Genomic DNA, 228,612 nt, shown 5'->3' with positions numbered 1-228,612 from the left:
GGATCTCCAGGTCGCGCAGCGCCAGCTTGAAGCCCGCGCCCAGCTCGGTGAAGTCCTTGATCGCCTGGAGGCGCTTCTGGGCGTCTTCCGTCAGGACCTTGTCGCGCCGGTAGGTGAAGTAGGCGTACGCCACCCGGTCCGATCGCCCGACCCGCCCGCGCAGCTGGTAGAGCTGGGCCAGACCGAAGCGGTCGGCGTCCTCCACGATCAGCGTGTTGACGTTGGGCATGTCGAGGCCGGACTCGATGATCGTGGTGCAGACCAGCACGTCCGCCTTGCCCGCCATGAAGTCGACCATCACCCGCTCCAGCTCGCCCTCCGGCATCTGGCCGTGGGCCACCGCGAAGCGGGCCTCGGGGACCAGCCGCTCCAGACGCCGTCGTACCGCCTGGATGCTCTGGACCCGGTTGTGGACGTAGAACACCTGGCCGCCCCGCCGCAGCTCCCGCTGGATGGCGTCGCGGACCAGGGACTCGTGCCACTCCACGACGAAGGTCTGCACCGGGAAGCGGTTCTCCGGGGGCGTGTCGATGCGGCTGAGGTCCCGGATGCCCGCCAGCGCCATGTGCAGCGTGCGGGGGATCGGCGTGGCCGACAGGGTGAGCACGTCCACGTTCTGCTTCAACTGCTTGAGCCGCTCCTTGTGGGCGACGCCGAAGCGGTGCTCCTCGTCGATGATCAAGAGCCCCAGGTCCTTGAACCGCACGTCGGGCTGCACCAGCCGATGGGTACCGATGACGATGTCGATGGTCCCCTGGGCCAGGCCGGTCAGGATCTCCGCCTGCTCCGCCGGCGACGCGAAGCGGCTCAGCGTGCGGATGGTGACGGGGAACGGGGCGAAGCGCTCCTTGAAGGTGCGCTCGTGCTGGTAGGCCAGCACGGTGGTGGGCACCAGCACGGCCACCTGCTTGCCGTCCTGCACGGCCTTGAAGGCGGCCCGCATCGCCACCTCGGTCTTGCCGAAGCCCACGTCGCCCACCAGCAGCCGGTCCATGGGCACGGGCCGCTCCATGTCCGCCTTGACGGCGGCGATGGCGGCCAGCTGGTCCGGCGTCTCCTGGTAGGGGAAGGCGTCCTCGAACTGCCGCTGCCACGGCGTGTCCGGGCTGAAGGCGTGCCCGCGCACGGCCTGGCGCGCGGCGTAGAGGGCCAACAGCTCGCCGGCCAACTCGCGCACCGACTCCTTGACCCGCTGCTTGACCTTGTGCCACTCGCCGGAACCGAGCTTGGCCAGCCGCGGCTGGTGCCCTTCGGCCCCCACGTACTTCTGGACCAGCTCGATCTGGTCCGTCGGCACGTAGAGCCGGTCGCCGCCGGCGTACTGGATGGTCAGGTAGTCGCGGTGCACCCCCTGGATCTCCATGGTGCGCAGGCCGAGGAACCGGCCGATGCCGTGGTGCACGTGGACCACGTAGTCGCCCGGCTTCAGGTCCACCAGGCGCTCCAGGGCCTGCGCCTGGGTCTCGGCCCGTTCGGCGGCGGCCGTGGGGCTGCGACGGCGGGCCACCCGCCGGCCCAGCACCTCGCGCTCCGTCAGCACCACCCAGCGCAGGGCGGGCACCTCGAAGCCCTCGCTCAGGGCGGCCGGCGCCACCCGCACCTCCCCGGGGTCCGGGACGCCGAGGGCGGATGCGCTCCGCGCCGCCACGTCCCCCGCGGCCAGGGTCTGTTGCACCCGACGAGCCCGCTCCTCGTCGCCCGCCACCACCAGGACCCGGTAGTGCTGGCGCTGCCAGGTGCGGATCTCCTCTTCGAACAGATCCCACTGGCCGTGGAACATGGGCGCCGGCCGAGCGGTGATGGCAAAGACCTGCCGCGGCTCGGGGCCCTGGCCGGGCGCCCGCGCCAGCAGGGAGAGGTACAACACCGGCCGCGAGGCCAGGGCGCGCCACAACCCGCCCGCGTCCAGGTACAGGGATGCCTGGGCGGGCAGGATCTCCCCGCGGGCCAGGAGATCCGCCTGGCGCTCCTGCCACTGCCGCTCCCGGTCGGCCACCGCCTCCTCGAGGGCACGGGGCTCGACCCACACGGCCAGGGCGGGTCCCGGCGCGTAGTCCAGCAGCGTGGCCATCTCGGCCGCGAAGAGGGGGAGGTACCGCTCGGCCAGGTCCACCGCCCGCTCGGCCTCCAGGCGCGCCAGGTCTTGCTCCAGCCGCTCCAGCAACTGGCGCGCCGCCCCGCCGCGGCGCTGCCGGGTCTGCTCCCGCAGCCGCTCCAGCTCCTCTGCCAGGCGGGCCAGGCCGCGGCGCCAAGCCGGTTCGTCCAGCACCAGCTCGCGGGCCGGCACCAGCTGCGCCCGGTCCAGGCGCTCGGTGGAGCGCTGGGTCGTCGGGTCGAAGCGGCGCAGCGACTCGATCTCGTCGCCGAAGAACTCGATGCGCAGGGGCTCGCCCGCGGGCGGGTAGACGTCGACGATGCCGCCGCGCGCGGCCAGCTCCCCGGGGCGCTCCACCTGCTCGACCCGCTGGTAGCCCGCCGCGACGAGCCGGGCCAGCAGCGCATCGCGCTCGAGCCCCTGTCCCGGCTCCAGGTCGAGGAGACCGGCCGCCCACTGCTCGGGGTGGGGCAAGCGGCGCGCGACGGCGGCCACCGGGGCCACGACGATGCACGGCCCCTGCCGGATGCGGGCCAGGGCCTGGAGGCGGGCGGCGGCGAGTTCGGGGCTGGTCGCCAGGACCTCGAAGGGCAACACCTCGATGGCGGGGAAGACCACCACGCCGTCCGCCGGCACCCAGGCGCGCAGGTCGGCGGCGAGGGCGTCCGCCGCGCCCTGGTCCGCGGTGAGCACGAAGAGGGTCCGCCCTGTGGCGGCGGCCAGGGCCACCAGGAGGCTCGCCGCCGCCGGCCCCGCGATGCCATGGACCGCCTGGGCGGGCAGTTCCCGGCGCACCCCTCCCGCCAGGGAGGGGAACTCCGGCAGCTGCTGCCACAGGCGCAGGAGCTCGTCGGTGAGGTCTTGGGCCGGTCGCCCCGTCATGTCTCGCCTCCGCCTCCGACGGCCGGGTCCGCCCCCGCGGACGGCCACGGCGTAGGCCCGTTGTAGCGGGACATGGCCCGCTCGAGCCCCGCGGCCAGCACCGCCAGGATCGCCTCCACCGCCCGCCGCACCGCCGCCTCCACCAGCGGCCGTTCCATGGGGGCAAAGGGGGCCAGCACGTAGTCCGCGGCGTCGACCCCCCGCGGCGGGCGCCCGATGCCCACCCGCAGGCGGGGGAAGTCGTCCCGCCCCAGGGCGGCGATGATGGACGCCACGCCGCGATGGCCGCCCGCGCTGCCCCGCGGGCGCAGGCGCAGGTGCCCCAGGGGCAGGTCCATGTCGTCGTAGACCACCAGGAGGTCCCCCGGCGCCACCCGCCAGGCCCCCACCACCTGGCGCACCGCCTCTCCGCTGCGGTTCATGTACGTCTGCGGTTTGAGCAGGACCACCGGCTCGTCGCGCCAGGAGGCCTCGACCCACAGGGAGGCGAAGCCCCGGCGCCAGTCGGCCGCGCGCAGCCGCCGGGCCAGGGCATCGACCACGGCAAAGCCCACGTTGTGCCGGGTCCCTTCGTACTCGGGCCCGGGGTTGCCGAGCCCGACGACGATCCGGGGCACGGTGCCGCCCCTCCATCCCTCCGAAGATCGAAGCGATCCACAGGGCCCGGCGGGGCCGCCGCCGATCCCGTCCCCGCCGGCCCCAGCTCAGCTCGCGCCCCCGGCCGGCGCCGCCGCACCAGTCCCTCCCGCGGTGCCGCCCGCCTCGGACTCGGTCCCGGCCTCCGCCTCGGGCTCCAGCTCCTTGGGCGGCAGCAGGACCGCCACGATCTCGTCCGGTTCGTTGAGCACCCGCACCTCGGCCGGGATCGGCAAGTCCCGCACGCGCAACTCCTCGCCTACCGGCAGATGGGCCACGTCGGCCTCGATGGCCGCCGGCAGGTGCCGCGGCAGGCACTCGACCTCCAGCTCCGCCAGCTGGTGCTGCACGATGCCGCGCTTCTCGGCCTCCTCGACGCCCGTGAGGACGACCGGTACCTCCGCGCGCACCGGCTCGTCCTCCTTCACCTCGAACAGGTCGACGTGGAGCAGATCGCCCCGCACGGGGTGCCGCTGGATCTCCTTGATCACGGCGTTCAGCTGGCGGGACTCCCCGTCGCGGACGAGCTCGACCCGAAAGACGCCGCGGGCCTCGCCGGACGCCAGCAGCCGGTGGAACTCGCGGGCGTCCAGCCGCACGGGGAAGTTCCCGCTGGGCCCGTAGAGCACCGCCGGGATGCCGCCCTCCCGGCGCACCCGCCGGGCGTGGCCGGGTTCCCGGGGTACCGCACGTAGCACGGCTTGCACCAGGACGTCCCTCCCGACCGACAGGTTTGGCGCGCCGCCACAAGCCGGCGCTAGTTTAGCCCGCGGGCACCCTGGGTGTCAAAGGCGCGCGGTCGCACCCGCCGGAGCGCCGACCGGCCCGGGCGACGCGGGGCCGACCGCCGCGCCGGCACGACCGCGCTCCGCGATGGCCGCGATGCCCGTCCCGAGGCGTCGCGGCCGCTGGCCAGCGATCAGGTGAAGAGGCGGCTGACGGAGAGGTCCTCGTGGATGCGGACGATGGCCTCGCCGAAGATGGGCGCGACGGAGAGCACCTTGACCCGCGCCTTCTCCGCCCCCGGCGGCAGGGGGATGGTGTCGGTCACCACGATCTCCTCGATCGGCGCCTCGGCCAGCCGCTGCAAGGCGTTGCCCGAGAAGACGGGGTGCGTGCAGCAGGCGTACACCGCCTTGGCCCCCAGCGCGATCAGCGCCTCGGCCCCGTGGCGGATGGTGCCGCCGGAGTCGATGATGTCGTCGATCATGATGGCGGTGCGGCCTTCCACGTCGCCGACCACCGACATGACCTCCGCCACCCCCGGCTCCGGCCGCCGCTTGTCGATGATGGCGATGGGGACGCCCAGCCGATCCGCCAGCTCCCGGGCGCGGGTGACGCCGCCGTGATCCGGCGAGACCACCACCGGCCTCTCCAGCCGCTTGCGGGCGAAGTAGTCGGCCAGCAGCGGCACCGCGGTGAGGTGATCCACCGGCACGTCGAAGAAGCCCTGGATCTGGCCGGCGTGCAGGTCCATGGTGACCACGCGGTCGGCGCCGGCCACGGTCAAGAGGTTGGCGACCAGCTTGGCCGTGATGGGCTCCCGCGGCCGGGTCTTGCGGTCCTGCCGGGCGTAGCCGTAGAAGGGCACGACCGCGTTCACTCGCCACGCCGACGCCCGCTTCAAGGCGTCCAGCAGCACCAGGAGCTCCATCAGCGTGTCGTTGGGCGGGTGGCAGGTCGGCTGGATGACGAAGACGTCCGCCCCGCGGACGCTCTCGTTGACCGAGACCCGCACCTCGCCGTTGGCGAACCGGCCCAGCTCCAGGTCGCCCAGGGGAACGCCGATGTGCTGGGCGATGGCCCGCGCCAGGGCCGGGTTGGCGCTGCCGGCGAACAGCTTGAGCCGCCCGCTATCGTACGCCATCGCCGTTCCTCCCCCGTCCCCGCTGGCGCCAGCGGGCCGCCCACCCTTCCTTGTTGACCTGGCGCTCCCGGGCGATGGCCAGGGCGTCGGCGGGGACGTCCTGGGTGACGGTCGAACCGGCGGCGACGTACGCGCCGCGGCCGACCCGCACGGGGGCGACCAGGTTGGCATTGCAGCCGATGAAGGCGCCGTCCTCGATCACGGTGGCGTGCTTGCGGTGGCCGTCGTAGTTCACCGTCACCGTCCCGGCCCCGATGTTCACGCCGGCTCCGACCCGGGCGTCGCCCAGGTAGGAGTGGTGGTTGACCTTGGCCCCCTCGCCCACCTGGGCGTTCTTGAGCTCCGCGAAGTTGCCGATCCGCACGCCGGGGGCGATGCGACAACCCGGGCGCACATGGCTGAAGGGGCCGACGCGGCAGCCGTCGCCGAGCTCGCTCTGCTCCACCACCGAGTACCAGACCTGCACGTCGCGCCCCAACACGCTGCCGGCGATGTGGGCTCCCGGCCCCAGCCGGCACCCCTCGCCGATCCGCGACCCCGCGGCCAGCACGGTATTCGGGTAGATCACCGTGTCGCGGCCGATCTCCACGTCGTCGTCGATCCAGGTGCTGGCGGGATCGATCAGGGTGACGCCCGCCGCCATCCACCGCCGTCGGATGCGCTGGCGCAGGGCGGCCTCCGCCCGGGCCAGGGCCTCGCGGTCGTTGACCCCCTGGACCGGCTCGGGATCCGGCGCGGGGACGGTCTGCACCTCGAGCCCCTGCTCCCGCAGGAGGCGCACCACGTCCACCAGGTAGTACTCGCCCTGGGCGTTGGCGGGGGTCAGCCGCCGCAGGGCGGCGAACAGCGGCTCCCGCCGGTAGCAGGCGATGCCGGTGTTGACCTCCCGGATCGCCCGTTCGGCGGCGGTGGCGTCGGCCTCTTCCACGATCCGGACCACCCGGCCGCCAGCGTCGCGGACGATCCGGCCGTACCCCGTGGGATCGTCCAGCTCGACCGTCAGCAGCGTCGCCGCCGCCTGGGACCGGCGGTGGGCGGCGATCAGGCGCTCCAGCACCGGCCCCTCGAGCAGGGGCATGTCGCCATAGAGCACCAGGACGTGGTCGGCGTCCCCGACGGCCGCCTCGGCCGCCAGGACGGCGTGGCCGGTTCCCAGGGGCTGCGACTGGACCGCGTAGGCCACCCGCTCGCCCAGCCGGTCCCGCACCCGCTCCGCCTGGTGGCCGACCACCACCACGATCCGGTCGACACCCGCCGCCTCCGCGGCGCGCACCACGTGCTCGACCATGGGCCGGCCGGCCACCTCGTGCAACACCTTGGCACGCTCGGAGCGCATGCGCTTGCCCAGGCCGGCGGCCAGGACGACCGCACACAGCCGTTGGTCCACTTCGGCGCCCTCCCCGGGGCAACGACTCGACCCCAGCCGGGGACCCATCGGCCGGGGCGGCTGAAGGCCATCGGCCCACCCTGGGCGGCGGACCTACCGTCCCCCTCCGCGGGCGGCGGGTCCCGGTGCCTGCCGCCAGGGCGCCCACCGGATGGCGTGGGTCCCCGCGACGGCGTCATGCCAGGCACGCCGCGGCCGCCCCTCGCTCCCCCCCAGCAGCGGCCACCAGCCCGCGCCCAGGGCCACCGTCCCCGCCACGCGCGCGACGAACCGGACCAGGGCCCGCCGCGTCCCCGGCGGGCGGCCGTCGGCGCCGACGACGCGCACGCCCACCGCCAGCTTCCCCAACGTCATCCCCCAGCGGCCCTCGCCCACGGCGAAGTACCCCGCGGCGGTGGTCGCCATCACCGCCAGCCCCAGGCCCACGGCCGCCCCGCCCCAGCGGGCGTCGGCCACCGCCAGGACGGTGAGGCCCGTCACGTTGCCGAAGGCGCTCAGCAGCGCCAGGTCGATGGCGCCGGCGACCCAGCGCAGGACCACCGGGGCCGGTTCGTCCCGATCCCGTGGCGCCACCGCCCTCAGCCCTGGAGTTCGGCCAGGGTGCGGCGGATGGCCTCCTGGTCGGGGAGCACCTTGGGGTCGTCGGTCACCCAGCGGTAGCGGATCACGCCGTCCTTGTCGATGACGAACGCCGCCCGCTTGGCCACGCCGCGCAGGCCCATCAGCTCGTCGTAGTACACGTCGTACGCCTTGGCGACCTCCTTGTTGAAGTCCGACAGGAGCGGGAAGTCGAACCGCTGCTGTTCCGCCCACGCCCGCAGGGTGAAGGGGCTGTCGACGCTGATGCCCAGCACCTGGGCGTCGAGGCCGCTGAACTGCTGGTTGTACGTATCCCGCAGGGCGCACATCTCCTGCGTGCAGACGGAGCTGAAGGCGAAGGGGAAGAAGTACAGCACCACGTTCTTCTTGCCGCGGAACTGCCCCAGGGAGATGGTCTCCTCGGGTCCCGTCGCCGGCAGCCGGAAGTCCGGGGCCTTGTCCCCCACCTGAGCGGCCATGGTCATCCCTCCCGTTGGGCTTGCGCTCGTGGCGCAGTGGCGCCCCACCCTCCACGCATCGGATGGCGCCCCACCCTCCGTGTATCAGATTCGCGGTGCCCGGGTAAAGGGCCGTGCCGCCCGCCCTCGCGGCGGACACGGTGCGCGGCGCCGGGACGGCCGCCGGGGGCCGGTCCCGTCCCCCTTCGCCGCCGGGCTCGCCGAGAGCGCCACGACGCCAGGGGGCGGCCACCCGCCCGCCCCCTGGCGTTACCGCCTCCGCCGGCTCCGGTCGGCGCCCCTCCTCGCCGCCCTCCCCGCCGGCGACTCAACCCACCTGCCCGGCGGCCATGGCCTCGACGTGCTGCCGGTAGGCCGCCAGCACCGCCTGCTGGATGCGATCCCGTGCCTCCGCGGTGATGGGGTGGGCGATGTCGAAGTACTCGCCGCTGGCGGCGCGCTTCGAGGGGAAGGCGACGAACATCCGCCCTTCCGCGCCCTCCACCACCTTCAGCTCGTGGACGACGAACTGGCCGCCGAAGACCACCGAGGCGAAGGCTCGCATCCGGCCCGCCCCCTTGACCGGGCGGATCCGCACTTCCGAGATGTCCACGGCGTCACCCCCTTTCGCCGGGGGGATTCGACCCGTGGGCAACCATTTCCTGCCAGAATCCCGAAAGATTCCTTCGCTCTCCGCAGACCCGCCCGCGCCGCCGGCCGTCGGCCTGGCGTCAGCCGCGGCGCGGGGCCGGTTCGTCCGCCACGCCGTGCACCACGTACCCGTGTGCCGCCAGGGCTCGGCAGATCTCGTCCACGTGCCCCGCGTCCCGGGTCTCGATGATCAGCTCGACCTCGGCCTCGCCCAGGGCCACCTCGTGTCGCAGGCGGTCGTGGTAGACCGCCAGGATGTTGCCCCCGCGGTCGGCGATCACCTTGAGCAGGGCCTGCAGGGAGCCGGGCCGGTCGGCCACCAGCGTGCGCAGCCGGATCAGGCGGCCGTCCTCCAGCAGCCCCCGCTCGATGATCCGCGCCAGCAGGTTGACGTCGATGTTGCCGCCGCTGACCACCACCGCCACGCGACCCGCGTCGGGGACCTTGCCGTGGAGCAGCGCCGCCAGGGCCGCCGCTCCGGCCCCCTCGGCCACCAGCTTGGCCCGCTCGAGCAGGAGCAGGATCGCGCGGGCGATCTCGTCCTCGCTGACGGTGACCATGTCGTCCACGTAGCGGCGGATCAGGCGGAAGGTCATCTCGCGGGGCGCCTTGACGGCGAGCCCGTCGGCGATGGTGCGGGCCCGCTCCACGGGCTCGAGCCGCCCGGTGGCGAAGGCGCGCGCCAGGGCCGGTGCCGCCTCGGGCTGCACCCCCACGATCCGCACCCCCGGCCGTCGGGATTTGACGGCCACCGCGATGCCGGCGATGAGCCCGCCGCCGCCCACCGGGACCACCACCGTGTCCACGTCGGGCAGGTCGTCCACGATCTCCAGGCCGACGGTGCCCTGCCCCGCCACCACCAGCGGGTCGTCGAAGGCGTGGATGAAGGTCAGGCCGCGCTCCGCCGCCAGCTGGCAGGCCCTCTCGTAGGCCCCGTCGTAGCCTTCGCCGTGGAGCACGACCTCCGCGCCGTAGCCGCGGGTGGCCACCACCTTGGTGGTGGGCGCCGTCGCCGGCATGACCACGGTCACCGGGATGCCCAGCCGCGCGCCCGCCAGGGCGACCCCCTGGGCGTGGTTGCCCGCCGAGGCGCAGATCACGCCCCGCGCCCGCGCGGCGGCGTCGAGGCGCGCCAGCCGGTTGAAGGCCCCCCGGACCTTGAACGATCCCGTCTTCTGCAGGTTCTCCAGTTTCAGGAAGACCTCGGCGCCTGCCATCTCCGAGAACGCCGCCGAGCTCAGCAGCGGCGTGCGGTGGACGAACCCGGCGATGGTGGCCGCGGCATCCCGGATCGCCGGCAGGTCCACCGCGGCGGGCCCATCGCCCGCCGGCCCCGCCGGCTCCCACAGACCGGCCGACCGCGCCGACCGTCGCGGCCCCGCCGCACCGTCCCGCCCCGCCGCGGTCCCATGGCCTCGGGCCCGGCCCGGCCCCCGGCTCGGGGACGTCTCGGGCCCGCCGGCCCCCGCCTGGACCGACGGGTCGCCATGGGTCCCTTCGGTCATCGCCGGCACGCCTCCCTCCTGCAGGTCCCCGGCGGCCGCCCGGCCTCGCGCGGACGGCGCCACCGCGGCCGGTGGGTCGCGGGTCTAGCGCCCCAGGCTGGGTCGGACCCGCACCTGCCGCCTCACGGTGTCCACGCCCTCCAGGACGACCACGGCGAAGTAGTCGTCCACCAGCTTGCGGGCCGGCTCGGCGGTGGCGATCACCACGCCCAGCCCCACCACCCGCGCCCCGACCTCCCGCATCAGGTCCATCATGCCGCGGGCGGTGCCGCCACCCTTCATGAAGTCGTCCACCAGGAGCACCCTCGCCCCCTGGGGTACCGCCCGCCGGGGCACGGACATGGTCGCAATGCGCTGCGACGACCCCGACACGTAGTTGATGCTGACCGACGGCCCCTCGGTCACCCGGCTGTCCCGCCGCAGCAGCACCAGCGGGCGCCCCAGGGCCCGGGCCGTCATCAACCCCAGGGGGATGCCCTTGGTCTCCACCGTCGCCACCAGGTCCGGCTCCTCGGCGCGGAAGCGGGTGGCGAAGAGGGCGCCGAGCCGTTCCGCCCAGGTCGGCGCGAACAGCAGGTCGGTCATGTAGAGGAACCCGCCCGGGAGCACGCGTTGGGGGTCCCGCAACGCCGCCGCCAGCTCCTCGGCCAGCTGCCGCGCCGCCTCCTCGCTCACCCGCGGCTCGTAGGTCACGCCGCCGGCCACGCCGGGGTAGGTGCGGATCGTGCCGAGCCCCTCCTGGTCGAGGACCGCCTTGATGAGGGCCAGATCGTCGCTGATGGTCGACTTCGCCGCGGCGAACCGCTCGGCGAACTGGCCCAGGGACCAGAGGTGCCCCGGTCGGTCGGCCAGGAGCTTGACCAGCGCGGCGATGCGCTCGCTCCGTCGCAGTTTAGCCAAGGGTTCGTCCTCCTCCGGGCGCCACCGCCCCCCACCCCCCTGGCCCCGCTCCCCGGGGCCCGTCGCCGGACGAACCGGCGGCCGCCCGCAGCCGGGCCTCCGCCTGGCGGTAGTCCGCCACCTTGTCCACGTCCATCACCAGCTCCGGATCGACCACCTCGACGGCGTGGCCCCGCAGCCCGGCCAGGCCGCCGAGGCGCCGCTCCAGCTCGGCCACCGTCGCCCGCCGCGTAAGGACGCGCCAGAGCACGGCGGGCCCGAACAGCAAGGCCAGCTTCCACGGCTGCTTGCGGGCGGCATACAGCGACTCCGCCCACCGCAGGGCCTGGGGAGCCGCCGCCAGCCGCAGGTACAGGGCGTTGCCGCCGGTGAACTCGCCGTCGCCCAGGCGCACATAGGTCCGGCTGGCGCCGGGGAAGCGGGCTTCGACCGTTTCCCGCCGGGCGATGGGATAGGCGATATCGGCGCCGGGCGGGACGGCCGCCAGGAACCGCTCCAGCATCGCGCCGGTGACCAGCGGCACGTCGCCCGTGACCAGCAAGGCCCCGACCGCACCGGGCAGCGCCTCCCGCAGGGCTTCGAGGCCGATGCGCACGTTGCCGAGCAGGTCCGCGCCCGGGCGGACCACCCGGAGCCTGCCCGCGGCGCGGGCGCCGGCCAGCTCCGCATCGTCGGATCCCGGATCCGGCCCCACCAGCACCACGGCGCCCAGCGACGGCGCGGCGAGGCACGCCGCCGCCACCCAGGCCGCCATCGGCCGGCCGGCCAGCGGGACCAGGCCCTCCCACTCCGCCGGGTGGATCGCCCGCAACGCCCCCGTATTGCGGCGGCCCGCCAGGATCACCGCCCCGATCCCGTGATCCACGCTGCCTTGCACGTCCTCCGCCCCTTCCGCCATCCCGCCCCCTGCGCCGCCTCCCCCGGCACCGCGGCCGGCGCGTCAGAGCGTCCGGACCAGGCGCACCCCGGCAAAGGCGTCGGCCAGGCGCTGGCAGGCCCGGCGCGCGGCCTCCTCCCGCGCGAAGATCCCCCACACCGCCGGCCCGCTGCCGCTCATCCGCGCTAGCACGGCCCCCTCGCGGTACAGGGCGTCGACCGCGGCGCCCACCTCCGGGACGTGGGCGGCGACCAGGGGCTCGAAGTCGTTCCGCGCCAGGCGGGCCAGGGCGTCCAGGTCGCGGCGGGCCACCGCCGCGGCGACGGCGCCACCGTCGGGCCGCCAACCGTCCTCGGCCGCCCGCGGCCGCCACCGGTCCCATTGGGCATACGCCCAGGCGGTCGACACCATCCGCTGCACGGGCACCAGCACCACCGCCAAGCCGGGCCACGCGGGCAACGGCTGGATCCGCTCCCCCTTGCCGCGGACCCGGGCCGCCCGGCCACCCACCAGGAAGGGCACGTCGGCCCCCAGCCGCTCCGCCAGCCGGCGCAGGGTGGCCGCATCGAGGGCGACCCGCCAGAGGCGCCGCAGGGCGCGCAACACGGCGGCGGCATCGGCGCTGCCGCCGCCCAGTCCCGACCCCGCGGCGATGCGCTTGACGAGACGGATGTCCGCTCCCAGGGAGAGCCCGCACGCCTCCTGCAGCAGGCGCGCGGCACGCCACGCCAGGTTGGCCGGTCCCGTCGGCACGCCGCCGCCCCCCACCTGGACCGCGGCGGCAGGCGACGCCCCGGCGCCCGCGGCGCGCGGATCGGCCTCCGGGACGGCGGCGTCGGGGGCGGGTTCGACCGCCAACCGGATCTGCCCGTCCCTCCGGAGCCGCAGCTCCAGATCGTCGTACCAGCTGATCCGGTGCAGGATGGAATCGATCTCGTGGTAGCCGTCGCCGCGCCGCGGCCCGATGCGCAGGTGGAGGTTGATCTTCGCGTACGCCCGGATCCGCAGCACCCCGGTGACGGCCGCCGTGCCGCACGCTGCCCGGAGTCCCACTGGCGTCCCTCCTGCTGGCGGGATGGCGATCGCGCCGCGACCACCGGCCTGGGCCGCCGCCCCGGGCCGCCCCGACGGCGCCCCGCGCGGCCGGCGGCAAGCCGCTATGCTCTTCGTTCCCCCCGCCGGCGGCTCCTCTCCCTGCCGCCGGGCAAAGGGGCTGGCAAAGAAAAGGAGCACCGCCTCCGCGGTGCTCGACGGGGTTGGCCGCCTCCGCATCGCCTCCGGGTTCGCTCCGCCTCCGGCGCCGACCGCCGCTGCGTCGGCCGCCGGCGAGACCGCGTCGCGCCGACCGGCATCGCCGTCCGGGCGCCCGTCAGCTGGCGGACGAAGCCGAGTAGTTCAGCTTCTTCCGCTCCTTGCCGTTGTACACGCTGACCTCGACCATGGCGGTCAGGAGGTCGGTGTAGGTGTAGGACAGCCTGCGGTTCTGGTACTCCTCGTCCAGCTTGACGACGAAGAGGTTGGGGTAGGTCTTCTCCAGGGTGCCCTCCCGCTCGACGATGCGCCGGCGCCCCTTGTTGGCGCGGATGCGGACCCGCTTGCCCACGTAGTTCTCCAGGTCTCGCCGGATCTCGGCGAGCACGTCCCGCGACTCGGCCACAGGAACACCCCTTTGCCCCGCAAGCTCACGGCCGATTATACCGCAAACGGGCCCGCGAGTCAAAACCGGTAGTCTACCAGAGCCCTTTTTCGAGTGTCAAGCGAGAATTTGTCGGCTGGCGCACGCGGCGCCGCGCGGATGCGCGGCGCCGTCGCCCGGGTCGCTGCGGCCCGGGCGCCCTCACTTGGTGTGGCGGTCGGCCACGGAGGAGGCCGCGTACGCCTCGGGCTTGATCTTGGCGTCGAAGCCGCTGCCGACCACCATCCCGACGATCTCGCGGATCAGGTCGCGGGTGTCCCCCTGCATGCCCACGTCCAGGTGGATCTCCACGTTGGGGAGCGTCCCGCCGCGCGCGGCGAGGCGCTCCGCCAGCCGCGTGGCCAGGGAGAGGCTCAGGCTGGCCTCGTAGAAGATCTTCTGGCGCAGGCTGCCGATCTTGCGCTGCTTGCGCGCCTGGTAGAAGTAGCGGGCCCCCTTGCCCAGCCGGTGCACCACCACGGCCGTGACGAACTGGGTCTGCTGCCGCACCTGGGAGTCCGTGCCGATGATCAGCTTGTACCGGGCGTCGGGATCGTCACAGATGTAGTCCAGGATCTCGGCGCACATGGCGTCGAAGCTCAGGGCGCCCCGCGTCGGACTGATGAAGGGCGTCTGCACGGCCACTCCCCCCGGCCGGAAGCCCGCGTCTTCCCGTTCTTCCGGGGTCAATTATATCCCAGGGACGTTCCCCTGCCGGAGCCGGGCCCTGCCGGCGAGGGGAACAAGTGGTTGGCCAAGCGGGCAAACCCTTCCAGGTCCACGTCCTCCGGCCGCGCCCTGGGGTCGATCCCCGCCGCCCGGCACGCCGCCTCCGCCTCCTGGCGGCCTACCGCCGGGTGGGCCGCCAGGGCGTTGGCCAGCCGCTTGCGCCGACGGCCGAAGGCCGCCCGCACCAGGGCGAACAGGGCGGCGGGATCCGCCACCGTCACCGGCGGGCGGGCGTGGGGCCACAGCCGCACCACCGCGGAGTCCACCGCCGGCCGCGGCCAGAAGGCCCCGGCGGGGACCGTGCCCAGCCGTTCCACCCGCGCGTGGTAGGCGACGAACACGGTCAGCGCCCCGTAGGCCGCCGTCCCGGGAGGGGCGAGCAGCCGTTCGACCACCTCCTCCTGGAGGGTCAGCACCGCCCGCTCCCACCGCAGCGGCGTCGTCAGCCAGCGCACCAGGAAGGGCGAGGTGATGGCGTAGGGGAGGTTGCTGACCAGCTTGACGCGGTCCCGGGGCCTGCCGGCCCCGGGTTCGCCCCCCGCCGCGCCGCCCTCCGGGGCGGCGACCAGTCGCGCCAGGTCCACGCGGAGGACGTCGGCCACCACCAGCTCCAGGTTGGCCAGCGGCCCCAGGCGCTGCCGCAGCGCATCGGCCAGCCGCCGGTCCACCTCCACCGCCACCACCCGGCCGGCCCGCCGCACCAGCCGCTCGGTCAGGGCACCCAGCCCCGGGCCCACCTCGAGCACCAGGTCGTCGGGCCCCGGTTCGGCCGCGGCCACGATCCGCTCGGCCCAGCCCTCGTCCACCAGGAAGTTCTGCCCCAACCGGCGGCTGGGCCGGACGCCGCAGCGCTCCAGCCACCGGCGCAACACCGCACGCCTGGTGATGGGCTCGTTCATCCCGGACGAACCCGCCTCCCCGGCCGCCTGCGCCTCCGGCCCGCCGTCGCCTGCCGGCCTGCCCGGGTCCGCGTCCCGGCATCCCTCAGCCCATGGGCGGGGGTGCCGCGCCGCCGACGCGAACCCCGCCCCCCATCGCCTCCGCCAGGGGCAACCGGAAGAGGCGGACGGCGTTGGCCGTGGTGCGGCGGGCCAGTTCGTCCAGCGGCATCCGCCGCTCGCGGGCGATGCGCTCGGCCACCAGGCGCACCCACGCCGGCTGATTGCGCCGGCCGCGGTACGGATGGGGTGCCAGGAAGGGCGCATCCGTCTCTACCAGGAGCCGGTCCAGGGGCACGGCGCGGGCCACCGCGCGCGCGTCCTCGCCGTTCTTGAAGGTCACGGGACCGTCCAGACCGACGAACCAGCCCGCCGCGGTCCAGCGCAGGGCCCATTCGGGGCCCGCGCTGAAGCAGTGGAGCACCCCCTCCACCCGCGGCGCCTGGGGGGCGGTGAGGAGCGCCCAGAGCTCCTCCACGGCGTCCCGCTGGTGGATGACCACCGGTAGCCCGCGCTCGGCGGCCAGTTCCAGCTGGGCCTGCAGCACCCGCCGCTGCACGGCCTCCTCCGCGCGGCCGCGGTGGAAGTCGAGGCCGATCTCGCCGATGGCCACCACCCGCGGGTGGTCCGCCAGACGGCGCAGCTCCGCCAGGGCCGCGGGGGTCGCCTCCCGGGCGCTGTGGGGGTGGATGCCCACCGCTGCGTACACCGCGGCGTGGCGCTCGGCCAGGGCCACCGCGCGGCGCGAGCTGGCGAGGTCGACGCCGATGGTGATCATCGCCGCCACGCCCGCGGCCCGGGCGGCCGCCACCACCTGTTCCCGGTCCGGGTCGAACTCCGGGAAGTCGAGGTGGCAATGGGTGTCCACCAGGACGATCCCCGCGCCGGCCGCCGGCTCCGGCGCCGGCCGGTCGCCGGCGGCCGAGCGCTGCCGCCGGCTGCCGTCCGTGCGGTCGCCGCCCGGGCTGGCGCCGGAGATCGCCTCGTCCCTCACCGGATCCGGCTCCCTTCCGCGATGGGCCGATCGGTGGTCAGCAGCGCCAGGCCCTGACCGTCCTCGGCCGCCAGGACCATGCCCTGGGACTCCACCCCGCGGATCACCCTGGGCCGCAGGTTGGCCACCACGATCACGGTCTTGCCCACCAGCTCCTCCGGGCGGTAGTGGGCGGCGATGCCCGCGACGATCTGCCGCCGCTCGTGGCCCAGGTCGACCTCCAGGCGCAGCAGGCGGTCCGCCCGCGGGTGCTTCTCCGCCTTCACGACCCGCGCCGTCCGCAGCTCCAGGCGAGCGAAATCGTCGATGGTCACCGGGTCGGAGGCGCCGTCGGGGCCGGGGCGGCTCGAGGCGGGGCCCGATGCGGGATCCGCCGCCGGCGTCGGCTCCGCGGACGGCCGGATGCCGGCGCCCGCTCCCCCCGGGCGCCCGGCAGCCGCCGCCCCCGGGGCGCTACGGCCGGCGACGGGACCGCCCGTCCCGTCGCCGGCCGTCGGCACCACGCCGCCCTCGCGGGCCGGTTCGTCCCCCGGGATGCGGGGGAAGAGGGGCTGGTCCCGCACCACGCGGGCGCCGCCGGGCAGCTGCCCCCACGCCAGCCCCTGCTGCCAGCTGGCCGGCCGGTACTCGGGGCCGAGCCCCAGCTGGGACCACAGCCGCTGCGGCGTCTCCACCAGGAAGGGCGAGAGCAGCACCCCCACCACCCGTGCCGTCTCGGCCACGTCGTAGAGCACGGCCTCGAGCCGCTCCCGGTCTCCCGCGCGGCGCAGCGCCCAGGGCGCCTGCTCGTCGATGTACTTGTTCGCCCGGCCGATCAGGTCCCAGATGGCCTGCAGCGCCGCCGGTAGGTCGAACCCGGCCATGGCCCGCTCCACCCGTTCCGCGGTCGCGCGCGCCGCGGCCGCCAGCACGCCGTCGCTGGCCGCACCGGGAGGCTCGGGGATGCGACCGTCCAGGAACCGCTGGATCATCCCCGTGGTGCGCCAGGCCAGGTTGCCCAGGTCGTTGGCCAGGTCGGCGTTGAACCGGCGCACCAGGGCCTCCTCGCTGTAGCTGCCGTCGTCGCCGAAGGGGACCTCCCGCAGCAAGAAGTAGCGCACCGGATCGACGCCGTACTTGTCGATCAGCTGCACCGGGTCGATCACCTGGCCGCCCGCCCGCGACTTGCCGATCTTGCCCCCATCGATCAACAGCCAGCCGTGGCCGTAGACGCAGCGCGGCAGCGGCTCGCCCAGGGCCATCAGCAGCGCCGGCCAGATGATGGCGTGGAAGCGCAGGATGTCCTTGCCGATCAGGTGGACGTCCGCCGGCCAGAAGCGGCGGTAGAGCTCGCCGTCGGGCCAGCCCAGGGCGGTGATGTAGTTGGCCAGGGCGTCGATCCAGACGTAGACCACGTGGTCCGGATCGAAGGGCACGGGGATGCCCCAGCGGAAGGAGGTGCGGGACACCGAGAGGTCCTGCAGCCCCTGGCGGATGAAGGCCACCACCTCGTTGCGCCGGCTGGGCGGCTGGACGAACTCCGGGTGCCGCTCGATGTGCTCGAGCAGCGGCTGGGCGTACTTGGACAGCCGGAAGAAGTAGCTCTCCTCCTGGAGCCGCTCCACCGGCGCCTCGTGGACCGGGCACCGCCCGCCGTCGAGGAGCTCGGCCTCGGTGTAGTATGCCTCACAGGCGGTGCAGTAGAGGCCCTCGTAGACCCCCTTGTAGATGTCCCCCTGCTCGTAGAGCCGCTGGAAGATCTGCTGCACCCGCCGCTCGTGGCGCGGCTCGGTGGTGCGGATGAAGTCGTCGTAGCTGATGTGCAGCCGCCGCCACAGCTCCTTGGTGGCCTCGACGATGGGGTCGATGTACTCGAGCGGCTCCTTGCCCGCCTTGCGGGCGGCGCGCTCGATCTTCTGGCCGTGTTCGTCGGTCCCGGTGAGGAACCAGGTGTCGTCGCCCCGCAGGCGGTGGTACCGCGCCAGGGCGTCGGCCGCCACCGTGGTGTAGGTGTGGCCGATGTGCAACCGGTCGTTGGGGTAGTAGATCGGCGTCGTGATGTAGAACCGTCCCCTCGCTGCGGACGAACCCGGCACCGTCGCTCACCTCCGAGAGAGCGCCAGCCCCCGCGTCCCTAGGGGCGCCAGATCCCACGAGAACGCCAGCCCCCACAGGGAGACAGGGCCAAGAAGAAAGAGCCCCACGCCCAGCAAGGGCGAGGGGCTCCCGCGGTACCACCTTGCTTCGCCCGCGCCTCGCGGTCGCGGGCCTCGGCCCCCCGCTCCCCCACCCGCAGGCGTTGCCGGGCGCCTCCGGTGGGAGGCATCCCTGGGCACTCGACGCGTCCCTCGGCGGAGGGGCGGAGACGCGTCCCCGGGTGGAGAGCGGGGTTTGCGCGATCACGGGCGCACCCGTCCGATCCTACTGCGCTGCGGGGGCATGGCGGAGCTCCGGGGCGAGCGCATCGACGCGATCCGCTGCGCGGCGGCCTGCGCTGCGTCGGCGGACGGTCCGCGCCACCTCGCGCCTGGGTGCTCCGGTGGCCGGCGCGCCCGTGGTCTGCGCGCGCGGGCGGTGGATCACGTCGGCCCTCGGCCCCCTTGCGACGCCGCGAAGCCCCTGCCCTTCGCCTCCGCAACGGTTCGGATGGCGGCTCCAGGGCCATCCTCGCCGGGCCGCGGAACGGGCTTCCACCGTCTCCCGCCTCGCTGGGCCGCGGGTACCCGGCGACGCCTCCCCTTCCTCGCCTTTGCTCAGATCGGTCGCCTTCGTGCGAGCGGTCGCCTTCGTGAGCGATCGCCTTCGTTCTAGGAATGCGGAATGCGCGTCAGGAACCCAGGACGGTCGCCTTGGCCTGTCGCCTTGGTACCAGAGGCGATGCGTCGCGCCCATGGATCGCGCCGCCCCTGGGACCCCGCCCTCGCGGCCGGCGCCGCCCGGGCGGCAGCCGGGGCCGCCCCGGCCGCGGACCGGATCCTCGCCTGCCCGGGCGCCCGGGCGCCCGACCGCCCGCTGGCCGAGGCCATCGACCCGCCGCCGGTGGGCTGCCCCAGGTCGGGTCCCGGGTGCTCGCCCGGCGCAGGTCCGAGGGCGCGCCGCAAGGCGTGCCTCGCGTCACCTTGCGCCGTATTTTGGCCCCTCCCGGCGGGGAGTGTCAAGGCGTGGGCCGGTCGTGAGTCCGTGTCACGTTCCGGTGGGTGCCCCCAGCGGTGAATCGGCTGTCAAGCCACCGGTGCGTGGACATGGGCCAGGTCGCGCAGCACCTGAACCCAGGGTTTGGTCGCATGCGGCCCGGTGAGCGCTGGGATGCGGGCACGCAGCCAACGGGCTGGGTCCTCCTCGAGCTGGCGCATCACGCGCTGAACGGCCTGGCGTGTCGCCTGCCGCACGCCGGGCGAAATCTGCAGGGGCCGGCCGCCGAGGACCGCGCGCCAGTGGGGGTCCACGCGTTCGCTCAAGAGCCGCGCCAAGTGGTCGGCGCCGCGTTCACTCCAACGCGCCCCATGCCGTTTCATCCGTCGCGCAAGGACGTGAAAGACCTCCGCTTCGATCGCCCCCAGCCGCGGCGCTTCCCCAGAAGCCACAATCCCGTCCCAGTGCTCCCGCAAGTAGCCGCGCAGCCGCAACAAGCGCTCCCGCGCCGGACCACGCCGCCCCCGTAGCGTCTGGCGAAGCGCCGACTCCACGCCCGCCCAATCCCCCGCTTCGATGGCCCGGCACACCTGGGCGTACGTCTCCTCGGAAGGCGATAACGCCTCCCGCAGGGCTCGCCGCAGGTGGAACGGATCCAGCCGGTAACACGCGCGGGGGAAGTACTGCAACCCCTGCTTGACCCAATGCGCCCCATCGCCTCCGAGGTAACAAGCCTGGACCGCGCTCAGATCCCAGTGCGTCCCCCAATAGGCGCTCGCCTGCTCCCAAAAGGCCGTCCCCGGCATCACCCCCGCCACGACCCGCCGCTCCCGCAGCGCTTGCCGGTTCGAACCCACGGCTTGCTTGCCTTCGTACGCGACCCCCAGCTTCAACACCACCGGTTGCCCTCGACCCCGCAGATAAACCTCGTCCGCTTCGGCATGCAGCTCGACGCTCCGGCGCCGGCCTTCCGGCACCTGGCCCTCCACGAACACCGACCGCCGCAGCCGCTCCGCCGCCTCCTTCAACCGGCGCCCCGCCCGTTGGGACGCCCGCCACACCGTCATCGCCCGCGCCGGTGCCTGCCCCGCCGTCAACTCCCGCAGGACCGCCGCCGCTCGGTGATACGGCATCTCCGTCGCGAGCCGCCGGCACAGCGCTTCCAGCCGCGGCGACAGTCGCCGCCGCGATTCCAAGCCCAGCGCTTCATCCAGCAAGAACACACCCTGGCCCGTCGCCCGGTCCCGGTCGTAACGTCGCTTCACCTGCAACTCGCCCAGCGGCGTGTCCAGGACCCGCTCCCGCGTATCCAGGCACTCATATCGGCTCGGGTCCCGCTCCTGCATCAGTCGCTCATCGATCCCGGCCAACACCCACTCCAGCAGCCGCAGTGTCAGCCGGCCGCTGAGCCGCTGAACGGCTTCCTCCAGTTCGCCAAACGATCGGTCCTCCGTCACCAGCTCCGCCAGTTCCCGCAATGTCTGGAGGAAAAGTTCGCGCACAGCGTGTATGCTGAGCATGGGGCCTCACCCTCCGACTGCCGCTGGGGAAGCCGTCCCGATGCAGGGACAGCCTCCGGGTGAGGCCTTTTCTATTTGCCTCGACCCTCACCTACCGAAACGTTACACGGACCCGGTCGTGACACCCTGGTGAGACCTCTCCTGCGCCTTCCCCCCGCCAGCGCCTGCCGATAATCCCCACCGAATAGGGTAGGCGTCGCCTAGCCAGCCGCCGGGGTCCCTAGGAGCCCGGACGGGTGTGCACCACCGGCTGGGACGAGGCGGCCCCCGCCCGGGCCGGAGCCGGGCGGGTCGGCTTGGCCCGGGCCGGGACAGGGCGTCCCCCGATGAGCTCTGCGATGAGCCCCCCGATGAGGGAGAGTGTGACGCCACCCGCGACGAGGCGAGCGTGACGACCAGGGTGATGCCATGGGTTCCGGCCCGCTCGGACCTGCGTGGTCGCGCTGCGCCGGGGTGGCGATGGCACGCAGGGCGCCCTGGCCCGGCACGGGTTCCGGTCGTCGCCGGCCCTGGGGTTGCTTGTCTCCGGCACTTCGAGGGCGGACCTCGCCCGCGCAGCCCGTAGCGTTGTAGCTTGTCTCGATCTTTCGGGTTGTCGAGCCGTGTCTTGACGTTTTTTGGTACCGGTGCTAGGGTCTTGGCTAGAGGGGCAGGAGAAACCGCTTATAAGGGGGCCTCTGGGTAGATGATGAAGTCCACGGGGATCGTACGGAAGGTGGACGAACTCGGCCGTGTCGTGATCCCCATCGAGCTGCGCCGCACACTGGACATCCAGGAGAAGGATTCCCTGGAGATCTACGTGGACGGCGACAAGATCATCCTGCGGAAGTACGAGCCGGCTTGCATCTTCTGCGGGAACGCCTACAACGTGGAGAACTTCAAGGGGAAGAACGTCTGCAAGAGCTGCATGGCCATCATGGCCACGCGGGCCAGCTGAGGGCAGGGCCCGCGCCGGCCGTCGCAGCCCCCGGGGCCGGGGGCACCCGCGACGGGTTCGGGGGCAGGAACCCGAGATGGTCCGCCGGAGCACGGGTGGCACAGGGGCAGGTCCGGCGGGACCAACCGGCACCACCGGCCGCGCCCGACGACGGAGGGCGCCGGTCGGGGGCGGTCGCGGGCGGGGTGCCCGGCCTTGGGGCAAGAGGGCAGGCCATGCGGAGTCGATTCGGTCTTCCACCCACGCATCGCGTCCAGGCGTGCGGCACAGCCGTCGTGTCGGGATGGACGAGGTAGAGCTGCGATGGGAAGGCATCCCTGCGCCCCGACCACGGGGAGGACCGTGGAAGCCACGGGTGCAGGGCGTTCTCTCGTGGATGCGGTGGATCGTCAGCGGCTGGGGCCATCGTCCCGGCCGCGCTTTTTCTCCTGGGAGGCTGAGGCCCCTTCCGGAACCGGGCCCGTGTCCACGGCCCCTGGTCCTGGGGGCGCACCGTGGTCCAGATAGGCGCGGTACACCAGGCTCCGGCGCAGCCCGTGTCGCCGCGCCACCGTGCGCGCCGCGGCGCTGGGGGAAGCGCCCGCGGCCACCTCGGCGGCGACCTCGTCGGCCAGCTGGGCCGGCGAGGGCAGGGACGGGGATGACTGCGGCCCCGCCTCGCCCGCCGGCGGCCGGGGGGCCGGTTCTTCCGGATCCGATCGGCCCGCGCTCCGGGAGGCAGGATCGGCTTCGGCCTGCGGCCCGGCGGACGGGCGGCTGCGCGGACCGTCGGGCAGGCCGGCGGGTGCGATCACCAGCGTGTACTCGCCCCGCGGCTCCTCCGCCTGGAGCACGGGCACCAGCTGCGCCACCGGTCCCCGTCGGATCTCCTCGTGCCGTTTGGTCAGCTCGCGGGCCACGGCGAGATAAGCGTCCGGCAGCAGCGCGAGCAGATCCGCCAGGGTCGCGCGCAGGCGGTGGGGCGCCTCGTAGACGATCACGGCGCCGTCCCAGCCTCGCCATCCCCGCATCCGCTCCCGCCGACGCTCGGCGTCCCGCGGCAGGAAGCCTTCGATGAGGATCCGCGTGGCCGGGATGCCGGCGGCGGAGAAGGCGGCCAGGGCCGCGCTGGGGCCGGGCAACGGGACCACCGGTCGCCCCTCGGCGGCGACCCTTGCTACCAGGCGGGCGCCTGGGTCGGCCACCCCGGGTGTGCCGGCGTCGGTCAGCAAGGCCACCACCTGCCCGGCCGCCAGCCACCGGGCCACCTGCTCCGCGCGCATCGCCTCGTTGTGCTCGTGGCACGAGACCACCCGCTTCCGGATGCCGTACGCGGCCAGCAGTCGACGGGTGCGCCGGGTATCCTCGGCCAGTACCCGATCCGCCCGGCGGAGCAGGGCGAGCAGCCGGAGGGTCACATCGCCCAGGTTGCCGATGGGCGTGGCGCAGACGTAGAGGGTTCCGGGCCGGATCCAGTCCGCCGCGCCCCCTTCTTCCCCCGCCGGGTCCGCGGGGCCCTGGTCGGCACCCTGGCCCGGGCCGACGCGGGCGGAAACGGTAGGACCGGTCGCTTCCGCGCTGCGGCGCTCGTCCACCGGCGTCACCGTCCCCTGGGCCGACCCCCGGCGCCCCGCCCGCCGGTGGTCCGATGCCCGGGCCGGCCCGCTCCCGCCGGCGCCCCGAGGCAGGGAGCCCTCCGGGCGATGGCCCAGCACCGCGCACAGAAGACCTCGAGGGCCAACGACCGATTGGCGTTGGCTTGCCAGGCGCGCCGGAAGTCGGCCAGCGCCCGGGTCCAGCCCAACCGCCGGGCGGGGTCGTCGCCGGCCTCCTGCCGCCGGAGGAGCCAGACCAGGACGTCCGCCGCCGCCTCCGCCTTGTCGCCCCATTCCGCCAGCCTGCGGGCCGCATCGAGGGCGTCGACCAGGCCGCCGTGGGCCAAGGCGGCCGCCACCTGGCTGAGCGCCTCGGCCTCGGCGGCGCAGGCCGGTTCATCCAGATACGCTCGGGCCTGGGGGGCCGCATCGCCGTTCACCCGCAAGGCCCAAAAGGCCGCCTCCAGGCTGGTTCCCGTGGCCTCCGCCAGTGCGCGGGCCCGGTCTTCCCGCGGCCGCGGTCGGAAGGGGACGATCCGGCAGCGCGAGCGCAGGGTCGACAGCACCGCCGTCGGGTGGTCCGTGGTGAACACGAAGACCACGAAGGCGGGTGGCTCTTCGACGGACTTGAGGAGGGCGTTGGCCGCCTGCGGCGTCAGGCGGTCGATGTCGAACCACAGGACCACCTTGCGGGATCCCAGCTGGGGGCGCAGGGGGAGCGCGGCCAGCACGCGGCGCACGGTGTCGATGCCGTGCCCCTCGGGCACGAGCAGATCCGGATGGGTCCGCGCCGCCACCTGCCGGCAGGCGGCGCACGTCCCACACGGCGCACCCTCACGAGGCTGACGGCAGAGCAAGGCGGCCGCCGCGGCTTGCGCCGCCTCGCGCTGCCCCGCGCCCGGAGGCCCCGCCAGGAGGTAGGCATGGCTCACGCGGCGGGACCAGAGGGGTGCCATCGGCGTTGCCGTCGCGCGGGCGGCCTCAGACATGTTCGAATCGCTCCACCTGGAGCACGAAGATGGTCGCCCCGCCGACGATGACCTCGACGGGATAGGGGACGTAGGTGTCCACGGCGCCGCCGATGGGCCCCAGAGGGGTCACCACCTGCTCCCGTGGCCGGCACACGCGCTTGATGATCGCGACCACCTCGTCGACCTGGGCGTCCTCCGCGCCGACCAGCAGCGTGGTGTTGCCCTCCTTGAGGAAGCCGCCGGTGCTGGCGAGCTTGGTCGCGCGGTAGCCCCGTTCGACCAGCTCCTCGATGAGGCGGCCGGCGTCCTTGTCCTGCACCACCGCCACCACCAGCTTCACCGTGGTCACCCGCCCCTCTCGTCTCGCGTCATCGCGCGCGTCGACGCCGTGCCCTGGGTGGCCCGCTTTGGCGTGAGGGCGTCGGACCGCCCGGCGGGCCAGGCCGCGCCGCGGGCGAGACGTCGTTCCAGGGCCCGGCGCACGTCGGCCGCCACCGCCGGCTCGGGGCGGCTGGCGTCCACCAGCACCACCCGGTGCCCCTCCGTGCGCGCCAGGGCCAGGTAGGCTTCCCGAACCCGTTGGTGGAAGGCGTCGTCACGCCGTTCGATGTCGTCCCCGGGCCGTCGGCGCCGGGCCCGGGCCACCTCCGGCGGACAATCGAAGACCAGGGTGAGATCGGGCAGAAGGCCTCGGGTCGACCAGCGGTTGACGCTCCATACGGCATCCCAGCCCAGGCCGAGCCCCGTGCCCTGGTAGGCGAGGCTGGAGTCGAGGTAGCGGTCGCAGACCACCGTCTCGCCGGCGAGGAGCGCCGGCAGGATCACCGTCTCGACCAACTGGGCGCGGGCCGCCGCGAACAGCAGCATCTCGGCCACGGGAACGGGGCGCCCCTCCCCGTTGAGCAGCAGCTGACGCAGGCGCTCGCCCAGCGGCGTGCCGCCGGGCTCGCGAACGAGGCGACACGGGATCCCGCGCGCCCGGAGCCAGTCCATCACCACGGCGGCCTGGGTGCTCTTGCCGCTGCCCTCGACGCCCTCCAGGGTGATGAACCACCCCCGACCGGCCTCCGAGTGACCGGACGGCTCCTGCGTGATCCGTCGTGCGGAGCGCTGCGCCTGGGGGGCCACGGCCTCACCTGCTACGGTCGACGGTGGCTTGGGATCCCTCGCGTCCTAGGGACCCCTCGCATCTAGGTTCGCCCTGCGGCCCGGCCGTCCCTCGCACCCGGCCGACACCGGTGGCGCCCCTCCCGCTCCGGGAACGGTTGCGAGCCGGCGGCAATCCCGGGCCCTCGCCAAGCCGGGGGTGTCCGCAGGCGGTGCGCCTGGCGGTCCCGCGGCGTGGCCTTCGAGCGTTCTGCGGCGCGGGCGCGCCACGACCGCGGCCGCGCCAGGGTCGACGCCACGGCGCGTTCTTCCCCCGCCATGCGTCGGCGAGCGGCCACGCCCCGTTGGCGCCGGCGAAACGACGAACGGGCGACGGTGATGGACCGTCGCCCGCCCTCGACGTCCTGGCTCCAGCGGCAGGATTCGAACCTGCGACCCCCCGGTTAACAGCCGGGTGCTCTACCGCTGAGCTACGCTGGAACGCTGACGTCCGCAATTATAGCAAAAAGGCGTTCCGGCGGCGACCTACTCTCCCGGGCGGTGGCCCGCCCAGTACCATCGGCGCTGGAGGGCTTAACGGCCGTGTTCGGGATGGGAACGGGTGGGTCCCCTCCGCCATGGCCACCGGAACGGGGTGGGGGTTTTGCCCCTTGAGAACGGCACAGGGATGGGGGTGGTGGGGGTGCGGGGCTGCGCTTGGCGATGGGCGGGGGGTGGGTTGGCGGGTGAAGGCCTCGACCGATTAGGACCGGGTCGCTGAAGACCTTGCGGTCCTTACACGCCCGGCCTATCGACCTGGTGGTCTACCAGGGGTCTTACTCCCTTGGCGGGATGGGAGACCTCATCTTGGGGTCGGCTTCGCGCTTAGATGCTTTCAGCGCTTATCCGGTCCCGACATGGCGTTCCAGCCGTGCCCCGGGCGGGACAACTGGGATACCAGCGGTCGGTCCTTCCCGGTCCTCTCGTACTAGGGAAGGCTCCCCTCAAGTCTCCTGCGCCCGCAGTGGATAGGGACCGAACTGTCTCACGACGTTCTGAACCCAGCTCACGTACCGCTTTAATGGGCGAACAGCCCAACCCTTGGGACCGGCTGCGGCCCCAGGATGCGATGAGCCGACATCGAGGTGCCAAACCTCCCCGTCGATGTGGACTCTTGGGGGAGATCAGCCTGTTATCCCCGGGGTAGCTTTTATCCGTTGAGTCACGGCCCTTCCACCCAGGACCGTAAGATCACTAAGCCCGGCTTTCGCCCCTGCTCGACCCGTCGGTCTCGCAGTCAAGCACCCTTGTGCCTTTGCACTCCGCGCACGATTTCCAACCGTGCTGAGGGTACCTTTGGGCGCCTCCGTTACCTTTTAGGAGGCGACCGCCCCAGTCAAACTGCCCACCTGCCACGGTCCCGGACCCGGCTGACGGGCCGCGGTTAGAACGCCCGCCGTCCAAGGGTGGTATTCCACCGTCGGCTCCCCCGAACCTGGCGGCCCGGGTTCGCAGCCTCCCACCTATCCTATACATGGCCGGCCGACGTTCAATGACAGGTTGCAGTCAAGCTCCACGGGGTCTTTCCGTCCAGCTGCGGGTCGCCCGCGTCTTCACGGGCCGCTCAATTTCACCGGGCCCCTCGCCGAGACAGTGCCCAGGTCGTTACGCCTTTCGTGCGGGTCGGAACTTACCCGACAAGGAATTTCGCTACCTTAGGACCGTTATAGTTACGGCCGCCGTTTACTGGGGCTTCGGTTCGGAGCTCGGGCTTGCGCCCTCACCCCTCCCCTTAACCTTCCAGCACCGGGCAGGCGTCAGCCCCTATACTGCGCCTTTCGGCTTCGCAGGGACCTGTGTTTTTGATAAACAGTCGCCTGGGCCTGCTCTCTGCGACCCCCCAAGGCTCCGGCCGCCAGGGCCTTCACCTCAGGGGGCACCCCTTCTCCCGAAGTTACGGGGTCAATTTGCCGAGTTCCTTAGCGAGGGTTTTCCCGCGCGCCTGAGGCTTCTCGCCTCGCCCACCTGTGTCGGTTTCGGGTACGGGCACCGGAAGCCTGGCTAGAGGCTTTTCTCGGCAGTGGGGGATCGGCCCCTTCGCCCCCGAGGGGGCTCGGCATCGCGTCTCGGGACTCCCCGGGGGATTTGCCTCCCGGGGCTCCCTACCCGCTTGCACCGGCCCTCTCCAGCGGCCGGCGGTACCTACCCTCCTGCGTCCCCCCATCGCTCATAGCGGCTTCGCGGTGGTACCGGAATATGAACCGGTTGCCCATCGCCTACGCCTTGCGGCCTCGGCTTAGGTCCCGACTAACCCTGAGCGGACGAGCCTTGCTCAGGAACCCTTGGGCTTTCGGCGGGCCGGATTCTCACCGGCCTTTTCGCTACTCATGCCGGCATTCTCACTTGCCTGCGCTCCAGCCGACCTCACGGCCGACCTTCGCCGCCCAGGCAACGCTCCCCTACCACGGGCCTGCGCCCGTCCACAGCTTCGGCGCCGTGCTTCAGCCCCGGGTCATTTTCGGCGCAGGGTCGCTCGACCAGTGAGCTATTACGCACTCTTTCAATGATGGCTGCTTCTAAGCCAACATCCTGGTTGTCTTCGCGACCCCACATCCTTTCCCACTGAGCACGGACTTGGGGGCCTTAGCTGGTGGTCTGGGCTGTTCCCCTCTCGAGCACGAAGTTTATCCCTCGTGCTCTAACTCCCCCGGTGCACCGCGCGGTATTCGGAGTTTGCCTGAGTTCGGTAACCCGGGAAGGCCCCTAGCCCAAGCAGTGCTCTACCCCCGCGCGTCAGCCCGGAAGGCCCACCCTCAAGTGGTTTCGGGGAGAACCAGCTATCTCCGGGTTCGCTTGGCATTTCACCCCTACCCACAGCTCATCCGATGGTTTTTCAACACCAACCTGGTTCGGGCCTCCACGCGGTCTTACCCGCGCTTCACCCTGGCCATGGGTAGATCACCCGGTTTCGGGTCGACCGCCTGCAACTCGCGCCCTCTTCGGACTCGGTTTCCCTCCGGCTCCGGACCTGCGGCCCTTAACCTCGCTGCAGACGGTCACTCGCCGGCTCATTCTTCAATAGGCACGCCGTCAGGGCCTCCGCCCCTCCGACTGCCTGTAGGCACACGGTTTCAGGTTCTCTTTCACTCCCCTCCCGGGGTGCTTTTCACCTTTCCCTCACGGTACTCGTGCGCTATCGGTCGCTCGGGTATTTAGCCTTGGAGGGTGGTCCCCCCAGCTTCCCACGGGGTTCCACGTGCCCCGTGGTACTCGGGCACGCACCAACGGAGACCGCGAACTTTCGCCTACGGGGCTCTTACCCTCTCCGGCCGGCCCTTCCAGGCCCGTTCGGCTAGCCCGCGGTTTGCTCACTCCGCCGGGGCCCTGCCAAGCCCCGCTCGTGCGCCCCACAACCCCCGGACGGCAACGGTGGCAGCCTTTCCCACCGCCCGGGTTTGGGCTCCTCCCCTTTCGCTCGCCGCTACTCGGGGAATCTCGGTTGATTTCTTTTCCTCGCGGTACTAAGATGTTTCAGTTCCCGCGGTTCCCCTCCCGGACCTATGGATTCAGCCCGGGATGACGGGGCATTCCCCCCGCCGGGTTCCCCCATTCGGGCATCCCCGGATCGACGCCTGCTTGCGGCTCCCCGAGGCTTTTCGCAGCTTACCACGCCCTTCATCGGCCCTTCGCGCCGAGGCATCCACCGTGTGCCCTTCCTACCTTCATCCCGCGCGCCACCCGCCCGCCGCAGCGCCAACCGCCGCCCCGCGAGCAGGCACGCCTCCCCATCCACACGCCCCTTCCCTATGCCGTTGTCAAGGTGCAAAACCCGGCGCCGTGGGGCGCCCTGGTCCTTGAGAAGGGAGCGGCGCGTTTCCTCGAGGCAGGATCGACCTGGAGGGGACCGGGGCGGGCCCCGGTCCGGCACTCCTTAGAAAGGAGGTGATCCAGCCCCACGTTCCCGTAGGGCTACCTTGTTACGACTTCACCCCAGTCACCGGCCCCACCTTCGACGGCTCCCTCCCCACCGGAAGGGCTGGGACTTCGCGCCCCCGCCAAGCCCCACCCCTTCCGGCGGGGTTGGGCCACCGGCTTCGGGTGTTGCCGGCTCCCGTGGTGTGACGGGCGGTGTGTACAAGGCCCGGGAACGTATTCACCGCGGCATGCTGATCCGCGATTACTAGCGATTCCGGCTTCACGCAGGCGAGTTGCAGCCTGCGATCCGAACTGGGACCGGCTTTTAGGGATTGGCTCCCCCTCGCGGGTTCGCAACCCGTTGTACCGGCCATTGTAGCACGTGTGTAGCCCTGGGCATAAGGGCCATGATGATTTGACGTCATCCCCACCTTCCTCCGGTTTGTCACCGGCAGTCCCCTGTGAGTGCCCGGCCGAACCGCTGGCAACACAGGGCGGGGGTTGCGCTCGTTGCGGGACTTAACCCAACATCTCACGACACGAGCTGACGACAACCATGCAGCACCTGTCACCGCGCTCCCCAAAGGGGCACCCCAGCCTTTCGGCCAGGTTCGCGGTGATGTCAAGCCCAGGTAAGGTTCTTCGCGTAGCTTCGAATTAAACCACATGCTCCACCGCTTGTGCGGGCCCCCGTCAATTCCTTTGAGTTTCAGCCTTGCGGCCGTACTCCCCAGGCGGGGTGCTTAGTGCGTTAGCTCCGGCACGGAAGGGGTCGATACCTCCCACACCTAGCACCCATCGTTTACGGCGTGGACTACCGGGGTATCTAATCCCGTTCGCTCCCCACGCTGTCGCGCCTCAGCGTCAGGGCCAGGCCAGGCAGCCGCCTTCGCCACTGGTGTTCCTCCCGATCTCTACGCATTTCACCGCTCCACCGGGAATTCCGCTGCCCTCTCCTGCCCTCAAGCCCGGCAGTTTCGAATGCACCTCCCCGGTTGAGCCGGGGCCTTTCACATCCGACTTGCCAGGCCGCCTACGAGCCCTTTACGCCCAGTGATTCCGGACAACGCTCGCCCCCTACGTCTTACCGCGGCTGCTGGCACGTAGTTAGCCGGGGCTTCCTCTTCCGGTACCGTCAGCCGAGGGCTCCTCACCCCCGACCTTCGTCCCGGACGACAGGGGTTTACACCCCGAAGGGCTTCCTCCCCCACGCGGCGTCGCTGCGTCAGGCTTTCGCCCATTGCGCAAGATTCCCGACTGCTGCCTCCCGTAGGAGTCGGGGCCGTGTCTCAGTCCCCGTGTGGCCGACCACCCTCTCAGGCCGGCTACCCGTCGTCGCCTTGGTGGGCCGTTACCCCACCAACCAGCTGATGGGCCGCGGGCCCCTCCGGCAGCGACCGCCTCTCCAGCGGCCTTTCCTCCACACCCCATGCGGAGCGCGGACCGTATGCGGTATTAGCCCCAGTTTCCCAGGGTTATCCCCCACTGCCGGGCAGGTTACCCACGTGTTACTCACCCGTCCGCCGCTAGGAGACCGGAGAGCAAGCTCCCCAATCTCCCCGCTCGACTTGCATGTCTTAGGCACGCCGCCAGCGTTCGTCCTGAGCCAGGATCAAACTCTCCTCCGGAATGCTCACCCATCCCGCAGAAGAGCCTCCGGCTCCCCGCGTCGTCCGCGCCTCACCCCACCAGGACCCAAGCGCTCCCCCGCGCCCAGGCCCCGCAGAGTGAGACCTCCGGCTCGCAAGGCCTGCCTCTCCACACGCCACTCCCTTTTCAAGGACCAGGTGCGCCCGGCGCGGATGGCGCCGGCGGATCGTTATCCTAGCAGCCGCCCCGCCTGCCGTCAACCCTCGCGGCCGCGCCGCGGGCCGACCCGGAAGGCGGCTGCAGAGGCAACGCCCGGAATCGACGTTCCGGGCGCCGCGGTGCCCCGTACCGGACTCGAACCGGTGTCTCCGCCGTGAGAGGGCGGTATCCTAGGCCGCTAGACGAACGGGGCACTGCTGGGGATCCAGGATTCGAACCTGGACTACCAGGGCCAGAACCTGGCGGGCTGCCGTTACCCCAATCCCCACCGTCGCTCGCTTACGCTCGACTCCGGCGCGCCCGGAGGCCGTCCCTCGGACCGGTATCTCGCGGGCGCACGTCGCATTATAGCACGGTCGCCGCCGGGATACAACCGCAGCTCAGCCCCGGCCGCCCGCTGCCCCCGTGCCCGCCGGTCCGGGCGCGGGCGTCGCGCCGCGGGCGGCGCGCCGCTGGCGGATCCACTCGATCGCGCGGTGGATGCGCGCCAGGCAGCGATCGCGCCCGACCCAACAAATGACGTCGAACACCCCCGGCCCCACGGTCCGCCCCGACACCGCCAGACGCGTCGGATGGAAGATGCGGCCCGTGCCCACGCCCATGCGTTCGGCAAGACCGCGCAGCGCCTGTTCGATGGCGGCCTGGGTCCACGGCTCCACCCGCGACAGGGTCTCTGCCACGGCCTCGAGGATCGGGATCGCGTCGTCGCGGTCGAAGTGCTTGCGAACCCCGGCCTCTTCGTAGTCGGCGAAGTCGGCGAAGAAGTACCGGCTGGCCTCGACCAGCTCCCCCAGGGTGCGGACGCGCTGGCGCACGGCGTCCACGATGGCCCGCAGCCGCCGGCGCTCGTCCCCCTCGGGCGTCCCCTGGAGCAGACCGGCCTCCTGCAGGCGCGGGATGACCAGGTCCACCACCCGGTCCAGGTCCGCCGCGCGCAGATAGTGCCCGTTCATCCACGCCATCTTCTCGACGTCGTAGATGGCCGCGGTGCGGGACACCCGGTCGAAGTCGAACAGCCGGATCATCTCGTCCAGGGAGAGGATCTCCCGGTCGTCCCCCGGCGACCAGCCCAACAGCGCGACGTAGTTCAGGATCGCCTCCGGGAGGAATCCCTGCCGCCGGTACTCGTCGACCGCCACCGCACCGTGGCGCTTGCTGAGCTTGGTGCGATCCGGGGCCAGGATCATCGGGACGTGGGCGAACTGCGGCGGCTCCCACCCCAGGGCACGATAGACCAGCAGCTGCTTCGGGGTGTTGGAGAGGTGCTCGTCCCCCCGGATGACGTGGCTGATCGCCATGTGGTGGTCGTCGACCACCACGGCGAAGTTGTAGACCGGCATGCCGTCGGCGCGGGCGATGATGAAGTCGCCGATCTGGGCGACGTCGAAGGCGACCTCGCCCTTGACGAGGTCGTGGACCACGACCTGCCCACCCTCGGGCACCCGCAGGCGCACCGCCGGCCGGCGGCCCTCGGCCTCGAACCGCCGGCGCTCCGCGGGGGTGAGGTGCCGACAGCGACCGCTGTAGACGGCAGGCCGGCCCGCTGCCCGCGCCCGCTCCCGTTCCGCCGCCAGCTCCTCGGGGGTGCAGTAGCAGAGGTAAGCCTTGCCCGCGGCGAGCAGGCGGTCCAGCGTCTCCCGGTAGAGGTCGAGCCGTTGCGACTGCCGGTACGGCCCGTAGGGTCCGCCGACGTCCGGCCCCTCGTCCCAGTCCAGGCCCAACCAGCGGATGCTCTCCAACATGGGCGCGATGAGCTCGTCCCGGGACCGCTCCGGATCCGTGTCCTCGAAGCGCAGGATGAAACGGCCGCCGTGCTTGCGCGCGAACAGCCAGTTGAAGAGGATGGTGCGGACGCCCCCGATGTGGAGGTAGCCCGTCGGCGACGGCGCATACCGAACCCGCACCGGCTGGGACATCGGACGGCCTCCTCGCCACGCGGAATGCTCCCGCGGACGAACCGGCGCACCGGCGCCCGGGGCGCAGGGACGACCCACCCGGCAGTCGCCCGCGCTCCTCCCGGCCCTGCGACCGGCATCGGTCGCCCCGCGGGGCGGCCGTATCGTAGCAGAGCCCTTGGGCAGCGTCAAGGAAGGGCGAGGACGAGGGAGGCGGCGACCCTCAGGGTCGCCAGCGGGCCATGACCGCCACCAACGCCAAGGCGATCGCTCCCGGGAGCCCCAGGCTTCCGGCCAGCCACGCGGTGGCGGGGTTCCAGCCCACGTGCGCACCCAGGAGGGCCAAGAGCACGTTCAGCGCCAGGATCCAGCCCGTGCCCACCAGCAGGTCGCCCACCAGCCGCGCCACGGCCTCCCCGGCCGTCGACGCGCCGACGAGCCGCCACACCAGCGCACCCACCACGACCGCGGCCACGCCGGCGACAGCCCACGCGCCCTCCGTGGCGATGGCCCTCACCCCGCCTTCTGGGACCGCCCGGCCGGGGTCATGGCACCGCCCGCCGACCGTCGTCCGCGTCGGGTCGGGGTGGGAGCCCGCGGATCCCGCGCAGGCGGGCCTGTTTCAGCAAATAGGCGTAGCGCTTCTCCGCCGCCAGCACCAGGTGGATCGCCTGGTCCACCAGATCGCGATCCGTCACGCACTCGAAGTAGCGGCGCGCCTGCTCCCAGTCGCGGCGCGCCTGGTCGATGGCGGCCACCCAGTCGAAGTCGCCGTCGGCCGGACCAGCCGGCTCCGCGGCGGTGGCGGACGCAGCCTCCGGGGCGCTGGCGGCACCGGGCGCCCGCCCCTGTTGGGGCCGGGGCGCCGTCGTGGGCCCCGGTCGGCCCGGGTCGGCAGCCAGGATCCGCGCGGGGGCCCTGCCCCGGGAGGCCGGTTCGTCCCCGTCTCGGGTGGCCAGGCGTCGCCAGCGGAGAGGCCACCGCCGCCGCCAGATCCGCCCCCATTCCACACGCATGGGATCCCACGCCCCTTGCCGGCCTGCGGGGTTCGGGGCATCGCACCCCTGTCCCATCGGTATGCGGGAGGCCAGGGTTGTTGAACCGCCCCTGGGAGGCCAGCGACCGGCACCAGGGAAGATGGACCCATGGCATGGGGTTTATGCGCGGCGGGCCGGGTCGGCTACAGGGCCTGGCGCCCCTGCAGCGCCCGGGTCAGCGTGAGCTCGTCGACGTATTCCAGGTCGCCGCCCTCGGGTACGCCCCGGGCGATGCGCGTGACGCGGATCCCGAGGGGCTTGATCAGGCGCGCCAGGTAGAGCGCCGTCGCCTCCCCCTCCACCGTCGGGTTGGTGGCCAGGATCACCTCTTCGACCGGAGGGTCCGCCTGGAGACGGGCCAGCAGTTCGCGCACCCGCAGCTGCTCGGGACCGACGCCATCGACGGGCGAGATCACCCCGTGCAGCACGTGATAGCGGCCGCGATACTCCCGGGTTCGCTCCATGGCCACCACGTCCCGCGGCTGCTCGACCACGCAGATCAGCCGAGCGTCGCGGCCGGGGTCGCGGCACACCGCACACGGGTCGCGATCGGTCAGATTGAAGCACACGCTGCAGTACCGGACGCTGGCCCGCGCCCGGACCATGGCCTCGGCCAGGGCGCGCACCTCCTCCTGGGGGCGGAAGAGCAGGTGGTACGCCAGGCGCTGGGCCGTCTTGGGACCGATGCCCGGCAGCTTCTCCAGCTCGGCGATCAGCCGGGCAAAGGCCGGCGCGTGCTCCACGGCGGCATCCCGCCCCTCAGCGGCCCGGGAAGCCGGGCAGCTTGGGCCACTTGAGCCCCCCGGTCACCCGGGCCATCTCCGCCTGGACCAGCTCCTGGGCCTTGCGGTTCGCCTCGTTGACCGCGGCGACGATCATGTCCTGCAAGAGTTCCACGTCGTCGGGGTCGACGGCCTCCCGGGCGATCTCCAGCCGCACCAGCTCCTGCTGGCCGTTGACCACGGCCTTGACCATGCCCCCGCCCGCCGTGGCCTCGACCTCCCGCCGTGCCAGCTCCTCCTGCAGGCGAGCCATCTCCTGCTGCACCTTCTCAAGCTGTTTCAGCATCTTGCCCACGTTGCCCATGGGGCCGAAGCTCACGCCGCCACTCCTCCTTCACGGGGATCCATTGCCCGCCGAACAGTTCCCACGCCGCCTTCTGCACGTCGTCCAGGTCCGGTGGGTCCGGCTCGCGCCGGCGTTCCATGGAGGCGCCCCCGCCGGCCGGCCCGTCGTCGGCCGCCGCCGGCGCGGTCTCCCGGGCGTCGGCGGCCATCCCCGGGGCGGCAGCCCCGGTCGCCGGTCGCGGTGCATCGCCCCCGGACGCGGGGGCCGGGACGCCCACGCCGCGGCGCGCCGGCTCGGCCGAGGCCGTCGGCGCCGCCTTGCCACGGCCTCCTGCGTCCCGATCCCCGGACGCCGCGGATGCCGGCGGAGCAGCCCCTTGCGCCGCCGCTCCCGGCGTCGGCGGCGTGGGCTCCTGCCCCCCGTTGGCATCCTGCGGCGGGGGCGCCGTCGCGCCGGCCGGCTCGCCCCGGTCCCCGGGGTCGTCACCCGGCTCGTCCCCCGGGCTCCGCTCCCCGCGCCGGCGGTCGCCCCCATCCCGTGGCTCGCCCGCCGCCGGGGCTCGCGGGCGCTGCGCATCGGCCGCCGCGCGGGGGGATGGCCCCGCCGCCGCACCGCCCGCCGGCGACGCCGCTCCCTGGCCACCGCCGCTTCCGCCGCGGACGTCCGACCCGCCCGCCTCGACGATCACCCGCACTGGGACCGGAGTCCCCAGAAAGGCCTCGATGGCTCGGCGCAGCTGGGGCACCTTCACCTCCGCCGTTCGCGCCATGCCGGGCTGGGCAAAGGGAAGCTCCAACACATCGCCCGCCGCCCGGGGCTGGCCCGCCGTGCGCAGCAGCGCGTGCAGCGCCGTCCACTCCCGCCGCCGTCGCAGCGACCTCAAGAAGGCCTGCCACCGCGCGGCGAGGACGGCCGCCGGCGCATCGTCCGCCCCTCCGGCTCCCGTTCCCTCCCGGTCCGGCGCGATCGGCCCGGCATCCCCCGACGGGACCACCGGCCGCGGGCCGTCCTCGGCTCCGGCCGCATCGGCTCCGGTCCTGCCCTGCTGGTCCCGGCCGCTCGGCGCCCCCGCGGCCGACGGCTCGCGGTGCGCCCCCTCCGCTGCGACCTCCGGGGACGAACCGGCCGCGCGGGCGGACCGTTCGCCCACGGCCCGGATCAGGGCCGCCTCCAGCGCCAGCCGCGGCTGCCCGGTCCACCGCAGCAGGGACTCCCCCTCGGACAGGGCATCGAAGCAGGCCAGGGCCGTCTCGTCGTCGAGGCTGCTGGCCAACGACGCCAAGGCCTCCGCCAGGTCGGGCCCGGCGTAGAGCAGGTGCTCGGCGCCGAGGCCGGATCGCAGGGCCAAGAGGTCCCGCCAGCAGGCCATCCAATCCCTCAGCGCCTGGGCCAGGTCGACCCCGCGGGAGGAGAGATCGGCCACGGCGCGCAGGCCCGCCCCCACATCGCCCTCGACCACCGCGCGGCAGAGGGCCAGGATGCCCTCCCCCGGCGCCAGCCCCAGCAGGTCGACGACGGCGGACGCCTCCAGGCGATCGCCGACCATGGCCAGGCATTGGTCGAGCAAGCTCAGGGCGTCCCGCAGGCCTCCTTCAGCCAGGCGCGCCACCAGCCGCAGGGCCGCGGGCTCGGCCTCCACCCCCATGGCGTCGCAGACCGCCTGGAGTCGTTGCACGATCTGCTCGGGGGTCAGGCGATGGAAGTCGAAGCGCTGGCAGCGGGAGACGATGGTCGCCGGCAGGCGATGGGGCTCCGTGGTCGCCAGGATGAAGATCGCGTGGGCGGGCGGCTCCTCCAGCGTCTTCAGCAGCGCGTTGAACGCCTCCGTGGTGAGCATGTGGACCTCGTCGATGATGTAGACCTTGTACCGCGCCCGGGCCGGGGCGTACCGCACGCGCTCCCGCAGCTCCCGGATCTCGTCGATGCCGCGGTTGGAGGCGGCGTCGATCTCCAGCACGTCCATGGTCGAGCCGTCGTTGATCTCGCGGCACACGTCGCACCGGTTGCAGGGTTCGACCCCATCGGGCGCGAGGCAGTTGACGGCCTTGGCCAGGAGCTTGGCGACGGAGGTCTTCCCCGTGCCGCGGGGCCCCGCGAACAGGTAGGCGTGGGCGACCCGGCCGGTGCGCAAGGCGTTGGCCAGCGTGCGGACGACGTGTTGCTGTCCCACCACGCCGTCGAACCGCTGCGGTCGCCAGGTGCGATACAAGGCCTGGTAGGGCTGGCTCAAGCGAGACCCTCCCCGCCGCGAGCTCGGGATGCCGTCGGGACGGCAGCCCTCTGCCCGCCATGGCCGGGGATCCCCAACCCCCGATCCATCGCTCGCCGAGCGCGGTCGCGCAGCCGGCCGCGCAGCCACCCGCACGCGCCATCCCGAGGCGCCGACCGCCCTCCAGGCGCGGTCCTCCTGGCGCACCGGAGCCGCCACGCGCGCCCGGGACCGCGACCCGGGGCCGCCCCGGCCCGACGCCACCGGCCCCGACGCCACCGGCGTGGGCTGCACCCCTCCCCCCGTCGTACGTCCCGCGACCGGCGATCCGGGCGGCGGAGCCGGCCCGAAGCACGGGAGGGGCGACGGCGGTAGCGGATCCGCCGTCGCCCCTCCCGCAAAGGTGGCCGTGCACCCATCGTCGACACCCGCACCCGGGCGCCGGCCGAACCGTGGGCTCCGGTCCGGCTGCCCCGCGGCACACGCGGTGGCTCGCTTACCGTTGCTCCCTTCCGGGCCTGGCGGGGTTCACGAGTCCGCGTTGCGCGGGACCGGGCCCTCAACGCCCCGTGTCCGGTGCTGACCCCGACCGCGAGCGCCTCGGATGGGAATTCGACCCCGCTGTAGCGGATTGCGGGTACAGGGCACCGCTACCTCCCCGTCTAGCACGGCCCAATCCCCATATCGCGGCAAGGTGAGAAAGGGCAAAAGGTTCGCCTCAAGACGGCAAGGGCGGAAGGGGTGGGATTCGAACCCACGGTGGGCTTGCGCCCACACACGCTCTCCAGGCGTGTGCCTTAAGCCGCTCGGCCACCCTTCCCCGCCGACACGGCGTCGTGACAGCCGTCGCGTCTCCCCGTCGGACGAACCGGCTCCCGCGCACCCTCGACGCAGCGTGCCGCCGCGCCGTCACCGCGCGGGTCGTCCTTGCCTCCGCCATGCCGACCGGCGTCGTCGCCAGCGGCCCCGGAGGCGATCCCCTCGACGACAAAGGCGCCCGGCCGGCAGGGTGCCGTGCCGGGCGCGTGCGGAAGGGGTGGGATTCGAACCCACGGTGGGCTTGCGCCCACAACGGTTTTCGAGACCGCCCCGTTCAGCCACTCCGGCACCCTTCCGTACGCCGAGCCTCCTGGCCTCAACCGCGCAGCCCGCGGAAGAAGCCCCGGAGCAACGCGGCGCTGGCGTCCGCCAGCACCCCGCCGCGCAGCTCGACTCGGTGATTCAGTCTATCATGCTGCACCAGGTTCATCAAGCTGCCGGCCGCGCCGGCCTTGGGATCCGGCGCCCCGTACACGAGCCGCGCCACCCGGGCCAGGACGACGGCCCCCGCACACATCGGGCACGGCTCAAGGGTCACGTAGAGCGTGACCCCCTCCAGGCGCCAGTTGCCGAGCCTCGCCGCCGCCTGACGCAGCACGAGGATCTCGGCATGGGCCGTGGGATCGCCCAAGCGCTCGCGCAGGTTGTGGCCGCGGGCGATGACCCGACCTTCGTGGACCGCGACGGCCCCGACGGGAACCTCGCCGAGATCCAGGGCTCGGCGCGCCTCCGCCAGGGCCGCCTCCATGAAAACCACGTCGGGATCGGCGCCGGCGAGCTCGGTTGGCGCCGGTTCGTCCGCATGGCGATGGGACATGGGGACCCCTCTCGCCCCAGCTGCACGGACGCCGGCGGCCGCAACGGCCCCACCGCCGCGTTGGACGGCTCACCGGCGCGAGGGTGCGCCCGGGAGGACTCGAACCCCCGACGCCTTCCTTAGGACGGAAGCGCTCTTCCACCTGAGCTACGGGCGCACGCCACCCCTGCACCCGCGATGCAGGGGCCGCGGGCTTATTCTACCATGGAGCGGGGTCGTCGGTCATCGCGGACGGCCCCGTGGGCGCCGCCAGGCCACCCCGGGGCCTGGCCGGCCGGCGCTCGGGCCGCGGTGCGGCCTGGCACGCCGGCGCCGCCTGCGGGCCGCGACGGGGCGGTGGCCGGTGAGCGGGGCGGCGCTACCGTCGCGGGCAGGCATCGTCCACCGCCGCCGTCCACCCCAAGGCGGGCGCCGGTGCCGGGCCCGGTGACCCGGGCGTCGCGACGGCCCGGCCGGGCACACCGGGTGCGCGCTGGCATCGCCGCGGCCGCCCTGGGCGGGATGGGGAGCGAGGGAGGCAGGACGTCCATGGACCTGCGCCGCTGGCTGCGCGCAGCGATGATCGCCGCGCTCTACGTGGTGCTCACCTGGGTCTTCCAGCCGATCTCCTTCGGTCAGATCCAGTTCCGGGTCAGCGAGGCCTTGACGTTGCTGCCCATGATCTGGGCCGAGGCCGTGCCCGGCCTGTTCGTCGGCGTCGCGCTCGCGAACCTGCAGAGCCCCTTCGGGTTGTGGGATGTGGCGGGCGGGTCGCTGGTCACGCTGGTCGCCGCCCTGGTGACCCGGCGGTGGCGGTTCCACCCCATCGGCTACCTCTCGCCCGTGGTCTTCAACGCGGTGCTGGTGGGCGGCTACCTCGCCTTCCTCACCCACACCCCGTACCTGCCCTGGGTGCTCTGGATCGCCGCGGGCGAGGCAGGGGTCGTGTTCCTGCTGGGCTACCCCTTGCTCCAGCTGCTGCGCCGGCGCATGCCGCCAGCGACCCCATAGACTCGCCGGTCGCCGCCTGGAGGCCGAAGTCGGCCGGCGCCCGCCCTAGAGGAAGGGAGGCGCCCCGGGCCCATGGTCGTGTCCGGCGGCGGGGGCGCGCCCGCGGCGGGTCCCAGGCGTTCACCTCGGCGACGAGGGGTCCGGGGAATCGACCCTGGGGCGGGCTCGACAGCGGCTGCCTGGGCGGGTCGGGCGCACGGCCCGGGCGCCGCATGCCTTGAAGGGTCCCCGCGGCCCCCTCCCGCGGGACGACGGCGATGCCACGCCCGCCCTGCACCGGCAGGTTGCTGCGGTGGAGCCGCTGCGGGCACGGGTGGGGGAAAAGCGGGCCGGATCCCAGCCAGATCGCAGCACTTTGAACGGGAACGGGGCCATACCCCGAGCGGGTATGGCCCCGTTTTCCCTTGTGCCATGCGGCTTTTTGATGTGCGCCGTGGAGGATTTGAACCCCCGACCTGCTGATCCGTAGTTCGGGGCCGCGTCTCCTACGGTGTCCCAACACGTCCAATGAAGTGTTGTGTCATGCGGGTTCGTGGCACCTAGCGGACGTGCGTTTGTTGCCGAGTCCGGCCTAATCCCGTCCATTTGGCTGACCATTTGGCTGACCGCTGCCACGGGCAAAAGAAGGGCCGCGGGGGACACCCGCAGCCCTTTGACCTGGGCGCATGGACCACAACGGCAACGCCCACGCTAGGGCGATGCACCGTGGTTTTGGGCAATATCTATTATACCACGTATCAGCTATTGCTTTACCAGGGCCAGGCCGAGAAGAAGGAAAACAATAAAGCCTATGATGACGCGAGCCTCCATCGTTGCCTGGTCCCTTTCAAACGGATTTTTCGCCTCAGACGCCTTTTTATAGCTCTGCTCTGCCAACTTCACAGCCTGGACTATAATGTAGATAAACGCCGCGAGAGCAAGGATTTGGACCAAATCCACGACACAACAACCCCCTCGCGCTTCCCCCTTATTCTCGGCCAAATGATAGCACAGGCGGCCCCTCCCACGGGCCGCCTGCATGTTAGGAGCGATACGGAAACGTGAACACGAACAGGCGGCCGGAGCCGCCTGCCCGTGCGGAGGTTGATGCACAATGAACCGTGAGATGCGTTAGGGTCACACCGCCTGCTGGATCAAGTGCGCCGCCTTCGGGTTGCGGACGTGGAACAGGGCGTTGATCTCAAACCGCAGCGTGGTCAGGTTCTGCCGGAAGCCCGTGTAGGGATCCGCAGCAGCTCGCAGCGTGGCGCGGTAGAACACACCCAACCTCCGGCTGTCAATCAGGATCGGCGGATGGCTGGCCGCGGCCGTATGCTCCACGATCCGCAGGCCCCACAGGGGCGACGCAACGCCGGCCTCGCGGGTCTGGAAGGCATAGTCCTGCGTGCCCGGCTGCTTGAACAGGTCCAGGGCCACCGCGTCGTCAGGCGTGACCACCAGAATGTCGGGGTTCAGGCCCTCCGCCCGCATGGCCGCGATGGCGTGGCGGACCTGCTCGATCAGGTTGGCGCCCGTGTAGGAGCTGGGCGGGTTCGCCGCCATGATCTGCGCCATCACGTGCTGGTCGATGGCCTGCTCCACCGCAAAACGGCCCTCAGCGTTCAAGAAGGCCTCAGCCGTGGCAATGGAGTCGAAAACCTGGTTCGGAATGTCCGGGATCACGACGGCAAACTGCCGCACCTTCTCCACGACATGCTCCACGGCCACGTTCACGGTCGCCTTATCGGTGGTCGCGGCCGGGTCGCGCTCAATGCTGCCGGTCACCGTCCGGCCGGTCTGGCGGAAGTCTTCGATGGCCGTGGTGCCCTCCAGGTCGCGGCTGGGCAGCAACGGGAACAGCCACCGCTCGTCACGGCCCAGGGGCAGAATGCCCTCCGGCGGCCGCACCCGCCAGGTTTCCTCCGGCGGGAAGGCCTGGGCCAGAGGTACGGTCACCACCGGCCGCTCCCGCAGGTTAAAGCCGGCGTCCAGGATGGCCTTCGCAAAGGCGCCCTTGGCCCTCTTGACCTGCACCGCAACACCGACGATTTCACGCTCTTTTTCCAAGGCAGCTTCCTCCTTCTGGACCTGCTTCCGCAGGGATCGCACCTGCTCCATGGCAGCTTCCGCAGCCTCCATGTCCCGGGCCTCGATAGCCGCCCGGGCGCGCTCCTCCGCCTCGGCCAGGTTCATGTGCAGTTCTCGTAACGCCCGGCTCATGGGTCGCTCGCCCCCGCCTTCGCCCTCATCCTCCACAGCCGCCAACTCCTTGGCGTACAGGTGGAGCCGCCCAAGTTGGAGATAGCTCTGCTCCTCCTCGGGCGTGATGCTCCGCTTTTCCGCCTGCGCCCGGTCCAAAATCGCCGCCTGCTCAGACTCCAGGGCGGCTGCAATGTCCTTGAGCTTCATGCCTCCATGCCCCCCAAGCTTCGGCCTGTTGCGGAACCGCGACAGGTCCACCTCGACGCCGTTGACTACCAGCGTCGAGCCCCGCACTGAGGCGGCCACCTGCTTGGCCTCCTCGATCTCATCCGCGAAGCCCAGCTCGACGGCTTCCTCGGCGGTCATCCACGTCTCGGCGTCCAGCAGTTCGATGATCTTTTCGCGCGAGAGCCCCGTCCTAGCCTCGTACACCGGGATCATGGCCTCGCGGGCCTTGTCGAGTTCGTCCGCAACCTGGCGCAAGAAGGCAGCATCTCCGGCGGCGATAACCCACGGGTTATGGACCATCATCATGCCGTTGCGGGGGATGATGATCCGGTCGCCTGCCATGGCAACGAGCGACGCCGCCGACGCCGCCAGACCATCGATGTACACCGTCACCTTCGCCGGGTGGCGCTTCAGCATCGAGTAGATAGCTTGCCCGGCGAAGGCGTCCCCGCCCGGGCTGTTGATGTACACGCGAAGCTCCTGGACGTCGCCCAGGCCCTGCAGGTCCTCGTAGAACTGCTTGGGCGTCACCTCGTCGCCCCACCACGTCACGTCGCTGATAGGGCCGTACAGCAGGAGCTCCGCCGCCTTCGGGGCGGCCGCCGCCCGGAACTGCCAAAACCGCCGCTTGCCCATTCGATGGACCCCCAAAAAGGCAAAACCCGGGCCAGCCCCTGCGTTCGCAGGGATTGGCCCGGGCTCTCCACCGAGTTCCGGGCCTGTCGGGCGCCTCCACCGGCCCCGACAGGTTCAATTGCTTGTTCAGTGGACCGCTCCACCGCGGCCCGTAATATTGTATCACAAACTGGCCTGCTTTTCCACCCATTCGCCGCCCCGGGCCAGCCTCTTTGCCTTGCGCCTCTCCCGCCGTTCCCAGGCCCGCGCCTCGCGGACCAGGGCCTCGGCCTTCTCGCGTTCCTCGGGCGTCATGGTCCGGCCCTGTTCGAGGACAGAGCGCACAAAATCCCGCCACTCACGCCAATAGGGGTTGTCCGTCACGCCGCACCACCCGCCTCCACGAACCGCTGGACCTCGCGCCAGAACCGCTCCAGCCGCGGGAACCGCAGGATCGCTTCACCGGCCGGCCCCTGCGCCAGCACGTAACCGGCGCGTCCAGTGGCGTAGCCGCCCAGGGCCTCGTGCGCCTTCCGCCAGGAAAGCTCGTCCGCTGCGGCCACGTCCGCCCGCAGGACATCCTCAATGGCGGCCGTCACCTCGTCCACAGGGGCGCCGGCCCGGCGGATAGACTCGAATACCAGGGTGGCAAGGACACCGCTCCAAACGTCCTGGAGGCGGGAGCCCTCCGGGGCGTCCTTTACTTCCTCCCACGCCAAGAGCCGCGCCAGCCGCAATTCCTCGTCGCTTAGGACCTGCACAGCCTCACGAAGCATGCGGATCATCCCCCTCGAAAAGCTCCGAAAAGCGGTCCCTCTGCGCCGCCTCTCCGGCTGCCTTGGCCAGGGCCGCCCGGGAGGCGGGGTCCAACCCCAATCGCCCGGCGGCCTGGTGGGCGATTCGGGCGTACAATTCCGCCACCCGAACGGCCGGGTGGGGCTTCCCGCCCAGAACAAGGCCTTGCTCCTGCACGATCCGCGCCGCCTCAGCGTACCGGGCGGTCGCGTCCGCGTACACCGCCAGCACGCCCACGTCGGCGTTGCTGAGGACCTGCACTCCGGCCGCTTCGAAAGCTTTCACAACCCGCTCGAACACTGTCCGGGCGGCTTCATCCAGCCACTCGGGCGGGGTTAAATCGTCCGCCGCCGGTCGCAGGGCCGCTTCCGCCTGCTTTCTCGCCTCAATCTCGCGTTTAGACCGCTTGTGGCGGCCGCTCAGGACGTGCAGTTCAATTGGACGTGGCCTTCTGCCCATGCCTCACCACCGCCCAAACGCCATATGTTTTTGCGGGTTTTGCGCGCGCGAGGGGGGCCCGCCGGTTTCCGGGTCGCCGGCCCGGAATTTTTCTACAGCCCCTACGGTTTGGACGTTTTGGACAGCCCGCACCCTGCCCCGCAGACGGGGCGCCCGCGGCAACACAGCCTGTTGCGCCACCGCCACGCACCGGCAACCGCACCGACAGAAGACCGTGCTGCGTTCCAGCGCCTCGGCCACAACCCGCCGGCAGGCAGGGCAATAGAAGGGAACCAGCTTGACCCGCCTCACCATGGCAGCCACCCCGCCGCCCGGAACACCACCGACAACAGCCGCCCAAGTGCCAAGCCGAGAGCAAAGTCCGCCAACACCCGTTGCCAGCGCATTGTTCATCCCTCCTGCGCCCGCCGCCTCAGCCACTGCGGGCAGTCTCGCCACCGGATTTGGTGAACGATGCCGGTGCAGGGGTCGCGCACCGACACCCAGCCCCACTCTTCCTGCCACGCCTCCAGCGGCCAGAAACGCGGCCGGTCACTACGCAGAACCGCCAGCAGTTCGCCTTTGTGCGCCCGTACGGCCTCGCGCAGTTCGGGCGTCAGCGCACCCCGCGGAGCGCGATAGCAGAGGCGGTCACCGTCAGCCCAAACCTCGACACCCCGCCGGCGCAGTTCGGTCAGGAGGGCGGCTGCCGTCATAGCCAGCCCTCCTCGACCTCATCCGACGCGGCCGCCTCTGCGACCCCGTTCATGTGTGACACACTCTGGCTTGGCACACTTGGCACAGTTGAGGAAGGTGACGTCCTAAACTGTCTGTAAACGCGAAGCGGTCTGGGCTACCATCGGTGGCGTCGGAAAACTCGCCCCAGCTGGGGCACACCGAGGAGGACCCAGACCTATGTCCAGGATACCACCCAGCCAGCAGTTGGCGGAGCTGGCCCGGCAGCTGGCCGCGCAGGCCCGGGAGGGTACTGAGGTCGAGGACCTGACCCATGCCCTCGTCCGCCTGGGCGCCCGCAAGCTCATCCAGGAGCTGCTGGAGGCAGAGGTCACGGAGCTTTTGGGGCGCGGACGCTACGAGCGGCGCGAGCCTGGCCAGGAAGGCGCCCGCAACGGCTACAAGCCGCGGACGCTGCGTTGCGCCGAGGGGCGGCTCGAGATCGACGTCCCCCAGGTGCGGGGCATGGAGGGACTGTGCCAGCCCACGCTGTGGAGGGCCCTCAAGCGGCGGACGGACGTGCTGGAGCGCCTGGTGGTGGAGATGTACGCCCGGGGCCTCTCTACCCGGGACATCGAGGATGCGCTGGCGGAGCTGGCGGGCAGCGAAGCGCCGCTTTTGAGCCGGTCCACCGTGAGCCGGATCACCGAGGCGCTCCACGAGGAGTTCGAGGCCTTTGCCCAGCGGGACCTGTCAGGCCTCGACGTGGTGTACCTGTTCGCCGACGCCATCTACGAGTCGCTGCGCCGGCAGGCGGGCTGCCGTGAGGGCATCCTGGTCACCTGGGCCATCTTGAGCGACGGCAGCAAGGTGCTGGTGCACCTGAGCCTGGGCAACAAGGAGCGCTACGAGGACTGGCTGGAGCACTTCCGGGATCTGGTGCGCCGGGGGCTGAAGACGCCGCTGACGGTGACGACGGACGGGGCGCCGGGGCTGATCCAGGCGGTGGAAGCCATGTGGCCGGAGGCGGAGCGCATCCGCTGCTGGGTGCACAAGATGCGGAACGTGCTGGACAAGGTGCCGGAGGAGGCGCGGCCCGTGCTCAAGCCCTACCTGGAGGCGATCCGGGACGCACCGGATATCGAGCAGGGCCGGCGGCTGGTGGCCGAGGTGGTGGAGCGGTTCGGGCGGGAGTATCCCTCGGCCATGCGGAGCCTGCAGGAGGACCTGGAAGCGAGCCTGGCGCACCTGCGGCTACCCGCCGCCCACCGCAAGCATGTCCGGACCACCAACCTGGTGGAGCGCAGCTTCGAGGAGGAGCGGCGGCGCGCCAAGGTGATCCCGCGGTTTCGGAGCGAGCGGGAGTGCCTGAAGCTAGTCTTCGCCGTGCTGTGGCGGGCGAGTGAGCGCTGGCGGCGGGTGCAGTTCAGCGAGCACGAACGAAAGCAGCTGGAGCGCTACATCGAGGAGCGGCAACGGCAAAGAGCGGCGCAGAAAGAGGTTTCACCCGCTGCCACCGTGGCATGACCCAGACCGCTTTTACAGACAGTTCGGGACTTGACCGTTGAGGAAAACCCTTGTGTGGCGCGGGTTTCTTCGAAATGTGCCAACTGTGCCAGCGAATTGTTTGGCACAGTTGGCCCAGTATCTGTGCCATGGCGTTCGAGCAGCTCCCAGACCCACGTACGGCCAACCTTGCGGGTGCGAACGCCAACCTGGCGGGCGGCGCGCCACAGGGTGCGCTTGCTGGCACCGATCTCAACCTCGGCGCGCTTTTCGATCTCACGAGATGGCACCGGCCCCTCGGCCAGAACCTCCAGCAGCCACTCGATGGCCCGGGGCAGCTTTGGCTCCCCGTCGCTCTCAACCCGCGGGGCCAGCAGCGCCTCCGCGTCCACGTCGGAAACGCCTTCCCAGAAGAAGGCCCCGTCGCGGATGCTAAACGCCAGTGACGGCCCTTTTTCGGTCAAGGACGCCTTCGAATGGGCAACGATACGCCGGCGCCCCTCTTCGTCATTGGGGTCCTGCGCAACGACCAGCATGCTGCGCACTGCGGCGGCAAAGTCGATGGAGCCCAGACCGCGATAGATGGCGCGGTCGGTGGTGCTCTTGGCAAGGTGGCGGATCAGCACCACCGCGCACCCGTACCGCTCCGCCAGAGCGCTCATCCCCGACAGGACGGCGCGCACTTCGTTCGCCCTGTGAATGTCCACGCCGGCGCCCACGTACGCCTGAATGGGGTCGACCACCACCAGTGCGGGGCGGTGCGCAGCCAGGGCGGCCTCGATCACGTCCAGGTCCTGAAGGGTGACGGTGCCGCCGTGTTCGCGCCCCTTCTCGTCCGTACCCCGCCAGCCGGTCAGGGCAAACACCCTGGCCGGGTCCGCCCCTGCCGCGTCCAGACGGGGGCGCAGGGTGTCACCGAGCCCATCCTCGGCCGTCAGGTACAGCACATTAGCGGGTTCACGCCATTCACGCGGCACCCCGTCAAGCCCTGGCAGCGGCTCGCCGCGAGACACGGCCGCCGCCAACCGCAGGGCCAGCCAGGTCTTACCTACCCCCGGGTCGCCCTCCAAAATGGTCAACTTGCCCAAGGGGACGTAGGGATACCACAGCCACTTGACTTCCTCCGGCGCCACGTCGGCCAGCCGCTTAACCGCCGGCCGCCGCTCGACAACACGGGCACCGTTGCCTTGGACCAGGGCCGCGAGCCCATCCAGGTTCACGTTCATGCCGACCGCCCCCTGTGCAGCAGCCCGCGTCGGCGAGCCTCCGCTTTGGCAATGCTGTTGACCGTCCGCAGGACCTCTGCCGCATCCAGGGGCGGCTTAAACCGGGCCTCGTTCAGCGCCAACATCAAGAGGGCTGTCACGTAGGGGTCCACGCCCCGCCGCAACAGGTGGCCGGCGAAGCGGGCAATGGTATTGTTGCGGGCGCCCTCTGCCACCCCGAACGCCGCCAGCTTGCGCCATTCCTCCGCCGACACCGCGCTACCATTCCGGGCCGCGCCGTCGTCGACCAGGGCCAGCAGCCATGCGGGGGCAGCGGCCATAGGTACCTCACCCGGGCGGGATGACACTTCCCAGGCGTACCGCCGGCCGCTTTCGTGACGGGAAGGGGCTGCAGCGATGTATCCGCCGTCGCCTCGCACGTCCAGCCCCGGGGCCAGCGCAACCTTGTTGGCGACGGGTCGCCCGGGCCACCGGAAGAGGATGTGGCGGCCACCGCCGCCGGTGATGGCCTCTACCGTATCGGGTAACCGCCCGTGTTTGGCCTCTAGCTCGTGCAGGGCCTCACTGCCGCCCTTGTCCGGATCCACGTCCAATACCCAGAACCCGCTCGCGCGCCCCGTGGCGATACCAACATTCGCCGACGGCCAACGGGTCCACCAGCGGCGGATTGTGTCGGCGTCTCGGGTGGCGTCATGGACGCCATGCTTGGTGAGTGGGTGCTTGCCAGGGCTCTTGCAATCAGTGTCGCCGCACGTGCAGCGCCCGCCCCGGATGGAATGGAGGGGCAGCACCGCCCAGCGGAAGTGGGTGGCGTAATACAGCGCCGCCCTCAGCATCTGGTTGTGCTGCTGGGTTTGCGTTACAATCGACCCAGAGAGTCCCCTGCGGTCCTTTTTGGCTTGCCGCCCGCCGTCGAGCGGGCGGTTCTCCGTTGCTACCGCCCTCACGCCGCATCGCCTCCGTTACGGGCCGCGCCCTTCTCCAGCCACTGCACGAACGCAGCCTTGGGAATCAGGAACCTACGGCCCACGCGGACATTCGGAATCACGCCCGCGCGCAGGTAGGTGTAAACGGTGTTGCGATTCAGCCCCGTTAGGGCCATCACGTGGCGTGGGTCCATCAGGTCAGGGGCATCGGCCAGCCGCATCCGTTCCTTTGCCACCGCGCACCACCCCTTTACACAGCTATCTACTTAGCAGTGCAATGCAAGAAAAAGGTCTACTCTTCGGTGAAAACCACCACGTCAGGCGTGCCCCCTGACGCCTCTGCTATCTCCAGCTTCACCTCACCTGTGGCTCTCACGCGCACGATGGACAGTTCTACGGGCATCGCCAGCGGTATGCCGGCCTTTGCCTTCTCGTACGCAACCAGCCAGTTAAAGAACGGCGAATCACCTACTACCACGGGGTATCGCTGACCCACGCCGTGGAACAGCAACTCATATGGCACCTTCAGCTTGCGGAAGTCAAAGCCGCTCGCATACCACGCGAGCAACTCTTCCCTAATGGCGCGGATTCGCTTGTTCGTTGTCCGCAGGCCCGCTTTATTCCGAGCAGCCCAGGCGGCTACGGCCTCCCAAAGCGCTTCCTCCGGGTAATCCGCGAACCGCCCGCGGCCGCGCCCGAGACTGCCTTCCTTGGGAGGGGTGACGAGCCCTTCCCGCTTCCACAGGTTCAGCGTCGAGCGCCCGATGGTGGCGCCGAGTTTCCTAGCACGCGCAATCAGCTCGTCAGGGCTCATCGCCACGCCTCCCATTGCACTGCTAACCACTTGGTATTATAATGGCCTCGCAAGTCCTGTCAAGTCTGCCACAAGGAGGGATGAACCGTGCTCGACACGTCCTCCCTGGACGCGCGCCTGGAGGAAATCCGGCGGGAGGCTGGTCAGGTAAGAGAGGTCTACTTTTGGTTTACGCCCGAAGGGTCGGCGAACAGTCGGCTGCGTGACGATGGGCAGTTCGGCGTGATAGCCATCAGCCAGGATTTGCGGGCCTACCCCGTGGCCCTCTGTGAGAGTCGCGAAGAGGCTGAGGCAGTGGCCCGGTACGCGATGGCCTACTTCGAGCGGCACGGTGATCGTCATGCCGAAGCGGCGCGGGCATAACGAGGGTAGCATCTACCAGCGCAAGTCCGACAACAAGTGGGTAGCGGCGGTCACAGTCTACACCGGCGATGGCCGCAGGCGTCGCAAAACGCGGGTGTGCAGGACCAGGGCGGAGGCTAAGAAGGCCCTGCAAGAGCTGCTGGCTGACCTGCGCGCCGGGCGCCTAGCCGCGGGCGCATCGGTGACAACGGGCGACTACCTGGCGACGTGGCTCGATAGCGTCAAGCATGGCCTGCGGCCGCGCACCCTGGAAAGCTACAGCTACATCGTGCGCCACCACCTGTCCCCCGAAATTGGCCGGATCAAGCTGGAGCGCTTGACGCCGGCCCACGTGCAGGACCTGCTGGACCGTAAGCTAGCCGCCGGCCTTTCTCCGCGCACCGTCCGGTACATCTTTACGGTTCTCAACGCGGCCCTAGGGCGAGCGGTCAAGTTCGGAATCCTCACCCGCAACCCTTGCGATGTCGTTGAAGCCCCGAAGGTCGAGCGCAAGGAAATGCAAGCACTGACGCCGGCGCAAGCCGCCCGATTCCTGGCAGCGGCCCGAGAAGATCGGTTCCACGCTCTGTTCGTGCTGGCCGTGACCTGCGGCTTACGCCAGGGCGAGCTGCTAGGCCTTCGGTGGGAAGATGTCGACTTCGACGCAGCCACCCTGACGGTCCAGCGGCAGTTGCAGTGGGACCGCGCCGGCAAGCGGTTCGTCCTGGCCCAGACCAAGACGGGGCGCGGCCGTCAGGTTCCCTTGCCGCCGGTGGCGGTCGACGCCCTGCGCCGCCACCGCGCCCGCCAGGCGCAGGAACGCCTTCTGGTGGGGTCCGCATGGTGCAATGACTACGGGGCGCTGGTGTTCACCACGGCCGTTGGTACGCCAGTGCGCCCCGAGAACCTGGTCCGGCGCCACTTTAAGCCGGTCCTGGAGCGCGCCGGTCTGGCGCCAATCCCATTCCACGCCCTGCGGCACACCTGCGCCACCCTGATGCTCCAGGCCGGCATTCCGATGAAGGTTGTCCAGAGTGTCCTTGGGCACGCCAGCATCAGCACGACGGCCGACATCTACATGCACGTAGACGCAAACTTCCTAGCCACCGCCGCGGCCCGAGTGGAAGACCTACTCGCAGGAGGGTTTGCCGGTGCGGGTTGAATCCACGAGCGGGGCAGTACAAACACGCGGCCGCCCGGAGGATCACCAGACGGCCGCCACGCCAACCGAGTAGGGTTGTATGAATTGGGACCGGGCCGCCACCCGGTCCCAATTCGTTTGGCTGACTTTTGGCTGACCGGCGCGCCTCCATCGGCCAGCCGTCTTGTGCGCCGTGGAGGATTTGAACCCCCGACCTGCTGATCCGTAGTCAGCCGCTCTATCCGGGCTGAGCTAACGGCGCACACAAGATTCGCTCGCGCAGCGGAAGGGGAGGGATTCGAACCCTCGGAGGGGCTTTAAAGGCCCCTCAACCGCTTAGCAGGCGGCTCCTTTCGACCTCTCAGGCACCCTTCCCGGCGACAGCCCCAATCTTAGCACAGGGCCGCGACCCGCGCAAGCCGAGGGCGGCGCCCGCGCCGGCCAGCCCCTCGCGCCGCCACGCGCGGCCGATGTCGCCGCACCGCGCCCGGGGACCGCGCCGCGCCCGGCCATCATGCCCGCCGGTGTCGCGGCGTACGGTGGTGACGGAACGGAGGGGACGCCCGTGGCCCACAACGACCCCTATGCGACCGGCATGGCCCTCACCCGGTTGGTATCCGGCTGCCTCGAGGTGCTGGCCGCCTTGCTCATCTGGCGGGTCGCCCGCGTCGACCGGGCGCTGGAGATCAACGCCCTGCTGGCCGCCGTGGGTCCCCTGGCCATGGTGCTTGCGACGGCCATCGGGCTCGCCGGCGCGGCGGGTGCCATGCCGCCCCTGAAGCTGGCGCTGATCCTCGCCGGCGTCGCGCTGATTCTGATCGGCACCCGCCTGTGACCGCGCATCGGCGCGGCGCGGGGCCAGCAACCCCCAGCCCACGCGCCCGGACCGGCGGCGCCCCGCCCAGGCGGCGCGGGCCCTCTCGTGCGGAAGGGGTGGGATTCGAACCCACGGTGGGCGTGCGCCCACTGCGGTTTTCAAGACCGCCGCGTTCAACCACTCCGCCACCCTTCCACGCACCGCGACGCTGCGGCACCTTGGATTGTATCACGGGCCACGGCGCCATCAACCTGCCTGCAGCCGTTGGACGCCGCCCATGTACGGGCGCAGCGCCTCCGGGATCACGACGCTGCCGTCGGCCTGCTGGTAGTTCTCCAGCAACGCCGCCAGCGTCCGGCCCACCGCCAGGCCCGATCCATTCAAGGTGTGGACGAACCGCGGCCGGGCGCCGGGCTCGGGCCGGAAGCGGATGTTGGCACGGCGCGCCTGATAGTCCCGGTAGTTGCTGCACGAGGAGATCTCGACGTAGCGGCCGTAGCTGGGCATCCACACCTCCAGGTCGTATTGCTTGGCCTGGGCGAAGCCCATGTCGCCGGTACAGATCAGCACCACCCGATACGGCAGGCCCAGTCGCTGGAGCACCGCCTCGGCATCGGCCACCAGCCGCTCGTGCTCCTCGGCGGAGCGGTCGGGATGGACGAACTTCACCAGCTCCACCTTGTCGAACTGGTGCTGGCGGATCAGGCCGCGGGTGTCCCGGCCGGCCGACCCCGCCTCCGCCCGAAAGCACGGGGTGTAGGCCACGTGGTAGATCGGCAGCTGCGCCGCGTCCAGGATCTCGTCGCGGTAGAGGTTGGTCACCGGCACCTCGGCCGTCGGCACCAGGAAGAGGTCCGAGTCCGCCACCCGGAAGGCGTCGTCCTCGAACTTGGGCAGCTGACCCGTCCCGACCATGCTCTGACGGTGGACCAAGAAGGGGGGCAGCACCTCGGTGTAGCCGTGCTCTTGCGTGTGCAGGTCCAGCATGAACTGGATCAGCGCCCGCACCAGCCGCGCGCCGCGGTCGCGAAACACGGTGAAGCGCGCGCCGGTGATCTTGGCCGCCCGCTCGAAGTCCAGGATGCCGAGGGCCGGCCCCAGATCCCAGTGGGCCTTGGGCTCGAAGTCGAAGCGGGGCGGCTCCCCCCAGCGGCGCACCTCCACGTTGTCCTCGGCGTCGTCGCCCTCGGGCACGTCGGGATCGGGGATCATCGGGATGCGCAGCAGCCGCTCCTGGATCTCCTGCTCCAGCCGACGCACCCGCTCTTCGAGCTCCTTGATGGTCTCGCCCACGCGCCGCATGGCGGCGATCAGCTCGCTGGCGTCGGCTCCCTGGCGTCGCAACCGGCCGATGGCCTCCGAGGTCTCGTTGCGCTGGGCTCGCAGCTCTTCCAGCCGCTGGAGGTCACGGCGCCAGCGGGCGTCGGCCTCCAGCAGCGCGTCCAGATCGCCCTCCTCCACGCGCCGCCGGCGAAGCGCCGCGCGCACGACCTCCGGATTCTGGCGCACGAACCGCAAGTCCAGCAACAGCCGTTCCCCCCTTCGCTCCGATCCCCACCCGGCCCAGGTCTGCGCATCGGCTCCGCAGCCGCCGCAGCCGGAGGGCGGCGCCGGTCGCCGCCGTCGGACGCACGGCTCGGGCCGGGATGGGGGTCGCGCCACGGCCCGGCCGCCCGCCCCCGGTCCCGGCCGGCGGCGGCCCCAGGCGGTCGCCCGCCGGCCTTCCCGGTCACGAGGGCGTCCCGTCGCCGCCGAGCCGCGCCCGGGCGATCCACAACGCGTCGGTCCCCGGCGCCTCCAGGGGCTGCTCGGACCCTTCTTCGGTGATCACGCGCAACCGGCCGTCGTCCGTCACCCGGCCGATCACCGCCGCCGGGATGCCGGCCTCGGTCCACGCCGCCTGCAGCCGGGCCCCCGCCTCGGGCGGAGCCGCCACCACCAGCGCGCCGGAGCCGATGAGCCGCAGCGGATCCACCCCCGCCGCAGCGCAGATCGCTCGGGTCTCGTCCCGCACGGGGACGGCCGCCGCCTCGACGATGCAGCCCACCGCGTCGCCCTGGGCGTGGCGGGCCGCCGTCACCATCTCCCACACGGCGCCCAGCACGCCGCCCTCGGTGACGTCGTGCAGCGCGTGGGCGCCGCGCCGGGCCGCCAGCCGCGCCTCCGGCACGATGCTGAGCCACCGCCCCAGCTGCGCCGCCGCATCGAGCACGGCCCCGGGGACACCCCGGGCCGCCAAGGCCCGCCGGCAGTCGGTGGCCAGGATGGCCGTGCCCTCCAAGCCTGCCCACTTCGTCATCAGCAGCACGTCCCCCGGCCGGGCGCCGCTGCTCGGCATCAGGCCCTCCGGTGCGGTGCGGCCCAGGGCCGTGGCCATCACCAGGGGCTGGGCCAGGCCCGGGGTGACCTCCGTATGGCCGCCGGCGATCTGACAGCCCACCTCCCGCGCGGCCCGTTGGGCGCCGGCCATGATCGCCTCCAGGACGGCGGCGGGCGTCCCCGGCGGCAGCAGGATGGTCAGGAGCACGGCCACCGGCTCGGCGCCGGTGGCGGCCACGTCGTTGCAGTTGACGTGCACGGCCAGCCAGCCCGCGTCGTGACCCGCCCCGGTGATGGGATCGCTGGCGGCGACGCACAGCTCACCCTCCAGGTCCAAGGCGGCCGCGTCCTCGCCCGGGGCGGCACCGAGCACCACCTCGCGACGCCGGACCCCGATTCGCGGGAGGACCAGGCGTTCCAGGAGGGAAGCCGGCAGCTTACCCTCCGGCAAGACGGCAGCGGCCGCCTTCGGATCGCCCGGGTCCCCCGACGCCGTTCGCCGTGGTTCCGTGTCCATGGCGCGTGGGCCTCCCCCGCTGGGTCTCTCGTCGGCCGGTTCGTCCCGATGGCGGTGGCGACCTGTTCTCGGGGGCCGCCTCGGCCCGGTCCGGCGCCAAGGCAAGCACGGCGCGGGCGCCAAGCCCGCTCCGGCGGCGCGCGACGGCGGGGCGCCGTCGCGGGCGGCGAGCGGCGACGGTTCACCGCACCGCGCCCGCCGCGGCCCGGGACCGCCGCCGTGGCGGACGGCCGCCGGCCGCGCCCCTACGGCCGCCGGCGCCGCCCCGCGACCCGTGACCCGAAGCCCGCGACGCAGGCGACGCCCCGTCACTCGCCCTTCTGGGCCAGCGTCGCCACCGCCGAGACCCGGTCGCCGGGTTCGAGGCGCATCACCGTGACCCCCTGGGCGGCCCGCCCCTGGATGGACACCTGCTCCGCAGGCACGCGCAACACGATGCCGCCTTGGGACACCAGCATGACCTCCTCGCCCGGCCGCACGACCTGGAAGCCGGCCACGCGGCCGTTGCGCGGCGTCAGCGTGATGGCGCGGATCCCCTTGCCGCCGCGGCCCTGCACGCGGAAGTCGCGGACCGGCGTCCGCTTGCCGAACCCGAGGTCGGTGATGAGCAGCAGGTGGGCGTCGTCCTCGGCGAGCGCCATGCCCACCACCTCGTCGCCGTCGTCCAGGCGGATGCCGATCACGCCGCGCGCCGTGCGCCCCATGGGCCGCACCTCGGCCACCGGGAAGCGGATCGCCTGGCCTTGGCGGGTCACCAGCAGCACGTCACCGCGACCGTCGGTCAGCTCGACCGCCACCAGTTCGTCCCCGGCGTCCAGGGCCAGGGCGATCAGCCCCCCCCGCCGGATGTGGCTGAACTCGGCCAGGGCGGTGCGCTTGACCACCCCGCGCCGGGTGCACATCAGGAGGTCGCGGTCCTCGCCGAAGTCCCGCACGGGGATCACGGCCGTGACGTGTTCGTCCCGTTCGATCTCGATCAGGTTGACCACGGCCGTGCCGCGGGCCGTGCGCCCCGCCTCGGGGATCTCGTGCACCCGGCGGTGGTAGACCTTGCCCCGATTGCTGAAGAACAGCAGGTTCTCGTGGGTGGTGGCGATGAAGAGCCGGGCGACGAAGTCCTCCTCGCGGGTCTGGATGCCCGCGACGCCCCGGCCGCCCCGGCGCTGGCTGCGGTAGGTGTCCACCGGCAGGCGCTTGATGTAGCCCCGGTGGGTCAGGGTGATGACCACGTCCTCCTCGGCGATCAGGTCCTCGACCTCGAACTCGGCGGCGCCCGCCACGATCTTCGTGCGCCGGTCGTCGCCGAAGCGGTCGCGGATCTCGCCCAGCTCCTGCTTGATGATGTCCAGCACCATCTTCTCGGAGTTCAGGACCGCCCGCAGGTACTCGATCTCCTTGAGCAGCTCCTGGTACTCCTCCTCGACCTTCTCGCGCTCCAGGCCCGTCAGGCGCTGCAGGCGCATGTCCAGAATCGCCTGGGCCTGCCTCTCCGTCAGGTTGAAGTTCTGTATCAGCCCGGTGCGGGCCTCGTCGACGGTGCGCGACTGGCGGATCAGGGTGATCACCGCGTCGATGTGGTCCAGGGCGATGCGCAGCCCCTCCAGGATGTGGGCCCGGGCCTCCGCCTTCTCCAGGTCATGGCGCGTCCGCCGGACGATCACGTCCTTCTGGTGGTCCAGGTAGTGGCGCAAGAGCTGCTTGAGGGTGAGGACCCGGGGCTGGCCGTCCACCAGGGCCAGCAGGATGATCCCGTAGCTCACCTGCATCGGGGTGAACTTGTAGAGCTGGTTCAGGATCACGTTGGGGTTGGCGCCCCGCGCCAGCTCGATGACCACCCGCAGCCCCGAGCGGTCCGTCTCGTCCCGCAGGTCGGTGATCCCCTCGATGCGCCGCTCCTGGACCAGCTCGGCGATCTTCTCGATGATCTTGCTCTTGGTCACCTCGTAGGGGATCTCGGTGACCACGATGCGCGCCTTGCCGCTGGCCGACGTCTCGATCTGGGCGTGGGCGCGGATGGTGATGATGCCCCGGCCCGTGGTGTAGGCCTGGCGGATGCCCTCCCGCCCCACGATGATGCCGCCGGTGGGGAAGTCCGGCCCCTTGATCACCCGCATCAGATCGCGATCGCTGGCGTCGGGGTGGTCGATCAGGTGGATGACGCCGTCGATGGCCTCCCGCAGGTTGTGGGGCGGGATGTTGGTGGCCATGCCCACGGCGATGCCCGCGGCGCCGTTGACCAGCAGGTTGGGGAACCGCGCCGGCAACACGGCCGGCTCCTGCTCCGTCTCGTCGAAGTTGGGGACGAAGTCGACGGTGTCCTTGTCCAGGTCGCGCATGAGCTCCATGGCCAGCGGGCTCAGGCGCGCCTCGGTGTAGCGCATGGCCGCCGGCGGGTCGCCGTCGATGGAGCCGAAGTTGCCGTGGCCCTCGATCAGCGGGTAGCGCATGGAGAAGTCCTGGGCCATGCGCACCAGGGCGTCGTAGACGGCGGCGTCGCCGTGGGGGTGGTACTTGCCCAGCACGTCACCCACGGTGCGGGCGGACTTCTTGAAGGGCTTGTCCGGGGTGTTGCCCCCCTCCCGCATGGCGTAGAGGATGCGGCGGTGGACCGGCTTGAGGCCGTCCCGCACGTCGGGCAGCGCCCGGTTGACGATCACGCTCATCGCGTAATCGATGTAGGATTGTTTCATCTCCTCCTCGATGTCGACGGGGAGGATCTTGCCGTGGGTGTACTCTGCCATCGCGTCGCTCCTCGTCCTCCACAGCGGCGACGCCCGCGCCGCGACCGGGACGGGGTCGGCCTCGCCGACGGGCGTGGCACCCGCGATGCGTTCCCGGGCGCGGCCACGCCGCTCCTCGCGGCCGTGCCGGTTCGTCCCCGGACCGTCGACGGCCCGAGGCCGTCAGGGGCTGGCGACGCCGCCGCACCCCCGCGGCCCTCGGGCTGCGGACGAACCGGCTCGGCGGGGTCGGCGGCTCAGCCGATGGTGTCCAGGAACCGCACCTTCCGGGCGTGCTGCTCGATGAACTCCCGCCGCGGCTCCACCCGGCTGCCCATCAGGATGGAGAAGATCTGGTCCGCGGCCATGGCGTCGTCCAGCGTCACCTGCAGCAGCGTCCGCGTCTCCGGGTTCATGGTGGTCTCCCACAGCTGCTCGGCGTTCATCTCGCCGAGGCCCTTGAACCGCTGGGCCGGCATGCGCTTGCCGATCTGGCGGAAGAAGGCCTCCAGCTGGTCGTCGTCGTAGAAGTAATGCTCTTCCTTGCCCATCCGCACCAGGTAGAGGGGCGGCTGCGCGATGTAGACGTAGCCCGCCTCGATCAGCGGCCGCATGTAGCGGAAGAAGAAGGTCAGCAGCAGCGTGCGGATGTGGGCGCCGTCCACGTCGGCGTCGGTCATCAGGATGATCTTGTGGTAGCGCGCCTTGCCGATGTCGAAGTCCTCGCCGATGCCGGTGCCGATGGCGGTGATGAGGGCGCGGATCTCGTCGTGGGCCAGGATCTTGTCCAGCCGTGCCTTCTCCACGTTGAGGATCTTGCCCCGCAGGGGCAACACGGCCTGGAAGCGCCGGTCGCGGCCCTGTTTGGCGGAGCCGCCGGCCGAGTCGCCCTCCACGATGAACAGCTCCGCCATCGCCGGGTCGCGGACGGTGCAGTCGGTCAGCTTGCCCGGCAGGGCGGTGACCTCGAGGGCGGACTTGCGCCGGGTGAGCTCCCGCGCCTTGCGCGCCGCCTCGCGGGCCCGCATGGCGGTGATCGCCTTCTCCACCACCCGCCGCGCCACCTGGGGGTTTTCTTCAAAGTAGGTGGCCAGGGCTTCGCCGGTGACGGAATCGACCACGCCCCGGACCTCAGAGTTGCCCAGCTTGGTCTTGGTCTGGCCCTCGAACTGGGGTTCGGGCAACTTGACGCTGAGGACGGCCGTCAGCCCCTCGCGGATGTCGTCGCCCGAGAGGTTCTCGTCGCCGTTCTTGAGCAGGTTCGCCTTGCGGGCGTAGTCGTTGACCACCCGCGTGAGGGCCATCTTGAAGCCGGCCTCGTGGGTTCCGCCCTCGTGGGTGTGGATCGTGTTGGCGAAGGAGTAGAGGGTCTCGACATAGGAGGTGGTCCACTGGAGGGCCATCTCCACCTCCACCCCGTCCCGCTCCGCCTTGTGGCTGATGGGCTCGGGGTGCAGGGGCTCCTTGGTGCGGTTGAGCAGGGCCACGAAGGAGCGCAGCCCGCCCATGAACTGGAACAGGTTGCGCTCGCCGGTGCGCTCGTTCGCGAGCTCGATGTAGAGGCCCGAGTTCAGCAGGGCCAGCTCGCGCAGTCGCCCGACGACGACCTCGTATTTGAACTCCGTGTCATCGAAGATCTCGGGATCGGGCTTGAACCGGACGTAGGTCCCCGTGTCCGCGGGGTCGGTGGTCCCCACCACCTCCAGCTCCGTCTCCGGCTTGCCGCGCCGATAGCGCTGGCGGTGGATGCGGCCGTCGCGACGCACCTCCACCACCAGCCACTCCGAGAGGGCGTTGACCACCGACACGCCCACGCCGTGGAGACCGCCGGACACCTTGTACGCCTGGCCGTCGAACTTGCCCCCCGCGTGGAGCATGGTCAGGACGACCTCCACCGTGGGCCTGCCCACCTTGGGGTGGATGCCCACGGGGATGCCGCCGCCGTTGTCGCGCACGCTGCAGCTGCCGTCGGCGTGCAGGGTGACGACGATCTCCGTGCAGCGGCCCGCCAGCGCCTCGTCGACGGCGTTGTCCACCACCTCCCAGATGAGGTGGTGCAACCCGCGGGACCCGGTGGAGCCGATGTACATCCCCGGCCGCCGCCGGACGGCCTCCAGGCCCTCGAGGACCTGGATCTGACTCTCGTCGTAGCCCGTGCGCGCCACGCCCGAGCCTCCTCATCGCGGGTGGGATCTGGACGAACCCGGCCTCCCGGCGCCGCCGCGACGCGCGCCCCGGGAGAACCCGTCAGACACGGCGTAGATTATACCAGAAGCGGCCTCAGTCCCGCCCTCGCGGCGCTTCCGACCCGCGCACCCGTCCCGGGCCGGGCCCGTCCGACGCCGGCATGCCGGCCCGCCGGGCACCGGCGCCCCGCGTCCCCCGCCCCTTGCGGGGGCGGCGCCGCGGCGCCAGGGCCGGCGCCGCGCGCCCGGCCGACCCCTCGCCCTCCGCGCCCGCGGGCTCCGTACCGCCCACCTGCTCCTCGAGCCGCAGGCTGCCCCGGCGCCGCAGGGTCAGCACCGAGATGGGCGAGAGGTAGACGCCCCGATCGGCCACCACGATGGAGCGCGGTTGACCCTGGGCGAGGTCGACGACCCGCCGGCCCACCTGGGCCAGGGCCACCAGGTCCCGGACCGCGGCGGACTGCCGCAGCAGCTGGGCGTCGAGGATGACCACGATCTCCCGGTAGGGCAGGATCACGTCGGAACCAATGTGCAGGAACACCGTCGACCCCCCACCTTGAGGGTACCGCATCGGCCGCGCCGGCATGGGTCCTGCCCTCACCGCCGCCGGTCGCCGGCGTCGGATCCCGCCGGCGGGCGTGCCCCGCGACGGGCGGGCCGCGGCGAGGCCGCCGGGCGGCGGGGGGACGGGCCGCTGCCCGCCGACGGGGGACCGAAGCACGCGTCCCACAGCGGTGCCAGCCGCGGCCCCAGCGCCTCGCGGGCCGCGGCGCCGTCCAGTCGCCCCGGGTCGGCACCGGTCCGCAACAGCGCATATCGCAAGAGCAGGGAGCGGGTCTCCGCCGCGGGCGGCTCCCCCTTCCGCAGCCGCGTCGCGGCCACGCGCAGCCGGGCTCGCCAGTGCTCCTGGAGCGCCGTCCGTTCCTCCCGGTACAGGCGGGCGACCGCCTCCACCGGTTCCCCGAGGGCTGCCGCCACCTGCCCGCAGGCCAGCCACGGGTCCCGCTCGAGCAGGGTGCGGATCCGCAGGCGCAACGCCTCCTGCCGCGCCGCCCGGCAGGCGGGGCAGAGGGCTTCTCCCGACGAGGCCTCCAAGCGTGGGGACCCGTTCCCCCCATGGCGCCCGGCGCCGGCCACCGCCATGGATCGGCCCGGATGGGGCGGATAGAGGCTGCCGCAGCTGGCACACGGCTGCCAGCCCCGCTCCAGCGCCCACCGGCGGCGCCGCCGGGCCGCCTGCAGCCAGCGCGCCGCCGCCGCCTGCAACTCCGCATCCTGGCACGCCCCGGCGGCGGCGCCCCCCGCGCCCTCCCCCCGTGGGCTCGAGGAGCCGGTGGACGGCGGCCCCGGCGCCGGCCGGGCTTGGGAAGCCGCCGCCCGCGGCGCGGTGACCGGCGGCCCGGTCATGCCGGTCTCCGGCGCGGCCGCGCCGTCGGGCGCCCGGGTCGCGGCGGCCTGGCCGACCCCATCGCCGCAGGCGGGGGAGCGCGGCACCGCGGCCCCCCTGGTGGTCGTCGGGCGGGCAGGACCCTGCCGGGGGCCGGGCCCGGTGGTGAACCGCAGATCCCGCAGCGCGGGGCCGCCCACCGCGGCGTTGAGATCGCGCAGGATGGTGGCCTTGAGGTAGGCCAGCTCCTGGGCCCACCCGGGGTGGCGCACGGCCACCCACAGCACGTCGCCCGTCAGCCGGTAGGGGCGGGCGCGCGCCGCGATGACCGGTCCCACCACCTGGTCCCACAGACGGAGCGCCCGATGGCGCCGCACCTGGGTGGCGAGCCCCAGTCGGGCCAACAGGGCATCCAGCACCGGACCCAGGGGCGCCGCGCCCCCGCGCCCCCGGCCCGGATGGGGCACCTCGGAACGGATGGGCGCGCGGGTGGGGCCACCGCGTCCGCTGTCGGTCGCACCGCCCCCGGCGGAGGCGCTCGCCGCCCCGTCCCGGTGCCCGGCCGGCACGCGGCCCCCGCAGCCTCCCACATCCGGTGGCTCCTTGCTCATGGCTCCTCCCGCCCGGCGGCGCAGGACCCCCCGGCGTCGCTCCCGCCCAGGGGCAAGGCGATCACCCGCGGCCTCGGTCCCTCGGGCCAGTCGGTCTCCTCCGTGGCCGTCACGATCACCTGGGGGAGGCCGGCCAGCCGGGCCAGCAGCTGTCGGCGCCGCCGCCCGTCCAACTCGGAGAGCACGTCGTCCAGCAGCACGACGGGCCAGCGGCCCAGCCGGCGTCGGATGAGCTCCACCTCGGCCAGGACCAGCGCCAGGGCCAGGGCGCGTTGCTGACCCTGGGAGGCGAAGGCCCGCGCATCCCGTCCGTCCAACCGGAGGACGACGTCATCGCGTTGGGGCCCCCAGAGGGTGGTGCCGCGCAGCAGCTCCTCCCGCGGGTCGGGGAGCGGTCCGTGCGGCGCAACCTCCCCCTCGCCCGCCGCCGGCGGCCCCATCCCGGCATCACCGGGCTCCTCCGGGGCCGGGGCGGGCGGACCGCCTCCCGCCGCAGCGCCAGCGGGGCCGGTCGCGGCGGGCCCTGTCGGTCGGGCATCGCCGTCCCCGGCGCCAGGCCCTCCCCCAGCGGGGACGGCGTCGCCCACCACGTAGACCATCTCCACCTTGCCCGGGCCGTGGGCGCCGCCGGCGCCGATCCGCGCCGCCGCGGCGGCGACCATCGGGGCCAGTTCGTCCACCAGGTCGCGGCGCCGCCGGCGGATGGCGGTCCCGTGTCGCAGCAGGGGCTCGTCCCAGATCCCCAGGAGCGACGCCGCGGCGCGACCCGCCCGGATGTCGCGCAGCAGCTGGTTGCGCTGAGCCAGCACCCGATGGTAGTCGTTGAGCAGCGCGCCGTAGCCGGGGACGACCTGCACCAGCAGCCGGTCGAGGAAGTCGCGGCGTGCGGCGGGCGCGCCCTTGATCAGGGCCAGGGTCTCGGGGGCGAAGTAGACCACGGGTAGCGCCCCGTGGAGGTCCGCCAGCCGACGGCGCGGCCGGCCATCCAGGCGGAGCGCCTTCCCCCGCTCCCGGTGGAAGGCCACCTCGACGCTGCGCCGTCCGGCGACGGGGTCGTCCCACTCCAGGCGGACGTAGCAGGCCGCGGCCCCCTCGCGGATGAGCTCGGCGTCCCGCGGCGTGCGCGGCGACCGGCCGGTGGCGGCGAAGTGGATCGCCTCCAGCAGGTTCGTCTTGCCGACCCCGTTGGGCCCGACCAGCAGGGTGAGGCCGGGTTCCAGCTCCAGGGTGGCCTGCTCGTAGCTGCGAAACTGGCGCAGCACCACCCGCCGGACGACCACGCGCCCCCCTCCCCGGCGGCCCACCTCAGGAGATCTTGACCGGCAGCACGATGTACACGAACTCGTCTTCCCCCACGCCGCGCAGGCGGCTGGCCTTGAGGGGCTCCGTCAGCTCGAAGAGCACTTCCTCGGCCTCGATGGCCTTGAGCCCGTCCACCAGGTAGCGGGCGTTGAACCCGATGACCATCCCCTCGCCGTCAACCTCGGCGGGGATCTCCTCCCGCGCCTCCCCCACCTCGGGGTCGCTGGCGGTGATCACCAACCGGCCGGGTTCGACCGACAGGCGGATCACCCACCGGGCCGCCTGGCGGCTGTCGGACAGCAGGGCCGCCCGCTCGCACGCCTCCTGGAAGGCGCGGGCGGGAAGGCGCACCCGGGTGGGGTACTCCGAGGGGACCAGTCCGAGGACGTCCGGGTAGGCGCCATCCAGCAGGCGGGTGATCAGCCGCACCTCCCCCAGCTGGAAGCCGGCCTGGGTTTCGTCCAGCAGCATCCGGCCGATCCCCTCGTCGGGCAGCAGCCGGGCCACCTCGGCCAGGCTGCGACCCGGGATGACGGCCGCCGCCGCCCCTCCCTCCACCGGGCGTTCCAGGGTCATGCGGCAGGCGGCGATGCGGAACCCGTCGGTCGCCACCGCCTCCAGCCGGTCGCCCTGGGCGCGAAAGCTGACGCCCGTCAGGATCGGCCGGGAGTCGTCGGTGGCGACGGCGAAGGTCGTGCGCCGCAGGAGGCCGCGCAGGGCGCCGTTGTCGAAGAGCACGGTGGTGCCGGCACCCACCCGCGGCACGGCGGGGAAGATGCCGGGATCGGTGCCGTGGATGGTGAACTGCGAGCGCTCCTGGATCAGGCGGGCGCGCAGGCCCTCCAGCTCCAGGTGCACCTCGCCGGGCGGCAGGCGCCGGACGATCTCGGCCAGGTGGCGGCCGGGCAGCACCACCGCGCCCTCCTCCTGGACCCGGGCGGGGGCCAGGGCCTCCACCGTCAGCTCCATGTCGGTGGCCACCAGCCGCAGCTGCTCCGGTTCCGCCACCAGCAGGATGCCGGAGAGGACGGGCAGCGTGGAACGGGTGGCGACGCCGCGGATGGCCACTTGGAGGGCGGCGTGCAGGTCGGCCTGGTCGATGACGAGCCGCAAGGTGGCCTCCTCCTCCACTGCGGGATGACGATCGTCCCCTTCGTCGCAGTCGTAGTAGGGGCTGTGGGCACTGTGGAAAAGCCCGTCGCGCCCCGATGTCGAAAGGTGTCGGAGACGGGGACAACCTGTCGATGACGGTGCCCCGCTTTCCCCACTTTCCCCGGCGGGCCGGCGACTCCTGCGGCGGGCCCCATCCTGTCCCCCGATGATCCACCGCCGGTCCACAGGCGGTCCACAGGCCGGGACGAACCGGCCCGGCCGCGGAGCGGCGGCCCGCGGGAGCCCCGCCGGCCGCCGGGGGAGGCCCCTCGGGCCCCGTCGGGGGCCGGTTCGTCCGTCAGCCCTTGCGGATCAGGTCCATCAGCTCCTTGATCTGGCGGCCCAGATGGGGATCGTGGCGCATGTCGTGGCTGATCTTCTCGTAGGCGTGGAGCACGGTGGTGTGGTCGCGGCCGCCGAACTCCTCGCCGATGCGCGGCAGCGACGCCTCCGTCAGCTCGCGGCAGAGGTACATGGCCACCTGGCGCGGGAAGGCGATGGCCCGGGTGCGTCGCCGCGCCTTGAGGTCGCGCACCTTGACGCCGTAGTACTCGGCCACCACCTCCTGGATCCGCGCGATGGTGACCTTGTTGGCCCGGGGCGGCGGGAGGATGTCCTTCAGCACCTCCTGCGCCAGGTCCAGGTCGATGTGGTGGTTGGTCAGCGAGGCGAAGGCGACCAGCCGGATCAGCGCGCCCTCCAGCTCGCGGATGTTGGTGTCGATGCGCTCGGCGATGAAGGCGATGACGTCGTCCGGGACGTGCAGCTTCTCCAGCTGGGCCTTCTTCCGCAGGATCGCCACCCGCGTCTCGAAGTCCGGCGGCTGGATGTCGGAGATCAGGCCCCACTCGAAGCGGGAGCGGAGGCGCTCCTCCAGGGTGGGGATCTCCTTGGGCGGCCGGTCGCTGGAGATGACGATCTGGCGGTTCGCCTCGTGGAGCGCGTTGAAGGTGTGGAAGAACTCCTCCTGCGTGCTCTCCTTGCCCGCCAGGAACTGGATGTCGTCGACCAGCAGGACGTCCACGTTGCGGTAGCGGTTGCGAAACTCCAGGGTCTTGCCGTCGCGGATCGCGTTGATCATCTCGTTGGTGAACGTCTCGCAGGACACGTAGGCCACCCGGCTGCCGTGCTTGCGCAGCACGTGGTGGGCCACGGCCTGCATCAGATGGGTCTTCCCGAGACCGACCCCCCCGTAGATGAAGAGGGGGTTGTAGGTGCGGGCGGGCGCCTCGGCCACGGCCAGGGCGGCGGCGTGGGCGAGACGGTTGCCCGAGCCCGTCACGAAGGTCTCGAAGGTGTACTTCGGGTTGAGGGGCTGGGAGAGGGTGCGCCAGGACGAACCGGCGTCGCTCGGCGCCGGTGCCAGCGGCGCCTCGGTGGCGGCGGCCACCTGGCCCGTGGCCGGCGGCGTGGGCTGCGGTTCGACCACCACTTCAAGACGGACATCGTGACCCACCACGCGCCGCAAGGAGTCCACGATGGCGCCGGAGCAACGCTCCAGCACCCAGTCGCGGGCAAACTGGTTGGGGACCGCCAGGACCAGGCGGTCGCCCTCCAGGGACACGGGTCGGGTGTTGCGCAACCACGCCTCGTAGCTCGGCCGGGTCAGCCGGCGCTCGATGAGCTGAAGCGCCTCCGTCCACACCTCGGCCAGCTCGCCCTTCACCACGGCAGGGTCCTCCTAACCGGTGGGTCCGGATTGTGGATAAGGTCGTGGCCCGAGCCGGGACGACCCAAGCCGGCGAGACCGCGTCTCCGCGCCATGGGCGGGGGCAAGACCCCCGGGTTGTCCACGGTTCGTCCACAACCTATCCACAGAGCCCCTTACGCAAAAAGACCCTTCCACCGGCCCCGGTGGGCGGTGGAAGGTCGAAGCTCGTCGGCCTCCCAGTCGACGGCTGTGGGACGGTGTAGATTCCGCGCGCCGGCCGGCGTCTCCTGCCGGCGCATGCGGTCGAGTCGTGCCGGGCGGCGTCGCGGTATCAACAGCCTATCCACAGGATGTGAATAAGAAGGGCTCGGAGGGACGCCCCCGCGGCCGCCCGACGGGGCAGCGGCGACTCGTGTCGTCGTCGGAGGCCGGCGCCACGATGATAGCAGGTTCCTGGGAACTCCCACAATCGGAACGCATGGGCTGGGGGCGGGCGCCAGGGCACCGTGCGGGCAGGCGGTGGGGATGCGCGGGGGCGGGGTGGAGGCAGCGCCGATCCCGGTCGGGGACGCGCCGGGACCGTGTCCGTGTAACGTTTCGGTAGGTGAGGGTCGAGGCAAATAGAAAAGGCCTCACCCGGAGGCTGTCCCTGCATCGGGACGGCTTCCCCAGCGGCAGTCGGAGGGTGAGGCCCCATGCTCAGCATACACGCTGTGCGCGAACTTTTCCTCCAGACATTGCGGGAACTGGCGGAGCTGGTGACGGAGGACCGATCGTTTGGCGAACTGGAGGAAGCCGTTCAGCGGCTCAGCGGCCGGCTGACACTGCGGCTGCTGGAGTGGGTGTTGGCCGGGATCGATGAGCGACTGATGCAGGAGCGGGACCCGAGCCGATATGAGTGCCTGGATACGCGGGAGCGGGTCCTGGACACGCCGCTGGGCGAGTTGCAGGTGAAGCGACGTTACTACCGGGACCGGGCGACGGGCCAGGGTGTGTTCTTGCTGGATGAAGCACTGGGCTTGGAATCGCGGCGGCGACTGTCGCCGCGGCTGGAAGCGCTGTGCCGGCGGCTCGCGACGGAGATGCCGTATCACCGAGCGGCGGCGGTCCTGCGGGAGTTGACGGCGGGGCAGGCACCGGCGCGGGCGATGACGGTGTGGCGGGCGTCCCAACGGGCGGGGCGCCGGTTGAAGGAGGCGGCGGAGCGGCTACGGCGGTCGGTGTTCGTGGAGGGCCAGGTGCCGGAAGGCCGGCGCCGGAGCGTCGAGCTGCATGCCGAAGCGGACGAGGTTTATCTGCGGGGTCGAGGGCAACCGGTGGTGTTGAAGCTGGGGGTCGCGTACGAAGGCAAGCAAGCCGTGGGTTCGAACCGGCAAGCGCTGCGGGAGCGGCGGGTCGTGGCGGGGGTGATGCCGGGGACGGCCTTTTGGGAGCAGGCGAGCGCCTATTGGGGGACGCACTGGGATCTGAGCGCGGTCCAGGCTTGTTACCTCGGAGGCGATGGGGCGCATTGGGTCAAGCAGGGGTTGCAGTACTTCCCCCGCGCGTGTTACCGGCTGGATCCGTTCCACCTGCGGCGAGCCCTGCGGGAGGCGTTATCGCCTTCCGAGGAGACGTACGCCCAGGTGTGCCGGGCCATCGAAGCGGGGGATTGGGCGGGCGTGGAGTCGGCGCTTCGCCAGACGCTACGGGGGCGGCGTGGTCCGGCGCGGGAGCGCTTGTTGCGGCTGCGCGGCTACTTGCGGGAGCACTGGGACGGGATTGTGGCTTCTGGGGAAGCGCCGCGGCTGGGGGCGATCGAAGCGGAGGTCTTTCACGTCCTTGCGCGACGGATGAAACGGCATGGGGCGCGTTGGAGTGAACGCGGCGCCGACCACTTGGCGCGGCTCTTGAGCGAACGCGTGGACCCCCACTGGCGCGCGGTCCTCGGCGGCCGGCCCCTGCAGATTTCGCCCGGCGTGCGGCAGGCGACACGCCAGGCCGTTCAGCGCGTGATGCGCCAGCTCGAGGAGGACCCAGCCCGTTGGCTGCGTGCCCGCATCCCAGCGCTCACCGGGCCGCATGCGACCAAACCCTGGGTTCAGGTGCTGCGCGACCTGGCCCATGTCCACGCACCGGTGGCTTGACAGCCGATTCACCGCTGGGGGCACCCACCGGAACGTGACACGGACCGGGACCGTTCGCGCGTTGACACCGCGCAGGGGGCGCCGCTATAATGGCGCTGCTTTGAAGCCGCCGGAACGGGCGATGCCTCGGGGTTCCGGCGGTTTTTGCACGCAGGGCCACCCGGGGCCGCTCGGGGCGGCCTCCGGCCGAACCCGGCGAGCCGGGAAGCGGGGTGGAGGCGATGAAGCGCACCTATCAACCCAACCGGCGGCGCCGGCACCGTACCCACGGCTTCCGCGTGCGCATGCGCACGAAGGCGGGGCGACGGGTGCTGGCGCGCCGGCGGCGCAAGGGGCGCCACCGCCTGGCGGTCTGAGCGGGGCGAGGTCCGGTGAGCCTGCCACGGCCGTGGCGCCTGCGCCGCGGCGAGGAGTTTCGCCAGGTGCGGCGGGCGGGGCGGGCGTGGGGGAACCGGTGGGTGGTCCTCTACGCCTGGCGGCCGGATGCGGCGCGTCCGCCGCAGCCCGCGGATGCCGGTGGCCGCGACGGGGTGCCCGCCGCGGGTCATGGCCCCGCGGCGGGCGTGGGCGGGGGCGGTCCGACGCGGATCGGCATCACGGTGGGCCGTCGCCTGGGCAAGGCGGTGCGGCGCAATCGCGTCCGCCGCCTGCTGGCCGAGGCCTTCCGCCGGCTGGCGCCCCGGGTCGCGCCGGGCTGGTGGCTGGTGGTGGTGGCCCGGGACGCCGCGGCCGATCTGGATTGGGAGACGGCGTGCCGGGCGCTGGAAGACGTCTTGCGCAAGGCGCGACTGTTGAGGCCCCCTGTCTCAGGGGGCCTTCGCGGTGGTGGGGGAGAGGCGAGGCCTCGGGCGGGTGCGGGCGCGGCCGGTCCCGGGGCCGCGCCCGGGCGCCAGCGGATGGGGTCGGGGCGCGAGGCGGGCCAGGGAGCGGAGGCCCGCGGCGCAGCGCGTTCCGGCGCATCGGACCCGGGCGGCGGGCGGGACGGGTCGGCGCCGGGAGCGGGCACCAAGCGGGCGGCGACGGAGCCGGGAGGGAGGGCGCCGTGTTGACGCGCCTCTTGCTGCTGGCGATCCGGTGCTACCGGCGGTGGCTGTCGCCATGGAAGCCGCCCAGCTGCCGCTATGCGCCCACGTGTTCCGCGTACGCCCTGGAGGCGGTGGCGCGCCACGGCGCCTGGCGCGGCGGGTGGCTGGCGCTGCGGCGCATCCTGCGCTGTCACCCGTGGGCGCCGGGGGGATACGACCCGGTGCCCTGAGGCCGGTGCCCTGAGGCGCGCCGGTGGGACCGCGCCAGGGGGCAAGGAATCAGGATAGCCGTGGTCGAACTGGCAGAAGATTGTGGTGCCCGCGCCGCGTCCGCGGGGGCCCCGTCGGGCCGCACCACGGCCAGGAGGCCCGGTCGGGGACGGCAGAAGGAGGCGCCCGGATTTGAGTCAGCTCTGGCATTGGTTCGTGGCCGCCATCGAGGCCGGGCTGGAGTGGAGCCGGGCGGTGACGGGCAGCGCCGGGCTGTCCATCATCCTGTTCACCGTGCTGGTCCGGCTCCTGCTCCTGCCCCTGACGTTCTCCCAGATGCGCTCGATGCAGCGGATGCAGGCGCTGCAGCCCGAGGTCGAGCGGATCCAGAAGCGGTACCGGAACAACCCCCAGAAGGCCAACGAGGCGATCATGAAACTGTGGCGGGAGCACAACGTGAACCCCGCCTCGGGCTGCCTGCCGTTGCTCATCCAGTTCCCCATCCTGTACGGGCTCTTCCTCGCGCTGCGCACCTTCAGCAGCGGCGCCTTCCTCTGGATCCCGGACCTCCGCCATGCGGATCCGTACTTCGTCCTGCCGATCCTCGCGGGCGTGACCACGTACGTCCAGATGAAGACGGCGATGACCGTCACCCAGCCCCAGCAGCGCACGATGCTGGTCCTGATGCCGCTGATGCTGATCTTCTTCGCGTGGAGCTTCCCTGCGGGGCTGGCGCTGTACTGGGTGACCAGCAATGTGTTCTCCATCGTGCAGCAGATCTGGATGAACCGGCAGCAGCCCGCGCCGGCGCCGGCGGGAAAGGGGAAGAGAGGGCATGAGCGCGGGATCTCCTGAGCTGCCCGGGACGGGACCGTGGATCGAGGTGCGGGGGCGGACGGTGGAGGAAGCCCTCGCTGCGGCGGCTCGCCAGTTGGGCGTCGGCAGGGAGGAGCTGGAGGCGCGGGTGCTGGTGGAGCCCGCGCGGGGTTGGCTGGGGCTGGTGGGCCAGCGCGACGCCGTGGTGGCCGCCAGGGTGCGGCCCACGAAGGCGCGTTTCGCCGCCGCCTTCCTGGACGAACTGGCGCGACGGGCGGGGCTCGCGGTCCACGTTCACGTGGAGGAGTCCGACGATCGCATCGTGGCGCGGATGGATGGCGGTCCGGAGCTGGGGGCGTTCATCGGCCGCCACGGGGTGGCGCTGGACGCCTTGCAGTACCTCCTCAACGTGGCGGCGGCGCGCGTCAGCGACGAGCGGCGGCGGGTCCACCTGGATGTCGCAGGCTATCGGGAACGGCGGCGGCAGGCGCTGGAGCGGCTGGCGCTGCGGATGGCGGAACGGGCGCGACGGACGCGGCGACCCGTGGCCCTGGCGCCGATGCCGGCCGCCGAACGACGTGTGGTCCACCTGGCGTTGCAGAACCACCCGGAGGTGCGGACCGAGAGCACGGGCACCGAGCCCTATCGCCGCGTGGTGATCGTGCCGCGGCGGGCGGCGCGGGGGAGCGGGTTCGCAGCGGGCGGCCGGCCGTAGGGTGGAGCGGCGGGGCTTGCTCAGCCGGACCCTGGTCGCCCGGGCACCGTGGTTCGTCGGAGAGGGGGGGCAGGGGTGGACCCGGCGTCGTGGAGGGAGCGCTTGGCGGCGTACTGTGGCGCCTTCGGCGTGCGGGTCAGCGGGGCTGCGCTGGAGGCGATGCGAATCCACTGGGAGCTGGTCCGTCGGGCACGGGGCCGGGTCAACCTCACCGCCATCACCGAGGACGACGAGGCCCTGGTGCGACACTACCTGGACTCGCTGATGGCGCTGGCCGTCGGCGAGGCATGGCCCGAAGAGGGTGTGCTGGTCGATCTGGGGAGTGGCGCCGGGTTCCCCGGCATCCCGCTGCTGCTGGCGCTGGGGCCGCGGTGGCGAGGCCTGCTGTTGGAGGCCCAACGGAAGAAGGCGCGGTTCCTGGCCGAGGCGGTGGCGACGCTGGGCCTTGCCGAACGGGTGACGGTGCAGGCGCGTCGGGCCGAGGAGGCGGGTCACGACCGGCAGTGGCGCGGTCGAGCCGCGGCCGTGGTGGCGCGGGCGGTCGCGCCGCTCGCCGTGGTGGTGGAGTACGGACTCCCGTTCCTGGGCGTCGGCGGCCGGCTCTGGGCGTACAAGGGGCCGCGGGTGGAGGAGGAGCGCACGGCGGCGGAGCAGGCGGCGCGGGTGCTGGGCGGGCGGCTGGCGGCGCTCCACGGTTTCCGCTTGCCGGGGGGCGCCGGGGAGCGGGTGATCGTGGAAGTGGTCAAGGAGCGCCCGACCCCGGAGGCCTATCCGCGGCGCCCGGGCGTGCCGGCGCGGCGGCCCCTGGGTGGAGGGCCGGCGGCGGGCGGGAGGTTCGGCATGACCGCGTCGCGCCCAGGGGGAGAGGGGCTTGGCCGCGCCGGGGGAGGGGCGGCGGGCGGCGGCGTCCGGGCCCCGGGATGGGCCGGCCGGGCCGCCGGCGCCGGGCGCGGGACCCGGTAAGGGCCAGGGCGAGGGTGCGACCGGGGGCGGGCGAGAGACGGAGGTCCCGGGAGGGGCCCGGGTCGGCAGCGGCGGGCTGGGGATTCCGGAGGAGGACGCGTATGCGAGCGGGGCGATGGCTTGCCTGGGTGGGTGGACGTCGCGAGGGGGAGGGGGCGGCATCGCCGGAGGCGGGGGCGGCCGGCGGCGGGGGCGCCCAGGACCTGCGCCGGCTTCCCGTGGCGGCGATCCGGCCCAACCCCTTCCAGCCGCGCACCCAACTGGACGATGCCTCGCTGGAGGAGCTGGCGGAATCCATCCGGCGGGTGGGGCTTCTGCAGCCGCTGCTGGTTCGTCCCGGCCCGGCGGGCGGCTACGAGCTGGTGGCGGGCGAACGGCGGTGGCGGGCCGCGCTCCGGGCCGGCCTGGAGGAGGTGCCGGCCGTCGTCCGCCCGTTGTCGGATCGCGATGCGGCGGTGTTGGCGCTGGTCGAGAACCTGCAGCGGGAGGAGCTGGGCTTCTTCGAGGAGGCCCTGGCCTATCAGGACGTGATCCAGCGGTTCGGCCTCACCCAGGAGGAACTGGCGAGCCTGCTGGGACGGCAGCAGTCCACCATCGCCAACAAGCTGCGGCTGTTGCGCTTGCCGCCCGCCGTGCGGGACCGGATCGTGGCCGCAGGGCTGAGCGAGCGGCATGCGCGGGCGCTGCTGCGGCTGCCCTCGGCGGCGCTGCAGGTGGCGGTGTTGGAGGAGGCCGTGGCGGGCGGGTGGAGTGTGCGGCAGCTGGAGGAGCGGATCGCGGCGATCCTGAAGGAGGAACGGAGTCACGAGCCGCCGGCCGGGGGCTCGGAGCGCGGTGGGGCGCGGCGGCGGCGCCGGCTGGAGGGGTTGCGGGCCATCAAGGACGTGCGCATCCTGCTCAACACCGTCCGCGCAGGGGTGGAGACCCTGCGGCGCGCCGGGCTGGACGCCAGGGTGGAGGAGCGCGAGGACGAGGGGTTCGTCGAGGTCCGGATTCGCATCCCCAAGGCGGGGCGCGGCACGGCGGCGCGAGGGCGAGACGAGCCGGGCCACCGCGGCGGGGGGGCCGGGGCCGAGGGCGGGGCGGATGGGAGCCGCCAGGTGGCGGCGCCATCGCCGTGAGGGGGAGCCGCCGGCCGCCCGCGGGCTGGCCCCGCGGCACGGGGTGGGGTCGGGCGGCAGGAGCCGCGGGTGTTCCACGTGGAACATTAGCGCGCCCGGGGCCCCGGGCCGGGAGGAGGCCGCATCGGCCATGGGACGGGTCATCGCCATCGCCAACCAGAAGGGTGGCGTCGGCAAGACCACGACGACGGTGAACCTGGGAGCCTGTCTGGCCGCGCTGGGTCGGCGGGTGCTGGTGGTCGACATCGATCCCCAGGCGAACACCACCAGCGGCTTCGGCCTGGACAAGGGGCGCGTGGGCCGCAGCATCTACGACGTGCTGATCGACGAGCGCAGCCTGCGGGAGGTCATCCGGTCCACCGCCATCCAGGGCCTGTGGTTGGTCCCGGCCAACATCGAACTGGCCGGGGCGGAGCTGGAGCTCGTCGGCATGATCGGGCGGGAGACCCGGTTGCGCCGGGCGCTGGAGGGGGTGCGCGAGACGTTCGACTTCGTCCTCATCGACTGCCCGCCCTCCCTCGGGCTGCTCACCCTCAACGCCATGGCGGCGGCCGACGGGCTCTTGGTGCCGATCCAGTGCGAGTACTACGCCCTCGAGGGCCTGAGCCAGCTCCTCAACACGCTCCGGGCGGTCCAGGCCCACCTGAATCCGGACCTGGTCCTCGACGGCGTGGTCCTGACCATGTTCGACGGGCGCACGAACCTCTCCATCCAGGTCGCCGAGGAGGTCAAGCGCTTCTTCCGCGACAAGGTGTTCCGCACCATCATCCCGCGCAACGTGCGCCTGTCGGAGGCGCCCAGCCATGGTCAGCCGGTGATCGTCTACGACGCCCGCTCCCGCGGGGCCGAGGTGTACATGGAGCTGGCCAAGGAAGTGGTGGAGTATGTCGAGGAGCAAGCGCGGGCTGGCTAGGGGGATCGACGTCAAGGGCCTGGAGGCGCTGTTGCCCGGCGTGCGCCCCGATCCGGCGGCAGGCGAGCAGGTGGAGCAGATCCCCGTCGAGCGCATCCGGCCCAATCCCTACCAGCCGCGCCGCCAGTTCGACCCCGACGCCCTGGCCGAGCTGGTGGAGTCGGTCCGGCAGCACGGCATCGTCCAACCGCTGCTGGTCCGGCCGGAGGGCGACGGGTACCGCCTGGTGGCCGGGGAGCGCCGGTGGCGCGCCGCCCAGGCCGCGGGCCTCGCCACGGTCCCGGCGGTGGTCCGCGAGTTCTCGGACGTCGAGATGATGGAGATCGCCCTGGTCGAAAACCTGCAACGGGAGGACCTGAACCCCATCGAGGAGGCCCAGGGCTACCGCACGCTGAGCGAGGAGCTCGGCCTCACCCAGGAGCAGATCAGCCAGCGGGTGGGCAAGAGCCGGTCCCACATCGCCAATCTCATGCGCCTGCTCTCCCTCCCGGACGATCTCCGCCGCCTGGTCGCCGAGGGCAAGCTCAGCACGGGCCACGCCAAGGTCCTGCTCGGCGTGGGCTCGGCGGCGGAGATGCGGCGCCTGGCCGCCCAGGTCCTCGCCGAGGGCTTGACGGTGCGCCAGCTGGAGGACCGCATCGCCCAGCGGCCGGCGCGGCCCCGTCGCTCCCGGCGGGTGACCGGGCCGCCGGCCCCGGAGGTCGAGGATCTGGTCAACCGTCTGCAGCGGGCCCTCAACACGCGGGTTGCCATCCGGGGTCGCGGGGCGCGGGGGCAGATCGTCATCGAGTACTACAGCTGGGATGACCTGGAGCGCATCCTGGCCCGGCTCGAGGCCTCGGCCGCCCCGCTGTGACGGCGAGGCCGCGGCGCCATCGGGCCTTGCTCGCCGGCCCGTCGCGCGATGCGGGCCTCTGAACCGGCTCCGAACCGGGCCCGCCGCCGGCAGGGGCGAGGCGCCGTTGGCGACGCAGCCGCGGGCGAAGGGCGGGGGGAGACCCATGGACTCGTTCTGGTCGGCGATACCCTGGGATCAGGCATGGGAGATGGTGGGGCGGGCCGGGACGGCCGTCGTGGCCCACTCCGCCGCGATGGCCGTCATCTCGCTGGGGGTGGCGATGCTCGCCGTCTGGCAGGCGGTGGCGGCGCATCGCCGTCTGCGACGGCTGGAACGGTGGTTGCGGGCACCGGGGTGGGACAGCGCGGCGGCATCGCGGCAGCCCGACGACGCGGAGACGGGGGCGATCCTCGGTCGCCTGCACCGGCTCGAGATGGCCCAGGACGACGTGGCCCGCCGGGTGACCCAGCTGGCCGAGGAACTGGCCCGGTGCGTCCGGCATGTGGCCGTGGTCCGCTTCAACGCCTTCCCCCACACGGGGGGCGAGCAGAGCTTCGCCCTGGCGCTGTTGGACGCCCAGGGCAACGGGGCGGTGATCACCACCCTCGCCGGCCGGGAGGAGTGCCGGACCTACGCCAAGCCGATCACCGCGGGGAGTTCACCGTATCTGCTGAGCGACGAGGAGCGGGAGGCCATCCGCAGGGCGATGGGGGGCGGGGCGCCCGAACCGGCCGTGGGCGCCACCGCATCCGGGCCGGCGCGTCCGCGGGAGCCGGCCGCCCGGCCTTGAGGGGGCGGGTCCGGGACCGTGATCGGGCAGGGGGAAGGGGCGGGCGCGGTGTCGACCGATGGCGCGGCGCACCCCCATCGGCCCCTTCCCCGACAGCGGCCGGCGCGGCCGGCGGCGCGTCCCCAGAGAGGAGACGGTGGCATTGCCAGGCATCGTGGCCATAGTCAACCCCGTGGCCGGCCGCGGGCGGGCGGGTCGGGCCTGGCCGGCCTTCGAAGCCGCCTTGCGGGACCGCGGCTTCGAGCTGGAGGTCTGGTTCACCTCGGGTCCCGGCGACGCCCGGGACATGGCGCGCCGAGCCCGCGACCGCAAGGTCGATCTCTTGCTGGTCACCGGGGGCGACGGCACGGTCCACGAGGCGGTCAACGGCACGGGACCGGACGGCCCCCCGCTGGCCGTGGTGCCGCTCGGGACCGGCAACGACCTGGCCCGCGGGCTCGAGATCGTGGCCAGCCCGGGGGCGGTGGCCGACCTCCTCGCCCGGGGGCGGCGGCGTCGTCTGGACCTCGGCTACCTCGAGACCGGTGCGGGCGGCCGCTACTTCGTGAACGTCAGCGGGGTCGGCTTCGACGCGGAGGTGGCGCGGCGCGTGGCGCAGTCCGGCGGCCCCGGGCGGGGCGCCGTCCCCTACGTGCTGGCGATGTTGCAAACGCTGCGGGCATACCGGAACGTGCCGATGGAGATCGACATCGACGGACGCACCCATCGTCACGTCGCCCTGATGACCGTCGTGGGGAACTCGCCCTATTACGGCGGCGGGATGCACATCCTGCCCGGCGCCTGCCCCGACGACGGGCGCTTCGACGTCCTCCTCATCGGCGACCTGGGCAAGCTGGAGACGCTCCTGGTGTTTCCACGGGTGTTCCGCGGCACCCACGTCCGCCACCCCAGGGTGAGGAGCCTGCGCGGCCGCACCGTGGCGATCCGCAGCCCGGAGCCCGTGGCGGTGCACGCCGACGGCGAACCGGTGGGCCACCTCCCCGTCCGCTACTGCAACTTCCCCGGCGGCATGGTGGTCCTGGTACCGGCGAGGGACGGGCGGCAGCGCTCCCTCTGCCCAGGCGAGGCGGAGGAACCGGCGCAGCCGGCTATGTCGGCCGAGGCCGCGCCCCACCCCGCCCGGCTGGCCGTCGAGCCGGACGACGGCCCGGACCAGGGCCGCGTCGGCGCGGGACCGTCGATGCGGCCGGGCGCCCCCGAGGCCACCCCGGCGCCGACGCCGGGCGACCGCGAAGGGTGGTGAGGCGCCTCACCGCCACAGCCGGCCCAGGCGCAACCGGCAGGATTCCGGCAGCCACGGCGCTCCCCGTCCCGCCGGATCGTCGTCCACGGCGTAGCCCGTGCGGCTGCCCAGGGCAGGCGGCGCCCCCGGCGCGGTCGGCGCCGACCCGGTGCGGCGAGCCCCGATGCCGCCTGGATCGTCCTCCTCGCCGGATCCCCGGTGCCAGCGGCCGGCTTCGGTCCTGCTGGGCGAGGCCGCAGCCACGGTGGCCGCCGCCGCGCCGGCCAGGGCACGCGGCCGCGGCCCGGCCGGCAGAGCGTCCATCCCCCGAGCACCCGCGGGGCGACGACCCTCCCGCGCCGCCCACTCCTTGAGGGGGCCCCGATCACCCTCATCACCCACGGCCGGCGCTCCGTCGGGCGGGAGACCCCCGGGATGGCCGGCCGTCCCGCGATCGCCGTCGCTCTCGGGGCTCTGCCCGAGGTACAGCCGCAGCCCCCAGGCGACGCCGGCGGCGATGGCCTCGGCCATGCGCAGGACCAGGCCGAGGCGGGTGTTCTGCAGGACGAAGTACTCCATGAAGCCGCCCACGTTGACCGTGCCCGTGACGAAGAGGTGGCCCACCGCGGGCAGACTCTTGTTGACCCCGGCGCCCGGTTGCAATGCCCCGCGCCCCGCGCTGATGGTCCCCACGTTCTCGCTCCGGCCGAGGCAGGCGTCGATGGCCAAGACCGTCGTTCCGGGACCGAGGGCGGCCAACCGGGCCAGTGCCTGGTCGAGGTTGCCGGCGTGGACCGGTTCGTCCAGGGTCCCGAGCAGCTCCACCGCCTCCCGCGGCAGTGGGCGATGCCTGTCCAGGAGGGTGCCCACCAGGGGTCCCAGGGCATCGCCGGTGGAACGGTCGGTGCCGATACAGACCACGGCTACGCGTCGACCACCCCGCTGGGCAAGCCAGCGGGCCAGGGTGTCGCCAAGGCGACGCCACCCGTCCGGGTCGTCGGCTCGCACCCGCAGCTCCGCCCGGAACGGGGGCGGCGCCGGCCCCGGGCGAGCCGGCCGGGCATCAGGTCGGGACACGCCGGCTTCCCTCCCGCCAGCCGCCGGCATCCCCCGAGGGGAAGACCGGGACGACGCCGATCCCGCGGGTCCGCCTTCCCGGTGAGGGACGCCGCTGAAGTATATGGCTGCGGGCGCGAAAGGTATTCAGCGACGCCCGTCGACGGAATTCAGCAGCATCCAGCCGGTCCCCTGCGAATAACCCCGCGCATCGGGAGGAGTCGTCCCCTTTCCGTTGAATCACCCGTTTAAACTCCATCGCAGGGGGGATTGTTGGGTGGGTGCACGGCACGTGCCATGGGCCCGCCGGACGGCGCTGGCCGCGCTGACCGCGGCATCGCTGGTTCTGGCGGCATGCGGCGGGGGCGGGGGAACCCCCAGCTCCGGCGACGGCGGGGGCGCCGGGGGCGGTGGCGGCGGGACCATCAAGGTCGGGCTGCTGATGCCGCTTACGGGGCAGATCAGCCAGTTCGGCGAACAGACCCGCAACGGCGCCATGCTCGCCTTCAAGCAGAAGAACAACCAGGTGGGGAACTACACCATCGACGTGGTCACCGAGGACGACAAGAACGACGAGGCCGAGGCGGTCGCCCGGGTCCAGAAGCTGGTGACGGAGGACCAGGTGGTGGTCGTGATCGGTTCCGTCTCCTCCCGCATCTCCATCCCGGTGTCCGAGGTGCTGGAGGAGCAGGGCGTGGTCATGATCTCCCCCACCTCCACGGCGGACCAGCTCACGCCCGGCAAGCAATGGATCTTCCGGGCCTGCTTCTACGACTCGTTCCAGGGCGAGGTCATGGCCAAGTTCGCCCGCGAGCAGCTCCAGGCGGACACGGCCGCCATCCTCTACGACCTCGCGAACCCGTACAGCGAGGGGCTGTACAAGTCGTTCGAGGCCGCCTTCAAGGAGTTGGGCGGCAACGTGGTCAAGGTCGAGAGCTACAAGACCGGCGACCAGGACTTCCGGGCGCAGCTGACCAGCATCGCCTCGGCCAATCCGGACGTGCTCTTCCTGCCCGACTACTACAACCCGGTGGGCCTCATCGCCCAGCAGGCGCGGGAGGTCGGGGTGAAGGCGACCCTGCTGGGCCCCGACGGCTGGGATGACAGCCAGCTGTACGAACTGGGCGGCGACGCGATCCTCGGCGGCTACTTCTCGAACCACTACTCCATCGAGCAGGAGAACCCGGAGTCGAAGGCCTTCGTCGAGGCCTATCGCCAGGAGTACGGCAGCGATCCCAGCGCCCTGGCGGCCCTCGGCTACGACGCCGCGAATCTCCTGCTGGACGCGATCCAGCGGGTGATCGACAGCGGCGGCGATCCCACGGATCCGCAGCAGATCCGCGACGCCCTCGAGCAGACCCAGGGCTTCAAGGGGGTCACGGGGACCATCACCTTCGACGAGAACCACAACCCCGTGAAGGACGCGGTGGTGCTGCAGACCACGGAGGACGGCCACAAGTACGTCACCACCGTGTCCCCCCAGTGAGGGGGCGCGGCTTCACCCGGCCCGCGCCAGCGCGGGCCGCGTCGGCCGAGGCAACGCGAGACCGCCCAGGGAGGTGGGCGCCGCCCGGGTTCGGGCGGCGCCCACCTTCCGGGGGTCGGGAGGGTTGGCGACGGTGGAGATCGCGATCCAACAGCTGATCAACGGCATCCAGCTCGGGGCCGTCTACGCCCTCATCGCCGTCGGCTACACGATGGTCTACGGCGTGGTGAAGATGATCAACTTCGCCCACGGCGACGTCTACATGGTGGGCGCCTACCTGGCCTTCGCGGTCACCGCCGCGGTGGCCGGCGGGCGGCTCGGCACGGGTCAGGGGCTGCTCCTCTTCGTCGTCGGGCTCCTGGCCGCGATGGTCGGGTGCGCCTTGTTGGGGGGGCTCATCGAGCGGGTCGCCTACCGGCCGCTGCGGAACCAGCCACGGCTGGTGGCCCTGACCACCGCCATCGGCGTCTCGCTGCTCCTGGAGAACCTGATGCAGATCATCGCGGGGCCCAACCCACGCCCCTTCCCGGCCCTGATCCCCGCGTACCAGGTCGACCTGGGCGGCGTCTTCCTGAACGTCCGCTTCCTGGTGGCGCTGGCCGTGGCCCTGGGGATGATGGCCTTCCTCCACTACCTGGTGATGCGCACCCGCATCGGCAAGGCGATGCGGGCGGTGGCCTTCGACCTGGACGCCGCGCGGCTGATGGGGATCGATGTGAACCGCGTCATCGCCGCCACGTTCATGCTCGGATCCGCCCTGGCCGCCGCCGCCGGCGTGCTGGTCGGCGTCACCTACTCCCGCATCGATCCCTTCATGGGCATCTTGCCGGGCCTCAAGGCCTTCGTGGCGGCGGTGCTCGGCGGCATCGGCAACATCCCCGGGGCCATGGTGGGCGGCCTGATCATGGGCCTGGCCGAGGTCGCCGTCGCCTCGGTCCGGTCGGAGCTGACGCACGCCGTGGCCTTCCTCATCCTGATCGCGGTGCTGCTGTTCAAGCCCACGGGGCTCCTGGGGGAGCGGGTCTACGACAAGGTCTGACGCCGTGTGCCCACCGTGGCGGGCGGCGCTGCAAGGGGGCTCCGGGATGGGCCCCGGCCGCCGGTCCGGAGGTGGACCGCGGCGCCGCCGACGATGTCGTGGTGGCGTCGGGATCGCGGCGGTGGCTTCCGGACCTCGGATCGGCACGGCCCGTTGGCGTCAAGGCCGGGCGCCCGTCCGACCCCGCGACGGTGCGGTCCGTCGGCCCGTCGCGTCGCCGCCGGCGGACGTCCGACCCGGGAGGGGCGCTGCGGACCGCGCGCGGCGGACCGTCGGGTCGCGGCCCCGGGGGGCGGGACCTGCGAGCCGGGGTGCGGCGCCGGGGAGCGTCGGGCCCGCGCCACGGCGGCGCGGAGCGGCCCATCCCGTACGGCGTCGCGGCGGGCGCGAGGGACACGGACCCAAAGGAGGTCAAGCGGTGAGCGAGTTGGCACCGGCAACCGCGGCGGCAACCCTGCGGACGACGCCCTGGCCCGTGGTCGTCGGCCGGTGGCTGCTGCAGCTGGTGGTCATCGTCGGCCTGTACCAGCTGTTGCTCACCTGGGCGGCGGGGAACCGTTACCTGCAGGTGGTCCTGATCCAGGCGGGCATCTACGTGATCATGGCCGTGGGACTCAACCTCATCCTCGGCTACACCGGCCAGCTGTCCATCGGCCACGCGGGGTTCATGGCGGTGGGGGGCTACGCCGCGGCGATCCTGACCAAGTTCTTCGACATCCCCTTCCCCGTGGCGCTGGCGGCCGGCGGCTTGGCCGGGGGCATCGCCGGCTTGCTGGTCGGCATCCCGAGCCTGCGCCTGCGGGGCGACTACCTGGCCATCGCCACCCTCGGCTTCGGGGAGATCATCAGCGTGCTGCTGTCCCTGATCGACGAGGTGCCCGTCGGCTCCCGCGTGATCGAAGTCGGCGGCGCCCAGGGCCTGATCGGCATCCCGCGCCACACCACCTTTGCCTGGACCTACGCGCTGGCCGTGCTGGCGATCAAGGTGGTGTGGCACTTCGTCCACTCCACCCACGGCCGCGCCTGCATCGCCATCCGGGACGACGAGGTGGCCGCCGAGGCGATGGGCATCCCGACCACCCGCTACAAGGTCTTGGCCTTCACCATCGGCGCCGCCTTGGCGGGGATCGCCGGCGGCCTGCACGCCCACCAGTACCTGTACCTCAACCCGGCCCTGGCGGGCTTCATGAACTCGGTGTTCATCCTGGTGATCGTCGTCATCGGGGGCATGGGGAGCACCACCGGGGCGGTGGCCGCCGCCCTGTTCTTCACCTACGTCAACCAGGCCCTGCCCAACTGGATGCAGGCCCTGCACCTGCCCGCCACCATCGACCCGCCGGCGGTGCGCATGGTGCTGTTCTCGCTGCTCCTCATCCTCACCATGCTGGTGCGCCCCCGGGGACTGTTCGGCGGCGTCGAGCTGACGTGGGAGCAGATCGGCCGCGTGGGGCGGGCGCTCTATGGCGCCGCCCGCCGCCCCGGCGTCCCGAGGGGGGGAGCGGCCTGATGGAGAGGCCGGCCATCGGCGCCACGAACCAGGGTTCGACCAGCGCGGCCGCCGAGGCCCTGCCCGTGGTCCTGGAGTGTGCGGGGCTCACCATCCGCTTCGGCGGCCTGGTGGCGCTGGCGGACTTCAACCTCACCCTCCGGCAGGGGGAGCTGGTGGGGCTGATCGGTCCGAATGGCGCGGGGAAGACCACGGTCTTCAACCTGATCACCGGGATCTATCGGCCCACGGCGGGGGATGTCCGCCTGTTCCACCGCTCCATCGTCGGCATGCGTCCCCACCGCATCACCCAGCTGGGGATCGCGCGCACGTTCCAGAACATCCGTCTATTTGCCAACATGACCGTGCTGGACAACGTGCGCACCGCCTTCCACGCGCGAACCCGCACGGGGGTGCTGTCCGCGATCCTGCGCACCCGCGGGTTCCACGCGGAGGAGCAAGCGGTGACCCGCCGCGCCCTGGAGCTGCTGGAGACCCTCCGGCTCAGCCACCGGGCGGGGGAGCTGGCTCGCAATCTGCCGTACGGCGAGCAGCGCCGCCTGGAGATCGCCCGGGCCCTGGCCACGGGGCCCCGCGTCCTGCTGCTGGACGAACCGGCGGCCGGCATGAACCCCAGCGAGTCCCGCGAGCTCCGGGACCTGATCGAGGACGTGCACCGGCGGTTCGGCCTGACCACCCTGCTCATCGAGCACCACATGGACGTGGTGATGACCGTCTGCGAACGGGTCGTCGTCCTCGACCACGGGCGGACCATCGCCGAGGGCACGCCCGACGAGGTCCGCCGCAACCCGGCCGTCATCGCCGCATACCTGGGCGAGGAGGCGGTCTGATGCTGCTGCACGTCGAACGGCTCAGCGTCGCCTACGGGGCCATCAAGGCCGTCCAGGACCTGTCCCTCGAGGTGGCCGAGGGGGAGATCGTCGCCCTGCTGGGCGCCAACGGCGCCGGGAAGACCACCACCCTGCGCACCATCAGCGGCCTGATTCGGCCGCGCGCGGGCAAGGTGGTCTACGACGGACGCGCCATCACCCAGTGGCCCGCCCACCGCATCGTCGAGGCGGGGCTGGTCCACGTGCCCGAGGGGCGACGCGTGTTCGCCCCCCTGACGGTCCGCGAGAACCTGGAGCTCGGGGCCTACACGGTGCGGGCGGCCGCCGACGTGGAGGCGCGGATGAAGGAGGTCTTCGCCAAGTTCCCGCGCCTGGAGGAACGCCAGCACCAGTTGGCGGGCACCCTCTCCGGGGGCGAGCAGCAGATGCTGGCCATCGGCCGGGCGCTGATGGCGAGGCCCCGGCTGCTCTTGCTGGACGAACCGTCGCTGGGCCTGGCGCCTTTGTTGGTCCGCGAGATCTTCGCTACGATCAAGGAGATCAACCAGCGCGACGGGGTCACGATCCTGCTGGTCGAACAGAATGCCCACCAGGCGCTGCAGATCGCCAGCCGCGCCTACGTGCTGGAGAGCGGACGCCTGGTGCTCTCCGGACCCGCCGCCCGTCTGATCGACGACCCGAAGGTGCGCGAGGCCTACCTGGGTGCCTGATGCCGCGGGGACGCGTCCGCCGTGGCGGGGCGGAAGGGAAGGGCGACGGCATGGAGGGTCGATCCCCTGTCGCCACGCCGCCGGGATCCTGGGTGGTCGATGGCGCGCTGGTCGCGGTCCTGCTCGCCTCTGCATGGCGCGGTGCGCGCCGCGGCGGCCTGGCGACGCTGGCCGGCTTGGCGGCCATGGTCGCCTCCGCCGCGTGGCTGGCCGGTCGCGCGGACGACGTCATCGCCTGGGCAGCGGCCCGCGGCCTGGTGACGGGACTCGCCCGGCTCGTCGAGCCGTGGCTCGCCGCGTGGCTACCGGCCGACCTGCTGCGGGCGCCGGTGCAGCCGGCCACCCTGCTAAGGGCGCTGGACCTCCTCGCCCGCGGCGCCGGAGCCCCGTCGGTCGAGGACGGATGGGGGCGGCTGGTCCGGGAGGCGGCGCGCACCATCCCCCCGGGGGCCACGGTGGGAGAGCTCCTGGCGACGGCGCTGGCGGGCGCGGTGATCGCCGACCTCTGCCTCTACGCCGTCCCGCTGGCCCTCGGCCTCGTCCTGGGCGCCGTGGCGCGACGCATTGTAGCTTCGCTCCCCGCCCTCCGGCGGACGCCGTGGGAGCGATGGCTGGGCCTCCTGCTCGGCGGCTGCGAGGGCGCCATCGTGGCGGGCGGGGTGCTGGTGCTGGTGCACCAGCTGCGAGGGCACGTACCGACCCCGTTCGGCGCCTCCGGGTGGGACGCGCTGGAGCAGGCGCGGCTCGCAACCTGGTTGGTCGCGGGCTGGCAAGCGCTGTGGTCACGCCTGACCGCGGCCGCCGGCTCGTCATGGGAGGGGGCGGGGTGACGCCGTGAGCGGTCCCAAGAAGTTCTACCTGGGCGACATCGTCCGCATGCGCAAGACCCACCCGTGTGGATCCGACCGCTGGGAGGTCCTGCGGGTGGGCATGGACTTTCGCATCCGCTGCCTGGGATGCGGCCACCTGGTCCTCATGCCGCGACGCAAGTTCGAGCGTGCGGTGCGCCAGGTGTTGGGCGGCCCGAACCGTCCGCCGGCCGGTACCGACGGCACGGGGTCCGACGCGCCATCCCAGCCGTGACGGCCGACATCCGAACCAGCCCGGCCATCGCCGGGTCAACACCGGTCCATTGCCCGGGAAATAGGGGGGCGTCGTCGGCCCTTGCGTTGACACCCGCCACCCCCGGCGTTAAGGTAGGGCGTGTGGCCCGGCGAACGGCCGGGTCGTCCCGTCTCGTTGCCTTCCTGCTCCCGCCGGCGCCCGCCCGGGCGCCCTGGCGGGGGCCGCACGCCCAGAGGAAGGAGGTGCCGCCGTGCGCGCCTACGAGATGATGTACATCACCCGCCCGGATCTGGACGACGACGCCCAGAAGGCGATCCTCGACCGACTGCAGAAGGTCGTCGCCGACGGCGGCGGGGCCGTGGAGCAGGTCGACGTGTGGGGGCGCCGCCGCCTGGCCTACGAGATCGCCGGCTACCAGGAGGGGCACTACACCGTGGTGCGCTTCCAGGCCCCGCCCGGCGTCACCCAGGAGCTGGAGCGGGTGATCCGCCTGACCGACGGCATCATCCGCCACATGATCATCCTGCGGGAGAAGGTGGCCTGACGGGCGCCCGAGCAGGCTGGTCCGGCTTGCAGCCGTGGGGCGGGGCGCGGCCGACCCGCCGGGCGGTCCACCCGCGGGCTGCGACCCGGGAGGGGGTCCCACCGGTGTTGAACGTGGTCGTGTTGATCGGCCGGCTGGTGCGCGATCCGGAGCTGCGCTACACGCCCAGCGGCGTGGCCGTCGGCGGCTTCACCCTGGCCGTGGATCGCCCCTTCACCAACCAGCAGGGTGAGCGGGAGGCCGACTTCATCGACGTCGTCGTCTGGCGGAAGCTGGCGGAGACGTGCGCCAACCACCTCAGCAAGGGGCGGCTGGTGGCGGTGCGGGGCCGCCTCCAGGTGCGCTCCTATGAGACCCAAGACGGGCAGCGCCGCCGCGTCGCGGAGGTGGTGGCCGACGACGTCCGGTTCCTGGACCGGGCGCCCGGGGCCGACCGCGGGACGACAGCCGACACCCAGGCGGGGGAAGAGCTGGCCGACTTCGGGGACGTGACCGGCTTGCCCGACGACGACATCCCCTTCTGAGCCGAGGAGGTTGCGACGCGACATGGGGCGCCGTGATCGGCGCAAGCGCCGCAAGGTCTGCGAGTTCTGCGTCAACCGCATCGCGGTGGTGGACTACAAGGACAGCGGCCGCCTGCGCAAGTTCCTGACGGAGCGGGGCAAGATCCTCCCGCGCCGCATCACCGGCAACTGCGCGCGTCACCAGCGCCAGCTGACCCGTGCCATCAAGCGGGCGCGGATCATGGCCCTGCTGCCGTTCACCATCGACTGAGACCGGGACGGGGAAGCCTACCCCGTTCGTGGACGGCGCGACGCATCCGCCGGGGCGGCGCGAGGACGACCGCGCTTCCGGTGGCTGCTGAAGGCCCGCCGCTGCGGCGGGCCTTGCGCGTCCCCGGCGCGGCCCTGGCGAGGTGGGCCGTGCCGGAGGGAAGGCCGCCCGTCCTGGAGAACGTCTGGCCGTGGGGCCGCGCCGTGCCCCCCTCGCGGGCGGGTCCGCACCGGCCGCTGGAGGGGCGGCGCGCAAGGAAGGAGCCGGCGCCGTGGACGATCCCGTACCGGGCCTGGACATCACGGAGAGCCTTCAGGTCCTGGACTGGCTCAAGGCCGAGCTGGTCAGCGGAGCCGGCGCGGTCTTGCGGGCGGGACTCCAGCGGGATCCGGCCCGGCTGCTGGAGGCGCTGGCCGCGCTCCAGATCACCGTCTACGCCCTGGCCCGGCGTTCCGGCATCCCCGTGGAGCGCCTGGAGGCCGAGGTGGTGCGTCGTCTGGCGGCCGAGGCGCTCTCCGGCCACTACCTGGAAGAGCGCTTCGGCGATCTGAGCGCCATCCGCCAGCACCTGGAGCGGCGCACCCGACCGGCGGCGGGGGCATAGGCGCCGCGGCGGGAGGAGGAGATGGGCCGTGAAGGTCGTGCTCTTGCAGGACGTCAAGGGCCTGGGCCGCAAGGGGGAGGTCAAGGAGGTCGCCGACGGATACGCCCGCAACTTCCTGCTTCCCCGCGGCCTGGCCCGGGAGGCCACGGCCGCGGTGCTCCGCCAGCTCCAGCAACAGGAGGCGGCCCGCCAGCGCCGCGCTCAGCAGGAGCTGGCGCAGGCCCGCGCCGTGGCGCAGCGCCTCGAGGGCCAGACCGTCGAGGTGCGGGCGCGGGCCGGCGAGAACGGCCGCCTGTTCGGCTCCGTCACCAGCCAGGACGTGGCCGAGGCGCTGCAGCGCGCCTTCGGGGTCAAGGTCGACCGGAAACGGGTCGAGCTGCCCGAGCCCTTGCGCCAGGTGGGCTCCTATGGGGTGGCGCTGCGCCTGCACCCCGAGGTGACGTGCCGCATCACGGTGACGGTGCGCCCGGAGGCGTGAAGCCGTGACCAGCCTGCCACCGGCCGAGCGGGTTCCTCCCCAGAGCGTCGAGGCCGAGCAGTCCGTCCTCGGCGCCATCCTGATCGACCGCGAGGCGTTGGCTCGGGTCGTCGAGATCCTCGAGCCCTCCCACTTCTACCGTGAGGCGCATCAGCGCATCTTCGAGGTGGCGGCCGAGCTGTTCGAGCGGGGCGAGGCCGTCGACACCATCACGCTGAGCGAGGCCCTGCGCCAGCGGGGCCTGTTGGAACGGGTCGGCGGCCTGGCCTATCTGACCTCGCTGGCCAACGCGGTGCCGACGGCCGCCAATGCGGAGCACTATGCGCGGATCGTCGAGGAGAAGGCGCTGCTGCGGCGCCTGGTGGCCGCGGCGACGGACATCGCGCGGCGGGCGTACGAGGGGCAGGACCCGGCCGAGGTCCAGATCGACCAGGCCGAGCAGGCGATCTTCGCCATCGCCCAGGACCGCCGGCGGCAGAGCTACGCCTCCATCCGCGACGTCCTGGTGGACACCTTCGAACACATCGAGCGCCTGTACCTACACCAGGGCGAGACCATCGGCGTGCCCACGGGCTTTCGCGACCTGGACAGCATGCTGGCGGGCCTGCACCCCTCGGAGTTGATCATTCTGGCGGCCCGGCCGTCCCAGGGCAAGACCACCCTGGCGATGAACATCGTCGTCCACGCCGCCGCCCATGGCTACCCGGTGGGCGTCTTCAGCCTGGAGATGTCCCGGGACCAGCTGGCCATGCGGCTGCTGGCCGCCGAGGCACGCCTCAACCAGCAGCGCCTGCGGACCGGCATGCTGGCGGAGGACGACTGGCCTCGCCTCACCGACGCCATCGGCCGCCTCAGCGAGCTGCCGGTGTTCATCGACGACACCCCCAATCTGTCCATCATGGAGGTGCGGGCGCGGGCGCGGCGCATGAAGGCGGAGCACGACATCGGCCTGCTGGTGCTGGACTACCTGCAGCTCATGCACACGCGCGGCCGAGTGGAGAGCCGCCAGCAGGAGATCTCGGAGATCTCGCGCTCGCTGAAGGCGCTGGCCCGCGAGCTGAAGATCCCGGTACTCGCCCTCTCCCAGCTGAGCCGGGCGGTCGAGCAGCGACAGGACCGGCGGCCACAACTCTCCGACCTGCGCGAGTCGGGCGCCATCGAGCAGGACGCCGATGTGGTGCTCTTCATCTATCACAACCCCGAGGAGGCGGCCGAGAACGTGGTGGAGATCATCGTGGCCAAGCAGCGCAACGGCCCCACGGGCTCGGTGAAGCTATACTTCCTGAAGGAGTTCGGCCGCTTCGGCAACCTGGACACCCGGCACGCCCTCGCGTGACCGCGGGCGCGGGGCCGCGCGCCCGTGCCCGGCGAGGCCGCGGAGGGGCTCATGTCGTCGGGAAAGGGGACCCAGCATGTCCACGGTGGTCATCGTCGGCGCCCAGTGGGGCGACGAGGGCAAGGGCAAGATCACCGACTACCTGGCGGAACGAGCCGATGTGGTCGTGCGCTACCAGGGGGGGGCCAACGCGGGCCACACCGTGGTGGTGGGCGACACCGAGTACCGGCTCCACCTGATCCCCTCCGGCATCCTCCACGGCAAGCGCTGCGTGATCGGCAACGGCGTGGTGCTGGATCCGGCCGTGTTCCTCCGCGAGGTCGAGTATCTGGAAGAACGCGGCCACGCCGTGGACGCCATCGCGGTCAGCGGCGCGGCGCACGTCATCATGCCCTACCACAAGCGCCTGGACGAGCTGGAGGAAGCGGGTCGGGGCGAGGATCGCATCGGCACCACCCGCCAGGGCATCGGCCCGGCCTACCGGGACAAGGCCGCGCGCACGGGGATCCGGGTGGAGGACCTGCTGGACGAGGCCCAGTTCCGTCGCCTGCTGCGCCGTAACCTCGATCAGGTGAACCGCGTGCTCGAGCGCGTCTACGGCGTCGAGGGCTACGACTACGAGCAGGTGTTGGAGGAGTACCTCGGCTACGCCGAGCGCCTGCGGCCCTTCGTGACGGACACCTGGAAGCTGATCAACGACGCCATCGACGCCGGGCAGCGGGTGCTGTTCGAGGGCGCGCAGGGCACGATGCTGGACCTGGACCACGGGACCTACCCGTACGTCACCTCCTCGTACCCGACGGCCGCCGGCGCGTGCATCGGCTCCGGCGTCGGTCCCACGCGCATCGACCAGGTGATCGGCGTCGCCAAGGCGTACACCTCCCGGGTGGGCGATGGCCCCTTTCCCACCGAGCTGCTGGACGAGACGGGCGAGTGGATCCGCCGGCGCGGCCACGAATACGGCACCACCACCGGACGGCCCCGCCGCTGCGGGTGGCTGGACGCCGTCGTGTTGCGGTACGCCGCCCGGGTCTCGGGGATGACGGGCCTCGCCATCACGCGGCTGGATACCCTGGGCGGCCTGGAGAGGGTACGGATCTGCGTCGCGTACGAGCTGGACGGCCGGCGCGTGGAGGACATGCCCACCGGCGCCCTGAAGCTCGCCCGGTGTCGTCCGGTCTACGAGGAGTTGCCCGGATGGCCCGCCGACCTCTCCGGCCTGACCCGGTGGGAGGACCTGCCGGCCGAGGCGCGCCGGTACCTGGAACGCATCGCGGAGCTGGTGGGCGTGCCGGTGGTGCTGGTCTCCGTCGGGCGCGAGCGGGCTCAGACCATGGGCCTGCGCGAGGTCTTCGTACCGCGGCCCCGTTGACACCCGCGTCGGCCGGGTGCTAGAATGACCAGCGCGTCCGGCCCCGCCGGAACGCGACGGTTGGAGGCGTGGTGTAGTGGTTAACACACCGGCCTGTCACGCCGGAGATCGCGGGTTCGATCCCCGTCGCCTCCGCCACGACAGCTGAATTGGCCGTGGTGCGCTGGTTTCGGTCACGATGCGACCGCCTTCGAGCCCGGGTGGCGGGAACCCGGGCTCGCTGCTTTTCCGGGCGGCGCGCCGTGGCGGCCCCGGCGGGATCAACCGGGAGCGCCCAAATCGAGCGCCCCCAGCCCCCGGGGCAGGGGACCGTCGGCGGCGGGGGGCAGGAACCGCGACCGCCGGCGGCGAAGGCCCGCCAACGCGGCGGGGCCACGGGGCCTGTGGCCGGAACCGGCGAAGCGAGGGCGACGGCGGGCCCCACAGCCCGGGATCGCGCCAGGCCGGGCCGGGCGACCGACGGCAGGCCGGCGTAACCCGCAACGCGGCAGCGCATGGGAATCGCCCGAAGCCGCGCGCGGCCGGTTCCGCGCCGGCGCGGGAGCGGCCAGGGCGGGGGCGGGCCGTGGACCACCAGGGCGGCGGTGTCCGCTGGCGTATCGGGTCGCACCGGCCGGATCGCTGGAGCCTGGGGCCGCCACGCTGGGCGACGACGACCCGGTGGTCCGCCGCCGGAGGGCGGACGGGAGAGGGACGGTCCGTGGCGAGGGTCGTGGTGGTGCTCTGCCTGGTCGCTGCCGGCGTCCTCTGGCCGACACCGGGGGCCGCCCAGGGACTTCCACGGGCGATGGCGGCCATCCCGGTCGGCGGCGTGATCCCCGCGCCCACCGCCGGCTCGGGCCACGCCCCAGTGTCCGTGCAGCGGCTGGTGGTGGCGGTCGAGGTGCACGCCGAGCGCCCCCGCCTCGCCCTCATGCCGGCGCGCGTGACGGCGGTGCTGGACGCGCGGTACACGCTGCGCCTCCCCGAGGGGCAGGCGCGGCCGCAGCACCTGACGCTGCGGGTCCTCGCCACCCCGGACGTCGCGGTGCGGTGGGACGGGCGGCCCGTCGACCTCTACGCGGCACCCGACCGCCCAGGGGACGCCGTGGCCACCCCGGACGGGGCGGGCGGCGAACCCGCCCACCGTCCCGGCCCAGCCGCGGGCGCCGCGTCCGCCGGGGACGTGCTGGACGAGCCCAGCGCCGAGAGCCAGGACATGGTGCGCTGGCTGGATCCCCTGACCGGGCGCTTCTATCCGGTTCCCCAGGCGATGGCGTCGTCGGGCGCACCCCAGGCCCTCGCCATCGACGTGGTATTGCGACCCGAGCGGGATCACCACCTGCAGCTCCACTACCCGCGGGTGCCGTTGGGCTGGGACGGCAGCCGCTACATCGCGCCGGTGCACCAGCTGATCGTGCCCCTCCACCCGGAGGCGTGGGCCGGCTTCGGTCCGGTGGACGTCCACGTGGCGGTCCCGAGGGGGTATGTGGCCGATCTGGCGGGCGCACCCCCGGCCGCCGAACCCTCCCCGCCGCTGGGCGACGACGGAGCCGAGTCCGAGCGCGCTGCCCTCGGCCCGGCCGGTGAACGCCGTTGGGCGCGGGCGCCGGCCCAGATCCACGTCGCCGCCGTCGACACCGCCGGGATGTGGGGCCGCTGGGTGACCCGCCGCCGCGACGTGCTGTGGCTGCTGGCCACCACGTGGCTCGTCTTCGTGGGCCTGCGCGCGGGGCTCTGGCGCCTGGGGCGGCGACGGGATGCGTGGGCATGGGCCGCGCTGCTCCCGCTGCTGGCCCTTCCCGTGGTGGCGGGATGGGTGTCCTGGCGCAGCTTGCGCGTGCCGCTGTGGGGCTATCCCCTATCCCTGTTGCAGTACGCCCTCTGGGGCGCTCTCGCCCTCTACGTGGCCGGTCGCCTGCTGGGTGACCTGGTGGGCTTCCTCGCGTTGCGCTGGCGATACCGTCGGGCGGCGGGCCCCCCGCGCGGACCGGGGACCGCCACCAGCGCCGACGAGTTGGGGCAGGGCTCCCGTCCCGCCGTGGCTGCGGACACCGACGCCGGTGGCTTGACGGCGCCTTCGGGCGGGGCCTAGAATGGGCTTGGTCTGCGCGCCAGCGCAGGCCGCATCGCCGCGGCGCGGCCTGCCCACCGTGGGGCCACGGGGCCGTTGGCGCGGCGCTCGGCGGCGCAGGCCGGGTCCGTCGCAGCAGCGGGCTGGTGTAGCTCAGCAGGCAGAGCAGCGCACTCGTAATGCGCAGGCCGGGGGTTCGAATCCCCCCACCAGCTCAAGGTCTCTCGCCTTTGGTCCGCCATCCGTTATCCTCTGACGCATTCCCACGAAGTCGCCGCCCTCCGCTCCGCCCGCCCTGCGGAGGGCGGCTTGCTCTTCCGGCGCAACCCGCCGGCGCCCCAACGTCCCATCCGATCCAATGCCTCGTCGGGCGGCCTCGCCAGCACGTGGTCGTAGAGGCGCGTCCGCCCCGGTGGGGCGCGGGAGATGACCATCGGCCTCGTCGCCCGCGCCTGCCCGGGCTGTAGGAGTTCACGAACCCGCCGGCGGCATGGCCCCGCACCGCTGCGGCGACGCGCGGTCCGTGCCGGCAGCCACCGGCAGCGTGGCGGCGGCGGGTCGCCGATCGTCGAAGCGCATGTCCGGCCGCCCTGTCGCCTCGAGCCGTCGCCGGGAGGCCCGAGGCCGGTTCGTCCCGGCGAGCGATGGCGGCAGGAAAACGCCCCGCCGGTGCGAATTCCCTCTGACGGGTTCCGCATTCTCCGGGGAGGGAGCATCCGTCGGTGTACAAGCGAGTCCTCGCGTGGATCGGCTCCCATGCGCCTCCGGGGAGCCGGCGATGGTGGGCTGCGCTCGTCCCTGCCGCCATCGTTGTCTACCTATTTGGGACCACCGTCTACGTCCAGTCCCAATCCACCTACTATCGGGTGGTCATGGACGGCAGGCCGCTGGGCTACGTGGCCGGCCAGGAGACGGTCGGCGACGCCGTCGCGCTCGCCGAGCGGAACGCCAGCCGCGAGTACGGCTTCCCGGTACGCCTCGCCAACCCACCCGCGCTCGAACAGATCATCACCCATGAACGATACGAGACCTTGTCGCTCCAGGCGCTCGCGGAGCGGCTGCAGGCAGCGGGCGACTTCCTGACGCGCGCCACCGTGCTGGTGGTCGACGGCCAGGAAGTGGCGGTGCTGCCGTCCAAGGAGGCCGCCCAATCGGTCCTCGACGAGCTGAAGGCGCGGTACGCACGGAGGCTGGAGGCCAGCGTCGAGGGCGGGAGGCTTGATGTCCGCCGCGTCACCATCCAGCAGTCGATCCGCCTGGAGGAGCGGGACGACGTGCCCGCCGACCGGGTGCGCGACGCGGTGGACGTCCTCGCCCAGTTGATGGGCGGCAAGCAGGCGCAGCGGGTCCACGTGGTCCGCGCCGGCGAGTCGCCCTGGACCATCGCGTCCGCCCACGGGATGACGGTCGCGGAGCTCCTCGGCGCCAACCCCGGCGTGGATCCCCAGCGGCTCCAACCGGGGCAGGAGCTGCGGTTGAACGTGCCCGAGCCCTGGATCAGCTTCGAGTCGGAAGAGGTGCTCACGGTCACGGAGCGGATTCCCTTCGCGACAAGGCGCGAGTACGACGCGAACCTCGATGCGGGGAAGCAACGGGTCAAGCAGGAGGGCGAGTACGGCGAGAAGCAGATCACCTACGCCCTGCGACGCCGGGACAGCCGGATCGTCGAGCAGCGCAAGGTCGAGGAACAGGTGACGCGCCAGCCGGTGGACCGCATCCTGGTCATCGGGACGAAGCCGGTGGCGGGTGTCAGCACCGGCCGGCTGATCTGGCCGCTGCGAGGGCGCATCACCTCCGGTTACGGTCCCCGGTGGGGGGCGATGCACACCGGCATCGACATCGACGGCGCCACAGGCCAGGCGGTCCGCGCCGCCGACGGCGGGACGGTGGTCAGTGCGGGCTGGGACGGCGGGTACGGCTACGCCGTCCAGATCCGGCACGACAGCGGTCTGTACACCTTCTACGCCCACATGAGCCGCATCGCGGTGGACGTGGGGGACGCCGTCGCCCAGGGGCAGGTGATCGGCTACGTGGGGAGCACCGGCCAAAGCACCGGTTCCCACCTGCACTTCGAGGTCCGGCGCTGCACCAGTCCCGGCTGCGCCGTCCCGCCCCTGGGCTTCCTCCCCTGAGGCGGCCATCCGCGCTGGCGCGGGCGCCACGATGGCGGCCTCTGCCACCGAGCATCCCCTGCGCATCCTCGATGGGACGAACGGCCCGGTGCTGCCGGGCCGTTCTGCATGCCGTTGAACCAGGCCAAGCGGATCGCCCCAGGGGCACGGCGCGGCGTCCGGCCGCTCCTCCTCCCCCACCGGGCTTCGTCCCACCCCCGAAGAAACGCCACTGCCGAGGGGACGTCGCGCCCTGCAAGCTCTGACGAGAGCTTGGCATTTCCTTCGTGGTGCCCGCTTCGGTCCCGCTGTACAAAGGAAGCCGGGAGCAACCGGAGGAGGAGCCACGATGATCCCTCGCCATGCCACGTCGGGGCCCGTGTTGCCGACGGTGCCACGGTGGCCTTCCTGGCGCCGCCTGGCGGCGCTCGGGTGCCTGGCGCTCCTGCTGACTGCGCTCGGGGTGGCGCCTGGTGGGGCCTCGCCCGTGGTGCGGGCTGGGCAGCTGGCCTGGGTCGGGCGGCTCACCGCGGCCCGGGTGGTCGCCCAGTGGCCGCGGCCGGGTTGGGAGCGCCTCGACGCCGGGCGCGTCCGCGTCGTCTACCGGACCGGGCACCGCCAGGGTGCGGAGTGGGTGCGCGACTACGCGCTGGAGTCCCTGCCACGGGTGGCCCGCATGACGGGCTTGCCCATCCCGGCCCAGCCCGTCGTGTTCGTCGTCCACGCATCGCCGGAAGAACTGGCGCGTACCTTCGGATGGGACCCCCGGGACCCGCCCCTCGGGTTGTACGCGGCGGGCGTGATCCACGTGGCCGACCCCCGGACGTGGGCGTCCAACCGGGACACCTTCGCACGCTTGGGCCCGGTGCCCCATGAGTTGGCGCACTGGCTGTTGGATTGGAACACGTTGGGCAACTACCCCGCTTGGTTCACGGAAGGGTTGGCCCAGGCGGTCGACCGCGCGGTGACCGGCTTCACCTTTGGGTGGGCCGGGACCTGCCCGCGGGTGGCGTGGTCCGACCTGAACGGGGCCTTCGCCTCCTTGCCGACCGACCAGGCCTACGGGGCCGCCCTCTGCCTCTACGATCGCCTGACGGAGCGGGGCGGCGGCGGTGCGCTGCCGCGCCTGGCCGAGGCGCTGGCCGCGGGGGAGCCCTTCGCCGTGGCCGCCGCCCGCATCTACGGGGTCGATCCGGCCCGCCTGCTGCCCGGGGGATCCGGGCGCTGAGCGAGGAGGCAGGTCCGTGAACGGCTTCCAGGACGCCCTGCGCGGCGCCGCGCGCCGGCTGGCCCGCGGATGGGTACTGGCCGTGGCGGCCGGCGCGGTGGGCGGGTTGGCCGGTGCAGCGCTGGTGCTCGGGTTGAAGCCCGACCTCCCCGGGCCTTGGTCCTGGCGGCTGGCCGCGTCGCCGACCCCGTCACCCGCGGAGATCGTCCACCGCATCGCCGGCCCCTCCGTGGTGGGCGTGATCAGCACCTACCTGCGGCCGGACCCGATCACGGGCAAGCCGGTGGTCGCGGCCCGCGCCACGGGATCGGGGGTGGTGTTCGACGCCCGCGGCTTCATCGTGACCAACCACCACGTGGTCGCCATGCCCCGCGTCGCGGAGCCGGGCGTCGCCGGCGCCGGCCGCCAGCGAGGGCACCCGACGCCCCCCCGCGGGACCGGCCCGTCGGGGGACGAAGGGGGACGGCGCGCGGACCACCGGCACCCCGACCGCATCGAGGTGCTGTTGCCCGACGGCCGCCGCGTCCCGGCCCGACTGGTGGCGGAAGACTACCCGTTCTCGGACCTGGCGGTGCTCTGGGTGGACCCCGGCACGACCGGCCCGCTGAAGCCCGCGACCTTCGCCGACTCCGACCAGGTGCGCGTGGGCCAGTGGGTGGCCGCCATCGGTAGTCCGGCCGGGCTCTTCCGCTCCGTCAGCCTCGGGATCGTCAGCGGGGTGCGGGAAGAGCTGTTCCAGCCGGTGCCGCCCCCCACGGCGGTGCCCGTGGTCGGGGAGCGCATCTTCCGCCTGATCCAGACCGATGCCGCCATCAACCCCGGCAACAGCGGCGGTGCGCTGGTGGATGCCCACGGCCGGGTGGTCGGCCTCAACACGGTCAAGATCGCCGGGGCCGGAGGGCGCCAGGACCGTTTCGAGGGCCTCGGCTTCGCCATCCCGGCCAACGACGTCCGCCGCATCGCCAGCGACCTGATCCGCCACGGCCGCGTGCGTCGGGCGGCCCTGGGCGTGCACGTGGTCGACGTGGTCCAGGTGCCGGCGCTGGCCCGGTCCGACCCGGATCGGGCCAGCGAGTTCGCCACGGCCCTGGCGGAGGGGCGCGGTGCCGTGATCTGGCGGGTGGAACCCGGCTCCCCGGCCGCCCGCGCGGGCCTGCGTCGCGGGCAGGTGGTGATCGCCTGCGACGGCGAGCCGGTGCAGGACACCGTCGACCTGTTGCGGATCGTCGACGGCAAGCAGGGGGGCCAGCGCGTGGTCCTCGAGGTGGCGGGGGACGGCGGCGCCCGTCGGGTCACCGTGCAACTGGCGGAACTGACCCGCTGACCGGCAGGCCGCGGCCGACAGCCCGAGCAAGCCGGATCACGGCCATCCCGGAGCCCACCGCCGGTGGCGCAGCAACGGGCGCAGTCCCTGGGCCCGTCGGCGGTGTCACGGGGTGGCACCCTATCGCTGCGGGCATCCGGCGCAGGGGGAGGATGGATGCAGGTTTGCTCCTTCTGCGGCAGGAGCGCGGATCAGGTGCGGCACATGGTCGCGGGGGAGAGCGCAGCCCTCTGCGACCAGTGCGTGGCGCCGCGTCAGCAGATCATCGCAGCGGAGCGGGCACGCCCCGCGGCCCCCGGCGGTGCGCGGCCACTCCACGGCCCGCGGTGGGCTGCGACGTCCTGGTGGCGGCGCCGGATCCGCCCCGGGCGGTCCTTGCCCGCGGCCTTCCTGCCGCGTGACGCGTGGGGTCGTTGCTGCAGGCGCCCGCGAGCGGTGAACCGTGGGGGGTTCACCCGGTCCGGACGACGGGTTACCGTGGGGGCGGGGGTGAGCGCCGTTGCCCGTCTCCATCGAACTGCTGGCGGTGGGCGAGCTGGACCAGCCCGCCCTGCGGCGGGCGGCGGAGGAGTATGCCCGCCGCCTTGGGCGCTATGCGCGGGTCAGCCAGCGGCGGGTTCCCGGCGAACCCGTGCCGGCCCGCCTCACCCCGGCCGAGGTCAGCCGCGTGCTGGAGGTCGAGGCGCGGCGGTTGCTGGACGCCCTGGCGCCCGGTGCCTACGTGGTCGCCCTCGACCGGCGGGGCCGGACCTTGACCTCGGAGGACGTGGCGGAGTGGCTCGACCGGCGCATGGTGGGTGGCGACAGCCGGCTGGTCTTCGTGATCGGCGGTCCCCTGGGGCTGGCGCCGACGGTGCTGGAGCGCGCGCGCGAGCGCTGGTCCCTCTCCCACCTCACCTTTCCCCACCAGATGGTGCCGGTGATCCTCCTCGAACAGCTGTACCGCGCCTTCCGCATCCTGCGAGGGGAGCCGTACCACTACTGAACGCCTGCCTGACGACGGAACGCCCGCCTGACAACCCTCTGGACACCTGGTGGACACCCATCGAGCCCTATGGGACGTAGGTGCCACGATCCGGTGCCGTCGGTGGGACGGACGGCCCCTCCTGCGGGGGCGTCCCGGCATCCCGATGGCCGCCGGCGCCCGATCCATCCGAGGCCCGGTCATCGGGGTGGGCCCCTGGGGCACCGCCGCTCTCCGGCGGCCCGCCGGACTCCGGCGGTGGGGTCGCAGCCGGGCCGCCCTCGGCCGGTCGGTGCGGGCTGGGGTCGGGCTCTCCGTCCGGCGCCGGGAGGCCGCCCTCGTCGCCGCCGGTGTCGGGAGGGCCGGCCCCGGGCGCCGGCCGTGATGGTCCTTCCGGAGCGGCCGCTCCCCCTTGCCGGTCTCCGTCGGTGGCGGGGCCAGGCGGTGCGGGGCCGCCGTCCGGCCTGGCGCCGTCCGGCGGCCGGCCGGGGTCGTCGGGCAGGGACGGCAGCGGCAGGGGGATCAGGCCGCGGGGCGCCTCGCGAGCGGCCGCCAGATCCTCGCGCACGTGGGGGTCCTGGAGGAGGGCGAGGCAGTTGGGGGCCGGGACGTGACCCGCCAGGAACCACTCCTCCCGCCACTGGAAGCGAGGGGCGTCCAGGGATCCCGTCAAGGTGCAGGCGCTGGCCCGCACCACGCCTTCGGGGCGGGGCCAGTCGCGGGCGGGCAGCCCGTCCAGCGCCGCCCGCATGAACGCCTGCCAGATGCGGCCGGCGGTGCTGGACCCGGTGGCGCCCGCCCCGCCGGGCAGCAGGACGCGCTGCGCGAAGTCGTCGCTGCCGATCCAGACGGCGGCCACCAGGTCCGGGGTGTAGCCGACGAACCAGACGTCGCGGGAGTCGTCGGTGGTGCCCGTCTTGCCCGCCGCCGGGCGCCCGATGCCCAGGGCCCGCGCGGTGCCGTCGTAGGCGGGATCGAAGACGCTCTTGAGCACGTCGGTCACGAGCCAGGCGACCTCGGGGGCGATCACCCGCTCCGCCCGCGGCTCCCGGCGGAAGAGCACGTGCCCGTCGCGGTCCTCGATCCGGAGGATGGCGAAGGGCTCCACCCGCAGGCCCAGGTTGGCCAGGGTCGCGTAGGCCCGCGCCAGTTCCAGGGGCGTGACCGCGGACTCGCCCAGGGCCAGGGTCAGGTGCTGGGTGGTCAGCGGGGAGGTGATCCCCATCCGCCGGGCCAGGGCCGCCACGCGGCGCGGCTTCACCCGGTCCATCCACTCCACCGCCACCACGTTGTCGGAGACGGCCACCGCCCTGCGGATGTCGAGAAAGGCGTCGTGGTACCCCGGGTCCCCGTAGTCGCGGGGGGTGTAGGGCTCGCCGCCCGCGCCGCCCGGGTACTGGCGCACCCGGCAGGCCACCGGCGTCGTGATCGGCTCCCCCGACGCCAGGACGGCCGTGTAGAGGAACGGCTTGAAGGCGGAGCCCGGCTGCCGTCGGGCGTGCACCGCCCGGTTCAGGGGCGTGGTCGCGAAGTCGCGTCCCCCGACCATGGCCCGGATCCCGCCCGAGGCGGGGTCCAAGGCCACCAGGGCGACCTGCGGCTGGGGAACCCCCTGGTGCTCTCCCAGCGGCGCCACCACCTGGTCCAGCCGGGCCACGGCCGCCTCGGCCGCCGTCTGCATGTCCAGGTCCAAGGTGGTGTAGATGCGAAAGCCGCCCGTGTACAGCCGCGCGGCCACCTCGGGTGCCGTGGCCGCGAGGCGGTCCCGCACGTAGTCCACGAAGTAGGGCGCGCGGACCTCGCCCTCGTCGGGCGGTCGCAGCACCAGCGGCTCCGCCTGCGCCCGGCGCGCCTCGGCGGGCGATATCATGCCCAGCTCCGCCATGCGGGAAAGGACCCAGTCGCGCCGCGCCTTGGCCCGGTCCGGCTGGCGCCAGTAGAGCTCCGGCCCCCGGATGAACGCGGCCAGCGTCGCCGACTCCGCCAGGGTGAGGTGCGGCAGCGGCTTGCCGAAGTACTCCTGGGCCGCCACCTTGGCCCCGTAGGCCCCTCGCCCGAAGTAGACCTGGTTGAGGTACATCGTCAGGATCTCGTCCTTGCTGTACCGCGTCTCCAGCTTGACGGTCAGCAGCGCCTCGCGAAACTTGCGGTCGAAGGTGCGCTCGAGGGACAGGTCGTAGAGGGTCCGGGCCAGCTGCTGGGTGATGGACGAACCGCCCTCCACGATGCGGCCGGCCTGGAGGTTGCGGAGGGCGGCCCGGCCGATGGCCACCAGGTCGAAGCCGTGGTGGCGGTAGAAGCGAGCGTCCTCCGCCGCCACCACCGCCTGGCGCAGGGAGGCGGGGATCTCGTCGGGGCGGGCCAGCTGGCGGTTTTGCCGGTACAGGCTGGCCACGACGCGGCCGTCCACGTCGTAGATGAGCGTGGCCTGCGGGACCTCCGGCTTCGGCAGGGGCGTCACGGCAGCGAAGGCGACGACGCCCGCGCCCATCAGGGCGAGGGCGATGACCGCCAGGGCCGCCCAGCGAGCCACGCGGCGGGCGAGGGAAGGCCGGCCCATCCCCCGCAAGCCGCCGCGCCGGCGACGGGGACGCCAATCCCCCTGGGGGGCGCCGGACGCCTCGGCGCCGCGGGGCGGTGCCCACGGCCCGTCGTCCCCGGGGCGCCCCGCCGGAGCGCCGCCCGGGGCCGCGTGGGCGCCGTCGGGCCGGTTCGTCCCGTCGTTCTGGCTGCCGCCCCGGCGGACCATGGGCAACCCCCCGCCGGTAGTATGGCCGCCCAGGTCGTCCTTGCATGGCCGGGAGGGTTTCGATACATTACACCATGGTTTTCGGCCGGGTGGAGGCGCGGGTGGGTGGCGTGCCAAGGCGTCCGCGGCGCGGCGGCCGCCGGTCAAGGAGGCGACGGGGTTGCTTCCCACACCGAAGAAGGTCACGGTCGTGGCGGGCAGCGGCGAGGGCGACCACAAGCTGACCGCGTTCGACAACGCCTTGTTGGCCGCCGGCATCGGCAACCTCAACCTGATCAAGGTCTCCAGCATCCTGCCACCGGAGTGCGAGCTGGTCGAGCGGCTGGACATCCCGCCGGGGTCCCTGACCCCCACGGCCTACGGCAGCCTGGTCAGCGACGTCAAGGGCGACCGCATCGCCGCGGCGGTGGCGGTGGGCTTCTCCGATCGCGACTACGGGACGATCATGGAGTATTCCGGGCACTGCTCGCGCGAAGAGGCGGAACGTGCGGTTCGCGCCATGGTGGAAGAGGCCTTCCGGCGGCGGGGCATGGCCCTGCGGGACGTCCGGGTGGCGGCGACGGAGATGGTGGTCGGCGACCGTCCGGGCGCGGTGGTGGCCGCCGCCGTCCTGTGGTACTGAGCGCGGTCCACCGGCGGGCCGACGAGGGCGCGGAGGAACCCGACGACGGCGCGGCGGAGCGGGGTGGCCGGTGTGCAGGTCTGGTTCACGGAGGATCAAACGGCGAATCTGCGCATCTCGGTGCGCGTGCGGCAGGTCCTGCACTGCGAGCGCAGCCCGTTCCAGGAGGTCATGGTCCTGGACACGGTGGAGTTCGGCCGCATGCTGGTCCTGGACGACGTGATCCAGACCTCGCAGCGGGACGAGTTCGCCTACCACGAGATGATGGCCCACGTGCCGCTCTTCGCCCACCCCGACCCGCGCCGGGTGCTGGTGATCGGCGGAGGCGACGGGGGCGTCCTGCGGGAGGTCCTGCGCCACCCGACGGTGGAGGAGGCCCACCTGGCCGAGATCGACCGGCGGGTGGTGGAGGTGGCCCGGCGGTACCTGCCCGAGCTCAACGCCTTCGACGATCCCCGGGCGCGCGTCTTCTTCGCCGACGGCATCCGCCACGTGGAGGAGCGCCCCGACACCTACGACGTGATCATCGTGGACTCCACCGATCCCGTGGGGCCCGCGGTGGCCCTCTTCGGCACCGACTTCCATCGGGCGGTGTTCCGCGCCCTGCGGCCGGGCGGCATCTTCGTCCAGCAGTCGGAGTCGCCCTTCTTCAACCGCGACCTGATCCGCCGCGTCCAGGCATCGCTCCGGACGGTGTTCCCCGTCACGGCCCTCTACTGGGGCGTGGTCCCCACGTATCCCGGGGGTCTGTGGACCTACAGCGTGGCCACCCGCGGTCCCGACCCGCGGGCGCCTCGGGATGGCGCCTGGGAGGCCCTGCGACTGGCGACGCGGTACTACACGCCGGAGGTCCATCGCGCCGCCTTCGTGCTGCCTCCCTTCGTGGCCGACCTGCTGCAGTCCGGCGCGCCGACGGAGGAGGCGGCGGACCGCCTCCCCGACCGGCCGGGGCGGGTGGGCCAGGCGGGCGCGACGGGTGCCGAGGGATCTCCGGTCGCTCCGCCCGGGCGCCCCGCAGCCGAGGGGCGTTGAGGGGTGCAGGTCGGCCAGCCTCCGCCTCCGTCGCGGTGGAGGCGCCCATCGCCGCGCGGGGGCATCCCGCTGCCGAGGTGAGGAGCATGGACGATGAGCCGGCCACCGGCCCCTGGGAGCGGCCAGGACGCTTCGTGGCCGCGGAGGCCGACTACGACGCCGCCGTCTGGGTGGTCGCCGGGGCTCCCCTGGAGCTGACCGTCAGCTACCGGCCCGGGACCCGGTGGGGACCGACCCGCATCCGCGAGGCGTCGCACAGCCTGGAGACCTACAGCCCGGAGCTGGACCGCGACCTGGAGGACCTGGCCGTCCACGACGCGGGCGACGTGGTCCTGCCGCTGGGCAACCTGGGGCAGAGCCTGGCCCGCATCGAGGCGGCGCTGCGCCGACCCGTCGCCGACGGGAAGAGGGTGCTCCTGCTGGGCGGCGAGCACCTGGTGACCCTGGCGGCGGTGAACGCGGTCCTGGATCGCTACCCGGACCTGGTGGTGGTCCAGTTCGACGCCCACGCCGACCTGCGTGACCGGTACCTGGGCGAGCCCTACTCCCACGCGACCGTGATGCGGCGGGTCCTGGACCTGGTGGGGACGGGCCGCCTTTGGCAGCTGGGGCCGCGGTCGGGCCTGCGCGAGGAGTTCCAGCTGGCGCGGCAGGAGGGGCGGCTCTTCCACGACGTCGGCGAGGGGGCGGAGGCGCTGGCGCGGGAGCTGGCCGGCCCGCTGCGGGGGGTGCCGGTCTACCTGACGGTGGACATCGACGTGCTGGACCCGGCGGTGGCGCCCGGCACGGGCACGCCGGAGCCTGGGGGGCCGGACTTCGGCGTGCTGCAGCGGGCCCTCTACCGGCTGGCGCGCGCCGGGGCGCGGGTGGTGGCAGCCGATCTGGTCGAAGCGGCGCCGCCCCTGGATCCCAGCGGGCGCACGGAGGTCGTCGCGGCGAAGCTGGCCCGGGAGATCCTGTTGGCGTTCTCGCGGGAGGTGGCGCGGTGATGGCGGTCGATCCCGTAGCCTCGGCACGGCAGCAGGTGCGCCAGGCGCTGGAGGCGGCGGCTGCCGCGGCGGTGGCCGCGGGGGAGCTGCCCCAGGAGGTGGCCCCGGGGAGCCCGAGCTGGCGCGGCGTCCAGGTGGAGGTGCCGCGGGATCCGCGCCATGGCGACTTCGCCAGCAACGCCGCGCTGGTCCTGGCAAGCCGTGCCGGGCGCCCGCCCCGGGAGGTGGCGGAGGTCGTGCGGCGCCATCTCCCGGGCGGCGCCTGGTTGCGCGAGGTCGCGGTGGCCGGCCCGGGCTTCTTGAACTTCCGGCTGGCCGAGGACTGGTGGCGGGAGGGGCTGCGGGCGATCCTCCAGGCCGGCGACGCCTTCGGCACCACCGGCGTCGGCGGTGGCCAGCGGGTCCAGGTGGAGTTCGTCAGCGCCAACCCGACGGGACCGCTGGGCGTGGTCAACGCGCGGGCGGCGGCGCTGGGCGACGCCCTGGCGCGGGTGCTGGAGGCGGCGGGGTACCGGGTCGAGAGGGAGTTCTACCTCAACGACGCCGGCAACCAGATCCGCAAGCTGGCCCAGTCGGTGGAGGCGCGCATGCGCCAGGAGCTGGGCCAGGACGCGGCAATCCCGGAGGGCGGCTATCCCGGCGAGTACGTGATCGACATCGCCCGCGACCTGCTGGCCGCCGAGGGACCCGGGCTGCTGGATCGCCCGGAGGAGGAGCGCTGGGCGCGCATGGCCCGCTTCGCCGTGGAGGCGATCGTGGCCCAGATGCGGGTGCAGCTGGCGCGCTTCGGCGTGGAGTTCGACGTCTGGTATCCCGAGACGCGGGTGCGGGCCGAGGGCTACCCCGAGCGGGTCCTGGAGCGGTTGCGGCAGCGGGACATGGTCTACGAGCGGGACGGCGCCGTCTGGCTGCGTTCGACCGCCGTGGGCGACGACAAGGACCGGGTGCTGGTCCGCCGGGACGGCGAGTACACCTACACCCTGGTGGACATCGCCTATCACCTGACCAAGTGGGAGCGGGGGTTCGAGCGCGCCATCGACATCTGGGGGCAGGACCACCACGGCCATGTGGTGCCGATGCAGGCGGCCCTGCGCGCCCTGGGCCTGCCCGACGGCTGGTTCGAGGTGCTGCTGACCCAGATGGTCCACCTGGTGCGCGGGGGCCAGGCGGTGCGCATGTCCAAGCGCCGCGGCGAGCTGGTGACCATGGCGGAGTTCCTGGACGAGGTGGACGTCGACGCGGCCCGGTACTTCTTCCTGATGCGCTCGCCCGACACGCACCTGGACTTCGACCTGGACCTGGCCAACCTCCGCTCCAACGAGAACCCGGTGTACTACGTCCAGTACGCCCATGCCCGGGCCTGCGGCATCCTGCGCCAGGCCGCGGCCGAGGCGGGCCTGCGGCCCGACCCGGCCACCGACCTGAGCCCCCTGGGCGACCCGTCGGAGCGCGACCTGGCGCGGCGGCTGCTGGACCTGCCCGGCGAGGTGGCGCAGGCGGCGACCGCGCGCGAGCCCCACCGGCTGACGTACTACCTGAAGGACGTGGCCACCCTCTTCCACCAGTTCTACACCCGCTGCCGGGTGCTGGGCGAGGAGGAGCCCGTGGCCCGGGCGCGGCTGGTCCTGGTGGACGCCACCCGCCGGGTCCTGGCGCGGACGCTGGGCCTGTTGGGGGTGTCGGCACCCGAGCGCATGTGATCGGCGCCCTGGCCGGCGCGCCTATCCGGAGGGGGATCGATGGCCAAGTTCATCTTCGTGACGGGAGGCGTGGTCTCGGCCCTGGGCAAGGGCATCACCGCGGCCTCCCTGGGCCGCCTGCTCAAGGCCCGCGGGCTGCGGGTGGCCATCCAGAAGATCGACCCGTACATCAACGTGGACGCGGGGACGATGAGCCCGCTGCAGCACGGGGAGGTCTTCGTCACCGAGGACGGCGCCGAGACGGACCTGGACCTGGGGCACTACGAGCGGTTCATCGACGAGAACGTCTCCCGGGCCCACACGGTGACCACCGGACAGGTGTACCAGGCGGTGATCGAGAAGGAGCGGCGCGGGGACTTCCTGGGGGGCACCGTGCAGGTCATCCCCCACATCACCAACGAGATCAAGGGGCGCATCCTCTCGGTGGCGGAGACCAGCGGCGCCGACGTGGTGATCGTCGAGATCGGCGGCACGGTGGGCGACATCGAGGGCCTCCCCTATCTGGAGGCGATCCGTCAGCTGCGCCGCGACATCGGCCGCGACGAGGTGATGTACATCCACGTCACCCTGGTGCCGTACGTGGGGGCGGCGGGCGAGCTCAAGACCAAGCCCACCCAGCACAGCGTCAAGGAGCTGCGCAGCATCGGCATCCAGCCGGACGCCATCGTCTGTCGGTGCGAGCGGCCGCTGCCGCGGGACGTGCGGGAGAAGATCGCCCTCTTCTGCGACGTGGAGCCCCAGGCCGTCATCAGCAACCCGGACGTGGACACCATCTACGAGGTGCCCCTGCGCCTGGAGGAGGAGGGGCTGGGCGAGATCGTGGTCCGCCGGCTGGGCCTGCCCGAGCGGGAACCCGACCTGCGCCAGTGGCGCGAGATGGTGGACCACATCAAGCATCCCGACGGCCAGGTGCGCATCGCCGTGGTGGGCAAATACGTGGACCTGACGGACGCCTACATCAGCGTGGCCGAGGCGCTGGGCCACGGCGGCATCGCCCACCGGGTGGGGGTCGACATCCGCTGGATCCACAGCGAGGCGGTGGAGGAACAGGGGGCCGAGCGGCTCCTGCGGGACATGCACGGCATCCTGGTCCCGGGCGGCTTCGGCCATCGCGGCGTCGAGGGCAAGATCGCCGCGGTGCGCTATGCCCGGGAGCACGGGGTGCCGTTCCTGGGCATCTGCCTGGGCCTCCAGTGCGCGGTCATCGAGTTCGCCCGGCACGTGCTGGGACTCGCGGGGGCCCACAGCACGGAGTTCGACCCGGCGACGCCGCACCCCGTCATCGACCTGATGGAGGAACAGAAGCAGGTCACCAACCTGGGGGGCACCATGCGCCTCGGGCGCTACCCGTGCCGCCTGGAGCCGGGCTCGCTGGTCTGGGAGCTCTACGGTCGCCAGGAGCTGATCTACGAGCGCCACCGCCACCGGTACGAGGTCAACAACGCCTACCGCGACCGGCTCAACGCCGCCGGCCTGCGCACCACGGGGGTGTGGCCCGAAGGAGACCTGGTGGAGGTCATCGAATTGCCAGGGCATCCCTGGTTCGTCGGGACCCAGTACCACCCCGAGCTGAAGTCCCGCCCCACCCGTCCCCACCCGCTGTTCGCCGGGTTCATCCGCGCGGCGGCGGAGCGGGCGGGGCTGCGGCCCGTCGGGGCTGGCGCCCGCTCGTAGGGGAGCGTCGCCATGCCCTCGCCCGCGGGCGGCGGCGGGGCGGGGGCGCCGGTGCGTGAAGTCCGAGCCGAGGAGCGCCGAGGATGGCCAACCAGCGTTTGCAGTGGGCGGTCGTCATCCTGCTCGCCCTCCTCGTGGTGGCCTCGGTGGTCTCGCTGCTGTGGCCCGCGGGGGCGCCGCCCCGCGGGGGACGGAGCGGCGGGCAGATCGCCGTGGTCGCCATCGACGGGCCCATCGCGGCCGGGAACGGCTCCAGCGCCCTGCTGGGCACGGTGGTGGGCGCGGAGCAGGTCACCGGCCAGCTGCGCCAGGCCCGCGAAGACCCCGCGGTGCGAGCCGTGGTCATCCGGATGAACACGCCGGGCGGGAGCGCCGCGGCGGCCCAGGAGATCGGGGAGGCCGTGCAGCGGGTGCGCCAGGCGGGGAAGCCGGTGGTGGTCTCCATCGCCGACCTGGGCGCCTCGGGCGGCTACTGGATCGCCGCCACGGCGGACCGGATCGTGGCCAATCCGGCCTCGCTGACGGGCAGCATCGGGGTGATCATGGAGGTCACCCACTACGAGGACCTCTACGAGAAGCTGGGCATCGACGTGGAGACCATCAAGAGCGGGCCGTACAAGGACATCGGCTCGCCCACGCGACCGCCCACCGACGAGGAACGCCGGTTGCTGCAAGGCCTGGTCGGCGACATCTATCAGCAGTTCGTCGACGTGGTGGCGAAGGGGCGCGGCCTCAGCCGGGAGCGCGTCCTGGAGCTGGCCGACGGCCGCATCTTCACCGGCCGTCAGGCCAAGGCCGCCGGCCTGGTGGACGAGCTGGGCACCTTCGAAGATGCCGTCGAGCTGGCGGCGGAGCTGGCGGGACTGGAGCACTACGACCTCGTGGAGTTCGGGCCGCGCCGCTCCTTGATCGACCTGCTGCTGCGGCTGGGCGGCGAGGGGCGCTGGGGCCTGGCCCGAGGGGTCGGCCTGGTGCCGGAGCTGGTGCGATGGGAGCTCTACCGGGCGGTGCCCCGCTAGGGTCGCCGAGGGGAGGAGACAGCGTGACCGAGCGCCCGCACGGCAGGCCGGACGAGGCTGCCGGCGCGCCGCCTGGCGACGGGGCCGCGGCGCGGGACGAACCGGCGACACGCGCCGGGGGGCCGACGCCGGGGCGGCCGGCGGAGGCGTCCCCCGCGGCGCCGGGCGACGAGGCATCGCCGCGGCCCGAGGCGCCCGGGATGCCCGCGGCCCCCGCGACCCCCGTCCAGGGACCGGGACGTGCCACCGAGCCGGAAGGGGAAGGCGCCACGACGGGAGACCGGCAGCCGCAGGGGGACGGGCAGCCGGCCGTCGACGGCGGCGCGCCACCGACCGCGCCGAGCCGATGGGTGGACGAGGGGCACGAGGAACGGGCCCATCCCGGGGACGACGACGGTGCCGATGGCAACGGCCCGGCCGCCGAGCCGGGGCCGGACGCCGACCCCGGCCGTCGCCTGGAGCCGGTCGATGCGCCGCGGCTCGGCCTGGTCGACTGGGTGTACGGCGTGATCTTCGCCCCGCGGGCGACCTTCGCCCGGCTGGCGACCATGGAGCGACCGCCCCTGGGCCTGTTGGTGGGGGTGGCCCTCGTCGTCATCGTGGCCAGCGGGCTGGTGCAGGGGGCGGCGGTCGCTCGCGACCTGGCCGTGCCGGGGGTGCCAGGGCAGGACCCCATCCTCCCCGCCGACGGGGTGCAAGGTCCCCGGCTGGCCCTGGCGATGGGCGTCGGCCTGGCCGTGCTCGGCGTCGCCACCCTCTTCCTCGGCGCGGGGCTGCTGCACCTGGTGGCCGACCTGGTCGGCGGCCGCGGGAGCGGGGCCAACCTGCTGGCCGCCCTGGCGCTGGCGCTGTTGCCCCCGAACCTGATCGGCATCCCCCTCGAGGCCTTGACGTCCCGGCTGGACGGCGCGGGCGGCGCCCTGCGGGACCTGGGCGCGGTGGCCATGGTCGTCTGGTCCGGGGTGCTGCTCTACCACGCCCTGCGGGCGACGAAGCGCCTCAGCCGGACCGATGCGCTGATCGTCCTCTTCGCGCCCTGGCTGGCCGTGACGGCCCTGGCGGCGGTGCTGGCCCTTGCCGTGGCGGGGCTGGCCTTCGCGGTGGGCGGCTGAGCCCGGAGCGGGCCGCCCTATGCCCCTCCATCCCGGTGCCCCTCGGGGCCCCGGCCGTCGGGGCCGCCGGGTGGCAGACCGTCGTCCCGACCGAGGCGATGGGCCAAGGCCTCCCAGCGGGCCGCGATGGCCCGCGGGTCCCCCGCGTCGGGGCGCGCCATCGCCTCCCGATAGAGGGCGGCTGCGCGCGCCGGATCACGGCGACGTAAACCGTCCGCGATGGCCAACAGCAAGCGGGTCGGCAGGGCGCCCCGCCAGGCCGGGTCGTCCAAGCGCGCGGCCAGCTCGTCCCACGCGCCCTGTCGCCGGAGGAACTCGGCCAGCAACGGGGCATCGCCCAGGGCCTCCAGGTGCTGGGCGACCTCGGGGGCCAGCTGGTCCCACTGCCCGGCGGCGCGGGCGGCCGCTTCGACGGCCGCGAGCCGCTCCGCGTCGGGCTGCGCCGTGAAGTTGGCCGCCAGATAGGGCAGCGCCCGCTCGGGCTGCCCGCGGGCCAGCCAGACCTGGGCCAGACGGGCTCGGGCGTCGGCCACCTCGGCGGGGGTCCGGGCGCGTTCCAGGGCGCACCGGGCCAGCCCCAGGGCCATGCCCTCGTGGCCCCCCTCCAGGAGGAACCGGCTCGCCGCCAGCAGGGCCGGGACGCCCAGGGCCTGGGCCGTCAGGACGACCGAGGTCAGGCCGCACTCGGCCCCGGCGGCGGAAGCCGGCCCACGGGGGGCGCGACCAAGCAGGACCGCGGTCCGAGCCAGGTCCTGCCAGCGCTGCTCCAGCCACCGGGCGGCGGCCGCCTCGCCGCGGGCCCTGGCCGCCACCGCCAAGCCGGCCTGCCGCCAGAGGGCTCCCTGGAGCAGGAGGCTGAGGGCCGACCGAAGCCCGGCGGCTTCCCCGTCATCCCCGGCACCGGGGGAGGCGCCAACGGGGTTCGGGTCCGCTCCGGCCGGCCCCTCCGCCGGTGGGCCCGCGGCACCCGTCGGCGCACCATCGCCGCCCCCTCGCCCCGGAGACCGGGCCTCCGCACGGGGCGGTGCCAGGGTCGCCAGCCAGCGTCGGACCTCCTCGGGTTCGGGATCGGGCTGCCGCTCCAGCTGCAGCACCCACCGGGCCGGGGACGGCGCGTCCGTGGAGCCCTCGTCCCTTTCCGCCTCCCCTTCTCGCTCCCCTTCCCCGGGGCCACCGGCTGCGTCAGGGGTGTCGGCGTGCGGGCCGGCGCCGGCGGCGTCCAGGGTGGCCAGCAGCGCCGGTTCCTCCTCCACCAGACGGTGGATCAGCTCCAGCAACTGCCCCCGGGGGCGCTCTTCGAGGCGCCGCAGCCGATCGTCCAGGGAGGCAAAGGTGGCCGGTTCGTGGATCCAGGCGTACAGCAGGGCGACGGCGTGCTTGCAGAGGCCGGCGCGGGCGCGGCGAGGGCACTCGCACTGGGCCGCGGCATCCGGCCCTTCGGGGCCGCGGAGGACGTGGACCACGGTGCGGTACACGCCCCGGCTGCCGCGGACCTCGCCGAGGAGCCGCGTCCCCGAGACCAGGCGGGATTCCACTCGGCCCAGGAGGAACAGGTCCAGGGCACGGATGCGCACGGGTTCTGGAACCAGGCGCTGCAGCATGGCCTCGTCGACGGCCGCCATCAGGGCGGACGCCGTCGGCCGGACGCCGGGACGCAACGAATCCATGACCGCCTCATCCTTTCCGGGACGTCCGGGACGACCTGCGCCTCCGGGACGACCTGCGCCGACCCCTCCCACCGTGAGCATAGCGGATCCCCGAACCGGCGCGCCCCGCCGCCCTCCCGCCCGCGCCGCGCCCGCCCCGGCGAGAGGGGCGGGCGCGGCGCGACGAGGCGACCCCCGGGTCCCCGCAGTGCGCCGCCCGCCAAGCCGATCGGCGTACCAGGGACCGGGACGGCCGCCGTGACCAGGGCGGGCGGCCACCTGCGGTCGGGCAGCCGGAGGGGCGGGGATGGCCGCATCGGCTACGGACGGGGAGAGTGGGGACCAAGAGGCTATGGAAATCGCGGAACTTGTTTCCTGGTGAACACCGGCCGAGCCGGGTCCCGGCTTATAATGGGATTCCCAGGCAACGCACCGGTGCGAGCAGGGGCTGCCATGAGGACCGTCGACGGCTCGCCGGCCCGGTGGCGCGAGCGCCGCCCCGGACCGGACGCGGACGGCTGCGGTGCGCCCACGGTCCCGGGCCGGGTGCCCGCGTTGTCGCGGCTGGGGCCCACGGGGGGCGGCAGGGTGTCCCCGCGCGGCCCATCGGCGGCGAGGCGCGACGGATCGCGTTGACTGAGGTTCGCGTCGACGACGTTGGCCTCGATGCTGGAACCACGGGGGAGGACCCGACGCAGACACCACGGGGGGGGTTCTCTGGGATGGGTGGACAGCCGACAGCGTCGCGGGGGGACGCCCTGCGGCAGATCCCGGCAGGCCGGGGCACGTCGACCCGCCGCGGCTGGGGGAGGGTGCCCGCGTACGCCGAACTCGCCCACTGCACCCGGCGGCTGGCGGCCGGGGACCTGGAGCGGCGCTACGTGTACATCCTGTGCCGGGAGCGCACGCCCCATGGCGCCGTGTTCTTCTACATGAAGAGTCGTGTCGAGACGTGGCGGGAAGGGCAGCTCGCCGGTGAAGACTTCGCGGTGCAGCGGCTCGCGGTCCGGGACGACGAGGATGCGGCCCGCGCCACCTTCCGACGGGTGACGGCGAGCCGGGCACCGATCTCACCGATCCACCTGACCGACATCCTGCGCGACCTGGCCGTGTTGGCGGCCGAACGGCCCGCCCGCTGGCCGCGGACCCCGAAGGTGGAGGCGCCCGCCGGGGCCGGTGCCGGCGAGGGGCGGCGGGCGCCCCGATCCTCGCCGCGACGGCCGCGACCGGCGGACGGTGCGTCCGCCCGGCGGCGCGCTTCCCTTCCCGGCGGGTGGCCGCCGGCCCGCGCGACCGGGCGGGCCGGGAAGGAGCCCGAGGGGCAGCGGCTCCCGGGGGCTCCCGGCCGGACGCCGGGTTAGGCGCCGGATCCAGCGCCGCCGCCGGCTTGGGGCCGGCGACCGGGGCGGTGCCCATGGCCGCGGGGCGAAGGCCGGCGCGGGGCCAGGGGCCGGCCGGGCTAGGGGAGGGGACCTGCCGGCGGGTGGCGCCGGAGTCCCGCCGGCACGTCGGCGAGGACGAGCCATCGCCCCCCGCCGGGGACGCGGAGGGGGCCGTGGGGCCGGCAGCGCTGCCGGCCCCACGGCCCCCTGCCTTGGCCGGTCCCCACCCTGGGCCTGGCCCCACGCCGGGCTGAGACCCGCCGCGGGCCGGTCTCCACCCTGGGCCTGGCCCCACGCCCGGCCGGGCCCCGTCGCGGGCCGGCTCGCCCTGGGTCTCCCCTGGTGGTCTCCGCCGGTGGGGCCCGGTCCCAGGGACGGCGGGGCGCGCCCTGCTTCAGCCCAGATCCGCTCCCTCCGGGGCCACCGCCGCCTCCTCCTCGCGCAGCAGCGCCTGCAGCCGCTCCGGCGACCGGATGAACAGCGGCCGCGTGCGACCCACGATCCCGCGCCGTCGGAGGTCGGCCAGGACGCGGTTGACCGTCACGCGGCCGGCGTTGGCCGCGAGCCCGATGGCCTGCTGCGTCAGGGCGGCCGGGAGCCGGCTCCCCGAACCGTCGGGAAGGGGAAAGGCCCGCGCCAGCAGGACCAGGACGTGGAGAACCCGGAGGCGCGCGTGGGGCGAGAGGAGGCCCGCGATCCGCTGGGTCGCCTGATGGAAGGCCTCCATCCCCTGATAGGCGAGGAGCACGGCCAGTTCGGGGCGCTGGGTCATCATCGCCCGGAACCGCGGATACGGCCAGTACGCCGCGTCACAGGCGGTGATGCAGGTGGCGGTCAGGGGGACGCTGGCGCGGCCGAACAGGGGGCCGGGATCCCCCGTGAGGGCAGGAGCGGCCACCACCGCCACCAGCACCGGCTCCCCGCCGGCGCCGGGTGCCGCGAGGCGGACGACACCGCGGCGCAACCAGAAGAGACCGCCACCGCGCCGGGGACCGGCGAAGAGGGTGGCACCCGCCGGCCAGCGGCGCACCTCCGCCTGCCGCAGCGCCCACGCCGCGTGGGCGGCCGCTTCCGCCGGCCAGCCGGGCGGCAGGTCGCACCGGGCGGGGGGCGCGACCCGACGCGGGTAGCCCTGGGGGCCCGGGGCTCCGCTCGGCGCTGCCGGCGCGAACAGCGCCGGAGGCAACCCGGCGACGCGGGCGGAGCGGGAGCCGGTCGGCGCCGGGAGTCGTCCGCGCTTCGTCTCGTGGGCGGTGGCGGCGCCACCGCCGCTCCGCGTCCAGGGCCGATCCTCTCCCACCTGTCCCACCTGCCGGTCACCCCCCTCTCGATGCATCCCCCCGGCCTCGGCACCGCCCGAAGGGAGCCCATCGGAGGATTACCATGGATGAAGTTGCCATCCCTGCCGCCGGGCCGCGGCGCGGGTCGAACCGCGTCGAATCCGCGGCCGCGGGGGCCCGCCGTGGCCAGGGCCGGCACGGCAGAGGTGGCGCACCGCCCAGCCGGGCCGGGTCGGGTCCGCGCTCCCGACGGGCTGCGGCGGCCGGCGCCGGCCGCTTCCACCGGCGCGGATCCAGGGACATGCCGGCAAAGGGCGGCGGGGCGTCGCGGGAGCCCGGAGGGCCCCTTAGACGGTTCGTCCAGCCCCGGGGGCCTCCGCGACGGTCCGTCGAGCACCCCGCCCCGGATCCCCGGGGTGCCGTGGCCCGCGCGACGGGGGGCACCGCCTGCGGAGGGTGCGGCGTCCAACCGTGGCAGGGACTTGGGGCGGCGGGATGAATAATATAGAGGTTTGCTTGCGCCATCGCGGTGGCGCTTTCTTCGTTGCGGTGGCGCTTTCTTCATGGCTGGCCCGACCAGACCGAGGTGGCCGAGGAGGGGATCGGGGTGGCAGGCTCCATCGTACGCCGGACGGAGATTCCCGGGCCGCGCTCACGCCAGCTGATGGCGCTGAAGCAGCAGTACGTCGCCAACGCCAAGTCGGTGCTGGCGCCCGTCTTCATCGAGCGGGCCGAGGGCGCCTTGATCACCGACGTCGACGGCAACACCTACATCGACCTGGCGGGCGGCTTCGGCGTGATGAACGTGGGCTACTCCCAGCCGGCGGTGGTAGAGGCCATCTGCCGCCAGGTCCGCCTCTACACCCACACCGACTTCACCGTGGTGCCCTACGAGCCCTACGTGCGGCTGGCGGAGCGCCTGGCGGAGATCGCGCCCATCAGCGGGCCGGTGAAGGCGGCGTTCTTCAACTCCGGGGCGGAGGCGGTGGAGAACGCGGTCAAGATCGCCAAGCACTACACCGGTCGACGGGCGGTGATCGCCTTCGAGGGCGCCTTCCACGGCCGCACGTGGATGGCCCTGACGCTGACCCACAAGGCCAAGCCCTACAAGGTGGGGCTGGGCCCCTTCGTCCCCGAGGTCTACCGGGCACCCTACCCCTATCCGTATCGCGGCCCCGAGGGCATGACGCCCGAGGAGGTCGGGCTGTGGGCTTACCGGCAGCTGGAGCGCCTGCTGGAGGTGACGGTGGCGCCCGAAGACGTGGCGGCCATCGTGATCGAACCGGTCCAGGGCGAGGGCGGCTTCGTGGTGCCGCCGGCCAACTTCCTGCCCAGGGTGCGGGAGCTGTGCACGCGGCACGGCATCGTGCTGATCTTGGACGAGGTGCAGACGGGCTTCGGCCGGACCGCGCGGATGTTCGCCTGCGAGCACTTCGGCGTGGAACCCGACCTGATGACGGTGGCCAAGTCCATCGCCGCCGGCATGGTCCTCTCCGGCGTCATCGGGCGTGCGGAGATCATGGATGCCGCCCGCGACACCGCCATCGGCGGCACCTACGTGGGCAACCCCGTGGCCTGCGCCGCGGCCCTGGCGGTGCTGGACGTGTTCCGCGAGCAGAACCTGCTGGCGCGGGCCGACGAGGTGGGGCGCCGCTTCCGCCGGCGGTTCGAGGCGATGCAGCGCCGGTTCGTCCAGGTCGGCGAGGTGCGCGGCCTCGGCGCCATGGTGGCCATGGAGCTGGTCAAGGACCGCGCCACCAAGGAGCCGGCCACCGAGGAGGTCGGCCAGGTGATCCAGGAGGCGCTCCAACGCGGTGTGATCACCGCCCGCGCGGGCCTGTACGGCAACGTGATCCGGGTGCTCGCCCCGCTGGTGATCACCCCCGAGCAGATCGACGAAGCGTGCGACGTGCTGGAAGAGGCTCTGGCGGCCGTGTTCCGCTGACGCGCATCCCCGGCCGGTGATGCGCGGGTGGCCGGGGGACGCGGCGGGGGCAGACGGAGGGGCAGACCATGGTGGTGCTGGACAAGACGGAGAGGGAGATCATCAAGCTCCTGCAGAAGGACGGGCGCATGTCCTTCGTGGACATGGCGGAGCAGATCGGGGTCACGGAGGGGACCATCCGGCGCAAGTTCTACCGGCTGCTGGAAGAGGGCGTGATCAAGATCGCCGCGGTCACGGACCCCTTCGAGGTGGGGTTCAACGCGCCCGCCATCATCGGCCTGAACGTGGACCAGAGCCGCATCCGCGAGATCGTGGAGCAGCTGACCCGCCTGCCCCGGGTCCACTACGTGGCCATGACCACGGGGATCTACGACATCATCGTCTACGCCTTCTTCTCGGACAACAAGGAGATGGCGTCCTTCCTGCTGGAGGACCTGTCCAAGATCGACGGCATCACCAACACCCAGACCTCCCTGGTGCTGGACATCTACAAGCAAGACTTCGCCATCGGGCTGCCCCAGCGCCAGGAGGAGGGCCGTCGTCGCCGGCGCCGCAGCGCCGCGCCCCGCTGAGCCCGGAGGCGGGCGCCGGAGGGGGATGCGTCCGGTGCGGACCGCCGCCGCGGCGCCGGGCGCTGGCCACCGGGACGGGCGGCGGGGTGCTGCACGGGCGGCGGCCCACGGGGGCGAGGAGGCGCGGTTCCGTCAGCCCGGGCCGCGGCAGGGGGCCGTACGGCCCGGGGGGCGAGGTGCGGAGGTGACGAGGGACATGGGAAGCACCAAGGCCACGAACAGCGGGCTGCCGTCCCCGGTCGCCGGGTCCTCGGCGGACGAACCGGCGCGGGCGAGCCGGGCCGCCGCGGCACCCGCCGGGGCACCCGCGGCGGCTGCGGCGGCTGCGAGCGAGGCGGGCCAAGGGGGGGCGACCGGTGGCGGGGAGGCCGTGCTGGTTTACGTCACCGCCGCCAACGCCGGGGAGGCCCGGCGCATCGGCCGCCAGGCGGTGGAGCAGCGGCTGGCCGCCTGCGCCAACGTGTACCCGCACATCGACTCCTTCTACTGGTGGCAGGGCGAGCTGGTGGAGGACCACGAGGCGGTGGTGATCCTGAAGACCCGGCGGGCCCGGGTGCCGGAGCTCATCGCCGCGGTGCGCAGCTGGCACAGCTACTCGGTGCCGGCGATCCTGGTCCTCGAGGTGCGCGACGGCAACCCGGACTACCTGCGCTGGCTCGCGGAGGAGACGGCCGGCGAAAGGCCCGGGGCAAGCGGCTGAGGGTGCCGGCACCGGGGGCCCCTTCGCCATGGCTGGCCTCCGCGGGGCGTCGGCATGCCACCTGGTGCCTGGCCCGCAGCGGCGGAGGGCGGCATACCGGCTGTCGTGGCGGGATCCCGGTGCGCCAGCCGTCCCGACGCAGGGCGGCGTGCAGGCCTCCGCCGCGGCTCCCCGGTGCGCGGGCCGGTCGCGGGGCCGGGCGCGCGGCCCGCCCTGGGCGGTCCCCGGTGGGCGGGCCCGTCAGCGGCGGCCCACCAGGGCGTCGCGGCCACCCCGCAGCACCCGGCCCGCCAGGACGCCGTCGACCCGCCGCCCGTCCTCGACGGCCACCTGTCCGTTGACGACGACCCAGCGGATGCCCTCGGGCGGGAGCGCCGGATCCGACCACGTCGCCCGGTCCGCCACGGTCGCGGGGTCGAAGACCACCAGGTCGGCGTACATCCCCGCCCGCACCAGCCCGCGGTCGCGCAGCCCGAAGAACGCCGCCGGCTGACCGGTCATCTTGTGGATGGCCTCCTCCAGGGTCAGCACCCCCTGCTCCCGCACGTAGCGGGCCAGCACGCGGGGATAGGCGCCGAAGACGCGGGGGTGCAGCAGCGCGTCGCCCGTCGCCGTCGTCAGGGGGCGCGCCCCCCCGTCGCTGGCGATGATGGTGAAGGGCTGGCGCAGGAGCTGCCGCAGGTTGTCCTCGCTGACCACCAGGGCCGTGACCCGGGTCGCGGGATCCTGCCGGAGCAGCCACCGGGCGGCCGCCCTCCCCTCCATGCCCCGGGCTTGCGCCAGCTGCGCCAACGAGAGGCCCTCGACGCCGCGCACCCGGGTGCGCCGGATCAGCAGGTCCGACGGCGGGTAGCGGTCCCAGGCCGTCGCCAGGGGCAGGGCGCTGGCGTAGTCGGGCGACGGGTAGGGGTAGACGTCGGCCACCACCTGGATGCCCTGCTCCCGGGCGCGCCGAATCCGGGCGATCAGCGGCCCCTGGAGCGCCCAGTTGGACCGGCCCACCACCTTGAAGTGGGAGACGTTCACCGCCACCCCCGCCTCCCGTCCCACGGCCAGGGCCTCGTCCACGGCGGCGGCGACGGCGTCCCCCTCGCTGCGCAGGTGGGTGGAGTAGATCCCCCCGAAGGGGGCGACGACGCGGGCCAGGGCGACCAGCTCCTCGGTGCGGGCGTAGCGGCCGGGGACGTACTCCAGACCCGTGGAGAGGCCGAGGGCCCCGTGTTGCATGGCCCGCTCGAGGATGCGGGCCATCGCCCGCAGCTCGGCGGCCGTCGGGGCGCGGGCGGCGGTGCCCATCACCGCCGCCCGGATGCTGCCGTGACCGGCGAAGAGGGCGTGGTTGGTGCCGAGCCGGCGTCGTTCGAGGCGGTCCAGGAAGGGACCGAGGGGCGTGGGGGCGCGCCCGTCGACGCCGCCGACGACGGTGGTCATGCCCTGGAGCAGGTCCGCGTCGCCGCCGGGCGCGACGTCCAGGTACTCGTAGGTGTGGGAGTGGGCGTTGATGAAGCCGGGCGCGACCACTAGGCCCGTGGCGTCCAGGACGCGGCGCGCCCGGCCGGCCGGCAGGCGGCCCACGGCGACGATGCGGTCGCCCCGCACCGCCACGTCGGCCCGGTAGGCCGGCCGGCCCGTCCCGTCGACCACCACCCCGCCCCGGATGAGGAGGTCGAAGGCGGGGGCGGCGCGGCCGGGGGCCGGTTCGTCCGGCGGGAAGGCGCCGGCCGAGAGGGAGGCCGGCGGCTGGTGGTGGGCCTCCGTCGCAGGGTGCGGGCCCCCGGCGGCGGGCCGGCGGGCGACCGGGTCGCCGGCGTCCTCCGTCCCGGACGAACCGGCCTGCCCCTCGGCCGGAGAGGGCCTCGGCCCCTCGGCCGTCCGGGCGGCGGCCGGCGTCCGGTGCGACGCGGCCCACGTCCAGTAGGCCGTTCCTCCCAGGAGGACGCCCAAGAGGAGGATCAGCGTCAGCCTGGTGAGGCGACGCGCCGGGAGGTGGCGCGATCCCGTCGGGGCCGGGCGTCGGGTGGGGGGTGACGGCGGGACCACGCGGATCCTCCCTTCCACCGCCGGTCGGGCATCGAAGCCGTCCGCTGTGGGGTTTCGGGGCGGGGGCCGCGGGTCCCTGCCGGACCGCCCGCCATGGTGCCGCGCCGGGCGACGGGCCGGGACCGGCCCGCGCACCGGGCCGGTCCCGGCCGGTGCGCCGGGCTTGCCCCCTTGTCGGCCGGCCAGGGGGCTCCTATAATAGGGGCGAAAAGTCAAAGATGGTCAAAAGGTCCGGGCGCCCGCCGGCGGCCGCGACCCGGGCCGGGAGGATGGCCATGGCGTCGCTGTCTTCCCTGATCGAACGGTATCTCAAGCGGGAGCTGGAACGGGCGGGCGGGGTGCTGGAGCTGCAGCGCAGCGAGCTGGCAGCGCGCTTCGCCTGCGCCCCGTCCCAGATCAACTACGTGCTGGAGACGCGCTTCACCCCGGCGGCCGGCTACGTCATCGAGAGCCGCCGGGGTGGTCGGGGGTTCATCCGCATCGTGCGTCTGCCCCTGCGCCAGCGGGGCCAGCTGCTGGCCCTGCTGGACCGCTGGGTGGGCGACGCCATCGACCAGGACGGCGCGGAGGCCCTGATCGCGCGGCTGGAGGAGGAGGGCATCGCCGGCCGCCGCGAAGCCGCGTTGATGCGGGCGGCCGTGGACCGGAACACCCTGGCCGTCGACCTGCCCTGGCGGGACGTGGTCCGGGCCCGGCTGCTGAAGGCCATGGTGCTGGAGCTGCTCAAGGGCGGGGAGCCTAAGCGGGAGGACGGAGGCGGTGGCGATGCTCTGCGAGGAGTGCGGCCAGCGCACGGCCACGGTGCACCTGACCCAGATCGTTAACGGGAAGAAGACCGAGCGGCACCTGTGCGCCCAGTGCGCGCAGCGGCACGAGCACGAGTTCTTCTTCGAGCCGCAGTTCTCCATCCACAACCTCCTGGCGGGGCTTTTGGAGGGGTGGCAGCCGCCCGCGGGGACGGTGCAGGACCTGCGCTGTTCCCGGTGTGGGCTGCGGTACCGGGAGTTCGCCCGGACGGGCCTCTTGGGCTGCAGCCACTGCTACCGCGAGTTCCGGCAGCAGCTGGAGCCCGTGCTGCGCCGGATCCAGGGGCAGGTTCGCCACACCGGGAAGGTGCCCTCCCGCGCCGGCGCCCACGCCCAGCTGGGACGGCAGCTGGACCAGCTGCGGGCGCGGCTGCGGGAGGCGGTGGCCCGGGAGCACTACGAGGAGGCGGCGCGGCTGCGCGACCAGATCCGCGCCCTGGAGCAGCGCCTGCGGAGCGGGGAGGGCGGGGCGGCGGCGGGCGGCCCGTCCGGCACCGCTCCCGGACGCTAGGGAGGGACCGGCCATGGCGGTGAACCCTGGCGCCCAGCGGGTACGGTGGATGGAGGGCGGCGGGCCCGCCGCGGATCTGGTCCTCTCCAGCCGGGTCCGCCTGGCCCGCAACCTGGAGGACTATCCCTTCCCCACCCTGCTCAGCCCCGAGCAGGGGCGGGAGATCATCGAGCAGATGGAGCGGGTGACCGAGCACCTGTCGGCGGCGGGACTGGGGCGGTTCACCCTGCTGCGCATGGCGGACCTGACGCCCCTGGACCGGCGCGTGCTGGTGGAGCAGCACCTGATCAGCCCGCAGCACGCCCGCAACGCCGCCACGGGCGCGGTGATCCTCAACGAGGACCGCTCGATCAGCATCATGGTCAACGAGGAGGATCACCTGCGCATCCAGTGCCTGCTGGGGGGGCTGCAGCTCCACGAGGCGTGGGCCATCGCCACGCGGGTCGACGACGTCATCGAGGCCCACGTGCGCTACGCCTTCGACGAGGAGCGCGGCTACCTGACCACCTGCCCGACCAACCTGGGCACCGGGATCCGGGCGTCGGTCATGGTCCACCTGCCCGGGCTGGTGCTGGCCCAGCAGGCGGGGCGGCTGCTGAGCCAGCTGGGCAAGGTCGGCATGGTGGTGCGGGGGCTCTACGGCGAGGGCACCGAGGCCCTGGGCAACGTCTTCCAGGTGTCCAACCAGATCACCCTCGGGCCCTCGGAGGAGGAGCTGATCGAGAACCTGATGGGCTTCACCCGCCAGCTGCTGGACCAGGAGCGCAGCGCCCGGGAGCGGCTCTACCGCGAGGACGAGGACGGGCTCAAGGACCGGGTCATGCGGGCCTATGGCCTTTTGACCAACGCCTGGACCATCTCGTCCGAGGAGGCGATCCGGCTACTCTCGGACCTGCGCCTGGGCATCGACCTCAACGTCCTCTCCCACGTGCGGCCGGAGGTGTTCAACGAGCTGATCGTCCTGACCCGGCCGGCCTGTCTGCAGAAGCTGGCGGGGCAGGAGCTCAACGCGCGGGAGCGGGACCTGCTCCGCGCCCGGCTGATCCGGGAGCGGATCGCCGCGTCGCTACGGAAGACTAGCCAGTGACCGGAGGAGGGGGGTCCGCCTGATGTTCGGCCGGTATTCGGAGCGGGCCCAGCGGGTGATCCTGCTGGCCCAGGAAGAGGCGCGCCGCTTGAACTACAACTACGTGGGCACCGAGCACCTGCTGCTCGGCCTGATCCGGGAGGGCACGGGCATCGCCGCCAAGGCGCTGCAGAGCCTGGGGATCAACCTGGAGCAGGTCCGGGCGGAGGTCGAGAAGATCATCGGGCGCGGCAACGGGCCCATCCAGGGGGAGATCGGCTACACGCCGCGGGCCAAGAAGGTGGTCATGGAGCTCGCCCCCGAGGAGGCCCGCCTGCTGGGCCACAACTACGTGGGCACCGAGCACATCCTGCTGGGCCTGATCCGCGAGGGCGAGGGCGTGGCCGCCAAGGTGCTGGAGAACATGGGCGCCGACCTGGACCGCGTGCGCCAGACGGTGATCAAGCTCCTGGGCGGCAGCGCCGCGCCGGCGCCCGCGGCGCGCCAGCGTCGGCAGAAGAGCACCACGCCGGTGCTGGACAACTTCGGTCGTGACCTGACCCAGATGGCTGAGGAGGGCAAGCTGGATCCCGTCATCGGTCGCGACAAGGAGATCGAGCGGGTGATCCAGATCCTCTCCCGGCGCACCAAGAACAACCCGGTGCTGATCGGCGAGCCGGGCGTCGGCAAGACGGCCATCGTCGAGGGCCTGGCCCAGCGCATCGCCGAGGGCAAGGTGCCGGAGATCCTCAAGGACCGGCGGGTGGTGGCCCTGGACCTGGGAGCGCTGGTGGCCGGCTCCAAGTACCGCGGCGAGTTCGAGGAGCGCCTCAAGAAGGTCATGGATGAGATCCGCCGCGCCGGGAACATCATCCTGTTCATCGACGAGATGCACACCATCATCGGCGCGGGCGCCGCGGAGGGCGCCATCGACGCGGCCAGCATCCTCAAGCCGGCCCTGGCCCGGGGCGAGCTGCAGACCATCGGCGCCACCACCCTGGACGAGTACCGCAAGCACGTGGAGAAGGACGCCGCCCTGGAGCGCCGCTTCCAGCCCATCATGGTGGAGGAACCCAGCGTGGAGGACGCCATCCAGATCCTCCGCGGCCTGCGCGACCGCTACGAGGCGCACCACCGGGTGGAGATCACCGACGACGCCATCGTGGCGGCGGTCAAGCTGGCGGACCGCTACATCTCCGACCGGTTCCTCCCTGACAAGGCCATCGACCTGATCGACGAGGCGGCCTCGCGGGCGCGGCTGCAGGCCTTCGTGGCGCCGCCCGAGCTCAAGGAGATCGAGCAGCGCCTGGAGGAGATCCGCAAGGAGAAGGAGGCCGCCGTGCAGTCCCAGGAGTTCGAGAAGGCCGCCAACCTGCGCGACCAGGAGCAGAAGCTGGTGGAGGAGCTGGAGCGCAAGAAGGCCGAGTGGCAGCAGCAGCAGCTCAACGAGAAGATCGTGGTGACCGCCGACGACATCGCCCAGATCGTCTCCAACTGGACGGGCATCCCCGTCCGGCGCCTGGAGCAGGCCGAGAGCGAGCGGCTGCTCAAGCTGGAGGAGATCCTCCACGAACGCATCGTCGGCCAGGACGAGGCGGTCAAGGCGGTGGCGCGGGCCATCCGGCGCGCCCGGGCCGGCCTCAAGGACCCGCGGCGGCCCATCGGCTCGTTCATCTTCCTCGGGCCGACGGGCGTCGGCAAGACCGAGCTGGCCAAGGCCCTGGCCGAGGCGCTGTTCGGCGACGAGGACGCCATGATCGTCCTCGACATGTCGGAGTACATGGAGCGGCACACGGTCTCGCGGCTGGTGGGCTCGCCGCCGGGCTACGTGGGGTATGAGGAGGGCGGCCAGCTGACCGAGCAGGTGCGGCGCCGGCCCTACTCGGTGGTGGTGTTCGACGAGATCGAGAAGGCCCACCCCGAGGTCTTCAACGTGCTCCTGCAGATCCTCGAGGAGGGCCGCCTGACCGAGGCGAAGGGCCGGACGGTGGACTTCCGCAACACGGTGATCATCATGACCTCCAACGTCGGCGCCGACCTGATCCGGCGGCAGAGCCGCGTGGGCTTCCAGGCCGCCGACCAGGAGACGCCGGACTACGAGGACATGAAGCGGAAGATCATGGACGAGGTCAAGCGCACCTTCCGGCCCGAGTTCCTGAACCGCATCGACGAGCTGATCGTCTTCCACGCGCTGACCGAGGAGCACCTGATGAAGATCGTCGACCTGATGCTCAAGCGCGTGGCCGAGCGGCTCAAGGAGCACGGGCTGGGGCTCGAGGTCACCGAGGCGGCCAAGCGCAAGCTGGTCAAGGAAGGCTCGGACGTGGTCTACGGCGCGCGGCCGCTGCGGCGCACCATCACGCGCCTGATCGAGGACCCGCTCTCCGAGGAGATGCTGGCCGGCCGCTTCAAGGAGGGCGACACCGTGGTGGCCGACGTGGACGCCGAGGGCCGCATCGTGTTCCGCCACGGGGAGCGGGTGGCCGCGGGCGCCCCGTCCGGGCCGGGTACGAAGGGCGAGCCGTCGGCTGCGGACGAACCGGCGGCCCGGTAAGCGGGCCGCCGGCCCGCTTACCGGGCCCCCTGGCCGCCGGGCGGGGCGCCGCGCCGCCGGGCCATGGCCCGGTACCGGGCCATGGCCCGGCGGCCGTCGCGGGGGCGGTCCCGCCGGGCCGCGCCCCGCGGCATGGCCGCCCCGACCGCTGCGGCGGGCGGCGCGACCTCTACGGTGGTCGGCCCGTCCGGCGCGATGTCCGGCCTGCCCGGTGCGCTGGCCGCCCCGGCCGGCACGGCCGCCGGCCCGCCCGGCGCGATGGCTGACCGGCCCGCCGCTGGCCCCAGCAAGGGGCGGGAGGCCGGCCGCGGCGGGTCCCCGGGGAAGGAGGCAGGCCCTTGCCCCCGCGCACCGTCTTCGCGTGCCAGGCGTGCGGCCACCTGAGCCCCAAGTGGATGGGCCGCTGCCCCGAGTGCGGGGCGTGGAACACCTTCGTCGAGGAACGCGCCGCGGCGCCCGCCGCCCCCGGCGGGCGCCGCGGCCGGGGCGGGCTCGCGGGCGCCCTGGCCGGCGCCCGCGAGCCCGCCGAGCCCATCGCCCTCCGGGACGTGGGCGCCGGCGAACCGCCGCGGCTGGGGACCGGCATGGCCGAGCTCGATCGGGTGCTGGGGGGCGGGTTCGTCCCGGGATCGGTGGTCCTGGTGGGCGGCGACCCCGGGGTGGGCAAGTCGACCCTGCTCCTGCAGGTCTCCCAGAACCTGGCGTCCCAGGGGCTCCCCGTCCTCTACGTCACCGGCGAGGAGTCGGCCGCCCAGGTGCGGCTGCGCGCCCAGCGGCTGGGGGCGCTGGCGCCGTCCCTCCTGGTGCTGCCCACCACCGACGCCCTGGCGGCGGCGGAGGCCATCGGCCGGTACCAGCCGGCGCTGGCGGTCATCGACTCGATCCAGACCCTGGCCCACCCCGAGGTGGGGTCGGCCCCGGGCAGCGTCAGCCAGGTGCGGGAGAGCGCCGCCCTCCTGCTGGCGGTGGCCAAGCGGCTGCCGGTGGTCCTGGTCCTGGTGGGGCACGTGACCCGGGCGGGGACCATCGCCGGGCCGCGGGTGGTCGAGCACATGGTGGACGCCGTCCTCTACTTCGAGTCGCCGGCCCACCATGCCTACCGCCTGCTGCGGGCGATCAAGAACCGCTTCGGCGCCACCCACGAGATCGCCCTCTTCGAGATGCAGGACCGCGGCCTGGCGGAGGTGGCCAATCCCTCGGCGCGGCTCCTCTCGGAGCGTCCGCGGGGGGCGGCGGGCTCGGCGGTGGTGGCGGCGGTGGAGGGCACGCGCCCCCTGCTGGTGGAGATCCAGGCGCTGGTGGCGCCGGCGCCCTACGGGCAGCCGCGCCGGGTGGCCACCGGGCTGGACCTGGGGCGGGCGGCCCTGGTGATGGCCGTGCTGGACAAGCGCGCGGGCCTGCACCTGGGCGGCTGCGACGTGTACCTCAAGGTGGCCGGCGGGGTGCGGGTGGACGAACCGGCCCTCGACCTGGGGCTGGCCGTGGCCCTGGCCTCCAGCCATCGCGATCGACCGGCGGACTCCGAGGCGGTGATCTTCGGCGAGCTCGGCCTGGCGGGCGAGGTCCGCTCGGTCCAGCGGGTCGACGAGCGGGTCCGGGAGGCGCAGCGCCTGGGGTTCCAGCGGGTGATCCTGCCGCGGGGCAACGTGACCCCGGCGCTGGCGGCCGCGGCGGGCGGCCTCGAGCTGGTGCCCGTCGGGCGCGTCGAGGAGGCGATCGCGGCCGCCGTGGGCTGACCGCCGAGGAGACGGCCCGCGCCCCGCCCCCGTGCGGTCCCGGCGCCGGCCGCCAGATCATCGCCCCCGCCGCGCCCCAGGAGCCAGGGCGGGTCGGCGTGCCAGCCCGGCGGCGGGCCACCCGTGGGGCGCGCCAGCCCTGCGGCACGCCAGTGCTGGGGCGCGCGGCGGGACGGCCGTCGAAGGAGGCTGCCATGACCGCCGAGGAACGCCCGGACGCCCTGCTGGCGGCCCTGCGGCGCCTGGCCCCGGGGACCCGCCTGCGGGAGGGGCTGGACCAGATCCTGCGCGCCCGTACCGGCGCCCTGATCGTCGTCGGGGACGGACCCGAGGTGATGGAGCTCTGCTCGGGCGGGTTCGAGCTGGACGTGGAGCTCACGCCGGCCCATCTCTACGAGCTGGCCAAGATGGACGGCGCCATCATCCTCTCCAGCGACGCCCGCCGCATCGTCCGCGCCAACGTGCACCTGATCCCCGACCCGCGGGTCCTCTCCTTCGAGACGGGCATCCGCCACCGCACCGCCGAGCGGATGGCCCGGCAGACCGGCGCCCTGGTCATCGCCATCTCGCAGCGCCGCAACGTGATCACCGTCTACCGCGGGGAGCTGCGCTACGTGCTGCGCGATCCCGCGCTCATGCTGGCCAAGGCCAACCAGGCCCTGGGCACGCTGGAGCGCTACCGGGCCGTGTTCCTCCAGGCCCTGGGCCACCTGACGGTCCTGGAGTTCGAGGACCTGGTGACGGCGGGGGATGTCGCCTCCGTCCTGGGGAGGGCCGAGCAGGTGCGGCGCATCGGCCGGGAGATCGAGGGCGACGCGGTGGAGCTGGGCACCGAGGGCCGCCTGGTGCGCCTGCAGCTGGACGAGCTGCGCAGCGGCGTGGACGAGGAGTACCGGCTGGTGATCCGGGACTACGTGGCCGACCCCGACGGCGAGGGCGAGGCGATGCTCGCCCTGCGGCGGCTGTCGCCCGAGGAGCTCACCGACCGCCGCGCGGTGGTCCGCTGCCTGGGCTACGCCGCCCCGCCGGACGACGAGACGCCGCTGACGCCGCGGGGCTACCGCATCCTCCACAAGGTGCCGCGGTTGCCGGCGGCGGTGATCGAGAACCTGGTGCGCCGCTTCGGCAACCTGCCGCGCATCCTGGCGGCCACCGTCGACCAGCTGGACGCGGTGGAGGGCATCGGCAGCGTCCGCGCCCGCACCATCAAGGACGGCCTGCGCCGTCTGCAAGACCAGGCCTTCCTGGAGCGACGCCCTTGATCCGCACGGGGCGCCCGGGACCCTGCGTCCGGGGGCCCCGCCGTGTCGGGTCCCGGCCCGGGCGGGACGCGGGCGACCGGGGGTTCCTTCCGCCCTGCGGTGGTCCGCCCCCGGCCGGGGGGCGGACCACCGCAGCCGCCAGGGACGCCGAATCCTCGCGGGCGCTCCGTCTGCGCCCCCACGCTCCCGGGCGCTCCGTCCGCGGCGCGCCGTCCGCACTCCACGTCCGCCCGCCACGTTGACGTCCGTCCTGCACGCTCCACGTCGGTCGACAGCCCGTCCGCACCCCCGGGAACGCACGCCGGCGAGCGGGAACCCCGTGGACCCCCTGCACCCTTGCCCCGGTGCGGCACTAGGCTAATGCGGGTGGGTGCGGGCCGGTTGCCCAGCCTGCTGCGCAGCCGTCCCGGCCTCGCGCGGGCTGCCCTCACCCGGCCCTTCCGGCCCCGGTCGCCGGCCGCCGTCGCCCCCGGCCCCGTCCCTCCCCATGGACGGGGATCGAACGGGGCGGCCGGGAGCACCGGCGCCCCGATCCGGGCCCGGGACCTTGGGAGGTGGCGACGATGGACGACGCGCGGACGGAACGCCCCCTGGCGCTCTCCGAGCAGGAGATCGCGACCTTGGCCCGGTCGCTGGAGGAGGCCGCGCCCCAGGCGATCCTGGCCTGGGCCCTGGACCGCTTCGCCGGCCGCGTAGCCCTGGCGTGCAGCTTCCAGGCGGAAGACGTGGCCCTGATCGACATGGCGGCCGCCGCGGGCAGGCTGACGGCGGTGACGGTGTTCTACCTGGACACCAGCCTCCACTTCCCCGAGACCTACGCCACCTGCCGGCGCGTGGCCGAGTACTACGGCATCGAGCCGGTGGCGGTCAAGCCGGCGCTGACGGTGGACGAACAGGCCGCCCGCTACGGGCCGGACCTCTGGGCCCGTGACCCCGACCTGTGCTGCCGGCTGCGCAAGGTGGAACCCCTCCGCCGCTTCCTGCGCGGCTTCGACGCCTGGATCACCGGCATCCGCCGCGAGCAGACGCCGCAGCGGGCCCGCACGGCGGTGATCGAGGCCGACCGCCGGTTCGGCCTCGTGAAGGTCAACCCCCTGGCTCGCTGGACGCGCAACCAGCTCTGGGACTACGTCCTGCGGCGCGGGGTCCCCTACAACCCCCTCCACGACCGCGGCTATCCCAGCATCGGGTGTGCCCCCTGCACCCGTCCCGTGGGGCCGGACGAGGACCCGCGGGCCGGGCGCTGGGCGGGCTTCACCAAGACGGAGTGCGGCCTCCACGCGTGAAGAAGGCGGCGGGCCTCCGCGCAGGAAGAGGGCGACAAGCGTCCACGTGGTGAGGCGACGGCGGGCATCGGCAGGGGGGTGACGGAGCCGGGCTTCCACGCCTGAGCTCGGCCGGCACGCCCTCTGGACGGAGCGGGGGTTCGGTCCCGCGAGCGGTGGCGGGGGGCCTCCCCGTGGCGCCTTGGAGCCATGGCGGAGGGCCCGATCCCTCGCCGGCACGTCCTCGCCGGCATGGCGGAGGGCCCGCGCCCTCCGCCATGCCGGCCGGGGGGCGAACCCGCGGGGCGGCACCCGGCCGGTGCCGCCCCGCGGGTGTATTCCCCGTGGGCACAGCGTGCGCCGACCCTCCCGCCATGGCCCCCGCCACCGCCCCCGTGCCGCCGCGACCGCGCGGGCGCGCATCCGCGGGCGCCCCGCCCCACGGGTCGCCTCTCGCCGCGGGGCCACGCAGATGTGCGCCCGCGGGGCCCCACCCCACGGCTCGCCGATCGCCGCCGGGCCACGGGGGCGTGCCCGCTGCGCAGGGGCATGCCTGCGCCGGAGACGTCCCACCCCCGGCGCGCCTCTCGCCGCCGTCTCCACCCGGCCATGCGTCCGCGGGCGCCCTGCGCCGCGGCGCGCCTCTCGGCGCCGCCCACACCGGGCGCGTCGCGGCCGGCGCCCACGCCACGGCCTGCCTGCCGCCGGCGTGCCCACCGAGGCCCCCCGGCCGGCCACGGTCACGAGATGTGGTACATCCCCAGCGTGGACAGCTTCCGGTTCTCCTTGATGATCAGATCGAAGGTGTTGATGTCGAACAGGTTGCACAGGGCGACCAAATAAAAAAGCTGCTTGCCCAGCTCCTCTTCCAGCGCTTCGCGGCAGCTCTCGCAGAGCTCGCCGTCGATGTGGTCGTCCATGAGGGTCTTGAGGTCGCGCAGGGTGCTGTGGGCGGGGATCTGTGGACGCCGGGCGTGGATGCTGATGCAGCCGCAACCGGTGACGGCCTTGGCTACGGCACGGTGTACGCGGGCGTTGGCCTCCTGGAACTTGGAGAGGACGTCCAACACGCTGCGGTGCCGGATCAAGCAGTCCGCCACGGCGTGTTGGAACTCATCCACCAACAGGTCCTTCAACCGCGTCACCCCTCTTGCACGGGCATCCCCACGGCCTGCGGCTATTATAGGCGGGCCGCGGAGAGCCCGTCAACGCGATCCCGGAAGGGTCTGGCAGCCGGGCGGCGGGCTGCGCCGGTCCGTTGACGGTCCAAGGAGCCGGTGATAAATTTGAAAATTTGCTCATAGGATGGCTGCTGGTGTACACTCGAGGCAGCGGCGCCGCCGCCAGGGGCGGACCGCGGTGGGAGGTGAGCCGTTGTTCGAGGTCGGGGACCGCGTCGTCTACCCGTTGCACGGCGCAGGGGTGATCGAAGCCATCGAGGAGCGGGAGGTCCTGGGTGAGCGACACCGTTACTACATCCTTCGCTTGCCCGTGGGGGACATGCGGGTCATGATCCCCATCGCCGCCGCCCGCCAGTGCGGACTCCGCCCCGTGATCCCGGCGGAGCGCGTCCCTGCGGTCCTCGACCGCCTCGGCGATCCCGTCCCGCCCATGGACCCCAACTGGAACCACCGCTACCGGGAGCACGCCGACAAGCTGCGGACGGGGGACGTCCTCGAGGTGGCCGCCGTGGTCCGCAACCTCAGCGCGCGCCTGCGCGAGCGCGGGTTGTCGGGCGGGGAGCGCCGATTGCTGGATCAGGCGCGCCAGATCCTGGTCAGCGAGCTGGCCCTGGCCAGCGGCGTCGACCGCGAGGCGATGGACGCGCTGGTCGAGCGGCGGTTGCAGGGGGAGCCATCGGCGACGCCCCCGGCCGATCGGGCCGGCGGGGCCGACGCCCGGGCCGGTTCGTCCGACGGGGGCGACGGGGTCCGACCCTGAGAGGCGGCGGGTGACCGGTTCATACCGGTTTATAATCGGGTCGGGGTGGCCGGCGCCGTCCACCGCGGGTGGCGCCGCCCGTGGGCGCCACCGGAAGGTGGGGCACCACCCGCCGAAAGGGCGGGGCGGTCGGCGAACCCCCTGTGGAGGGGGCGATGCGGGTCCGCCCACAGGCAGGGCGATCGCACCCCCAGGCGATGGCGCCGCGGACCGCGCGGGGCGGCTGCCGGCGGCGGCACGCCCTGGATCCGGGACGGGTGGGGCGACGGGACCGGGTGCGGAGAGAGGAGACGGGATGCGTGCGCTTGCGATCCATCCGGCTGGCCTTCGCCGCCCTGGGCGCCCTGGGCGGCTTCGGGCTGGCCTACTACGGGCTGCTGCAGCAGGAGTCGCTGCGCATCCTCGCCGAGCTGCCGCGGCATTGGACGTACGGACTCATGGTTCTTTTTTTGTTGCTCGGCGGCCTCGGCGGGTACGCGGCGGCCCAGCGCCTCTGGCAGCAGGTGGTGCAGTTCACCCAGTGGGTCGAGGCGCGGTTGGTGCGCACGCCCATCCAGGACACCCTGGCGGGCGTCCTGGGGCTCGTGGCGGGCCTGGTGATCGCCAACCTGCTCAGCGGCCCGCTGGGTCTGGTCCCCGTGGTGGGGCCGTTCTTGCCACCGATCTTCGCGGTGCTGCTGGCGTACCTCGGGGCCGTGGTGGCGGTCAAGCGACGGGACGACCTGGTCCACCTGGTGGCGGCGCTGTCCCGGCCGGGCCGGGAGCGGGAGCGGAACCGCGATCGCGACCGCGCGGCCCCGCCGGGCGCGTACAAGGTGCTGGACACCAGCGCCATCATCGACGGGCGCATCGCCGACGTGGTCGAGACCGGCTTCCTCGAGGGGACGCTGGTGGTGCCGGGGTTCGTCCTGGAGGAGCTGCGGCGCATCGCCGACTCGGCCGACGCCCTCAAGCGCAGCCGGGGCCGGCGGGGGCTGGAGATCCTGCGTCGCATGCAGCAGGAGTCGCCGGTGCCGGTGGAGATCTACGAGGGCGACGTGGAAGGCGACGACGTGGACAGCAAGCTCCTGCGCCTGGCCCGGCGGCTGAACGGCAAGGTGGTCACCAACGACTACAACCTCAACCAGATCGCCGGGCTGCAGGGCGTGCCCGTGCTCAACGTCAACGAGCTGGCCAACGCCGTCAAGCCGGTGGTGCTCCCGGGCGAGGCGATGCAGGTCCAGATCATCCGCGAGGGCAAGGAGGCCGGCCAGGGCGTCGGCTTCCTGGACGACGGCACGATGATCGTGGTCGAGGGCGGCAAGCGCTACATCGGCCAGCGCATCGACGTGGAGGTCTCCACCGTGCTCCAGACCGCAGCCGGGCGGATGATCTTCGCGCGGCCCAAGGTGATGGGCCGGGCCGCGCCGTGACCGGTCGGGACGAACCGGCCGCGGTCGGCGCCGGGGAGGCCCTGGCCGACGTGGCCGCCGTCGTGCCCGCCGCCGGGCGCTCGGTCCGCGTCGGCGGCGGCGTGAACAAGGTCTTCCGCGAGCTGGGGGGGCGACCCGTCCTGGCCCACGCCCTGGCCGCCCTGGCGGCCGCCGGGGTGCCGCGGGCGGTGGTGGCCCTGCGCGGCGCCGATCGTCCCCTCTGGCAGGAGCGGGTGGCGCCGTGGCTGCCCGCCCGCATGGCGGTCGATCTGGTGGAGGGCGGGGAGGAGCGCCAGGACTCGGTGTACGCGGCCCTGGCCCATCTCGCCGCCGGGTCCCGTCCGCCGCGATGGGTGCTGGTCCATGACGCCGCGCGGCCGCTGGCGAGGCCGGCGCTGGTCGCGCGGGTGCTGGCGGCCGCCCGGCGGTACGGCGCGGCGGTCCCCGCCGTCCCCGTCGGCGACACCATCAAGGCGGTGGCGGCGGCGGACGTGGAGCCGGCGGGCTCCACGTCCGCCGCCGCGGGCGCCGCGGACGAAGGCCGTCGTCCCGGCGCACCCGCAGCCCCCGCCGCGCCCGAGAGCCCACAGCCCGGTGTCCCCACCGGCGGGTCCGGGGCGGAGCCCGACGCCGTCCCGCCGGGCGAGGGGCCCGTGGAGTGGGTGGCCGCCACGCTGCCCCGCCACCGCCTGCGGGCGGTGCAGACCCCCCAGGGGTTCGACTTCCAGCGGCTCTGGGCGGCTCACCAGCAGGCCCGCCGCCACGGCTGGCGAGGCTTCACCGACGACGCCTCCCTGCTGGAGCGCCTCGGGGTGCCGGTGGCGCTGGTCCCCGGCGACCCGGCCAACCTCAAGCTGACCTGGCCCACGGACTTCGCCGTCGCCGAGCACTGGCTGGACGCCGCCGCGTCGGCGTCGCCGGCCGCCGCGGCGGAGGGGGCCGGCGATCCGCGGGACACCGGACCGGTCCCGTCCTTCCGGATCGGCCTGGGCTACGATGTCCACCGGTTCGCCGCAGGACGCCCGCTGGTGCTGGGCGGTGTGCCCATCCCGGCGGAGCGCGGGCTGGCCGGCCACTCCGACGCCGACGTGATCCTGCACGCGGCCATGGACGCGCTGCTCGGCGCGGCGGGATTGCCCGACATCGGCCACTGGTTCCCCCCGGGCGATCCGCGCTGGGCCGGGGCCGCCAGCACCGCGCTGGCCGCCGAGGTGGTGGCGCTGCTCCACCGGCACGGCTGGCAGCCGGCGCAGGTGGACGTCACCGTCGTCGCCGAGGAGCCCCGCCTGGCGCCCTTCGTCGAGGCCATGCGTCGCTCCGTGGCCGGCGCCCTGGGCCTGCCGCCCACCCAGGTGGGGATCAAGGCCACCACCAACGAGGGACTGGGCTTCCCCGGCCGCCGCGAGGGCATCGCCGCGCTGGCGGTGGCGCTCATCACGCCGCGCCCCTGACGGATGCCCGCGGCCCTGACGGAGGCCTGCGGCCCTGACGGAGGCCCGCGGCGGCCCGGTCCGCGGCCCCTCGCCCGCCCCGGGTGAGGGGCGCCGCCTGCCCCGGAGCGGCGTGCTCGCGGTTCGGCGGCCCCCGCGCCGGGCCGGGCATGACGTCGCCGCCCTTCCCCCGGACGAGCCCCGGCCATCCCCGTGGCCCCAGCGGCTCTGCTTTACTCCCCCGTGGCCGGCCCCGGCCGCCCCACCCCGCGGGTTCCGCATAGAGGCGACCCTCCCTGTCCAAACTGTCCGATGCTGGCGTTTCGTGCCAGCATCGGCAGGCCGCGCCATGGCGGAACCCCTCGACCCGCGGCGCCCCGGTCCGGCGCCCGGGAGCGACGCGGGCCCGCCCCGCACGGCTCCCCCATCGCCATGGCCCGGCCGCGACGACGGGAGGGTGAAACCCATGGATGCGGCAAGGGCTCTCGGGCGGACCGCGGGGAGGGTCCTGCTGCTGCTCGCCCTGGGAGCCGCTGCCGGAGGTGCCTGGCCGGCGACCGGCGGGCCCAGCGGATCGTCCGGCCCGGGGTCGCTGGGAGCCGGTGGCGCCGTGAGCGCATGGATCGATCCGTGGGCCGAGGCATGGGCCGGATCGGTGCAGCGGCTGGACGACTTCGCGGTCTTCCTGGTGGCGGACGCCGGCCAGCGGTGGCGGGAGGCCGCCGGCGACCTGGCCCGCTGGGGCCAGCAGGCCCTTCCGCGCCTCGAGGGGGCCGTGGTCACGGCCCGGCGCGCCGTGGCGGCCTCCTCGGACGTCGCCGCACCGATCTGGCGCCAGCTGCAGGAGCGGCTGGCGGGCTGGTGGCCGCCGCGGCCGCCGGCCCCTGGGCCGGGGGGCGCGGCACCTGGGCCCGCCGAGCGGGAGGGATCGGATCCCATGCCGCCGGGGAGCGGCGCCCCGTCGGCGGCCAGGGTCGCGGCTGGGGAGGTCCGGAGCGTAGAACCGCCGGAGTCCCTGGCGGCCCCGCCCGGAACGGCCGCCGGGGCGGTGGTCGCCTCCGACCCCGTCCACCTCATCCCGGATCCGGCGCAACGGGCCGCGGAGCTGGCGTCCCAGCAGGGTGCGGCTTCCCCCGCGGCGGAAGCGGACCCGGCGGATCCGCGCACGCCCGCGACCGCCGGGACGGCCCCAGCCGGCAACCCCCCAGGGGAAACCCGCCCGGCCGACGAGGACCGCAGCGCGCCGGCCGCGGCGGCGGCGGAGCCCCGTCCCCCCGCGACCCGTGGTGACGGCGAGGCCGGGGGCAGCGGCACCGAGGGCGGCGCCGGGGAACGCGGGTCGCCGCGTCCCGCGGCGGCCGCGGCCGGGGACCGCGCCCAGGACGGGTGGACCGCCGCGGTGGCCTCGTGGTACGGGCCCGGGTTCTACGGGCGGCCGACCGCCAGCGGGGAGATCTTCACCGGGCGCGAGCTGACGGCGGCGCACCGGACCCTGCCCTTCGGCACCGTGCTGCTGGTCCGGTACCCGGAGACCGGGCGCAGCGTCCAGGTGCGGATCAACGACCGCGGCCCCTATGTGGAGGGCCGCGACCTCGACCTCTCCGAGGCGGCCGCCGAGGCGCTGGGCATGATCGCCGTCGGGGTGGCCCCGGTGGTGTACCGGGTGGTGCGGTGGGGCGACTGACGGCGCGGCCCCCGGGGCCGCCTCGGGGGTCCCGCGGCCTCCCCGGGGGGTCCCGGGACGGTGCCGGCGGCCCCGCGTGCCCGGGAGGACGGCCACGGGCGCCGCGTTGACCCTCCGCCGCGGGCGCCGATATAATGGCGGCGAGTTCACCGGATCACGGGGCGGGCCGCGCCGGCGGCCCGCCGGGAACCGGCGAGGAACGGGAGAGTAGGCGGACCCCGCCGCCAGAGAGGGATCGTCGCCGGCTGCGAGCGGTCCCCGGCCGGGGTGCGGCCGAAGTGCACCCGGGAGCCGCGCGCCGAACGGCCGCGTTCGGCCCAGTAGGTGCCGCCGGATGCCCACCGTTAGCGGGCGCTGCCGGAACCCCGGGGCGGATCGGCGCCCTTGCCGCGTTCGTCCGGCACCGGGTGGCCACCGGGACCGGCAGGAGTGGGGTGGCCGGCCTTCCCGCCCCAGGCTCGGCGCCCAATCAGGGTGGAACCGCGGGCCCTCCCGCCTCTGAAGCGGCGGGAGGGCCCTTCCTTTCGGGGGTGGAGCCATGCTGCGCCGCCTGCTGGAACGCCTGCGGGAAGACGTGCGCGTGGTCTTCGAGCGGGACCCCGCGGCCCGCTCGGTGCTGGAGGTCATCTTCTTCTACCCTGGGCTGCACGCGCTCTGGTTGCATCGCATCGCCCACTGGTTCTACCGGCGGAGGCTGTACTTCATCGCCCGGGGCATCTCCCACTTCTCCCGCTGGCTGACGGGCATCGAGATCCACCCCGGTGCCCGCATCGGCCGGCGCTGCTTCATCGACCACGGCCTGGGCGTGGTCATCGGCGAGACCACGGAGATCGGGGACGACGTCACCATCTACCAGGGGGTTACCCTGGGCGGGACGGGCAAGGACCGCGGCAAGCGGCACCCCACCCTGGGCAACGGCGTCCTGGTGGGGGTCGGGGCCAAGGTGCTGGGCGCCATCACCATCGGCGACAACAGCCGCATCGGGGCCGGCGCGGTGGTGGTGAAGTCGGTGCCGCCCAACTGCACCGTGGTGGGCATCCCCGGCAAGGTGGTGATCCGCGACGGCCGCCGGGTCGGCATCGATCTGAACCATGGGGAGCTGCCCGATCCGGTGTCGGACGCGATCCAGCGGTTGCAGGACTACGTGGAGGAACTCGAACAGCGGGTCATGACGCTGGAGCAGGAACTGGAGGCCGTGCGACGCCAGCGGGCCTCGGCGGACGAACCCGGCCCCGGGCGGACGGCCGCCCGGGTCACCTGTGGCGGAGCCTGAGCAGCCGGCGGCTCGGAGCTGCGGCCCGGGCATGGGGCGAGGGAAGGCCGTCGACGCCTGGCGGCGCCTGACGCGGGCGATCCGGGTCCCAGCCCGCGGCATGGGGCGAGGGGAGGGGACGAGGCGTGGGCATCCAGATCTACAACACCCTGACGGGCGAGAAGGAACCCTTCGAACCCCTGGAGCCGGGCCGCGTGCGCATGTACAACTGCGGCCCGACGGTCTACGACTACTTCCACGTGGGCAACCTGCGCACGTTCCTCTTCTTCGACGTGGTGCGGGGATGGCTCGAGTACCGCGGCTACGCGGTCCGCTACGTCCAGAACTTCACCGACATCGACGACAAGCTGATCCGCCGCGCCGCGGAGCGGGGCATCACGGTCAAGGCGCTGGCCGACGAGCAGATCCGCGCCTACTTCGAGGACGCCGACGCCCTGGGCATCGTCCGGGCGGACGCCCATCCGCGGGTGTCCGAGAAGATCGACCGGATCATCGCCCTGATCCAGCGGCTGATCGACCGGGGCTTCGCCTACGTCGCCGGGGGCGACGTGTTCTTCGACGTGGGGCGCTTTCGCGACTACGGCAAGCTCTCCGGCCAGAGGACCGAACAGCTCCTGGCCGGGGCGCGCGTCGAGGCCGCCGAGAACAAGCGCAACCCCCTGGACTTCGCGCTGTGGAAGGCGCAGAAGCCCGGCGAGCCCGCCTGGGACAGCCCCTGGGGGCCGGGCCGGCCGGGCTGGCACATCGAGTGCTCGGCCATGGCCATGGACGAACTCGGCGAGACCATCGACATCCACTCCGGGGGGAGCGACCTGATCTTCCCCCACCACGAGAACGAGATCGCCCAGAGCGAGGCGGCGACGGGCAAGCCCTTCGCTCGCTACTGGATGCACGTGGCCCTGGTTCAGGTGGGCGGGCAGCGCATGGGCAAGTCCATGGGCAACTTCTGGCGCGTGCGCGACCTGCGCGCCCGCTTCCATCCCGAGGCGATCCGCCTGTTCATCCTCTCGGCCCACTACCGCAACCCGCTGGAGTTCAGCCTCGAGGCCCTGGAACAGGCGGAGCGGGCCCGGCAGCGCCTGGCCAACTTCATCGCCCACCTGGAGCACCTGGTGCAGGTGACCCGGCCGCGCCAGGGCGGTGCCGGTGCCGACGACCAGGCGGGGGCGCCGGTCCCCGGTGCCGCCGGTGAAGGGGAGCGGGGCGGCGGCGTGCCGTCCTCCCGCGCCTCCGCCTCCGCGGACCGCCGCGACGTCGTCGGGACGGAGCCGGGGGCCCACGGCGTCGCGGTGGACTGGCCGGCCCGGTTGGCCCGGGCCCGGGCGGAGTTCGAGGCGGCCATGGACGACGACTTCAACACCGCCGACGCCCTGGCCGCGCTGTTCACGCTGGCGCGGGACGGCCACAAGGTGCTCGGGCCGGACAGCCCGCGGGAGTGGATCGAGGCCACGCTGGCGACCGTCCGCCAGCTGGGTGCCCCGCTGCGCCTGTTCCGCGCCCGCGAGGCGGATGCACCGGCGGGGGATGCCCAGGCGCTGCTGGACCTGGTCCTGGAGGTCCGCCAGTACGCCCGCTCCATCCGCGATTACCAGCTGGCCGACCGCATCCGCGATCGGCTGGCCGAGCTGGGGTACGTGTTGGAGGACACGCCGGCCGGCACGCGGGTGCGCCGCCGCCCGGCGGCGGCTGCGCGGGGGCGGGGGACGTGACGACCCGGCGCTCCCGGGCGGCGCGTCGCGGCGGGCCGGCGGCCGGGTTCCTCCAGGTCGAGGGGCGACAGCCCGTCCTGGAACTGTTGCGCAGCGACCACCCCGTGGAAAGGGTCGTGGTGGCTCGGGGCCGGCACGGGGCGGCCGTGGCCGAGCTGCTGGAGCGAGCGCGCGCCCGCGGGATCCCGGTGGAGGAGGTCGACCCCGCGGACGTCCGGCGGTGGGCGCAGACCGAGGGCCACCAGGGGGTGCTGGCGCTGGCCGCGCCCCTCCCGCGCTACGACCTGCTGGATCTGCTCGACCGCGCGGCGGCGCGGGGCGAGCCGCCGCTGCTGGTGATCTGTGCCGAGATCCAGGACCCGCATAACCTCGGCGCCGTCCTGCGCACCGCCGAGGCAGCCGGGGCCCACGGGGCGGTGGTCCCCGTCCACCGCAGCGCGCCGCTGGGGCCGGCGGTCTTCAAGAGCTCGGCGGGCGCCCTGATCCACCTGCCGGTGGCCCAGGTGACCAACCTGTCCCAGGCCGTCGCGCGCCTCCAGGAACGAGGGGTGTGGGTGGTGGCGGCCGATCCCGCCGCCGCCGAGCCCTACGACCGGTGGGACTGGACCCAGCCCGTGGCGCTGGTGCTGGGCAGCGAGGGGCGCGGCGTGCCGCCGCTGCTCCTGCGCCGTGCCGACCGGCGCGTGGCCATCCCCCTGGCCGGGCGGGTGGGATCCCTCAACGTGTCGGTCGCCGCCGGCGTCCTGCTGTTCGAGGCGTTGCGGCAGCGGCGGGCGAGCTTGGCTTGACCCTTGCCAAGGCCGCCGGTATAATGGCCTTGCGATTTGTCTCCATGGATGCGAAGGATCGAGAGCGTTTCCGTCCGATGGGGCCATCCCTTGTCGTATTTCCGCCAGTGCGTGCATAGCATGGGTACGAAACCCGAATCCATCCCCTAGCGTTCCACCACGTCGCGTCGCGCGCGGACCCCGCTAGCCGCCGTGACCCTGTCCAACGGAGGCGATGGAGACGGTGAACTCGCAGCCGCAAGCCCCAGCGCGATTCCAGCGGGATTGGGATCGCATGGACGACGAGGAGATCGTCGAAATCGCCCGACAGGGAGATGCGGAGGCGCTGGAATACCTGATCGGAAAGTACAAGAACTTCGTCCGCGCCAAGGCGCGCTCCTACTTCCTCGTGGGTGCCGATCGCGAGGACATCATCCAGGAGGGGATGATCGGTCTCTACAAGGCGATCCGCGACTTCCGCAGCGACAAGCTCTCGTCCTTCCGTGCCTTTGCGGAGCTTTGCATCACGCGCCAGATCATCACCGCCATCAAGACGGCCACGCGGCAGAAGCACATCCCGTTGAACTCATACGTATCGCTCAACAAGCCCATCTATGACGAGGACTCGGACCGCACGCTGCTGGACATCATCTCGGGTTCGCGGGTGACCGACCCGGAGGAGCTGTTCATCAGTCGCGAGGAGTTCGGCGACATCGAGCAGAAGATGGGCGAGATCCTGAGCGAGCTGGAGTGGCGCGTCCTGATCGCGTACCTGGACGGGAAGTCGTACCAGGAGATCGCCGACGAGCTGAACCGGCACGTCAAGTCCATCGACAACGCGCTGCAGCGCGTCAAGCGCAAGCTGGAGCGGTACATCGAGTCGCGCAACCAGCAGCTGGACCAACCGGCCCGGGCGTGACGCCCGGGCCGGCGCGTCGGCGCCACCGTCCCCGGTGGCGCCGTTCGTCCGGTTGGGGAAGCACCGGCCGGGCCCCCGGCGGTGGGCCAGGCGGCGGCGCGCGGACGCCGGGAGGAGGACGATGGCGGCGGCGGGGAGCCGGGGTGGCCCAGGGCCGGCGGCCGGGCGTTGCGGGCGCCGCCGTCCCGTGGTATCATCGGGGGTGCGGTCGGGAGCGTGCTGGCGTAGCTCAACGGTAGAGCAGCCGCCTTGTAAGCGGCAGGTTGTCGGTTCGAATCCGTCCGCCAGCTCCGATCTCCGATCGCCGGCCCCGGGGTCGCTTGACAGGCCTGCTATAATAGGAAGCGGCATCGCGCCCGACGGTCCGCGCGGTGGCGGCCGTCACGGCGGCGTGCCGAGGCATGGAGAGGTACCGAAGCGGCCAAACGGGGCAGACTGTAAATCTGCTGGCGTATGCCTTCGCTGGTTCGAATCCAGCCCTCTCCACACGACGCGGGGTAGAGCAGTCAGGTAGCTCGTCGGGCTCATAACCCGGAGGTCGTGGGTTCAAATCCCACCCCCGCAACCATTGCGATGGTCTCTGTATCGCGGGCCTGTGACGGCCCCGGGCTGCCGTAGCTCAGTCGGTAGAGCACAGCCATGGTAAGGCTGGTGTCGGCGGTTCGATTCCGCCCGGCAGCTCAGCCCAGTCGGGGCGCCGAAGAGGGCGCCCCGTTCCATTGTGGGGGGGCGCAGTCGCCCCGCCGTGCTGCGGGGCGACTGCGCCCCCGTGGCTTCTTCGGCACCCGCGCCTTCGTGGGCGGCCGCCAGGGCGGCCGTGGCGCCGGGCCGCGGGGCGCCCCGCGGCGCCCCGCCGCGCTGCCCATCCAGCGGCACCCCGTCGGCCCCGCCTGCGGGACGAGGGTGGCGGTCCGCGCCGCGCGGGGCGCGGGACGATTCGGCCTGCGGCGCCGCCTGGGCTGGAGCGGGCGCGTGCGGGCGCCGCTTGTCCCGCCCCAGCCAGATCAGTACAATAGAACCGCTTGTTTGGGCGGAATGCCTGGAACCACCGTGCTGATCGGGAGGGTGTCGGCCCTATGGCCAAGGCGAAGTTCGAGCGGACGAAGCCGCACGTGAACGTGGGGACGATCGGGCACGTGGACCATGGGAAGACGACGCTGACGGCGGCGATCACGAAGGTGCTGGCGAAGCAGGGGAAGGCGCAGTTTGTGGCCTACGAGCAGATCGACAAGGCGCCGGAGGAGAAGGAGCGCGGGATCACGATTTCGGTCTCGCACGTGGAGTACGAGACGGAGAACCGGCACTACGCCCACGTGGACTGCCCGGGGCACGCCGACTACGTCAAGAACATGATCACGGGCGCGGCGCAGATGGACGGCGCGATCCTGGTGGTGAGCGCGGCGGACGGGCCGATGCCGCAGACGCGGGAGCACATCCTGCTGGCGCGGCAGGTGGGCGTGCCGTACATCGTGGTGTTTTTGAACAAGGTGGACATGGTGGATGATCCGGAGCTTTTGGAGCTGGTGGAGCTGGAAGTGCGGGAGCTTTTGAGCCAGTATGACTTCCCGGGCGATGAGGTGCCCGTGATCAAGGGGTCGGCGCTGAAGGCGCTGGAGGGCGATCCGGAAGCGGAGCAGGCGATCTTGGAGTTGATGAAGGCGGTGGACGAGTACATCCCGACGCCGCAGCGGGATGTGGATAAGCCGTTCCTGATGCCGGTGGAGGACGTGTTCTCCATCACGGGGCGCGGGACGGTGGCGACGGGTCGTGTGGAGCGCGGCCGCGTGAAGGTGGGCGACGAGGTGGAGCTGGTGGGGTTTGCGGACAAGCCGAAGAAGACGGTTGTGACGGGCGTGGAGATGTTCCGGAAGGTCTTGGACGAGGCGGTGGCGGGGGACAACATCGGGTGCTTGTTGCGGGGCTTGGACAAGGACGAGGTGGAGCGGGGGCAGGTGTTGGCGAAGCCGGGGTCGATCAACCCGCACAAGAAGTTCGTGGGGAACGTGTACGTGCTGAAGAAGGAGGAGGGCGGGCGGCACACGCCGTTCTTCAACGGCTACCGGCCGCAGTTCTACTTCCGGACGACGGACGTGACGGGGGAGATCCAGCTGCCGGAGGGCGTGGAGATGTGCATGCCCGGGGACAACGTGGAGATGACGGTGGAGCTGATCACCCCCATTGCCATCGAGGAGGGGCTGCGGTTCGCCATCCGGGAGGGCGGCCGCACCGTCGGCGCCGGCGTCGTCACCAAGATCCTCGAGTGACCGGGCGGGGTGACCGGGCGGTCGGGTTCCTGCCGGCCGGGCCGGGATCCGACGGCTGGACGGGGCGGGGCAGGACGGCGCTTTGACAGGCGCCCTGCCCCGTGCTACATTCTTGACGCCGTACCGGCTTGCGCCACAGGGATCCGACCCTGGCGGAAGGGGTCCCGCCGCTGGCAGAGGGTCGCAGACGGAGGAATGAGCGATGCGGGTGGTCATCAATCTGGAGTGCAGCGAGTGCAAGCGGCGCAACTACGCGACCACGAAGAACAAGCGCACCCATCCCGGGCGGCTCGAGCTGCGCAAGTACTGCAAGTGGTGTCGCCGCCACACGGTGCATCGCGAGACCCGCTGACCGGGGGCGTCCGGGGCGGGTCGCGCTGCGTTGACCGGCGCGGTGCGGCCGGGTATAATCAAACCGCTCGCGAGCGGAACCACGCAGGCCCGTAGCTCGAACTGGTTAGAGCGGCGGACTCCAAATCCGCAGGTTGGGGGTTCGAATCCCTCCGGGCCTGCCAATTTTCTGTCTGTGCGAGCTGTGCGAGGTCGCACCGCGACCCGTCCGACGGGGTTCGGCCGACCAGGTTCTCCGTAGGGGTTCGCTCCTTCGTCCAGTGTCGTAGGCATCGGCCCGGGGGCGCCGTGGACATCGAAGACCCGCCCGCGCGCTGGGTTGCACGGCATCGTGGCGGGCGCGCGGCGCGTGGGCCGTTGGGCGTGGTCGCGGGCGGTGGCCGCGGGCCGGGCGCGGAGGCTCCCGACCGAGGCGCTGGTCGCCCACCGGTGTCTCGCGTGGCCCAGGCGGCTCGGGCCGCCCAGTGGCTCGTGGAGGGCTCGTCTCGGGCAAGCCTCCCGGGCAAGCAGGGGAAGCCTTCGACCACCGGGGGGTGTGGGGGCGGCGGTCCCGGCGACAGGCTTGGGATCGGCGTCCCGGCGACGGGTGGCCAGGGCAGGGTGCCCGGCGATTTCCTGAGGTGGCGCAGCGGTCGTAGTGGTCTGAAGTCGACAAATCGAGCTTGACAGGAAGGCTTTCTTTTTTTGCCCGTGTGAGGTGACGGTGCCATGGTGCGGCAACGCGGAACGGCCCTCCCGCCGGCGACGGGCAGCCGACCGGCCGGGGCGGCAGGAAGGGATGCGGCGATGCGCAGGGGTTCGTCCTTGCGTGGGGCCTGGGAGCGGGTGGCCCGGTTCTTCCGCCAGACCGGGGCCGAGCTGCGCCGGGTGGTCTGGCCCGACCGCCGGCAGACCGTCACGTACACGGCGGTGGTGCTGGGCACCGTCGCCTTCCTGGCGGCCCTGATCTGGGTGGCCGACTTCGTGATCCGCGAGATCCTGGAGTTGATCCTTCCCGGCTGATGCGCATGGCCTGGCGCGGGGGCCGCCCGCCAGGCCGTCTGCACCTCGCCGGCCACCGGCCGGCGAGGTGGCGGGCCGGTGCCGGCGCCCGCCGGACGGGGCCCGACCGCGTCGACGGAGGGGCGCCGCGGGCCCGGAGCGACTGACCCCGCACCCGCGGTGGATGCCGGGACGTGGCGAAGGGGGTGACGGGTTCCTCCCGAGGAACCCGCGACCATGGCGAACGAGCGGCAGGCGGACTTCATCCCGGACGAACCGGCCTCGGACGCGGCCCATGCCGATCCGGTCGAGGCGGCGTCGGCGCGCTCCGCCGACGCCGCCTCGACCGGACGGGGGGCGGCGGCGAACGGGCGCGCCGAGGCCGGGGCCGACGTCGCCCAGGAGGCCGGCGAGCAAGGTGCGCAGGCGGCGGAGGGCGGACGGCCCGCCGAGGCGGCTCGCGATCCCCGCCGGCAGTGGTACGTCATCCACACGTACGCCGGCTACGAGAACAAGGTCAAGGCGAACATCGAGAAGCACGTGCGGACCATGGGCATGCAGGACAAGATCTTCGAGGTGCTCGTGCCGACGGAGGAGGCCATCGAGGTCAAGGACGGCAAGCGGCGCACCGTCCAGCGCAAGGTCTTCCCGGGGTACGTGCTGGTGGAGATGATCATGACCGACGAGTCCTGGTACGTGGTCCGCAACACGCCAGGCGTGACGGGCTTCGTGGGGGCGGGCAACAAGCCCACGCCGCTGCTGCCGTCGGAGGTCGAGCAGATCCGGCGCCAGATGGGCGTGGACGAGCCCCGGCCGCTGATCCGCTTCGAGGTGGGCGAGTCGGTCAAGGTGACGGAGGGACCCTTCGAGGGCTTCATCGGCCAGGTGGAGAGCATCGACCACCAAAAGGGCAAGCTGCGCGTCCTGGTGTCCATGTTCGGGCGCGAGACGCCCGTGGAGCTGGACTTCACGCAGGTCGAGAAGATTTAATGGATGGCGCAGTCTTCGCGCCCGTCCCGCCGCGGCCCGGTCCCTGGCGGGACGCGGCGCCGCGCCAGCCTGCGCGGCAGCGGGGGGAGAGGCGACGTGGCGAAGAAGGTGATCGCCAAGATCAAGCTGCAGATCCCGGCTGGCAAGGCGACCCCGGCCCCGCCCGTGGGGCCGGCCCTGGGCCAGCACGGCATCAACATCATGGCCTTCACCAAGGAGTTCAACGAGCGCACCAAGGACCAGGTGGGCCTGATCATCCCCGTGGAGATCACGGTCTACCAGGACCGCTCCTTCACCTTCGTCACCAAGACGCCGCCGGCGTCGGTGCTGCTGGCCCGGGCGGCCGGGGTGGAGAAGGGGTCGGGGACCCCGAACAAGAACAAGGTCGGGCGCGTCACCCGGAAGCAGATCCGCGAGATCGCCGAGCTGAAGATGCCCGACCTCAACACGTCCGACGTGGAGGCCGCCATGCGCATGATCGAGGGCACGGCCCGCAGCATGGGCATCGAGGTGGTCGAAGCCTGACCACCTGGAGCCCTGCGGGGAGTCCGGCCCCCGCCGGGGGCCGGACTCCCCCGCGCGGCTGAGCGCCGCCCGCCGACCAGGCCGGCGACGGCGCGCGGGCCGGGGGGCCGGACGGCCCCGCAGGGCTGAGCGCCGCCCCAGACCACGGGGCGCTCGGCCGACGGCGTGGGAGACGGCCGGGACCCGCGGCGGCCCATGGGGGCCGACCGTCACGATCCGCCAGCCGGGCCCGGTCCAGCGGCGCGGCCCGGCGCCGGGACGGCGTCAAGGGCCGGCATCCCGGCCGTCGCCTGAACCACGGAGGTGGAGCTGCCATGCCGAAGCACGGGAAGCGCTACCGGAGCGCACTGGCCCAGATCGACCGCCAGCGCCTGTACGAGCCCGAGGAGGCGCTGGCCAAGGTCAAGGAGCTGGCGTCGGCGCGCTTCGACGAGACGGTGGAGGTGGCCCTGCGCCTCGGCGTCGACCCGCGCCACGCGGACCAGGTGGTGCGCGGGACCGTGACGCTGCCCCACGGCACCGGCAGGCCGGTGCGCGTGGTGGTGTTCGCCAAGGGCGAGCCCGCCAAGGCCGCGGAGGCGGCGGGTGCCGACGTGGTCGGGGCGGAGGAGCTGGCGGAGCGCATCCAACAGGGTTGGGTGGACTTCGACGTGGCCATCGCGACGCCGGACATGATGGGCCTGGTGGGACGGCTGGGCCGCATCCTCGGCCCGCGGGGCCTGATGCCCAACCCGAAGACCGGCACGGTCACCTTCGAGGTGGCCGACGCCGTGCGCGAGTTCAAGGCGGGCAAGGTGGAGTTCCGGACCGACAAGGCCGGCAACGTGCACGTGCCCATCGGGAAGGTGTCCTTCACCGTCGAGCAGCTCAAGGAGAACCTGGATGCCCTGGTGGAGGCGGTGGTGCGCGCCAAGCCCGCGGCGGCCAAGGGACAGTACATCCGGTCGGTGACCGTCTCGTCCACCATGGGGCCGGGCATCCGCATCCGGCCCACCGCCTTCGCCCAGGTGGCGTGACACCGCCCGGCCCCCGCGGCGGGCCCGCCGCCGGGGGGCCGGGCGAACCGCCCCTTGTCTTGGCGTGGATTTTTTGCTTTTCTCGGTTTGGTCGTGTCGTATCCCGGGCCCATGGGGCCCGGGCCCGCTGCGCCGGTGCGGCCCAGGAGGGTGGCCGCGTCCCGGAGGGCCGGGTTCGTCCGGCGGGGCGGGCGCGTTACCAGAGACAGCAGGTGCCAAGGCTTAAAGGGCCGTCCACGCCCGCCTGCCGAGGTAACGGTGACGGTCTCATCGTGGCGAGGCCAGCCGGTTGCCTTGCGGGGCCTCCGCGGCGGGACGGAGCCGGGGCCGTGCCGGTCGCCCCCGGGATCCGCCCCACGAGGCCCACCCGCGGTCCGCCGGGTCGGCCCGGCCGCTCCGCAGGCCAGTCGCAGGCCAGTCGGGGAGTGACCCGCGGCGTCCCAGGCGTCCGCTGGCGTCGTCGCCATGGCGTCGACCGAAGCCGTGACCCCGGCGGGATGCGCCGGGGTCTTGCCTTTCCCGGCCGGGCGCCGGACGGCCGGCGGGAAGGGGGTGACGGGTTGCTCACCAGGGCCGAGAAGGAGGCGCTCGTGGAGGAGCTGGCCGGCAAGCTGCAGCGGGCGCAGGGGGTCATCCTGACCGACTTCCGCGGCCTCAACGTCGCCGACACCAACGAGCTGCGGCGCCGCCTGCGGACCCAGGGCGTGGAGTACCGCGTCGTCAAGAACACGCTGATCCGGCGGGCGGCTGCCAAGGCCGGCATCGACGGGCTCGACCCCCTGCTGGAGGGGCCGACCGCCCTGGCCTTCGGCTACGACGGTCCGGTGGCTCCGGCCAAGGAGCTCTCCCAGTTCGCCAAGGACCACAGCCAGCTGAAGATCAAGGGGGGTCTGCTGGCCGGCCGGGTCATCGGGGTCGAGGAGATCCAGCGGCTCGCCGACCTGCCCTCCCGCGACGAACTGCTGGCCAAGGTGATGGGCGGCATCCAGGCTCCGCTGTACGGGCTCGTCGGCGTGCTGGCGGCGACCCTGCGGTCGTTCGCCTACGCCGTCGACGCGCTGCGCCGGCAGCGGGAGGCGCAAGCGTGAGCGCGGCACCGCGGCCACCCGCTGCGGCGCGGCGAGCGCGAGCGGGCGCCGGACGCCGGCGGGACGAGGCGCCCGCGCGATCCCAGGACACAGGAGGCGATGGGGATGTCCAAGGTCCAAGAGGTGCTGGACATCGTCAAGGGCATGACGGTCCTCGAGCTGGCCGAGCTGGTGAAGAAGTTCGAGGAGGAATTCGGCGTGTCGGCGGCGGCCCCCGTCGCCGTGGCGGCGCCCGGTGCGCCGGCGGCCGCCGGCGGCGCCGCTGCGGCGGAGGAGGAGAAGACGGAGTTCGACGTGATCCTCAAGGAGGTCGGCGGCAACAAGATCCAGGTCATCAAGGTGGTGCGCGAGCTGACCGGCCTCGGCCTGAAGGAGGCCAAGGACCTGGTGGACAACGCCCCCAAGCCGCTCAAGGAGGGGGTCTCCAAGGAAGAGGCGGAGCAGATCAAGGCGAAGCTGGCGGAGGCCGGCGCCACCGTCGAGATCAAGTGAATGGGGACAGCCCGCGGCCGACGTGGGAGTCCCTCTTCCCCCGCGGCGCTGGCAGGACGGCAACGGCGATCGGCAGGGCCCTCGCGGTGACGAGGGCCCTGCGCCTTCCGGGGCCGAGGGGCGGCCCACCGCGCCGTTACCGGGGCGCCGGATGACCCCGGCCGGACGTCCGCACCGGGGAGGTGGGAGGGAGGTGGGACGGCGGGGTGTGCGGGGCGTCCCTCGCGACCGGCGCCACGGGCTTCCCGGGGGTCCGTCCCCACGGCGTCGGGCGGGTCCCGCGCCAAGGGGCTCCGCGGCCCCCCGGCCAGGGTCATCCTTGCTGCAACCCACGGCCCGGGTGGGCCCTCATCCGATTCGTCCGGCACGCGGCGGTCGGCGTGCGCCGACAAGGCGCCACGGCACCGCACGGGACGGGCGGTCCACCCGGGGCCACGGCGCCGCAGGGGCGGCGCGCCTCGGTACGGCGCCACGGCACCCCAGGACCCGGCGTGCGGCGACAAGGCGACATGACACGCCAGGGGCCGGGGTGCGCCGGCACGGCGACGGGCGCTGCGTCGCGACGGGACGGTGCGTCGACCGGGGTGGGGGGTGCGTTGACATGGGGGTGGGCTTGCGCTAGCATTATACCTTGCCACTGTTGTTGGTTGCCGCCAGTGGCAGGTGCCCATGCGTCCAACATCCACGGGCCCCGGGCGCTCGCCCGGAGTCCTCGTCCTCGCAGAGGCGCCTTCGCTCAGGAGGTTCGGCGCCGGCATGCATGGTTCCTGCAACGCGACGCCATTCTTCCGGCGATCCTCTCTCCGGGTTCCCTCCCTCTGGGATGGCCAGCCCGATCCGTAGGGCCGCCGTCGAGACGGCCCGGCGGGCGGACCGCCCCCGGCGGGGGCGCGGGTCCGCCCAAGGGGGCGCTCCGAGGCGGAGGCAGGCTCTGAGGCGTGGTGGCGGATCCTGTGGCGAAGGGGTGTGAACCAAGGCATGCCGCACGTGGTCAAGAGCGGGAAGCGGGAGCGGCTGAGTTTCGGGCGCATCCACGAGGTCCTGGACCTGCCCAACCTGATCGAGGTGCAGCTCAACTCGTACCGGTGGTTCCTCAACGAGGGGCTGAGGGAGACCTTCCAGGACATCTCGCCGATCCAGGACTTCACCGGGAACCTGGTGCTGGAGTTCGTGGACTACTCGTTGGGGGAGCCCAAGTACTCGGTCCAGGAGTGCAAGGATCGCGACGTGACCTACGCGGCGCCCCTGCGCGTGCGGGTGCGCCTGATCAACAAGGAGACCGGCGAGGTCAAGGAGCAGGAGGTCTTCATGGGCGACTTCCCGCTGATGACGGAGCACGGCACCTTCGTCATCAACGGGGCGGAGCGCGTCGTGGTCAGCCAGCTGGTCCGGTCGCCCGGCGTGTACTACAGCGTGGACTACGACGCCAACGGCAACCCGCTCTACTCGGCCACGGTGATCCCCAACCGCGGCGCCTGGCTGGAGTTCGAGTCCGACGCCACGGGCGTCGTCTACGTGCGCGTGGACCGCACCCGCAAGCAGCCGGCCACCGTGCTGCTGCGCGCCCTGGGCTACCAGACCGACGCCGAGCTGCTGGAGCTCCTGGGTGACACCGAGCACGTGCGCGCCACCCTGGACAAGGACAACACCGACTCCCAGGCCGAGGCCCTGATGGAGATCTACAAGCGGCTGCGCCCCGGGGAGCCGCCCACGGACGAGAGCGCCCGCCAGCTGCTGGAGAACCTGTTCTTCGACCCCAAGCGGTACGACCTGGCCGCCGTCGGGCGGTACAAGCTCAACAAGAAGCTCAGCCTGCGGGCGCGCCTCATCGGCCTCTACGCCGCCGAGGACGTGGTCCACCCCGAGACCGGCGAGCGCCTGGTCGAGGCGGGCCAGCGCTTCGACCGGCAGCTGGCCCAGCGGGTCCAGGCGGCCGGCGTGCGCCGGGTGCGGGTGCGGACGCCGGACGACCGCGAGGTGGTGGTGCTGGGCAACGGCCAGCCCGACACCGGTGTGCGCACCCTGACCCGCGAGGACGTGGCCGCCATCGTCAACTACGCCTTCGGCCTCCTGGTCGGCGTCGGGACCACCGACGACATCGACCACCTGGGCAATCGTCGCCTGCGCTCGGTGGGCGAGCTCCTGCAGAACCAGTTCCGCATCGGCCTGGCCCGCATGGAGCGGGTGATCAAGGAGCGGATGAGCATCCAGGACGCCGATGCCATCACGCCCCAGGCCCTGATCAACATCCGGCCCGTGGTGGCGGCGGTCAAGGAGTTCTTCGGCTCCAGCCAGCTCAGCCAGTTCATGGACCAGACGAACCCGCTCACCGAGCTGACCCACAAGCGGCGCCTCTCGGCCCTGGGCCCGGGCGGGCTCAGCCGGGAGCGGGCCGGGTTCGACGTCCGCGACGTGCACCACTCCCACTACGGCCGCATGTGCCCGATCGAGACGCCGGAAGGTCCAAACATCGGCTTGATTGGCGCCATGGCGACCTATGCCCGGGTCAACGAGTACGGCTTCATCGAGACGCCGTACCGGAGGGTGGAAAAGGGCCGGGTGACCGACGACGTGGTCTACCTCACGGCCGATGAGGAGGACGAGTGCGTCATCGCCCAGGCCAACGCCGAGCTGGATGAGAACGGGTACTTCAAGGAGAAGCGGGTGGCCGTGCGCTTCCGCGACGAGGTGCGCCTGGCCGCGCCCGAAGAGATCGACTACATGGACGTCTCGCCCAAGCAGGTGTTCTCCATCGCCACGGCCCTGATCCCGTTCCTCGAGCACGACGACGCCAACCGCGCGCTGATGGGGGCCAACATGCAGCGCCAGGCGGTGCCGCTGATCCGCACGGAGGCGCCGTTGGTGGGCACGGGGATCGAGTACCGCACCGCCGTCGACTCGGGGGTGGTGATCACCGCCCGGCGGGCGGGCACCGTGCGCCGCGTCACCGCGCGGGAGATCGTCATCGAGACCGATGACGGCCAGCGCGACACCTACCACCTGATGAAGTTCGAGCGGTCCAACCAGGGCACGTGCTTCAACCAGCGGCCGCTGGTGCGCAAGGGCCAGCGGGTGGAGCAGGGCGAGGTCATCGCCGACGGCCCCTCCACGGACCAAGGCGAGCTGGCCCTGGGGCGCAACGTGCTGGTCGCCTTCATGCCCTGGGAGGGCTACAACTACGAGGACGCCATCCTGATCAGCGAGCGGCTGGTCAAGGATGACGTCTTCACCTCGATCCACATCGAGGAGTACGAGTGCGAGGCCCGCGACACCAAGCTCGGGCCGGAGGAGATCACCCGCGACATCCCCAACGTGGGCGAGGACCAGCTGCGGGACCTGGACGAACGCGGCATCATCCGCATCGGGGCGGAGGTGCGCGCCGGGGACATCCTGGTCGGCAAGGTGACGCCCAAGGGCGAGACGGAGCTCACCGCCGAGGAGCGGCTGCTGCGCGCCATCTTCGGCGAGAAGGCGCGGGAGGTGCGGGACACCTCGTTGCGCGTGCCCCACGGCGAGAGCGGCATCGTCGTCGACGTCAAGGTCTTCTCCCGGGAGAACGGCGACGAGCTGGCGCCGGGCGTCAACCAGCTGGTCCAGGTCTACGTGGCCCAGAAGCGCAAGATCTCCGAGGGCGACAAGATGGCCGGCCGCCACGGCAACAAGGGCGTCATCGCCCGCATCCTGCCGGAGGAGGACATGCCCTTCCTCCCCGACGGCACGCCGGTGGACATCGTGCTCAACCCGCTGGGTGTGCCCTCGCGGATGAACATCGGCCAGATCCTGGAGTGCCACCTGGGCTGGGCGGCCAAGGCCCTGGGCCTCTGGGTGGCGACGCCGGTCTTCGACGGCACCGACGAGGAGAGCATCCGCGAGCTCTTGCGCAAGGCGGGCCTGCCCGAGAGCGGCAAGACCGTGCTCTATGACGGCCGCACGGGCGAGCCCTTCGACAACGAGGTCACGGTGGGCTACGTCTACATGCTGAAGCTGGCCCACCTGGTGGACGACAAGATCCACGCCCGGTCCACCGGCCCGTACTCGCTGGTCACCCAGCAGCCCCTGGGCGGCAAGGCCCAGTTCGGCGGCCAGCGCTTCGGCGAGATGGAGGTGTGGGCCCTGGAGGCCTACGGCGCCGCCTACACCCTGCAGGAGCTGCTGACCGTCAAGTCCGACGACGTGGTGGGCCGCGTGAAGACCTACGAGGCCATCGTCAAGGGCGAGAACGTGCCCGAGCCGGGCGTGCCCGAGTCCTTCAAGGTGCTGATCAAGGAGATGCAGAGCCTCGGGCTCGACGTGAAGATCCTGACCGAGGACAACCGCGAGGTCGAGCTGCGCGAGGACGAGGAGGCGCGGGAGGGCGCCGAGCTCGACCTCGACCTGGGCGAGCTGGCCCGTGCCGGCGCCCGCGCGCGCGCCGGGCGGCGGGCGGCGGAGGCCGGTTCGTCCGACGAGGACCACGGCCAGGCGGACTACGGCGATGGCTACGAGGACGAGGACGCGGACATGGAGGCCGACGAGGCCGACGAGACCGACGAGGAGGGCGACTGGGGCGACAACCCCGCCGCCTACGACGACAGCGACCTGGAGGCCGGGTTCAACCTGGACGAACCGGCGGACGACCTGGATGCGGACGCCGACGACGAGGCGGACGAGGACGGCGACGACGTGCGGGCCAGCGGAGGGGGCGACTGAGGCGTGAAGACCATCGAGAGCTTCCAGGACCGCATCGGGGAGGGCCTTGTCCAGGACGTCAACCACTTCGACGCCATCCGCATCAGCCTGGCGTCGCCCGAGAAGATCCGCGAGTGGTCCAAGGGCGAGGTGAAGAAGCCCGAGACCATCAACTACCGGACCCTCAAGCCCGAGCGGGATGGCCTCTTCTGCGAGCGCATCTTCGGACCGACCAAGGACTGGGAGTGCCACTGCGGCAAGTACAAGCGGGTCCGCTACAAGGGCATCATCTGCGACCGCTGCGGCGTCGAGGTCACCCAGTCCAAGGTGCGGCGCGAGCGCATGGGCCACATCGAGCTGGCCGCGCCCGTCTGCCACATCTGGTACTTCAAGGGCATCCCGTCGCGCCTCGGCCTGCTGCTGGACATGTCGCCCCGGGCGCTGGAGCGCGTGCTGTACTTCGCCGCCTACGTGGTCATCGATCCCGGTGAGACGGCGCTGCTGGAGAAGCAGCTGCTCACGGAGACCGAGTATCGCGAGGCGCGGGAGAAGTACGGCAACGCCTTCCGGGCGGGCATGGGCGCCGAGGCGATCAAGGAGCTGCTGGAGCGCCTCGACCTGGACGAACTGGCCGAGGAGCTGCGCGCGGAGATCAAGAACTCCAGCGGTCAGCGGCGGCTGCGGGCCGTGCGCCGGCTGGAGGTGGTGGAGGCGTTCCGCAAGTCGGGCAACGACCCGACGTGGATGATCCTGGAGGCCATCCCGGTCATCCCGCCCGACCTGCGACCGATGGTGCAGCTGGACGGCGGCCGCTTCGCCACGTCCGACCTCAACGACCTCTACCGGCGCGTGATCAACCGGAACAACCGGCTCAAGCGGCTGCTGGACCTGGGTGCGCCGGACATCATCGTGCGCAACGAGAAGCGCATGCTCCAGGAGGCCGTCGACGCCCTGATCGACAACGGCCGCCGCGGGCGGCCGGTGACCGGCCCCGGCAACCGGCCGCTGAAGTCGCTCTCGGACATGCTCAAGGGCAAGCAGGGGCGGTTCCGCCAGAATCTCCTGGGCAAGCGGGTCGACTACTCCGGCCGCTCGGTGATCGTCGTCGGCCCGCGGCTGAAGATGCACCAGTGCGGGCTGCCCAAGGAGATGGCCCTGGAGCTGTTCAAGCCCTTCGTCATGAAGCGGCTGGTGCAGCTGGGCTACGCCCACAACATCAAGAGCGCCAAGCGCATGGTGGAGCGGGTGCGGGACGAGGTCTGGGACGTGCTGGAGGAGGTCATCAAGGAGCACCCGGTGCTGCTCAACCGGGCGCCCACGCTGCACCGCCTGGGCATCCAGGCCTTCGAGCCCGTGCTGGTGGAGGGCCGCGCCATCCAGATCCACCCGCTGGTGTGCACGGCGTACAACGCCGACTTCGACGGCGACCAGATGGCCGTGCACGTGCCCCTGTCGGCGGAGGCCCAGGCCGAGGCGCGCATCCTGATGATGTCGGTCCACAACCTCCTGAACCCCAAGGACGGCAAGCCCGTGGTGACGCCCACCCAGGACATGGTGCTGGGCTGCTTCTACCTGACCCTGGAGCGGGAGGGCGCCAAGGGCGAGGGCCGCATCTTCAGCTCCGCCGACGAGGTGCTGATGGCCTACCAGCTCAAGCAGGTGGAGGTCCACGCGCGGATCAAGGCGCGGGTCCAGACCGCGGAGGGCCGCAGGCTGATCGAGACCACCGTCGGCCGGGTGATCTTCAACGAGGCGCTGCCGGTGGAGCTGCGGTTCATCAACGAGCCGGTCGACAAGAAGAAGCTGGGCGACATCGTGGCCGAGAGCTTCCGGCGCCTGGGGTACGCCAAGACGGTGGAGATGCTGGACGCCATCAAGGAGCTGGGCTTCCACTTCGCCACCCAGGCCGGCACCAGCATCGCCATCGGCGACGTCAAGATCCCCGAGAAGAAGGCGGAGTACATCGCCGAGGCGGAGGCCCAGGTGGAGCAGGTGGAGAGCCAGTACCGCCGGGGTCTCATCAGCGCGGAGGAGCGGTACCAGAAGATCATCGACATCTGGAACAAGACGAAGGACAAGGTGACCCAGGAGCTGACCCGGGTGCTGGACCACTTCAACCCGGTGTACATGATGGCGATCTCCGGCGCCCGCGGAAACCTCACCCAGATCGCCCAGCTGGGGGGCATGCGCGGCCTGATGACCGACCCGTCGGGCCGGATCATCGAGCAGCCGGTGCGGTCCAACTTCCGCGAGGGGCTGACGGTGCTGGAGTACTTCACCTCCACCCACGGGGCGCGCAAGGGGTTGGCCGACACGGCGCTGCGCACGGCCGACTCCGGTTACCTGACCCGGCGGCTGGTGGACGTCTCCCAGGACGTCATCGTCCGCGAGGAGGACTGCGGCACCACCGAGGGCATCACTGTCTCGGAGATCCGCGACGGCGAGGAGGTCATCGAGTCCCTGCAGGATCGTATCGTCGGCCGCATCGCCGTCCGGGACATCGTGCACCCCGAGACGGGCGAGGTCATCGTGCCGGCGGGCGAGGAGATCGACGAGGACCGCGCCCAGGCCATCGTCGACGCCGGCATCCAGTCGGTGGAGATCCGGTCGGTGCTGGCCTGCCGGTCCCGGCACGGGGTGTGCGCGCGGTGCTACGGCCGCGACCTGGCGACGGGCAAGATGGTCAGCATCGGTGAGGCCGTGGGCACCATCGCCGCCCAGTCCATCGGCGAGCCGGGGACGCAGCTGACCATGCGCACCTTCCACACCGGCGGCGTCGCCGGCGAGGACATCACCCAGGGTCTGCCCCGGGTCGAGGAGCTGTTCGAGGCCCGCAAGCCCAAGGGGCAGGCGGTGATGACCGAGGTGGGCGGCACGGTCAAGGTGGTCGAGACCAAGCAGCGCCGGGAGGTGCGGGTCATCGCCGACGACGGGTCGTGGCAGGCCTACACCGTGCCCTTCGGCGCGCGCCTGCTGGTGCGGGACGGCGACCGGGTCGAACCCGGCGACGTGCTGACGGAGGGGCCCATCAACCCCCACGACATCCTGAAGATCAAGGGCGTCCAGGCCGTCCAGCTGTACCTGCTGCAGGAGGTCCAGAAGGTCTACCACATGCAGGGCGTGGACATCAACGACAAGCACATCGAGATCATCATCCGCCAGATGATGCGGAAGGTGAAGGTGGAGGACGCGGGCGACACCGACCTGTTGCCCGGCGGCCTGGTGGACGTGTTCGAGTTCGAGGAGGCCAACGCCCAGCTGCCCGAGGGGGCGCGGCCCGCGGTAGCGCGGCCGGTGTTGCTGGGCATCACCAAGGCGGCCCTGGCCACCGAGTCGTTCCTGTCGGCGGCCTCCTTCCAGGAGACCACCCGGGTCCTGACGGAGGCGGCCATCAAGGGCAAGACCGACCCGCTCCTCGGGCTCAAGGAGAACGTGATCATCGGCAAGCTGATCCCCGCCGGCACCGGCATGAGCCGCTACCGCCGCATGCAGATCCTGGTGGAGGGCAAGTCGGAGCGGGAGGTCATGGCCCAGGTGCGCCGCGCCGAGACGCTGGCCGCCCGCGCCCTGGGTGAGGATGGTGCGGCGGCCCCGGCCGACGGCGTGGCGGTGGATGGGGCGGTCAACGGTCCCGTGGTCCCCCAGAGCCTGGCGGCGGGTGGTGACGGCGCCGCGCTGCTGGACGAGGCCGCGGGCGCGGCGGCGGGCACCGACGGCGCCGGGACCGGCGGCGCGGACGCGCCGGACGGCGAGGGCCAGGACGGCGCCGTGCCGGGCGGCGACGGCGCGGCCCCGGCGGCCGATGGCGCGGCCTCCGGCGCGGCCGGGGATGGAGTCGCGGACGAACCGGCCAGCGCGGCGGAGGACGACGCCGAGCGGTCTCCGTGACCGGCGCGGCCCTGCCCCGGCGGCGATGCCGGCCGGGGCCGGGCCGCGTTGACCTGCCCCAGGGCGGGTGCTACACTTATCGAGTGTGTCTTGGCCTGATGAATCGCGCCCGGCGGGCGGCCGGTCGCACGAAGGAGGGCCAGCGCGGATGTCCCTGGATCGCCTGCGGGCGGCCCGGCGCCGCACCGTCGGCACCAAGCAGACCCTGAAGGCGGTCCTGCGGGGCGAGGCGGTGCGGGTGTACGTGGCCCGGGACGCCGAGCCCCACGTGGTGCGCGACTTGGTGCAGGCGTGCCAGGCGCGCGGCGTCGAACTGGAGTACGTCGACACCATGCGCGAACTGGGCAGTGCGTGCAAGATCAAGGTCGGGGCCGCCTCCGCCGCCATCCTTGAGGAGTGAGGGCGGCCTGCGGCCGCGGGATCGCCGATGGGAAGGAGGTGACGGGCGTGCCGACCATCAACCAGCTGGTGCGCAAGGGACGACAGCGGGTGGTCCGCCGGACGGGCGCGCCGGCGCTGCGCGGGAACCCGCAGAAGCGCGGCGTGTGCCTGCAGGTGCGCACGACGACGCCCAAGAAGCCCAACTCCGCCTTGCGGAAGATCGCCCGAGTGCGCCTGACCAACGGCATCGAGGTGACGGCCTACATCCCTGGCGAGGGCCACAACCTCCAGGAGCACTCGGTGGTGCTGGTCCACGGCGGTCGCGTCAAGGACCTGCCGGGCGTGCGCTATCAGATCATCCGCGGCGCGCTGGATGCGGCCGGGGTGGAGAAGCGCCGCCAGGGGCGGTCCAAGTACGGGGCCAAGCGGCCCAAGTCCTGACGCTCTCGGCTGAACCACGGCTCGCGGGAAGCGGGCGGCCCGGGCCGGCGCTCGCTTCCGGGCGCATCCTCGCCGCCGGCGGCCCTGCCAGCGCGGGGCGGGTTCGTCCCCGAACCCGGCGAGGAATTTTTTACGCCCGGAGCGGGCGTCGCCGCATGTCACGGCGGGCCGCGGGTGGCACGAGGGGTGGCACGAAAGGAGGAGGGGCATGCCCAGGCGAGGCAGGGTGCCACGGCGTCCGATCGATCCGGATCCCGTGTACGGCAGCGAGCGGGTGGCCCGACTGATCAACAAGGTGATGTGGGACGGCAAGAAGAGCCTGGCGCAGCGCATCGTCTACCAGGCCTTCGAGCGGGTCAAGGAGAAGACGGGCCGCGACCCGCTGGAGGTGTTCGAGCAGGCGGTGCGCAACACGATGCCGGTGCTGGAGGTGCGGCCGCGGCGGGTGGGCGGCGCCACGTACCAGGTGCCGCTGGAGGTGCGGCCCGAGCGCCGGCTGTCCCTGGCGCTGCGCTGGATTGTGGAGTACGCGCGCCAGCGCCACGAGCGGACAATGGTGGAGCGCCTGGCCAACGAGCTGATCGACGCCGCCAACAACACGGGCGGTGCCGTGCGGCGCAAGGAAGAGGTGCACCGCATGGCGGAAGCCAACCGCGCCTTCGCCCACTACCGCTGGTGAGCAGGGGCGGCCGTCCGGGGCGGACCGGACGGCCGGGCGCGGCGGAGGAAGGAGGGACGACATGCCCCGGGAGTATCCCCTCGAGCGGACGCGCAACATCGGGATCGCCGCCCACATCGACGCGGGCAAGACGACCACCACCGAGCGCATCCTGTACTACACCGGTCGCGTGCACCGCATGGGCGAGGTCCACGAAGGCGCCGCCACCATGGACTGGATGGTGCAGGAGCAGGAGCGCGGCATCACCATCACCAGCGCCGCCACCACCTGCTTCTGGCGGGACCATCGGATCAACATCATCGATACGCCCGGGCACGTGGACTTCACCGTGGAGGTGGAGCGGTCGCTGCGCGTCCTGGATGGTGTGATCGCCATCTTCGCGGCCCGCGGCGGCGTCGAGCCGCAGTCCGAGACGGTGTGGCGCCAGGCCAACAAGTACCGGGTGCCCCGCATCGCCTTCGTCAACAAGATGGACGTGGTGGGCGCCAACTTCTTCCGGGTCCTGGACCAGATGCGGGAGCGCCTGGGCGCCAACCCCGTGGCCATCCAGCTGCCCATCGGGGTCGAGGACAGCTTTCGCGGCATCGTCGACCTGGTGGAGATGAAGGCCATCTTCTACCGGGACGATCTCGGCACCCGCTACGAGGCGGAGGAGATCCCCGCCGACATGCGGGAACAGGCCGAGGAGTACCGGGAGAAGCTGCTGGAGGCCGTGGCCGAGATCGACGAGGGGTTGATGGTCAAGTACCTGGAGGGTGAGCCCATCTCCGCCCAGGAGATCCGCGCCGCCCTGCGCCAGGGCACCATCAACCTCCAGCTGGTGCCGGTGCTGTGCGGCACCGCCTACCGCAACAAGGGCGTGCAGCCGCTGCTGGATGCGGTGGTGGACTACCTGCCGTCGCCCCTGGACATCGCCGCCGTGCGGGGGATCGACCCGAAGACCGGCCAGGAGGTCGAGCGCAAGGTCAGCGACGATGAGCCCTTCGCGGCCCTGGTCTTCAAGATCATGACGGACCCGTACGTCGGCAAGCTGGCCTTCTTCCGCGTCTACTCCGGCCACCTCAAGGCCGGCAGCTACGTCTACAACAGCAACAAGGGGCGGCAGGAGCGGATCGGCCGCATCGTGCGGATGCACGCCAACTACCGCGAAGAGGTGGACGAGGTCTGGACCGGCGACATCGCGGCGGCGGTCGGCCTCAAGGACACCATCACCGGCGAGACGCTGTGCGACCCGAACGCGCCCATCGTGCTGGAGTCCATGGAGTTCCCGGAGCCGGTGATCTCGGTGGCCATCGAGCCCAAGACCCAGGCCGACCAGGACAAGCTGGGCGAGTCCCTCAACAAGCTGGCGGAGGAGGACCCGACCTTCCGGGTCCACACCGACGAGGAGACGGGCCAGACCATCATCTCCGGCATGGGCGAGCTGCACCTGGAGATCATCGTCGACCGGCTCATGCGGGAGTTCAAGGTCGCGGCCAACGTGGGCAAGCCGCAGGTGGCGTACAAGGAGACCATCACGCGGCCGGCCCGGGCCGAGGGCAAGTACATCCGACAGACGGGCGGCCGCGGCCAGTACGGCCACGTGGTCCTGGAGATCGAGCCCCTGGAGCCGGGCGGCGGATTCGAGTTCGTCAACAAGATCGTCGGCGGCGTGGTGCCCAAGGAGTACATCCCGGCGGTGGAGGCCGGCGTCCGGGAGGCCATGCAGAACGGCATCCTGGCCGGCTACCCCGTGCTCGATGTGCGGGTGTCGCTGGTGGACGGCTCCTACCACGAGGTGGACTCCTCGGAGATGGCCTTCAAGATCGCCGGTTCCATGGGCTTCCGCAACGCCGCCCTGCAGGCGGGCCCGGTGCTGCTGGAGCCCATCATGAAGGTCGAGGTCGTCGTCCCGGAGGCGTACATGGGCGACGTCATCGGCGACATCAACGCCCGGCGGGGCCGGGTGGAGGGGATGGAGCCCGAGGCCGGCGGCCTGCAGGTGATCCGGGCGCTGGTGCCGCTGGCCGAGATGTTCGGCTACGCCACGGACCTGCGGTCCAAGACCCAGGGGCGCGGCACCTACACGATGCAGTTCAGCCACTACGAGCAGGTGCCGAAGAACATCGCCGATCAGATCATCGAGGCCCGGAGCGACCGGGCACGGGCCGCGCGCTGAGGCGACGCACGCCGGCGCGGTGACGGACGAACCGACGACGAGGGAGGCGTTCCGGCGATGGCCAAGGCGAAGTTCGAGCGGACGAAGCCGCACGTGAACGTGGGGACGATCGGGCACGTGGACCATGGGAAGACGACGGTGACGGCGGCGATCACGAAGGTGTTGTCGAAGCAGGGGAAGGCGCAGTTTGTGGCCTACGAGCAGATCGACAAGGCGCCGGAGGAGCGGGAGCGGGGGATCACGATCGCGACGGCGCACGTGGAGTACGAGACGGACAAGCGGCACTATGCGCACGTGGACTGTCCGGGGCACGCCGACTACGTCAAGAACATGATCACGGGCGCGGCGCAGATGGACGGCGCGATCCTGGTGGTGAGCGCGGCGGACGGGCCGATGCCGCAGACGCGGGAGCACATCCTGCTGGCGCGGCAGGTGGGCGTGCCGTACATCGTGGTGTTTTTGAACAAGGTGGACATGGTGGATGATCCGGAGCTTTTGGAGCTGGTGGAGCTGGAAGTGCGGGAGCTTTTGAGCCAGTATGACTTCCCGGGCGATGAGGTGCCCGTGATCAAGGGGTCGGCGCTGAAGGCGCTGGAGGGCGATCCGGAAGCGGAGCAGGCGATCTTGGAGTTGATGAAGGCGGTGGACGAGTACATCCCGACGCCGCAGCGGGATGTGGATAAGCCGTTCCTGATGCCGGTGGAGGACGTGTTCTCCATCACGGGGCGCGGGACGGTGGCGACGGGTCGTGTGGAGCGCGGCCGCGTGAAGGTGGGCGACGAGGTGGAGCTGGTGGGGTTTGCGGACAAGCCGAAGAAGACGGTTGTGACGGGCGTGGAGATGTTCCGGAAGGTCTTGGACGAGGCGGTGGCGGGGGACAACATCGGGTGCTTGTTGCGGGGCTTGGACAAGGACGAGGTGGAGCGGGGGCAGGTGTTGGCGAAGCCGGGGTCGATCAACCCGCACAAGAAGTTCGTGGGGAACGTGTACGTGCTGAAGAAGGAGGAGGGCGGGCGGCACACGCCGTTCTTCAACGGCTACCGGCCGCAGTTCTACTTCCGGACGACGGACGTGACGGGGGAGATCCAGCTGCCGGAGGGCGTGGAGATGTGCATGCCCGGGGACAACGTGGAGATGACGGTGGAGCTGATCACCCCCATTGCCATCGAGGAGGGGCTGCGGTTCGCCATCCGGGAGGGCGGCCGCACCGTCGGCGCCGGCGTCGTCACCAAGATCCTCGAGTGAGTCCGGTTGGTCCGGCGACGCAAGGGGGGATGAACCATGGCCCGGCAGAAGATCCGGATCAAGCTGCGGGCGTTCGACCACAGCGTGCTCGACCAATCGGCCGAGAAGATCGTGGAGACGGCGCGGCGCACGGGCGCGAAGATCTCCGGCCCCGTGCCGCTGCCCACGGAGCGCAGCGTGTTCACCGTGCTGACCGCGCCCAACGGGGAGAAGGACCACCGCGAGCAGTTCGAGATGCGCACCCACAAGCGCCTGATCGACATCATCGACCCGACGCCCAAGACCATCGACGCCCTGCGGCGGGTCGACCTGCCCGCCGGCGTGGACATCGAGATCAAGCTCTGAGCCGTCGCGGGCGCCGCGCCGCGGGTCGGGGACAGCACGGCGAACGGAGGTGCAACCCATGGGCGTCGGCCTGTTGGGTCGCAAGCTGGGCATGACGCAGATCTTCGACGACGAGGGCCGGGCGGTGCCCGTCACCGTCATCCAAGCCGGGCCGTGCGTGGTGGTGCAGACCCGCACCAAGGAGCGGGACGGCTACCGCGCCGTGCAGCTGGGCTTCGGCGAGATCAAGCCGCGCAAGGTCAACAAGCCGATGGCCGGCCACTTCCGGAAGGCGGGGGTCGAACCGGTGCGGGTGCTGCGCGAGTTCCGGGTCGACGACGACGAGCCGCTGCCGGAGGTGGGCCAGCAGGTCACCGTGGACCTGTTCAAGGCGGGCGAGTACGTGGACGTGACGGGCACCTCCAAGGGCAAGGGGTTCCTGGGGCCCATCGCCCGGCACGGCTTCGGCCGGGGACCGATGAGTCACGGCTCCAAGTACCACCGGGGGCCCGGCTCGCTGGGGCCCTCCACCGACCCCGCGCGGGTCTTCAAGGGCCGCAAGATGGCGGGCCGCGCCGGCCACCAGCGGGTGACGGTGCGGGGCCTGCAGGTGGTGCGGGTCGACCCGGAGCGCAACCTGCTGCTGGTGAAGGGCGCCGTCCCCGGGCCCCGGGGTGGCCTGGTGGCCATCCGCAAGACCAACGTGCCGCGCAAGGCGCGGTTGGCCTGAGCTCGGGAGGGCGGCGAAAGGAGGACAACCCCATGCCGAGGGTGGCGGTCTACAACACCCAGGGCGAGCGGGTCGGGGAGATCGAGCTCAGCGAGACCGTCTTCGGGGCGCCGATCCGGGAGGCGCTGATGCACCAGGCGGTGGTCCGCTACCTGGCCAACCAGCGCCGGGGCACGGCGGCCACCAAGACGCGGGGCATGGTGTCCGGCGGCGGGCGCAAGCCGTGGCGCCAGAAGGGGACCGGCCGGGCCCGCCAGGGCAGCATCCGGGCGCCCCACTGGCGCAAGGGCGGCGTCGTGTTCGGCCCGCAGCCGCGGGACTACAGCCAGGCGATGCCCAAGAAGGCGCGGCGGGCGGCGCTGCGCTCCGCCCTGTCGGCCAAGGTGGCCGACGGGGAGCTGATCGTCCTCGAGGGGCTCAAGGACCTGGGTCTGGAGCGGCCGCGGACGCGGGAGATGGCCGCCCTGATCCGGCGCCTGGACCTCGAGGGCAAGCGACCGCTCTTCGTCCTGGCCGAGCCGGACAAGACGCTGTACCTATCCGCGCGCAACCTGCCGGGGGTTGACACCGAGACGGTCGACCGGCTCAACGTCTACAAGGTGTTGCGCCACGGCCACGTGGTGCTCGCCCGGGAGGCGGTGGACCGGGTGGAGGAGGTGCTGGGGGCATGATCACCGATCCCCGCGACATCATCCTGCGCCCGGTGATCACGGAGAAGAGCATGGAGCAGCTGGCGCAGAACAAGTACACCTTCCTGGTGCACCCGAAGGCCAACAAGACCATGATCAAGCGCGCGGTGGAGGAGATCTTCAAGGTCAAGGTGCGCAAGGTGAACACCGTCCGGGTGCGGGGCAAGCTGCGCCGGGTGGGTCGCTACGCCGGCTACCAGCCCGACGCCAAGAAGGCCATCGTCACCCTGGCGGAGGGGCACCGGATCAAGGAGTTCTTCGAGGACGTGTCCTGACGGACGCACCAGGTGGAGCGGGCGCCGGCGACGCCGGCCGCCCGAAGGGGGCATCGAGCCATGGCGATCCGCAAGTACAAGCCCACGTCCCCGGGCCGGCGCCAGATGACGGTGCTGGACTACAAGCAGCTGATCACCCGGGACGAACCGGAGAAGTCGCTGCTGGCGCCGTTGAAGAAGAAGGCCGGCCGCAACGCCCAGGGGCGCATCACCGTGCGCCACCGCGGCGGCGGGCACAAGCGGCGGTACCGGATCATCGACTTCAAGCGCGACAAGGACGGCGTGCCGGCCAAGGTGGCGTCCATCGAGTACGATCCGAACCGGACCGCCTTCATCGCCCTGCTCCACTACGCCGACGGGGAGAAGCGCTACATCCTGGCGCCCGTCGGGCTGAAGGTGGGCGATACGGTGATGTCCGGTCCCGACGCGGACATCCGGCCGGGCAACGCCCTGCCCCTGCGCCACATCCCGGTGGGGACCACGGTGCACAACGTGGAGCTCAAGCCGGGCAAGGGGGGCCAGATCGCCCGGGCGGCGGGGGCGGAGGTCCAGGTGGTGGCCAAGGAGGGCGACTACGCCCACCTGCGGCTGCCGTCGGGCGAGGTGCGCCTGGTCCGCCTGGAGTGCAAGGCGACCATCGGTCAGGTCGGCAACCTGGACCACGAGAACGTGACCATCGGCAAGGCCGGCCGCAGCCGTTGGCTGGGGCGCCGGCCTGCGGTCCGCGGCTCGGCGATGAACCCCGTGGACCATCCCCACGGCGGCGGCGAGGGCAAGGCCCCCATCGGGCGCCATCCCGTGACCCCGTGGGGCAAGCCGGCCCAGGGCAAGAAGACCCGTCGCAAGAAGCCCTCGGACCGCCTGATCGTCCGGCGGCGGAAGTAGCCGGCCGGTGCGCTGGAGGCGGAGGCGCGGCCGCGGCACCGCGGCGCCGCCCCTGGGGCGGCCGAGGGTGGCGGGGCGGCGCGGTCCGGCCCGCGGACAAGGAGGTGCAGTCTGCGTGGGGCGCTCCCTGAAGAAGGGGCCGTACGTGGACCCGAAGCTCTTGAAGAAGATCCGGGCTCTCAACGAGAAGAACCAGCGCCGGGTCATCCGCACCTGGTCGCGGGACAGCACCATCGTGCCCGAGATGGTGGGGCACACCATCGCGGTCCACGACGGCCGCAAGCACGTCCCGGTCTACATCACGGAGGACATGATCGGCCACAAGCTGGGTGAGTTCGCGCCCACCCGCACCTTCCGCGGCCACGCCGACAAGACGGAGCGGCAGGCCCGGGTGCGGTGAGGGCGAGCCGCGAAGGGGGGAACGCCATGGAGGCCCGGGCGGTGGCACGGTTCGTCCGGGTGTCGCCGCGCAAGGCGCGCCAGGTGATCGACCTCGTCCGCGGCAAGCCCGTGGGCGAGGCGTTGACGTTGTTGCGGTACACACCGAAGAAGGCTGCGCGCATCGTGGAGAAGGTGGTGCGCTCGGCGGTCGCCAACGCCACGAACAACCACGACATGGACGAGGATCGGCTGTACATCACCAAGGCGTACGTGGACGAGGGGCCGCGCCTCAAGCGCTGGCGCCCGCGGGCCCGGGGACGGGCCTTCCCCATCCGCAAGCCCACCAGCCACGTGACGGTGATCGTGGCGGAGAGGAAGGAGGGGTAAGGTGGGGCAGAAGACGCACCCGAAGGGGTTTCGGCTCGGCATCATCCGGGATTGGGACTCGCGCTGGTATGCGCGGCGCCAGGAGTTCGTCGACCTGCTCCTGGAGGATCACAAGATCCGCCAGCACATCAAGAAGCGCCTGTACGACGCCGGCATCTCCCGGGTGGAGATCGAGCGGGCGGCCAACCGCATCCGCCTCACCATCCACGCGGGCAAGCCGGGGATGGTGATCGGCAAGGGCGGTACCGGCGTCGAGGCGCTGCGCCAGGACCTGGAGCGCATGACCGGCCGCCAGGTGGCGATCAACGTGGTCGAGGTCAAGGAGCCTGAGCTGGACGCCCAGCTGGTGGCGGAGAACATCGCCGCCCAGATCGAGCGACGCATCTCCTGGCGGCGGGCGATGAAGCAAGCCCTGCAGCGGGCGATGCGGGCCGGCGCCAAGGGCTGCAAGATCCGCGTCTCCGGGCGCCTGGGCGGCGCCGAGATCTCCCGCAGCGAGTGGACGGCGGAGGGGTCCGTGCCGCTGCATACCCTGCGCGCCGACATCGACTACGGCCAGGCCGAGGCGTTCACCACCTACGGCCAGATCGGCGTCAAGGTGTGGATCAACCGCGGGGAGGTCCTGCCGGGGGCCCAGCGGGCCACGGCCGAGCAGGGCGCCCAGGGAGGCCGATGAGCCATGTTGATGCCCAAGCGCGTCAAGTGGCGCAAGCAGCATCGCGGCCGGATGCGGGGCGTGGCCCAGCGCGGCAACACGGTGACCTTCGGCGAGTACGGCCTGCAGGCCCTGGAACGGGGCTGGGTCTCCGACCGCCAGATCGAGGCGGCGCGCGTGGCCATGACCCGTCACCTCCGGCGCGGCGGCAAGGTGTGGATCAAGATCTTCCCGGACAAGCCGGTGACCAAGAAGCCCGCCGAGACCCGCATGGGCGGCGGCAAGGGCAGCCCCGAGTACTGGGTGGCGGTGGTCAAGCCCGGGCGCGTGCTCTTCGAGATCGCCGGGGTGCCGGAGGAGACGGCCCGCGAGGCGATGCGGCTGGCCTCCCACAAGCTGCCCATCAAGACGAAGTTCGTCACCCGCGCGGTGGGTGGTGAGGCCCATGAAGGCTAGGGAGCTCCGCGAGCTGTCCGACGAGGAGCTGGCGAAGAAGCTGCGCGAGCTCAAGGAGGAGCTCTTCAACCTGCGCTTCCAGGCCGCCACCGGGCAGCTGGACAACCCCATGCGCCTGCGCCAGGTGCGGCGGGACATCGCTCGGGTGCAGACCATCCAGCGCGAGCGGGAGCTGGCCGCCCTGCGGGACACCGGTAGCGAAGGGAGGTAGTCCGGTCCATGGCCCAGGAACGGGGGAAGCGCAAGACGCGGGTCGGCGTCGTCGTGAGCGACAAGATGGACAAGACCGTGGTGGTGGCGGTGGAGCGGCTGGTGCCCCACCCCCTCTACGGCAAGCGCATCCGCCGGACGAAGAAGTTCATGGCCCACGACGAGAACAACGAGTGCCGCGTGGGCGACAAGGTGCGGATCATGGAGACCCGTCCGCTGAGCCGGCACAAGCGGTGGCGGGTGGTGGAGATCCTGGAGCGGCCGAAGCTGGCCCTCATCGAGGAGGCCGCGGAGGAGCCGGTGGAGGACCAGCAGCCTCCCGCATGAGGCCCGCACGACGGCGCCGGAAGGAGGTGTTGGCGGATGATCCAGCCCCAGTCGCGCCTGGTCGTCGCGGACAACACCGGCGCCAAGGAGATCATGGTCATCCGCGTCCTGGGCGGTTCGGCGAAGCGGTACGGGAACATCGGCGACGTGGTGGTGGCGTCGGTCAAGTCCGCAACGCCCGGGGGCGTGGTCAAGAAGGGCGACGTGGTGCGGGCGGTGGTGGTCCGCACGCGCCACGGATTGCGGCGTGAAGACGGTTCGCACATCCGGTTCGACGACAACGCGGCCGTGATCCTGCGGGATGCCCACGAGCCGCGGGGCACGCGCATCTTCGGTCCGGTGGCCCGCGAGCTGCGGGATCGACAGTTCATGCGCATCATCTCCCTGGCGCCCGAGGTGCTGTGAGCCGGCGGACGCCGGCGGTCGACGCCCTGCGGGCGCACGCGGGAGGGCGCGGGAAGGGGATCCCCCATGGCGCGCAAGATGAGCATTCGCAAGGGTGACACCGTCCTGGTCATCTCCGGCAAGGACGCCGGTAAGAAGGGCAAGGTGCTGCGGGCGCTGCCCGCCGAGGAGCGGGTGGTGGTGGAGGGCGTCAACATCGTCAAGCGCCACCAGCGGCCGCGGCCGGGCGTGGTGCAGAGCGGCATCATCGAGAAGGAGGCGCCGATCCACCGGTCCAACGTGATGCTGGTCTGCCCGCGGTGCGGCCGGCCCACCCGCGTGGCCAAGAAGCAGCTGGACGACGGGCGCCGGGTCCGGGCGTGCAAGAAGTGCGGCGAGGTCATCGATCGCTGAGGCCTTGCCGGGGCCCGGCCGGGTTCGTCCGCGGTGGAGGGCGGCAGGCATCGTGAGGCCGGCGCGAACGGCCGGGAGCCACCGGCGCGGCGCCGGCGGGGGAGGGCAAGTCCATGGCCACCGTGGTCACCAATCTGAAGGAGAAGTACGAGAAGGAAGTGGTCCCGGCGCTGATGGAGCGCTTCGGGTACACCAGCATCATGCAGGTCCCCCGGATCGAGAAAATCGTCATCAACATGGGCGTGGGGGACGCCATCCAGAACCCGAAGCTGCTGGACAGCGCCGTCAAGGAGCTGGCGCTGATCACCGGCCAGCGGCCGATGGTCACCCGGGCGAAGAAGTCGATCTCGGCCTTCAAGGTGCGCAAGGGCATGGCCATCGGCTGCAAGGTGACCCTGCGCAAGCAGCGCATGTGGGACTTCTTGACGAAGCTGATCTTCCTGGCGCTGCCGCGGGTGCGCGACTTCCGCGGGCTCGACCCCGACAGCTTCGACGGACGGGGCAACTACACCCTGGGACTGCGGGAGCAGCTGATCTTCCCGGAGATCGACTACGACGACATCGAGAAGGTGCGCGGGATGGACGTGACCATCGTCACCACGGCCGAGACCGACGAGGAGGCCCGCGAGTTGCTGCGCCTGCTGGGCATGCCGTTCCGCCAGTGAGGAGGTGGGTCCATGGCGCGCAAGGCGCTGATCGTCAAGGCCAACCGGGAGCCGAAGTACGCGGTGCGCAAGCGCAACCGCTGCAAGATCTGCGGCCGGCCCCGGGCGTACATGCGCCGCTTCGGCCTGTGCCGGCACTGCTTCCGGCAGCTGGCCCATCGCGGCGAGATCCCGGGCGTCAAGAAGGCCAGCTGGTGAGCTCCCGGCGTGGCGGGAAAGGGGGTTCTGCCCATGACCATGACCGACCCCATCGCGGACATGCTGACGCGCATCCGGAACGCGAACATGGTGGGGCATGAGCGGGTCGACGTGCCGGGATCGAAGATCAAGCGGGCCATCGCCGACATCCTCAAGCAGGAGGGCTACATCCACGACTACCAGTGGATCGACGACGGCAAGCAGGGCGTGATCCGCATCTTCCTCAAGTACGGGCCGGGCAAGAAGCGGGTCATCCAGGGGCTGAAGCGCATCTCCAAGCCCGGCCGGCGGATCTACGCCAGCAAGGACCAGATCCCCCGCGTGCTGGGCGGGCTGGGGATCGCGGTGCTGTCCACGTCCCGCGGCATCATGACCGACAAGCAGGCCCGCGCGGAGGGTGTCGGCGGCGAGGTGCTGTGCTACATCTGGTGAGCGCCGCGGGGCGAGGGCCCGCGGGATCGCCGGCACCGGTCGGGCGCGGGAGGCGCGGGAATCTGCCGAGCGGGAGGTGGATCGCGTGTCGCGGGTTGGCAGGAAGCCCATCCCCATCCCCCAGGGGGTGCAGGTGACCGTCGAGGGCAACGTGGTGCGGGTCAAGGGACCCAAGGGGCAGCTGGAGCGCACCATCCCCGCCGGCCTGGAGGTGGCGGTGGAGGACGGCCAGGTGGTGGTGCGCCGTCAGGACGACGAGCGCCAGCGTCGCGCCCTGCACGGCCTGTTCCGCACCCTGGTGGCCAACATGATCACCGGGGTGACCCAGGGCTACGAGCGCTCCCTGACCCTGGAGGGCGCGGGCTACCGCGCGTCCAAGCAGGGGCGCAAGCTGGTCATGAGCCTCGGCTACTCGCACCCGGTGGAGTACGTGCCGCCGGAGGGCATCGAGATTGAGGTGCCGGCGGCCAACACCGTGGTGGTGCGGGGCATCGACAAGGAACTGGTGGGCAACGTGGCGGCGACCATCCGGGCCAAGCGGCCCCTCAGCCGGTTCCGCTACGCCGACGGTCCGCGGGGCATCCGCTACACCGACGAACGGGTGGCCCTGCGGCCGGCCAAGACGGGCAAGTAACGCTGGTCGCGAAGGGACGGGGTGTCCGGAACATGGCGCGGAAGCCCAAGACGCGGGAGGAAGCCCGCCAGCGCCGGCACCGGCGGGTTCGGAAGAAGGTGTTCGGGACGCCGGAGCGCCCGCGGCTCAACGTCTATCGCAGCCTGAAGCACATCTACGCCCAGGTGATCGACGACGAGGCGGGCGTCACCCTGGTGGCCGCGTCCACCGTCGAACCCGAGCTGCGCGAGGCGGTGGGCGGCTACGGCGGGAACGTGGAGGCGGCCAAGGTGGTGGGGCGGGCCATCGCCCAGCGGGCGCTGGCGCGCGGCATCACCAAGGTCGTCTTCGATCGCGGGGGCTACCGGTACCACGGGCGGGTCAAGGCGCTGGCCGAGGCGGCCCGGGAGGCGGGTCTGCAGTTCTGATCCCAGCCGGAAGGAGGGGACGGCGTGGCGCGTCATCGCAGGCGGCAGCAGGACGGTGACGAGCTGCAGGAGCGGCTGGTGGCCATCAATCGCGTATCCAAGGTGGTCCAGGGCGGCCGCCGCTTCAACTTCAACGCCCTGGTGGTGGTTGGCGACGGCAACGGCCGGGTGGGCGTCGGCATGGGCAAGGCGGCGGAGATCCCGGATGCCATCCGCAAGGCCGTGCAGAAGGCCAAGAAGAACATGATCGAGGTGCCCCGGGTGGGGACCACGATCCCCCATCCCGTGGTGGGCGAGTTCGGGGCCGGGCGGGTGCTGATGAAGCCGGCGGCGCCGGGGACGGGCGTCATCGCCGGCGGCCCCGTGCGGGCGGTGATGGAGGCGGCCGGCATCCGGGACGTGCTGACCAAGTCGCTGGGCTCCAACAACCCGGCCAACGTGGTGTACGCCACCATGGAGGGCCTGAAGTCGCTGCGCAGCGCCGAGGAGGTGGCCCGGCTGCGGGGCAAGCCGGTGGAGGAGCTCATCGGCTGACGGAGCCTGGGCCGGGTGCCGGTCGAGTCGGACGACGGGGGTAGGGAGCATGGCAGGCTTGCACCAGCTGAAGCCGGCGCCGGGTGCCCGCCGCCGCCCCAAGCGGGTGGGCCGCGGCATCGGCTCCGGTCACGGCAAGACGGCGGGACGGGGCACCAAGGGACAGAAGGCGCGCTCGGGTGGCGCCAAGGGGCCGGGCTTCGAGGGCGGGCAGATGCCCCTGCACCGGCGCATCCCCAAGCGCGGCTTCACCAACGCGCCCTTCCGCAAGGAGTACGCCGTGATCAACGTGGAGGACCTCAACCGCTTCGAGCCGGGCACGGAGGTGACCCCCGAGCTCCTCCAGGAGCACGGCCTGATCAAGAAGGGCCGGGATGGCGTCAAGGTGCTCGGCGACGGCGAGATCAAGGTGGCCCTGACGGTGCGGGCCCACAAGTTCAGCGCCTCGGCCCGTGCCAAGATCGAGCAGGCGGGCGGCCGGGCCGAGGTGATCTGACATGCTGGCCACCCTGGGCCGCGCCATCAAGATCGGCGACCTGCGCGCCCGCATCCTCTTCACGCTGGCGATGCTGCTGGTGTTCCGCCTGGGGGTGCACGTGCCCACGCCGGGCGTGATCCCCGAGCGCGTGGCGCCGCTCTTCGCCACGGGCTCGATCTTCCAGCTGCTGGACCTCTTCGCCGGCGGCGCGCTGGCCACGGTGTCCGTGTTCGCCATGAGCATCACGCCCTACATCAACGCGTCGATCATCGTCCAGCTGCTGACGGTGGTGATCCCGCGGCTGGAGGAACTGGCCAAGGAGGGCGAGGAGGGGCGCCGCCGGCTGACCCAGCTGACCCGCTACGGCACCGTGGTCATGGCGCTGCTGCAGGCGGGTGGCATCGCCTACTACCTGCACCGGGCCGGGGCCCTGGAGTGGCCGGGCTTCCCCGGGATGGCCGTGGTGGCCATCACGCTGACCGCCGGCACCGTGCTGCTCATGTGGATCGGCGAGCAGATCACGGAGAACGGCATCGGCAACGGCATCAGCCTGCTGATCTTCGCCGGCATCGTCTCGCGGCTGCCCCATGGCCTGGTCACCCTGACGGAGATGTGGCGGGCCGGGTCGGTGACGCTGTTCCAGATCCTGTTGCTGGTAGTGCTCGGCCTGGCGGTGATCGTCGCCGTGGTGTGGGTGACCGAGGGCCAGCGGCGCATCCCGGTGCAGTACGCCAAGCGCGTGGTGGGGCGACGGATCTACGGCGGCCAGAGCACCCACATCCCCATCCGGGTCAACCAGGCGGGCGTGATCCCGGTGATCTTCGCGGCTTCCCTGGTGGCCCTGCCGCTGACGGTGGCCGGGTTCTTCCCCCAGGCGGGGTGGTCGCAATTCATCGGCCGCTGGTTCGGCTGGGGCACGCCGCTGAACACCGTCATCTACTTCTGGCTGATCGTGGGGTTCACGTTCTTCTACACGGCGATCACCTTCAACCCCCAGGACATCGCCGACAACCTGCGCAAGTACGGCGGCTACATCCCGGGCCTGCGGCCCGGCCGGCCGACCGCCGAGTACCTGGCCCGCGTGGTGACCCGCATCACGGTGGCGGGGGCGCTGTTCCTGGCGCTGATCTCCGTGCTGCCGCTGCTGGTCCGCGGGGTCACCCACATCGCCACCGTGTACTTCGGCGGCACCGCCCTGCTGATCGTCGTCGGCGTGGCCCTCGAGACGATGAAGCAGATCGAGGCCCACCTGCTGATGCGGCAGTACCAGGGCTTCATGAAGCGGTGAGAGCCGCCGACCGGACGAACCGGCCCCGGGCCGGGGTCCGGGCCAGGCCGGCGGCGCGGTCCAGGGGGCGCGCTGCTCCCGTCGGATCGCCCCCGGGGCCCCCGGGCGCTGGGCCGCGCGGCCGGCCATGCGGCGGCCGACGGCGGTCCGGACCGCTCGGCAACGCGCCCGGCCGCGGCCGCCGCGGGGCCGACCGGGACCGGCGGCGTTGGCCGCCGGCCAGCGGTGGGGAGGGGTAACGTGCGCTGGATCTTTCTCGGCCCGCCGGGGGCGGGCAAGGGGACGCAGGCGGCACGGCTGGCCCAGCGTGCCGGGGTGCCGCAGATCGCCACGGGCGACATGTTCCGCGCGGCGGTGCGCGAGGGGACGCCTCTGGGCCGCGAGGCCAAGCGGTACATGGACGCGGGCCAGCTGGTGCCCGACCACGTGACCCTGGGCCTGGTGCGGGAGCGGCTGGCGCAGCCGGACTGCCGGGCCGGGTTCCTCCTGGACGGGTTTCCGCGCACGGTGGCCCAGGCCGAGGGGCTGGAGGCGGTGCTGGCCGAGCTGGGCGTGGGGCTGGACGGCGTCCTGTACTTCGACGTCCCCGACGCCGTGGTGGTTGAGCGCCTGAGCGGTCGCCGCGTCTGCCCTGCGTGTGGCGCCACCTACCACGTGCGCTTCGATCCGCCGCAGGTGGAGGGCCGCTGCGACCGCTGCGGCGCCGAGCTGGTCCAGCGGCCCGACGACCGCGAGGAGACGGTGCGCCAGCGGCTGGAGGTCTACCGTCGCCAGACCCAGCCGCTGGTCGACTACTACCGGGACGCCGGCCTGTTGCACACCGTGGCGGCCGACCGCCCCATCGCCGAGGTGGAGGCGGAGATCGCGCGGATCACGGGGGTCGGTCGATGATCGAGCTCAAGTCCCCGCGGGAGATCGAGTTGATGCGCGAGGCGGGACGCATCGTGGCGGCGGTGCTGCGGGAGCTGGCGTCGGCGCTGCGGCCCGGCATCACCACCGCGGACCTGGACCGCTTGGCGGAGCGGCTGATCCGCGAGGCCGGCGCCGAGCCGGCCTTCAAGGGCTATCAGGGGTTCCCCGCCAGCATCTGCACGTCGATCAACGACGAGGTGGTCCATGGCATCCCCAGCCCCCGCCGGGTGATCCGGGAGGGCGACGTGGTCTCCATCGACGTCGGGGCGCGCTATCACGGCTATCACGGCGACTCGGCGGCCACCTTCGCCGTCGGGGCGGTGTCTGCCGAGGCACGCCGCCTCTTGGAGGTCACGCGCCGCTCGCTGGAGGCCGGCATCGCGGCGGCGCGGCCGGGGCACCGGGTGGGCGACGTTGGGCACGCCGTCCAGCAGGTGGTGGAGGCGGCCGGCTTCTCGGTGGTGCGGGACTACGCCGGGCACGGCATCGGCCGGGCGATGCACGAGGACCCGCAGGTGCCCAACTACGGCCAGCCCGGGACGGGTCTGCGGCTGCGGCCGGGACTGGTGTTGGCCATCGAGCCGATGGTCAACGCGGGCGGTCCCGCCGTGCGCACCGACCCCGACGGCTGGACGGTGCGCACCGTGGACGGCAGCCTGTCGGCCCACTTCGAGCACACCGTGCTGATCACCGAGGGCGAGCCGGAGGTGCTGACCGCCGGCGCCTTCTAGGCCCATGGACGGACGAACCCGCCCGGCGGGGGACGATGCCGACGGGTGGCGTGGGCGGCCTGGGGAGGCGTCGGGGCGGAATCTTGAGGCGCTGGACTGGCGATACTATAAATTGTGGCCGGAGGTGGCCCCGTGCACGAATCCATCGGGCAACTGGTCACATCCCGTGCTGGGCGCGACCGCGGCCGCCCCTATCTGGTCGTGGCCGTGCTGGACGACCGGTTCGTCCTGGTGGCCGACGGCGACCTGCGGCCGGTGGACCGGCCGAAGCGCAAGAACGTGCGTCACCTGGTCTTCCACCGGGCCTGGGCGCAGGAGATCCGGGAGCAGCTGGCGGCCGGCAAGCGACCGGCCAACGCCGAGCTGCGCCGCGCCCTGACGGCCCTGGTGGAGGCGTACTTCGGGGAGCGGGAAGACGAGGACGGGAAGCCGGAGGTGCAAGGGGGGTGAGGCCGTGGCACACAAGGAGAACGTGGTCGAGGTCCAGGGGACGGTGGTCGAGCCCTTGCCGAACGGCATGTTTCGTGTAGAATTGGATAATGGCCATAAAGTGATGGCCCACGTCTCGGGCAAGATCCGCATGCACTTCATCCGCATCCTGCCCGGCGACCGGGTAACCCTGGAATTGTCCCCGTACGATCTCACCCGGGGGCGCATCACCTATCGCCACCGGAGTTGACCCGGGCGGTTGCGATCCGAGGTCGCGAACGGAGGGCAGCGAGGGCTGGCTCCGTCCCCCGGGCGGGGCGGCGCCGCGAGGAGGCTTCCATCGATGAAGGTTCGTCCGTCGGTCAAGCGCATCTGCGACAAGTGCAAGATCATCCGCCGCAAGGGCAAGGTGCGGGTGATCTGCGAGAACCCCAAGCACAAGCAGGTGCAGGGTTGAGCCTGGAGGTGTTCGGATGGCCCGCATCGCAGGCGTCGACCTGCCGCGCGACAAGCGCGTCGAGTACGCGCTTCCTTATATTTATGGCATCGGTCTGTCTCGTAGCCGGGAGATCCTGGCCAAGGCGCGGGTCAACCCCGACACCCGGGTGCGGGATCTGACGGAGGATGAGATCAACCGCCTGCGCGCCATCATCGAGCGCGACTACAAGGTGGAGGGCGAGTTGCGCAGCGAGGTCCAGCGCAACATCAAGCGGCTGATCGACATCGGCTGCTACCGCGGCTTGCGCCACCGTCGGGGTCTGCCGGTGCGCGGGCAGCGGACCAGGACCAACGCCCGGACGCGCAAGGGGCCGCGCCGCACGGTGGCGGGCAAGAAGCGTCCGGGGAAGAAGTGAGGCGCGAGGAGGCTGACCCATGGCACGAGGGGGCGCACCGCGCCGGGGTGGCCGCCGCGGAGCGGCCACCCGGCTGCGCCGCAAGGATCGGAAGCACGTCGAGCGCGGTATCGCGCACATCCGATCCACGTTCAACAACACCATCGTCACCATCACCGACGTGGAGGGCAACGCCATCGCCTCCGGGTCGGGCGGGACCAACGGCTTCACGGGCTCGAAGAAGGGCACGCCCTACGCCGCCCAGCTCGCCGCCGAGCAGGCGGCGCGCGAGGCCATGGAGCACGGCATGCGCGAGGTGGAGGTGTGGGTGAAGGGTCCGGGGCCGGGTCGGGAGGCGGCCATCCGCTCCCTGCAGGCCACGGGCCTGGAGGTGACCGCCATCAAGGACGTCACCCCCATCCCCCACAACGGGTGCCGCCCGCCGAAGCGGCGCCGCGTCTAGGCCGGCGCGAGCCCGCTGTCGGCGGCTCGACAGGAGGGCGGAGCCATGAACGAGATGGAGAAGCCGACCATCGAGACCGCGGAGATCAGCGACGACGGCAAGTACGGCCGATTCGTGGTCGAGCCGCTGGAGCGCGGGTACGGCATCACCCTGGGCAACGCCATGCGTCGGGTCCTGCTCTCGTCCTTGCCCGGCGCGGCGGTGACCAGCATCCGCATCGAAGGGGTGCTGCACGAGTTCTCCACGATCCCCGGGGTGGTGGAGGACACGACGGAGATCATCCTCAACCTCAAGGAACTGGCGATCAAGATGCACACCGATGAACCCCAGATCCTGCGCATCGAGGCCCAGGGTGAGGGGGGGGTGCGGGCGGCGGACATCATCACGCCTCCCGAGGTGGAGATCGTCAACGGGGACCACCTGATCGCCACGCTGGAACACGACGGTCGGCTGTTCATGGAGATGACGGTCAAGCGCGGGCGCGGCTACGTCCCCGCCGATCGCAACAAGGACCCCGACCGCAGCATCGGCGTGATCCCCGTCGACTCGATCTTCACGCCGATCCGCAAGGTCAACTTCCAGGTGGAGAACACCCGGGTCGGCAAGATCACCGACTACGACCGGCTGACCCTGGAGATCTGGACCAACGGCACCGTGGCGCCCGACGAGGCGGCCAGCCAGGCGGCCCGCATCCTGACCGACCACCTGGCGCTGTTCCTCGGCCTGACCGACCAGTCCCGCGGCGCCGGCGCGGATGCGGCCAAGGAGGACGACGAGCGGGCGAAGCTGCTGGAGATGAGCATCGACGAGCTCGACCTCTCCGTGCGCTCGTACAACTGCTTGAAGCGGGCCGGCATCAACACCATCGGGGAGCTGGTGGAGAAGACGCCGGAGGACATGATGCGGGTCCGCAACCTGGGCAAGAAGTCGCTGGAGGAGATCGAGGAGAAGCTGGCTGCCCTGGGGCTCTCGCTGAAGCAGCCGGAGGACTGAGCAGCGGGGGCGGCGCGGCGGCGCCGCACGATGGCGTGCGGGCCGGCCGCTCCGAGGCGTGGCCCCGGCCCGGGGCAGGCGGCAGGAGGGAATGGGCGATGGGCCACAAGTCGCGGTTGAACCGGCCGACGGATCAGCGGCAGGCCATGGTGCGCAACCTGGTGACGTCGCTGTTCATCCACGAGCGCATCGAGACCACGGTGACCCGGGCGCGGGAGGCCCAGCGCCTGGCGGAGCACCTGATCACCCTGGCCCGCCGCGGCGACCTGCACGCTCGCCGCCAGGCGGCCGCGGTGCTCTACGACAAGCAGGTGCTGAAGAAGCTGTTCGACGTCATCGGGCCGCGCTACAGCGACCGGCCCGGCGGCTACACCCGCGTACTGAAGCTGGAGCCGCGCCGCGGGGACGGCGCGCCCATGGCGCTGCTGGAGCTGGTGTGAGCCCCGGCGGTCCCGCCCGGCGCGGCGGTGGAGGGCCCGGCGCCGTGACGGGGGACGCGTTCATCCAGATCCGACAGGTCCACTTCGTGTACCACCCCGGCCAGCCGGATGCCGTCGAGGCCCTGCGGGGCATCGACCTGGAGGTGCGCCGGGGTGAATTTTTGGCCGTGGTCGGCGCCAACGGCTCCGGGAAGTCGACCCTCGCGCGGCTGCTCAACGGCCTGCTGCTGCCGACCCGGGGCGAGGTGCGGGTGGCGGGCCGGTCCACCGCCGATCCCGCGGCCCGGGGAGAGATCCGGCGCCTGGTGGGCATGGTCTTCCAGAATCCCGACAACCAGCTGGTGGCCCCCACCGTGGAGGAGGACGTGGCCTTCGGGCCGGAGAACCTCGGGCTGCCGCGGGACGAGATCGCCCGCCGCGTGCGGCGGGCGCTGGAAGCGGTGGGCCTGTGGGAGCGGCGCGCCGATCCACCCCACCGGCTCTCGGGGGGCCAGAAGCAGCGGGTCGCCCTGGCCGGGGTCCTGGCCATGGAACCGGCGTGCCTCGTGCTGGACGAGGCCACCGCCATGCTGGATCCCGCCGGACGGGCGGAGGTCCTCGACGCCGTCACCCGGCTGCACCGGGAGCAGGGGATCACCGTGGTGCTGATCACCCACTTCCTCGAGGAGGCGGCCCGCGCCCAGCGGGTCGTCGTGATGCACCGGGGGCGCGTGGTGGCCGGGGGCCCGTCGGCGGAGGCGTTCGACGGCCCCGACTGGCTGGAGGCCGTGGGGTTGGCGGCGCCGCCCATGGGGCGCCTGGCCGACCGCCTGCGTCGCCGCGGGTGGCGCCTGCCCTCCGGCATCGTCACCGTGGAGCAGCTGGTGGCGGCCCTGCTCCGCCCGGGGTCGCCGGCGCCCGGCGCCGGCGACCTCGGGGGCGGGTCGGCAGCGCCCGGGTCAGGGGGGCCGGGCATGGGGCAGCGAGGGGGAGGACCCGCCGCCGCGGCCCGCAACCCGGCCGCCGGCGGGGTGGGGGGCGGGTGAGGCCGTGGGGATCCAGGTGGAGGGGCTCCATCACGTCTACGGCGCCCCCGGGTGGGCCCACCGCGAGGCGCTCCGCGGCGTCGACCTCGCCATCGCCGACGGGGAGCGCGTGGCCATCATGGGGCCCACGGGGAGCGGCAAGTCCACCCTGGTGCAACACTTCAACGGCCTGCTGCGCCCGACCCGCGGCCGGGTGGAGGTGGACGGGATCGACCTCTGGGCGCCCGGCCCCGATCGCGACGATCGCCTGGCCGAGGCGCGCCGGCGGGTCGGGCTGGTCTTCCAGTTCCCCGAGCAGCAGCTGTTCGCCGAGACGGTGTGGGACGACATCGCCTTCGCCCCGCGCAACCTGGGCTGCGACGAGGCGGAGGTCGCCGCGCGGGTGGAGCGGGCGATGGCGCTGGTGGGCCTGGACCCCGACCTGGGCCGGCGCTCGCCCTTCAGCCTCAGCGGGGGGCAGATGCGGCGGGTGGCCATCGCCGGGGTCCTGGCCATGATGCCGCGGGTGCTGGTGCTGGACGAGCCCACGGCCGGCCTCGACCCGCGCGGAAGGCAGGCCCTGGTCGAGCTGTTGCGCCGGCTCCACCGGGAATCGGGGATCGCCGTGGTGCTGGTCTCCCACGACGTGGACGAGGTGGCCGCCGTGGCCGAGCGGGTGGTGCTCCTGCGCGACGGCCGCATCGAGGCCGACGGGCCCGTCGAGGCCGTCCTGGCCGATGCCGACCTGCTCGCCCGCTGCCGCCTGACCCCGCCGGCCACCGTTCGGCTGCTGGACGAACTGGCCCGCCGGGGGGTGCCGGTGAACCGCGCCCGAGTCGACCTGGACGCGGCCGAGGCGGAGCTGGTGGCGGCGGCCCCCTTCCTGCCCGCCGCGCCCCCCGTTGCGGGGGACGGGCCGCGGCGCCGGAGGGGGGATCGCGGGCCCTCGGGGCCCGCATCGCCACCCGCGCCGCGGGACGACGGCAACCGCGTGCCGCGGCGGGAGGGGTCGCCGTGATCCCCGAACCCGTGCTGGGCCAGTACGTCCCCGGGGACAGCCCCCTGCACCGGCTGGACCCGCGCACGAAGGTGGTGCTCCTGGCCGCCTACTCCCTCGTCCTGTTCCTGGTGCGACAGTGGGCGGCGTACGGCGTGCTGGCCGGGTTCGTCCTGGGCGCGGCCGTCCTGGCGCGGCTGCCCCTGGCCGGTGTCCTCGGCGGGATGCGGCCGATGCTGTGGCTGGTGGGCCTGACCCTGGTCCTCAACCTGGTGGCGGTGCCGGGTGACCCGCTCCTGACCCTGGGCCCGCTGGTGGCGACGCAACAGGGCCTGGAGCTGGGGCTGCGCCTGGCCGTGCGCCTGCTGCTGCTGGTGACCGCCGCCGCGTTGCTCACGCTGACCACCTCGCCCATCGCCCTGACCGACGGCCTCGAGGCCTTGCTCCGGCCGCTGGGGCGCCGGGTCCCCGCCCACGAGCTGGCGATGATGATGACCATCGCGCTGCGCTTCATCCCCACCCTGGCGGAGGAGGCGGAGCGCATCATGAAGGCGCAGATGGCGCGGGGAGCCCAGTTCCACCGGGGCGGTCCCCTGCGGCGGCTGCGGGCGCTGGTGCCGCTGCTGGTCCCGCTCTTCGTCGGCGCCTTCCGGCGCGCCGACGAGCTGGCCCTGGCCATGGAGGCCCGCGGCTACCGGGGTGGGGCCGGCCGGACGCGCTACCGCGAGCTGCGGGTGGGTCGCCGGGATGCCGCGGCGGTGCTGCTGACCGCGCTGGTCTTGGGCGTCGCCCTCCGTTGGGGACGCTAGCGCCCATGGGACGAACCGGCGCGGCCCACCGCGCTCCGCGGGCCCCGTCGCCGCCGGCTCACACCGCGCGGGCCGCAGGGGCCCTCGGTCGCCGCGGGCCGTGCCGCCGACCCGCGGATCCCACGAGGCGGGGCGGGCCGCGCCCCCGGTCCCCCGATCGAGCGGATGGGCGCGACGGCCACCGGCGCCGACACCTGGGACGCGTCGGGGAGGCGGTGAGGCGTTGCCAGCATCGGAAGATGCCGCTCCCAACCCAGCGGCCGACGGCCCCGGGCGCGACCGGGGCGAGGCTGCCGCGGAGGGGCGCCTCTTGCGGGCCATCCTCGCCTACGACGGCACGGACTTCGCCGGCTGGCAGCGCCAGCCCGGGCGCCGGACGGTGCAACAGGTGGTCGAGGAGGCCCTGGCGCGGCTCCTCGGGCATCCGGTGCGGGTGACGGCCGCCGGCCGCACCGATGCCGGCGTGCACGCCCGGGCCCAGGTGATCCACTGGCGCACGCCGCGGCCCTTCCCTGCCGAGCGTCTGGTTCCCGCCCTGCGGGGGTTGCTGCCCCCCGACGTGGTGGCCGTGGCGGCCGACGAGGCGCCGCCCGGCTTCCACGCGCGGTATGGTGCGCGCCGCAAGACCTACGTCTACCACCTGGCGCGCGGGCCGGTCCCCGATCCCCTGCACCGCCGCTGGCAGTGGCACGTGCCGCTGGAACTGGACGTGGCGGCCATGCGGGCCGCGGCGCGCCGGCTGGAGGGCACCCACGACTTCGCGGCCTTCAAGGCCTCCGGCTCCGCCGTGCGACGAACGCGGCGCACCCTGTACCGCTGCGTGGTGGAGGAACGCGGCCCGCTGCTGCGGTTCGTCCTGGAGGCGGACGGCTTCCTCATGCACATGGCCCGGGGCATCGTGGGCACCTTGGTGGAGATCGGACGCGGGCGCTGGTCCCTGGACCACCTGGATGCCCTGCTGACCCAGCGGCGGCGTGACCTGGTGGGGCCGACGGCGCCGGCCCACGGCCTGGTGCTGTGGCGGGTGGCGTACGACGACTGGGTGGCCGAGGGGCCGCCCTGGCCGGGGTGAGGGCGCGGGGCCTGCGAGGCCCGTCGCGCCCGGACGGGACCGACGGGGCAGGGCGCCGGCCGGGGCATCCCATCGACCGCCGCCCCGCCGGCCGATGGGGGCCAGGGATCGCCTTGACAGGCCCCAATCCAGCGTCTAGCATAGGAGATGCTGTTTTCATCGGGTTGCTGGCGTTCCATCGGCCCCGGCCGCGCCGCGGGCCCGTTTGTTGATTGGCGGACCCGGGCCCCCTGCCGGGGCCCGAGGACGGGAGGCAACACCATGCGGACCACCTTCATGGCCCGCCCCCAGGACGTGCAGCGCCAGTGGTACGTGATCGACGCCGACGGCGTGCCCCTGGGCCGCCTGGCGAGCCAGGTGGCGAAGATCCTGCGGGGCAAGCACAAGCCCATCTACACGCCCCACGTGGACACGGGGGACCACGTGATCGTGGTCAACGCCGAGAAGGTGCGCCTGACTGGCAAGAAGCTGGACAAGAAGGTGTACTACCGGCACACGGGTTACCCCGGCGGCTTGAAGGCCATCACCGCGCGGCGGCTGCTGGAGACGCGTCCCGAGCGCATGATCGAGCTGGCCGTGCGCCGCATGTTGCCGCGCAACGCCCTGGGGCGGCGGCAGTTCCGCAAGCTTCACGTCTACCGCGGGCCGGATCACCCCCATGCCGCCCAGCGTCCCCGGCCGCTGACCATCCGGCCCGACGGCACGCCCCAGTGGGAGCAGGCCGCCGCACAGACCGAACCCGGCGCGTGACCGGGCGAAGGTGGCTCGACGTCGGCTGCGACCCACCCGGACGGGGGCCCGCCGGGGCTGCGTCCCGGCCGGCCCCCACGGGGAGGCGGTAGGGTGCTGGCTCGGGCGTCTCGATCGGGCGTGGGAACTCGATCGGGCCTGGGAAAGCGAGGTGAGACGGTGGCGACCACCGCCGTGTACTGGGGTACGGGTCGGCGCAAGGAGGCCGTGGCCCGGGTGCGCCTGATCCCCGGCGACGGGCGCATCGTCATCAACGGCCGCCCCTTCGAGGAGTACTTCCCGACCATCGCCCAACGGGCCGAGGTGGAGCGGCCCCTCAAGGTGACGGGAACCCTGGGCAAGTACGACGTCCTGGCCCGGGTGGCCGGGGGCGGGATCTCCGGGCAGGCGGGCGCCGTCCGCCACGGCATCGCCCGCGCGCTGCTCAAGGTCGACGAGGCGTACCGGAAGCCGCTGAAGCAGGCCGGCCTGCTGACCCGGGATCCGCGGGTCAAGGAGCGGCGCAAGTACGGCCTCAAGAAGGCGCGCAAGGCGCCCCAGTTCTCCAAGCGCTGAGGGATGGGGCGCCCCGGAGGGGCGGCCGTTCCTACGCTCCTGTGGGCGTCGACCGCTCCTGTGGGCGTCGACCCCGCCGGGCCGCGATGCCGGCGACGCAGGCAGCGACGGCCGCGACGCTCTCGCGATTCCCCGCGATGCTCTCGCCATTTCCCGGGAAAAGCGGGGCACCCGGCGGGACCGCCGTCCCGCCGGGTGCCCCGCGTTGCCTTGGCGGCCGTGATCCGTGGCCTCGCGTGGCCTCAGGCGCCCTGCCGCCCGGCCAGCACCTCCTCCTCGAGCCAGCGGGTGTGGAAGCGCCCCTGCTGGAAGTCGTCCCGCTGCAGGATCTCCCGGTACAGCGGGATGGTGGTGCGGATCCCCTCGATGCGGAACTCATCCAGGGCGCGCCGCATGCGGGCGATGGCCTCCTGGCGATCGCGGCCCCACACGATGAGCTTGCCCACCAGCGAGTCGTAGAAGGGCTGCACCGTGGTGCCTGCGCGGAAGCCGGCGTCCAGACGCACCCCGGGACCGCCGGGCGGCTCCCAGAGGGTGATGGTCCCCGGCGACGGCAGGAAGCGATTGCCGGGATCCTCCGCGTTGATGCGGCACTCCATGGCCCAGCCCCGGAACTCCACTTGGTCCTGGGTGAAGGAGAGCGGCTCGCCCGCCGCCACGCGGATCTGCTCCTTCACCAGGTCGATCCCCGTGACGAGCTCGGTGACCGGGTGCTCCACCTGGATCCGCGTGTTCATCTCGATGAAGTAGAAGTTGCCGTCCCGGTCGACCAGGAACTCCACGGTGCCTGCGCCGACGTACTCCACGGCCTCGGCCGCGCGGATGGCGGCTTCGGCCATGCGCTGGCGCAGCTCGGGGGTCATCGCCGGCGACGGCGCCTCCTCGATCATCTTCTGCCGTCGCCGCTGCACCGAGCACTCGCGCTCGCCCAGGTGCAGGGTGTGACCGTGCTTGTCGGCGATCACCTGGATCTCGATGTGCCGCGGCTCCTCCAGGAACTTCTCCAGGTAGACGGCGCCGTTGCCGAAGGTCGACTCCGCCTCCCGGCGCGCCGAGGCCAGGGCCTGCACCAGCTCCTGCTCGTCCCGGGCGACGCGGATGCCGCGCCCGCCCCCGCCGGCGGCCGCCTTGACCAGCACGGGGTAGCCGATGTCGCGGGCGATCCGCAGGGCCTCGTCCTCGTCGTCCACCGTGCCCTCGCTCCCCGGCACCACCGGCACGCCGGCCCGCCGCATCGCCTCCCGGGCCAGGGACTTGAGGCCCATGGTCTCGATGGCCTCCGGCGACGGCCCGATGAACTCGATGCCCCACGTCTTGCACACCGCGGCGAAGTGGGCGTTCTCCGAGAGGAAGCCGTACCCCGGGTGGATGGCGTCGACCCCGGCCTTGCTGGCCGCCTCGATCAGGCTGGGGATGTGCAGGTAGCTGCGCGGCGCCGGGGGAGGGCCGATGCAGTAGGCCTCGTCGGCCATGGCGACGTGCAGCGCATCCGCGTCCGCCTCGGAGTACACCGCCACGGTCCGGATGCCCAGCTCGCGGCAGGCACGGATGATGCGGACGGCGATCTCGCCCCGGTTGGCGATCAGGATCTTCTGGAACATGGCCTCGACCTCCCCGGGAGGGTTCGCAGCGCGGGCCGTCTCTCCTGCACCGCCCGCCGCGGCCCGGGCCCCTGCCGCCGCGCGACGGCCCGGCCCGACCGTCCCCCGTTGCGGCCTTCGTCGCTGGCCCCCTTGCCCGACCGTCGGCCGTTGCCGCCGTCGCGGTCTGCCGTCGTGGCCTGCCTGTCCCCGCCGGCGTCGCCACCCGCCCGTCCGCCCGTCGCCGGACGGCACCGCCGGAGGCCCGACGTCGCAGGGGCACCGGGGACGGGCGCCACGGGGTGGGCAGCGCGGGACGCCCGGCGCCGCAGGGCCCTGGCCGGGGTCTTGAATCCACGCCCAGGCCCGCATCGCGGCCAGGGGGCGGGAGGCCCGCCACGAGGACCCGGCCGGCGCCGGCACCCCGGTCGGCGCCGGCCGGCGGGTCGCCCGCCGGCCCTTGTCCTCCGCCGCCCACCCGTCCATGCTGAAGCTGGAGAGCCTCACGGAGAGGGCTCGGGAGACCGGGGAAGGGATGACCCATGGTGTCCTCCGGCGGTGTCCGACGGGATGACGGCATGGCGTACCCTCTCCCACGCGTCCAACCCGAGGGCAGCGCCGACCGCGGACGGCCCTCCGAGCGGCTGGTGCCGTGGGAACCGGGCGACCGGTGGCTGGTCCCGGCGGAGCCGGGCGTCGACCGGGCCCAGGGGGCGGCGGACCTGCCGGACCCCTCGTCCCGCCGCAGCGGGCCGCCCGCGGGAGTGGAGGCCGCCGGCTCGCCGCCGACCGTCTCTCGCCATGCCATAGCTTACCTCACCGCCCTGGACGAACCGGCCCCGGGGGCGCGCATCCCCACGGCGGACGACCCGGCGCCCACCTGGGCGGACGGCACCAGCCCGGCCGGCGGGCCCCCGCCGCCCGCCGCCGTCCCGCGGGTGTTGCTGGCCGTGGCCGAGCCGGAGGCCGTGGCCCCCCTCTGGGGGCAGGGGCTCCATGGCGTCCTGGTTCGGGACCCCGACCACCTGCGGGCCCTCCTCGCCCGCGCGGGCCGCCGCGCCACGGGCGGCGGCCCGCGCTGGGTCCTGCTCCCCTGGGACGAGATCGCCCATCCCGGCCTGTGGGCGCGCGGTTGGGCGCGGGTGGTGGAGTGGGCGCCCGGAGCGATGCAACCGGCGATCGTGCCCCGGGCGGCCCTGGCGGCGGCCTGCGGGGACGAGACGACACCGGCCCCGGCCGGCCGAGGCCGGCCCGGGCCGGGTGGACCGGCGGCCGGGGCCGGCCTGCGGACGACCTCGCCGCCGGCCGCGCCGGCCGCCGGGGACGGTTCGCCCGCCGCGCCCGGCCGCTCCGCGGCGGGACCGGGTTGGCTGCGCGGGGCCACCCGGGCGCGCAGCGAGCTGTTGCGCCAGCTGGAGGAGTTCGTGCCCGCGCCGGTGGTGATCCCCGTGGCCGACGCCCCGCCCTCGGCGACCGCCCGGGCGACGGCCGGGCTGGCGGGGGTGCCCGTCTGGTGGCTGTGGCCTCCCCGGGGCGTGGACGGAGGGTGAGGGCAGGTCGGGCGGCGCCCGGCTCGTCGGGCCCACCGTCCGCCCGGCGCGGCCGTCCCACCGTGGGTCCGGCGCGGCCATCTCTTGGTGAATCCGGCGCGGTCCTCCCATCGTCCGCCGGGACCGGCCCTCGTCAGCGGGCCCCCGGGCCGGTGGCGGCCGAGCCGGTGGCGCCGGCAGGAGGAACGTGGCACCGGCCGACGAAATTCCCCACGGGAACGGGCGACGACGCCGGTTTCCTTGCCGGTTGGCCGTCGTCGGCGGGGGAAAGCGATCAGGCTGTGGTCCCGGCTGGGGCGGGACCACAGCCTGGTGAGCGGCCGCTCGCGCGGGGGGTGAGAAGGCCGCCTGGCCGTCGGGCGGAGGGCTCCGGGTGGAGGCCGCGCGCCCCAGCCGGCAACGGTGGGGTGCGGTCCCGGCCGTCCGGGAGCACCGCCCGCCACAGCATGGGGAGCGCCGACGGATCCCGGCCGCAGGCGGCCTGCGTCCACACCGAGCCATCACCGAGCCATCCTTCTGTCTTGTGGGGCTTGTGGGGGACCGGACGCGGGTGTGCCTTGCTGGTGCACCCGGCGGGCGGGGCCGCCTGCGGCACGCAGGCCCCGCCCCTCGGCGTCCCGAATCCCCCGACCGCAGCGGATCCCATCCCAGGCCGGTGCAGCGGCCGCAGACCCCAAAGGCGGTCGCGCCACCGGCATCCCTCTGCAGCGTCGCGGCGGGCGGACGGGTGCCCCCGCCGGTGCCCGCCAACGGTCCGCCGCGATAGCCCCCGACCCGCTCCGGTCACGCGCCAGTGCCGCCGGGCCGGGTTCGTCCCGGGTGACCGCGCTGGACCCTTCGCGCGACGCCCGCGCCGGGGGCCGGAGCCGACGCCGTCGTTCCCAGCGGCCTTGCGCAGGGGAAAGGGGAGCGGACCATGCTGAATTCGCCGGCGATGTTCGTGGTGCTGGCTTTGATCGCCTACGGCATCGCCTACTTCGTCTACGGGCGGTGGTACGACCGCACGGTCTGGCAACCCGACGCCAACCGCACCACCCCCGCCCACATGTACACCGACGGGGTGGAGTACTTCCCCGTCAGCCGCTACGTGCTGTGGGGCTACCAGTACAAGAGCGTGGCGGCGCTGGGCCCGATCCTGGGGCCCTTCGTGGCGTTGCAGTTCGGCTGGGTCCCGGCGCTCCTGTGGATCATCTTCGGCAACTTCTTCATCGGCTGGCTCCAGGACTACGGGTCCATCATGCTGTCGGTGCGCAACCAGGGACGGTCCTTCGGCCCCATCACCTACGAGTTCACCGGCGCCGCGGGGCGCAGCACGCTGCTGGGCTTCATCCTGTTCTACCTGCTGATCATCTCGGCGACCTTCATCCAGCTGATCGCCGTCTTCTGGAACACCTTCGCGGGCTCCTTCGTGGCGACGGTCGGCATCATCCTGACCGGCGTGATCTGCGGCCAGCTGCTGTACAAGCGACGCATGAACGTGGGCGCCGTGACCCTCCTCGCCTTCGTCCTGATGATCCTGTCCTTCTGGCTGGGGTCCACGGAGGTCGGCCGCGCCGTGCGGCTGAACCTGGGCGCCCAGGGCGCCCTGAACTTCAACGTCTGGGTGTGGGCGGCGCTGTGCTGCGCCATCCTGTACGTCGCGTCCATCCTGCCGCTGCCGACCTTCATCCAGCCCTTCAACTACGTCTCCTTCTTCCCGGCGATGTTCGCCGTGCTGGTGATCCTGCTCGGCGCGCTGATCACGCCCATCACCGGCGTGACCCTGGCGCAGCCCGGCTGGAAGGGCTTCTGGGGTCCGGCGGGCAGCTTCGCCGCCGGGGGTAACCCGATGTGGCCCGTGCTGTTCACCGCCATCGCCTGCGGCGCCATCTCCGGCTGGCACAGCCTGGTCAGCTCGTCCAGCACGGCCAAGCAGCTGGACGTCGAGCCCGACGCCCATCCGGTGGGCGCCGGGGCCATGCTGGGAGAGGGCCTGCTAGCGCTGGTGTCCCTGGCCTCGTACATGGTGCTGAGCCCCGAGCGGATCGCCGAACTGGGCGGCGCCAGCGTGGGCGCGTGGGTCTACGGCGCCACCCTGCTGACCGAGCCGATCCTCGGTCTGTTCATGTCCGACGCGGCCATCCAGGTCTTCTACGGGACGGTGCTGGTGATCTACGCCATCACCGTCCAGGCGCTGGTCACCCGCTTCTGGCGACTGGTGTCGGTGGAGGTGTTCGGCGAGGGCATCCTGGCCCAGAAGCACGTGTCGACCTTCGTGGGGCTGCTGCTGCCCTGGATCATGGCGGTCAGCGGCTCGTGGAACAACATCTGGCTGTTCTTCGGCGGGTCGAACCAGCTGCTGGCGGGACTCGCCCTGATGCTGATCACCATCCACCTGGCGCGGGTGAAGGCACCGACGCGGTACACGCTGCTCCCGGCGCTGTTCATGATCGTCACCACCCTGGCGGCCATCGCCGTGCAGACGATCCGGTTCCTGCAGGCGGCCCTGGGCGGGCCGGCCAAGACGCTGACCCAGGATCCGCTGAAGACGATGGCGCCCACCGTGGCCAACCTGATCGACTGGGCGTCGGTGCTGATCGGCGTGGCGCTGTTCGTCCTGGGCCTGCGCATGGCGGTCCTGACCCTGCAGGCCTACAGCCGCGCCAAGGCCGGCATGCTGGCCCAGCCGCAGGCGGCCCCGGGCGACTGACCCGCGCGCGGGGGGCCGGGGGGCTGGCGGCGTTCGAGCGGCCGGCACCCCGGCCCAGCCCGGCGGGGCTTGCGACGGTCGCAGAGGGAGGGGAAGCGAGGCATGTTCGGACGCAAGGGGCCAGCGGGCGCCGACACGGGCGGTCCGCAGCAGAAGGGCGGCTTCCTCACCAAGCTGCGCGGCGTGCTCTACGGGATGGCCAGCCACGGCAACGTGACGGCCGCGTTGCGCACGCGCATGCACCTGGAACATCTGTTCATGTTCATCACCCTGGGCGACATGTTGGGCATCCCCGTGCTGCCGCCCTACTACAGCCTGCGGATCCTGCCCTACGCGGTGCCCAACATCGAGTCGTGGAAACAGCGGGTCTTCCGCGAGCGCGACTTCACCGACGCCATCTACTGAGGGGCGCCGGCGGCCATCGCCGCGCGGGCGTCGCGGCAGGCGTCGCGAAAGGCGGACGGGACGCGGGAGGGAGGAAGCGGTCATGCCCACCCTGGTGCGGCCCCGGGGTCTCGAGGCGTACTTCGAGGCGCACCCCGACGTGGAGGTCGTCATCTTCGCGGGCAAGGGCGGACTGGGCAAGACGACGTCCAGCTCGTCCCTGGCCTGGTACATGTCCCAGGTGAAGAAGAAGCGGACGCTGCTCTTCAGCACCGATCCCCAGGCGTCCCTCAGCGACATCTTCGAGCGCAACTTCTACGGCCTGGGCGAGATCGAGGTGGCTCCCAACCTGTTCGTCGTGGAGATCGACGCCGACCGGCGGGTGGCCGAGTACCAGGCGTCGGTGAAGCAGAAGATCAAGGACATGTACGGCCTCGACGCCGTGCCCAAGGAGATCGAGGAGTACATCGACTCCACCTCCGCCGAGCCGGCGATGTACGAGTCGGCCACCTACGACGCCATGGCCGAGCTCGTGGCCGCGCACCAGTACGACATCTACATCTTCGACATGCCGCCCTTCGGCCACGGCGTGCGCATGGTGGCCATGGCCGACATCCTCTCCAAGTGGGTGGAGAAGATCACCGAGGCTCGCTCCAAGGTGGCCGAGTACGACGCCATCGCCGCCACGCTCAAGGGCGAGAAGGGCCACGAAGACGCGGTGATGCAGGAGCTCATCGACATCCGCAACAAGATCAAGGCCTTCACCGATCTGATCACCGATCGACGGCGCACGGCCTTCTTCATGGTGCTGATCCCCGAGAAGATGGCGATCCTGGACACGGAGCGGGCCCTGGCGATGTTCAACGCCCTGGGGATGGAGATGTCGGGGCTGGTGGTCAACCAGGTGTATCCGCGCGAGCTCCTGGACCGGCCGGGCACCTCCGAGTACCTGCGCAACCGCGTCCTGATGCAGCAGGAGCACCTGGCGGAGATCGCCCGCAAGTTCGGCGACCGGGTCCAGGCGGTGGTGCCGATGTTCACCCGCGAGCCCAAGGGCCTGGCGATGATCGAGCAGGCGTCCCGGTACCTGATGCGTTGCGAGATCGCCCTGGAGGCGTGAGGTGCCCGGGACGCGTCGGCCCGCCGGACCGTGGGGCGCCCGACGCAGGGGTGGCTCCAGCACCGCTGTCGACCGGACCCGGCACCGGCCGCAGCCGTGCCGCCGGGGAACGCCGATGCCCGGTGCGATGGGCCCGGCGGGCCTCGCCGGCCGGTGCGGCCGCGGCCGGTTCGTCCGCAAGGGGGGAACGAGGGTGGAGCACATCAGCGCCTTCCTGGAGAGGCATCCCGATCTGAAGTTCGTCTTCACCGGGGGCAAGGGCGGCGTGGGCAAGACGATCTGCGCCGCCGTGCTGGCGTACCACTTCGCCGAACAAGGCAAGCGCACGCTGCTGGCCAGCCTGAACCCCGTCCACTCGTTGACGTCGGTGTTCGGGCAGGACCTCTCGGGTGGCCAGGTGCGGCCGGTGCAGGGGGTGCCCAACCTCCACGCCGTGGAGGTCGACGCCTCCGACGTGGTGGCCCGTTACCGCGAGAACATCGCCCAGCGGGTGCGAGAATTCCTGAAGTACGCGGACATCCCGGTGGACGCGAAGCCCTTCATCGACATCGCGGTGACCAACCCCGCCTTCGAGGAGTCGGCCATGTTCGACAAGATGGTCGACATCATGCTGCGCGAGGGCCAGGAGTACGACATGGTCGTCTTCGACACGGCGGCGGTGGCCAACGCGGTGCGGCTGATCGGCCTGTCCAAGATCTACGGGCTGTGGCTGCAGCGCATGATCGAGTCGCGCAAGGAGGCGCTCTCCCTGCGGGTGCAGCTCAGCTTCCGCAAGGACAAGGTGATGGAGGAAGTCAAGAAGGATCCGATGCTGGCGGACCTGATCGCCATGGACGAGCGGTTCAAGGCGGTCAAGAAGCTACTGGTCGACCCCCGGTTGACCGCCTTCTTCTTCGTCACCTTGCCCCTGGCCCTGCCGATCTCCGTGGTCACGCGGTTCATCAAGATGGTGCGGGCCTACGACATCCCCGTGGGCGGGGTGCTGGTCAACGGCGTCATCCGCGGCGAGGAGGTGGAGCGGGCCAGCGAGGACGAGTACCTGCGCAACAAGTACGAGGAGCAGGCGGGGTACCTGGAGCAGATCCAGCGGGAGCTGGGCGACCTGGTTCGCGCCTACCTGCCCCTCTACAAGAGCGAGGTCCACGGGCTGGAGGCACTGAAGCAGGCGGTGGACGACCTGTTCGACCCCGACCAGCACTGGGCGCTGGCCCAGGTGACGGGGTGAACGGCCCGGGCCCGGGGGAGGGGACGTCCGCGGTCTGCCCCTACCTGCTGGCGGTGCGGAGCGTCGTCTTCGGCACGTGCAACCTCCTGCTGCTGGGCGTACCGGCCGGCTGGCGGCTGGGGGACGGCGCCTTTCCGCCCGAGGTGGACCGCTGGGCGGTGCGCGACGGCATCAGTTGGGCCACCGCCGCCCGGGGTCACTGGTGGCTCGCGGCGACCGCCGGCGGGACCGGGTCCGGGCCCGGGGATTCCCGGGGCGGGGCGGCACAGGGAACCGAGGTCGCCGGTGCCGGCCGCCCAGTCCAGCGGACGGGGGACGGGAGATCGGACGGGGGGGCCGAGGGGCGGACCGCGACGGCGGCGTCCCCCCGGGTCGCGCGACGCGGGGAGGGAGGCGGCAGGCGTCGGCTGCCGGCGCGGGTCGAGCTGTTCCTGGACGTCCGCCCGCGAGCGGCCGTCGATCGCGCTGGCGAAGGGCCGGTGGCGTCCCCGGCGGCGCGTCTCCTCTCGCGTTCCGCGACCGATGGGACGCTGGAACTGGCCGGTCACCGCGGCTGGTGGGCGCGGGGGGCGGTGCGACGGGGCTTCCCTGGACGATGGCACCCCGCGCGGGCGCTGGTGGTCGATTGCCCGGAGACCAAGCGGCGCATCGCGGTGCGGCTGGAGGCGGCGCCGGGGAGCGGCGAGTCGGAGGTGGAGGCGGCCTGGGAGGCCGCCGTGCGCGGCTGGCGGTGCCACTGAACGCCAGGGCACCGTCCAGGCCCTGGGGCCGGTGGGGTGGGTTCGGCCGGCGATCCTTGCGGGGAGGGGGCGAGGGGCGTGGTCGCACCCGATGTCGCCCGGCGCGGGCGGCACGGCGCGGGGCGCACCGGACGCCGGCGGCGGACAGGGCGCAGGGGGAGACCGCTGCGGGTCGAGATCGTCGGGCTCTTCCCCCTGTACTTCAAGCTGTGCCCGCGAGCCATGCCATGGGCCTTGGCCTGCGGGCTCGAGGGGCCGGCGGATCAGGAGCGGGAGTACCCCGCGCCCGAGCGCGACCGCCAGCGCCGGCTGGTGCAGCTGGTGCGGCATCTGGCGGCCCGCTTCGGCGACCAGGTGGAGCCGGTGACGGTGCCGCTGCCGTCGCTGCGGGGTGCCTGGCTGGCGGTCCGGCACCGCCTGCGCAGCGACGAGATGGCGGTGGTGGTGGGCGGTCGCTGCGTGCGGGTGGACGACGACTACGGCGTCCTCGACCGATGGCTGGCGGCATGCCTTGCCCGTGACGGCGGCACGTGAGCCGAGGTGTCCGCGCGGGCCCGCACGCCGCCCACCCCCGTGGGCGGCGTGCGGGCCCGCGCCCGCGCGCGGCGCGCGGCGGTGGCCGAGGCCCGGCGGGCCCGCGCGCCGACGGCGGCCCGGGCGCCGGCCACCGCCGCCTGGCGCCGGCCACCGCCGCACGGGTCAGGATTCCGTGCCGCCCCGGCCGCCAGGGGGCACGCCCTCGCGGCCGGCCAGCTGGAGCTCTCCCCTCGCCAGCCCCGCGGCCAGCGCGACCGCCCGCGCGATGTCACCCTCCTCGCCCGGGGCGACGCCGAAGCTCACCTGGACCTGGGGGCTCGCCGCCTGGGTGGCCGCCAGCACCAGGCGCCGGAGGCCAAACCCGTCCACGGGCCGCCCCTGTCCCTGGAGGCGGGCGGGGCGCAGGGGCTGGGCCGCCTCGACCTTGAGGATGAACTGGTCCCGCCGGCCCCGCCACCGGGTCCACGCCCAGGCCAGCGGAAAGTCGCGGGGTTCCAAGAGGCAGAGCAGCTGGGCGGAACGGATGCCGGCGCCGGGCCGCCCGACCTCCATCAGGAAGCCGCCCGTGCCGCCGCCCAAGGGCTGCACGCGGACGTCGTCGCCCAGGAGCTGCATGGCGTCCCGCGCCGCCCGCGCCAGCTGGACGGCGCGCCGCCGGTTCCACTGCCGGCCGCCGATCAGCCAGAACACCAGGAACACCGCGACGGCGAAGGCAATGCGGTCGAGCAGCGGATCGCTCACCGTCCGTCACCTCAGTGGATGTGCGGCGCATGCTCCTCGACCACGAGCTCCTCCAACTGGCGGTGCTTCCAGGCGTGCAGGTCGGGCAGCGCGTAGGGGAGCAGGCGCAGGCCGATGGAGGAGTTCATCAACGGGATGCCCAGCATCTCGCCAAAGAGGATCAGGTTCATCACGTCGTTGTAGCGGGAGCGGACGTGGCGCAGCTCGTGGTACCACTCGAAGAAGAGCAACCCCCAGAGGAACTGCTTCACCTTGTCCAAGAAGCGGGTGGGGCGACGGCTGAGCCAACCGTGGAACCGCGGTTCGCCCCAGCGACGCAAGAGGACGTCCTCTCGGGTGTCGTGGGGGTGCGACGAGTGGGAGTCGGCGCCGCCGCGATCCGCGCCCTCGGCGGCGGCGGGCCGCCCCGCTCCCTGGCGGTCGGCCGCGCCATGGGCTGAGCGGGCTGCGTTCGTCCCCGTCATGGCACCCACGCTCCTGACCGCGGTGCGCGCCCCCGGGGTGCATCCGTGGAGCGACGGACGCGGCGCCCACGCCGGACGGCGGCCGGCCGGACCCGGCCCGCGAGGGGCGGGCCGGACGCCGCCCGGACCGGACGTCGGGTGCGCCGGACGCTGTCCGGTGGCGGCCCCCCTGGACCGCCCGGAGGCGCCCAGCCCGGCTCCACCGGCGGCGCTCGCACCTGCCGCGAGGCGGCTGCGCGCACTCGGCGGGCGACGTGACCACGCCAGCCGGCCGCGGCCCGCTGGGCCGCGGCCGGCGCGTGCCGCCGCCCGGCGCGTGGGGAGGGATTCGGCGGTCGTCCCTCCTCTCCCTGCAGCCCCAGGCGAGAGCGCGTGGACCGGTGCTCCGAGACCGCGGCATCGATCCACCGCGGCGGGCGCTGTGGGCCCGTGCAAGGCACCGGCTGGGCCCCGTGGCGGCTCACCCGCCGCTCCGTGCCCGGCCGCGGCTGGCACCACAAGCTGCCTGTTTGCGAGATCTGCGGGCGTCAGGGGCTCAGCCACCGGCCCGTGCCCGGCCGCGGCGGGCGGTGCCGGCCGGTGCGACCGCGGTCGCGGGGCCCCGCGTCCGCACCGTCCCGGGCAGGTCCCTGGGCGTCACCCGCCGGCGTGCCGCGCACCGCCGGACCGGTTGCGGCGCCGTCGGGGATGCCGTGAGTGCCCTGGGAGGCGGTCCTCGCCGGCGTGCCGCGCGCGCCGGACCGGTAGCGGCCGAGGGACCGCGAGCCCTTGGCAGGGCGCGCCGCGCGCAGTATAATCACAGGTGCGACGAGCGCGCGGCGGCGCGCATGCGCCCGTAGCTCAGCGGATAGAGCGGTGGCCTCCGGAGCCACGTCTTGCGCAGGTTCGATTCCTGCCGGGCGCACATCCGGGGCGGTGACCGGTACGAGAGGCCGGGCGCCGCCCCTTGGTTCATTGGCGGCCGTCGGAGGCCATCGGAGGCCTGGGAGCCCGATCGGGGTCGAGGCGATGGACATGATGCAGCCCCTGGCATGGGATACCACCATCGTCCGCGTGCTGGAGCAGGTCCGGCCCTTCCTGGTCCACGTGGCGGGGACCGACCGCAAGCGGCAGACCACGGCCTTCGGCACCGGCCTGGTCTTCGACCACTGGCACGTCATCTGCAATGCCCAGACGGTGGACGACGCGGCCGAGGTGGTGGTCACGCTCCCCGGCGGGACCAAGGTCGACGCCGACGTGGTGGGCAGCGATCCCGTCTACTTCATCGCCGTCCTGCGCCTCGCCGAGCGCTTCCCCGGACCCCTGCCGGCCTGGCGGCCGACGGCGGACCTGCAGGTGGGGCAGTTCGTGGTGGCGGTGGGATATCCCCTCAACCTGCAGATCAACGCCACCCTGGGCATCATCAGCACGGTGGACATGACGCTGTACCGTCCGGACCGGATCCCGGTGGACGGCCTGATCGTCACCCAGGCGCCGATGCACCCGGGCAACACGGGCGGACCGCTGGTGTTGCTGGATGGGAGCGTGGCCGGCATCAACGGCATCCCCTGGTCCCACGGGCTGAACCTGGCGGTGCAGGGCGACGTGGTGCGGCGGGTGGTCAACCAGATCATCGAGTTCGGACGGGCCACCCATCCGTGGCTGGGCTTCTCCGGCCAGCCGGACGTCGTCGATCCCGCGCTGGCGCAGCTGTTCGCCTTGCCGGTCGATCGCGGCCTGGTGGTCGGGCACGTGGCGGACAACGGACCGGGCAAGCGTGCGGGCATCAAGCCCTTCGACATGGTGGTGCGCGCCGACGACCAGCCCGTGGTCCACGCCGGCAGCATCCGCAAGGTGCTCGCCTACCGGCGTCCGGGCGAGCGCGCCAAATTGACCATCCTCCGCGGCGGCGAGCTGATCGAGCTGGAGTTCCCCGTGGAGGAGATCCCGCGTCTGGCCTCGGCGTCCTGAACCGGGGCCCTCATCGGGCGGCGGTGGCGGCCTGATCGCCGCCGGTGGCGGACCTGCCCGCGCCCTGGCGCGCCGCCGTCCGGCAGCGAGGGCAGATCCCCGTGACCCTGACGTGGATCTCCGAGATCTGGTAGCCGCTGATGTGCGAGAGATGCTTGCAAAGCGGCTCCAGGTGCTTGTCGTCCAGCGGCGTCTCCTCGCCGCAGCACTCGCAGACCAGGTGCTGGTGGACCTCCACGTCGGCGTTGCGCAGGCTGTACTTGGTCGGGCCCTCGCCCACCTGGACCCGGTCCACCAGCCCCAGGTCCACCAGCAGGTCCAGGGTCCGGTAGACCGTGGCCAGGCCGATGTCGGGATAGTCCTTCTTCAACTGGGCGTAGAGCTCTTCCGCCGTCAGCAGCCGGTCCTGGTTCACCACCACCGCGGCCGCCACCGCCCACCGCTGCCACGTCAGCCGGTAGCGGTGCTGGGCCAGCGTCTCCAGGATCTTGCGGATGGTCACCGGGCTCACCCCTGGATCCGGCGGGGGCGCCGCCCCCGTTTGTCCCCGTATTCGATAGCCATTCTAAAGAGACAACCGGTATCGTCATTATAGGCGTCCCGGCGATCCCCCGTCAAAAGCGGACCGCGCCAGCGGGACGGGGCGAGGGCGCGCGTCCCGGTTGCCGGCCCCGGCCGGCGTCCGCCGGACCGCCGTCGCCCCCGCCCCGGCGCTTCGCCGCCGCCGCCCGTCGCGGACCGTGCGCCCCGCCGCGCGGTCTCCCCGGCGCTACAGCTTCTCCGACACCGACTTGGGCTGCATGAACCACAACAGGTAGTCCGGCCCGCCCGCCTTGGCGTCGGTGCCCGACATGTTCCACCCGCCGAAGGGGTGGACGCCCACCAGGGCGCCGGTGCACTTGCGGTTGAAGTACAGGTTGCCCACGTGGAACTCGCGCTTGGCCCGCTCCAGCTTGTAGCGGTCGCGGGCGTAGACCGACCCCGTTAGGCCGTACATGGTGTCGTTGGCCAGGGCCAGGGCGTGGTCGAAGTCGCGGGCGCGGATGAAGGCCACCACGGGCCCGAAGATCTCCTCCTGGGCGATGGTGGCGCGGCCGTCCACGTCGGCGAAGACGGTGGGCTGGATGAAGTAGCCCTCCCGGTCGTCGCCCTGGCCGCCCACCACCAGCCGGCCCTCGCCACGGCCGATCTCGATGTAGCGCATGATCTTCTGGAAGGCGGCCTGGTCGATGACGGGCCCCACCTGGGTGGCCGGGTCGTCCGCCTGGCCGACCCGCAGCTGCCGGGTCTTCTCCACCACGCGCTGCAGGACCTCGTCGTAGACGCCGTCCACCACGATGGCCCGCGAGCAGGCGGAGCACTTCTGGCCCTGGAAGCCGAAGGCGGAGACCACGATGCCGTTGGCCGCCTCCTCCAGGTCGGCGCTCTCGTCGACGACGATGGCGTCCTTGCCGCCCATCTCGGCGACCACCCGCTTCAGCCAGATCTGGCCGGGCTGCCGCCGTGCCGCCTGCTCGTAGATGCGCAGGCCCACCTCCATGGAGCCGGTGAAGTTGACGAACCGGGTGCGCGGGTGCGCGACCAGGTAGTCGCCCACCTCGGGGCCGGGGCCGGGCAGGAAGTTGATCACGCCCGCCGGGATGCCGGCCTCGATCATGATCTCCATGAACTTGGCGCCGATCACCGGGGTGTTGCTGGCCGGCTTGAGGATCACCGTGTTGCCCGCCACCACCGGGCCCACGGTGGTCCCGGTGAGGATCGCCAGCGGGAAGTTCCACGGCGGGATCACCAGGCCGGCGCCCAACGGGATGTAGAAGGTCTCGTTGAACTCGCCGGCCAGCGGCGTCACCGGCTGGGGCTCGGCCAGCCGCAGCGCCTGGCGCCCGTAGTACTCGAGGAAGTCGATGGCCTCGGCCACGTCGGCGTCGGCCTCCGGCCACGTCTTCCCCGCCTCGTACACCTCCCACGCCGCCAGCTCCAGCTTGCGCCGGCGCATGATGGCCGCCGCGCGGAACAGCACCGCCGCCCGGGCCGACGCGGGCAGCCGGCTCCACGGGCCGAAGGCCTCCCACGCCGCGGCCAGGGCCTGCTCGGCGTGCTCGCGGGTGGCGCGGGCCACCGTCCCCACCACTTCCGTCTTGCGGCCCGGGTTGTACGAGACGATGCGCTCCGGCGTGTCCACCGCCCGGCCGCCGATCCACAGGGGATAGTGCCGGCCGAACTGGGCCCGTACCTGGGCCAGGGCCTCGGTCATCGCCTGGTGGGCCGCCGGCTGGGAGAAGTCCGTCAGCGGCTCGTTGCGGAACTCCGGCACCGCCATCGCGTCCCCTCCTCCTTCCGTCGATACCTTGCCAATCCGCCGCCACGGTCGATGCGCGGGACGCCCCCCGCCCCGGGGCGGGGTTCGGCAGCCTCGCCGGCGTCCGGGGCCGCGAAACCCCTTCGACAAGGCGCGGTCCGGACGGTGGGCGGGCCGCGGGGCCGCGCTATGCGAGCCGCGCAACCCCTTTGACAGGGCGCGGTGCCATCCCTGCCGCAGGGCTGCCGGGGCGATGCGCAGGACGGCCCGGTGGCCGGGACGGAGCCGGACGAACCGGCCTCCCGGGGTCCGGGCTGGATCTCCCGCGACCGCCGCCGGCGCGCCCGCGCGCCCCCGGTACCGGCCCGGCGGGGGACGGCCCGCCGGGCATGGGCGTCCGTACGGGATAGCCTGGGCGGATATGGACGGATCCAAGGTATCCGATCCGGCTATAGGAAGCCCCCGGGGCAACCGGAATCGTTGGCAGGGAGCGCCGGCCGGCAGCGGATCCCATCCCGCGGCGCGGGGTCCGGGGCCAGAGCCGTCCGCGCCGGGCGAGCGGGCTCGACCGGCAACCGGCGCCGGAACCGGGACGACGTCGGCGCCCCGACGACCGCGGCGCGGCGCTGGAGGGACCGTGGTGGACGACCTGGGAGGGCGGTTGCGTCGCATCCGGGAGAGCCGGAACCTCAGCATCTACGAGGTGGAGCGGCGCACGGGGCTCCACTTCAGCACCATCAGCAAGTATGAGCGCGGCGAGCGCCAGCCCAGCCTCGATGCCCTCCGGGAGCTGGCGGCGCTCTACCAGGTGCCGGTCACCGCCTTCCTGGCGGACGAGCTGGACCTGGAGGCGGTGCTGCCCCCGCGGCTGGCGGCCCTGGCCCGCCAGCTGCTGGACCGGCCGGCGCTGGTGGAGGCGTGCGAGCGGCTGGTCACCCTGGACGACCGCCAGATCCTCGCCCTGACCGAGTTCCTCGACCGGATCGGCCTCACCCGGCGGACCCGGGCGGGAGCGGGCGGCCGGCAGCGGTCGGGCGGCTCGGCCTACCCGCGCCCCCGGCCGCCGACGCCCGAGCCCGTCGGACGCGAGCAGCGGCCGGCATCGGCCGCCGGGACGGCGGCCGATGCCGGCCCCGCAGGGGGCGACGGGCGCTCCCCGGAAGGCGGCGGGGCCGGGCGCTCCCCGGAAGGCGACGGGCGCGGACAGGCGGTCCCCCACGGCGAGGCGGGACCCGGTGACGGCGACCCCCAGGCCCATCCGACCCGCCGGGACCGCGGCGGGGATGCCGGCCGCTGAGGTGGTCGGCCGGGGCGCGCATCGCGGCCGTGGGGATTCGGCCCCGGTGCATCGCGACGGCGCCGTTTGGCCCCGGATCATCGCGGCCGTGCGGGTTCGTCCCCGGGCCGATCCGACGGGTGCCCCTCCGCGACCCCGGGGCCGGCGTCCTCCTCCGGTGCCCGGCGGCCCCCGGTTCCCTCCGGCGCGTCCTCCAGGGTGGGGGGCCCGCCTGCGGGGACGGAGGCCTTGCCGCCCGCCTCCGGGCCCGCCGCCTCGTCCCCCACCGCTTCCGCGGTGTCCGCCGCGGCCGCGGGCACGGCGGGGGCGAGGCCGTCCTCCAGGGCCCGCCGGCGCATCCACCACGCCAGGATCAGCAGCGGCCAGGTGGTGACCTGGGTGACCGTCAGCAGCTCGATGCCGTAGGCGGGATTGGCGTAGACGGGGATGGCGATGGGCGCGTCGCGCACCGTCTCCTCGACGGCCACGCGCCACCACTGATAGTAGTAGAGGAAGCTCCAGAACAGGTAGCCCGCCGGCGGCCGGCGCCGCGCCAGCCGGTTGTGCACCAGCAGCAGCCCCAGGCCCGCCGCGGAGGCGTACAGCTGCACGGGGTGCCGGGGGAACGGCAGCGCGGTGGTCGGGTTGCCCAGCACCTCGCCGTTGAAGATGTTGCCGATCCGCACCAGCATGTAGCCGATGGCCACGCCCGGCACCGCCAGGTCGAGGAGGCGCTGGAAGTGGGCCCAGGGCGCGTCCGGGAGGCGCCGGCGGACGTACCACCACCCCGCCAGGGCGCCGCCCAGCAGGGCGCCGTGCAGCGACAACCCGCCGTGGTCCACGCGGATGATCTCGCCGTAGCGGCCGGGGGCGAAGTAGTCGGCCGGGTTCGTCAGGACGTAGACCAGCCGCGCCCCCACGATCCCGCCGACGATCATCAGCGCGCTGACGTTGTAGAGGAAGTCCTCGTCGTAGCCCCGGCGCGTGCCGTCCCGCACCAGGACGTAGAGGCCCGCGGCCATGGAGACGGCCATGAAGAAGCCGTACCAGCGGATGGCCAGCGGGCCGATCTGGATCAACACGGGATCCCAGTTGACCTCCACGGGGCGCCCTCCTCCCGCTGCGCTGGCGGACGAACCGGCGTCATTGTACCATTCATCCCGAAAGGAGGGCGCCGATGGACGCAGGGGACCAGCGCCGCGCCGAGGATCCGCGCCGCGTGGCCCGCTCCCGGGAGCTCTGGGAGCGGGCCCGCCAGCTCCTGCCCGGCGGCGTCAGCAGCCCGGTGCGCGCCTTCGCCGCGGTGGGCGGCACGCCGCGGTTCGTCGATCGCGCCAAGGGACCCTACCTGACGGACGTGGACGGCGTCCGCTACGTGGACTACGTGATGGCCTGGGGACCGCTGATCCTCGGGCACGCCCACCCGGCGGTGGTCGAGGCCATCCAGCAGCAGGCCCTGCGGGGCACCGCCTACGGCGCGCCCACCGAGGTCGAACTGGCCCTGGCCGAGGCCATCGCCGCGGCGATCCCCTCCATGGAGCGGATCCGCTTCGTCAACTCGGGCACGGAGGCGACCATGAGCGCCTTGCGCCTCGCCCGGGCGTACACGGGGCGCGACAAGATCGTCAAGTTCGCCGGCTGCTACCACGGCCACGCCGACGCCCTGCTGGCCGAGGCCGGTTCCGGCGCGCTGACCCTCGGCCTGCCCGCCTCGCCGGGGGTGACGGCGGGAGCCGCCGCCGACACCTGGGTCCTGCCGTACAACGACACGGAGGCGGTGGAGGAGCTCTTCGCCCGCCACGGCGAGGAGATCGCCGCGGTGATCGTCGAGCCCATCGCCGGCAACATGGGCGTGGTGCCGCCGTTGCCGGACTTCCTGCCCACCTTGCGCCGCCTCACCCGGGAGGCCGGGGCGCTGCTGATCTTCGACGAGGTGATCACCGGCTTCCGCGTGGCCTACGGCGGCGCCCAGGCGCTCTTCGGCATCGAGCCCGACCTGACGTGCCTGGGCAAGGTCATCGGCGGCGGCCTGCCCGTCGGCGCCTACGGCGGCCGCGCTGACGTCATGGAGCGCGTCGCGCCGGCGGGGCCGGTCTACCAGGCGGGGACCCTCGCGGGCAACCCGCTGGCCATGGCGGCGGGCCTGGCCACCATGGAGGTGCTGCGCCAGCCGGGTACCTACGAGCGGCTGGAGCGGCAGACGGCCCGGCTGGTGACGGCGTTGGAGGCCGAGGCCCGCGCCCAGGGCGTGCCGTACTGCGTCCAGCGGGTCGGCTCGATGTGGACCGGCTTCTTCCACCCCGGGCCCCTGCGCAACCTGGAGGAGGTGCGGCGGGTCGACACCGAGCTCTATGCCCGCTACTTCCACGGCATGTTGCGGGAGGGCGTCTACCTGCCGCCCTCGGCCTTCGAGGCCGCCTTCGTCTCCTTGGCCCACGCCGATCCGGACATCGACTTCACCATCGAGGCCCACGCCCGGGCCCTGCGCCGGGCCCGCGGGTGAGCGCCAGGCGCTGGGGCGGTCCGCCACCCCCCGCCGTCGCGCGGGCGGTCGCGGGTCGTGGCGCTCGGACCGCCGCCGGCGGGCGGCCGGCCGGGGGCGCCGGCGAGCGGACGGGGCCGGCGCGAGCCCACGGGCGCGGCGCCCCATCCGGGCGGGCTGCCCCACGGTGGCGGCCCGCCGGCGCCGCCGGGCGCGGGCAAGGGAGGCCAGCATGGACGTCGTCGCCCTGGTGGGACCCAGCGGGACCGGCAAGAGCCATCGGGCCGCCGCCGTGGCCCGGGAGGTCGAGGCCGACGCGCTGATCGACGACGGCCTCCTGATCCAGGAGAGCCGCATCGTCGCGGGGGTGTCGGCCAAGCGCGAGAGCACCAAGATCGGGGCCATCCGCCGGGCGCTGTTCGCCGACCCCGCCCACCGCGAGGAGGTGCGGCGCGCCCTCCAGGCGATCCGGCCCCATCGGGTGCTGATCCTCGGCACGTCCCGCGAGATGGTGGACCGCATCGCCGCCGCCCTGGGCCTCCCCGCCCCGTCGCGGTACGTCCACATCGAGGAGGTGGCCACCCCCGCGGAGATCCGGCGCGCCCAGCTGATCCGCCGCACCCAGGGGCGCCACGTGATCCCCGCCCCCACCTTCGAGGTCAAGCGCAGCTTCTCCGGCTACCTGCTGGACCCCCTGCGCCTGTTCTACCGCGGGAAGAACCGGCCCCAGGCGGGGCCGGGCCAGGTGATCGAGAAGACCATGGTCCGCCCGACCTACAGCTCCCTGGGCCGGTTCTACATCACCCGCCAGGTGGTGGGCAGCATCGCGGCGTACGCCGCCGGTCGCGTCAGCGGGGTGGCGGAGGTGCTGCGAGCCGCGGTGACGGAGGGGGACGAGGGGGTGGCCATCGCCCTGGACGTGGCGGTGGAGCCCGGCCGCCCGCTGCGGGCGGTGCTGGCCTCGGCGCAGCGGCAGGCGCTGCAGGCGGTCGAGCACATGACCGCCCTCAACGTGGTGGCGGTGGACGTGGTGGCCAGGCGCCTGGCCCGGCCGGCGCGGGGTGCCCGCGGACCGGGACCTCCGGCACCGGGTGCGGCGGCGCAGGGAGGGGGACGGGCGGCGGCCCGGGAGGTGGAGGGTGGCCCTGGGGCACCGCCCGCGGGGGCGGCCGGGACGGCCCGCTCCCCAGGCTCCCCAGGTACGCCCGGGCCGACGGGCGCGGCCGGTTCGTCCGCCACCCCTGCGGCGACGGCGGCGGAGCGGGGCGCCGGCGACGGGGGGCGCCGTGTCCCCGGCGGGGAAACTGCTATCATGGACGCGTAGGCACGGCCTGGAAAGGAGCGGGATGCCATGGCGGTACGGGTCGGCATCAACGGCTTCGGCAGCATCGGCCGCCGGTTCTTCCGGCAAGCCTGGCGCCGGGACGGCATCGAGATCGTGGCCGTCAACGACCTGGCGCCGGCGGCCACCTTCGCCCACCTGCTGAAGTACGACACCAACTACGGCATCTTCGACGCCGACGTGCGGGCGGAGGACGACGCGCTGATGGTCGACGGCAAGCGCATCCGCTTCACCGCCATCAAGGACCCGGCCCAGCTGGCCTGGGACCAGGCCGGGGTCGACGTGGTCATCGAGTCGACGGGCGTCTTCACCGACGCCACCAAGGCGGTGGCCCACATCGAGGGCGGCGGGGCGAAGAAGGTCATCATCTCCGCCCCGGCCAAGAACGAGGACATCACCATCGTCCTCGGCGTCAACCACCACCGGTACGACCCCGCGCGGCACCGGGTGATCTCCAACGCCTCCTGCACCACCAACTGCCTGGCCCCCGTGGCCAAGGTGCTGGACGACCGCTTCGGGATCGTGCGGGGCCTGATGACCACCGTCCACGCCTACACCAACGACCAGCGCATCCTCGACCTGCCCCACAAGGACCTGCGGCGGGCGCGGGCCGGCGCCATGAACATCATCCCCACCACCACCGGCGCCGCCAAGGCCGTAGGCCTGGTGCTGCCCCACCTCCAGGGCCGGCTCAACGGCTTCGCCCTGCGGGTGCCGGTCTCGACCGTGTCCATCGTCGACCTGGTGGCGGAGCTCAAGCAGCCGGTGACGGTGGAGCAGGTCAACCAGGCCTTCGCCGAGGCGGCGGCGGGCGAGCTTCAGGGCATCCTGGGCTACAGCGAGGAGCCCCTGGTCTCCAGCGACTACCGCGGCTCCACCTACTCGGCGGTGGTCGACGCCCTGTCCACCATGGTGATGGAGGGCAACATGGTCAAGGTCGTCGCCTGGTACGACAACGAGTGGGGCTACGCCGCCCGGCTGGTGGACCTGGTCGCCTACCTCGGCGAGCGGGGGCTGTAAACGGGACGGGATGACCGGCGGGCGGCGGCGGGTTCGGCTGGCGAGGGCCGATCGGCGGCGCGGGGCCCCGGCGCCGCCCGCCGCTCCGGCCGGCCCCCGCGGCCGCCAAGGGCCCTGTCTCGCCCGCCGGGGACGCGGCGGGCAGCCGGGCGCCGTGGGCGTGGGGTGCGGGCCGGACGGTCCGACCCCGGCGGTGCCGGACGGGGCGCGGCGGTTCCGGAAAGGAGGCCCGGTCTTGCGGAAGCGATCGATCCGGGATCTGGACGTGCGCGGCAAGCGGGTCCTGGTCCGCGCCGACTTCAACGTGCCCCTGGAGGGCGGTCGCGTCACCGACGACACCCGCATCCGGGCGGCGCTGCCGACCATCCGCCACCTGCTGGAGCGCGGGGCGGCCGTCATCCTCTGCTCGCACCTGGGGCGGCCCAAGGGCCAGGTGGTGGAGGAGCTGCGCCTGGAACCGGTGGCGCGGCGGCTGGAGGAGCTGTTGGGCCGCCCGGTGCTGGCGCTGCGCGAGGTGGTGGGACCGGAGGTGGAGCGGCGCCTCCAGGGACTCGCGCCCGGTCAGGTGGCGCTGCTGGAGAACCTCCGCTTCCACCCCGGGGAGACGGCCAACGACCCGGAATTCGCGGCGGCCCTGGCCCGCCTGGCGGACGTCTACGTCAACGACGCCTTCGGCGCCGCCCACCGCGCCCACGCCTCGGTGGTGGGCGTCGCCCAGCGGCTGCCGGCGGCGGCGGGCCTGCTCCTGGAGCGGGAGCTCGAGGTGCTGGGCGACCTGCTGGAGCGGCCGCGGCGTCCCTTCTGGGCGGTGCTGGGCGGCGCCAAGGTGTCGGACAAGATCGGCGTCATCCGGCGGCTCCTGGAGGTCTGTGACGGCCTGGTCATCGGCGGGGCCATGGCCAACACCCTGCTGGCGGCCCAGGGGCATGCCGTCGGGCGCTCCCTCTACGAGCCGGACCAGGTGGAGCGGGTCCGGCCGTGGCTGGAACGGGCGGGGGACCGGCTGCTGCTGCCCGTGGACGTGGTGGTGACCGAGCGTCTCGAGCCGGGGGTGCCCAGCCGGGTGGTGCCCGTCGACCGCATCCCGCCCGAGGCCATGGTCGTCGACGTGGGGCCCGCCACCCTGGCCGCCTGGCAGGAACGGCTGCGCGGGGCGGGCACCGTCTTCTGGAACGGCCCCCTGGGCGTGTTCGAGGTGGAGCCCTTCCACCGCGGCACCTTCGCCCTGGCGGAGTTCCTGGCGGACCTCGACGCGGTGACCGTCGTCGGCGGCGGCGACAGCGTGGCGGCGGTGCAGCGCACCGGCGTCGCCGACCGCATCGACCACGTCTCCACGGGCGGCGGCGCCTCCCTCGAGCTCCTCGAGGGGAAGGAGCTGCCCGGCGTGGCGGTGCTGCCCGACGCCCCGGCCCAGGGGGGCGGCGAGCCGGCGCCTGCCACCGGTGCAGCCCCAGGGGCCCGGGCCGGCGGGGCCCGGACCGCGGGTGGGCCCGCGGGGGCCGGTTCGACCCCGGCGGAGGGCCCGTCGCCGGGAGGGATGGGCCGATGACGTCCCCGGCGCGCGTCGCGCCCGCAGCCGGGCGCCGACCCCTCTTCGCCGGCAACTGGAAGATGCACACCCTGCCGGCCGAGGCCGCGCGACTGGCGGCGGCGGTGCGGGAGGGCCTGGAGGGGCCCGCGGGGCCGGTCCCCGCCGGTGCCGCCGAGGTGGTCCTCTGCCCGCCCTTCACCTCGTTGGCGACGGCGGCGGAGGCCCTGGCGGGGAGCGGCATCGCCCTGGGCGCCCAGGACGTGGCATGGGGCGACTTCGGCGCCTTCACCGGCGAGGTCTCGGCGCCCATGCTGCGGGCGCTGGGCTGCCGCTACGTCATCGTCGGGCACTCGGAGCGGCGCCGGCTGCTGGGCGAGGACGACGCCCTGGTGCAGCGCAAGCTCCTGGCCGCCCTGGCGGGGGGGCTGGTCCCGATCCTCTGCGTCGGCGAGGACGCCGCCCAGCGGCAGGAGGGGCGCACGGCGGCGGTTGTGCTGGGTCAGGCGGCCTACGCCCTGGCTGGCCTCGAGCCGGAGGAGGCGGCCCGGGTGGTGATCGCCTACGAGCCCGTGTGGGCCATCGGCAGCGGCCAGCCGGCCACGCCCGCCGACGCCCAGGCGGTGGCGGCGGCCATCCGGCGGCTGATCGAGCGGCTCCACGGTCCGGCCACGGCCGCCGCCGTCCGCATCCTCTACGGCGGCAGCGTCAAGCCCGACAACATCGGCGGCTTCATGGCCCAGCCGGACATCGACGGCGCCCTGGTGGGCGGCGCCTCGCTGGACGGGACCGCCTTCGCCCGGCTGGTGCGGGAGGGCACGGCGGCCCGGGCGGCCGCCGGCGGGCCGGCGACGGGGGCGGAGCGGCCATGACCGCGCCCGGGACGAACCGGCCCCGGCCGGTGGCCCTGATCATCCTGGACGGCTGGGGCCTGCGGGCCGAACGGGAGCACAACGCCGTCGCCCTGGCCGACACCCCGGTGATGGACGAGCTGTGGGCCGCCTGGCCCCACTCGCAGCTGGAGGCCAGCGGGGAGGCGGTGGGCCTGCCCCGGGGGCTGATGGGCAACTCCAACGTCGGCCACCTCAACCTGGGCGCGGGGCGCATCGTCTACCAGGACATCGTGCGCATCAGCCGGGCCATCGCCGACGGCTCGTTCTTCACCAACGAGGCCCTGGTGGGGGCCGCCCGGCGGGCCCGGGCGCGCGGCGGCCGGCTGCACCTGATCGGCCTGGTGTCGGACGGCGGCGTCCACGCGGACCTGGAGCACCTGCTGGCCCTCCTCGAGCTGGGCCGGCGGGAGGCCGTCGAGACGGTGGTCCACGCCTTCACCGACGGCCGCGACACGCCTCCCACCAGCGCCCCCGGGTACCTGCGGCGGGTGGAGGCGGCGGGCGGGCGCATCGCCACCGTGGTCGGGCGCTACTACGCCATGGACCGGGACAAGCGCTGGGACCGGACGGAACGGGCGTATCGCGCGCTGGTGCTCGGCGAGGGCCACCGGGCGCCGTCGGCGCTGGCGGCCGTCGAGCAGGCCTACGCCCGCGGCCAGACCGACGAGTTCATCGAGCCGGTGGTGGTCACCGACGCCGACGGCCGGCCGCTCCCTCGCATCACCGCCCGGGACGAGACGGTCTTCTTCAACTTCCGCGCGGATCGGGCGCGGCAGCTGGCCCGGGCCCTGGCCGACCCCGGATTCGACGCCTTCCGGCGGCCCGAGGGCATCGGGCCGCTGCCGCTGACCCAGATGACCGAGTACGACGAGGAGTTCCCGCTGCCCACCGCCTTCCCGCCGGTGTACCTCAAGGAGACCTTCGGCGAGGTGGTGGCGCGGGCCGGCCTGCGCCAGCTGCGCATCGCCGAGACCGAGAAGTACGCCCACGTCACCTACTTCTTCAACGGCCGCGAGGAGACGCCGTTCCCCGGCGAGGAGCGCGTCCTGATCCCCTCGCCCAAGGTGGCGACCTACGACCTCAAGCCGGAGATGAGCGCGCCGGAGGTCACCGAGCGCGTGGTGGCGGAGATCGACAGCGGCCGCTTCGACGCCGTGGTGCTGAACTTCGCCAACCCCGACATGGTCGGGCACACCGGCGTGCTGGAGGCGGCCATCCGGGCCTGCGCCACGGTGGACCGCTGCCTCGGACGGGTGCTGGAGGCGATCCGCCGCCAGGGCGGCGCGGCCCTGGTCCTGGCGGACCACGGCAACGCCGAGATCATGGTCGACCCGGACACCGGCGAGCCGCACACGGCCCACACCACGAGCCCGGTGCCGTGCATCCTCGTCGACCCGCGACACCGCCACGCCCGGTTGCGGGACGGCATCCTGGCGGACGCGGCGCCGACGCTGCTGGAGCTCATGGGCCTCGAGCCGCCGGATGCCATGACGGGGCGCTCGCTGATCGCGGGCCGTTGAGATTCGGTCCGATCCTCCCGGGGGCCCCCGGCCCCGGCCGGATGGGGGAGGGAGCTCCGGCTGGGCGGGGGGATGGGGGCGGATCCCGGCCCGCGCCGTCGCACCGTCGCCGTCGCACCGTCGCCGGCGCCCGGCGCCCGCCGGCGCACCGGGAGCGGCCCGTACCGTCGCCACCGCCGGTGCCTGACGCCCGCCGGCGCACCCGGAGGCCCGCGACGGCCGCCGGGGACGGCGCGGCATCGCCGCGGCGCCGCGCCATGCGGGACCGGGACCGGCGCCGCCGCCGGGCCGGATCGTCGCCGACGCCGCTGGACACGGGTCGGCCGGCCCGGGTCTCGGCCGGTTCGTCCGAGGGGGATCCGGGCCGGTTCGTCCGAGGCGGCCGGGGCCGCGAGGGGTGGCCGAGGCGCTGCCGCCGTCGGGTGCACGGGGCGGGGTCGGGGGCTTCCGGCGGGCACCGGGCGGCGGGCGGCCGGACGGGGCGGGAAGGCCCCCGGGGGCGGGCGAGGGCATGGCCGGCAGGCAGCGCGGAGCAGGAAGGAGCGTGAGCCGGTGAGCACCTTGATCGCTGGCGTGGAGGCGCGCCAGATCCTGGACTCCCGGGGCAACCCGACGGTGGAGGTGGACGTCTGGCTGGAAGACGGGTCCTTCGGTCGAGCGGCGGTGCCGTCGGGGGCGTCCACGGGCACCTACGAGGCCGTGGAGCTGCGCGACGGCGGGGACGCCTACGGGGGCAAGGGCGTCCTCAAGGCCGTGGAGAACGTGGTGGAGGTCATCGCGCCCGAGGTGGTCGGCCTCGATGCCTTGGACCAGGCAGCCGTGGATCGCGTCCTGGTGGAGCTCGACGGGACGCCCAACAAGGGTCGGCTGGGGGCCAACGCCATCCTCGGCGTCTCCCTGGCGGTGGCCCGGGCGGCCGCCTCCAGCGTGGGCCTGCCCCTGTACCGCTATCTCGGCGGGGTCGACGCGCGCCTGCTGCCCGTCCCCCTGATGAACATCCTCAACGGCGGGCGGCACGCCGACAACAACGTGGACGTCCAGGAGTTCATGGTGGTGCCGGCGGGGGCCGAGCGCTTCGCCGACGCGCTGCGCATGGGGGCCGAGGTCTTCCACGCCCTGCACCGGGTGCTGAGCGACCGCGGCCTGGCGACGGGCGTGGGTGACGAGGGCGGGTTCGCCCCCAACCTGGAGTCCAACGAGGCGGCCCTGGACGTGCTGATGGAGGCGATCCAGCGGGCCGGCTACCGGCCCGGCGAGGACGTGGCGCTGGCCCTCGACGCCGCCGCCAGCGAGTGGTACCGGCCCGAGGAGGGGGTCTACGTCCTGGCCGGCCAGGGCCAGCGGCTGACGGCGGACGAGCTCATCGAGATGTACGCCCGCTGGCTGGACCGGTACCCCCTGGTCTCCCTGGAGGACGGCCTGGCCGAGGAGGACTGGGACGGCTGGCGGCGGCTGACGGACCGACTGGGCGGCCGGCTGCAACTGGTGGGCGACGACCTGTTCGTCACCAACGTCGAGCGACTGCGGCGGGGCATCCAGGCCGGGGCGGCCAACGCCGTGCTGATCAAGGTCAACCAGATCGGCACCCTGACCGAGACCCTGCTGACCATGGAGACCGCCGCCGCCGCCGGCTACCGCAACATCGTCTCCCACCGCTCCGGGGAGACGGAGGACGTGACCATCGCCGACCTGGCGGTGGCGACCCGGGCGGGCCAGATCAAGGCCGGGGCGCCGTCCCGGTCGGAGCGGGTGGCCAAGTACAACCAGCTGCTGCGCATCGAGGAGCAGCTGGGCGAGAGCGCCCAGTACGCCGGCTGGGCGGCCTTCGGACGGGAATAGCCGCCGGTCCCTCCCCGTCCCGGATCGGACGCCGGGGCGAGGGGGTGCCCCGCCCCGGGCGGGCAGCCGTTGCCGCCGCCCGCGGGCTGTGATAGCATGGCACCGCATGGCCGCTGGCCGCGGGCGAGCCGGGCGCGAGGGCGGGCCGGGCCGGCGGCCCGGAGCGGGGTGGACGCCGTGGAGACCGTGCTGTTGGTCCTGCACATCCTCGCGGTCATCGCCCTGATCGCCGTGGTGATCCTCCAATCCGGACGGAGCGCCGGCCTGTCGGGGGCCATCGCCGGCGGCGCGGAGGCGTTCTTCGGCAAGCGCCGGGGCCTGGACCAGTTCTTCGAGCGGATGACCGTGATCCTGGCGGTGGTCTTCTTCCTCACGTCCTTCGTCCTCGGCTACTTCATGGACTGAGGAGCCCAGCCTTGCCCCAGGGGCCCGCAGGGCGCCGCGGGGCCTGTGGGCCCCGCGGCGCCCTGCATCGCGGCCCCGGGTCCCGCATCGCGACCCCGGGCCGCGCATCGCGACGCCGGGCCGCGCATCGCGACCCGGGGCGGTGCACCGCACCGGCCCGGGTCGCCCCCGCGACCGCGCAAGGCTGCGCGTCGTGGCCGTGCGGGGCCGCATCGCGATGACGCGGTCGCCGCCGACCGCATAAGGCTCGGCACCGCGGCCGCGCGGTCGCCCCCGCGACCGCGCGGGTCGCTCCGGCGACCGCGCAAGACCCCGCATCGCACCCGCGCGGGTCGCCCCCGCGAGCGCACAAGACCCCGCATCGCGACCGCGCGGGTCGCCCATGCCTGCGCAGAGCCGCCGATCGGCGGGCCCGCCCACCCGCTGGGGTGGGCGGGCCCGCCGCGTCCTTGGCGTCTTGGGGGATGACAAGCCGACGCCCGGCATAGGACTTCCCAGGAGCCTGCGCGCCCCGGGGCGTCGCAGGGCGCCGAGGGAGGGGTCGTGCCGTGGCGGAGCGGGAACTGGCCCTCCTTGCCCCGGTCGCGGGCCTGTTGGCGCTGGCGGTGGCGCTTGCCATGGCCCGGAGCGTGGCCCGGACCGAGGCCGGCGAGGGCAGGATGGTGGACGTGGCGCGGGCCATCCAGGAGGGCGCCATGGCCTTCCTGGCCCGGGAGTACCAGGTGTTGGTGGTCTTCGTCGGCGGGATGGCCGGGGTGCTGTTCCTGGCGGGGCGCGGGGCGCCCGGGTCGGGCTTCGGTCCGGCGGTGGCGGCGGCCTACCTGCTGGGGGCGACCGCCTCCCTGGCGGCGGGCTACGGGGGCATGCGGGTGGCGACCACCGCCAACGTGCGCACCGCCCGCATGGCCGAGCGGCACGGACTGGCCGGCGCCTTGGCGGTGGCCTTCCGCGGCGGCGCGGTGATGGGGTTGGCCGTGGTGGGCCTCGGGCTGCTGGGGTTGGGACTGCTGTACCTCCTCTGGGTCGACCCGGGGCGGCCCGCGACGCTGGCCGTCCTCAACGGTTTCGCCATGGGCGCCAGCTCCGTGGCGCTGTTCGCCCGGGTCGGCGGCGGCATCTACACCAAGGCGGCGGACATGGGCGCCGACCTGGTCGGCAAGCTGGAGGCGGGCATCCCCGAGGACGATCCCCGCAACCCGGCGGTGATCGCCGACAACGTGGGCGACAACGTGGGCGACGTGGCGGGTATGGGGGCCGACCTGTTCGAGTCCTACGTGGGGTCGCTGGTGGCGGCGGTGGTGGTGGCGGCGGCGGGTGGCGCGGCCAGCTCCGGCGGCGGGGCCGCGGTGGTCTTCCCGCTGGTGCTGGCGGCGCTGGGCGTGGTCGCCTCGCTGCTGGGCATCGCCGTGACCCAAGCCGGCTCGGGTGACGACCCCGCCCGGGCCTTGCGGCGCGGCACGCTGACGGCGGCCTTCGCCCTGGCCGGGGGCGGCGGCCTGGCCGCCGGCTGGCTGGGCCTGCCCCAGGCCGCCGTGGCCATGGTCGCGGGCCTGGCCGCTGGCGTGCTGGTGGGGCTGGTGACGGAGTACTACACCGCCGGCGACCGGCCGCCCGCCCGGCAGGTGGCGCGGTCGGCGGCCACCGGGCCGGCGACCAACGTGCTGGCCGGCCTGGCCGTGGGGATGAAGAGCACGGCCCTGCCGGTGCTGGTGGTGGGGGCGGCCACGCTGGTCGCCCACCACGTCGCCGGGCTGTACGGCATCGCCGTGGCCGCCGTCGGCATGCTGGCGACCACCGGCATCACCGTCGCCGTCGACGCCTACGGCCCCATCGCCGACAACGCCGGCGGCATCGCGGAGATGGCGGGCCTGCCCGCCGAGGTGCGGGCCGTCACCGACCGGCTGGACGCGGTGGGCAACACCACCGCGGCCATGGGCAAGGGCTTCGCCATCGGCTCGGCGGCGCTGACAGCGCTGGGCCTCTTCTCCGCCTACGCCGCCACCACCGGCCTGGGCGCCATCGACCTGCTGGAGCCTCGGGTCATGATCGGCGCGCTGGTGGGGGGGATGCTCCCCATGCTGTTCTCCTCCCTGGCCGTCGAGGCGGTGGGGCGCGCCGCCTTCGCCATGATCGAGGAGGTGCGCCGCCAGTTCCGCGAGCGGCCGGGCATCCTGACCGGGGACGACCGCCCGGACTACGCCCGCTGCGTCGACATCAGCACCCGCGCCGCCCTGGCCCAGATGGTGGCGCCCGGCCTGCTGGCCGTGGCGGCGCCCCTGGTGGTGGGCTGGCTGCTGGGACCGGCGGCCGTCGGCGGGCTGCTGGCGGGAGCGCTGGTCACCGGCGTCCTGGTGGCGATCTTCATGGCCAACGCCGGGGGCGCCTGGGACAACGCGAAGAAGTACATCGAGGGGGGCGCCCTGGGCGGCAAGGGCTCGGCGTCCCACCGGGCGGCGGTGGTGGGCGACACCGTGGGGGATCCCTTCAAGGACACGGCCGGCCCCTCGCTGAACATCCTGATCAAGCTGATGTCGGTGGTGGCGCTGGTGTTCGCCCCGCTCTTCCAGCGCGCCGCCGGCTAGGCGGGCGGGCGGCGTCCCGCGGTCGAGTCCCCGGTCGCGCCGGCGGACGCTGCCGCGGCGGGCGCCCCACGGGGCTTGCGGGCGACGGGGCCTGCGCGGCCGGTGGCCGCCGTGTATCATGGATGTGAATCGGGGTCCCGGGCCGTTCCCGGGCCCGGGAGGGAATGGCATTGCCGAGACGGAGAAGACAGGGGGCCGACGGGTCCGACGCGGATCGCCCGGGCCGCGGCCGCGGGGGGAAGGCCTCCGCGGCCGCCGCGGGGGGCCAGCCGGGGGGTGCGCCCGGGCAGGCCGGTTCCTCCGCCGAAGCCGAATCCGCCATCGCGGCGTGGGAGGAGCGCATCCTCGGCTTCATGCGCGAGCGGGCATACCGGCCGCTGACCGCCTCCCAGCTGGCGGCCGCCATGGGCGTGGACGGGCCCGACGCCGAGTCCGCCTTTCGCGCCGCCCTCGAGCGGCTGGAGGCCGCGGGCCGGGTGGTGCGCACCCGCACCCGGCGTTACGGCCTGCCCGAACGGATGAACCTGGCCGTGGGCGTGCTCCACTGCCACCCCAAGGGGTACGCCTTCCTGATCCAGCCCGACGGCGAGGACGTGTTCATCCCGGCGGAGAACCTGGGCGGCGCCATGCACCGCGACCGGGTCGTGGTGCGCCTGGTGGGTCGGGGGCGGGACGGTCGCAAGCCCGAGGGCGAGGTCATCCGCATCCTGGAGCGGGCCAACCGCGAGCTGGTGGGGCGGCTGGAGGGGCAGCCGGGACGGGACGGCTACGGCTTCGTCACGCCCCTGGACCAGCGGCTCTTCTGGGACGTGTTCATCCCCGCGGGACAGCTGGGCGGCGCCAAGCCCGGCGACATGGTGGTCGTCGAGATCACCCGCTGGCCCGAGAGGCGCCGCGGTCCCGAGGGCCGGGTCGTCCGGGTGTTGGGACCCGCCGACGCGCCGGGCGTCGACGTCGCCGCCATCGTCGCCAAGGCCGGGCTCCGGGTGGAGTTCCCCGCCGCCGCCCTGGCCCAGGCGGAGCGCGTCCCCGAGCGCGTGACCGCCCGGGATCGCCGCGGGCGGCGCGACCTGCGGGACTGGCTGGTGGTCACCATCGACGGCGCCGACGCCAAGGACCTGGACGACGCGGTGTCGCTGCAGCGGCTCCCGGAGGGCGGCGAGGCCGTCTGGCGCCTGGGCGTGCACATCGCCGACGTCTCCCACTACGTGCCGGAGGGCAGTCCCCTGGACCTGGAGGCGCGCCGCCGGGCCACCAGCGTGTACCTGGTGGACCGGGTGGTGCCCATGCTGCCGCCGCGGCTCTCCAACGGCATCTGCAGCCTCAACCCGCGGGTCGATCGCCTGACGGTCTCCGTCGTCATGGACTTCGACGCCCGCGGGCGGCGCGTGGCCTACGAGATCTTCCCCAGCGTCATCCGCAGCCGCCATCGGCTGACCTACGAGGGCGTGCAGCGCATGCTGGAGGGTTCGCCCGACGACCCCGAGGTGCGGGCCCTGCGCGAGCAGCATGCCGACGTGCTGCCCATGCTGGAGGACATGGCCCAGCTGGCCGCGCGCCTGACGGCCCGCCGGGAGCGGCGGGGCAGCATCGACTTCGACATCGCCGAGGTCAAGGTGGTGCTGGACGAACAGGGGATGCCCAGGGAGCTGCTGCGGCGCGAGCGCACGGTGGCCACGCGGATCATCGAGGAGTTCATGATCGCGGCGAACGAGACGGTGGCGGAGCACTGCCACTGGCGCCAGGTGCCCTTCATCTACCGCGTGCACGAGGAGCCCGATCCCGAGGAGGTGGAGGAACTGGCCGCGTTCCTCACCATCCTCGGCTATCCGCTGCCGCCGCGGCGCAAGCTGCACCCGCGCCTCTTCCAGCGGGTGCTCAAGCAGGTGGAGGGGCGCCCGGAGGAGTACCTGGTCAACGCCGTGGTCCTGCGCACCATGAAGCGGGCCCGCTACGCCACCGAGGCGCTGGGTCACTTCGGCCTGGCGGCGCGCTTCTACTGCCACTTCACCTCGCCCATCCGCCGGTACCCCGACCTGGTGGTCCACCGCATCGTCAAGGAGCTGGTCACCCGCGGCAGCCTGCCGCCGGAGCGGGTGGAGCGGCTGGAGGCGATGCTGCCGGAGATCGCCGACCACTGCTCGCAGCAGGAGCGGGTGGCGGAGGAAGCCGAGCGGGAGAGCGTCGACCTCAAGAAGGTCCAGTTCATGGTGGACAAGGTCGGCGAGACGTACCGGGGCATCATCTCCGGCGTGGCGCCCTTCGGCCTGTTCGTCACCCTGCCCAACCTGGTGGAGGGGCTGGTCCATGTCAGCACGCTGACCGACGATTACTATCACTACGAGGAGAAGCTCTACAGCCTGGTGGGCGAGCGCACCCGCCGCACCTTCCGCCTCGGCGACGAGGTGGAGGTGGTGGTGGCCAAGGTCGACCCCGAGGCGCGCACCGTCGACCTGGTCTTAGCGGAGCTGGCCGGGGAGCTGGAAGACTACGCCGGCCGCGCGGCGCGGGCCGGCCGGCGGTCCGGTGGGGCGGGGCGCGACGCCGCGGCCTCCCGCGGCGGGACCGCGGGGCGGGCGGGCGCCGGGGGCGGTCGGGCCCGGCGCGCCGGGGGGACCGCGGCGGCCGGGGCGGTCACGGCGGGGAAGGGCGCGCGGGGATCCACCGCGAAGGCCGAGGCGCGGCGCCGGCGTACCGCGGCGACCGGGCGGCGGCGCGATCGGCGCGGGAGGAACGCGGCCGGCACCCCGGGCGACGCCGCGCAGCCCCCGGGCAAGGCGGCGGCAGCCGAGGCGGCCGCCGCCGCGGAGGGAGCGCGTCGCCGGCGCCGGCGGCGGTGAGGGCGCTGGGCATCCCACGGGACGTCGCACGGCGGCCGGCCACGGGCCCAGGCGCCGCGGGGGCGGCCGCGCCCGGGCGACGCACCCCAACCCCGGCGGCACCGGCCCGGCAGGGGCCGGCCGGCGACCCCAGGCCGCGGGCGGCGGGAGAGGGGAGCCATGGCGGGACGGGCTGAGGGCGTGCGCCTGATCGCAGACAACCGCAAGGCGCGCCACGACTACTTCATCGACGAGACCTTCGAGGCGGGGCTGGTGTTGACCGGGACGGAGATCAAGTCGATCCGCGCGGGGCGCGTCAACCTGCGGGACAGCCACGCCCGCGTCGAGGGCGGCGAGGTGTGGCTGTACGGCATGCACATCGCGCCCTACGAGCACGGCAACCGGTTCAACCACGAGCCGGACCGCCCGCGGAAGCTGCTCCTGCATCGGCGGGAGATCGACTACCTGGCGGGGCGGGTGCGGGAGCGGGGCTACACCCTGGTGCCGCTGCGCCTCTATCTCAAGGGCGGCTGGGCCAAGGTGGAGCTCGCCCTGGCCCGCGGCAAGAAGCGCTACGACAAGCGGGCCGCCATCGCCCAGAGGGAGGCCCAGCGGCGCATGGCCCAGGCGCTGCGCGCCCGCCGCTGACGGGCATCGGCCGCCGTCGGGCGGGATCGCGCCGGCCGGGCGCGCCGGGGCCACGCCAGGGCGTGGTGCCGTGCTATAATGCCGGTAGCCGCCTCCTGCCCTGCCCGAGGGGGCGGCGTGCAGGGCACAGCGCGGGGGTGATCCTAGATTCGACGCCGGTAGGGTGGGCCGGAGAAGCGAGCCGAGGTGCCGCGCCTCGTTAAACAGCGGCACGGCGATAAGTGCCGACGAAGAGCTTGCCCTGGCTGCTTGATCGATAGCGGCCAAGCCGCGTGAGCCCTCGCCTGCGGGGCTGACGCGGTTCCAACCCAGCAGGCTGGCTGTCGGCTCCGCCCGCAGAGCCGGCGGCGAGATCCCCAAGGCGGGCTGGCCTGCCGCGGACCCTGCCCCTGGGGGCCCGGTGGGCGAGAACCGGACAGGGGCTACGCTCGTAGAGGCTCCGGCTGGCCCGCTGGCGGACCGGGGTGCAAATCCCCGCACCTCCACCGGTTGTCGCGGTCATCGCGGCGCCCCGGGCGGCCGGCCTCGGCCGGCCGCCCGGGGCGCCGGCATGTCGGGGGCGCGCGGAAGGGGTTCTAGGTGTCCAAGGGGGCACGCGGACCGGGGAGCGGGCGGTCCGTCGCCGGTCGGGGCCGCGGCGCCGGATGCGCCGACGGGGCCCGGTCCGCGAGCCCGGAGGGGAGTCCGATGCAGCGCTGGGTGCTGCACTGCGACCTCGACGCCTTCTTCGCCGCCGTGGAGCAGCGGGACCGGCCCGAGCTGCGGGGGCGGCCGGTGATCGTCGGTGGCGATCCCGGGTCGCGGGGTGTGGTGGCCACCTGCTCCTACGAGGCCCGGGCCTTCGGCGTGCGCTCGGCCATGCCCCTGGCCCAGGCGCGGCGCCTCTGCCCCCATGCCGTGTTCCTCCCCGTGCGCCGCGAGCGCTACGCCGAGGTGTCCCGCCAGGTGATGGCCATCCTGGCGCGGGAGAGCCCGGTCGTCGAACCCGTCTCCATCGACGAGGCGTACCTGGAGGTGGCGGGCGACGGGGTCGCGGCCGCGCGGCGCCTGCGGGAGGCGGTGCGGCGCGAGGTGGGGCTGGCCATGACCGTCGGGGTGGGGCCCAACCGGCTGGTGGCCAAGATGGCGTGCCAGATGGCCAAGCCCGACGGGCTCCTGGCCGTGCCGCCCGAGGGCGTCCAGGCGTGGCTGGCGCCCCAGCCGGTGGAGGCGTTGCCGGGCCTGGGGCCGGCCACGGCCCAGCGGCTGCGCCGCGCGGGCATCGCCACGCTGGGGCAGCTGGCGGCGGCCGACCCCCTGGTGCTGCAGCGCCTGCTCAAGGGCCGGGCCGCCGAGCTGCAGGCCCGGGCGCGGGGTTGGGATCCGCGCCCGGTGGGGGTGCCGGCGCCCACCCGCTCCCTCAGCGAGGAGCGCACCTTCGGCCGCGACCGGCAGCCGGCGGCGGTCCTGCCCGTGCTGGCGGAGCTCTGCGAGGAGTTGGGCACCCGCCTGCGCCAGCACGGGTATCGGGCCACCCAGGTGACCCTGAAGGTGCGGTATGCGGACTTCACCACCATCACCCGCAGCCGCGCCCTGCCCCGGCCGATCTGCGCCGATGGCGAGCTGTTCGCCGTGGCGCGGGAGCTCTTGGCGCGCCACGTGCCCGCGGACCGCTGGCTGCGCCTGGTGGGGGTGGCGGCTGCAGGGCTGGTCCACCGCGACGATCCCCAGCAGCTGTCCCTATGGCCGGGCGACACCCGCAGCCTGCGGCTGGCGGAGGCCGTCGACCGGGTGCGCCGCCGCTTCGGTCGCCGCGCCCTCGGCCTGGCGGCGCGCTGGCTGCCCGGTGGCGAAGGCGAGGCCGCGCCGCGGGGCGGTGGGTCGGACCGGGCGGCCGGCCGCGCGACGCCGACCGCCGACCGTCGGCGCGCCGGTCCCGCGGCGGCCGGGGCGGGTGCAGGGGGCGGCCGCCCATGGACCCGGTCCTGAGCTACGCGCTGGTGTTCCTGGCGCGGGTCGCCGACGTCAGCCTCAGCACCCTGCGGCTCATGCTGGTCTTCCGCGGGCAGCGGCTGCTGGGCTCGGTGGTCGGGCTCTTCGAGGTGACGATCTACATCCTCGCCCTGGGATTCGTGGTGGAACGCCTGCACGAGCGGCCGCTGACCCTGGTCTTCTACGCCTTGGGGTTCGCCACCGGCAGCTACCTGGGCGGCCTGCTGGAGGAGCGGCTGGCCCTGGGGGTGGAGATGGTCCAGGTGGTGCCCCATGGCAGCGGCGGCCGCTTCCTGGCCGACGACCTGCGCCGTCAGGGCTACGGCGTGACCGAGCTGGAGGGACAGGGGCGCGAGGGGCAGCGCACCGTGCTGCTGATCACGGTGGAGCGCAAGGCCCTGCCGCAACTGCTGGAGATCCTGCGGCAGCGCGAGCCCCACGCCTTCGTCACCGTCCTCGACACGCGCCGCGCCATCGGCGGCGTCCGCGGGTTCGTGCGCAAGGGCAAGTGAGCCGGCGGGTCCCGGCGAGGGGGCGCCGCTGCGCGGCGGGTCGGGCGCGCGAGCGCCACCGCGCGCGGTAGGACCGCCGCCCAGGTGCCGCCGTGCGGCGGGACCGGCGCCCAGACCCTGCCGCGCGCCCGGACCGGGCGTCAGGGGCTTATGGGCAGCGCCACCGGCTCCAGGGGACGCCGTCCCGAGGAGGATGCCGATGAACGCCGCCCTGCTGGTCGACTTCGGCAGCACCTTCACCAAGGTGGCCGCCGTCGACCTGGACGAACCGCGCCTGCTGGCGCGGGCCGAGGCGCCCACCACCTACGCCACCGGCCTGGAGCACGGGCTGGACGCCGCCCTGGCCGCGCTGGAGCGGGCCTACGGCGCCCCGCTGCCGCCCTTTCACCACCGGCTGGCCTGCTCCAGCGCCGGCGGGGGCCTGCGCATGGTGGCCGTCGGCCTCGTGCCCGGGCTGACCGCCGAGGCGGCCCGGCGCGCCGCGCTGGGCGCCGGGGCGCGGGTCCTGGCCACCTTCAGCGGCACCCTCGGGCCGGCCGACCTGGACCGGCTAGCCGCGCTGGATCCGGAGATCGTGCTCCTGGCGGGCGGCACCGACGGCGGCAACCGCACGGCGCTGCTGGATCTCGCCCGCGCCCTGGCCCGGTGCCCCACGGCCGCCGCGGTGGTGGTGGCGGGGAACCGGGAGGCCGCGCCCGAGGCGGCCGCGATCCTGGAGCGCGCCGGCAAGCAGGCGGTGGTGGTCGCCAACGTGCTGCCGCGGCTGGACACCATCCAGGTGGAGCCGGCGCGGGAGGCGATCCGCCGCGTCTTCATGGAGCGCATCGTGGTGGCCCGCGGGTGGCGGACGGTGGAGGCGCGCCTCGGGGCCATCCTGATGCCCACGCCGGCGGCGGCCCTGCGCGGGGCCGAGCTGCTGGCGGAGGGGGCCGGCGACGCCGCCGGCCTGGGGGAGCTGCTGGTGGTCGACGTCGGCGGCGCCACCACCGACGTCCACTCCGTCGCCGACGGCCGGCCCACCGACGGCAAGACGGTGCTGCGCGGGCTGCCGCCACCTCGCAGCCAGCGCACCGTGGAGGGGGACCTGGGCCTGCGCCACGGCGCCCCCTCGCTGGTGGAGGCCGCCGGCCTGGTGCAGGCGGGCGGCGAGGCCGAGACGTGGCGGCGCCGCGCCCGTCGCCGGGCGGCGGATCCCCCCTTCGTCCCCGGGCCGGACGAACCGGCGGAGCAGGAGGCGGATCAGGAGCTGGCCCGGGCGGCGGTACGGGTGGCGGTGGAGCGGCACGCCGGCCGGCGGGAGCCCCTGGTCACGCCCCACGGGCGGCGCTGGGTCCAGCACGGCAAGGACCTGCGGTCGGTCGGGCACGTCATCGGGACGGGGGGCATCTTCCGCCATGCGCCTGACCCGGCCCGCATCCTCGCCGCCGCCCTCGACCCGGCGGGGAACGGGCCGGTGCTCAGGCCGCGCCGGGCCGCCCTGTGGGTCGACGGCGACTACCTGCTCAGCCACGCCGGCCTGCTGGCGGAGGTCGACCGGTTGGCGGCCTTGAAGATCCTCAAGGCCGGTCTCGTCCGGGTGGCGTAGCGGGCGCGTCGGGCCGCGCCGGCCTCCGGGCGGGAGCCGGGGCCGGCCTCGGATCCGGGCGCGGGAGCGTGCCGCAGGGCCTGCCGGCTGGCCCGCGGCGGCCGCGGCGGCGGTGGCGGGCGCGACCCGCCAGGACCCCGCCTGGCCCGTGTGCCATGGCCGACCGCCGGGATGCGGGCGGCAGCGGCTGCAGGACGGCGGGATCCCGAAGGGGAGGCGACGGCCTTGGACACCCACCCGAGGGGCGCAAGTGCAGACGGCGACCGCCGGCGGCCGGAGGCCCCGGAACCCGCGGCGCCCGGCTCGCGGGCCGCCGGTCGCCTGGTGCTGGCCACGCGCAATCGCGGCAAGGTGCGCGAGCTGGAGCGGCTGCTGGCGGCGGCGGGGCTGCCCTTGGCGGTCACCACCCTCGACGCCTTCCCGACGGTGGTCCTGCCGGAGGAGACGGGGGCCACCTTCCTCGAGAACGCGCGCCTCAAGGCCGTGGCCGTGGCCCGGCAGACCGGCCTGCCGGCCCTGGCCGACGACTCCGGCCTGTGCGTGGACGCCCTGGGCGGAAGGCCCGGCGTGCACTCCGCCCGCTATGCGGGACCCGATGCCACCGACGCGGCCAACAACGCGCGACTGCTGGCGGAGCTGGCGGGGGTCCCCGCGGAGCGGCGCACGGCGCGGTTCCGGGCCGTGGTCGTCCTGGCCCTGCCCGACGGCCGCTGGACGTGGGCCGAGGGCGAGACCCGGGGCCGGATCCTGGAGGCGCCCCGGGGTACAGGGGGCTTCGGCTACGACCCGCTGTTCCTGTCGGACGAACTCGGCATGACCTTCGCCGAGGCCGGCCTCGAGGCCAAGAACCGCGTCAGCCACCGCAGCCGGGCGCTGCGGGCGCTGCTGCCGGCGTTGCGAGCCTGGCTGGTGGACGGTATAGTTAAGTGACGGCGCGGTGCGGCGGGGCGTGGTGCAGGGGCAGCACGCTTGCTTTGGGAGCAAGAGGTCGGCGGTTCGAATCCGCCCGCCCCGACACGACCGGTGCGCGCGGGAGTAGCTCAATGGTAGAGCGCCGGCCTTCCAAGCCGGTGACGCGGGTTCGATTCCCGTCTCCCGCTCAGCAGGGCGCCGCGGCGCGGCGCCGGCCCGCGCCCGTAGCTCAGCGGAAGAGCGACCGCCTTCTAAGCGGTGGGTCGGGGGTTCAAATCCCTCCGGGCGCGCCATCGGGTCTTGCCGGGATGGAACGGGTGCGGGCGCCCCGGCGGGCCCCCGGCGCACGCCGGTCGTGCTCGATCCAGGCGGGTTGTGCTATGATGGGGAGGGCCGGCGCACGTCGGCCGCCTCGCGGCAAGCCGCCCTGCTCGCGGCGGGGCGGGCAGGCCCGGTACCGGCGCGGCGCGGCGGGCAGGCCCGGTACCGGCGGCGCACCGCCCGCGGGCAGCCCTCGACCGCGGCAGGCGCGGCGATGGTGCGCAGGCGTTGCGTGGTGGCTGTAGCTCAGTTGGTTAGAGCGCCAGGTTGTGGCCCTGGAGGTCGGGGGTTCGAATCCCCTCAGTCACCCACGACGGCGGCTCGGAACGCGGCGCGTTCCGAGCCGCCGGTTGCCATGGCGCCCGTCATTCGGGAGCGAAGCGGGCCGCACGGTGGGCGCGCCGCACGCGCACGGACCACGGTGGGGCGTAGCCAAGCGGTAAGGCAGGGGACTTTGGATCCTCGATCGCAGGTTCGAATCCTGCCGCCCCAGCAGGTGGAGGGCCATTAGCTCAACTGGCAGAGCACCCGGCTTTTAACCGGGGTGTTGGGGGTTCGACTCCCTCATGGCCCACCGGGCGGCGATGGAAGGCTCCTGGCGGCACGCGGCGGCACACGCCGCGGTGCCGCCAGGAGCCTTCGCGTGTCCGGCGCTGGGCGTGCACCGCCCCCGCCCGCTACCACGGCCCACCGCCTGCGCCCCGCCGCGCCCCGCCGGCCCCCGCGATGCTGGACCGGGATGGACCAGGGCGATGGCGTCCCATCGGAGGACTGCTGGGCATGCCCTCCCCCGCCGGTTCGCTGTCCGAGCACGCATCTTCTGGTCCTTCAGGTCCGATGTCCTGGATGGTCTCGGGGCTTCCTCATGCGCGCGGGTCGCAGGCGGACCGCTGCGCCCTACCCCACGCCTCGCCAGCGCCGGGCGCTGGCCTCCGTGGGGGCGCCGGCCGCTTGGCCTGCAACCTGGGGTCTTGCCCTGGCGAAGGAGCGCCGCCAAGCCCGCGCCCGGGGTGAGGGTGGGGAGGTGCCGTGGACGCTCCCGGCCTTGCGGCGGGCGTGGAACCGTTCAGGCAGCGGTGCCCGGAGCGGCACGCCATTCCCGGATGGGGGCGCGGGGTGCGCCTGGGGCGAAGGCGCCCGGCGCCGACGGAATCCGGTGCGGGCAGCCGGCCCCGTCCGGCCCCCGGTGCTCGGTCCCCGCCGCACCCGGTCGGGTCGCCGGGAGGCCCAGCAGCGGGAACTCCAGCGGGCGCGGCGGTGCTGCAGGAGCCGGGGCCGCAGGCCCTAACGGGTCCGCCGGTGCGGGGGCCGAGGGGCGGTGCGCCGCGGGCGGTGCGGCTGTCCCTCGCCTCCGGTGGCACCACGCTCGCCGCGGGCCGGCCCGCCGCCCCCGCCGCCCGCTGCTCCCGCGCCTCGGGATGGGGCGGGCGCAGCCGGCGTCGGCCGGGCGCCGCTCCCGGCCGGGCGCGCCGGCTGCCGGGCCGGCTGCGCCGGAGCGGGCGCTGGGGCCGTCGGCTGACGGGTCGGGGGTGCCAGCTCCTGCCCGAGGTCCCAGGCCGGCGCCGGGGCCGGGTCGGCCTTCGGCAGGCGGACGCCCGCGGGCGCCGGGGTCGCCGCCGGCGTCCCGGCCGCAGCCGGGGCACGGTCATCGGCGGGCCGGCGGCTCGCCGCGTCTGCACCGCGCCGCGTCCCGCGCCCTGCCGGCCGGCGGCCGCCGCGCCGCCGCAGCCCGTAGACCCCGGCCGCCAGCGCGGTCAAGGCGAGGCCGGCCGCCAGTCCCATCCCCTGGCCGGGCACCAGGGGCATGCCGGCCAGCACGGCGAGCACCAGGAGCAGCACCAGGGCGTTGCTCCAGGGGAAGGCGGGCACCAGCCTCGCCCCTGGCGCCGCGTCGGCCCGCAGCCGCCAGTGGGCGGCGACGATGCTGCCGTAGACCAGCAGCAGGGCGAACCCGCCGGCGCTGACCAGGAACACGTAGACCTGACGGGGCACCACGTACCCCAGCGCGACGCCGCCCAGCATGGCGGCCCCCGAGAAGACGATCCCGCGGCGCGGCACCGTCCCGGGGTCCACCAGCCAGGTGGGCCCCATGCCGTCCTCGGCCAGGGACCGCAGCACGCGGCCCAAGCTGAACATCACGGCCAGCATGGTCGAGAGGATCGCGGTCACCAGCACGCCATTCACCAGGCGCGAGGTGGTCCCGAGCCCGTGGGCCGCCAGGGCGGCCACCAGCGGGCTGGCCGACACGTCCAGGCGCGCCGTCGGGATCAGCGGCAGCAGGCTGCCCACCGCCACGACGTAGAGGCCCGCCAGGGCCAGGGCGGTGCGCCGCGCCGCCCGCAGCACCGTGCGCCGCGGGTCCCGCGCCGACGGCGCCGCCAGCCCGATGACCTCCGTGCCCGCGTACGTGAACATGACCACCAGCATGGCGCCCAGCAATCCGCGCCCGCCCCCGGCCACCCAGGGCTCCCGGGCCAGGGCGCCCCACCCCACGGGTGCGCGCCCGGGCCACAGCCCGGCGATCAGGCTTCCCGCCACCAGGATGAACCCCACCACCGCCAGCAGCTTGATGCCCGCCAGCACGCCCTCCAGGCGCGCCAGCTGGCGCGCGCCCAAGAGGTTCAGGCCCGTCACCGCCAGCACGATGGCGGTGGCCAGCACGGGTCCGGAGGCGTCGGGCCACCAGGTGCGGAGGAACACGGCCGCCGCCGTGGCCTCGCTGGACATCGCCAGGGCCAGCCCGGCCCAGTACACCCAACCCACCACGAAGCCGGCCAGCGGGCCGAAGGCCCGCTGGGCGTAGTCGCGGAAGGAACCGGGGGCCGGGTCCTCCAGCGTCAGGTCGGCGAGGGCCATCAGCACCACGTAGACGACGAGGCCGCCCACGGCGAAGCCCAGCAGCACCGCGGGACCCGCGCTGCGGATGGCCACCGCCGACCCGAGGAAGAAGGCGCCGCCGATGGCGCTGCCGAGGGCGAGCATCGTCATCTGGCCGCTGGTGAGCCCCTGGCCCCGTTCCATGGGATCACCCGCCCGGCGACCTACGCCAGGTCGTCTCCCCGCTGCGCCCGCCCGGTGCGCGCACCGCGGCCGGCCGAGGACCCGGGCCGCCCGTCTTCCCCGTGGGCGGCCCGGACCTTAGCATGGAGCCGGGAGCGGGACCGCATCCGGGGCACGGGGCATGGAGCCGGCAGCGAGACCGCATCCGGGGCACGGGGCGGCCGGGAGCGGGACCCCATCCGGAGCGTCCAGCGGTCGTCCGTGCCGGGCGCCCGTCGGGCGCCCAGTACGGACGACATCCGCCGGGCCGGCGCCCAGCCGCTGCTGCCGTGGCGCCGCGGCGCGACGACCGGGACCGGCCGGCACGGCCCGGGCGCGGCGAGCCCGGCCCCAGCCCGGGCCCCGGCCGCGCGGTGCGGGGCCGTCCCGGCGGGGACGGCTCGTCCCGGTGCGTCCCGGCGGCAGGCGAGGGAGGCGACGCAGTGCGCGGAGAACCGGGCAGGGGAGAGAGGGAGCCAGGTGTCCTCCCGCGGGAGGGGGATGCCCCGCGGCCGGATGGGGATGCCCCGTGGCCGGGCGGGGGCGCCCCGCCGCGGGGTGCGGCGGGGGATGGGGGCGAGCCGGCGGCTGGACCGGGGGCAGCCCGGGCCGGGACGGCGGCGACGGGCGCCGCCCCGCCAGAGCCCGCGCGTCCTGTCGCCGCGGGGCGGCGACAGGACGCGGCGGCCGCCGAGGGGCCGGCCGCAGCCCTGCTGCGGGCCGGGCGCGACGGCCGTCGCGCCCGGGTGCGGGCGCTCCTCGACGCGCACCCCGAGCTGGCCCGCGCCACGGCCCCCAACGGCATGACGCCCCTGCACCACGCGGCCCGGCACGGCTGGACCGACGTGGCCGGCCGCCTGCTGGACCTGGGGGCCGATCCCGATGCCGTCAACCGCTGGGGCCTGGTGCCCCTGCACTACGCGGCGCGGTTCGGCCACCCCGAGGTCGCCGCCCTGCTCCTCGACCGCGGTGCGCGGATCGACGCGCAGGGCGAGGGCGGGCAGACCCCCCTGGACTGGGCCATCGTCTTCGGCCATCCCCAGGTGGCCCGGCTCCTGGTGGAGCGCGGGGCGACCATCGGTCCCTTCGCGGCCGCCGGGCTCGGTGACCTGGAGCGGCTGGAGGCGTGGCTGCGGCGCGATCCCGCGTGCCTGGACGCGCGCAACGACTGGCAGGGCACGCCGCTCCACGTGGCGGCGCTGGCCGGCCAGCGGGCGGCCGTCCGCTGGCTGCTGGACCGGGGTGCGGACCCCCGGGCCCGCGACGCCCGCGGCCGCACGCCGGCCGACCACGCCCGGGACCCCGTCATCCGGCGCTGGCTCGGAAGATCGCCAGGGCCGGCGGCATGAGGAAGGCGGCGCGGTGCGACTCCGGGGTGTACCAACGGGTCCCGTCGGGAGCGGTCCGGGCCGGGCCGGCGGCCGGGTTCGTCCCCTTGGCGCCCCACACGAAGGCCTGGAGCCCGATGAGATAGCTGATGGACGGGCAGAAGTAGACGCCCCGCTGGGGGAAGACCGCCGCCAGGCGCTGCAGGATGGTGGTCAATACGTCGCGATGGATGAAGGGCGACAGCGCCTGCTGGACCAGGCACCCGCCCTCGGCCAGGGCGCGGTGGGCGGTCCGGTAGAACGCCTCGCTGTAGAGGGTGTCCGCCGGCGTGCCGGGGTCGCTGCAGTCCACCAGGATGGCGTCGTAGTGGCCTGCGGGCGCCGCCTCGAGGAAGGCGAAGCCGTCGGCGTAGTGGATGGTGAGGCGCGGGTCGTCCCACGCGCCGGCACCCAGCTGCGGGAGCCACTGGCGGCACACCCGCACCACCGCCTCGTCCAGCTCCACCAGGTGGACCTCTTCGACGTCGCGCCAGCGCGTGACCTCGCGCAGGGTGCCGCCGTCGCCACCGCCGATGATCAGCACGCGGCGGGCGGCGGGCAGGGCCGCCAAGGGCACGTGGACGAGCATCTCGTGGTAGATGAACTCGTCCAGCTCGGCGACCTGGAGGATGCGGTCCAGGAACAGGGCGCGCCCGAAGCGCTCCAGCTCCGCGACCACGATGTCCTGGTAGGCGGACCGTTCGTGGTGGAGCAGGCGCTGCAGGCGCCAACGGATCTCGAACCCGATGGTCTGGTTCTCCACCAGCCACCCGGATTCGGGGTCGACCTGCCACCCAGCCTGGGACACGGCCGTCACTCCTTTGCGTGGTCGTGGTGCGTCCCCGATGGGCCGCGTGCAGCGGGTTCGTCCCCATACACTTTGCCATAATCCCGGGGATTGTCCACACGGGCGGGGGCGCCGCTGGATCCCGGGGTGACCAGGCGCGGCGCACCCGCGGTCCACCCGTGTGGACAGGGGCACACGATGGTGCTAAAATCAAGGACGCGCACGGCCGGCGGGCCGTGCATGGCGTCGTCGGCCCGCCGGAGCGACCGCCGGCGACGCGCGGGCGTGGCGGAATGGCAGACGCGCCAGACTTAGGATCTGGTGGGCTCGTCCCGTGGGAGTTCGAGTCTCCCCGCCCGCACATCGCCCGCGACGTCCTGGCGGGCGGTCGCACCGTCGCAGGAGAGCATGCGGGAGTAGCTCAGGGGTAGAGCGTCTGCTTGCCATGCAGAAGGCCGCGGGTTCGAATCCCGTCTCCCGCTCCATCCGGTGGCGCCCGCCGCGCTGGCATCGGCAGGGCGCCACCATCGTATTGGGCTGCCTGGGTCGGTCGGGTCGGCGCGGGGGCACGGGTCGGGCGGCGCCCGGGCTGCGCCGCGCCAGGGGGCAGCCGACAGGGCCCGGGGCGCGGCTGGCGGTTTGGGGTTGGCGCGAGGTGGCGGCGCCCGATCGGCGGCGGGACAGCAGCCCGAGCCGCGGCGCGGCGGCTTGGGGTGGGCGCGACGCGGCGGCGCCCGATCGGCGGCGGGACAGCAGCCCGAGCCGCGGCGCGGCGCCCGGTCGGCGGGGTGGCAGGGCGCGGGCCGCGGCCCGGTGGCGCGGGGGGCCTGCGCGGCGCCCGCCCGTCGATTGTCACGGCCCATGCCTTGTGGTAGACTGCCTTGGTCCCGTTGGGCGGAGGTCACGCCTCCGGCACCGCCCGTGCCGGCCCCGTGCCGAGGAGGATGGGCGACGTTGAGGGCGACGGTGGAGAAGATCGAGAACCGCCGGGCGACGTTGCGCGTGGAGGTGGAGCCCGAGGCGGTGGCCCGGGCGCTGGACCGCGCCTACCGCCACCTGGTGCGCCACGTGCAGATCCCGGGCTTCCGCAAGGGCCGGGCGCCCCGCTTCCTGGTGGAGCGCCACCTGGGCAAGGCGGCGCTGTACGACGAGGCGCTGGAGCACCTGCTGCCGGACGCGTACCGGCAGGCGGTGGCGGAGACCGGCATCGAGCCCATCGACCAGCCGGAGCTCGAGATCGAGGCCTTCAGCGAGGAGAGCGGCTTGCGCTTCAAGGCCGAGGTCGAGGTCAAGCCGGACGTGGAGCTCGGCGACTACCGGTCGGTGCGCGTCGAGGTGCCGCCTGCGACCGTCACCGCGGAGGACGTGGACCGGGAGCTGGAGCAGTGGCGCCAGCTCCACGCCACCCTGGAGCCGGCCGGTGAGGACGCCGTGGCGGAGAAGGGGATGGTGGCCGTCCTCGACCTGGCCGGGACCCTGGATGGACAGCCTATTCCGGGCGGCCGCGCCGAGGACTACTCCGTCGAGCTGGGGTCGGGGCGCCTGGTGGACGGGGTGGAGGATCGGATCGTCGGCATGCGGGTGGGGGAGGAGAGGGACATCCCCGTCACCTTCCCCGACGACCACCCGGAGGAGGGTCTGCGGGGCAAGACCGCCACTTTCCGCGTCCGGCTGAAGGAGCTCAAGCGCAAGCAGCTGCCGACGCTGGACGACGACTTCGCCCGCGACGTGGCCGGGGTGGCCAGCCTGCAGGAGTTGCGCGAGAGGGTCGAGAAACAACTGACCCGACTCGCCGAGGAACGGGTTCGGGCCCAGGTGCGACGGCAGGTGGTGGAGAGGGTCGTGGCCGGCGCGCGGCTGGAGGTGCCGGAGACGCTGGTGCGGCGTCGGGTGGAGGAGCGGCTCGCCACCCTCGAGGACCAGCTCCGACGCCAGGGCGATGACCTGGAGGGCTACCTGCGGTCCACGGGCCAGACCCGCGAACAGCTGGAGGAGTCGCTCCGGCGCGCGGCGGAGGACGACGTCCGCACCGACCTGGTCCTCGACGCGGTGGCCAAGGCCGAGGGGATCCAGGTCACCGACGCCGAGGTCGAGGCGGAGCTGCGCGAGCTGGCCGCGGCCCTGGACGAGCCCCTGCCCAAGCTGCGCGAGCGGTTCCGCCGCCTGGGGCTGATGGATGGCGTGGTGGCCAACGTCCGTCGGCGCAAGGCGGTGGACCGCCTGGTGGCGCTGGCCACGGGCCAGCCGGCGGCGTCGGAGGCCGCGGCCGGGCAGGGGGCCGCCACCGCCGGTGCCCGCGCGGAGGCGGGCGCGGCGTCCGGTGTCGCCCCCGTCCAGGCGGGTGACGACGTCCAGGGCGACGCCGCGGGCCCGACCGCAGCGGAAGCGGCCCACTGATCGGGCGCAAGGGTTGACGACGACCGGCCGCAGGGAGGGCGCCACGGCGCCGGGTCCCGGGCCGGTTCGGATTCCTGGGGCGGTGCGGGCGGCCCGGGATCGGGCCAATATAATAGACACCGAAGCTGCGCCTCCGGGCGGCCGGTTCGTCCCCCTCGGACCACGAGCCGGGCCGGAGACCGGCAGGTTCCCCGCGGGCGCACCGCCGGCTTCGGTGGGCGAGGGCGAGGTGGGCTGGGATGAACCTGGTGCCGTACGTCATCGAGCAGACCAACCGGGGGGAGCGGGCCTACGACATCTACTCGCGGCTCCTCAAGGACCGCATCGTCTTCATCGGCACGCCCATCGACGACGTGGTGGCCAACTCCGTGATCGCCCAGCTGCTGTTCCTCCAGACCGACGATCCCGACCGGGACATCTCCATCTACATCAACAGCCCGGGCGGCAGCGTGGACTCGGGGCTGGCCATCTACGACACGATGCAGCACATCAAGCCCGACGTCGCCACCTACTGCGTCGGGCTGGCCGCCAGCATGGCCGCGATCCTCCTGGCGGGCGGGGCGAAGGGGAAGCGGTACGCCCTGCCCCACTCGCGCATCATGATCCACCAGCCCCACTCCCAGGTCGGCGGGACGGCGTCGGACGTGAAGATCTACGCCGACCAGCTGCTGAAGCTGCGGCAGGTGGCCAACGAGATCCTGAGCAAGCACACGGGGCAGCCGCTGGAGCGGATCGAGCGGGACACCGAGCGCGACTTCTTCATGACCGCGGAGGAGGCCAAGGCGTACGGGATCATCGATCACGTCCTGGAGCCGCGGCCCAAGCGGTCGGACGGGTGAGCCCGGCAAGAGAGGGGTCGTCATGTTCAAGTTCACCGACGAGAAGGGCCAGCTGAAGTGCTCGTTCTGCGGCAAGTACCAGGACCAGGTCAAGCGCCTGGTGGCGGGGCCGGGGGTCTACATCTGCGACGAGTGCATCGAGCTCTGCAACGACATCATCGAGGAGGAGCTCAGCGAGGAGGCCGACGTCGAGCTCAAGGACCTGCCCAAGCCGGCGGAGATCAAGGCCTTCCTGGACCAGTACGTCATCGGCCAGGAGCGGGCGAAGAAGATCCTGGCGGTGGCCGTCTACAACCACTACAAGCGCATCCACCTGGGCGGGCGCATCGACGACGTCGAGCTCCAGAAGAGCAACATCCTGATGATCGGGCCGACGGGCTCGGGCAAGACCCTGCTGGCCCAGACCCTGGCGAAGCTGCTGAACGTGCCCTTCGCCATCGCCGACGCCACCTCGCTCACGGAGGCGGGCTACGTGGGCGAGGACGTGGAGAACATCCTGCTGAAGCTCATCCAGGCCGCCGACTACGACATCGAGCGGGCGGAGCGCGGCATCGTCTACATCGACGAGATCGACAAGATCGCCCGCAAGGCGGAGAACCCCTCCATCACCCGCGACGTCTCGGGGGAGGGCGTGCAGCAGGCCCTGCTCAAGATCCTGGAGGGCGCGGTGGCCAGCGTGCCGCCCCAGGGCGGGCGCAAGCACCCCCACCAGGAGTTCATCCAGATCGACACCACCAACATCCTCTTCATCTGCGGCGGCGCCTTCGAGGGGCTGGACAAGATCATCGCCAGCCGCATCGGCCGCCGGGTCATGGGCTTCGGCGCCGAGGTGCGCAGCAAGCGGGAGACCAACGTGGGCGACATCCTGCGCCACATCATGCCCGAAGACCTGCTGAAGTTCGGCCTGATCCCGGAGTTCATCGGGCGCCTGCCGGTGATCGCGACGCTGGACGCCCTGGACGAGGACGCCCTGGTGCGCATCCTCACCGAGCCCAAGAACGCGCTGGTCAAGCAGTACCAGAAGCTGCTGGCGCTGGACAACGTGGAGCTGGAGTTCGAGCCGGCGGCGCTGCGGGCCATCGCCCAGGAGGCGCTCAAGCGCAACACCGGCGCCCGCGGCCTGCGCGCCATCGTCGAGGAGCTGATGCTGGACCTGATGTACGAGCTGCCCAGCCGCGACGACGTGGCCCGGGTGGTGATCACCGAGGAGACCGTGCGCCAGCGGCGGGAGCCGATCATCGTCACCCGCGAGCGGCTGAAGAAGCAGGAGGAGACCGCCTGATCCCCCGGGGCCCGAGCCGGGCCCGGCGGGCGAGGGCCGGGCAGCGGACGGCGCGGGGTGAAGCCGGCGGGCCGGGCAGATACTAGGGGCGGTACCCGGGGCGCGGGCCCGAGGGCCGGGGCCGCAGGCCCCCGCGGGACCCGCGCCCCACCCAGCAAGCGCGCGGCAAGCGCGAGGGGAGCCCGCCGGCCATGGACTACGGGAGCATCTTCACCTTCGTCCAGTTCCTCTTCGCGGTGGTGATCGGCCTCTACTTCTGGAACCTGCTCAAGGCGCAGCAGGGCAGCAAGGTGGCGGTGCGCAAAGAATCCCGCAAGGAGCAGGATCGCCTGGCGTCCCTGCGCTCCATCGCCCTGACCGAGCCGCTCGCCGAGCGAACGCGTCCCCAGCGCTTCGAGGACATCGTCGGCCAGGAGGAGGGCCTCCGCGCCCTGCGTGCCGCCCTCTGCGGCCCGAACCCGCAACACGTGCTGATCTACGGCCCGCCGGGCGTGGGCAAGACGGCCGCGGCTCGCCTGGTGCTGGAGGAGGCCAAGCGCAACCCGCGCTCGCCCTTCCGGCC

Annotated in this window: 205 protein-coding genes, 25 tRNA genes, 3 rRNA genes, 2 other RNA genes and 1 pseudogene (2 of these 236 only partly in view); 161 read left to right on the top strand and 75 right to left on the bottom strand. The window is 73.2% G+C overall.

The window, feature by feature from the left end:
* The 18 genes from mfd to E1B22_RS03930 all read right to left on the bottom strand — a co-directional run.
* On the bottom strand, positions 1 to 2,977 hold the 5' portion of the coding sequence (gene mfd / locus E1B22_RS04020; RefSeq protein WP_243123704.1) for a transcription-repair coupling factor. 677 nt of this gene lie to the left of the window's left edge; only the first 2,977 of its 3,654 coding nucleotides appear in the window; it begins with the start codon at positions 2,975 to 2,977; its stop codon lies off the left edge, out of view.
* Positions 2,974 to 3,594, bottom strand: coding sequence for an aminoacyl-tRNA hydrolase (pth, locus tag E1B22_RS04015; RefSeq protein WP_135224655.1), 621 nt, complete (start codon positions 3,592 to 3,594; stop codon positions 2,974 to 2,976). The genes mfd and pth overlap by 4 nt, the downstream gene beginning before the upstream one ends.
* Positions 3,595 to 3,681: 87 nt before the next feature.
* Positions 3,682 to 4,320 carry a 50S ribosomal protein L25 gene (locus E1B22_RS04010; RefSeq protein WP_135224654.1) on the bottom strand — a complete coding sequence of 213 codons (639 nt, stop codon included), beginning with the start codon at positions 4,318 to 4,320 and terminating at the stop codon, positions 3,682 to 3,684.
* Between the two features lie 212 nt (positions 4,321 to 4,532).
* Positions 4,533 to 5,480: a ribose-phosphate pyrophosphokinase gene (locus E1B22_RS04005; protein ID WP_135224653.1), complete on the bottom strand. Its 948-nt coding sequence runs from the start codon at positions 5,478 to 5,480 to the stop codon at positions 4,533 to 4,535.
* Positions 5,467 to 6,867 carry a bifunctional UDP-N-acetylglucosamine diphosphorylase/glucosamine-1-phosphate N-acetyltransferase GlmU gene (gene glmU, locus E1B22_RS04000; protein WP_135224652.1) on the bottom strand — a complete coding sequence of 467 codons (1,401 nt, stop codon included), beginning with the start codon at positions 6,865 to 6,867 and terminating at the stop codon, positions 5,467 to 5,469. The genes E1B22_RS04005 and glmU overlap by 14 nt, the downstream gene beginning before the upstream one ends.
* A gap of 93 nt (positions 6,868 to 6,960) precedes the next feature.
* Positions 6,961 to 7,440: an RDD family protein gene (locus tag E1B22_RS03995; protein ID WP_135224651.1), complete on the bottom strand. Its 480-nt coding sequence runs from the start codon at positions 7,438 to 7,440 to the stop codon at positions 6,961 to 6,963.
* Between the two features lie 5 nt (positions 7,441 to 7,445).
* Entirely contained in the window at positions 7,446 to 7,925 is a 480-nt protein-coding gene (locus tag E1B22_RS03990) for a peroxiredoxin (RefSeq protein ID WP_135224650.1), read from the bottom strand.
* Between the two features lie 307 nt (positions 7,926 to 8,232).
* Positions 8,233 to 8,517 carry a SpoVG family protein gene (locus E1B22_RS03985; protein WP_135224649.1) on the bottom strand — a complete coding sequence of 95 codons (285 nt, stop codon included), beginning with the start codon at positions 8,515 to 8,517 and terminating at the stop codon, positions 8,233 to 8,235.
* A 118-nt stretch (positions 8,518 to 8,635) separates the two neighbouring features.
* On the bottom strand, positions 8,636 to 10,060 hold the full coding sequence (gene ilvA / locus E1B22_RS03980) for a threonine ammonia-lyase (protein ID WP_243123702.1): 1,425 nt from the start codon (positions 10,058 to 10,060) through the stop codon (positions 8,636 to 8,638).
* A gap of 84 nt (positions 10,061 to 10,144) precedes the next feature.
* Positions 10,145 to 10,960 carry a pur operon repressor gene (purR, locus tag E1B22_RS03975; protein ID WP_135224648.1) on the bottom strand — a complete coding sequence of 272 codons (816 nt, stop codon included), beginning with the start codon at positions 10,958 to 10,960 and terminating at the stop codon, positions 10,145 to 10,147.
* Complete coding sequence (locus E1B22_RS03970) at positions 10,953 to 11,858, bottom strand: NTP transferase domain-containing protein (protein WP_243123700.1); 906 nt, start codon at positions 11,856 to 11,858, stop codon at positions 10,953 to 10,955. Before E1B22_RS03970 ends, purR begins: the two co-directional genes overlap by 8 nt.
* A gap of 42 nt (positions 11,859 to 11,900) precedes the next feature.
* Positions 11,901 to 12,890 (bottom strand): 4-(cytidine 5'-diphospho)-2-C-methyl-D-erythritol kinase, encoded by a 990-nt coding sequence (ispE, locus tag E1B22_RS03965; protein ID WP_243123699.1) that lies wholly within the window; start codon positions 12,888 to 12,890, stop codon positions 11,901 to 11,903.
* A 316-nt stretch (positions 12,891 to 13,206) separates the two neighbouring features.
* Entirely contained in the window at positions 13,207 to 13,494 is a 288-nt protein-coding gene (locus E1B22_RS03960) for a Veg family protein (RefSeq protein ID WP_135224646.1), read from the bottom strand.
* Positions 13,495 to 13,674: 180 nt separating this feature from the next.
* On the bottom strand, positions 13,675 to 14,151 hold the full coding sequence (locus E1B22_RS03955; protein ID WP_135224645.1) for a ribonuclease H-like YkuK family protein: 477 nt from the start codon (positions 14,149 to 14,151) through the stop codon (positions 13,675 to 13,677).
* A 47-nt stretch (positions 14,152 to 14,198) separates the two neighbouring features.
* Positions 14,199 to 15,140, bottom strand: coding sequence for a 16S rRNA (adenine(1518)-N(6)/adenine(1519)-N(6))-dimethyltransferase RsmA (gene rsmA / locus E1B22_RS03950; protein WP_135224644.1), 942 nt, complete (start codon positions 15,138 to 15,140; stop codon positions 14,199 to 14,201).
* A gap of 85 nt (positions 15,141 to 15,225) precedes the next feature.
* The gene (locus tag E1B22_RS03945) at positions 15,226 to 16,173 is read right to left on the bottom strand and encodes a TatD family hydrolase (RefSeq protein WP_243123697.1); all 948 of its coding nucleotides are present in this window, start codon (positions 16,171 to 16,173) and stop codon (positions 15,226 to 15,228) included.
* Positions 16,170 to 18,248: a methionine--tRNA ligase gene (gene metG / locus E1B22_RS03940; protein WP_135224643.1), complete on the bottom strand. Its 2,079-nt coding sequence runs from the start codon at positions 18,246 to 18,248 to the stop codon at positions 16,170 to 16,172. Before metG ends, E1B22_RS03945 begins: the two co-directional genes overlap by 4 nt.
* A gap of 1,125 nt (positions 18,249 to 19,373) precedes the next feature.
* On the bottom strand, positions 19,374 to 20,804 hold the full coding sequence (locus tag E1B22_RS03930) for an ISLre2 family transposase (protein WP_135224641.1): 1,431 nt from the start codon (positions 20,802 to 20,804) through the stop codon (positions 19,374 to 19,376).
* 688 nt (positions 20,805 to 21,492) lie between these two features.
* On the opposite strand from E1B22_RS03930, the gene E1B22_RS03920 reads away from it, so the two are divergent.
* Positions 21,493 to 21,741: an AbrB/MazE/SpoVT family DNA-binding domain-containing protein gene (locus tag E1B22_RS03920; RefSeq protein WP_174266693.1), complete on the top strand. Its 249-nt coding sequence runs from the start codon at positions 21,493 to 21,495 to the stop codon at positions 21,739 to 21,741.
* A gap of 389 nt (positions 21,742 to 22,130) precedes the next feature.
* On the opposite strand, the gene rsmI is transcribed toward E1B22_RS03920, so the two are convergent.
* From rsmI to E1B22_RS03815, 21 genes are all read right to left on the bottom strand, one after another.
* Complete coding sequence (rsmI, locus tag E1B22_RS03915) at positions 22,131 to 23,315, bottom strand: 16S rRNA (cytidine(1402)-2'-O)-methyltransferase (protein ID WP_135224640.1); 1,185 nt, start codon at positions 23,313 to 23,315, stop codon at positions 22,131 to 22,133.
* 5 nt (positions 23,316 to 23,320) lie between these two features.
* Positions 23,321 to 24,271: a DNA polymerase III subunit delta' gene (locus tag E1B22_RS03910; RefSeq protein WP_243123695.1), complete on the bottom strand. Its 951-nt coding sequence runs from the start codon at positions 24,269 to 24,271 to the stop codon at positions 23,321 to 23,323.
* Between the two features lie 25 nt (positions 24,272 to 24,296).
* The gene (locus E1B22_RS03905) at positions 24,297 to 24,626 is read right to left on the bottom strand and encodes a cyclic-di-AMP receptor (protein ID WP_135225934.1); all 330 of its coding nucleotides are present in this window, start codon (positions 24,624 to 24,626) and stop codon (positions 24,297 to 24,299) included.
* A 5-nt stretch (positions 24,627 to 24,631) separates the two neighbouring features.
* Positions 24,632 to 25,414 (bottom strand): dTMP kinase, encoded by a 783-nt coding sequence (gene tmk, locus E1B22_RS03900; RefSeq protein ID WP_135224638.1) that lies wholly within the window; start codon positions 25,412 to 25,414, stop codon positions 24,632 to 24,634.
* A gap of 384 nt (positions 25,415 to 25,798) precedes the next feature.
* Positions 25,799 to 25,873, bottom strand: a tRNA-Asn gene (locus E1B22_RS03895).
* 32 nt (positions 25,874 to 25,905) lie between these two features.
* Positions 25,906 to 26,022 (bottom strand): 5S ribosomal RNA (rrf, locus tag E1B22_RS03890).
* Between the two features lie 93 nt (positions 26,023 to 26,115).
* Positions 26,116 to 29,099: ribosomal RNA gene (locus E1B22_RS03885) — 23S ribosomal RNA — on the bottom strand.
* A 208-nt stretch (positions 29,100 to 29,307) separates the two neighbouring features.
* Positions 29,308 to 30,915, bottom strand: a 16S ribosomal RNA gene (locus tag E1B22_RS03880).
* Together the 16S, 23S and 5S rRNA genes with 3 tRNA genes alongside form the textbook arrangement of a ribosomal RNA operon.
* 301 nt (positions 30,916 to 31,216) lie before the next feature.
* Positions 31,217 to 31,289 (bottom strand) — tRNA-Glu (locus E1B22_RS03875).
* A gap of 4 nt (positions 31,290 to 31,293) precedes the next feature.
* Positions 31,294 to 31,364: transfer RNA gene (locus E1B22_RS03870), tRNA-Gln, on the bottom strand.
* 112 nt (positions 31,365 to 31,476) lie between these two features.
* A complete protein-coding gene (gene gltX / locus E1B22_RS03865; protein ID WP_135224637.1) occupies positions 31,477 to 33,012 on the bottom strand; it encodes a glutamate--tRNA ligase in 1,536 nt (511 codons plus the stop codon).
* A 202-nt stretch (positions 33,013 to 33,214) separates the two neighbouring features.
* Positions 33,215 to 33,508, bottom strand: coding sequence for a pro-sigmaK processing inhibitor BofA family protein (locus E1B22_RS03860; RefSeq protein ID WP_135224636.1), 294 nt, complete (start codon positions 33,506 to 33,508; stop codon positions 33,215 to 33,217).
* Positions 33,509 to 33,536: 28 nt separating this feature from the next.
* Positions 33,537 to 34,007, bottom strand: coding sequence for a YaaL family protein (locus E1B22_RS03855; protein ID WP_135224635.1), 471 nt, complete (start codon positions 34,005 to 34,007; stop codon positions 33,537 to 33,539).
* 164 nt (positions 34,008 to 34,171) lie between these two features.
* Positions 34,172 to 34,771, bottom strand: a complete 600-nt coding sequence (gene recR, locus E1B22_RS03850; RefSeq protein ID WP_135224634.1) for a recombination mediator RecR — start codon at positions 34,769 to 34,771, stop codon at positions 34,172 to 34,174.
* A 16-nt stretch (positions 34,772 to 34,787) separates the two neighbouring features.
* The gene (locus E1B22_RS03845) at positions 34,788 to 35,114 is read right to left on the bottom strand and encodes a YbaB/EbfC family nucleoid-associated protein (RefSeq protein WP_167758944.1); all 327 of its coding nucleotides are present in this window, start codon (positions 35,112 to 35,114) and stop codon (positions 34,788 to 34,790) included.
* Positions 35,080 to 37,326: a DNA polymerase III subunit gamma/tau gene (gene dnaX / locus E1B22_RS03840; protein ID WP_135224632.1), complete on the bottom strand. Its 2,247-nt coding sequence runs from the start codon at positions 37,324 to 37,326 to the stop codon at positions 35,080 to 35,082. Before dnaX ends, E1B22_RS03845 begins: the two co-directional genes overlap by 35 nt.
* A 386-nt stretch (positions 37,327 to 37,712) precedes the next feature.
* Positions 37,713 to 37,976: signal recognition particle sRNA large type (gene ffs / locus E1B22_RS03835), an RNA gene on the bottom strand.
* Between the two features lie 62 nt (positions 37,977 to 38,038).
* Positions 38,039 to 38,125: transfer RNA gene (locus E1B22_RS03830), tRNA-Ser, on the bottom strand.
* A gap of 208 nt (positions 38,126 to 38,333) precedes the next feature.
* A tRNA-Ser gene (locus E1B22_RS03825) sits at positions 38,334 to 38,420 on the bottom strand.
* Between the two features lie 20 nt (positions 38,421 to 38,440).
* Complete coding sequence (gene tadA / locus E1B22_RS03820; protein WP_135224631.1) at positions 38,441 to 38,941, bottom strand: tRNA adenosine(34) deaminase TadA; 501 nt, start codon at positions 38,939 to 38,941, stop codon at positions 38,441 to 38,443.
* 84 nt (positions 38,942 to 39,025) lie between these two features.
* A tRNA-Arg gene (locus tag E1B22_RS03815) sits at positions 39,026 to 39,098 on the bottom strand.
* Between the two features lie 371 nt (positions 39,099 to 39,469).
* On the opposite strand from E1B22_RS03815, the gene E1B22_RS03805 reads away from it, so the two are divergent.
* Complete coding sequence (locus E1B22_RS03805) at positions 39,470 to 39,931, top strand: QueT transporter family protein (RefSeq protein WP_135225933.1); 462 nt, start codon at positions 39,470 to 39,472, stop codon at positions 39,929 to 39,931.
* Between the two features lie 741 nt (positions 39,932 to 40,672).
* Here the strand turns inward: E1B22_RS03805 and E1B22_RS03800 are convergent.
* The 6 genes from E1B22_RS03800 to E1B22_RS03775 form a co-directional block, all read right to left on the bottom strand.
* Positions 40,673 to 40,870, bottom strand: a complete 198-nt coding sequence (locus tag E1B22_RS03800; RefSeq protein ID WP_135224630.1) for a hypothetical protein — start codon at positions 40,868 to 40,870, stop codon at positions 40,673 to 40,675.
* Between the two features lie 177 nt (positions 40,871 to 41,047).
* Positions 41,048 to 42,976, bottom strand: a complete 1,929-nt coding sequence (locus E1B22_RS03795; RefSeq protein WP_135224629.1) for a head maturation protease, ClpP-related — start codon at positions 42,974 to 42,976, stop codon at positions 41,048 to 41,050.
* Between the two features lie 162 nt (positions 42,977 to 43,138).
* The gene (locus tag E1B22_RS03790) at positions 43,139 to 43,339 is read right to left on the bottom strand and encodes a hypothetical protein (RefSeq protein ID WP_135224628.1); all 201 of its coding nucleotides are present in this window, start codon (positions 43,337 to 43,339) and stop codon (positions 43,139 to 43,141) included.
* Entirely contained in the window at positions 43,336 to 43,731 is a 396-nt protein-coding gene (locus tag E1B22_RS03785) for a hypothetical protein (RefSeq protein ID WP_135224627.1), read from the bottom strand. The genes E1B22_RS03790 and E1B22_RS03785 overlap by 4 nt, the downstream gene beginning before the upstream one ends.
* Positions 43,721 to 44,209, bottom strand: coding sequence for a phage terminase small subunit P27 family (locus tag E1B22_RS03780; RefSeq protein ID WP_135224626.1), 489 nt, complete (start codon positions 44,207 to 44,209; stop codon positions 43,721 to 43,723). The genes E1B22_RS03785 and E1B22_RS03780 overlap by 11 nt, the downstream gene beginning before the upstream one ends.
* Before the next feature lie 389 nt (positions 44,210 to 44,598).
* Positions 44,599 to 44,904 (bottom strand): hypothetical protein, encoded by a 306-nt coding sequence (locus E1B22_RS03775; RefSeq protein WP_135224625.1) that lies wholly within the window; start codon positions 44,902 to 44,904, stop codon positions 44,599 to 44,601.
* A 199-nt stretch (positions 44,905 to 45,103) separates the two neighbouring features.
* On the opposite strand from E1B22_RS03775, the gene E1B22_RS03770 reads away from it, so the two are divergent.
* Positions 45,104 to 46,390, top strand: a complete 1,287-nt coding sequence (locus E1B22_RS03770; protein ID WP_135224104.1) for an IS256 family transposase — start codon at positions 45,104 to 45,106, stop codon at positions 46,388 to 46,390.
* Here the strand turns inward: E1B22_RS03770 and E1B22_RS03765 are convergent.
* From E1B22_RS03765 to E1B22_RS03750, 4 genes are all read right to left on the bottom strand, one after another.
* Complete coding sequence (locus E1B22_RS03765) at positions 46,321 to 47,595, bottom strand: AAA family ATPase (protein WP_135224624.1); 1,275 nt, start codon at positions 47,593 to 47,595, stop codon at positions 46,321 to 46,323. The genes E1B22_RS03770 and E1B22_RS03765 overlap by 70 nt on opposite strands.
* Entirely contained in the window at positions 47,592 to 48,431 is an 840-nt protein-coding gene (locus E1B22_RS03760) for a bifunctional DNA primase/polymerase (RefSeq protein WP_135224623.1), read from the bottom strand. Before E1B22_RS03760 ends, E1B22_RS03765 begins: the two co-directional genes overlap by 4 nt.
* Positions 48,432 to 48,538: 107 nt before the next feature.
* Entirely contained in the window at positions 48,539 to 48,757 is a 219-nt protein-coding gene (locus E1B22_RS03755; RefSeq protein WP_135224622.1) for a helix-turn-helix domain-containing protein, read from the bottom strand.
* A 56-nt stretch (positions 48,758 to 48,813) separates the two neighbouring features.
* Positions 48,814 to 49,335, bottom strand: a complete 522-nt coding sequence (locus E1B22_RS03750; RefSeq protein WP_135224621.1) for a hypothetical protein — start codon at positions 49,333 to 49,335, stop codon at positions 48,814 to 48,816.
* An 87-nt stretch (positions 49,336 to 49,422) separates the two neighbouring features.
* On the opposite strand from E1B22_RS03750, the gene E1B22_RS03745 reads away from it, so the two are divergent.
* Positions 49,423 to 49,698, top strand: a complete 276-nt coding sequence (locus E1B22_RS03745) for a hypothetical protein (protein ID WP_135224620.1) — start codon at positions 49,423 to 49,425, stop codon at positions 49,696 to 49,698.
* Complete coding sequence (locus E1B22_RS03740; RefSeq protein ID WP_243123826.1) at positions 49,676 to 50,839, top strand: tyrosine-type recombinase/integrase; 1,164 nt, start codon at positions 49,676 to 49,678, stop codon at positions 50,837 to 50,839. Before E1B22_RS03745 ends, E1B22_RS03740 begins: the two co-directional genes overlap by 23 nt.
* Positions 50,840 to 51,005: 166 nt before the next feature.
* Here the strand turns inward: E1B22_RS03740 and E1B22_RS03735 are convergent.
* Together E1B22_RS03735 and E1B22_RS03730 are read right to left on the bottom strand one after the other, a co-directional pair.
* Positions 51,006 to 51,080, bottom strand: a tRNA-Arg gene (locus E1B22_RS03735).
* Between the two features lie 21 nt (positions 51,081 to 51,101).
* Positions 51,102 to 51,193, bottom strand: a tRNA-Ser gene (locus E1B22_RS03730).
* Between the two features lie 190 nt (positions 51,194 to 51,383).
* On the opposite strand from E1B22_RS03730, the gene E1B22_RS03725 reads away from it, so the two are divergent.
* Entirely contained in the window at positions 51,384 to 51,653 is a 270-nt protein-coding gene (locus tag E1B22_RS03725) for a DUF2619 domain-containing protein (protein ID WP_135224618.1), read from the top strand.
* 90 nt (positions 51,654 to 51,743) lie between these two features.
* On the opposite strand, the gene E1B22_RS03720 is transcribed toward E1B22_RS03725, so the two are convergent.
* The 10 genes from E1B22_RS03720 to dnaA all read right to left on the bottom strand — a co-directional run bounded on the left by E1B22_RS03720 (position 51,744) and on the right by dnaA (position 65,498).
* Positions 51,744 to 51,830 (bottom strand) — tRNA-Ser (locus E1B22_RS03720).
* Positions 51,831 to 51,881: 51 nt separating this feature from the next.
* Positions 51,882 to 53,162: a serine--tRNA ligase gene (gene serS / locus E1B22_RS03715; protein WP_135224617.1), complete on the bottom strand. Its 1,281-nt coding sequence runs from the start codon at positions 53,160 to 53,162 to the stop codon at positions 51,882 to 51,884.
* Positions 53,163 to 53,364: 202 nt separating this feature from the next.
* A complete protein-coding gene (locus tag E1B22_RS03710; protein WP_135224616.1) occupies positions 53,365 to 54,471 on the bottom strand; it encodes an AIR synthase family protein in 1,107 nt (368 codons plus the stop codon).
* A gap of 308 nt (positions 54,472 to 54,779) precedes the next feature.
* A complete protein-coding gene (gyrA, locus tag E1B22_RS03705; protein ID WP_135224615.1) occupies positions 54,780 to 57,212 on the bottom strand; it encodes a DNA gyrase subunit A in 2,433 nt (810 codons plus the stop codon).
* A 236-nt stretch (positions 57,213 to 57,448) separates the two neighbouring features.
* Positions 57,449 to 59,356 carry a DNA topoisomerase (ATP-hydrolyzing) subunit B gene (gene gyrB / locus E1B22_RS03700; RefSeq protein WP_135224614.1) on the bottom strand — a complete coding sequence of 636 codons (1,908 nt, stop codon included), beginning with the start codon at positions 59,354 to 59,356 and terminating at the stop codon, positions 57,449 to 57,451.
* Between the two features lie 115 nt (positions 59,357 to 59,471).
* On the bottom strand, positions 59,472 to 59,918 hold the full coding sequence (remB, locus tag E1B22_RS03695; protein WP_167758842.1) for an extracellular matrix regulator RemB: 447 nt from the start codon (positions 59,916 to 59,918) through the stop codon (positions 59,472 to 59,474).
* Positions 59,919 to 59,974: 56 nt separating this feature from the next.
* The gene (locus E1B22_RS03690; RefSeq protein WP_135224612.1) at positions 59,975 to 61,375 is read right to left on the bottom strand and encodes a DciA family protein; all 1,401 of its coding nucleotides are present in this window, start codon (positions 61,373 to 61,375) and stop codon (positions 59,975 to 59,977) included.
* Entirely contained in the window at positions 61,372 to 62,655 is a 1,284-nt protein-coding gene (locus E1B22_RS03685; RefSeq protein ID WP_135224611.1) for a DNA replication/repair protein RecF, read from the bottom strand. Before E1B22_RS03685 ends, E1B22_RS03690 begins: the two co-directional genes overlap by 4 nt.
* A gap of 25 nt (positions 62,656 to 62,680) precedes the next feature.
* Complete coding sequence (gene dnaN / locus E1B22_RS03680) at positions 62,681 to 63,790, bottom strand: DNA polymerase III subunit beta (protein ID WP_135224610.1); 1,110 nt, start codon at positions 63,788 to 63,790, stop codon at positions 62,681 to 62,683.
* Positions 63,791 to 64,127: 337 nt separating this feature from the next.
* Positions 64,128 to 65,498: a chromosomal replication initiator protein DnaA gene (dnaA, locus tag E1B22_RS03675; RefSeq protein WP_207669918.1), complete on the bottom strand. Its 1,371-nt coding sequence runs from the start codon at positions 65,496 to 65,498 to the stop codon at positions 64,128 to 64,130.
* Between the two features lie 677 nt (positions 65,499 to 66,175).
* Between dnaA and E1B22_RS03670 the strand changes: the two genes are divergently transcribed.
* The 12 genes from E1B22_RS03670 to E1B22_RS03615 all read left to right on the top strand — a co-directional run bounded on the left by E1B22_RS03670 (position 66,176) and on the right by E1B22_RS03615 (position 76,240).
* Positions 66,176 to 67,606 (top strand): ISLre2 family transposase, encoded by a 1,431-nt coding sequence (locus E1B22_RS03670; protein WP_135224609.1) that lies wholly within the window; start codon positions 66,176 to 66,178, stop codon positions 67,604 to 67,606.
* A gap of 221 nt (positions 67,607 to 67,827) precedes the next feature.
* Positions 67,828 to 67,962, top strand: coding sequence for a 50S ribosomal protein L34 (gene rpmH, locus E1B22_RS03665; RefSeq protein WP_135224608.1), 135 nt, complete (start codon positions 67,828 to 67,830; stop codon positions 67,960 to 67,962).
* Positions 67,963 to 67,977: 15 nt separating this feature from the next.
* On the top strand, positions 67,978 to 68,655 hold the full coding sequence (gene rnpA, locus E1B22_RS03660; protein ID WP_135224607.1) for a ribonuclease P protein component: 678 nt from the start codon (positions 67,978 to 67,980) through the stop codon (positions 68,653 to 68,655).
* Complete coding sequence (gene yidD / locus E1B22_RS03655; RefSeq protein ID WP_167758841.1) at positions 68,652 to 68,861, top strand: membrane protein insertion efficiency factor YidD; 210 nt, start codon at positions 68,652 to 68,654, stop codon at positions 68,859 to 68,861. The genes rnpA and yidD overlap by 4 nt, the downstream gene beginning before the upstream one ends.
* A 172-nt stretch (positions 68,862 to 69,033) precedes the next feature.
* Positions 69,034 to 69,696 (top strand): YidC/Oxa1 family membrane protein insertase, encoded by a 663-nt coding sequence (locus E1B22_RS03650; protein WP_135224605.1) that lies wholly within the window; start codon positions 69,034 to 69,036, stop codon positions 69,694 to 69,696.
* On the top strand, positions 69,677 to 70,372 hold the full coding sequence (gene jag, locus E1B22_RS03645) for an RNA-binding cell elongation regulator Jag/EloR (RefSeq protein ID WP_135224604.1): 696 nt from the start codon (positions 69,677 to 69,679) through the stop codon (positions 70,370 to 70,372). Before E1B22_RS03650 ends, jag begins: the two co-directional genes overlap by 20 nt.
* Positions 70,373 to 70,447: 75 nt before the next feature.
* On the top strand, positions 70,448 to 71,335 hold the full coding sequence (gene rsmG, locus E1B22_RS03640) for a 16S rRNA (guanine(527)-N(7))-methyltransferase RsmG (protein ID WP_135224603.1): 888 nt from the start codon (positions 70,448 to 70,450) through the stop codon (positions 71,333 to 71,335).
* Positions 71,336 to 71,436: 101 nt separating this feature from the next.
* Positions 71,437 to 72,456: a ParB/RepB/Spo0J family partition protein gene (locus E1B22_RS03635; RefSeq protein ID WP_135224602.1), complete on the top strand. Its 1,020-nt coding sequence runs from the start codon at positions 71,437 to 71,439 to the stop codon at positions 72,454 to 72,456.
* A gap of 130 nt (positions 72,457 to 72,586) precedes the next feature.
* A complete protein-coding gene (locus E1B22_RS03630) occupies positions 72,587 to 73,369 on the top strand; it encodes a ParA family protein (protein ID WP_135224601.1) in 783 nt (260 codons plus the stop codon).
* Positions 73,341 to 74,225, top strand: coding sequence for a ParB/RepB/Spo0J family partition protein (locus E1B22_RS03625; RefSeq protein ID WP_135224600.1), 885 nt, complete (start codon positions 73,341 to 73,343; stop codon positions 74,223 to 74,225). Before E1B22_RS03630 ends, E1B22_RS03625 begins: the two co-directional genes overlap by 29 nt.
* Positions 74,226 to 74,370: 145 nt before the next feature.
* Positions 74,371 to 74,997, top strand: a complete 627-nt coding sequence (locus tag E1B22_RS03620; RefSeq protein WP_135224599.1) for a DUF4446 family protein — start codon at positions 74,371 to 74,373, stop codon at positions 74,995 to 74,997.
* A 136-nt stretch (positions 74,998 to 75,133) separates the two neighbouring features.
* Positions 75,134 to 76,240: a diacylglycerol kinase family protein gene (locus E1B22_RS03615; RefSeq protein ID WP_243123694.1), complete on the top strand. Its 1,107-nt coding sequence runs from the start codon at positions 75,134 to 75,136 to the stop codon at positions 76,238 to 76,240.
* A 6-nt stretch (positions 76,241 to 76,246) separates the two neighbouring features.
* Here E1B22_RS03615 and yyaC read toward each other — a convergent pair whose 3' ends face one another.
* Complete coding sequence (gene yyaC, locus E1B22_RS03610; protein WP_167758840.1) at positions 76,247 to 77,296, bottom strand: spore protease YyaC; 1,050 nt, start codon at positions 77,294 to 77,296, stop codon at positions 76,247 to 76,249.
* Between the two features lie 256 nt (positions 77,297 to 77,552).
* On the opposite strand from yyaC, the gene E1B22_RS03605 reads away from it, so the two are divergent.
* From E1B22_RS03605 to E1B22_RS03500, 22 genes and pseudogenes are all read left to right on the top strand, one after another.
* Positions 77,553 to 78,761 (top strand): ABC transporter substrate-binding protein, encoded by a 1,209-nt coding sequence (locus E1B22_RS03605; RefSeq protein WP_135224597.1) that lies wholly within the window; start codon positions 77,553 to 77,555, stop codon positions 78,759 to 78,761.
* 133 nt (positions 78,762 to 78,894) lie between these two features.
* The gene (locus E1B22_RS03600; protein ID WP_135224596.1) at positions 78,895 to 79,800 is read left to right on the top strand and encodes a branched-chain amino acid ABC transporter permease; all 906 of its coding nucleotides are present in this window, start codon (positions 78,895 to 78,897) and stop codon (positions 79,798 to 79,800) included.
* A gap of 418 nt (positions 79,801 to 80,218) precedes the next feature.
* Positions 80,219 to 81,307, top strand: coding sequence for a branched-chain amino acid ABC transporter permease (locus E1B22_RS03595; protein WP_135224595.1), 1,089 nt, complete (start codon positions 80,219 to 80,221; stop codon positions 81,305 to 81,307).
* Entirely contained in the window at positions 81,307 to 82,137 is an 831-nt protein-coding gene (locus tag E1B22_RS03590) for an ABC transporter ATP-binding protein (RefSeq protein WP_371413484.1), read from the top strand. The genes E1B22_RS03595 and E1B22_RS03590 overlap by 1 nt, the downstream gene beginning before the upstream one ends.
* Positions 82,137 to 82,847 carry an ABC transporter ATP-binding protein gene (locus E1B22_RS03585; RefSeq protein ID WP_135224594.1) on the top strand — a complete coding sequence of 237 codons (711 nt, stop codon included), beginning with the start codon at positions 82,137 to 82,139 and terminating at the stop codon, positions 82,845 to 82,847. The genes E1B22_RS03590 and E1B22_RS03585 overlap by 1 nt, the downstream gene beginning before the upstream one ends.
* A 50-nt stretch (positions 82,848 to 82,897) precedes the next feature.
* Positions 82,898 to 83,677 (top strand): CvpA family protein, encoded by a 780-nt coding sequence (locus E1B22_RS03580; protein ID WP_135224593.1) that lies wholly within the window; start codon positions 82,898 to 82,900, stop codon positions 83,675 to 83,677.
* Between the two features lie 4 nt (positions 83,678 to 83,681).
* On the top strand, positions 83,682 to 83,930 hold the full coding sequence (locus E1B22_RS03575) for a DUF951 domain-containing protein (RefSeq protein WP_135224592.1): 249 nt from the start codon (positions 83,682 to 83,684) through the stop codon (positions 83,928 to 83,930).
* 232 nt (positions 83,931 to 84,162) lie between these two features.
* Positions 84,163 to 84,456, top strand: a complete 294-nt coding sequence (gene rpsF / locus E1B22_RS03570; protein ID WP_135224591.1) for a 30S ribosomal protein S6 — start codon at positions 84,163 to 84,165, stop codon at positions 84,454 to 84,456.
* A 104-nt stretch (positions 84,457 to 84,560) separates the two neighbouring features.
* On the top strand, positions 84,561 to 84,980 hold the full coding sequence (locus tag E1B22_RS03565) for a single-stranded DNA-binding protein (RefSeq protein ID WP_135224590.1): 420 nt from the start codon (positions 84,561 to 84,563) through the stop codon (positions 84,978 to 84,980).
* 22 nt (positions 84,981 to 85,002) lie between these two features.
* Positions 85,003 to 85,230: a 30S ribosomal protein S18 gene (gene rpsR, locus E1B22_RS03560; protein WP_135224589.1), complete on the top strand. Its 228-nt coding sequence runs from the start codon at positions 85,003 to 85,005 to the stop codon at positions 85,228 to 85,230.
* 271 nt (positions 85,231 to 85,501) lie between these two features.
* Positions 85,502 to 85,834, top strand: coding sequence for a MazG-like family protein (locus E1B22_RS03555; protein WP_135224588.1), 333 nt, complete (start codon positions 85,502 to 85,504; stop codon positions 85,832 to 85,834).
* A 28-nt stretch (positions 85,835 to 85,862) separates the two neighbouring features.
* Entirely contained in the window at positions 85,863 to 86,312 is a 450-nt protein-coding gene (gene rplI / locus E1B22_RS03550) for a 50S ribosomal protein L9 (protein WP_135224587.1), read from the top strand.
* 4 nt (positions 86,313 to 86,316) lie between these two features.
* The gene (gene dnaB, locus E1B22_RS03545) at positions 86,317 to 87,648 is read left to right on the top strand and encodes a replicative DNA helicase (protein WP_135224586.1); all 1,332 of its coding nucleotides are present in this window, start codon (positions 86,317 to 86,319) and stop codon (positions 87,646 to 87,648) included.
* Between the two features lie 76 nt (positions 87,649 to 87,724).
* Positions 87,725 to 89,020 carry an adenylosuccinate synthase gene (locus E1B22_RS03540; RefSeq protein WP_135224585.1) on the top strand — a complete coding sequence of 432 codons (1,296 nt, stop codon included), beginning with the start codon at positions 87,725 to 87,727 and terminating at the stop codon, positions 89,018 to 89,020.
* Positions 89,021 to 89,082: 62 nt separating this feature from the next.
* A tRNA-Asp gene (locus tag E1B22_RS03535) sits at positions 89,083 to 89,158 on the top strand.
* Between the two features lie 562 nt (positions 89,159 to 89,720).
* On the top strand, positions 89,721 to 91,094 hold the full coding sequence (locus E1B22_RS03530; protein ID WP_135224584.1) for a hypothetical protein: 1,374 nt from the start codon (positions 89,721 to 89,723) through the stop codon (positions 91,092 to 91,094).
* 121 nt (positions 91,095 to 91,215) lie between these two features.
* Positions 91,216 to 91,288 (top strand) — tRNA-Thr (locus E1B22_RS03525).
* 507 nt (positions 91,289 to 91,795) lie between these two features.
* Positions 91,796 to 93,205 carry a peptidoglycan DD-metalloendopeptidase family protein gene (locus tag E1B22_RS03520; protein WP_135224583.1) on the top strand — a complete coding sequence of 470 codons (1,410 nt, stop codon included), beginning with the start codon at positions 91,796 to 91,798 and terminating at the stop codon, positions 93,203 to 93,205.
* Positions 93,206 to 93,533: 328 nt separating this feature from the next.
* Positions 93,534 to 94,412: a hypothetical protein gene (locus tag E1B22_RS03515; RefSeq protein ID WP_243123691.1), complete on the top strand. Its 879-nt coding sequence runs from the start codon at positions 93,534 to 93,536 to the stop codon at positions 94,410 to 94,412.
* A 16-nt stretch (positions 94,413 to 94,428) separates the two neighbouring features.
* Positions 94,429 to 95,736: a S1C family serine protease gene (locus tag E1B22_RS03510; protein ID WP_135224582.1), complete on the top strand. Its 1,308-nt coding sequence runs from the start codon at positions 94,429 to 94,431 to the stop codon at positions 95,734 to 95,736.
* A gap of 156 nt (positions 95,737 to 95,892) precedes the next feature.
* Positions 95,893 to 95,994, top strand: a pseudogene (locus tag E1B22_RS14050) (ClpX C4-type zinc finger protein); the annotation flags it as partial.
* 241 nt (positions 95,995 to 96,235) lie between these two features.
* Positions 96,236 to 96,721 (top strand): 23S rRNA (pseudouridine(1915)-N(3))-methyltransferase RlmH, encoded by a 486-nt coding sequence (locus E1B22_RS03500; RefSeq protein WP_135224581.1) that lies wholly within the window; start codon positions 96,236 to 96,238, stop codon positions 96,719 to 96,721.
* A 67-nt stretch (positions 96,722 to 96,788) separates the two neighbouring features.
* Here E1B22_RS03500 and E1B22_RS03495 read toward each other — a convergent pair whose 3' ends face one another.
* Positions 96,789 to 99,449 carry a transglycosylase domain-containing protein gene (locus E1B22_RS03495; RefSeq protein WP_243123690.1) on the bottom strand — a complete coding sequence of 887 codons (2,661 nt, stop codon included), beginning with the start codon at positions 99,447 to 99,449 and terminating at the stop codon, positions 96,789 to 96,791.
* Positions 99,450 to 99,609: 160 nt separating this feature from the next.
* Here E1B22_RS03495 and E1B22_RS03490 point away from each other — a divergent pair, with 160 nt between their 5' ends.
* The 7 genes from E1B22_RS03490 to E1B22_RS03460 all read left to right on the top strand — a co-directional run bounded on the left by E1B22_RS03490 (position 99,610) and on the right by E1B22_RS03460 (position 107,597).
* Entirely contained in the window at positions 99,610 to 100,071 is a 462-nt protein-coding gene (locus E1B22_RS03490) for a pyruvoyl-dependent arginine decarboxylase (protein ID WP_135224580.1), read from the top strand.
* 72 nt (positions 100,072 to 100,143) lie between these two features.
* The gene (gene speE, locus E1B22_RS03485; RefSeq protein WP_135224579.1) at positions 100,144 to 101,103 is read left to right on the top strand and encodes a polyamine aminopropyltransferase; all 960 of its coding nucleotides are present in this window, start codon (positions 100,144 to 100,146) and stop codon (positions 101,101 to 101,103) included.
* An 86-nt stretch (positions 101,104 to 101,189) separates the two neighbouring features.
* Complete coding sequence (gene speB, locus E1B22_RS03480) at positions 101,190 to 102,092, top strand: agmatinase (protein WP_135224578.1); 903 nt, start codon at positions 101,190 to 101,192, stop codon at positions 102,090 to 102,092.
* The gene (gene argS / locus E1B22_RS03475) at positions 102,092 to 103,792 is read left to right on the top strand and encodes an arginine--tRNA ligase (RefSeq protein ID WP_135224577.1); all 1,701 of its coding nucleotides are present in this window, start codon (positions 102,092 to 102,094) and stop codon (positions 103,790 to 103,792) included. The genes speB and argS overlap by 1 nt, the downstream gene beginning before the upstream one ends.
* 39 nt (positions 103,793 to 103,831) lie before the next feature.
* The gene (locus E1B22_RS03470; protein WP_135224576.1) at positions 103,832 to 105,466 is read left to right on the top strand and encodes a CTP synthase; all 1,635 of its coding nucleotides are present in this window, start codon (positions 103,832 to 103,834) and stop codon (positions 105,464 to 105,466) included.
* 83 nt (positions 105,467 to 105,549) lie between these two features.
* Positions 105,550 to 106,485: a signal peptide peptidase SppA gene (gene sppA, locus E1B22_RS03465; protein WP_135224575.1), complete on the top strand. Its 936-nt coding sequence runs from the start codon at positions 105,550 to 105,552 to the stop codon at positions 106,483 to 106,485.
* A 23-nt stretch (positions 106,486 to 106,508) separates the two neighbouring features.
* Positions 106,509 to 107,597: a Yip1 family protein gene (locus E1B22_RS03460; protein ID WP_243123688.1), complete on the top strand. Its 1,089-nt coding sequence runs from the start codon at positions 106,509 to 106,511 to the stop codon at positions 107,595 to 107,597.
* Between the two features lie 17 nt (positions 107,598 to 107,614).
* On the opposite strand, the gene E1B22_RS03455 is transcribed toward E1B22_RS03460, so the two are convergent.
* The gene (locus E1B22_RS03455; protein WP_135224574.1) at positions 107,615 to 109,264 is read right to left on the bottom strand and encodes an SWIM zinc finger domain-containing protein; all 1,650 of its coding nucleotides are present in this window, start codon (positions 109,262 to 109,264) and stop codon (positions 107,615 to 107,617) included.
* A 791-nt stretch (positions 109,265 to 110,055) separates the two neighbouring features.
* Here E1B22_RS03455 and E1B22_RS03450 point away from each other — a divergent pair.
* Complete coding sequence (locus tag E1B22_RS03450) at positions 110,056 to 110,604, top strand: hypothetical protein (RefSeq protein ID WP_135224573.1); 549 nt, start codon at positions 110,056 to 110,058, stop codon at positions 110,602 to 110,604.
* A 415-nt stretch (positions 110,605 to 111,019) separates the two neighbouring features.
* Here the strand turns inward: E1B22_RS03450 and E1B22_RS03445 are convergent, their stop codons facing one another.
* Positions 111,020 to 111,925 (bottom strand): Crp/Fnr family transcriptional regulator, encoded by a 906-nt coding sequence (locus E1B22_RS03445; protein ID WP_243123686.1) that lies wholly within the window; start codon positions 111,923 to 111,925, stop codon positions 111,020 to 111,022.
* A 587-nt stretch (positions 111,926 to 112,512) separates the two neighbouring features.
* Between E1B22_RS03445 and gabT the strand changes: the two genes are divergently transcribed.
* From gabT to cutA, 3 genes are all read left to right on the top strand, one after another.
* Complete coding sequence (gabT, locus tag E1B22_RS03440; protein ID WP_135224571.1) at positions 112,513 to 113,850, top strand: 4-aminobutyrate--2-oxoglutarate transaminase; 1,338 nt, start codon at positions 112,513 to 112,515, stop codon at positions 113,848 to 113,850.
* 68 nt (positions 113,851 to 113,918) lie between these two features.
* Positions 113,919 to 114,422 carry an Lrp/AsnC family transcriptional regulator gene (locus tag E1B22_RS03435; protein ID WP_135224570.1) on the top strand — a complete coding sequence of 168 codons (504 nt, stop codon included), beginning with the start codon at positions 113,919 to 113,921 and terminating at the stop codon, positions 114,420 to 114,422.
* Positions 114,423 to 114,618: 196 nt separating this feature from the next.
* Positions 114,619 to 115,122 carry a divalent-cation tolerance protein CutA gene (gene cutA, locus E1B22_RS03430; RefSeq protein WP_135224569.1) on the top strand — a complete coding sequence of 168 codons (504 nt, stop codon included), beginning with the start codon at positions 114,619 to 114,621 and terminating at the stop codon, positions 115,120 to 115,122.
* A gap of 240 nt (positions 115,123 to 115,362) precedes the next feature.
* Here the strand turns inward: cutA and E1B22_RS03425 are convergent, their stop codons facing one another.
* Positions 115,363 to 117,180, bottom strand: a complete 1,818-nt coding sequence (locus E1B22_RS03425) for a D-aminoacylase (protein WP_243123684.1) — start codon at positions 117,178 to 117,180, stop codon at positions 115,363 to 115,365.
* A 257-nt stretch (positions 117,181 to 117,437) separates the two neighbouring features.
* Here E1B22_RS03425 and E1B22_RS03420 point away from each other — a divergent pair, with 257 nt between their 5' ends.
* The 7 genes from E1B22_RS03420 (at position 117,438) to E1B22_RS03390 (ending at position 126,383) form a co-directional block, all read left to right on the top strand.
* Positions 117,438 to 117,986 (top strand): CtsR family transcriptional regulator, encoded by a 549-nt coding sequence (locus E1B22_RS03420; protein ID WP_135225926.1) that lies wholly within the window; start codon positions 117,438 to 117,440, stop codon positions 117,984 to 117,986.
* Positions 117,928 to 118,479, top strand: a complete 552-nt coding sequence (locus E1B22_RS03415) for a UvrB/UvrC motif-containing protein (protein WP_135225927.1) — start codon at positions 117,928 to 117,930, stop codon at positions 118,477 to 118,479. Before E1B22_RS03420 ends, E1B22_RS03415 begins: the two co-directional genes overlap by 59 nt.
* A 13-nt stretch (positions 118,480 to 118,492) precedes the next feature.
* On the top strand, positions 118,493 to 119,566 hold the full coding sequence (locus tag E1B22_RS03410) for a protein arginine kinase (protein WP_135224568.1): 1,074 nt from the start codon (positions 118,493 to 118,495) through the stop codon (positions 119,564 to 119,566).
* Between the two features lie 22 nt (positions 119,567 to 119,588).
* Positions 119,589 to 122,099: an ATP-dependent Clp protease ATP-binding subunit gene (locus tag E1B22_RS03405; protein WP_135224567.1), complete on the top strand. Its 2,511-nt coding sequence runs from the start codon at positions 119,589 to 119,591 to the stop codon at positions 122,097 to 122,099.
* Between the two features lie 338 nt (positions 122,100 to 122,437).
* On the top strand, positions 122,438 to 123,835 hold the full coding sequence (gene radA / locus E1B22_RS03400; protein WP_135224566.1) for a DNA repair protein RadA: 1,398 nt from the start codon (positions 122,438 to 122,440) through the stop codon (positions 123,833 to 123,835).
* A gap of 194 nt (positions 123,836 to 124,029) precedes the next feature.
* A complete protein-coding gene (disA, locus tag E1B22_RS03395; protein ID WP_135224565.1) occupies positions 124,030 to 125,097 on the top strand; it encodes a DNA integrity scanning diadenylate cyclase DisA in 1,068 nt (355 codons plus the stop codon).
* Between the two features lie 563 nt (positions 125,098 to 125,660).
* Positions 125,661 to 126,383: a phosphoadenylyl-sulfate reductase gene (locus E1B22_RS03390; protein ID WP_135224564.1), complete on the top strand. Its 723-nt coding sequence runs from the start codon at positions 125,661 to 125,663 to the stop codon at positions 126,381 to 126,383.
* Positions 126,384 to 127,102: 719 nt separating this feature from the next.
* Here E1B22_RS03390 and E1B22_RS03385 read toward each other — a convergent pair.
* Positions 127,103 to 127,498, bottom strand: coding sequence for a DUF1573 domain-containing protein (locus tag E1B22_RS03385; protein WP_135224563.1), 396 nt, complete (start codon positions 127,496 to 127,498; stop codon positions 127,103 to 127,105).
* Positions 127,499 to 127,736: 238 nt separating this feature from the next.
* On the opposite strand from E1B22_RS03385, the gene E1B22_RS03380 reads away from it, so the two are divergent.
* From E1B22_RS03380 to rpsI, 64 genes are all read left to right on the top strand, one after another.
* A complete protein-coding gene (locus tag E1B22_RS03380) occupies positions 127,737 to 128,303 on the top strand; it encodes a CarD family transcriptional regulator (protein WP_135224562.1) in 567 nt (188 codons plus the stop codon).
* A 299-nt stretch (positions 128,304 to 128,602) separates the two neighbouring features.
* Complete coding sequence (locus E1B22_RS03375; protein WP_135224561.1) at positions 128,603 to 129,715, top strand: PIN/TRAM domain-containing protein; 1,113 nt, start codon at positions 128,603 to 128,605, stop codon at positions 129,713 to 129,715.
* Positions 129,712 to 131,166, top strand: coding sequence for a 2-C-methyl-D-erythritol 2,4-cyclodiphosphate synthase (ispF, locus tag E1B22_RS03370; RefSeq protein WP_135224560.1), 1,455 nt, complete (start codon positions 129,712 to 129,714; stop codon positions 131,164 to 131,166). Before E1B22_RS03375 ends, ispF begins: the two co-directional genes overlap by 4 nt.
* Before the next feature lie 589 nt (positions 131,167 to 131,755).
* On the top strand, positions 131,756 to 132,829 hold the full coding sequence (locus E1B22_RS13110) for a septal ring lytic transglycosylase RlpA family protein (protein WP_243123672.1): 1,074 nt from the start codon (positions 131,756 to 131,758) through the stop codon (positions 132,827 to 132,829).
* 538 nt (positions 132,830 to 133,367) lie between these two features.
* A complete protein-coding gene (gene cysE / locus E1B22_RS03360; RefSeq protein ID WP_243123670.1) occupies positions 133,368 to 134,102 on the top strand; it encodes a serine O-acetyltransferase in 735 nt (244 codons plus the stop codon).
* A gap of 131 nt (positions 134,103 to 134,233) precedes the next feature.
* Positions 134,234 to 135,811 carry a cysteine--tRNA ligase gene (gene cysS, locus E1B22_RS03355; protein WP_243123824.1) on the top strand — a complete coding sequence of 526 codons (1,578 nt, stop codon included), beginning with the start codon at positions 134,234 to 134,236 and terminating at the stop codon, positions 135,809 to 135,811.
* The gene (rlmB, locus tag E1B22_RS03350; protein ID WP_135224558.1) at positions 135,808 to 136,599 is read left to right on the top strand and encodes a 23S rRNA (guanosine(2251)-2'-O)-methyltransferase RlmB; all 792 of its coding nucleotides are present in this window, start codon (positions 135,808 to 135,810) and stop codon (positions 136,597 to 136,599) included. Before cysS ends, rlmB begins: the two co-directional genes overlap by 4 nt.
* Positions 136,600 to 136,813: 214 nt before the next feature.
* Positions 136,814 to 137,497: an RNA polymerase sporulation sigma factor SigH gene (gene sigH / locus E1B22_RS03345; RefSeq protein ID WP_207669917.1), complete on the top strand. Its 684-nt coding sequence runs from the start codon at positions 136,814 to 136,816 to the stop codon at positions 137,495 to 137,497.
* A gap of 218 nt (positions 137,498 to 137,715) precedes the next feature.
* Positions 137,716 to 137,787 (top strand) — tRNA-Thr (locus tag E1B22_RS03340).
* A 113-nt stretch (positions 137,788 to 137,900) separates the two neighbouring features.
* Positions 137,901 to 137,983 (top strand) — tRNA-Tyr (locus tag E1B22_RS03335).
* 5 nt (positions 137,984 to 137,988) lie between these two features.
* Positions 137,989 to 138,065: transfer RNA gene (locus tag E1B22_RS03330), tRNA-Met, on the top strand.
* Positions 138,066 to 138,105: 40 nt separating this feature from the next.
* Positions 138,106 to 138,178: transfer RNA gene (locus E1B22_RS03325), tRNA-Thr, on the top strand.
* Positions 138,179 to 138,573: 395 nt separating this feature from the next.
* The gene (gene tuf, locus E1B22_RS03320) at positions 138,574 to 139,761 is read left to right on the top strand and encodes an elongation factor Tu (RefSeq protein WP_135224557.1); all 1,188 of its coding nucleotides are present in this window, start codon (positions 138,574 to 138,576) and stop codon (positions 139,759 to 139,761) included.
* Between the two features lie 202 nt (positions 139,762 to 139,963).
* Positions 139,964 to 140,113: a 50S ribosomal protein L33 gene (gene rpmG / locus E1B22_RS03315; protein WP_135224556.1), complete on the top strand. Its 150-nt coding sequence runs from the start codon at positions 139,964 to 139,966 to the stop codon at positions 140,111 to 140,113.
* An 85-nt stretch (positions 140,114 to 140,198) separates the two neighbouring features.
* Positions 140,199 to 140,276, top strand: a tRNA-Trp gene (locus tag E1B22_RS03310).
* Between the two features lie 544 nt (positions 140,277 to 140,820).
* Complete coding sequence (gene secE / locus E1B22_RS03305; protein WP_243123668.1) at positions 140,821 to 141,114, top strand: preprotein translocase subunit SecE; 294 nt, start codon at positions 140,821 to 140,823, stop codon at positions 141,112 to 141,114.
* A 465-nt stretch (positions 141,115 to 141,579) separates the two neighbouring features.
* Positions 141,580 to 142,083, top strand: coding sequence for a transcription termination/antitermination protein NusG (gene nusG / locus E1B22_RS03300; protein ID WP_243123822.1), 504 nt, complete (start codon positions 141,580 to 141,582; stop codon positions 142,081 to 142,083).
* 96 nt (positions 142,084 to 142,179) lie between these two features.
* Positions 142,180 to 142,608: a 50S ribosomal protein L11 gene (gene rplK / locus E1B22_RS03295; RefSeq protein WP_135224554.1), complete on the top strand. Its 429-nt coding sequence runs from the start codon at positions 142,180 to 142,182 to the stop codon at positions 142,606 to 142,608.
* A gap of 314 nt (positions 142,609 to 142,922) precedes the next feature.
* Positions 142,923 to 143,624 (top strand): 50S ribosomal protein L1, encoded by a 702-nt coding sequence (gene rplA, locus E1B22_RS03290; protein WP_135224553.1) that lies wholly within the window; start codon positions 142,923 to 142,925, stop codon positions 143,622 to 143,624.
* A gap of 560 nt (positions 143,625 to 144,184) precedes the next feature.
* On the top strand, positions 144,185 to 144,712 hold the full coding sequence (gene rplJ, locus E1B22_RS03285; RefSeq protein ID WP_135224552.1) for a 50S ribosomal protein L10: 528 nt from the start codon (positions 144,185 to 144,187) through the stop codon (positions 144,710 to 144,712).
* 105 nt (positions 144,713 to 144,817) lie between these two features.
* Positions 144,818 to 145,204, top strand: coding sequence for a 50S ribosomal protein L7/L12 (rplL, locus tag E1B22_RS03280; protein ID WP_135224551.1), 387 nt, complete (start codon positions 144,818 to 144,820; stop codon positions 145,202 to 145,204).
* A 978-nt stretch (positions 145,205 to 146,182) separates the two neighbouring features.
* Positions 146,183 to 149,893, top strand: coding sequence for a DNA-directed RNA polymerase subunit beta (gene rpoB / locus E1B22_RS03275; protein WP_135224550.1), 3,711 nt, complete (start codon positions 146,183 to 146,185; stop codon positions 149,891 to 149,893).
* A 3-nt stretch (positions 149,894 to 149,896) separates the two neighbouring features.
* Positions 149,897 to 153,760, top strand: coding sequence for a DNA-directed RNA polymerase subunit beta' (gene rpoC / locus E1B22_RS03270; protein WP_135224549.1), 3,864 nt, complete (start codon positions 149,897 to 149,899; stop codon positions 153,758 to 153,760).
* Between the two features lie 148 nt (positions 153,761 to 153,908).
* A complete protein-coding gene (locus E1B22_RS03265; protein WP_135224548.1) occupies positions 153,909 to 154,160 on the top strand; it encodes a ribosomal L7Ae/L30e/S12e/Gadd45 family protein in 252 nt (83 codons plus the stop codon).
* Positions 154,161 to 154,207: 47 nt separating this feature from the next.
* Entirely contained in the window at positions 154,208 to 154,582 is a 375-nt protein-coding gene (gene rpsL / locus E1B22_RS03260) for a 30S ribosomal protein S12 (protein WP_135224547.1), read from the top strand.
* Positions 154,583 to 154,790: 208 nt separating this feature from the next.
* Complete coding sequence (rpsG, locus tag E1B22_RS03255) at positions 154,791 to 155,261, top strand: 30S ribosomal protein S7 (protein ID WP_135224546.1); 471 nt, start codon at positions 154,791 to 154,793, stop codon at positions 155,259 to 155,261.
* 61 nt (positions 155,262 to 155,322) lie between these two features.
* Positions 155,323 to 157,419 carry an elongation factor G gene (gene fusA / locus E1B22_RS03250; RefSeq protein ID WP_135224545.1) on the top strand — a complete coding sequence of 699 codons (2,097 nt, stop codon included), beginning with the start codon at positions 155,323 to 155,325 and terminating at the stop codon, positions 157,417 to 157,419.
* Positions 157,420 to 157,476: 57 nt separating this feature from the next.
* Entirely contained in the window at positions 157,477 to 158,664 is a 1,188-nt protein-coding gene (gene tuf / locus E1B22_RS03245) for an elongation factor Tu (protein ID WP_135224544.1), read from the top strand.
* Positions 158,665 to 158,700: 36 nt separating this feature from the next.
* The gene (gene rpsJ, locus E1B22_RS03240; protein ID WP_135224543.1) at positions 158,701 to 159,009 is read left to right on the top strand and encodes a 30S ribosomal protein S10; all 309 of its coding nucleotides are present in this window, start codon (positions 158,701 to 158,703) and stop codon (positions 159,007 to 159,009) included.
* Between the two features lie 58 nt (positions 159,010 to 159,067).
* The gene (rplC, locus tag E1B22_RS03235; protein WP_135224542.1) at positions 159,068 to 159,718 is read left to right on the top strand and encodes a 50S ribosomal protein L3; all 651 of its coding nucleotides are present in this window, start codon (positions 159,068 to 159,070) and stop codon (positions 159,716 to 159,718) included.
* Positions 159,719 to 159,750: 32 nt separating this feature from the next.
* Positions 159,751 to 160,389 carry a 50S ribosomal protein L4 gene (rplD, locus tag E1B22_RS03230; protein ID WP_135224541.1) on the top strand — a complete coding sequence of 213 codons (639 nt, stop codon included), beginning with the start codon at positions 159,751 to 159,753 and terminating at the stop codon, positions 160,387 to 160,389.
* On the top strand, positions 160,389 to 160,682 hold the full coding sequence (gene rplW / locus E1B22_RS03225; protein WP_207669939.1) for a 50S ribosomal protein L23: 294 nt from the start codon (positions 160,389 to 160,391) through the stop codon (positions 160,680 to 160,682). The genes rplD and rplW overlap by 1 nt, the downstream gene beginning before the upstream one ends.
* 60 nt (positions 160,683 to 160,742) lie before the next feature.
* Complete coding sequence (rplB, locus tag E1B22_RS03220; RefSeq protein ID WP_135224539.1) at positions 160,743 to 161,567, top strand: 50S ribosomal protein L2; 825 nt, start codon at positions 160,743 to 160,745, stop codon at positions 161,565 to 161,567.
* Between the two features lie 115 nt (positions 161,568 to 161,682).
* Positions 161,683 to 161,967 (top strand): 30S ribosomal protein S19, encoded by a 285-nt coding sequence (gene rpsS / locus E1B22_RS03215; RefSeq protein WP_135224538.1) that lies wholly within the window; start codon positions 161,683 to 161,685, stop codon positions 161,965 to 161,967.
* Between the two features lie 26 nt (positions 161,968 to 161,993).
* On the top strand, positions 161,994 to 162,335 hold the full coding sequence (rplV, locus tag E1B22_RS03210; RefSeq protein WP_135224537.1) for a 50S ribosomal protein L22: 342 nt from the start codon (positions 161,994 to 161,996) through the stop codon (positions 162,333 to 162,335).
* 1 nt (position 162,336) lies between these two features.
* Complete coding sequence (gene rpsC, locus E1B22_RS03205; RefSeq protein WP_135224536.1) at positions 162,337 to 163,011, top strand: 30S ribosomal protein S3; 675 nt, start codon at positions 162,337 to 162,339, stop codon at positions 163,009 to 163,011.
* A gap of 3 nt (positions 163,012 to 163,014) precedes the next feature.
* Positions 163,015 to 163,446 carry a 50S ribosomal protein L16 gene (rplP, locus tag E1B22_RS03200; protein WP_135224535.1) on the top strand — a complete coding sequence of 144 codons (432 nt, stop codon included), beginning with the start codon at positions 163,015 to 163,017 and terminating at the stop codon, positions 163,444 to 163,446.
* Positions 163,436 to 163,657: a 50S ribosomal protein L29 gene (gene rpmC / locus E1B22_RS03195; RefSeq protein WP_135224534.1), complete on the top strand. Its 222-nt coding sequence runs from the start codon at positions 163,436 to 163,438 to the stop codon at positions 163,655 to 163,657. Before rplP ends, rpmC begins: the two co-directional genes overlap by 11 nt.
* Positions 163,658 to 163,665: 8 nt before the next feature.
* On the top strand, positions 163,666 to 163,983 hold the full coding sequence (rpsQ, locus tag E1B22_RS03190) for a 30S ribosomal protein S17 (protein ID WP_135224533.1): 318 nt from the start codon (positions 163,666 to 163,668) through the stop codon (positions 163,981 to 163,983).
* Positions 163,984 to 164,019: 36 nt separating this feature from the next.
* Positions 164,020 to 164,388 carry a 50S ribosomal protein L14 gene (rplN, locus tag E1B22_RS03185; protein ID WP_135224532.1) on the top strand — a complete coding sequence of 123 codons (369 nt, stop codon included), beginning with the start codon at positions 164,020 to 164,022 and terminating at the stop codon, positions 164,386 to 164,388.
* Positions 164,389 to 164,454: 66 nt separating this feature from the next.
* Entirely contained in the window at positions 164,455 to 164,781 is a 327-nt protein-coding gene (gene rplX, locus E1B22_RS03180; protein WP_135224531.1) for a 50S ribosomal protein L24, read from the top strand.
* A gap of 113 nt (positions 164,782 to 164,894) precedes the next feature.
* Positions 164,895 to 165,446 carry a 50S ribosomal protein L5 gene (gene rplE, locus E1B22_RS03175; RefSeq protein ID WP_135224530.1) on the top strand — a complete coding sequence of 184 codons (552 nt, stop codon included), beginning with the start codon at positions 164,895 to 164,897 and terminating at the stop codon, positions 165,444 to 165,446.
* Positions 165,447 to 165,458: 12 nt separating this feature from the next.
* On the top strand, positions 165,459 to 165,644 hold the full coding sequence (locus E1B22_RS03170; RefSeq protein WP_135224529.1) for a type Z 30S ribosomal protein S14: 186 nt from the start codon (positions 165,459 to 165,461) through the stop codon (positions 165,642 to 165,644).
* A gap of 33 nt (positions 165,645 to 165,677) precedes the next feature.
* The gene (rpsH, locus tag E1B22_RS03165; RefSeq protein ID WP_135224528.1) at positions 165,678 to 166,076 is read left to right on the top strand and encodes a 30S ribosomal protein S8; all 399 of its coding nucleotides are present in this window, start codon (positions 165,678 to 165,680) and stop codon (positions 166,074 to 166,076) included.
* 85 nt (positions 166,077 to 166,161) lie between these two features.
* The gene (rplF, locus tag E1B22_RS03160) at positions 166,162 to 166,710 is read left to right on the top strand and encodes a 50S ribosomal protein L6 (protein ID WP_135224527.1); all 549 of its coding nucleotides are present in this window, start codon (positions 166,162 to 166,164) and stop codon (positions 166,708 to 166,710) included.
* Positions 166,711 to 166,742: 32 nt separating this feature from the next.
* On the top strand, positions 166,743 to 167,117 hold the full coding sequence (gene rplR, locus E1B22_RS03155) for a 50S ribosomal protein L18 (RefSeq protein ID WP_135224526.1): 375 nt from the start codon (positions 166,743 to 166,745) through the stop codon (positions 167,115 to 167,117).
* Positions 167,118 to 167,141: 24 nt separating this feature from the next.
* Positions 167,142 to 167,651, top strand: a complete 510-nt coding sequence (gene rpsE / locus E1B22_RS03150) for a 30S ribosomal protein S5 (RefSeq protein WP_135224525.1) — start codon at positions 167,142 to 167,144, stop codon at positions 167,649 to 167,651.
* Between the two features lie 49 nt (positions 167,652 to 167,700).
* Entirely contained in the window at positions 167,701 to 168,147 is a 447-nt protein-coding gene (rplO, locus tag E1B22_RS03145) for a 50S ribosomal protein L15 (RefSeq protein WP_135224524.1), read from the top strand.
* Position 168,148: 1 nt separating this feature from the next.
* Positions 168,149 to 169,417: a preprotein translocase subunit SecY gene (secY, locus tag E1B22_RS03140; protein WP_135224523.1), complete on the top strand. Its 1,269-nt coding sequence runs from the start codon at positions 168,149 to 168,151 to the stop codon at positions 169,415 to 169,417.
* Between the two features lie 240 nt (positions 169,418 to 169,657).
* Positions 169,658 to 170,308, top strand: coding sequence for an adenylate kinase (locus E1B22_RS03135; protein ID WP_135224522.1), 651 nt, complete (start codon positions 169,658 to 169,660; stop codon positions 170,306 to 170,308).
* Positions 170,305 to 171,060 carry a type I methionyl aminopeptidase gene (gene map, locus E1B22_RS03130; RefSeq protein ID WP_135224521.1) on the top strand — a complete coding sequence of 252 codons (756 nt, stop codon included), beginning with the start codon at positions 170,305 to 170,307 and terminating at the stop codon, positions 171,058 to 171,060. Before E1B22_RS03135 ends, map begins: the two co-directional genes overlap by 4 nt.
* 132 nt (positions 171,061 to 171,192) lie before the next feature.
* Positions 171,193 to 171,510, top strand: coding sequence for a KOW domain-containing RNA-binding protein (locus E1B22_RS03125; RefSeq protein ID WP_135224520.1), 318 nt, complete (start codon positions 171,193 to 171,195; stop codon positions 171,508 to 171,510).
* A 4-nt stretch (positions 171,511 to 171,514) separates the two neighbouring features.
* On the top strand, positions 171,515 to 171,739 hold the full coding sequence (infA, locus tag E1B22_RS03120) for a translation initiation factor IF-1 (protein ID WP_135224519.1): 225 nt from the start codon (positions 171,515 to 171,517) through the stop codon (positions 171,737 to 171,739).
* Positions 171,740 to 171,832: 93 nt separating this feature from the next.
* Positions 171,833 to 171,946: a 50S ribosomal protein L36 gene (gene rpmJ / locus E1B22_RS03115; protein WP_006902861.1), complete on the top strand. Its 114-nt coding sequence runs from the start codon at positions 171,833 to 171,835 to the stop codon at positions 171,944 to 171,946.
* 16 nt (positions 171,947 to 171,962) lie between these two features.
* Positions 171,963 to 172,343, top strand: a complete 381-nt coding sequence (rpsM, locus tag E1B22_RS03110; protein WP_135224518.1) for a 30S ribosomal protein S13 — start codon at positions 171,963 to 171,965, stop codon at positions 172,341 to 172,343.
* Positions 172,344 to 172,362: 19 nt separating this feature from the next.
* A complete protein-coding gene (gene rpsK / locus E1B22_RS03105; RefSeq protein ID WP_135224517.1) occupies positions 172,363 to 172,785 on the top strand; it encodes a 30S ribosomal protein S11 in 423 nt (140 codons plus the stop codon).
* Between the two features lie 45 nt (positions 172,786 to 172,830).
* A complete protein-coding gene (locus E1B22_RS03100; protein ID WP_135224516.1) occupies positions 172,831 to 173,778 on the top strand; it encodes a DNA-directed RNA polymerase subunit alpha in 948 nt (315 codons plus the stop codon).
* A 98-nt stretch (positions 173,779 to 173,876) separates the two neighbouring features.
* Positions 173,877 to 174,218 (top strand): 50S ribosomal protein L17, encoded by a 342-nt coding sequence (gene rplQ, locus E1B22_RS03095; RefSeq protein WP_135224515.1) that lies wholly within the window; start codon positions 173,877 to 173,879, stop codon positions 174,216 to 174,218.
* Between the two features lie 44 nt (positions 174,219 to 174,262).
* Positions 174,263 to 175,243, top strand: a complete 981-nt coding sequence (locus E1B22_RS03090) for an energy-coupling factor transporter ATPase (RefSeq protein ID WP_135224514.1) — start codon at positions 174,263 to 174,265, stop codon at positions 175,241 to 175,243.
* A 4-nt stretch (positions 175,244 to 175,247) separates the two neighbouring features.
* Entirely contained in the window at positions 175,248 to 176,240 is a 993-nt protein-coding gene (locus tag E1B22_RS03085) for an energy-coupling factor transporter ATPase (RefSeq protein WP_135224513.1), read from the top strand.
* Entirely contained in the window at positions 176,237 to 177,028 is a 792-nt protein-coding gene (locus E1B22_RS03080) for an energy-coupling factor transporter transmembrane protein EcfT (RefSeq protein ID WP_135224512.1), read from the top strand. The genes E1B22_RS03085 and E1B22_RS03080 overlap by 4 nt, the downstream gene beginning before the upstream one ends.
* 223 nt (positions 177,029 to 177,251) lie before the next feature.
* Positions 177,252 to 178,100: a tRNA pseudouridine(38-40) synthase TruA gene (truA, locus tag E1B22_RS03075; RefSeq protein ID WP_135224511.1), complete on the top strand. Its 849-nt coding sequence runs from the start codon at positions 177,252 to 177,254 to the stop codon at positions 178,098 to 178,100.
* Positions 178,101 to 178,361: 261 nt separating this feature from the next.
* A complete protein-coding gene (rplM, locus tag E1B22_RS03070) occupies positions 178,362 to 178,850 on the top strand; it encodes a 50S ribosomal protein L13 (protein WP_135224510.1) in 489 nt (162 codons plus the stop codon).
* A 159-nt stretch (positions 178,851 to 179,009) separates the two neighbouring features.
* A complete protein-coding gene (gene rpsI, locus E1B22_RS03065; protein ID WP_135224509.1) occupies positions 179,010 to 179,405 on the top strand; it encodes a 30S ribosomal protein S9 in 396 nt (131 codons plus the stop codon).
* Positions 179,406 to 179,647: 242 nt separating this feature from the next.
* Here rpsI and accC read toward each other — a convergent pair whose 3' ends face one another.
* Complete coding sequence (gene accC / locus E1B22_RS03060) at positions 179,648 to 181,006, bottom strand: acetyl-CoA carboxylase biotin carboxylase subunit (RefSeq protein ID WP_135224508.1); 1,359 nt, start codon at positions 181,004 to 181,006, stop codon at positions 179,648 to 179,650.
* A 557-nt stretch (positions 181,007 to 181,563) separates the two neighbouring features.
* On the opposite strand from accC, the gene E1B22_RS03055 reads away from it, so the two are divergent.
* The 7 genes from E1B22_RS03055 (at position 181,564) to E1B22_RS03025 (ending at position 189,227) form a co-directional block, all read left to right on the top strand.
* A complete protein-coding gene (locus E1B22_RS03055) occupies positions 181,564 to 182,535 on the top strand; it encodes a hypothetical protein (protein ID WP_135224507.1) in 972 nt (323 codons plus the stop codon).
* Positions 182,536 to 183,451: 916 nt separating this feature from the next.
* Positions 183,452 to 185,224: a carbon starvation protein A gene (locus E1B22_RS03050; RefSeq protein WP_135224506.1), complete on the top strand. Its 1,773-nt coding sequence runs from the start codon at positions 183,452 to 183,454 to the stop codon at positions 185,222 to 185,224.
* A 102-nt stretch (positions 185,225 to 185,326) separates the two neighbouring features.
* Positions 185,327 to 185,629: a hypothetical protein gene (locus E1B22_RS03045; RefSeq protein WP_135224505.1), complete on the top strand. Its 303-nt coding sequence runs from the start codon at positions 185,327 to 185,329 to the stop codon at positions 185,627 to 185,629.
* Between the two features lie 82 nt (positions 185,630 to 185,711).
* A complete protein-coding gene (locus E1B22_RS03040) occupies positions 185,712 to 186,728 on the top strand; it encodes a TRC40/GET3/ArsA family transport-energizing ATPase (RefSeq protein WP_135224504.1) in 1,017 nt (338 codons plus the stop codon).
* Between the two features lie 193 nt (positions 186,729 to 186,921).
* On the top strand, positions 186,922 to 187,953 hold the full coding sequence (locus tag E1B22_RS03035) for a TRC40/GET3/ArsA family transport-energizing ATPase (protein ID WP_135224503.1): 1,032 nt from the start codon (positions 186,922 to 186,924) through the stop codon (positions 187,951 to 187,953).
* On the top strand, positions 187,950 to 188,693 hold the full coding sequence (locus tag E1B22_RS03030) for a hypothetical protein (RefSeq protein WP_135224502.1): 744 nt from the start codon (positions 187,950 to 187,952) through the stop codon (positions 188,691 to 188,693). Before E1B22_RS03035 ends, E1B22_RS03030 begins: the two co-directional genes overlap by 4 nt.
* Positions 188,694 to 188,771: 78 nt before the next feature.
* The gene (locus tag E1B22_RS03025) at positions 188,772 to 189,227 is read left to right on the top strand and encodes a hypothetical protein (RefSeq protein ID WP_243123667.1); all 456 of its coding nucleotides are present in this window, start codon (positions 188,772 to 188,774) and stop codon (positions 189,225 to 189,227) included.
* A gap of 165 nt (positions 189,228 to 189,392) precedes the next feature.
* Here the strand turns inward: E1B22_RS03025 and E1B22_RS03020 are convergent, their stop codons facing one another.
* Entirely contained in the window at positions 189,393 to 189,971 is a 579-nt protein-coding gene (locus E1B22_RS03020; protein ID WP_135224501.1) for a hypothetical protein, read from the bottom strand.
* A gap of 11 nt (positions 189,972 to 189,982) precedes the next feature.
* Positions 189,983 to 190,435, bottom strand: a complete 453-nt coding sequence (locus E1B22_RS03015) for a hypothetical protein (RefSeq protein ID WP_243123666.1) — start codon at positions 190,433 to 190,435, stop codon at positions 189,983 to 189,985.
* Between the two features lie 829 nt (positions 190,436 to 191,264).
* On the opposite strand from E1B22_RS03015, the gene E1B22_RS03010 reads away from it, so the two are divergent.
* Positions 191,265 to 191,339 (top strand) — tRNA-Arg (locus E1B22_RS03010).
* Between the two features lie 110 nt (positions 191,340 to 191,449).
* Positions 191,450 to 192,385, top strand: coding sequence for a S1C family serine protease (locus tag E1B22_RS03005; RefSeq protein ID WP_167758839.1), 936 nt, complete (start codon positions 191,450 to 191,452; stop codon positions 192,383 to 192,385).
* Between the two features lie 10 nt (positions 192,386 to 192,395).
* Here E1B22_RS03005 and E1B22_RS03000 read toward each other — a convergent pair whose 3' ends face one another.
* Positions 192,396 to 192,887 (bottom strand): Fur family transcriptional regulator, encoded by a 492-nt coding sequence (locus E1B22_RS03000; RefSeq protein WP_135224499.1) that lies wholly within the window; start codon positions 192,885 to 192,887, stop codon positions 192,396 to 192,398.
* 267 nt (positions 192,888 to 193,154) lie between these two features.
* Entirely contained in the window at positions 193,155 to 194,705 is a 1,551-nt protein-coding gene (gene pruA, locus E1B22_RS02995) for an L-glutamate gamma-semialdehyde dehydrogenase (RefSeq protein WP_135224498.1), read from the bottom strand.
* A 619-nt stretch (positions 194,706 to 195,324) separates the two neighbouring features.
* Between pruA and E1B22_RS13830 the strand changes: the two genes are divergently transcribed.
* Entirely contained in the window at positions 195,325 to 195,981 is a 657-nt protein-coding gene (locus E1B22_RS13830) for a helix-turn-helix domain-containing protein (RefSeq protein WP_135224497.1), read from the top strand.
* A gap of 77 nt (positions 195,982 to 196,058) precedes the next feature.
* On the opposite strand, the gene E1B22_RS02985 is transcribed toward E1B22_RS13830, so the two are convergent.
* Entirely contained in the window at positions 196,059 to 197,063 is a 1,005-nt protein-coding gene (locus E1B22_RS02985) for a prolipoprotein diacylglyceryl transferase (protein ID WP_243123665.1), read from the bottom strand.
* Between the two features lie 74 nt (positions 197,064 to 197,137).
* Between E1B22_RS02985 and hemL the strand changes: the two genes are divergently transcribed.
* From hemL to E1B22_RS02875, 22 genes are all read left to right on the top strand, one after another.
* A complete protein-coding gene (gene hemL, locus E1B22_RS02980; RefSeq protein ID WP_135224496.1) occupies positions 197,138 to 198,463 on the top strand; it encodes a glutamate-1-semialdehyde 2,1-aminomutase in 1,326 nt (441 codons plus the stop codon).
* Positions 198,464 to 198,674: 211 nt separating this feature from the next.
* The gene (locus E1B22_RS02975; protein ID WP_167758838.1) at positions 198,675 to 199,766 is read left to right on the top strand and encodes an Asp23/Gls24 family envelope stress response protein; all 1,092 of its coding nucleotides are present in this window, start codon (positions 198,675 to 198,677) and stop codon (positions 199,764 to 199,766) included.
* 27 nt (positions 199,767 to 199,793) lie between these two features.
* On the top strand, positions 199,794 to 200,804 hold the full coding sequence (gene gap, locus E1B22_RS02970; protein WP_135224495.1) for a type I glyceraldehyde-3-phosphate dehydrogenase: 1,011 nt from the start codon (positions 199,794 to 199,796) through the stop codon (positions 200,802 to 200,804).
* 235 nt (positions 200,805 to 201,039) lie between these two features.
* Complete coding sequence (pgk, locus tag E1B22_RS02965) at positions 201,040 to 202,353, top strand: phosphoglycerate kinase (protein WP_135224494.1); 1,314 nt, start codon at positions 201,040 to 201,042, stop codon at positions 202,351 to 202,353.
* Positions 202,350 to 203,204: a triose-phosphate isomerase gene (gene tpiA, locus E1B22_RS02960; RefSeq protein WP_135224493.1), complete on the top strand. Its 855-nt coding sequence runs from the start codon at positions 202,350 to 202,352 to the stop codon at positions 203,202 to 203,204. Before pgk ends, tpiA begins: the two co-directional genes overlap by 4 nt.
* Complete coding sequence (gene gpmI, locus E1B22_RS02955; protein WP_135224492.1) at positions 203,201 to 204,745, top strand: 2,3-bisphosphoglycerate-independent phosphoglycerate mutase; 1,545 nt, start codon at positions 203,201 to 203,203, stop codon at positions 204,743 to 204,745. The genes tpiA and gpmI overlap by 4 nt, the downstream gene beginning before the upstream one ends.
* Before the next feature lie 552 nt (positions 204,746 to 205,297).
* Positions 205,298 to 206,584 carry a phosphopyruvate hydratase gene (eno, locus tag E1B22_RS02950; protein WP_135224491.1) on the top strand — a complete coding sequence of 429 codons (1,287 nt, stop codon included), beginning with the start codon at positions 205,298 to 205,300 and terminating at the stop codon, positions 206,582 to 206,584.
* A 189-nt stretch (positions 206,585 to 206,773) separates the two neighbouring features.
* The gene (secG, locus tag E1B22_RS02945) at positions 206,774 to 206,989 is read left to right on the top strand and encodes a preprotein translocase subunit SecG (protein WP_207669936.1); all 216 of its coding nucleotides are present in this window, start codon (positions 206,774 to 206,776) and stop codon (positions 206,987 to 206,989) included.
* A 548-nt stretch (positions 206,990 to 207,537) separates the two neighbouring features.
* Positions 207,538 to 209,571, top strand: a complete 2,034-nt coding sequence (locus E1B22_RS02940) for a sodium-translocating pyrophosphatase (RefSeq protein ID WP_135224490.1) — start codon at positions 207,538 to 207,540, stop codon at positions 209,569 to 209,571.
* Between the two features lie 164 nt (positions 209,572 to 209,735).
* Positions 209,736 to 212,411 carry a ribonuclease R gene (rnr, locus tag E1B22_RS02935; protein ID WP_135224489.1) on the top strand — a complete coding sequence of 892 codons (2,676 nt, stop codon included), beginning with the start codon at positions 209,736 to 209,738 and terminating at the stop codon, positions 212,409 to 212,411.
* 159 nt (positions 212,412 to 212,570) lie between these two features.
* Positions 212,571 to 213,038 carry an SsrA-binding protein SmpB gene (smpB, locus tag E1B22_RS02930; protein ID WP_135224488.1) on the top strand — a complete coding sequence of 156 codons (468 nt, stop codon included), beginning with the start codon at positions 212,571 to 212,573 and terminating at the stop codon, positions 213,036 to 213,038.
* A gap of 133 nt (positions 213,039 to 213,171) precedes the next feature.
* Positions 213,172 to 213,526, top strand: a transfer-messenger RNA (tmRNA) gene (ssrA, locus tag E1B22_RS02925).
* 199 nt (positions 213,527 to 213,725) lie between these two features.
* Complete coding sequence (gene dinB, locus E1B22_RS02920) at positions 213,726 to 215,006, top strand: DNA polymerase IV (protein ID WP_135224487.1); 1,281 nt, start codon at positions 213,726 to 213,728, stop codon at positions 215,004 to 215,006.
* Complete coding sequence (locus E1B22_RS02915; RefSeq protein ID WP_135224486.1) at positions 214,991 to 215,521, top strand: DUF2179 domain-containing protein; 531 nt, start codon at positions 214,991 to 214,993, stop codon at positions 215,519 to 215,521. Before dinB ends, E1B22_RS02915 begins: the two co-directional genes overlap by 16 nt.
* Positions 215,522 to 215,720: 199 nt before the next feature.
* Positions 215,721 to 217,106 carry a methylaspartate mutase accessory protein GlmL gene (glmL, locus tag E1B22_RS02910; RefSeq protein WP_135224485.1) on the top strand — a complete coding sequence of 462 codons (1,386 nt, stop codon included), beginning with the start codon at positions 215,721 to 215,723 and terminating at the stop codon, positions 217,104 to 217,106.
* Between the two features lie 321 nt (positions 217,107 to 217,427).
* On the top strand, positions 217,428 to 218,036 hold the full coding sequence (locus E1B22_RS02905; protein ID WP_243123820.1) for an XTP/dITP diphosphatase: 609 nt from the start codon (positions 217,428 to 217,430) through the stop codon (positions 218,034 to 218,036).
* 13 nt (positions 218,037 to 218,049) lie between these two features.
* Positions 218,050 to 218,121, top strand: a tRNA-Pro gene (locus E1B22_RS02900).
* 14 nt (positions 218,122 to 218,135) lie between these two features.
* Positions 218,136 to 218,206 (top strand) — tRNA-Gly (locus E1B22_RS02895).
* Positions 218,207 to 218,236: 30 nt separating this feature from the next.
* A tRNA-Arg gene (locus E1B22_RS02890) sits at positions 218,237 to 218,311 on the top strand.
* A 263-nt stretch (positions 218,312 to 218,574) separates the two neighbouring features.
* Positions 218,575 to 218,648 (top strand) — tRNA-His (locus E1B22_RS02885).
* A 113-nt stretch (positions 218,649 to 218,761) separates the two neighbouring features.
* Positions 218,762 to 218,832 (top strand) — tRNA-Gln (locus tag E1B22_RS02880).
* 8 nt (positions 218,833 to 218,840) lie between these two features.
* A tRNA-Lys gene (locus E1B22_RS02875) sits at positions 218,841 to 218,913 on the top strand.
* Between the two features lie 710 nt (positions 218,914 to 219,623).
* Here E1B22_RS02875 and E1B22_RS02865 read toward each other — a convergent pair.
* Entirely contained in the window at positions 219,624 to 221,360 is a 1,737-nt protein-coding gene (locus E1B22_RS02865) for an amino acid permease (protein WP_243123662.1), read from the bottom strand.
* A gap of 461 nt (positions 221,361 to 221,821) precedes the next feature.
* Between E1B22_RS02865 and E1B22_RS02860 the strand changes: the two genes are divergently transcribed.
* Positions 221,822 to 222,727 (top strand): ankyrin repeat domain-containing protein, encoded by a 906-nt coding sequence (locus tag E1B22_RS02860; RefSeq protein ID WP_305791211.1) that lies wholly within the window; start codon positions 221,822 to 221,824, stop codon positions 222,725 to 222,727.
* Here E1B22_RS02860 and speE (E1B22_RS02855) read toward each other — a convergent pair.
* Positions 222,684 to 223,553: a polyamine aminopropyltransferase gene (gene speE / locus E1B22_RS02855; protein WP_135224483.1), complete on the bottom strand. Its 870-nt coding sequence runs from the start codon at positions 223,551 to 223,553 to the stop codon at positions 222,684 to 222,686. The two genes, E1B22_RS02860 and speE (E1B22_RS02855), sit on opposite strands and share 44 nt — an antisense overlap.
* A 258-nt stretch (positions 223,554 to 223,811) precedes the next feature.
* Between speE (E1B22_RS02855) and E1B22_RS02850 the strand changes: the two genes are divergently transcribed.
* The 6 genes from E1B22_RS02850 to lonB form a co-directional block, all read left to right on the top strand.
* A tRNA-Leu gene (locus E1B22_RS02850) sits at positions 223,812 to 223,893 on the top strand.
* Between the two features lie 49 nt (positions 223,894 to 223,942).
* Positions 223,943 to 224,017 (top strand) — tRNA-Gly (locus tag E1B22_RS02845).
* 469 nt (positions 224,018 to 224,486) lie between these two features.
* Positions 224,487 to 225,929 carry a trigger factor gene (tig, locus tag E1B22_RS02840; RefSeq protein WP_167758837.1) on the top strand — a complete coding sequence of 481 codons (1,443 nt, stop codon included), beginning with the start codon at positions 224,487 to 224,489 and terminating at the stop codon, positions 225,927 to 225,929.
* A 239-nt stretch (positions 225,930 to 226,168) separates the two neighbouring features.
* Positions 226,169 to 226,768: an ATP-dependent Clp endopeptidase proteolytic subunit ClpP gene (gene clpP, locus E1B22_RS02835; RefSeq protein WP_135224481.1), complete on the top strand. Its 600-nt coding sequence runs from the start codon at positions 226,169 to 226,171 to the stop codon at positions 226,766 to 226,768.
* Positions 226,769 to 226,790: 22 nt separating this feature from the next.
* Positions 226,791 to 228,050, top strand: a complete 1,260-nt coding sequence (clpX, locus tag E1B22_RS02830; protein ID WP_135224480.1) for an ATP-dependent Clp protease ATP-binding subunit ClpX — start codon at positions 226,791 to 226,793, stop codon at positions 228,048 to 228,050.
* A 191-nt stretch (positions 228,051 to 228,241) separates the two neighbouring features.
* Positions 228,242 to 228,612 carry the beginning of an ATP-dependent protease LonB gene (gene lonB, locus E1B22_RS02825; RefSeq protein WP_135224479.1) on the top strand. 1,324 nt of this gene lie beyond the right edge of the window, so the window shows 371 of its 1,695 coding nt (coding positions 1-371); the start codon lies at positions 228,242 to 228,244; its stop codon lies beyond the right edge, outside the window.

Origin of the sequence: Thermaerobacter sp. FW80, from assembly GCF_004634385.1 — a bacterium.
GTDB classification, from domain to species: domain Bacteria; phylum Bacillota; class Sulfobacillia; order Thermaerobacterales; family Thermaerobacteraceae; genus Thermaerobacter; species Thermaerobacter composti.
Note: the sequence above shows the minus strand (reverse complement) of the source record. Positions and strands in the feature narration are given on the sequence as shown.

What these genes read in the sequence shown, in the direction of transcription:
- rsmA (WP_135224644.1), bottom strand. Translation starts at nt 15,140, where the DNA reads ATGAACGAGCCCATCACCAGGCGTGCGGTGTTGCGCCGGTGGCTGGAG.
- E1B22_RS03455 (WP_135224574.1), bottom strand. Translation starts at nt 109,264, where the DNA reads ATGGATTCGTTGCGTCCCGGCGTCCGGCCGACGGCGTCCGCCCTGATG.
- clpP (WP_135224481.1), top strand. Translation starts at nt 226,169, where the DNA reads ATGAACCTGGTGCCGTACGTCATCGAGCAGACCAACCGGGGGGAGCGG.
- E1B22_RS03710 (WP_135224616.1), bottom strand. Translation starts at nt 54,471, where the DNA reads ATGGACACGGAACCACGGCGAACGGCGTCGGGGGACCCGGGCGATCCG.
- smpB (WP_135224488.1), top strand. Translation starts at nt 212,571, where the DNA reads ATGGCGGGACGGGCTGAGGGCGTGCGCCTGATCGCAGACAACCGCAAG.
- E1B22_RS03760 (WP_135224623.1), bottom strand. Translation starts at nt 48,431, where the DNA reads ATGCTGAGGGCGGCGCTGTATTACGCCACCCACTTCCGCTGGGCGGTG.
- E1B22_RS03795 (WP_135224629.1), bottom strand. Translation starts at nt 42,976, where the DNA reads ATGGGCAAGCGGCGGTTTTGGCAGTTCCGGGCGGCGGCCGCCCCGAAG.
- rplA (WP_135224553.1), top strand. Translation starts at nt 142,923, where the DNA reads ATGCCGAAGCACGGGAAGCGCTACCGGAGCGCACTGGCCCAGATCGAC.
- rnr (WP_135224489.1), top strand. Translation starts at nt 209,736, where the DNA reads ATGGCATTGCCGAGACGGAGAAGACAGGGGGCCGACGGGTCCGACGCG.
- E1B22_RS03630 (WP_135224601.1), top strand. Translation starts at nt 72,587, where the DNA reads ATGGGACGGGTCATCGCCATCGCCAACCAGAAGGGTGGCGTCGGCAAG.
- E1B22_RS03625 (WP_135224600.1), top strand. Translation starts at nt 73,341, where the DNA reads ATGTCGAGGAGCAAGCGCGGGCTGGCTAGGGGGATCGACGTCAAGGGC.
- E1B22_RS03045 (WP_135224505.1), top strand. Translation starts at nt 185,327, where the DNA reads ATGTTCGGACGCAAGGGGCCAGCGGGCGCCGACACGGGCGGTCCGCAG.
- jag (WP_135224604.1), top strand. Translation starts at nt 69,677, where the DNA reads ATGAGCGCGGGATCTCCTGAGCTGCCCGGGACGGGACCGTGGATCGAG.
- glmL (WP_135224485.1), top strand. Translation starts at nt 215,721, where the DNA reads ATGAACGCCGCCCTGCTGGTCGACTTCGGCAGCACCTTCACCAAGGTG.
- E1B22_RS03265 (WP_135224548.1), top strand. Translation starts at nt 153,909, where the DNA reads ATGTCCCTGGATCGCCTGCGGGCGGCCCGGCGCCGCACCGTCGGCACC.
- E1B22_RS03855 (WP_135224635.1), bottom strand. Translation starts at nt 34,007, where the DNA reads ATGCGTGTGGAATGGGGGCGGATCTGGCGGCGGCGGTGGCCTCTCCGC.
- gpmI (WP_135224492.1), top strand. Translation starts at nt 203,201, where the DNA reads ATGACCGCGCCCGGGACGAACCGGCCCCGGCCGGTGGCCCTGATCATC.
- E1B22_RS03590 (WP_371413484.1), top strand. Translation starts at nt 81,307, where the DNA reads ATGGAGAGGCCGGCCATCGGCGCCACGAACCAGGGTTCGACCAGCGCG.
- E1B22_RS03470 (WP_135224576.1), top strand. Translation starts at nt 103,832, where the DNA reads ATGGCCAAGTTCATCTTCGTGACGGGAGGCGTGGTCTCGGCCCTGGGC.
- E1B22_RS03845 (WP_167758944.1), bottom strand. Translation starts at nt 35,114, where the DNA reads ATGGGCAACGTGGGCAAGATGCTGAAACAGCTTGAGAAGGTGCAGCAG.
- E1B22_RS03495 (WP_243123690.1), bottom strand. Translation starts at nt 99,449, where the DNA reads ATGGTCCGCCGGGGCGGCAGCCAGAACGACGGGACGAACCGGCCCGAC.
- rpmH (WP_135224608.1), top strand. Translation starts at nt 67,828, where the DNA reads ATGAAGCGCACCTATCAACCCAACCGGCGGCGCCGGCACCGTACCCAC.
- E1B22_RS03540 (WP_135224585.1), top strand. Translation starts at nt 87,725, where the DNA reads ATGTCCACGGTGGTCATCGTCGGCGCCCAGTGGGGCGACGAGGGCAAG.
- E1B22_RS03585 (WP_135224594.1), top strand. Translation starts at nt 82,137, where the DNA reads ATGCTGCTGCACGTCGAACGGCTCAGCGTCGCCTACGGGGCCATCAAG.
- E1B22_RS03635 (WP_135224602.1), top strand. Translation starts at nt 71,437, where the DNA reads ATGCGAGCGGGGCGATGGCTTGCCTGGGTGGGTGGACGTCGCGAGGGG.
- E1B22_RS02865 (WP_243123662.1), bottom strand. Translation starts at nt 221,360, where the DNA reads ATGGAACGGGGCCAGGGGCTCACCAGCGGCCAGATGACGATGCTCGCC.
- E1B22_RS03690 (WP_135224612.1), bottom strand. Translation starts at nt 61,375, where the DNA reads ATGAGCAAGGAGCCACCGGATGTGGGAGGCTGCGGGGGCCGCGTGCCG.
- rpmG (WP_135224556.1), top strand. Translation starts at nt 139,964, where the DNA reads ATGCGGGTGGTCATCAATCTGGAGTGCAGCGAGTGCAAGCGGCGCAAC.
- rpsG (WP_135224546.1), top strand. Translation starts at nt 154,791, where the DNA reads ATGCCCAGGCGAGGCAGGGTGCCACGGCGTCCGATCGATCCGGATCCC.
- E1B22_RS02975 (WP_167758838.1), top strand. Translation starts at nt 198,675, where the DNA reads ATGGACGTCGTCGCCCTGGTGGGACCCAGCGGGACCGGCAAGAGCCAT.
- map (WP_135224521.1), top strand. Translation starts at nt 170,305, where the DNA reads ATGATCGAGCTCAAGTCCCCGCGGGAGATCGAGTTGATGCGCGAGGCG.
- fusA (WP_135224545.1), top strand. Translation starts at nt 155,323, where the DNA reads ATGCCCCGGGAGTATCCCCTCGAGCGGACGCGCAACATCGGGATCGCC.
- E1B22_RS03620 (WP_135224599.1), top strand. Translation starts at nt 74,371, where the DNA reads ATGGACTCGTTCTGGTCGGCGATACCCTGGGATCAGGCATGGGAGATG.
- E1B22_RS03415 (WP_135225927.1), top strand. Translation starts at nt 117,928, where the DNA reads ATGCTCTGCGAGGAGTGCGGCCAGCGCACGGCCACGGTGCACCTGACC.
- E1B22_RS03100 (WP_135224516.1), top strand. Translation starts at nt 172,831, where the DNA reads ATGAACGAGATGGAGAAGCCGACCATCGAGACCGCGGAGATCAGCGAC.
- E1B22_RS03670 (WP_135224609.1), top strand. Translation starts at nt 66,176, where the DNA reads ATGCTCAGCATACACGCTGTGCGCGAACTTTTCCTCCAGACATTGCGG.
- rplR (WP_135224526.1), top strand. Translation starts at nt 166,743, where the DNA reads ATGGCGCGGAAGCCCAAGACGCGGGAGGAAGCCCGCCAGCGCCGGCAC.
- tuf (WP_135224544.1), top strand. Translation starts at nt 157,477, where the DNA reads ATGGCCAAGGCGAAGTTCGAGCGGACGAAGCCGCACGTGAACGTGGGG.
- hemL (WP_135224496.1), top strand. Translation starts at nt 197,138, where the DNA reads ATGGACGCAGGGGACCAGCGCCGCGCCGAGGATCCGCGCCGCGTGGCC.
- secY (WP_135224523.1), top strand. Translation starts at nt 168,149, where the DNA reads ATGCTGGCCACCCTGGGCCGCGCCATCAAGATCGGCGACCTGCGCGCC.
- E1B22_RS03005 (WP_167758839.1), top strand. Translation starts at nt 191,450, where the DNA reads ATGATGCAGCCCCTGGCATGGGATACCACCATCGTCCGCGTGCTGGAG.
- pruA (WP_135224498.1), bottom strand. Translation starts at nt 194,705, where the DNA reads ATGGCGGTGCCGGAGTTCCGCAACGAGCCGCTGACGGACTTCTCCCAG.
- rpsR (WP_135224589.1), top strand. Translation starts at nt 85,003, where the DNA reads ATGGGGCGCCGTGATCGGCGCAAGCGCCGCAAGGTCTGCGAGTTCTGC.
- E1B22_RS03780 (WP_135224626.1), bottom strand. Translation starts at nt 44,209, where the DNA reads ATGGGCAGAAGGCCACGTCCAATTGAACTGCACGTCCTGAGCGGCCGC.
- tadA (WP_135224631.1), bottom strand. Translation starts at nt 38,941, where the DNA reads ATGTCCCATCGCCATGCGGACGAACCGGCGCCAACCGAGCTCGCCGGC.
- rpsQ (WP_135224533.1), top strand. Translation starts at nt 163,666, where the DNA reads ATGGCCCAGGAACGGGGGAAGCGCAAGACGCGGGTCGGCGTCGTCGTG.
- E1B22_RS03170 (WP_135224529.1), top strand. Translation starts at nt 165,459, where the DNA reads ATGGCGCGCAAGGCGCTGATCGTCAAGGCCAACCGGGAGCCGAAGTAC.
- sppA (WP_135224575.1), top strand. Translation starts at nt 105,550, where the DNA reads ATGGCCAACCAGCGTTTGCAGTGGGCGGTCGTCATCCTGCTCGCCCTC.
- E1B22_RS03740 (WP_243123826.1), top strand. Translation starts at nt 49,676, where the DNA reads ATGCCGAAGCGGCGCGGGCATAACGAGGGTAGCATCTACCAGCGCAAG.
- E1B22_RS03990 (WP_135224650.1), bottom strand. Translation starts at nt 7,925, where the DNA reads ATGGCCGCTCAGGTGGGGGACAAGGCCCCGGACTTCCGGCTGCCGGCG.
- cysE (WP_243123670.1), top strand. Translation starts at nt 133,368, where the DNA reads ATGCTGCGCCGCCTGCTGGAACGCCTGCGGGAAGACGTGCGCGTGGTC.
- E1B22_RS03910 (WP_243123695.1), bottom strand. Translation starts at nt 24,271, where the DNA reads ATGGCACCCCTCTGGTCCCGCCGCGTGAGCCATGCCTACCTCCTGGCG.
- rplO (WP_135224524.1), top strand. Translation starts at nt 167,701, where the DNA reads ATGGCAGGCTTGCACCAGCTGAAGCCGGCGCCGGGTGCCCGCCGCCGC.
- E1B22_RS03930 (WP_135224641.1), bottom strand. Translation starts at nt 20,804, where the DNA reads ATGCTCAGCATACACGCTGTGCGCGAACTTTTCCTCCAGACATTGCGG.
- argS (WP_135224577.1), top strand. Translation starts at nt 102,092, where the DNA reads ATGGCGGTCGATCCCGTAGCCTCGGCACGGCAGCAGGTGCGCCAGGCG.
- rplM (WP_135224510.1), top strand. Translation starts at nt 178,362, where the DNA reads ATGCGGACCACCTTCATGGCCCGCCCCCAGGACGTGCAGCGCCAGTGG.
- E1B22_RS03050 (WP_135224506.1), top strand. Translation starts at nt 183,452, where the DNA reads ATGCTGAATTCGCCGGCGATGTTCGTGGTGCTGGCTTTGATCGCCTAC.
- E1B22_RS03580 (WP_135224593.1), top strand. Translation starts at nt 82,898, where the DNA reads ATGGAGGGTCGATCCCCTGTCGCCACGCCGCCGGGATCCTGGGTGGTC.
- E1B22_RS03770 (WP_135224104.1), top strand. Translation starts at nt 45,104, where the DNA reads ATGTCCAGGATACCACCCAGCCAGCAGTTGGCGGAGCTGGCCCGGCAG.
- gyrA (WP_135224615.1), bottom strand. Translation starts at nt 57,212, where the DNA reads ATGGCAGAGTACACCCACGGCAAGATCCTCCCCGTCGACATCGAGGAG.
- E1B22_RS03040 (WP_135224504.1), top strand. Translation starts at nt 185,712, where the DNA reads ATGCCCACCCTGGTGCGGCCCCGGGGTCTCGAGGCGTACTTCGAGGCG.
- E1B22_RS03390 (WP_135224564.1), top strand. Translation starts at nt 125,661, where the DNA reads ATGGACGACGCGCGGACGGAACGCCCCCTGGCGCTCTCCGAGCAGGAG.
- dinB (WP_135224487.1), top strand. Translation starts at nt 213,726, where the DNA reads ATGCAGCGCTGGGTGCTGCACTGCGACCTCGACGCCTTCTTCGCCGCC.
- rpmC (WP_135224534.1), top strand. Translation starts at nt 163,436, where the DNA reads ATGAAGGCTAGGGAGCTCCGCGAGCTGTCCGACGAGGAGCTGGCGAAG.
- rplN (WP_135224532.1), top strand. Translation starts at nt 164,020, where the DNA reads ATGATCCAGCCCCAGTCGCGCCTGGTCGTCGCGGACAACACCGGCGCC.
- E1B22_RS04005 (WP_135224653.1), bottom strand. Translation starts at nt 5,480, where the DNA reads ATGGCGTACGATAGCGGGCGGCTCAAGCTGTTCGCCGGCAGCGCCAAC.
- E1B22_RS03750 (WP_135224621.1), bottom strand. Translation starts at nt 49,335, where the DNA reads ATGAGCCCTGACGAGCTGATTGCGCGTGCTAGGAAACTCGGCGCCACC.
- E1B22_RS03970 (WP_243123700.1), bottom strand. Translation starts at nt 11,858, where the DNA reads ATGGCGGAAGGGGCGGAGGACGTGCAAGGCAGCGTGGATCACGGGATC.
- gltX (WP_135224637.1), bottom strand. Translation starts at nt 33,012, where the DNA reads ATGTCCCAGCCGGTGCGGGTTCGGTATGCGCCGTCGCCGACGGGCTAC.
- sigH (WP_207669917.1), top strand. Translation starts at nt 136,814, where the DNA reads ATGGAGACGGTGAACTCGCAGCCGCAAGCCCCAGCGCGATTCCAGCGG.
- E1B22_RS03775 (WP_135224625.1), bottom strand. Translation starts at nt 44,904, where the DNA reads ATGACGGCAGCCGCCCTCCTGACCGAACTGCGCCGGCGGGGTGTCGAG.
- speB (WP_135224578.1), top strand. Translation starts at nt 101,190, where the DNA reads ATGGACGATGAGCCGGCCACCGGCCCCTGGGAGCGGCCAGGACGCTTC.
- tpiA (WP_135224493.1), top strand. Translation starts at nt 202,350, where the DNA reads ATGACGTCCCCGGCGCGCGTCGCGCCCGCAGCCGGGCGCCGACCCCTC.
- accC (WP_135224508.1), bottom strand. Translation starts at nt 181,006, where the DNA reads ATGTTCCAGAAGATCCTGATCGCCAACCGGGGCGAGATCGCCGTCCGC.
- rplV (WP_135224537.1), top strand. Translation starts at nt 161,994, where the DNA reads ATGGAGGCCCGGGCGGTGGCACGGTTCGTCCGGGTGTCGCCGCGCAAG.
- E1B22_RS03405 (WP_135224567.1), top strand. Translation starts at nt 119,589, where the DNA reads ATGTTCGGCCGGTATTCGGAGCGGGCCCAGCGGGTGATCCTGCTGGCC.
- E1B22_RS02915 (WP_135224486.1), top strand. Translation starts at nt 214,991, where the DNA reads ATGGACCCGGTCCTGAGCTACGCGCTGGTGTTCCTGGCGCGGGTCGCC.
- rpmJ (WP_006902861.1), top strand. Translation starts at nt 171,833, where the DNA reads ATGAAGGTTCGTCCGTCGGTCAAGCGCATCTGCGACAAGTGCAAGATC.
- rplC (WP_135224542.1), top strand. Translation starts at nt 159,068, where the DNA reads ATGGGCGTCGGCCTGTTGGGTCGCAAGCTGGGCATGACGCAGATCTTC.
- rplP (WP_135224535.1), top strand. Translation starts at nt 163,015, where the DNA reads ATGTTGATGCCCAAGCGCGTCAAGTGGCGCAAGCAGCATCGCGGCCGG.
- rplX (WP_135224531.1), top strand. Translation starts at nt 164,455, where the DNA reads ATGGCGCGCAAGATGAGCATTCGCAAGGGTGACACCGTCCTGGTCATC.
- E1B22_RS03435 (WP_135224570.1), top strand. Translation starts at nt 113,919, where the DNA reads ATGGTGGTGCTGGACAAGACGGAGAGGGAGATCATCAAGCTCCTGCAG.
- rplL (WP_135224551.1), top strand. Translation starts at nt 144,818, where the DNA reads ATGTCCAAGGTCCAAGAGGTGCTGGACATCGTCAAGGGCATGACGGTC.
- E1B22_RS03805 (WP_135225933.1), top strand. Translation starts at nt 39,470, where the DNA reads ATGGACCTGCGCCGCTGGCTGCGCGCAGCGATGATCGCCGCGCTCTAC.
- tuf (WP_135224557.1), top strand. Translation starts at nt 138,574, where the DNA reads ATGGCCAAGGCGAAGTTCGAGCGGACGAAGCCGCACGTGAACGTGGGG.
- E1B22_RS03420 (WP_135225926.1), top strand. Translation starts at nt 117,438, where the DNA reads ATGGCGTCGCTGTCTTCCCTGATCGAACGGTATCTCAAGCGGGAGCTG.
- disA (WP_135224565.1), top strand. Translation starts at nt 124,030, where the DNA reads ATGACCGCCGAGGAACGCCCGGACGCCCTGCTGGCGGCCCTGCGGCGC.
- E1B22_RS03765 (WP_135224624.1), bottom strand. Translation starts at nt 47,595, where the DNA reads ATGAACGTGAACCTGGATGGGCTCGCGGCCCTGGTCCAAGGCAACGGT.
- clpX (WP_135224480.1), top strand. Translation starts at nt 226,791, where the DNA reads ATGTTCAAGTTCACCGACGAGAAGGGCCAGCTGAAGTGCTCGTTCTGC.
- cutA (WP_135224569.1), top strand. Translation starts at nt 114,619, where the DNA reads ATGGGAAGCACCAAGGCCACGAACAGCGGGCTGCCGTCCCCGGTCGCC.
- rpsK (WP_135224517.1), top strand. Translation starts at nt 172,363, where the DNA reads ATGGCACGAGGGGGCGCACCGCGCCGGGGTGGCCGCCGCGGAGCGGCC.
- rpsH (WP_135224528.1), top strand. Translation starts at nt 165,678, where the DNA reads ATGACCATGACCGACCCCATCGCGGACATGCTGACGCGCATCCGGAAC.
- E1B22_RS03920 (WP_174266693.1), top strand. Translation starts at nt 21,493, where the DNA reads ATGAAGTCCACGGGGATCGTACGGAAGGTGGACGAACTCGGCCGTGTC.
- E1B22_RS03055 (WP_135224507.1), top strand. Translation starts at nt 181,564, where the DNA reads ATGGCGTACCCTCTCCCACGCGTCCAACCCGAGGGCAGCGCCGACCGC.
- E1B22_RS03015 (WP_243123666.1), bottom strand. Translation starts at nt 190,435, where the DNA reads ATGACGGGGACGAACGCAGCCCGCTCAGCCCATGGCGCGGCCGACCGC.
- E1B22_RS03410 (WP_135224568.1), top strand. Translation starts at nt 118,493, where the DNA reads ATGGCGGTGAACCCTGGCGCCCAGCGGGTACGGTGGATGGAGGGCGGC.
- rpsM (WP_135224518.1), top strand. Translation starts at nt 171,963, where the DNA reads ATGGCCCGCATCGCAGGCGTCGACCTGCCGCGCGACAAGCGCGTCGAG.
- rplB (WP_135224539.1), top strand. Translation starts at nt 160,743, where the DNA reads ATGGCGATCCGCAAGTACAAGCCCACGTCCCCGGGCCGGCGCCAGATG.
- E1B22_RS03515 (WP_243123691.1), top strand. Translation starts at nt 93,534, where the DNA reads ATGATCCCTCGCCATGCCACGTCGGGGCCCGTGTTGCCGACGGTGCCA.
- rpsJ (WP_135224543.1), top strand. Translation starts at nt 158,701, where the DNA reads ATGGCCCGGCAGAAGATCCGGATCAAGCTGCGGGCGTTCGACCACAGC.
- rplQ (WP_135224515.1), top strand. Translation starts at nt 173,877, where the DNA reads ATGGGCCACAAGTCGCGGTTGAACCGGCCGACGGATCAGCGGCAGGCC.
- rpoB (WP_135224550.1), top strand. Translation starts at nt 146,183, where the DNA reads ATGCCGCACGTGGTCAAGAGCGGGAAGCGGGAGCGGCTGAGTTTCGGG.
- rplE (WP_135224530.1), top strand. Translation starts at nt 164,895, where the DNA reads ATGGCCACCGTGGTCACCAATCTGAAGGAGAAGTACGAGAAGGAAGTG.
- gap (WP_135224495.1), top strand. Translation starts at nt 199,794, where the DNA reads ATGGCGGTACGGGTCGGCATCAACGGCTTCGGCAGCATCGGCCGCCGG.
- ilvA (WP_243123702.1), bottom strand. Translation starts at nt 10,060, where the DNA reads ATGACCGAAGGGACCCATGGCGACCCGTCGGTCCAGGCGGGGGCCGGC.
- rplD (WP_135224541.1), top strand. Translation starts at nt 159,751, where the DNA reads ATGCCGAGGGTGGCGGTCTACAACACCCAGGGCGAGCGGGTCGGGGAG.
- secE (WP_243123668.1), top strand. Translation starts at nt 140,821, where the DNA reads ATGGTGCGGCAACGCGGAACGGCCCTCCCGCCGGCGACGGGCAGCCGA.
- E1B22_RS03785 (WP_135224627.1), bottom strand. Translation starts at nt 43,731, where the DNA reads ATGCTTCGTGAGGCTGTGCAGGTCCTAAGCGACGAGGAATTGCGGCTG.